Genomic DNA, 225,147 nt, shown 5'->3' on the forward strand with positions numbered 1-225,147 from the left:
GCAAGACGCTGGAACGGGCCTTTCCGGTGGCCGAGTTCACCGGCAAGTTCGCCGGCGTCGTCGAGATTCTGGCACCGGAAGGAACGTCACTCGACAGGCTGGTCGCGGTCGGTGCCGGCAAGGCGGCAGGGCTCGATGAATATGCCTGGCTGAAACTGGGCGGCACCATCGCAGCGTCGTTGCGCAAGGCAACTGACGTCGCCGTGGTGCTCGACCTGGTCGGCGCCTCGGCGGATGGCAAGGATGCCACCAACCTTGCGGCAGGCATTCTCCTGCGCAGCTATTCGTTCGACAAGTACAAGACCAGGAAGGACAAGGATGACGCCAAGGCCGATCCGAAGAAGCCGGTCAAGGTAACCATCCACACCGCCGACCCGGCAGGCGCCAAGAAGGCCTTCGCGGATGCCGAGGCGGTGATCGACGGCGTGCTTCTGGCGCGCGACCTCGTCAACGAACCGGCAAATATGCTGGGGCCGATCGAGTTCGCGGCCCGCGCCAAGGAACTCGAGACGCTCGGCGTCAAGGTCGAGATCCTGACCGAAAAGGAGATGAAGAAGCTTGGCATGGGCTCGCTGCTCGGCGTCGCGCAAGGCTCGCCACGTGGCGCGCGCATGGCCGTCATGCAGTGGAGCGGCGGCAAACCCAAGGACAGCCCGATCGCCTTCGTCGGCAAGGGCGTCACCTTCGACACCGGCGGCAATTCGATGAAGCCGGCTTCGGGCATGGAGGACATGAAGGGCGATATGGGTGGTGCCGCCGCGGTAACCGGGCTGATGCACGCCTTGGCCGCGCGCAAGGCGAAAGCCAATGTCGTTGGCATCATCGGCCTGGTCGAAAACGCCGTCGACGGCCATGCCCAGCGCCCCGGCGACATCGTCACCTCGATGTCGGGCCAGACCATCGAGGTGCTCAACACCGACGCCGAGGGTCGCCTCGTGCTGGCCGACGCGCTGTGGTACTGCAACGACCGCTTCCAGCCGAAATTCATGGTCAATCTGGCGACGCTGACCGGCGCCATCATGGTCGCGCTCGGCCTGCATTATGCCGGCCTGTTCTCCAACAATGACGAACTGGCGGAAAGGCTGGCGGCGGCGGGGCAGGCGACGCAGGAGCGGCTGTGGCGCATGCCGCTTGGCGCCGAATACGACAAGCTCATCGATTCCAAGAACGCCGATATGAAGAACATCGGCGGCCGCTATGGCGGCGCCATCATCGCCGCACAATTCCTGCAGCGCTTCGTCAAGGACACGCCCTGGGCTCATCTCGACATTGCCGGCACGGCCATGGGTTCGCCATCGAACGAGATCAACCAGTCCTGGGGCTCAGGCTTCGGCGTGCGGCTGCTCGACCGGCTGGTGCGCGATCACTACGAGAGCTGACCTTAATCCATGGCCGACGTGCTGTTCTATCATCTGACCGAATCGACGCTGGAGGATGCGCTGCCGGGCCTGCTCGAGCGCAGCGTCGATCGTGGCTGGCGCGCCGTGGTGCAGACCGGCACCGAGGAACGCCGCGACGCGCTCGACCAGCATCTGTGGACCTTCCGCGATGATTCCTTCCTGGCGCACGCGACAGATCGCGAGGCTTATCCCGGCGAACAGCCTATCCTGTTGACCACCGGCGACGGCAATCCCAACGAAGCCAAAATAAGATTCCTGGTCGACGGCGCGGTACCATCAGACCTTGCCGGCTACGAGCGTGCCGTGTTCCTGTTCGACGGCCATGACGCCGCCCAGGTCGAGGCGGCGAGGGGGCATTGGAAGACGATGAAGGACGCGGGCCACGCCGTGACCTACTGGCAGCAGACATCGGACCGCCGCTGGGAGCGCAAGGCTAACGCCGTGCAGGGAACACAGACCTAAAACGCGCCGCATGAATCGATGCGACGCGTTTTAACCAGCGATTTGGCGCGGACGATAAGGCTCTATTCTTGTGCCTCGATCCGTTTCTGTTTCCGGCTGACATCGTCGCCGTATTTCAATTTCATGAACTCGTCCGCCGAGTTGCGATGCGAGCTTCTGAAGACGTACCAGTCGCCATCCGGTAATTTGCGCTGGTAAAGCACCTTGCCGGACTGGCGATGCTCGAAGCAGGTGACGGCGTTGGAGTCGCCCCCCGCGCCATGCCATTTCGCCCGGAAGCAAAGCTTGCCTCCGCCTGGAATGAACCAGATACCGTCACCGTAACCCAGTTTGCCCTTGTCCGAAGTCCAGGCGCTGAATTGACGACCCTGCACGGCAAAAAATCCTGCACCGTTCTGGCCCCAGAGCCACGAGCGGTTCTGATACATCTGGTAGATGCCTTCGTCGGGCACCGCTTCGGCCTGCTTGGCCAGTTCGGCGACTTGCGCCGCTGTCTTGGCTACCGCCGGAAGCTGGCAAGCCAGGAATGCTATGGAACAGGCAAGTGCCGTTCCAATGGAATATCCCAATACTCGTTTCACGACCCTACCCCTACAACTTTACGCCACACTCAATTTTTACGCTTGCATTTGCCCCTGATGCACAAGGTCTAGGGCAAGACGTGCTGGGTAACCCTCCAATCGGGCAGCCCATAGCCACCCAACCATGGCCACACTTCCTTCTGATTGAAGTAGACAACCGACGTCAGGGCCGGAAACTCCGCATAGGACTTGCGGGAATCGGCCGCCCATTGCGAAACATATTCCTGCTTCCCGACATAGCCGAGTTCCGCCACCACGACCGGCTTGTTGAAACCCGCGACGCGGTCATATCCGGGCTTCAGCGCCTCGGCGAACGTACGATCACGACCGGCCTCGTCATTGTCCTTTTTCTGCAGGCCGAACACCGACAGCCCGATGACGTCGACATAGTCGTCGCCAGGGTAGTATTTCTCCAGACCCACTTCACCCTTGGGGGACCACATATATTTGGCGGCTGGTGCAGCTTTGCGGCACAGATCGACCTCGCGCTTGTAGGCGGCGATCCAGTCCTTGGGTGCCCAGTTGGCCCAGGTGAAGCGACCGTTGGTGTCCTCCATTTCCTGCGCCCAGCGAATGGTGACGGGGCTCTTCATTGCTCCCACCAGATTGCAGATTGCCTGCATGTTTGCGTCATATTTGCCGCTCAATATGCCGTCGCGCAGTTCGCTCGGGGTGATGCGCCAGTCCTTCGACCAGGTCCAAGGCTCGATGGTGATCAACAGCGACCGGTTTCGCTGAAGCGCGTAGGCATCGGCTAAGGGTAGGCTCGTCAGGTCGACGTCTTCCCAGGGCAGGAAGAGCTCCTCGATGCTTGCACTCTTGTCGGCGCCGAAGTCTCCGTAGGGGTCATAGGATCCGAACGCCGAAGCGGCGCTGCTCGTATGAACGGGATCCGTCGCGGCCTCGGAGCCGGCGCCCGCCAGAGTTGGGAACGCTACGCTGCCGCCCAAGGCCAATGCCATTGCAAGCGCACTTACTGCGGTATTTTTCATGATAATCTCCATAGCTTCGATATCCTGCGGAAGTCGAAGCTTCGCCCGCATGTCGACGACTGATCGACACGACCATCCACACCCGATCGGCTTTATTGGCAGAATCTGCGGGATTTCGGAGCGACTATTGGCGGGAATGTTAAGCACAAATTCCTGCCATGAAATCATCTCTCAAGGCGCCGACACGAGGAGCTCAAGAGAGACGGTTCGCCGCGATACTCACAAATTCGCGTCAAATTCCGATATATTATCCCTGGCTAATTTAAGAGCCGGTCGCAGCTAAGAGTCAAGTACAATTAACGGTTGCTTAACCATGACTCGCTCGGCATGGTTAACATGCCGGTCTGCCGGATCCTCTTCGAATCGGCTCAATCCCATCCGTGCTGAAAATTTTGCCGGCTCTCCATTCCGGAGTCGCCCTCTGGCGGCTCTTCTGTGAGATGCCCTCGCGGCTCTGGGGGGCTAGGTTAACCAATGCTCAAGAAGCATAGTTAAGCAACACTTAATTTAGTTGACTCTAAGAGAACGGAAGCTGATTCTACAGCCGGGATGTGAGGGTTTTCAACCGCGGTTTGGCTGAAGCCCGAAGTGGCGGCGCGTAAGCAGATGAGTATAGACGTAGGCATAGTCGGCCATACGAACAGACGGGCACGGCAAGCCGAGGCGGCCCTGGCCGGCTCGGCGCGGAAGCGGCCCTATCTCGTGCCGGTGCTGTCGGCCACCCAGCAATGGCTGCTCAGGCTGGCCTTGGCTTTCTGGTTCGTCACGCTCGGCTTCTTCTGGTCTTGGTGGCTCAGGCCCGAGCATGTTGAGCATATCGGACCATATGTATTCGCGACAGCCATTCTGCTGTGGCTCACGCTGATGCCGTTGTATTTTCTCCTGAACGTGCATGCGTCGAAAAAACCGTCCAAACTTCATACGCTCCCGAAGCGTTCGCGGGTCGCGATGGTTGTCACCAAGGCCCCCTCGGAACCGTTTGCCGTGGTTGCGCGCACGCTGGAGGCGATGCTGGCGCAAGACTACCCGCATGATACCTGGCTTGCCGACGAGGATCCCTCCGAAGACACGATCGCCTGGTGCAATGCTCACGGCGTGCTGATTTCGACGCGGCGCGGCAGGGAAGACTATCACCGCAAGACTTGGCCGCGCCGCACCCGCTGCAAGGAAGGCAATCTGGCGTTCTTCTACGACCACTATGGTTACCAGCGTTACGATTTCGTCGCCCAGATGGACGCCGACCATGTGCCGACACCGACCTATCTCAGGGAAATCCTCTATCCCTTCGCCGATCCCACGGTCGGCTATGTGTCGGCGCCGAGCATCTGCGACAACAATGCCGCCGAAAGCTGGTCGGCGCGCGGCCGGCTGTTTCCGGAAGGGATGTTCCACGGACCCTTGCAGTCCGGCCATACCGGCGGCGGGGCGCCGCTCTGCATCGGCTCGCATTATGCCGTGCGAACCAGGGCGCTGAAGCAGGCGGGCGGTCTCGGTCCGGAACTGGCCGAGGATCATTCCACCTCGATGCTGATCAACGCGGCCGGCTGGCGCGGCGTGCACGCGATCGACGCCATCGCGCATGGCGATGGACCGCAGACTTTCGCCGATCTCGTCACCCAGGAATTCCAGTGGTCGCGGAGCCTGATGACGATCTTGCTCGAGTATTCGCCCGCATATTTGGCCAAGCTCTCGCCGCGGTTGAGGTTCCAGTTTCTCTTTTGCCAGCTCTGGTATCCGCTATTCGCCGTCTTTGCGTTGCTGATGTACGTCATGCCGATCTATGCGCTGTCCACCGGGCGCAACTTCGCCAATGTCATGTATCTCGACTTCCTGTTCTACTACGTGCCGAACGCGGTCGCCCTGGTCGGTCTGGTGATGATGCTGAAGGCTTTTGGCGTGTCGCGGCCGATCACGGCCAAGACGATCAGTTGGGAAGGCACGCTGTTCCTCTTCTTCGCGCGCTGGCCCTGGGTACTGGCCGGCACGCTGTCGTCGGTGCGCGACTATTTGACCAAATCGTTCGTCGATTTCCGCGTCACGCCCAAGGGCAGCGGCCCCAAGCATCTTCTGCCGGCTCGTGCCTTCGCGCCCTATGTGGTGCTGGCCATCGGTGCGGCGCTGCCCGTCCTGCTCGTTGACCACCCTTTTGACGCCACCGGCTTCTACTGGTTCGCCGCCCTCAACGCCTTCCTCTACGGGTTCCTGGTGTTGGTCATCGTCGTCAGGCACGTCATCGAGAACAAGATCCCGCTGCGCGCCAATGTGACGAAACTCGCCTTGCAGGCTTCGCTTGCCCTGTTGGCGATCATCGTGCCGGCCATGGGTTTCTACGACCGTGGCATGGAGGGCGTCTACGGGCTGCAGCAGGGTGCCGGCGGCTTGCGCATCGTCCGCGTCGCCTATGTGGTTTCCGGTGCTGGCCAGGGCAACATCGGAGCCCGCAACTTCTACTTCGACCCTGGTTGGGAAACGCGGCGCTGACGCCCAGACTCATCCACCCGTAAGAGTTCTCCCGAACTGCATTCACCTTGATTGACGGTCTCGATTGCCGGCCGGCGACCCGCCGCAGCCTCAGGCACGAGCGAATAAGATCAAATTTTAATAATATCCGATCGAGCGCTGAAAGGCGGCACTGACCATGCCGTTTGCGCGAATTTTAATAAGTATCCTCTAATATTCGAACATGATGTGAGTGGCGGTTGGCTGTTCACGCGGCGCGGAAGACACCAGAGAAAAATATCTCTGCGTCCAATCGATTTGCATTTATCGACAGGGGATAGATGATGAACAAATTCATCAGGGGCTTGGCTGCCAAAGGCAGAAAAAATGGCTGGTCTATAGCTGCTTTTGCATTGATCTCGATGGTTTCCGGTTGCCAGAGCATGGACGCGACCACGACCGGCTCACTCGCCAGCAAGCCCGCGGTGCATGCGCCAGCCAAGAAGATCCACTACGTCGGGAAGACGCGCGGTCATGTGTTCAACCGCAAGCGCCTCATGCAGACGACCAGCGTGACACGCACGACCGAGACGGCCTACGCCGCCTTCGTGCGGCCGCAACCGGCCAGGATCGTCACGCCGGCGCCAGTGAAGGTTTCTTTCCAGCCAGGCGATGGTGGTCCGTTCCTCGGTCATTCCCCCTGGATCTGCGGTCCGAGTGGATTTGGCCAGCGCGCCACCTGCCGCGCGCGCTAACTAAGAAGAGTTCGGCGGGGACTGGGATCCGGGCGTGAGAAGTGAGGCGGCGCGGGGCTGCGCCAGCCACCCCTTACGCCCGGATTTCCATTCGCGCCGATACCAATCGACAAACGCCTTCGAACCGTCTTCGATCGGCCCTCGTGGCTTGACGTCGAAGTCTCACATCGGCCGTGGTTCCGTGGGCTTGTCGCCTCTCGGTCTGAAGCGCCTCGCTGCGGCGCAAAAGGTTGACATCGATCTTTGCCCAGCTGTTAATGCGCGTAAGCCAAGCTGCTGACCGCGCCCGGAAACCCGGTGCTGCATCGATGGGGAGAACGCTCCGAGGTGGCGCGTCCTCGGCCACGATCGTGTCGGCGCTACGCTGGATCGGGATGCGAAAACCGTATGCGACCGTTGATTGCGCCGACAGTTTCGATCAGATTGCCTTGGGCTCGCATAGAGCCGGAACGCGAGCAGTCTGCCAGGCGCGCCTGGCTTGTGCCTCTGCTGGTCGTTTGTGGCCAGTTGGCGCTTTCCGGAGCGGCTCAAGCGGCCAACGAAAAGAACCCCAAGCCTGCGGAAGCCGCCGCCACCGTGCCGACGGCTTTCGAGCTGCAGCGTCTCTACACCGACCGCACATGGCTGTGGAAAGACGGAGCGGCCTATTTTGGAAAGACCGGTCGCCCCCTCCGGGCCTGGACGTCGGGGCAGGATTCAGCCTCTGTCGCCGAGGGCAGGTGGCTGGTGACCAAAGACGGCAAGATGTGCATGGACGTCGCCTGGCGGTCCAAGAGCTACAAGGGCAAGCAGCAGCGCACCTGCTACAGCCACCGCATCGAGGGTGGGACCATTGAGCAACGCAAGGATCCGGATGGGGTATGGTACAGTTTCAAACGAACCCCTGAGGACCCTTCAGACGAGTATCGGAAATTCGAAGTGGGCGACACCAAGGGCGCGCAGTTCGAAGAGACCCGCAAGCTGATCGATTCCAAGAACTAGGTCGTGTTTCAGCCATATTGAGCCGGTGGTGCCCTGCATGAGCGTCGACGCAGTCAGCGATTGTGCCTTTCGCTCCAAGCCCATCGCGGCGGGTTGAGCAACCCCCAAATCCTTCCCTGTTTTGACAGCGGGCCGCTTTGCCGGGCGCCTGTCAGGGAACTTGCGAATCGCTTATGGTCAACCATCAAGTGGTTCGGCTGAGCGGTCGGCGCGCCGACCGCCGATTGATCGCATTCAATTGCAACTGACGGACGACGAGACGGTGGCGCTACCATAGGGTTTTTATGAAATTTAATAATTAGTGATGTCTAATGTTCATGCGTGATGTGCGAGTGGTTGCCCACGTGGCGTAGAAGCGACGAAGGCATGGTATGTCGCGATGCGTCCTTGGCCTATACTTGATAACAAGGGACACATGATGAACAAATCCGCAATCGGCGTATTTGGCCCAAGCAAAAATATAGTATCTATTGTTGCGGCTGTGGCGATGATCTCTGTGGTTGCAGGCTGTCAGGGCCTGGATGCGACCGAAACCAATTCGGTCTTTATCAAGCCTGTGGTCCATCCGGTCCGCAGCAAGCCCGCGCCCAGCCGGTCTACACCATGTCCACGGTTCATTCGCTTAGAAGCGAGCCTCAGATTCTGATGACGAGCGCGGTACGGACGGCTGAAAGTACTTACGCTTTTACATCGCCACAGCGGATCAAAGTCCATACGCCGGGGCCTGTGAAGATCGCCTACAATCCGGTCATTGGTGGATCGTTTCCGGGCAGTTCGCCCTATATCTGCAGCCCCAGCGGATTTGGCCAACTCGCGAGTTGCCACCCGCGCTATCTCTGATCTATCCAGCCGCGACGGACGCGGCCGCCGGGCTTGGCGGCAGTTTCACCGGTTTCGTCTGCAGCCCGAAGAATGGCGCCGCCGTCCTGACGATCGTGTCGAGGTCGGAAAGCTGCGGCACAAAACCAAGATACGCGCGCGCCTTGCCCGGATCGGCATAGAGCTCGGCCGGATCTCCCGGGCGCCGGGCCCTGAAGACGGCCGGAACCGGTCTTGAGGTTATCCGGCTGACCGCCTGTATGATCTCCTTGATCGATACGCCCCACCCAGTGCCGAGGTTGACCGCCAGGCTGTGTCCGCCGCCCTCGAGGTGTTGGACGGCTTTCAGGTGGGCGCGGGCCAGGTCGCTGACGTGGATATAATCGCGCACGCAGGTGCCGTCCGGCGTGTCATAATCCGTGCCGAAGACCTCGATTTCGTCGATCATGCCAGACGCCGCCATCAGCACCCTGGGAATCAGATGCGTCTCCGGCGAATGCCACTCGCCGAGCTCGCCGTCGGGATCGGCACCGCAGGCATTGAAATAGCGCAGGATCGCAAATTTCATCCCATAGGCGGACGCATAGTCGCCGATGATCTGTTCTCCCATCAGCTTGGTGCGCCCGTAAGGGCTGATCGGATTTTGCGAGGAAGTCTCGCGAATGGGCAACGCTTCCGGCACGCCGTAGGTCCGCGCAGCTGCTGGAGAAGATGATGTTGTCGATGGCATGCGCGCGTGCCGCGTCGAGCACGGCGATGGTGCCGGTCACATTGGTCGAATAATAATCGGCCGGCTGGTGAGCGGATTCCCCGACATAGGCCAGCGCCGCGAAGTGGATGACCGACGTCGGCCTGTATGTCCCGATCACCGCTTGCAGCGCATCCCGGTCCCGGATATCGCCCACGACAAGCGGACCCCAGGCGACGGACTTCCGGTTGCCGCGGCACAGATTGTCGAAAGCCACGGGCAGATAGCCGGCGGCGGCCAGCAGCTTGCAGGTGTGGCTGCCGATGAAGCCCGCCCCACCTGTCACCAGGATCGCTGGTCGGCTCATGAGGCCGCGGCCCCTGTGATCATCCGGCTGCCGTAGAGCAAGGTGTCGAAATAGTCGACGGTGTGCGCCAGCCCCTGGGCCAGGTTGATCCTCGGCTCCCAACCGAGATTGTCCCTGGCGAAGGAAATATCCGGTTTGCGCTGCCTCGGATCGTCGATCGGCAATGGCCGATGCACGATCTTCGATCTGGAGTTGGTGTAGCCGACGACCAGCGTCGCGAGCTCCATGATGGTGAATTCGCCGGGGTTGCCGAGATTGACCGGATGGGCGGGCGCACGCGGCGCATTCATCAGCCGCATGAAGCCCTCGATCAGATCGTCGGCGTAACAGAAGGAGCGGGTCTGCAGGCCGCTGCCATAGACGGTCAGGTCTTCGCCGCGCAATGCCTGGACGATGAAGTTCGAGACCACGCGCCCGTCATCGGGCTGCATGCGGCGACCGTAGGTGTTGAAGATGCGGGCGACGCGGATGTCGAGGCCATATGTCCTCGAATAGTCGAAGAACAGGGTCTCGGCCGAACGCTTGCCTTCATCATAGCAAGAGCGCGGTCCATGCGTGTTGACGTTGCCGAAATAACTCTCGGGCTGTGGGTGCACGAACGGGTCGCCGTAGACCTCCGAAGTCGAGGCCTGGAATATCTTGGCATTGTTCCGGCGCGCGAGTTCCAGAAGGTTCAGCGAACCGAGCACACTTGTCTTGAACGTATGGATCGGGTCCGCCTGATAGTGCGGCGGAGAGGCAGGGCAGGCAAGATTGTAGATCTCGTCGACTTGAAGATCCACGGGCAGCGGATCGACGATGTCATGCTCGATGCAGGTGAATCTTGGATCGCGCAGAAGGGCGTTGAGATTGTATCTCTTGCCGGTATGGAAATTGTCCAGCACGACGACGTCGTACCCATCCCGCAACAGGCGTTCGCACAGATGCGACCCCAGGAAGCCCGCGCCCCCGGCAACCAGGGCGCGACGTCGTTTTTGGTTCGGCTCTCTTTGACCGATCCCGGATCCCAGTTTCAGAACCTTGATGACCTTGTTCATGCTTGCCCCTTACGCAACGCGCACGCTACCGCCGAGCCGGGATAACAGCCCAGCTACGCCTTCAGAACGTGACAAACCCTCCGCATCAGCGGATTCGCCGTCATTGATGTGCGTTAATTATTCTCTGGGTTCGCCGGGTCGGTGCCGCACGCTTTACGTGCTGCCGCTCATCCGTCTCTGCGCCCCAAAACCGCGATCACGTGCCCAGTGCCATCATCGTCGATTGCTCGCCCAAATTGCACATCCCAACACGCCAAAAATATACCTGTAGGGATTATAGTCAACTAAATTAGTAGTTTCTTAACTATGGCAGTTGGCGAATGGTTAATCGTCGGGCTGGGTTCGACTCGCAACGCCGGACCGTGAGCGTCTGAGGAGGATGCTCTTTACAAATCAACAGTTTGGATCGGCCATGTGACGGCCTGTCAGGGGCTGGGCATTGGGAAATGCCGAGGTCACCACATCAGTGCGCATCTCGGCCTATATCCCAGGAAATATACTTAAATGAAGACGGGCTCGGGCGACCCTTGCGGATGTCAAATTTTCAGAGTGCAACTGGATTGCTGGCCAAAGCCGCTCGGGCTGCAAATATAAACGTCACGGTGAAAATATTTTGCCAAAATTTCCTTATGAAAAGAGGACGCATCGCAACCAGTTATAGCGGAAAGAAAACCAAGAGCCAAAAGTTGAACGGAAAGCCGCTTCGTGGAGGCGAGTTTCAATTGCGATCTCTTTCCATCGCACTGCTCGCAGGCTCTGCGCATAAAGGCCTCTCATTCACACCGCGCGGATCAACGGTCATTTTTGCCGGAAAGCGCGCATCTGTCCATTCCATGCCACAACATCGGCAATGGCATTGAGCGCATAGGTAGAGAGCGCCGTCCATTGCGCGATCGCGTATCTGCGCGGAACGGCACGCCGGCATGGTGTCGCCCTACCTTGCCGGTTACGAGCGTGTCGTGTTCCTATTCAATGGCCATGACACGGCCCAGGTCGAGGCGGCCAGGGGACACTGGAAGACGATGAGGCACGCCGGCCACGCCGTAACCTGCTGGCAGCCGACGCCGGATCGGCGCTGGGAGCGCAAGGTCTGAGAAACGTCGGCAAATGATCGTCGCCTCGCTTGGTTGTTACTGGCTCTTCTCCTCGATAAGCAACTGCCGGTTGGCTTGCAGCAGATCGAGATACCGCTGCCTCGTTTCCGGATCGGCCTGGCAAAAGAACCTCAGCAATTCGTTGGCACGGTCTTCGAACGCGCGAAACGCCGGAAACTCCTTCGTTCCGGCACTTGTCGAACGACTGAGTGTGAACCGGTCACGGAAGTTCGATCCATCTCCCGAATAAGACACGGTGATCCTGTCTACCTGCCCGTCAATGTAGGATGTCGAGACACGCGACTGGTTTCCATTGGGCTTTTCATCGATCGTCTGGAGAATCCCGCTGCCGCCTGGATTTGGGCACTCGACCGAAACTCTCAGGAAATCGGTGTTGGCCAAGCAAGAGGTGGCGTCGCCAAGCAGCAAAACCAACGCAAGACCGATCGAGGTTTGCAAGGGCGGAGACCTTCTTTGCTTCATTCAAGACCTTCATCGTCAACGACGATTGACGGAATATCACCATAAATTGTTAGCATCGATCTATGAGTTGGAAGAAGAGCAACTCACGCGGCGGGCTGAGAATGCGGATCAAGATCATTGGAACCGGGCGTGCCGTGCCGGCAACGTGCGTGACGTCGCGCGCGCTCGAAGAGAAATTGGGGCTCGGCCACGGCCAGCTTGAGGCCGCCACCGGCGTCGTCGAACGCTATGTCTGCGATGCGGAATCGCAGGTGGATCTCGCTTGCGCGGCGGCCCGTCTGGCGCTCGCTGATGCCCGGATCGGGGCAGGCGAGATCGATCTTGTCATCGGCGGCTGCGGCGTGCCTTACCAGCCGCTGCCATCGACCGCGCCGCTGGTGATGCAGCGGCTGGGCATGGCCGATGGTTCGGCGGCGGCCTTCGACGTCAACAGCACTTGCCTCGGCTTCCTGACCGCCTTCGAGACTGCCGGCCGCATGATCGAGGCCGGGCAAAGCAAACGGGCGCTCATATTCTCCTCGGAGGTCGCCTCGCGCGCCTTGCCCTGGAAAGACCAGCCGGAAATCGCTGCCCTGTTCGGCGACGGCGCGGCGGCGGCTATCCTGTGCCGGTCGGCGCCCGGAGAAGGCAAGATGGCAGCCAGCCTGATGCGCACCTATCCCTCGGCCTATGACGCCTGTGGTATAGGTTCCGGCGGTACTCGTTTCGACTTCCATCGCCAGCCGCAGGAATTCGCCAGCCACGCTCTATTCCATATGGATGGTAAGGAGCTGTTTCGCGTCACATCGCGACATTTCAACCGCTTCCTGACTGACCTGTTGGAACGCGCGGGCTGGGATCATGAAGAGGTAGACCTCGTCGTGCCGCATCAGGCCAGCCCCTTTGCCCTGGTCCATATGGCGCGTCAGACCGGCTTTGCCCGGGAGAAGCTTGTCGATATCGCGGCGCGCTATGGCAACCAGATCGCCGCTTCGATCCCCTTCGCCTTCGACATTGCGCGCCGCGAGCGGCGCATCGCGCCGGGTGCCAAGGTACTCTTCCTCGGCACCTCGGCCGGCGTGTCGTTCGGCGGCATGGCGCTGCAGGTATGAGGCGCGTGCTCGTCACTGGCGCCAGCGGCTTCCTCGGCGCGCATATCGTGGCGCGGTTGGCAGCGGACGGCATGCAAGTGGTGGCGCAAGGCCGCGATGTCGGGCGCTGCGTGGCGCTCGAAGCCGCCGGTCATGCGGTTGTCCGCCGCGATCTGTCGCAGCCGCTCGACGCGGATGCCGAGGCCGCGTTCGGTGAACTCGATGCCATTGTACATTGCGCGGCGCTTTCGGCACCGTTCGGCCGGCTGGCGGATTTTCAGGCGGCCAACGTCACGGCAACCCGCAATCTCGTCGATTTCGCGCATCGGCAAGGCGTGCGCCGCTTCGTCCAGATATCCAGCCCCTCGGTCTGCTTCGCCTTTCGCGACCAGCTCGACGTGCCGGAGGACATGGCTTTGCCGGAGCCGGTCAATGCCTATGCCCTCACCAAGCGGCAAGCGGAGGAGATCGTGCTGGCTGCGTCCGGGATTAGCCCGGTCATCTTAAGGCCGCGCGGCATATACGGGGCTGGCGACCGCGCCTTGCTGCCGCGCCTGCTTGCGGCGGCCCGGCGGCCGTTGCCGCTGTTTCGCGACGGCCAGGCGCGCATCGACCTCACCCATGTCGACGATGTCGTCGATGCGGTGGTCGCGGCGCTCGAGGCCGGCAGCGATGCCGATGGCCAGATTTTCAACGTTTCCGGTGGTGAGGTGCTGCCGGTGCGCCGCATTGCCGAAGGCGCCTGCGCGCGCGCCGGCGTGGCGGCGCGGTGGCGAAAAATGCCGTTGTGGCCGGCCATGCTGGCGGCAGGTGCGATGGAGGCGGTGGCGCTGCGCTTGCCGGGCCGGCCCGAACCGCCGGTCACACGCTACGGCCTCGGCCTGTTCGCCTATGCCCAGAGCCTCGATATTTCAAAGGCTGCGCGGATGCTGGGCTGGGCGCCGAAAGTGTCATTCGAGGAGGGGCTTGACCGCACATTCGGCAAGGCGGCGGAAAGCCGGTTTGCAGCAGGGAGGGCGGCGGCGTGAAGATTGTCTTCGCCAACAGCGCCTGGGTCAGTGCCGCCGAAAGGCTGATCCTGCACGGCGGCAGCTGGCAGAGCGTCCGGCTGCGTGTTCGCTATGGCCTCATCATCCACCCGCGGGCCGGCCCGGTGCTGATCGACACCGGCTATACACCGCAAGCGACCCGCGGCACCGACCGCGGCACTGCACTGCGCCTCTATGGCGCGATACTTAAGCCCCAGCTCAACGCGGCCGAGCAACCGCTGCCGGTGCTGGCGCGGTTCGGCCTCACCCCGCAAGATGTGCGCACTGTCATCGTCACCCATTTCCATGCCGACCACATTTCCGGCCTGTCGCAGTTTGCCAATGCCCGTTTCATTGCCAGCGACGCCGCCTGGTCGCGGCTGAAGGCGCGCACGGCGTGGCAGAATCTGCGCCATGGCGTCTTCGCCGAACTGTTTCCGACCGACTTCGAGACCCGCCTCGACGGACTGTCGAGCAAGGCACGGATCGCGCCGCGTGGCGCCATTCCCGGCGGTGCCGATCTGTTCGGCGACGGCAGCGTGGTTGCGGTCGATCTGCCCGGTCATGCCGACGGGCAGTTCGGCCTGTTGTTCGCCGGAATGGAGCGGCCGCTGCTTTACGCCGTCGACGTGCAATGGCTGCTCGCGGCACTGGTGCAGAGACGCACGCCCGGCTTTCCCGCAAGCCTGCTGGCCGAAGACTTCACCGCCATCGAGCCGACCAGCGAAGTCCTGCGCCGTTTTCTGGCGGACGGCGGCGAGGTGATGTTCTGCCATGATCCGGAGCCGAAATCATATGATCTGGATGGCGAGAGCGTATGAGCGGGTTCGCTGAAGCGCTGGGCTCGTTCGCCCACACTCGATGGGTGTCGCGCAAGAGCCGCAAGAATTTCGAACGCTGGCAGGCCCGCGCCTTGCGTCGCTGGCTCGACCGCGACCTGCCGCTGGCGCCTTTCTACGGCAAGCCGCCGCGCCGTCTCGACGATCTGCCGGTGACCGACAAGGCACTGCTGATGGCGAATTTCGAGCGCTTCAACATTCGCGGCGTGTCGGCCAGCGATGCCTGGGGCGCTGCTTCCTCAGATGGCTGCCTCGGCGATCTGACCGTCGGCGCCAGCACCGGGACATCGGGCAATCGCGGCCTGTTCGTCATTTCCGAGGCCGAGAAATATCGCTGGCTGGGTACGATCCTGGCCAAAGCCATTCCCGACCTTCTGTGGCGCCGGCAGCGCGTGGCCGTGATCCTGCCGCAGAACAGCGGACTCTATGACAGCGCGCGCCAATCCCGGCGCGTCGAACTCGGCTTCTTCGACCTCAGGCTTGGTCCGGAAAGCTGGCGCGATGCACTCGAGGATTTTGCGCCGACGGTGATCATTGCGCCGCCCAAGATACTGCGCCACGTCGCGACCGAGAATTTCAGGCTGGCGCCGGTCCGCGTCTTCGCGGCCGCCGAAACGCTGGATCCGGTCGACCGGCCGGTCATCGAGGCGTTTTTCGGGCTCCCGCTCGACCAGATTTACATGGCGACGGAGGGACTGTTCGCGGTCACGTGCCGGGAAGGCGGGCTGCATCTGGCCGAAGATTCGGTGTATTTCGAGTTCGAGCCGGTCGGCGACGGTCTGGTCACGCCGCTGGTCACGGCCTTCCGCCGGCAGACGCAGATCATGGCGCGTTATCGGATGAACGACTTGCTGCGCCTGTCCAAGGTGCCTTGCCGCTGTGGCTCGCCGCTGCGCACGGTGGACGAGATTGTCGGCCGCATGGACGATGTCTTCCGGCTGGTCTCAATGCATGGACCAATCCTGGTTACGCCAGATATTTTGCGAAACGCCGTGTTGAGGGCCGATCGCCGTATCGACGATTTCCGGCTGATCCAGACGGCAGCCGATAGGGTCGAGCTGCGGCTGGCGCCGGGCCTTGCCAACGACGCGGCGGAGGCTGCCCTGGAGGCGGTGCGCGCGCTGCTTGCCGCGCGCCAGCCAAGCGTGGCAGTGGAACTCGTCCGTGCACCGCTGCCCCTGGAAACCGGCCGCAAGTTGCGCCGCGTCGAATGCCGGCTGGGGGCGAGGCCGTGAGTCTTGAAAACGTCGACGAAAGCCAAGCCGATCGGGTCGAGAACAGTCCGCGCCAGGTCGAGGCCCTGGTCGAGCTTTTCAACGAGGTGCCGGCCCGCGATCTCGTGCGCAACCTGGCGGTCAGGGTCGAGGCTTTCGAGGTCGCCGGGCGCATTTTTCCGCTGACTTTGAACGACGCCAGCGAGGCGCCGAACTGCTACATCTGCTGCCCGTCCAGCGCCTATATCGACTATGCCATCGACGAAACGCGCAACTTTGCTTCGAGCCCGTTGCTGGAGCGCATGGTTCGCGCGCTGGTCCGTGCCTGTGCACCGCTGGTGAAGGCAAGCGGCCTCGACCATCAGGTACAGGTCAACAATTGGCTCTATTCGACCAATCCGGTGCCACGGCTCGAACGCGCCGCCATCGCCGAGATGCGGACTGAACTGACCACGCGCTTTCCAGATCGCGCCATTGTCATCCGCTCGCTCAACGATATCGCGGACCCCTCAACCATCGCGGCGCTGAAGGCGCAAGGCTTTCGTATGCTGGCAGCGCGGCAGATCTATATCTTCGCCGATCGCAGCGCGGCGCCGTCGACGACGCGCGACATGAAACGCGACCGCAGCCGGTTGCGCTCGACGCCCTTTCGCCTGGTCGGCGATCGCGACTTCAGCGAAGCCGACTACGTCAGGAGCGAAGAGCTCTACGCCATGCTCTATCTCGACAAATACACCCCGCTCAATCCGCACTACACAGCCCGCTACATCGGCGAGATGCACCGTCGCGGCATCCTCAGACTTGTCGGCTTGCGCGACAACGGCAGCGGCAGGCTCGTCGCCGTCACCGGTCTGTTCGAAAATGGCCGGACGCTGACCCAGCCAATCGTCGGCTACGACACCAGCCTGCCGATCGGCGACGGGCTCTACCGCATGATGATGGCGATGGCGCAGGATCATGCCACGGCGCGCGGCCTGTTCTTCAACATGAGCGCCGGTGCGGCCGATTTCAAACGCCGTCGCGGCGCGGTGCCGGCGATCGAGTACAACGCCGTCTACGTCAGGCATCTGCCGCTTGGCCGTCGCGTTGCGGTGCGGATCATGGAAACAGTCCTGGCGTCGATTGGTGTACCACTGCTTCGGAGATTTGAACTGTGAGCGAGCGCCGAGGCAAGAGCGAGCAAGAGGATCACTGGCAGGCCGTGGCGCTGTCCACCGAAGTCGGGCGCAAGCCCTGGCGTCTCCTGCTTGATGGCGCTCCGATCGTGCTGTTCCGGTCGGCAACCGGGATTTCGGCCCTGTTCGACCGCTGCGCGCACCGGCTGGTCGAATTGTCGACCGGCAAAATCGTCAAGGGCGAGATCGAATGTCCCTATCATGGCTGGCGTTTTGACGGTGATGGCCGCTGCACCGCCATTCCCGGCCATGTCGGCGCGGTGCCCCATTATCGGGTGCGGCGCTATCGCGCGATCGAGCGCGACGGCGTCGTCTTCGTCGCGGTCGGCTCCCCGAGGGCGAACCTTATCTGCACTGTATGCAGGGCCAGGATGTGATCGTGCGGCGCGTGCGCTCCTCGACGCAGTCGACGGTCATCGACGCAGCGGAAAACATCCTTGACGCCACCCACACGCATTTCACCCACCAGGGTTTGCTGCGCGGGCTCAGTGCCAAACGGCATCTGGTTCATGTCGAGGTGACCGGCGGCGAGGGCTGGGTCGAAGCCTGCTACACCGGTGAAGAGCGCCAGCAGGGATTGATCAGCCGGCTTCTGGAAGGCGCGCGCACCAAGACCATCGGCCGCTTTCGCCATCCCGGTATCGCCGAACTGGAATATTGGGGCACAAACGGGCTTGTGCTGGCGACGACTTTCCATCTGCGCCAGGCCGATGAGCGGACCGTCGAGGGTGTCGGCTGGCTGATCGGTCAGCGCCAGGGCGGGATCGGTCATTTAAAGGCGCTCGCCTTCAAACCGCTGTTCAACATTGCCTTGGAGCAGGATCGCAAGGTGCTGAAATCGGCGAGCGACAATGCGCGTTTGCCGCCGGAGGCGTTGCCGGCAATCGGTCCGCTGGATTTCCTGCGTCGCGACATAGCGGCCATCATGGAAGGCAAGATGCCATCGGCTGCGGCGGACCCTCGCGTTCACCAGATCGAGCTTTAGCTCTTGATCGATATTTACAAGACCGTTCCTGAACAACGGGATAGGTCCATTTATCGATTCGACGAGGATCAGTCCTGAAGTGGTCCGTTCCATTCGATGTCGCGCGTCGACGCCTGCTGCAGGCTGATGTGCTGGCGTAATGCCGCGCCGGCGATCTCGGCCAGAGCGCGCCATTGCGCCTGTTTCGGCGCGGGGTCGCCGGGCCAGTCGAGCAGTTCGTCGGCCGCGCGCATCGCCTGGCTGAAGCGCGCGATCCGCAGGGATCGTAAGGCCGCCGGCAATCCGTAGATCCACATCGCCGGCCGCACTGTCTGCGGCGTGGAGACGTCCGGTTTCACCTCGCGGCCGTCCTCGAGCATGGCCTCGGTGAAACGCCGTGGATCACGGAAGAAGTGCAAGCCGCTCACGGCACGCGGATTGCACTCCAGCGGCAGCACCCGGCCATCCCTTTCGCGTATCAGGTCGAAGGATATCTGGCCGGTCCAGCCGGTGCCGGCGACGAAGGTCTCGACGAGGCGCCGAGCGGCGGGATCCTCGACCAGCTCGAAATAAATACCTGCGCCTTTGCCGGCGCGATAGAGCGAACGATAGAGCCCCAGCGCCTTGAGCTTGCCATTTAGCGCCACCGCATAGGCGCTGATCTCGTCGCCGGAGACAAAGCGCTGCGCCACCCACGGCATTGCCGGTGACGGCTCAATGGCATCGAGTTCGTCCTGTGATGGGCGCAGCAGCACATGGCTGGCGAAACGCGACCAGACCGGCTTGAACACCAGTTCGCGCGATCGGCTGCGCACGGCCTGCAGATCATCCTTGCTCTGCAGCAGCATTGTTTCCGGCACGGCGAGGCCGAGGCTTTCGGTCAGCTGCATGAAGGCGTGCTTGTCATGCACCTGCGCCAGCAGCGCCATGTCGGGCGCGAACAGTCGCGCAGGCATCGCGCGGTCGCGCCAGATCTGGCCCAGATAGAAGATCTCTTCGCAAGTCGGGATGACCAACTCGATGCCTTCGCTACGGACCAGCGCCTCGACGGCTTTGCCATAGGCACGCCCGGCAAATCGCGGCGGCGGCAAGCGGTGATAGAGCGCGCATGATTTGCTCGCCGCGGCGATAGGGCGGGCCGGGCTGTCGGCCAGGATAACCCGCCGCCCGGCGCCGTGAAGCAGTCGCGCCAGATGCAGCGCCACCGGTGCTCGGGCTCCGGTGATCAGCACTGTGCTATTCGCCATGGGATATCGGCTCATGCGCCATTCGAAATAGTTTCGGCACGAGCGTTGCGCGAAATCCCAAGCGTTGGCAATGCCGATGTGACAGTCGATCCGGCCGGTGCGGAATGGTCAAATCCGGAAGATGGCGAAGTCGTCATCAGCGCTGACGGCATGCGGTACTTTGATTGATTGGGCATGACCCGCCGTCGACAGGCCATGCCGCTGGCCAGGGGTTAGCCAGGCATCACTGCCCACCCATTTCCTTCTTGAATGTGTCGAAATCGACCTGCATGCCATTGAAGATGGTGCTCCAGTGGCGGGTGAGCGCAGCCATCGCCACGGCTTCCTGGATTTCCTCGTCGGTGGCGCCGGCGCGCTTGGCGTCCTGCGTGTCCGACCAGATGCAATAGGTGCACGGAATCTGCGCCGCCACCGCCAGCGAGATCAGCGACTTGACCTTCGGCGGCAGTGCCGTCTTGTCGCTGAGTTCGATGGCCTTGACCTCGGCCCATGCACCGGGCAGACCGGCCTTGGGAAACTGCTTCACAAAGCTCGGCACGCCGCCCATGGTCGACTGGATGTCCTTGAGGGTGGCATCATAGTCGTCGGCATGGGCAGGTGCCGCGGCCAGTGTCAGCGCACAGCCGGCAGCAGCGAGCAGGCAGGTGTGGCGTATGGAAGAAGGCACGGATGAAAGAATGCGATAGGCAAACATGACATTCTCCTCTGGTCTTTGTTGGCCTTACGATGTAAGGTGACGTGGAAAATGAACCTTACAGTGTAAGCTGTCAAGCGACGCCATGGACTCATCGATCAAAAAAAGCGAGCGCGTGGGCGCCTGTCGCGCGAAATGATCGAGGACGCGGCCTTCGACGTTATCGAGACGGAGGGGCTCGCCGGCTTTTCAATGCGCAAGCTGGCGTCGGCGCTCGGCTGCGAGGCGATGAGCATCTACCATCACTTTCCTTCGGTGGCGCATTTGCACGAGGCGCTGGTCGACCGGCTGGTCGGTGCGCTTGAAATGCCCGACGCCAGCCTGCCGTGGCGGCAAAGGATGCGCATCGCCATCGAGGATTTTCGCCGCATCGGCCGTGACCATCCCGCCTATGCTGCCTTCTTTGTCACCTACCGGATGAACTCGCCGACCTGCCTTGCCTGGTTGAACGGCATTATCGGCCTGTTCAGGGATGGCGGCTTCGACGTCGAACTCAGCGCCAGGCTGTTCCGTGCCGTCGGCTATTATCTGATGGGCGCGGTGCTGGACGAGAACGCGGGCTATGCCAAGGGTCCGTCGGCGGTGAACACGGTCAGCGACGAGCAACTGGCCCGGGATTTTCCCAATGTCATGGCCGCCGGGCGCTTTTTTGGCACCGCCGAATTCGACAAGACATTCGAGCTCGGCCTCGACATGCTGCTGGACGAGATGGAACGCCTGCGCGACGGTGCCGATGCAGGCCAGTTGTCCGGCAAGGTGTGATTGCAAGGTGAGTGTCTGAATGCGCTTTCTGTTTGTCCTGATCCTGCTCGCCGGCACCGGCATCGGCCTTCTCTATCCCTGGGCGATGACCAATTTTTCCGGGCGCGAGATCGGCACTTGGCGCGTCTATGAGCAAGGCCGCTTCAAGCCGTTGACCGTGTCGCTCGCAGGCCGCGATGCGCCGGTGCGGGTGCTGGTCGACCTGACCGCGCGGGCCGAACGCATCGTTTCGCAGCAGCGCACGGTGTTGACGCTGACCGCCGCCAGCAACGGCCGCACGGTGCTTGCCTCGACGTTGCAGTTCAACCACGTCGACAACCCGCGCCAGGTCAGCCCGCAGCTGCCCGACAAGATCTTTCGCGATGAGGGCGGCGTGATCGCGACGGTCAGCCCCGGTCCTTACCTCTTCACCGTCGGTCCAGGCGATGCCGAGGACATCCCGATGCGAGCGGTCGATCTCATCTTGCGCTCCGGTGTCGGCGAAACCGACCGGCGTGCGCGGCCGGTCGGCTTCTCCTTGATGGCGATCGGTTTGATCGGCTTCCTGCTGTCCTTGCGTTCTGGTGGTAGCCGGCCGGACAATCCGAACTCGCAACCACCGCCGCCGCGTTGGGGCAGGGGGCCTAAGTGAACTACCGCCACGCCTACCACGCCGGAAATTTCGCCGACGTCGTCAAGCATGTCGTGCTGACGCGCCTGCTCGACTATCTCAAACAGAAGGACAAGGCGTTTCGCGTCGTCGACACCCATGCCGGCATTGGCCGCTACGATCTGTCGTCACTCGAGGCGCAGAAGACCGGCGAGTGGCAGGGCGGCATCGGCAGGCTGATCGATGCCTCGTTCGACGCGAAGGCGGGCGCGCTGCTGGCGCCTTATCTGGAGGCGGTGCGCTCGCTCAATCCCGGGGACGGCTTGAAGAAATATCCGGGCTCGCCACTGCTCGCGCGCCAGCTCCTGCGCAAGCAGGATCGGCTGTCGGCGATTGAACTGCACCCGAAAGACGCCGCCAAGCTGAAGGCGGAATTCGCCGGCGATTTCCAGGTGAGGGTGATGGAACTCGATGGCTGGCTGGCGCTTGGCGCGCATCTGCCGCCGAAGGAGAAGCGCGGCCTGGTGCTCATCGATCCGCCCTTCGAGGAGGAGGGCGAGTTCGATCGACTCGTCGACGGTCTCATAAGGGCACACAAGCGCTGGCCCGGCGGCATCTATGCGCTGTGGTATCCGATCAAGGACCGCAAGGCGGTGATCGCCTTCAGGAAGGCGCTGAAGCAATCCGGCATCCCGAAAATTCTCGACATAGAATTCGAGATCAGGCTGGCGTCGCTAGAGCCCAGCCTCGATGGCAGCGGCATGGTGGTGGTCAACCCGCCCTTCACGCTGGAAGGCGAATTGCGAACGGTGTTGCCAACCCTGCACAAATTGCTCGCCGTGGAAAAGCCGGCGCACTGGTCGCTGGAATGGCTTGCTGGGGAGTAGGTGGGCATGGCGTCGGCGGAGGCGCTGCTACACCCCGGTGGCAGCCAGCACCGACGGCGTGATGCCGGAGAGCCGCCTGCTTTCGCGTATCAAATGGGCCTGGTCCGCATAGCCGGCCTCGATCGCTAAGACCGCGGTCGAAGCATCGCCAGATATCTGCCGCAGGCGCCTGAAGCGGTGGAAGCGCAGGATCCGGTCAAGCGTCTTCGGGCCGTAGCCGAAACTTTCCTCGAAACGCCGCCGCAGCGTCCGTTCGCTCATATGCAGGGAGCGCAGGAGGAAAGGCACCAGCGGCTTGTCGGCCGGCAGACCCCGGTCGATCAGGTCAAAGGCAAAGCCCATGCCCGCATCGGGCGCATGGTGGTCTTGCGCGTATGCGCCGATTGCCTTCTCCAACTGTCCCACTAGCTTGGCGAGATCGGGCGTGGCCTGGACGCGGCCCGCCAGATGGCTTGCCCTCGTGCCCCAGAGCTCACTGAGGTCAAGGCGTTCTCCCACGAGTTGGTTAGCCGGCACGCCCAGCCAACCGGCCGCCGCCCCCGGCCGGAATCTGAATCCGACAATCGTCGCTGCTGAGGGCAGTACCTCGATCTGCGGCTCCCGGTCCGGTCCCGCGACCCGGAACCGGCCGTCGATCCACTGCAGGTCGATCGTCGCATCCGGCGTTATCACGACAGGCGGAGCGTCCTGGTCGCGCATGCGGTGGACCCAGACGGACGCGAAAGCGGCACCCAGCCGTCTCTCTGCGGGCCGTTCCTGGAAAAAGCCGGTGGTCTGCGCCAGTACCGCTTCCATCCCTTCAGCCTTCGTCAGCCCCGCTATTCCATTTTGGCCGAAATCTTCAAGGCGTGCCGCTCCCGCCATGGCAAACCGACACCGTGCAAGTCCCGAATATAGAAAGGAGAACCCAAAATGAAAGCTCGCATCAGTGTCATCACGCTTGGTGTCGACAGTCTGGAAGCGTCGCTCGAGTTCTACCGAAACGGCCTCGGGCTTCCGACCGAAGGCATCATCGGCAGGGAGTTCGAGCACGGCGCCGTCGCCTTCTTCGATCTGCAGAATGGTTTGAAGTTCGCGATCTTTGAACGCTCCAACATCGCTGTTGACGCCGGCATCGCCCAGACCGGCCGCAGCCCGACCGAATTCACCATCGGTCACAATGTCACCAGCGAGGCCGAGGTCGATGCCGTGATGGCTCAGGCCATCAGCGCTGGCGCGCGCCTCGTCAAGCCGGCGCAAGATACGTTCTGGGGTGGCTATGCCGGCTATTTCCAGGATCCGGATGACCATCTTTGGGAAGTCGTCTTCAACCCTGCCTTTCTTCCCGAGGACTGATACTGGAGAGGAACGCGTAGCCGCTAGGTACGTTGGTAGACGCTCCAGATCGTTTCTGGAAACCATTGTTTCGGCAACCGCTTGACCGCTGCCAAGCGAATCCGCACAGTGCGCGCAATCGACCTTGAGAGGCTGCCATGACTCGCTTCGCCAAATCCGCTCTTGCTGCCCTGATTTCGTTCTGCACGCCGCTTGCCGCGCCGCTCGGCGTCACCCAGGCAGTGCACGCGGCCGACCTTGGCGTCTATGCCGACGACGATGGCGGCGTCTGCGGCCAGCCCTGGGTGTTGAGCAAGATCACCAGCCGCTTCTCCTACCAGGTGCATCACGTGCCGCATCTGCCGGATGTGCAGATCACTGATTTCCAGCGCATCCATCAACACCGCTATCTGCCGGCCAACGATACCTGGCCGATCGGCCGCCGCTATTGCGGCGCCACCGTCAGCCTTTCCGACGGCCGCGCCCGCACCATCTGGTACCTGATCGAGGAAGGCCAGGGCTTTGCCTCGATCGGCGACAATGTCGAGTTCTGCGTCTCGGGCTTCGACCGCTGGATGGTCTATAACGGCCGCTGCCGCGTCCTGCGCTAGACGCAGCCTACCGATTTTCGATTTCCTTTAGCGCCTGCGGCTCGATCGGCCGCAGGCGTTTTTCGTGCCGTGTTGACACAAGGCGTGATCCATCACATAAATATGAGACAGACCTGTCTCATCACTTGGTAAGCGCCGTGACACCGTCACCTGTCTCCGACAAACGCCAGCATGTCGTCGAAACCGCCTACGCACTGTTCAAGCGCGCCGGCTTCCATGCCACCGGCATCGACCGGATTATCGCCGAGGCCGACGTGGCCAAGATGACGATGTATCGCCATTTCCCCAGCAAGGACGAACTGATCGTCGCGGTGCTCGACTATCGCGCCAGGCGGTTCGACGATCAGCTCGACCGGCTTGCTGAGAAGAACATCACGCCCGAGCAGAAAATCGCAGAGATTTTCGACTGGCACGGGCACTGGTTCCGCAGGCCGGATTTTCATGGCTGCCTGTTCGCGCATGCGCTGGCCGAATTCGGCGATCCCGGGCATCCGGTGTTCGAGGCTGTCGCCAGGCAGAAGAATGGCTTGAGGCAGCGCATGCGGTCGATCCTCGTGCAGGTGATGCCGCGCGGGCGGGCCGAGAACGTGGCGGCGACGCTGTTGATGCTGATCGAAGGCGCGACCCTGATGGCGCAGATGGGGCAGGCCGAGACCGCCCTTCGTGAAGCCCGCAAGACCGCCCTCGACATCGTCGCTGCCTCGCGCAGGCCGCAATGAGCCCGCTGGTCATCGGACTCGCGCTCTTCGCCGCGATCCTGCACGCAAGCTGGAATGCTTTCCTGCCAACCGGCGCCGACAGGTTGTGGACCGTCACGGTCATGAGCTTCTCCAGCACGGCGCTGGCCATTCCTCTGGCCATCTTCAACGGTTTTCCGGCCACATCGGCCTGGCCCTATGTTGCGCTGTCGGCCTGCCTGCAGGTCGGCTACAGCGTGTTTCTGGTGGCCGCTTACCGATATGGCGAATTGGGACAGGTCTACCCGATCGTTCGCGGCAGCGTGCCTCTGCTCGTCACCCTTGGCGGCTTCCTGCTCGCCGGCCAGCAGCTCACCGTTCTGGAGACCGTCGGCGTTGCCCTGGTCGGTGGCGGCATCATGGGTCTTTCGCTCGGATGCGGAAGAGCCGCCACGACATCGATCCTTTATGCGCTGGCAACGGGAGCCATCATCGCTGCCTATGCGACGGTCGATGCGATCGGCGTTCGTGCGGCGAATAATGTCGGCGCCTACACCGCCTGGGTCCTGCTGGCCTATGGCGGGTTGCTGCCGGCGACTTTCGTCGCCAGTCGCGGCCGGCTCGTTGTCGACCCGCGGGCGCCGGAGACCTGGAAGGCACTGGGCGGCGGCCTGTTCGCGCTGCTGGCCTATGGCGTCGTGGTGGCGGCCTTCGCGCTCGGGCCTGCCGGTCCGATCACCGCGATCCGCGAGACCAGCGTTGTCTTCGCGGCCTTCATAGGACGGCTGTTTCTCGGCGAGACGCTGACGCCCCGGCGGGTCGGCGCCTGCGCCGTCGTCGCGCTCGGCGCCATCTGCTTGGGTTATCAATCGTGACGGCAATGCATACGCCTGCCGGCACGCGTGCCACCGCCATCGACAATGGTCTGCTTGCCATACTCGCTGTTGCCGCGGGCCTGACCGTCGCCAACAATTACTACAACCAGGCGATGCTCGGCCTGCTGGCGCATCAGTTCGCTCTGTCCGCCGGTGCGGTTTCCGCACTTCCCGTCGTGACGCAGCTCGGCAACGTCGTCGGCATCCTGTTTCTGGCGCCGCTCGGCGATAGGCTCGAGCGGCGTTCCCTCATCCTGGCGACGACGGCGGCACTGGTCGTCGCGCTTGCCGGTGCCGCACTGGCGCCCAGCTTTCCCTGGCTGGTCGTCGCCGGCATCGGCATTGGTCTGTTCGCCACGGTCACGCAGCAGATCGTGCCGCTCGCCTTGCACCTGGCGGCACCGCATGAGCGCGGCCGTGTGCTTGGCATCGTCACCGGCGGCATTCTCGTCGGCATCCTGCTTGCCCGCACCGTCAGCGGTTTCATCTCGGACATTTGGGGATGGCAGGCCGTCTTCTCGGCCGCCGCCGCATTGATGCTTGCCACCTGTGCCGCGCTCGCATGGCGTCTGCCGCGCGTCGAGCCGGTCACCGATCTAAGTTATGGCAGGTTGCTCGGCTCGCTGTGGACACTGCTGCGCACGCACCGCATCCTGCGGCAGGCGATCGTCGTGCAGGCGCTGATCTTCGCGGCCTTCATCGGCTTCTGGTCGACGCTCGCTCTCGCCTTCGACGCCGCTCCCTATCATTTCGGCGCCACGGCTGTTGGCCTGATGGCGCTGGTCGGTGTTGCCGGTGCGCTTGCGGCTCCGCTCGCCGGCCGCTTCGCTGACCGGCGCGGACCTCATGTGATCGTCTCGATCGGCGCCGGCCTGGTGGTTGCCGCCTTCGCCATCCTTGGCCTGTTTGAGGGATCGCTGGCGGCGATGATCGTCGCTGTGCTGATCCTTGATCTCGGCGTGCAGTCGTCGCAGGTCGCCAACCAGGCGCGCATCCATGCTCTCGATCCGACCGCGCGTAGCCGCCTGAACACCATCTTCATGGCGACGATGATTCTCGGTGGCGCCTTCGGCTCGGGTCTCGCGGGACTTGCCTATTCGGCGTGGGGCTGGAGCGGCACCTGCCTGTTCGGCGCGGTATCCGCCGCGGCTGCACTGCTGGTGTCACGAAGGCCCTGAACTTTCGGGCTATCGCCGGCAGGCAAATCGGTTAACCCTCTCACCCGAGAGCAACGCATCATTTTCGGGAACCCTCATGGATCTTGCCACCATCCTTGCCTTCGCGGCCGCCTTCTTCGTCTTCGCCGCCAGCCCTGGCCCCGACAACATGACCATCGTCGCCCGCACGATCTCCAGCGGTGCGGCGTCGGGCATCGCCTACGGCGCCGGCACCGTGGTCGGCATCCTCATCTTCCTGACGCTCGCTGCCTTCGGCCTGTCGATCATCGCCGCCAAGATGGCAATCGTCATGACGGTGCTTCGTTATGGCGGAGCGGCCTATCTGATCTGGATGGGTATCAGGCTGTGGACGGCCGTGCCCGTTGTGCCGGAGCTGCAGCCCGTCTCCGGGCGGCGCGGGCTGCTGACGATCTTCGCCACCGGCGTCGCGCTCAACCTCGGCAATCCGAAAATGCCGTTATTCTATGTGGCGCTGTTGCCCAACGTCGTCGGAGCCTCGCTCACATCAGCCCATCTCGGCATCCTGGTCGCGGTGATCCTGGCCGTCGAGATCGTGGTGATCGGCGGGCATGTCGTTCTCGCCGGCCGCGCCCGCAGTCTGTTGCGCACGCCCAGGATCGTGCGACGGGTCAACCGCGCGGCGGGCGGCGTGATGATTGGCGCCGGCGTTGCCGTGGTCGCCACGCGTTGAGAGAAAGCGCTCAATCGCAGTGCTATTTCCTGCGTCGCGCCGGCTCGGCCTGATCGATGATCTTGCGAAGAAAGGCGATATGGCCGCGAAAGGCCCGCCGCCCAATCGTCGTTGCCTTGATCCGGGTCTGCGGCCGTCGCCCGACGAAGAGCTTTTCAACATCGACATAGCCCGCTCTGGCCAGCGTATCGATGTGCGCTCCGAGATTTCCATCGGTAGCTTCGATCATGGCCTTCAACTGGCTGAACTCCAGTGCCTCACGTCTTTCCAGCGTGTTCAGGATGGCCATGATCCTGAGCCGTATGCTCTGATGGATGATCTCGTCAGCGCTCACCGATGGGCTCCAATGCGGCAAAGCCTTGGGCCGTCGCCATGGGGCTCGGCAACCTCGGCAGCGGTAGCTCCTGTGCAGAATACTCTGCTACACAGAGTATTCTGTCAACTTGTCAGCAGTTGACGGAAGCATGCTTGACAAGGTGATCATCAGATTGGTCGTCGCATCGCGCTCGTGATCCGCATGGGTCGTTCGCTTGCAAAAGATGATCGCCTCGATGAGGCGGCAGGTCATGATATTCGCGGCCGAAGATCATGCGTGAAGCTACTCGCTAATCTTCGCAGCGTCATGATGGCTTCGCATCGAGAATGCCGGTGTGAAATTGCTGGCGGTATCAGAAGATCAACAGCGGATTTTTGCGATGATCAGTGCGATCGTGTGTCGATCTCAACGAAAATTTAAGCTGAGAAAATCATACCATTGCTTCGCTGGCTAGCGAGCCGCGAGTCAGATATGCATTGCGCGCCGGGGTCATTCACGGCCATCGGCATAACGTGAAGGGGCATGACATGGCTAAGCAGTCATCTAAAGCGCCGGCATCCAAGGCACCGGCAAAGAAAGCACCCGCAAAAGCAGTCGCGGCGAAGGCCGCAACAGCAGTGAAGAAAGCAGCGCCTGCGAAGGCAGCGGCGAAGCCCGCAGCGAAAGCAGCACCGGCCAAGAAGCCGGCAGCGGCCAAGGCTGTGGCGAAGCCCGCAGTGAAGAAGGCAGCGCCCGCCAAGGCAGCGGCAAAGCCCGCCGCTAAGGCAGCACCGGCGAAGAAGCCTGCAGCCAAGGCGGCGGCAAAACCCGCGGCCAAGAAAGCAGCGCCTGCCAAGGCTGCGGCAAAGCCCGCCGCTAAGGCAGCGGCAAAGCCGGCTGTCAAAGCAGCAGCGGCCGCGACAAAGCCTGCGGTGAAGAAAGCCGCCGCGCCGAAGGCCAAGGCAGCGCCTGCGAAGGCGAAGGCTCCGGCCAAGAAGTAGACCGGTCGTTGGGGCGTCGCGTGTCCTTCGGGGCTCGGCAAGGACGCTCTGACGCACTGGATCGAAAACAAGTCGGCGGCGGGTTCAGCCCTGAGGGCTGAACATCGGGATGGGACCGAGGGGCAAGCAAAGCGAGGCGGCGGTTGGCTGCCTCGCTTGCCCTTTGGATTGTTTCCTTGCTGCGGTCGGCGAAGGCCCCGGCGCGATGCCTGGGGTTGGTGCGATACGGATGCAGGTTTGAAATCCCGTCAGCCTGCGGTCCGCGCGCGCTCGTATTTCCAGCGTACCAGTTTGTCCGTGATATCTGGAGCGGAAACCGCAACCGGTTACCTGGCTGCTGTTTTTCTGCGTTCTGGCGGTTGATCGCAAGCGCCCGTCCAGTCAACACTGGACGCCTGCAAACAGGAAACCGATCATGCCGAAGCTGCTCTACGCATCCACCTCTCCTTACAGCTCGAAGGTAAGGATGGCCGCGGCCTATGCCGGGATCGCGATCGATCTGGTGCCGGTCAAGACAGAGGACAAACCGGCCGAGCTGATCGGCGCCAATCCGCTCGGCAAGATCCCGGTGCTGATGCTCGACGATGGCCGCTCGATTCACGACAGCCGCGCCATCACCCAGCACCTCAACCGGATTTCGAAGAACGCCTTGTTCCCGCGCAATCCCGACAAGCGGCTGGAAGCGGAAGTGCTGGAGGCGCTGGCCGACGGTATCTGCGATTGTGCGCTGTCGATGGTCTATGAGCGCCGCACCCGGCCTGAGGAGATGGTCTATCAGCCCTGGCTCGACCGACAGTGGGCGAAGATCACAGCCGCGCTCGATCTGCTCAATGCCAACCCACCAAAACTGCCGAAGAAGATCACCGCCGGTCAGATGGCGTTGCGTGCCTGCCTCGGCTATCTCTCCCTGCGTTTCGCCGGCAAATGGGAAAAGGGCCGTGGCCGGTTGACCCGCTGGGCGGCGCGTTTCGACGAGAAGTTTCCGGAGCTGAAGCCGGCGGTTCCTGCGTGAAGTAACGCGTTGGTCTTCAAGGTTGGCGATTGGCGAAGGCCAGCGTGACAGCTCGCGCCTCACTCTCCACCTTGAACCGCCGCCTGCTTCCGTGCTTGCTTGTAACCACGCAATTGCGGAGTGGCGAGCATGGCAAAGTCAGTCATCAAAACCAGCGCGGCCTCCGATCCCATGGTCGAGCGCCTGCGCGCCGCCCTCGGTCAGCACGCCTTCACCGAACAGAAGATGTTCGGCGGCACCTGCTTCATGCTCAACGGCAACATGCTTATCGGAACCTCGAAGCGCGGGCTGTTGGTTCGCGTCGGCAAGGCCGCGCATGCGGAGGCGGCAACGCGTCCCCATGCGCGACCGATGGAGATGGGTGGGCGTTCGATGGAGGGCTACGTCCATGTTGCGCCGGAAGGCACGGCGACTGAAACCGATCTCGCCGGCTGGCTCGATCGCGCGCTGACCTTCGTCGAGACGCTGCCGCCGAAATCGAAGCCAGCCAAGGTCGCAAAGCGGCATACGTAAGCCGGTCGCGCGGCCTAGTCTGCGTCGGTTGGTGTCGGCAGGTGGGCTCACCGGCAAAGCTGGCGGGAGGAGGCAAATGGCGTTTCTGGCGGGGCGTTGTATGTGCGGGGCGGTTGGCTGGACCTACTCCGGAGACACCACGCGCAATCTGGTCTGTCACTGCGTTGACTGCCAGCGCGCGCCACGTCCTCCCCCTTGACGGCCTTCCTGGGGATGAGGCGGGAGCACCTGAACTGGACCGGTGATATCGTGCACTATGAGAGCAGCCCCGGGACGTTCCGGGGATTTTGCCCGACCTGCGGCACAAGGCTCTATTTCCGCTCTGGGAGATGGCCTTCGGAGGTTCATGTCCACGCCGCGACGATGACCGATCCGGGCGAATACCAACCAGACGCGCAAGTCTTCATTGGCTCGCGGATGAAATGGCTCGACCGGCTGCGGTCGCTTCCCGCCCATCGGGGTTTTCAGCAAGCTCCGGAGGGTTCTGCCGAGACGCCCTGAGGGCGGAACCTGCACGGTCCAGTTTGTTGCCGTCTCGCACAAAGTTCTCGAAACCGGCACAGGCAATAAAAAAGCCGGGCGCGAGGCCCGGCTTTTTCGTGTCGTGGCTTGAACGACTTAGAACTTCATACCGACGCCGAAGGTGACGCGGTTGTCGGTGGCCTTGACCTTGCCGATACCGTCGAAGCTCTTGCTACCGAAGTCGGTGTAGCGGTACTCGACACGGCCGAACACATTGTCGGTCAGCTTGATGTCGGTGCCGACGCCGGCGGTCCAGCCGAGCATGGTGGCGCGGTCGCTGGCGTTGAGATCGCTATCTTCCACCTTCAGGCTTTTGCCGGCGAGACCGCCGGTGCCATAGAGCAGGATTTCCGGGGTCACGGCGTAGCCGAGACGGGCACGCAGCGAGCCTTCGAAGCCGCCCTTGGAGTGGATGCCGTTGTCGTCACCCTTGACGCCGTTGTAGCCGAGTTCGGCTTCACCGCCGTACACGAAGTTCTCCTGCTGCCACTGATAGCCGCCGAAGACGCTGCCGACGAAACCCTTGGTGTCGGTTTCGAAGCCCTGATCCTTCTCCTTGGTACGGCCGCTGAAGCCATAGCCAAGATTGATACCGGCATAGGGGCCGGCCCAGGATGCGACGGGCAGTTCGGCAACCGGTGCGGGTGCCGGCGGCTCTTCCTGGACGACGTCTGCGGCATAGGCAGTACCACCGAGGGCGAAGAGCCCGAGCGCAACGGCCAACGGCCGTGCGAATTTGAGATTGGCTTGCATTGTTCTTTACTCCTTAAGCCACAGGACACAGGCTTGTTTCTCACGATCGCCATCAACCCGTCCGGGGGGTGAAACGGATCTGGCGTTCGTCGGTTCCAAATGTCGTGTCAAAATGCGGCTGAAGCGAACCTGAACTTGGGTCATTACCCGGCGCGAATGAGGCGGAACCTTGACGTTGCATCTTCGCAACAGCGAAATGTCAGCAGCCATTTCATGCTGCGCTGCACACCGCTTGGTGCAAGGAGTCCTGCGTCCTATATTGCGGTCCGGCGGGTCCGACTCCAAGACGAGTCGGCATGCCGAACCGGGCGTTTCGCCACAATGCTGCCCCAGGTGCGAATGCCGTTTAACGCATGCAGGGCCATATTTCGTCGGCGTCGTGTTTTCGGGCCGAAATTGAGGATTGACAGCAGATGAGCAAAGCCACTGCCGCGGCGCTGGTGACGGGCGGGGCGAAACGGATCGGCAAGGCAATCGTCGAAGACCTTGCCAGCCATGGTTTTGCTGTCGCCATCCACGCCAATCGCTCGAGCGATGAGGCGGATGCCTTGGCGGCAGGAATCAACCTGTCCGGCGGTCGCGCCGCCGTGGTAAGCGCCGACCTGACAGACATGGACGCCGTCAGCGACCTCGTCGGCCAGGCTGAAGCCGCGCTGGGCCCAATCTCGCTGCTGGTCAACAACGCGTCGCTCTTCGTCGATGATTCCGTTGAGGATTTCGACTGGCAGGCCTGGGACCGCCACTTTGCCATTCATGTGAAAACCCCGGCGCTGTTGGCGCAGAATTTCGCCCGCTCTTTGCCGGAGGGGCAGGAGGGGCTGATCGTCAACATCATCGATCAGCGGGTCTGGCGCCCGACTCCGCGCTATTTCTCCTATGCGCTGTCCAAGTCGGCTTTGTGGACCCAGACGCAGATGCTGGCGCAATCGCTCGGCCCGCGCATTCGTGTCAACGCGATCGGTCCCGGCCCGACGCTGAAAAATGTGCGCCAGGACGATTCCGACTTTGACGCACAGCTCGCCGGCCTGATCCTGAAGCGCGGCCCGCAATTGTCGGAATTCGGCGCCACCATCCGCTATCTCTGGGATGCGCGCTCGGTCACCGGTCAGATGATCGCGCTCGATGGCGGCCAGCATCTTGCATGGCAGACGCCCGATGTGACAGGCATGACGGAATGAGTCCTCTGGATCCCAAGAACAAGGCGCGCGGCGGCGCCGACGATCTGCCTCCCGATATCGACCTCGAGGACGAGGCGCTGGAGGATATCGTCGAGCCGGCCGGCCCGGATGTCGCATTCACGGCCATCGACTGGACGCCGCATGCCGGCGACGCCGAAGGCATGGTCGGTGCCGAGGTGATCCAGACGCTGGTCAAGCGGCTGCCCAACGCGCCCGGCGTCTACCGCATGATGAACGCCGCCGGCGACGTGCTCTATGTCGGCAAGGCGCGCAGCCTGAAGAAGCGCGTCACCAACTACGCGCAAGGCCGGTTCCACACCAACCGCATCGGCCGCATGGTGCGCGAGACGTCGACGATGGAGTTCGTCGTCACCCGCACCGAGATCGAAGCGCTGTTGCTCGAAGCCAATCTTATCAAGCGCTTGCGGCCGCGATTTAATGTTCTGATGCGGGACGACAAGTCGTTCCCCTTATATTCTCCTGACCGGCGACCACGCGTCGCCCGGCATCTACAAGCATCGCGGCGCGCGGTCGCGCAAGGGCGACTATTTCGGCCCCTTTGCCTCGGCCGGCGCCGTCGGCCGCACCATCAATTCGCTGCAGCGCGCCTTCCTGCTGCGCAGCTGCACCAACTCGTTTTACGAGAACCGCACGCGGCCGTGCTTGCTCTACCAGATCAAGCGCTGCGCCGGCCCCTGCACCGGCGAAATCTCGCATGAGGGCTATGCCGAACTGGTCGCCGAGGCGAAGGATTTTTTGTCCGGCCGCAGCCAGAAGGTGAAGACCGAGATTTCGGCCGCCATGCAGCAGGCGTCTGAAGACCTCGATTTCGAACGCGCCGCCATCTATCGCGACCGGCTGGCGGCCCTGTCGCATGTGCAGAGCCATCAGGGCATCAATCCGGCGACCGTCGACGAGGCCGACGTCTTCGCCATCCATCAGGAAGGCGGCCAGGTCTGCATCCAGGTGTTCTTCTTCCGCACCGGCCAGAACTGGGGTAACCGCGCCTATTTCCCGAAAGCCGATCCTGCCTTGGAGGCCGCCGAGGTGCTGGGCTCGTTCCTGGCGCAGTTCTATGACGACAAGCCGACGCCGCGTGCCATTCTCTTGTCGCACACCGTCGAAGACCAGGAATTGCTGGCCGAGGCGCTCTCCACCCGCGCTGGCCGCAAGGTGGCGATCTCGGTGCCGCAGCGCGGCGAGAAGAAGGACCTGACCGACAACGCCCTGCAGAACGCCCGTGAGGCGTTGGGCCGCAGGCTGGCCGAAACCTCGACGCAAGGGCGCCTGCTTGCCGGTTTCGCCGAGACCTTCGGCCTGGCCAAGCCGCCGGTGCGCATAGAGGTCTACGACAACTCGCACATCATGGGCACCAACGCGGTCGGCGCCATGGTCGTGGCGGGACCGGAAGGTTTTGTAAAAAACCAGTACCGGAAATTCAACATCCGCTCGACCGAGATCACGCCGGGCGACGATTTCGGCATGATGCGCGAGGTGATGGAGCGGCGTTTTTCGCGATTGCTCAAGGAGCATGGCGATGTTGCCGTGGCCGACGATGCGGCAGCGGGCGAGGCGCCCGATGATATCGAAGACGATATCTCCGGCAGCTTCCCGGCCTGGCCCGACGTCATCCTGATCGATGGCGGCCAGGGTCAGATGACGGCGGTGCGCAAGATTCTCGCCGATCTCGGCATCGAGGATCGCGTCGTGGCGATCGGCATCGCCAAGGGGCAGGACCGCGATGCCGGCCGCGAGCGCTTTTTTCGTCAGGGGCAGGGACTCGTTTTCGCTGCCGGTGCGCGACCCCGTGCTCTATTTCGTCCAGCGCCTGCGCGATGAGGTCCATCGCTTCGCCATCGGCTCGCACCGGGCGCGGCGCAAGAAGGAGATGGTCAAGAGCCCGCTCGACGAGATTGCCGGCATCGGCCCGGGCCGCAAGCGCGCACTGCTGCTGGCATTCGGCACCGCCAAGGCGGTCAGCCGTGCCGCTATCGAGGATCTGAGGAAAGTCGACGGCATTTCAGAACAGGTCGCCAAGCTGGTCTATAATCATTTCCACGAAAGTTAGAAAATTCGGCAGTTTCAGCTGGCCTGTCGAATCTGGCCTGTTGACCCCCTACATTGCCTTCTGATTTGAGTACGCAGGCAGAAAGAGTCCACCAGATATGGCCCAGCGCGCGTTCAACCTGCCCAACATGCTGACCTACGCCCGCATCATCGCGGTGCCGCTGGTCGTGCTGTGCTTTTTTCTCGAAGGCCATCTGAAATCGAGCGACTTCGCCCGCTGGTCGGCGCTGGTCATTTTCCTGCTGGCGTCCATCACCGATTATTTCGACGGCTATTTTGCCCGCGCCTGGCAGCAGACCTCCAACATCGGCAAGATGCTCGATCCGATCGCTGACAAGCTGCTGGTCGCCACGTGCCTTTTGCTGCTTGCGGCCGATACCGACCGCCACGCCGGCATTGCCGGCTGGTCGCTGTGGGCGGCGATCATCATCCTGTGCCGCGAAATCCTGGTTTCGGGCCTGCGCGAATATCTGGCGGCGCTCAAGGTCTCGGTGCCGGTGACGCAGCTTGCCAAGTGGAAGACCACCATCCAGATGGTCGCCATAGCCTTCCTGCTGGCGGGGCCGGCCGGTGACAAGATCTTTCCCTTGACCACGCAGACCGGCCTGGTGCTGCTGTGGATCGCGGCACTCGTCACGCTTTACACCGGCTACGACTATTTCCGCGCCGGCCTCAAGCACATTATGGACGAGTGAGATGACGACCCGCCTCATCTATTTTGCCTGGGTGCGCGAACGGATCGGCACGTCGGAGGAAGACGTCGAATTGCCCAAAGGCATCGAGACGGTCGCCGACCTCTTGCGCTGGCTGCAATCGCGCGGCGAAGGCTACGAAAACGCACTGCAATATCCCGACGTGATCCGCGTTGCCATCAACCAGGAACATGTCGACCACCGCGAGAAGATAGCGGGCGCGCGCGAGATCGCCCTGTTCCCGCCGATGACCGGGGGCTGATACCGATGTCGGCCGTCCTGGTGCCGAGCGTGCGCATCCAGCGCCAGGATTTCGACGTCGCCGCCGAGATCGCCGGGCTGACGCAAGGCCGCGCCGACATCGGCGCCGTGGTCACTTTCTCCGGTCTTTGCCGGGACGAGCAGGGCGCGCTCTCGGCACTGGAGCTTGAGCACTATCCCGGCATGGCGGAGGCCGAGATCGGCCGCATCGCCACCGAGGCGGTGCAGCGCTGGCCGCTGCAGGGCCTCACCGTCATCCACCGCCATGGCAAGATCGCGCCGGGGGAGAACATCGTGCTGGTGGTGGCCGCCTCGGCGCATCGCCAGGCGGCGTTCGAGGCGGCGAACTTCCTCATGGATTATCTGAAGTCACGCGCACCCTTCTGGAAGAAGGAGCACCGCACCGATGGTTCCGAGGGCGGCTGGGTCGAGGCCAAGGAGGCCGACACCCAAGCGGCGAAGCGCTGGAAATCGCCCTCCGAATAAATCCCTGTCGCAGCCATGCATTGACCGCAATCCTTTGGCCAATTGGGTAAGGTTGATCAGCCCGGGGATAGGCAAACCGGGGCAAGGGAGGTGGTCATGCTGGGCAGGCTCGCGGAGTTCTTCGTCTTCGGTTTCGTGCCTCTGGTCGTCGGCATCCTGGCGGCGCCGGAACTGTCCGTGGCCGCCGAAAAGGCGGTGAGGGGCGAGGTGATCTATCGCGAGCGCATCGCCCTGCCTCCCAGCGCCGTGCTTTCCGTCCAGCTTGCCGATGTCTCGCTGGCCGATGCGCCGGCCAAGATCATCGGCGAGCAGACTGTGAAGCCGGCTGGCCAGGTGCCGATCAGCTTCGAGATCAAGTTCGATCCGTCTGTGATCCAGCCGCAAATCACCTATGCACTGCAGGCCCGCATCATCGTCGACGGCAAGTTGATGTTCATCTCCGATGTGCGCCATCAGGTCGATCCGCTGACCGATGCGCCGCAGACCATCATGCTCAAGATGGTTGCGCCGGGCACCGAGCCGACGGCTTCCGTCTTTGGTCAGCTCTGGGTCGTCGACTATGTCGACGGCATTGGCGCCATCGCCGCGCCGCAGGCGACGTTCCGGATCAGCGAGGCGGGCAAGGCCGGCGGCAGCGGCCCCTGCAACACCTATTTCGCCACCGCCAAGGTCGATGGGCAGGCGATCGCCATCAGCGAGATCGGCTCGACCTACAAGGCCTGCGCACCCGAGGTGATGGCCGAGGAAAAGGCGTTGTTCGATGCCTTGGCCAAGGCGGCGTCCTACAAGGTCGATGCCGGCAAGCTTGCCATATCAGACAAGGACGGCCGCGAGATCCTGCGCTTCAGCGCCGCGAGCTGATTGCCAAATGAAAAAGGCCGGCGAAGCGCCGGCCTTTCCAAATCAGACTTGATGATATCGGTTCAGCCGACGATCTCGGTGTCCGAGAACCAGTACTTGATCTCCTGCGCGGCGGTTTCCGGCGCGTCGGAGCCGTGCACCGAATTCTCGCCGATCGACAGCGCATGCACCTTGCGGATGGTGCCTTCGGCGGCGTTGGCCGGATTGGTGGCGCCCATCACTTCGCGGTTCTTGGCAATGGCGTTCTCGCCTTCCAGCACCTGGACGATCGTCGGAGCCGACGACATGAATTCAACCAGTTCGCCGAAGAACGGACGGTCCTTGTGGACGGCGTAGAAGCCTTCCGCCTCGCGGCGGCTCATCCACACGCGGCGCGATGCGATGACGCGCAGGCCGGCGTCTTCCAGCATCTTGGTGATGGCGCCGGTGAGGTTGCGCCGGGTTGCGTCCGGCTTGATCATGGAAAAGGTGCGTTCGAGCGCCATGGGTCGTCCTTGTCTGAGAATGGAATTGAGAGTGGCGGGCTCTATACAAGCCGCCCGGAGCCAGAGCAAGGGGTGAGGAGCGGTCGGCAAAGCGGACGGAAAGCCAATTGCTTGGCTTTCCGAGTGACGAACGCCCGAAGCGGCAGCGAAGGGCCGGAACAGTGCGTGTTTCTATGCAAGGCTGGTGTCGACAAGGCGAGCCAGGAGGCAAGATCAGATGGCTGCACAGCAACGCTTTGCTTGCTATAGTCGTGTTTCGGCGCCGCGCTGAAGTCGGCCCGAATGGAGACAACATGACCATGACAGACGATCGTCAGGAGCGCATTCGCAACCGCGCACATCAGATCTGGCAGGAAGAAGGGCAACCGGCCGGCCACCACGAACGCCATTGGCACCAGGCGGCAGCCGACATCGATCGTGAGGATGCGGGGAAGAAGCCGGCCAAGAAAGCATCTGGCGCCGGCAAGGCAAAAGCCGCCCCCAAGGAAGAAAAGGCTGCCACGAAAGCCAGCAAGCCGAAGACCAGCAAACCAAAGAAGGCGGCCAAGTAAGGCCCGCTGTTCCGCAGCTGATTTTCGCCACGGATTGACGGCGCTCAAGCTGCCTTGCGGGCAGGGCAGGCGTTTTGCGGCCGTCAGGCCGCTGCGGCAACCTTTCGCCCCAGCCCGCCATGCAGGTCGAGGCAGCGGCCGAACCATTGCGCCACGACGTCGCTGTTTTCGAGCAGCTGATAGGGCGTGGCGATGCGCGCCCATTGCAGCGCGCCAAAGACGATATAGTCCGCAAACAGCGGCGCGGCGCCGCCGATGAAGGGCTGGTAGCTCAGCATCGAGCGCAGTGGCTCAAGCGACGCCTGAAACGCCGCCAACCCGGCGTCGCGCGCCGCGACGACGTCTTCCAGCCGCCTGCCCAGGCGCTGCTCACGGCTCTGGCGGAAATAGGCAGCGTTCTCCTCGTCCTGCATGGTGTGGAGGTCGATGAGCGCCGCGGTGGTGACATAGGGATGGATGGTCAATTGCGACCAGCGTTCGATGAAGCGCGCCATCGCTTTGCCGCCTTCGCCGCCAAACAGCGTCGGCCGGTCCGGATAGGCCTCGTCGAGATAGAGCGCGATGGCGAAGGAATCGATGACGACCTTGTCGCCGTCGCGGATCACTGGAACGGTTTTCGAAGCGCCGCCCTCGATGCCGGGGACCTCGAGAAAACGCGTCGGCGCGGTTGAGATATCGAGCCCCTTGTGAGCCAGCGCCATCGTTGCCTTCCAGCAATGCGGGCTGAACGGACGGCTCTCATCGCGCCCGACGAGATCATAAAGCAGAATGGTCATTGGCGCGGGTCCCTTTGCGGTCTAGGTATCGCTCGCGACATCCCGAAACGGGGCGGCGGGAGAAACGATGAAACAGCACTTCATGATGTTTGCGGCGTACAATCAATGGGCCAATGGCCGCATCTACGATGCCGCCGCCGATCTCGACGATGAGGAATTCAATCGCGATGTCGGCGCCTTTTTCGGCTCGCTGATGGGCACGCTCAACCACCTGCTCGCCGCCGATCGCATCTGGATGAAGCGCTTCACCGGCGAAGGCGATGCGCCGACGGCGCTGGATGTCGTCCTGCACCGGGTCTTGCCCAATTTGAGGATGGCGCGCGAGGCGGAGGACCGGCGGATCATCGACTGGCTCGGCGGCTTGAGCGACAAGGCGCTATCGGGACGCTTCACCTACATGACGGTGTCGGACATGCGCACTGTCTCGCAGCGTCTGGCGCCCGCGCTGGCGCATGTCTTCAACCACCAGACCCACCATCGCGGCCAGGCGCATATGATCCTTACGGTTCTGGGCCGTCCTTCCGTGCCGCTCGATCTGGCGCACTTCCAGCGCACCGAAGAGGGCAGGGCTTTCGCCTGATCCAGGCAAGCGGCCTGCGTCGACTATCGCCGCATCTTCTGCAGAAGCATGGCCTTCACATCAGGCCATTCGGAATCGATGATGCTGAACCGCACGGAATTGCGTTTCCGGCCGTCCGGCATGATCCGCTCATTGCGAACGATCCCCTCCTGCTTTGCCCCTATCCGTAGAATGGCCGCTCTCGATGCGTCATTGAGTTCATCTGTGGTGAACTGCACCCGCACACACGCCATGACCTCGAAGGCATGGGCCAGGAGAAGGTACTTTGCTTCGGTGTTGACCCCTGATCGCTGAACCGAAGCGCTGAGCCACGTGTGCCCAATCTCCAATTTTCTGTTCATGCGATCGATCTTCCAGAACCGCGTACTCCCGCAGATCGCTCCCGTGCCGTGCAGGACGATTGTATAAGGCATGACAGTCCCGGCCCGCCGTCCAGCCAGGGCGCAGGCTACATAGTCATCGATCGTGGCTGGCCCGGGAACCACGGTGGCCGTCAGGTTCCACAGCTCACCGTCCGCGGCTGCACACAGAAGACCCTGCGAATGCCCCGGCTGAAGCGGCTTGAGTTCAACAATTTTGCCGACCAGGGCGGGTTGTATGGATTGGACGTCCATTAACCGTTGGTCCTCAATTTTCTGACCGGCGGTCATCGGGAACAATTGGGGGCTGATCCGAAATTCAGACAGCTTCGGAAGCCAGGTCGCGGATTTCGCTATCCAACTGGCGTTGGGTCAAGGCTGCTTCCGCCATGACCCATTGTTTGAACAGCAGCACCTTGCGTGCGGCAAGGCTCTTGTTGGGGGAGACGAAATACCAGCCTGCACTGTTTGGATGGTGGACGGCGAAAGGAGCAATCAGCCTCTCGGCTCGTATGTCGCTGGCCATATAGGCACGGTTGGCCACGGCAAAGCCCATTCCGGCATTGGCCGCCTCGTAAGACATCATGCACGAGTCGAAATAGATGCTTTTGGTTTCGCTGAGCACGAAGCTGGCGCCGGCGAAACCAAGCCAGGATTGCCAGTTCTGGGTGCAGGTGTCGGAATGCAGCAGCGTGAAGTGTTTGAGGTCGTCCGGCGTCACCCTTGACACAGGCTTGTGGCCGAGAACCTCATGGAACAGCTTGCGGCTGCACACCGGTGTCAGGTCTTCCCTAAACAGCAGATCGGATGGCAGCCCGTTGAAGTGGCCGTCGCCATAACGGATTTCGAGATCGAAATCGGAGGTCGTGAACTCATGCGTCGCGTAGGAGGTCGAAACCCGCATCACGATATCGGGATATTGCCGCTGGAACTCCGGCAGGCGTGGAAACAGCCAGCGCGCGGCGAAGGTCGGCAGCACGGATATCTTCAGCACATGTTCCTGCGATTGCCCGGTCGCCTCCATGCTGGCGGCGACGATCCGCTCCAGCGCCTCGCGAACGCGCGAGACATAGGTCTCGCCTTCCGGCGTCAGCGACACCGCATTGCCGCCGCGCTGAAAGATCTTGAAGCGCAGCTGATCCTCCAGGCTTTTGACGCGCTGGCTGACCGCTGAAGCGGTGATGAACTGCTCTTCGCCGGCGCGCGTGAAATTCCCGTGGCGCGCAGCACTCTCCACGATTTTCAGCGAATTGAGGTTGACCTGACTGAGCAGACGCACGGGTTTCGACCTTAAGCTGGGCTTACAGTAGCACCAGCATTCCTAATTTTACAGGGGGGGCTAATTTAATCGACTGTTAACCAAGTGTTTGCCCCCACTTGGAGAAGTACAATGAACGCACATACCATACCCGAACTGCGCTATGCGATGAGCCGCGAGGCCATTATCGGCCATGAGACCGCCTGGAAAATATCGAGTTTCGGCGTTGCGCAGTACCTGCACGGCTATGACCCGGCACTGCTTGCCGCGATCGAGGAGGCCGCCCTGAAGCTCAAGGACAGCCATGCCGTGCACAAGCACCTCGACCTGACCTTCATCACCGGGGCCGACCGTTTCATTCCCGAAATCAAGGAGTTGCTGCACGACAAGCTGCGCCTGGAGCGGCTGTCGGACATGATGGGCACGAAGCTGGAGCCCTATCCGCTGTCGATCGTCGGCTCCACCGTCACCTTCATGAATCCAAGGGATGGTGCCGTCGAATGGCATTGCGATGGCGTTCCGGTCACCGAGCTCATTCCGCTGTCGATCAGCAATCCGCTGGTCGGCGGCCATCTCGAAATCTATTGCGACGATTCCGAGACCGGCCGCGCCATCCTCGAATCCGGCCGCGAGATTCCGCGCAACCGCATCATGCGCATCGATCACAAGATGAATTACGCGACGCTCGGGCAGTTCCTTGGCGTCCTGCATCGCACGGCGCCGATCCAGTATGGCGAGCGCGTCACCCTGGTGCTCAACCAGCGTTCGGTGGCCAAGCCGTATGTCGACGACAACCGCATGTTCTATCTTGCCGCCGACAATGACCATGACCGCGAATGGGTCAACGAACTGGCTGAAGACGTTTGGACCAACCAGCTGCCGGCCTATCGCCGGTTCGAGGCGGAGCATCCCACGCCCGCCCCGGTTGCCGAAGCACAGGTTCCGGGCGGAGCCAGGGAATCATGGTAGCGCACCATGATCCCGAAAAGTGGGAACCGGTTCTCGGACGAGATCATGGTCAAACACAGAGATAGAGCCCCATGCCGATCCTTTCGGCATGGATCAGGCTCGATATCCGCGCTGGTCTTTGCTGCCGGCGCGGTGGCTTTGTGGTCGACCAATGCCTTGGTCGGCAAATCTCTGCTGGCGACCCATCCGGTATCGCAGGTGCAGTTCCTGCAATTTGCCGGAGCTGCACTGGTCTTCGCCCTGATCCGGTTCATGAACCGGGAGGGAGCTCCGCCGGTCGCGGCCAGAGCCGCATTCGCGCCTCTCGCGGTCGGCTTCATCGGTCTGGTCGGCACCATGGTGCTGCAATACATCGCCTTCGCCTCGATGCCGGTGATCGAAGCCAACCTCGTGGCCTATACTTGGCCTTTGATGGTTGCCGCCGCTGTGATCGTCTTCGAAAATCCGCGGCGTCCAGCTTTGCTGGGTCTTGCCGCTGCCCTTGGGTTCGTCGGCGTCGCGCTGGTGATTTCGGGAGGGCGTGAGAGCAGCTGGTTCCAGGGCGATCTCGTCGGCTATCTAGCCGCATTCGGATCCGCGTTGTGCATGGCGTTCTATTCGGTGATGGTGGGACGGTTCGCCACGTCGCCGGATCGCCTGTTGTTGCCTTCCTCGCTGGTCGGCGTCGCCTTGACGCTGTTGTGGTCCGCTCACGAGGGCGTTGCCTGGCCTGCCGGCGTGGATCTGGCGCTTGGGCTCTACCTCGGCGCCGGCCCGATGGGGCTGGGTTATTACTTCTGGTCGCGCGCCTTGAAGCTCGAAGGCAGCGGCAAGGTCGCGGTCGTCGCTTATCTCACGCCGATCGCGTCGACGCTGCTGCTGACCCTGTCCGGCGAACGGCTGACGACGACCGCTATTGCCGGCGCCGTCCTCGTCATCGGCAGTTGTATCGCGGTCGGTCTGGAACGGTCGGAGGCGCAAGACTATGTTTGACGACAATGAACGTCTCGCCAGGCAAGAAGCGCATTGGCTCATCAAGGAATTTGGCGCCGAGGCACCGCTTTATGCTGCAATGAAGGCCGAAAAGGCGATTGAGCAGAAGGATTTCGGGCGCTGTGCCCGCTGGAAACGTATTCTTGAGATATTGGCCGATGGTCGGATAACCAAGTCTGCCGCGTCGAAGTATTAGATTTTCTAATTTGCACGACGTCGATTTTCCATAAAAATAGTTGACGTCAAGTCTTGATTCGTTTTGGAACTTGGCGGTCCGTTGGGGGACGCGGTTAAAGAGATACATCGACAAAAGTCTTCGCTGGGGTGGGTGACTTTGTCGCAAATAGGGTGAAAGAATTGTCAAATATCGAGGATAAGACCGTTATCGAGCTAACGGCCGATATTGTCTCGGCCTATGTAGGCAACAATCCGCTTCCGGCTTCCGGCCTGCCTGACCTGATTGCCAGCGTCAGCGCATCGGTTCGAAAACTGGCAGGTGCGGCTGTCGTGGAGAGTCCGAGCCTTGTTCCGGCTGTAAATCCGAAGAAGTCGGTGTTTCCCGACTACATCGTCTGCCTGGAGGATGGAAAGAAGTTCAAGTCGCTCAAGCGACACCTCAGGACAGACTATGGTTTGAGCCCGGACGACTATCGGGCCAAATGGAGTCTGCCGCCGGATTACCCGATGGTCGCGCCGAATTACTCGGCGACCCGTTCGGCGCTGGCAAAGTCGACAGGGCTTGGCCGCAAACCGGCAGCAGCACCGGCCTCTGTGGCCAAGGGAGCGAAGCGCAAGGCGGCTGGCTGAGCGCGAAGCGACCCGGCCAGCCGGCCTGGACGCGACAGCCAATGGAACCCGGAAAGCGGCTCCGCCTTCCGGGTTTACCGCCTTATCTGCGGCTGATCGTGCAGAACCACGTTCAGCAACGAACTGTGCACCACGAGTTTTCCATTGTATTCGATGAATCCAAGGTCGCGGAACTTGTTCATGAAGTAGCTGACTCTCGGTCGCGTTGTGCCGATCATTTCGGCTAGCGTCTCCTGGTTGACCTTGCCGAGAATGGGTTCAGGCCTTCCTTCCTTGCCGAAATTTGCCAGCAGGAGAAGTGCCCGTGCCAGGCGCTTTTCGCTCGAATTGAAAAGCTGATCGACCAGGTCCTCTTCGACGCGGATGGTTCGTGTCAGAAGGTGGGCGATGAACATTTCCGAAAAGGCCGGCTCGTCGTGAATGACGCGCATGATCGCCTTCTTATCTATCTGCATGATCTCGCAATCCGTCATCGCAACCGCCGTTGCCATGCGCCGCGTCTGGCCGGCCATGCAACCTTCGCCGAAGAAATCGTTGGTCCCCATTATTGCGACGACAGCTTCCTTTCCCTGTTCGGACAGGACACTGATCTTTACCTGACCCTCATTGATGTAGAAGACCGAAGCCGCGGCATCGCCTTGCGAGAATATTTTCTGATTGGGTCCGTAACGTGTGATCGTGCGCCCAAGATCGGCTTTCGCCAGAAAAGCCTGCGGATCGAACGGCTGATCTGATTTTCCTTCCATCAATGACCCCATCCACTGACATCACGATGCTGACGAGGCTTCAGCCTCGATGAAACAGAATCCAATATCTCGCGGGACCGGTCAATATTGACCAGACGCGGTTCGCTGCGAAGGCTATCCAAATGCGGTCGGCGTCACTCGGGTCTTCCTCTCACTCGATCTTCGGGCGCCTTGACGAGTCCCCGGCCGGGGCTTTCATAAGCAAGGCATGCACGCCAAAGAAGCGGACCGCGAGGCGCGACGCTAACGAGACATCGCAACAGCTCCCTGCGCCAAGATTCCCTGGGATGCGACTTCCTCTCGCAATGTGTCGGCAATTTCCGTCAGACTGTGGCCGGCCTCGGGATGGGCGTCGAGCAAAAGGCTGGCAACGGCTGCTATGTCCAGCCTGCGCCGACGCCGCTGGGCATCGGAAACGACATCTGCGATCTTGAGCGCCAGGGGAAGCGTGGGCATCCTCGAATCTCCATGCCGCCTTGGTTTATCCGGGTCCTAGTGGGAGTTTTGGCAGCCTTCCCGCTTCTGATTGATACCGAGCCGTTTCCTCTGCCGTGCTGAAAATCCCCGGCCGGGGTTCCTGCTGTCGTAACCAACTGTGGTTGGGGGGCAGTCGGGTTCGTCAGCGCGCGAAGCGTAGGATGCGCGCCGGGTGGCCGTCTGTTCAATATTGACCACCTAGCGCGGATGGGGGGTGCTAATAGACTTCACCTTGAGCCTTTGTCTGTAGAAAGAAGGCAGTACTTGTTGCAATTCAAAGCGGGGCTACATCAATCGCGGGTAGATTTTTCATAAGAAAAGATCGAAAATTCCAGAAAGTCAGTTGTTGTCGGCTCTTGGCCCGAAGTGGACACGCTGCGATCACCTATTCCTCTGATTTTGTTGACCGCAAGGTCATCAAGGATCTCCGGCGATAAGCACCGGCGCGTTTCACCATCAAGCCTGTGCGGGCTGCTCCGGCGGTCGTTGAGGATAGGCGCGAATTTTCGCGGACAGGGCTTCCAATTCGGCCCATCGCTCCCGCTCGTCTTCAGGCCTTGTGCGGCCAACCGGCCTGCAAGGTCTTGCGAAGCGTTGGTGTCCGGTGCAAAAGCGCGGCCATGCTGATCATTAACGACCTTTCGCTCCGCATGGCCGGGCGCCTGCTTCTCGACCATGCCTCGCTGACCTTGCCGGCCGGCACCAAGGCTGGCCTTGTCGGCCGCAACGGTACTGGCAAGACGACGCTGTTCAAGGCCATCACCGGCGATTTTCCCTCCGAGACAGGCTCGATCAGCCTGCCGAAGAACACGCGCATCGGCCAGGTGGCGCAGGAAGCGCCGGGAACCGAGGAGCCGCTGATCGAGATCGTGCTCAAGGCCGACCTCGAACGCACGGCGCTGCTCGAAGAGGAAAAGACCGCCACCGATCCGCACCGCATCGCCGACATCCACATGCGGCTGGCCGACATCGATGCGCATTCGGCTGAGTCCCGCGCCGCCACGATCCTGGCCGGCCTCGGCTTCGACGATGCCGCGCAGCGCCGTCCGGCCTCGTCCTTCTCCGGGGGCTGGCGCATGCGCGTGGCGCTCGCCGCCGTGCTGTTTTCTGAGCCTGACCTTCTGCTGCTCGACGAGCCGACCAACTATCTCGACCTCGAAGGCACGTTGTGGCTGGAAAACTATGTGTCGAAATACCCACACACCGTGCTTCTGATTTCGCACGATCGCGACCTGCTCAACCGTGCCGTCAACTCGATCGTTCATCTCGACCAGAAGAAGCTGACCTTCTGGCGCGGCGGCTATGACCAGTTCGAACGCCAGTATACCGAGCAGAAGGAATTGCAGGAAAAGGGCCGCGTCAAGCAGGAAGCCGCCCGCAAGCACATGGAATCCTTCGTCGAGCGCTTCCGCGCCAAGGCTTCGAAGGCGAGACAGGCGCAGTCGCGCATCAAGGCGCTGGAGAAGATGAAGCCGATCGCGGCCATCGTGAATGATTCGGTGCGGCCGTTCTCTTTCCCCGAACCGGTGAAGACGGTGGCCTCGCCGATCGTTGCGCTGAACAACGTCAATGTCGGCTACACCGAAGGGCAGCCGATCCTGAAGAAGATGACGCTGCGCATCGACGCCGACGACCGCATCGCACTGCTCGGCGCCAACGGCAACGGCAAGTCAACCTTCGCCAAATTACTGTCTGGCCGGCTCAAGCAGGAGAGCGGCACGATGACGGTGGCGCCCGGACTGAAGGTGGCGATCTTCGCCCAGCACCAGCTCGATGACTTGCGGCCGGAGGAAAACGCCTATGAGCATGTGCGCCGGCTGATGCCGGAAGCGCCGGAATCCAAGGTGCGTGGCCGCGTCGCCCAGTTTGGTCTCACCACCGAGAAAATGAACACGCCCGCCAAGGACCTGTCCGGCGGCGAGAAGGCGCGCCTCCTGATGGGCCTGTCGGCCTTCGAGGGGCCGAACCTGTTCATCCTCGACGAGCCGACCAACCATCTCGACATCGACAGTCGCGAATCGCTGATCCATGCGCTCAACGAATTTCCCGGCGCCGTGATCCTGATCTCGCACGACCGCCATCTCCTGGAGGCGACGGCCGACCGGCTGTGGCTGGTCAAGGATGGCGCGGTCAATCCGTATGATGGCGACCTGGAGGACTACAAGACGCTGGTCACCGGCGTGTCAGGCGATCGGCGCGGCAAGCGCGAGGCGGACAAGGCCTCAAAAGCTGACCGCCGCCGCGATGCGGCAGCGCGCCGCGCCGCCTTCGAGCCGCTGGCCAAGGAAATCCGCGCCACCGAAGCGCTGATGGATCGCATCCGCAAACGCATCGACAGCATCGAGGATGAGCTGGCCAACCCGGCGATCTATGAAAAGGATCCCTCGACGGCGACACGCCTGGCCAAGGAGCGCTCGCAACTCGCCCAGACGCTCGCCGGCCACGAAGAAAAATGGCTGACCATGTCGGCTGAGTATGAGGAAGGCACGGCGGAGTAGGGCGCCGTCCTTCCATTCTCCCACAAGGAAAAAGCGAGAGGCGCCAGCCGTCTCTGCACATTGCCTACTTCTTGCCCTCCCATTGGCCGCGCAGAGCTGCAAGGGTCAGTGCAAATTCGCCTTGGCGTTTCAGCACGCCATGGCCGGCAAATGATTGAGCCCCGAGATCTCGTTCGGCTTGCTCTCGTTCGGTGGTCAGCAAGCCAGGTGCTTCGCCCAGGCAAAGCGTAACGCCACCGTTGTCCGACATTTGCGTCCCATAGAGGTCCAACAAGCGCTCGGCGCCAAAGAATCGGGTGTATGCCGGGCCAAAATAGGTCAGCCAGAACACGCCGACGAGCTCACGCTCGATGTCGAATCCGGGCGTTAAGCGCTGATGCCGATTGCCTTTCTCGGTCATGACAGGTTGGAGGTCCGAATAGGAATAGAATGGTGTCAAATGCGAGTTGCCTAACGCGAAAAGGTCTCTGATTGTTGAGCGATCTGTCTTCTGCGGCAGAACAAGGGTGATGCTGTTATGGGTTGGCCGCGCATATTGGTCGAACGGACCTTTGTGAAAATGGATGTTAAGGGTAACGCCCGACTTCTCGAATTTTCCCGCCACCCAACGGCTGTTATGGTTCTTCTCGAACTCCACAATAAATTCGCCTTCACCGTTTCGAGAGTCAGCCACCCTGCGAACCGGATCACGGTGATCCAATCGGATCAAACGGTCGCCGAGAGTAGTCTCGGCTCGTCGCAGGTAGGTGTCCCAAGTCTGTGCGGAGGTCCAGGGCGCGACCGACAGATGAGTGATCCAAATCCTGGGAGCCTTCACGGTGCTGTCCCTCCGCAAATTGTCAGACGATACCGGACCATAGTTGACGGGCGCGACGTGCATAGGCAAGTCAAGCCGGTTTGATGTCTTGTCAGGCTTTGTCGGCCGCCTGTTTTGCAGCGGAGGCTTGCAATATCTGGCCCTACACGCCGCGCCCGAAACCCGCTAGACAAGCCGCATGAACCAGCACGCCAAGCTCCGCATCGGCCATTCGGCCTGTCCGCATGATTGCCCGTCGACCTGTGCGCTCGAGGTCGAACTGCTCGACGGCAACCGCATCGGCCGCGTCCATGGCGCCAAGTCCAACAGCTATACGGCCGGTGTGGTCTGCGCCAAGGTTGCGCGCTATGCCGACCGTGTCCACCACCCCGACCGGCTGCTGAAGCCGCTGATGCGCGCCGGCGCCAAGGGCGATGGCGTCTGGAAGGAAGCGAGCTGGGAAGCCGCACTCGACCTCGTCGCCGAAAAATTCATCGCCGCCGAGGCAAAATATGGCTCGGAGACGGTGTGGCCCTATTTCTATGCCGGCACGATGGGGCTGGTGCAGCGCGACGGTATCGACCGGCTTCGTCACGCCAAGAAGTATTCAGGCTTCTTCGGGTCGATCTGCACCAATCTGGCCTGGACCGGCTGGATGATGGGGGCGGGCGCCTTGCGCGGGCCCGACCCGCGCGAAATGGCGAAATCCGACTGCGTGGTGATCTGGGGCACCAATGCCGTGGTCACCCAAGTCAATGTCATGACCCATGCCATCAAGGCGCGCAAGGAACGCGGCGCCAGGATCGTCGTCATCGACGTCTATGAAAACGCGACCATGAAGCAGGCCGACATGGGCCTGGTGCTGAAGCCCGGCACCGACGGCGCGCTGGCTTGCGCGGTCATGCATGTGCTGTTCCGGGAAGGCCTGGCCGACCGCGCCTATCTCGAGAAATACACGGACGATCCGAAGGGGCTGGAGGCGCATCTGAAGACGCGCACGCCGGAATGGGCCTCTGCAATTACCGGCCTTGACGTCGCTGAAATCGAAGCCTTCGCGCGCTTGGTTGGCACGACCAAGAAAACCTATTTCCGCCTCGGCTACGGCTTTGCCCGCCAGCGCAACGGTGCCGTCAACATGCATGCCGCGTCCTGCATCGCTGCGGTCACCGGCAGTTGGCAATATGAAGGTGGCGGTGCCTTCCACTCGAATTCCGGCATCTTCAAGCTCAACCAGGATGTGCTGGAAGGCTCCAGGATGCGCGATCCCTCGATCCGCTATCTCGACCATTCGCGCATCGGTCCGGTGCTCACCGGGGCCAGCGATGCGCTCTATGGCGGGCCGCCGGTGACGGCGATGCTGATCCAGAACACCAATCCGGTGAATGTCGCGCCCGAGCAGCGGCTGGTGAAGCAGGGCTTTCTGCGCGACGACCTGTTCACGTGCGTGCACGAGCAGTTCATGACCGACACCGCCAAGCTGGCCGACGTCGTGCTGCCGGCAACGATGTTCCTCGAGCACGACGACGTCTACAAGGGTGGCGGCAACCAGCACATCACACTCGGGCCGAAGCTGATCGAGCCGCCGGAAGGGCCGCGCACCAACCATTTCGTCATCGAGCAACTGGCTGAGCGCCTGGGGGTCGCCGACCGCCCGGGCTTTGGCCTCACCGAACAGCAGCATATCGACATTATTCTCGGCAAGCGCGGGCTGGGCAGCTTCGACAGCCTGAAAGAGCAGAAATGGCTCGATCTGCAGCCGGATTTCGAGACCGCGCATTTCATCAGGGGATTTGGCCATGCAGATGGAAAATTCCGCTTCCACGCCGACTGGACCGGCCAGGCGGCGCCGAACCGGCCGCCGAAGAGCATGGGCCTGTTCGGACCGGTCGAACGGCTGCCCGAGTTTCCCGACCATGTCGACCTGATCGAAGTGGCGGACGAGGCGCATCCATTCCGGCTGACGACCTCGCCGGCACGCAATTTCCTCAACTCGACCTTTGCCGAGACGCCGGTGTCGAAGGAAAAGGAAGGCAGGCCGGTGCTGCTCCTGCATCCCGACGATGCGGCGGACCTCGGGCTTGCCGATGGCGATCGTGTCGAGGTCGGCAACCGTCGCGGCGACCTGGTGCTGCACGCGAAAGTCTTCGACGGCATCAAGCGCGGCGTTGTCATCGCCGAAGGCATCTGGCCAAACAGCGCCCATGAGCGCGGCGAGGGCATCAACGTGCTGACCGGCGCCGACGCGCCCGCGCCCTATGGTGGTGCTGCCTTCCACGACAACAAGGTCTGGCTGCGCAAGGCAAGTTGAGCTGGGCGAGCGCGTCGGCCATCTGGGGCCTGACTATACCGGCAGGATTTCAGCCGCCTTTTTCCTGTTCAGCCGGTGCCGGATGTCGTCGGCGATCGCCTGGGCCTCTATCCCGATTTCGCGCAGCAATCCGGTGACTGCATTGTGGAAGCCAACGAGATAGAGGCCGAGATCCGAAGCTTTGGGGGTAACGCCGCTGCGGTCCGGCTGGATGCTTGGCTCGAGAAATCTGGCATAGCCCGGCCGGTAACCAGTGGCGAAGATGATCGCGTCGAATTCGCCGCGTTTGCCGTCTGTAAAATGGGCGCCGCGTTCCGAGATCTCGGCGATGTCGGGCGCGACTTTGATCGAGCCTTCGCGGATCTTGTCGATGGTGCCCACGTCGATCACCGGAATGCGCGATGCAATCGCGATCTGTTCCAGCAGTCCCTGTCCCGGCCGTCTGAGCCCATACTTTTCCAGCCTGCCCAGCACCAGGTCGAGGATGATGGGGAACAATGCATCGTTGAGGCGCTGCGGCCCCAGGCGCGTCGCCATGCCGACCATCTGGATGGGCACGCCGAACAGTTCGCGCGGCACGATGTGAACGCCACCGCGCACGGAAATCGTCGGTTGTGCGCCGTTTTCCGCCAGATCGAGCGCAATCTCGGCGCCGGTGTTGCCCATGCCGACGACCAGCACCGACTGACCGGCAAAAGGCGTGGCATTGCGGTAGTCGGCGCTGTGCAGTGTCTTGCCCGTGAAGGTGTCGATGCCGGCAAATCCGGGCCGCAAGGGCTCGGCATTGTAGCCTGACGCGATCACCACATGTTTGGCGCGCAACGGGCCGGATGTCGCATCCACAAGCCAGCCGCGACCCTCCCGGGTTATCGCTTTCACCGTTTCCCCAAAGCGGGGCTTGAGGTCGAAGCGTTGCCCATAGGCATCGAGATATTCGACGAAGAGATCGCGCGGCACATAACGCGGATAGTGCTTGGGAAAGGGCACGAAGGGCAGCGACGAATAGCGCTTGGTCGTGTGCAGGTGGACGCGCTCATAATGGCGCCGCCAGGCGGGCGCGGCCTGCTGCTCTTTCTCGATGATGATGAAGTCGACGCCGGCCTGCCGCAGGCAGGCGGCAACGGCCAGGCCCGCCGGTCCGGCACCGATGATCGCTACTGGTGTGATATCGTCCAAGCGCGCCTCCCAGCTCAATTCGCGTCCGAAGAATGTCGAAAGCAGGGCAGGGCCGGACGGGAGCCTGCCTGCCGGCAAGGCTCAATCCGGCAATGGCACCGTCAGCCCGACCTTGACGCGGTCCATGGCGACGAAGGTGCGAAACTTCCGGACATTGTTGCTGCCGAAAAACAGTTTTCGCGTCAACGCCTCATAGGCACCCATGTCGGCCACGGTGATGACGAGGATGAAGTCGGCCTCGCCGGTGACGTAATAGCATTGCTGCACCTCCGGCGTTTCCGAGAATTGCCGTTTGGCCGCGTCGATCAATTCGGTGCGCTCGCTCTCCAGCTCCACTTCGACGAAGATGGTGATGGGTTGGCCGACCGCCGTGGGTTCGATGATGGCGACATTGCTTGCAATGACGCCGGCCTGCTCCATGCGCTTGATGCGGCGCTGCACCGCCGGTGCCGACAGGTTCACCGCTTCGCCGATCAGCCGCTGCGGCGTGGTGTTGTCCCGCTGCAGGATGGCAAGGATGGCGAGATCGAAATTGTCGAGCGGGGGCGGCGATGGAGGCAATGGCGGTACCCGGTGAAACAAACTTGCATTTCGGAGGCCCAATTACAGCGCTCTTTGCGCCTGTCCTGCAATATGGTCTCGCTGAGTACCAAGGAGATCACCCGTGTTCCTGCCCAATCGCAATGCCTTGCACGGCAAGCCGCTCGATGCGGCCGACGCCGAAACTCTCGGGATTGCTGGTGCCGACACGGTCGAGCGCTTTCTTGCCCATCGTGACAATCACGTGATGACCCCGCTGCACGCGCTGCCGGCGCTGGCGGGCGAACTCGGCCTCGCTGCGCTGCATGTCAAGGATGAGGGCTTTCGTCTCGGCCTCGGCAGCTTCAAGGCGCTGGGCGGCGCCTATGCTGTCTTGCGCCTGGTGCTGGAGGAGGCAAGCAAACGGCTTGGCGGTACGATGGATGTCGAGGATCTTGACAGGTCCGATGTTCGCTCGGTCGCCGCAAAGATGACTTTTGCCTGCGCCACCGACGGCAATCACGGCCGCTCTGTCGCGCAAGGCGCCGAACTTGCCGGCGCCAGGGCCGTGATCTTTGTCCATGCCGGTGTCAGCGACGAGCGCATCTCGGCAATCGCCCGCTACGGCGCCGAGATGGTCAATGTCGATGGCAATTACGACGACTCGGTCAGGCAAGCCGCGAATGTCGCGGCCGAGAAGGGCTGGACCGTGGTGTCGGATACGTCGTGGCCGGGCTATGAGCGCATTCCCGGCCTGGTGATGCAGGGCTATACCGCGATCGTTCGCGAAGCGCTGCAACAGATGCGCGAACCGCCGACCCACGTCTTCGTCCAGGCCGGCGTCGGCGGCATTGCTGCCGCGATGGCCGGCCATCTCGCCATTGTGCTTGGCGATGCCAGGCCAACCTTCATCGTCGTCGAGCCGTCACGCGCGGCCTGCATTGTCGCGGCTGCCCAGGCAGGGCATGTGGTCAAGGTGGCGCACGACCAGCCGACGGTCATGGCCATGCTTGAATGCTACGAGGCCTCGCAGGTCGCCTGGCGAGTGCTGGCGCGGGCCGCCGACGCCTTCATGACCGTGGACGAGGACGACGCCATCGCGGTGATGCGGCGGTTGGCACGGCCCGCCGGCAGCGATCCGGTCATCGTCGCCGGCGAGAGCGGCGGCGTCGGCCTTGCCGGACTGCTTCACGCGATGGCCGAAAACAAAAGCGATCTCTGCCTCGACGGCAAATCCCGCGTGCTGGTGATCAACACCGAAGGCGCCACCGACCCGCATCGCTATGCCGAGCTGGTCGGCATGAGCCCGGCCGATGTGCTGGCCGGCAAACTGGTTGCCGAGGCAACATCATGATCGCGGTCGATGCACAGCGCTTGCTTGGCCGCATCCGCGAACTCGGCGCCATTGGCCGCGACGGCGAAGGCAGGCTGACCCGGCTGGCCGCCTCCGACACCGACAGACAGGGCCGCGACCTCTTCGTCGGCTGGCTGCGCCAGGCTGGGCTCGATGTCGCCATCGACCGCATCGGCAACATTTTCGGCATCTGGCAAAATGCCAGCAATGCAGGCAGGGCACCGCTGCTCATCGGCTCGCACATCGACACCGTCATCGACGCCGGCATCTATGATGGATGCTACGGCGTGCTTGCCGGGCTGGAGGTGATCGAGACGCTGAAGGCGTCTGGCCTTTCGCCGTCGCGCCCGCTCGCTGTCGCGGCCTTCACCAATGAGGAAGGCGTGCGCTTCTCTCCCGACATGATGGGATCGCTGGTCCATGCCGGCGGCGTCGATGTCGAAGCGGCACTCGCCGCTGTCGGGACCGACGGCAGCACGCTCGGGCAGGAACTGGCCCGCATCGGTTATGCGGGCGAGCGCGAACCCGGTTTTCTCAAGCCGCACATCTATGTCGAACTGCATATCGAACAGGGGCCGGTTCTGGAGCGCGAAGGCATCCCGATCGGCGCGGTTGAGAACCTGCAAGGCATCTCCTGGCAGCGCATCACCCTCGATGGTGTCGCCAACCACGCCGGCACCACGCCGATGTCAATGCGCTGCGACGCCGGATATGCCGCGGCACGCGTGATCACCTTTCTGCACGACAAGGCGGCGGCGTCCAATTCGCCAACGGTTGTCACCGTCGGCACGATGCGCTTCGAGCCCAACGCCATCAACGTCATTCCATCGCGCGCGGTCTTCACCGTCGATCTGCGCGATCCCGACGAGCAGCGCCTGCAGGCGCAGGAGGCGGCACTGGCCGCCTTTTTGGAACAGCTCGTCGCCGAGGGCATCACGGTGACGGTCGAAAGGCTGGCGCGCTTCGAGCCGGTTGTCTTCGACGGCCGGGTCGTCGAACTGATCGAGGCCGCCGCAAGGAAGCGCGGGCTTGCCTCGCGGCGCTTGACCTCGGGCGCCGGCCATGACGCGCAGATGATCGCGCGCACCGCGCCGGCGGCGATGATCTTCGTGCCCAGCGCCGGAGGCATCAGCCACAGTCCGCGCGAGCACACCGAAGATGCTGAGCTTGTTGCCGGCGCCAACATCCTGCTTGATGTCATCGCTGAACTTGCCGAACTCGAAGGCTGAAGACATGGCTGAACTCGATCCAGAAACGCTGAAGCGCGAGATGACCGCCTGGCGGCGCGACCTGCATGCACACCCGGAATTCGGCTTCGAGGAGACACGCACCGCGGCCTTCGTTGCCGCCAAGCTGCGCGAATTCGGCCTCGACGATGTCACGGAGGGTGTCGGCGGCACAGGTGTCGTCGGCACGCTGAAGCGCGGCACCGGCAACCGCGCTATTGCGCTCCGGGCCGACATGGATGCGCTGCGCATAGCAGAGCAATCGGCCGCGCCATACCGCTCCGGCAATCCCGGGGTGATGCATGCCTGCGGCCATGACGGCCACACCGCCATGCTGCTCGGTGCCGCAAAGCTGCTCGCCGGCGAGGGCGGTTTCGACGGCACCGTGCGCTTCATCTTCCAGCCGGCCGAGGAGTGGGGCAGGGGCGCGTTGGCCATGCTCGACGATGGCCTGATGCAGCGCTTCCCCTTCGACGAGATTTTTGGCCTGCACAACATGCCCGGCCTGCCTGTCGGGCATTTCGAGACCCGAGCCGGCCCGATAATGTCGGCCGAGGACAACTTCGAGATCGTACTGAGGGGCCTCGGCGGCCACGCGGCGCGGCCGCATTCGGGCAACGAAACGCTGGTCGCCGCTTGCGCGCTGGTCACCAATCTGCAGACCATCGTCTCGCGCCGGCTGAGCCCGGCCGACATAGCGGTGGTTTCGGTGACCGAATTGATCACCGACGGCACCCGCAATGCATTACCCGGTCTTGCCCGCATCCTTGGCGATGCGCGCAGCTTCCGCCCCGAGGTCAGCGCCGCGATCGAACGCCAGATGCGCATCATCGCCGAGGGCACCGCTGCCGCCTACAACGTTGCCGCCGAGGTGAACTACAGCAGAGAATTTGTGCCTTTGCGCAACGACGCCGAACTGGTCGACGCGGCCTTCGCCGCCGCCAGGAGCGTTTTCGAACCCGGCAATATCGCAATTGCCCGCGAGCCGATGACAGCGTCGGAGGATTTCGCTCGCTTTCTTGACCACGTGCCGGGCTGTTTCGTCTTCCTCGGCAATGGCGAGGCCTCGGCACCCCTCCATAATTCCAGCTACGACTTCAATGATGACGGACTGGTGTTCGGCACGAATTTCCATGTCGCCATCGCCAGGCAACGGCTTGGGGTTTGACAGCCCTGTCGGCGCTTTTGCGGGGGAAAACGCCCGGAAAAGGCCGAAATCCGCGATCCCGGATGACGCAGCGGCAAGACTCAGCTAACCTATGTTGTGCGGCGGACCTGATTTATCCGCTTGGCCGGCGCCTTCTCCTCCCAAGCGGCGCCGGCCTTCTTCGTTGAGACGCTTGGCTGCTAAATTAGAGCTCATTAAATTTAGAATATTCGCACTTGCCGGAAGTTAGGGTCTTGCTGGCATAGAAGCCGCCAGTCTTTGGGGTGGTTGCGGGAAGACGGATGCACGGGCGAAGCTGGATAAAGGCGTTGCGCCAGAACGAGGCGCGGCAGGTGCGTGCGCGCATCGCCGAACTCGAAAGAAACCTGACGGCTGCGTCCGCGTCCCGGGGCCGTCAGCAGCGACAGGAAGCTGGGCACGAACTGCGCAACGCCAAGTTCCGGCTCGAGCGCCTTGAGGAATGCATCGCGGCAATGCCATGAGGTTCCGACTGCAACCTCGTTGCACCGAACACCTTACTTGCCGACAGTCTCTGCGTTCATGACAGGATTGTCGGCGTAGGAGCTTTGTTCGGCACCAGGAGCCTTGGTCGGTGGCAGTTTGTTGTCGCAGGCCGAGACAGCCAAAGCCACCAGAACGAGGATTAATCCTAGCTTTTTTCATCGCTACCGCCTCCAATCTACAACGAGCCTCCAGTTTCAAAACGAGGCGATGTTGGTTTGGTTGCGAACCAGCGTTGAGGGAACAAAACGCCATGCCTGCGGTTGATCTCTATTAGAGGAGACCGCAGCATGATCCGTTTGCTTCTGGCCGGCACCTTTGCCTTTCTCACCTACCGCCTCGCGCGCAGGATGATCGATGACGTGCCCGGCGACATCGATCCCCTGTTGCTGCCCGCATCGAGAAGTGACCGCGACGCTCTGCGCCGCCAATCGGCGGCCATGGGTGTCGATCCCCGGCGCTAATTCGTCGTGCCGCTTCTTTGTTGCGAACAAAGCGGAAACGATGCTTGATGGGCGATGAACCTCGCCGCCCATGATTCGACCTTTGTGGAATCGACTGCCCAGCCCGCCTATCTCGCGCGGCTGAATGACGCCCAACGTCAGGCCGTCGAGCATGGCGACGGCAGGATCGCCGGTCCCTTGCTGGTCATTGCCGGCGCCGGCTCGGGCAAGACCAACACGCTGGCACATCGCGTCGCTCATTTGATCGTCAAGGGCGCCGACCCGCGCCGCATCCTGCTAATGACCTTTTCGCGGCGCGCCGCCTCCGAAATGGCCAAGCGCGTCGAGCGCATCGCCGGCGAGGTGCTCGGCCGTGACGCCGCGGTCATCACCGATGCGCTGACCTGGGCCGGCACCTTTCACGGCATCGGTGCGCGGCTGTTGCGCGACTATGCGCTGGAGATCGGCCTCGATCCGGCCTTCACCATCCATGACCGCGAGGATTCGGCCGACCTGATGAATCTCGTGCGCCACGAACTCGGCTTCTCCAAGACGGAGGCGCGCTTTCCGACCAAAGGCACCTGCCTTGCCATCTATTCGCGCGCCGTCAACGCGCAGGCGCCGCTCGGCGAAGTGCTAGGCTCCGCCTTCCCCTGGTGTGCCGGCTGGGCCGAGCAGTTGAAACAGCTGTTCGCCGGTTACGTCGAGGCCAAGCAGGCGCAGAACGTGCTCGATTACGACGATCTGCTGCTCTACTGGGCGCAGATGGCGGCCGAGCCGGAAATCGCGGCGCATCTGGGCGGGCGTTTCGACCACGTGCTGGTCGACGAATACCAGGACACCAACCGGCTGCAGGCTTCGATCCTGATGGCACTCAAACCCGACGGCGCCGGGCTGACGGTGGTCGGCGACGATGCGCAGTCGATCTATTCCTTCCGTGCCGCCGAGGTGCGCAACATCCTCGACTTCCCCAACCAATTCGCGCAGGCCGCCCATGTGGTGATGCTGGAGCGCAATTACCGCTCGACCGAGACCATTCTGGCCGCCGCCAATGCGGTCATCGGCGAGGCCTCGGAGCGTTTTACGAAGAACCTTTGGTCGGAGCGCAAATCAACCGACAAGCCAAGGCTGGTAACCGTGCGCGACGAGGTCGAGCAGGCCAACTTCGTCTGCGACACGATCCTCGCCGAGCGAGAGGCCGGCACGGCGCTGAAATCGCAGGCGGTGCTGTTTCGCGCCTCGCACCACAGTGGGCCGCTCGAAATCGAGCTGACGCGGCGCAACATTCCCTTCGTCAAGTTCGGTGGCCTGAAATTCCTCGATGCCGCGCACGTCAAGGATGTGCTGGCGGTGCTGCGCTTTGCCGAAAACCCGCGCGACCGCGTCGCCGGTTTCCGCGTGCTGCAGCTGATGCCGGGCATTGGCCCTTCAGCTGCCGGACAGATTGTCGAGACGATGACCACGGCGCTGGATGAGGCGATGGGCCTCGCCGGCTGGCGGCCGCCGCAGCGCGCGGCGGATGACTGGCCGGGCTTCGTCTCGCTCTATGCCGGCCTGCGGGCCGGCGCCAAATGGCCGGCCGATCTAGAGCAGGTCAGGCTGTGGTACGAGCCGCATCTGGAGCGCATCCACGAGGACGCGATCACCCGGCGCGCCGACCTTTTGCAACTCGAGCAGATCGGCTCGGGTTACGCCTCGCGCGAACGCTTCCTGACCGAACTGACGCTCGATCCGCCGGACGCGACCAGCGACCAGGCCGGACCGCCGCATCGCGACGAGGATTATCTGATCCTGTCGACCATCCACTCGGCCAAGGGCCAGGAGTGGAAGAATGTCTTCGTGCTCAATACGGTCGATGGCTGCATTCCGGCCGATCTCGGCGTCGGCACCAAGGAGGATATCGAGGAGGAGCGCCGGCTGCTCTACGTGGCGATGACGCGGGCCAAGGACAATCTCAACCTCGTCATGCCGCAGCGTTTCTTTCCGCACGGCCAGGCGGCGCGCGGCGACCGCCACCTCTATGCCTCGCGCACCCGCTTCATCCCGGCCTCGATCCTCGCCGCGTTCCAGCAGGTGTTGTGGCCGAGCGCGCAAGCGGCGCAAGGCAGGGCGCCCCGGCCGGAAGTGCGCGTCGATATCGGCGCGCGCATGCGCGGCATGTGGAAATAGCTGAAATTATGTCCCAACCGCCGATCCGGATTGCCCTCGCCGGCGCGCTGGGACGCATGGGCCGCCAGATGGCGGAGGCTGTGCAGGCCCATCCGCGGCTGGCGCTCGTTGCACGCTTCCACCGGCCAGGCAATGCGGGCGATGGGCTGGTGAGCCGCGACGAGGCGCTTGCCTTGGCCGATGTAGTGATCGATTTCACCACACCGGCCGCCTCCGCCGATCTGGCGAGCTTCTGTGCGAAGCGCGGCGGACCGGCCCTGGTGATCGGCTCGACCGGTTTCGATGCCGCCGAACTGGCGGCAATCGCCAACGCCGCGAAAACGATTCCCATCGTCCGCTCCGGCAGTTTTTCGCTCGGGCTCAACATGCTGGTCGGGCTGGTCGAGCAGGCGGCGAGGGCACTCGCTGCCGAAGATTGGGATGCAGAGATTTTCGAGGCGCATCATCGCCACAAGATCGACGCGCCGTCGGGCACCGCGCTGATGCTGGGCCAGGCCGTTGCCGGTGGACGCGGCGTCGAACCGGACGCGGTCGCAAGGCGCGTTCGCGACGGCGTCACCGGTGCGCGTCCGGCCGGCGAGATCGGTTTTGCAGTGGTTCGCGGCGGCAGCATCATCGGCGAGCACAGCGTCAGCTTCTGTGCCGAAGGCGAGCTTGTTACTCTGTCGCATGCGGCCGGCGACCGCATCATGTTCGCCCGTGGCGCCATTGCCGCGGCACTTTGGGTGGCGGGACGCTCGCCCGGCGAATACGATATGCGCGACGTTCTTGGGCTGAACGATTGAGCAGGCGTGCGTTGTCGCGGCATGTTCGCTAGCCGCGGCTTACCAATCCGTAAGCTTTGATTTTCAGCTTTTCCTTGAAAGCTGGATGAAAGGTTGGTGCCATAACTGTTGACTGGCGTCCCCATATTGTCGCGCAAAAGCGATGGGAGAGAGAGGGGCGCGGTAAACGAACAAAGGGAAGAGGCCATGTCGCTCGCGCGAATTCTGCTTGATTCAGCCGCCACAACCGCACTCGTCGCCACCATGGCCTTGTCCGCGCCATCCGCACGCGCCGACGAAAAAATCTCCATCATGGTCGGCGGTTACGAGAAACAGATTTATCTGCCCGCCAAGCTGACCGAGGCGCTCGGCTACTTCAAGGACGAGGGCCTCGACGTCGAGTTGCTGAATGAACCGGCCGGCGTCGACGCCGAAAACGAGATGCTCGCCGGTGCCGTGCAAGGGGTTGTCGGCTTCTACGATCACTGCATCGATCTGCAGGCCAAGGGCAAATTCGTCGAATCCATCGTCCAGTTCAGTCAGGCGCCGGGCGAGGTCGAGCTGGTTTCGACGAAACATCCGGAGATCAAATCACCCGCCGACTTCAAGGGAAAGAGCCTGGGCGTGACCGGTCTGGGCTCATCGACGAATTTTCTTACGGAATATCTCGCCGTCAAGAACGGCTTGAAGCTCGGGGATTTCACCTCGGTTCCGGTTGGCGCCGGCACCACCTTCATCGCCGCCATGCAGCAGGACAAGATCCAGGCCGGCATGACGACCGAGCCGACAATCACCCGCCTGCTGAAAACCGGCGAAGCGACCGTTCTTATCGATATGCGCACAATGGAGGGCACCAAGGCCGCGCTCGGCGGCACTTACCCGGCCGCATCCCTCTATATGCAGACCGACTGGGTCGAAGCGCATAAGGACATCGTGCAGAAGCTGGCCAATGCCTTCGTCAAGACGCAGAAGTTCATCAACACCCATAGCGGCGCCGAGATCGCCGACAAGATGCCGAAGGACTATTATGTCGGCGACAAGGAAGGCTACGTGAAGGCCCTCGATGCCGGCAAGGCAATGTTCACCCCCGACGGGATCATGCCTGCAGGTGGGCCGGAGACGGTGCTGACGGTTCTTTCAGCCTTCAAGAAGGAACTGCAGGGCAAGCAGATCGACCTCTCAAAGACCTACACCTCGGAATTCGTCAAGAACGCCAAGTAGCAGGCCGAGCCGGCGCGATGCGCGACATCGCGCCGGCAATCGTCAGCTCTTAATGTCCGGCGGCCCTGGCCGACGGCGGCGCCCGCTCGTATCTGGAGTTCCACCATGGCCCCTGAAAAGACCACACCAGCGATTGAGCTGATCAATGTCAGCCGTCGCTTCCTCTCGCCCACCGGCAAATCGCTGACGGCGCTACGCGATTTCACCATGACCGTCGAGCGCGGCGAATTCGTCGCCGTCGTCGGCCCGACCGGTTGCGGTAAATCCACCACTCTCAACCTGGTCACTGGATTGGCAAGCCCAAGTGCCGGCGAGGTTCGTGTCATGGGCGCGCCGGTCAAGGGGATAGACCCGCGCATCGGTTTTGTTTTCCAGAGCGATGCTTTGTTCCCCTGGCGAACCGTGATCGAGAATGTGATGGCCGGCCCGCTTTTTCGCGGCAGGGCGAAGTCGGACGCCACGGCCGCGGCGCGCGACTGGCTGGCGCGCGTCGGCCTGTCGCGTTTCGAGCACCATTATCCGCACCAACTTTCCGGCGGTATGCGCAAGCGCGTGGCGCTGGCCCAGACTTTCATAAACGGCCCGGAGATCCTGCTTATGGACGAGCCGTTTTCGGCGCTTGACGTACAGACGCGCGTGCTGATGCACGAGGAATTGCTGCGGCTGTGGTCGCAGGCAAAGGCTTCCGTGGTCTTCGTCACACATGACCTCGAAGAGGCGATTGCGCTCGCCGACAAGGTCTATGTCCTGACCGCCGGGCCGGCCACGGTAAAATCGGTCTACACGATTGATCTGCCGCGTCCGCGCGTCGTCGCCGATATCCGCTACGAGCAGAGCTTCATCAATTACTCGCGCACGATCTGGGCCGACCTCAAGGAAGAGGTCGAGACCAGCTATGCGCGTGCGGCAGCCTGAGGAGGAAAGCCATGACCGATGCCGCCATCGACATCAGAGCAGGGGCTTTCAAGCCTGGCACATCAGACGCCGAAATCGAAGCTGCCGCCGCGAAGGCGGCTACGCATCGCCGCCGCACCGTGATGTTCTGGCGGGTCGCCATCCTCCTTGCCTTTCTCGGCCTTTGGGAAGTCGCCGCGCGCGAGGCCTGGATCGATCCGTTCTTCTACGCGATGCCGAGCGCGATCGCGCAGCGGCTCTATGAATGGACGACGGAAGGAACGTCCGAGGGGCCGCTCTGGTATCATCTCTATGTCACCATGGAGGAGTCGGTCATCGGCTTCGCGACCGGTTCGGTCGCCGGTATCATCATCGGCGTCGCGCTCGGTCGCAACCGGATGGCCGCCGACATTTTCTCGATCTACATCAAGGTCATCAATTCCATTCCGCGCGTGGTTCTGGCGCCGATCTTCATCATGATCCTCGGCCTCGGCCTCGCCTCGAAAGTGGCGCTTGCCTTCGTGATGGTATTCTTCGTCGTCTTCCACAATGCCTTTCAGGGTGTGCGGGAAGCCGACAGGGCAATGATCGCCAATGCCCGCATCCTCGGCGCATCCAACTGGCAACTGACCCGCTCGGTGATTGTCCCGTCAGCGATGAGCTGGATCTTCGCCAGCCTGCATGTCAGCTTCGGCTTTGCCATTATCGGCGCGATTGTCGGCGAGTTCGTCGGCGCGCGCTTCGGCATCGGCCTGCTGATCAACATCGCCAAAGGGTCCTTCGACGCCGCCGGCATGTACGCTGCGATCGTCATCGTCATGGTGGTGGCGCTTGGTGCCGAGTACCTGATGACGATGGTCGAGAGCCGCCTCGCAAAATGGCGCCCCCAGCCACTGAATGAGACGCAGTGAGCCATACGCTAGCCGCTCGCCAGCGGCAGCCGCACTTCAACCACCAGACCGCCGGTCGCGCTATCCCCGAGGGTGACGCGACCGCCGGCATTCTCGACGACTTCGCGCACGATGGCGAGGCCAAGCCCGCTGCCTTCCTCGGTCGAGCCGGCGATACGGTAGAAGCGCTCGAACACATGGTCCCGCTCGTCCACCGGGATGCCGGGTCCGTCGTCGGCGACCGTCAGCACGGCGTCGCCAGCGACGGCCGCCAGCCTCACCGTGACGCTGCCGCCCGATGAGGAGTAGCGCAGCGCGTTGTCGACGAGGTTGACGATCATCTCGCGCAGCATGGTGCCGTCGCCGATGACCGGCACGGGGCCGGCCTCTTCCAGGCCAAGATCGATGTTGCGGGCGATTGCAACCGGCGCCTGAGCCTCCAGCACATGGCGGGCGGCGTCGGTCAGGTCGATGCGGTCGGCGCGCGGCCGCCGGCTGCCTGGTTCCGCCCGTGACAGGGTGAGCAATTGTTCGGCCAACCGCGCCAGCTTGCCGGAGCTTGCCTGCAGCGCCACCAGCGCCTCCTGGCGCGCGTCGGGGACAGTTTCGCGCAGCGCATAGCTCGCTTGCGTCGACAGCAGTGCCAGTGGGGTGCGCAATTGGTGCGCCGCATTGGCGATGAAGCGGCGCTGCGCCGACATCTGCGCCCGCACCCGCTCCATATAGGCGTTCAGCGCATCGATCAGCGGCCGGATCTCGTTTTGGGCACCCGGCACTTCGACCGGGTCGAGATCGCTGCGGCTGGGCGAGCGCACCGCGTCGCGCAGCCGGATCAAAGGTGCAAGGCCACGATGCAGGCCAAGCAGAACGAACAAGCCGGCAATCGCCACCAGCGCCAGCTGCTGGGCAAAGGCGCCAAACCAGAGACGCCGGACCATGGCATCGTGTCCGGCAAGCGTGACGCCAACGGTAACTGATATCGGCGAGTCGTCTCCGGCGCCGACCACCGTATGGCTGTAGGTAAGCAGCCGCAGCTGATGGTCGCGATAGGTGGCTTCAGTGTCGGAGGATTTCGGTGCCTCAGGCAGGTCCGGGTAGCCGGTCAGCAGCCGCCCTCCAGCAGCCTTGACATGATAGTAGACACTGTCGCGGTCGCCGGTGTCGAACATCTCGAGCGCCGCCGGCGGTATCGTGGCGTCGAGCACTCCCTCGCTCACGGCGACGCGTTCGGCAATCGCCCGGGCCGAACCCATCAGCATGCGATCGGTGACAAGGTCCGCGGTTGCCAGTGCGTTGCGGTGGCTGGTCCACAGATTGATGGTGACGAGCCCAACGAGCGGCAAGACCACCCAAGCCAGCAGTTGCAAGCGGAGACTGTTAATCCTCATGGCGCAAGAGATAGCCGAGGCCGCGCAACGTGACGATACGGACCCGCGACCCCTCGAGCTTCTTGCGCACGCGATGCACATAGATCTCGATGGCGCTGGGGTCGGCGTCGGTCTCGAAGTCGTAGATCGCCGCCGAAAGCGCTGCCTTGCTCACCGTGCGCCCGGCCTTGACCATCAATTGCTCCAGCACCGCATGTTCGCGCGGCGTCAATGCCAGCGTCTCACCGGCGAGCGAAAACAGCCTTGTGTTGGTGTCGAAAACGAGATCGCCGCAGGCAACGACAGGTGCTGTGCGGTCATTGGCGCGTCGCAGCTGGGCCCGGATACGGGCCTCGAGCTCCTCGATCTGGAATGGCTTGGCCAGATAGTCGTCGGCGCCTTCATTGAGGCCCTTGACCCGACCGTCAAGGCTGGCATTGGCGGTCAGCACGATCACCGGCACCCGGTTGCCGCGCGCCCGCAGCAGGCGCAGCACCTCCAGGCCGCTCATGCGCGGCAGCGCCAGGTCGAGGATGACAAGCGCGTGGTCGCCCGCCGCCAACGCATACTCGACATCCTCGCCGTCATGGACGATGTCGACCACATAATTCGCCTGGCGCAGGGTCTTGCCCAGCCAGTCGGCCAGTTCGTGATTGTCCTCGACAAGCAGCAGTCGCATCTTCTATGGCAGTCCGGATCCATTTCCCAGCGGATCGCCTTGGGCGTGATCGGCCGCGGCACCCCTGATCTCTCTTGAATGAGCGACAGTATCGATCCCAACGCAAGAAAAATGCGCGTCTCGCGGCTAGGGGTAACAGCAGATCCTTACAGGCTCAGGTCGGCCTATTTTCACCCACAAATCGAACCGGTCGGTTCAAGTTATGTTGACGGACCGTGAGCGGATGATGGATGCCGGCTGGGTGAATCGCCGCATCGTTCGCTGGATGTTTCCATATAACCATATGATATTAATAAATAAAATGGTCTTTGCCTGACCTTCTGGCCGAAGTTCAAGGTCTGGATTCGGTGCGTGATGGAACATCTTCGTGATTGGAAGTCGACGAACGAAAAACCCACTTCCGACTTGTCCGAGCGACGCGAAATTCCTCCCAAGGGCACGCCACTAGACGGACTGAAAAGAGAAATACTGGAGTACTTAAAATGACCAAGATCGCACTTACCGCTGCTGCCATCCTCGTTGCCACCGGCAGCGCCTTCGCCAGCAGCGACCATTATGGCTCGGACAACGTCAACCAGCCGGCTGTTACCACGCACTCGAGCAACATCGACCACAGCTACACGGCTTCGACCCGCAAACCGGTCGAGCACCACGGCTTCAAGCTGACGCCCGATTCGGTCCAGCCGGAATCCGGTCAGGGGATCTGGGGCAACTAAGCCAACGCTCAAGCAGGCCTCGATGACAAAGAGCGGTGGGTTTGACCCGCCGCTCTTGTTTTTTGCGTGGCAGGGCAGGCACGGGCTGGCGTCGGTCTGAGTAGCCGGTCTTCAAACCGGCGGGAAAGCTCCGCCTCCGGGAATAAAACCGGAGGGCCTCGGGTCTTACCTCCAGCGGAACCCGTCCTCCCAAGACGCCGCCCAACGGAAGAACCAGGAGATTGAAATGAACAAGATCGCTCTCGCTATCGCCGCCATCCTCCTTGCGACCGGCGGCGCCTTTGCCGGCAGTGACCATTATGGCTCCGACAATGCCAATCAGCCGGTTGCTTCGGTCGCCGGCGTGGATCATGCCGTCACCGGCGCGGTCAAGAACACGGACATGGCCGGGCACAAGGCAGCCGACACCAGGATGAAGACCACCACCGACTGGCCGGAATCCGGCCAGGGTATCTGGGGGAACTAACGTTTCCAGCGCGCGTACGACGGGCTTGGCCTGCAGCCGCCCGGCCTGGAATTGCTCTAGCTCAGATCCTTTGGACGCAGGCAATGCGTCAGCCGCCCGGACGAAAGGCCAGACCAGTCGCCATCGAAGACGAAGCGCGCGAGGGCTGCGGTCGGAAACTTTTCCTCGAGCCTCTTGCGTGCTTTGGTCTCCGAGCCTGAGCCGGCAAGCTGTTTCGCCAGATCCTCCAGGCCCGGATTATGGCCGACCACCGCCAGGCAAGCGCTCGACGGCTCGGCTTTGTGAATCTGGCTCAGAATATCCGCCGCCGAAGCGTCGTAGAGCGCATCGACAAACGCGACTCGGGGATGCATCGGCAGTTCCGCGGCGACCAGCCGCCAGGTGTCGCGGGTGCGCAGCGCCGACGACACCAGCACCTGATCCGGCAGCCAGTCGCGCGCTGCAAGCTCCCGCCCGATCAATCGGGCCGCCTTCAATCCGCGTTGCGCGAGCGGCCGGTCGAAATCATCGAGAGCAGGGTCGTCCCAGCTCGATTTGGCATGGCGAAGCAGAAGCAGTTGTCTCATCGCGGCACTCTCGGCTCACGGCGTGATCCGCGCCAGATGCTCCAGGTCGGCTTCTTCGCGCAGCGGATCGGGCGCCATCACTACCGAGGTGCCGTTGTCGGCATCGTCGGCAAAGTGGGCAAGCACCGTGCGCCCGGCCTCCATGCGCGCCTTGCCTTCGGCGACCAGCCCGAGCGCCAGCGGATAGAGCCGATGCTCGGCCTTCAGTACTCGAGCAGCCAGCGTATCGGCATTGTCGCCGACCATCACCGGCACGGCCGCCTGGGCGATGATCGGCCCGTCATCCATTTCCGACGTGACGAAATGCACGGTGCAGCCATGGATGCGCAGGCCGGCGGCCAGCGCGCGCGCATGGGTGTCGAGGCCCTTGAATGCCGGCAGCAGGGCAGGGTGGATGTTGATCATCCGGCCCTGCCATTTCTGGACGAAGCCGGAGGAGAGGATGCGCATGTAGCCGGCCAGCGCCACGATCTCGGCGTTGAAGGCCGTGAGCGCCGCGTCGATCGCCGCGTCATGCGCCTGCTTGCTGCCATGGCCGGCACGCGAAATGACCTGCGTGGCGATGCCGCGCGCCTTGGCGACGCCGAGGCCGGCGGCATCAGCCTTGTCGGAAATGACGCCGACGATCTCGGCTGGAAAGGCCGGGTCGCTGGCCGCCGCGATCAGCGCGGTCATGTTGGAACCGCGCCCGAGATCAGGACGACCGTGCGTTTTCTGCTCATAGGCCGATCGAACCCCGATAGATGACGCCGGCGTCGCGTCGCGGCACGATGCGACCGATCGGCGTTACCGTCTCGCCGGCTTCCTGCAGCACGGCGGCGACTTGCGCCGCCTGGCCGGAGGCAACCGCCAGGATCATGCCGATGCCGCAATTGAAGGTGCGCATCATCTCTTCGGGCGCCACACCGCCGGTCTTGGACAGCCACGAGAACACCGCTGGTACGTCGATGGCTTCGAGATCGAGTTCGGCCGAAAAATCCTTGGGCAGCACGCGCGGAATGTTTTCGGGAAAACCGCCGCCGGTGATGTGCGCCAGCGCCTTGATGCCATGTGTGTTGCGAATGGCCTTGAGGATCGACTTGACGTAGATGCGGGTCGGTTCGAGCAGCGCCTCGGCCAGTGTCGCGTCGTCGTTGAACGGCGCCGGATCGCTCCACGAAAGGCCGCTTGCGGCGACGATGCGGCGCACCAGCGAAAAACCGTTCGAATGCAGGCCCGAGGAAGCGAGACCCAAAAGCACGTCGCCTTCGACGATGTCGTCCGTGGGCAAAAGCTGGCCGCGTTCTGCGGCACCCACGGCAAAGCCCGCGAGGTCATAATCCTTGCCGTGATACATGCCCGGCATTTCCGCCGTCTCGCCGCCGATCAGCGCGCAGCCGGCCTGCCGGCAGCCTTCGGCAATGCCGCCGACGATCGCAGCGCCCTGGTCGGGGTCGAGCTTGCCGGTGGCGAAATAGTCGAGGAAGAACAGCGGTTCGGCGCCCTGCACGACGATGTCGTTGACACACATGGCGACGAGGTCGATGCCGATCGTGTCGTGCTTGCCGGCATCGATGGCGATCTTGAGCTTGGTGCCGACGCCGTCATTGGCGGCGACCAGTACAGGATCGCTGAAGCCGGCAGCCTTGAGGTCGAACAGGCCGCCGAAACCGCCGATCTCGCCATCCGCACCCGGCCGCCGTGTGGCGCGCACCAGCGGCTTGATCTTCTCGACCATGAGATTGCCGGCATCGATATCGACGCCGGCCTCGGCATAGGTGAGCCCGTTCCTGCGCTTGCTCGTTTTGGGCTGGCCCGTTTTGGGCTGGCTTGTTTCGCGCTTGCTCATCGCAATTTTCCTGCTCGTTTGCGGGCTCTTCGCATGAACGGTTTCGGTCCGCAAGGATAACGGCGGAACCGAGCGCCATTTGGCCTGACAAAAGCGTGGATAGCATTTTCCGACATTCGCGGCGAACACCGTGACAGCCGAATTGCGCGGCACGGAGCTTGCGGCGCCTCTCCATCTCCATCATCTATCCCTGACCTGAGAGGACGGGCCGAGCATTTGACCATCCCCAACCTGATCACCATCCTGCGCCTTGTGCTGGTGCCTGCCGTGGTGCTGGCCATGCTGCAGGCGCGCTGGGACTGGGCCTTTGCTGGCTTCGTCATTGCCGGCGCCTCGGATGGCGTCGACGGCTTCATCGCCCGCCGTTTCAACCAGCAGTCCAGGCTCGGCGCCTATCTCGATCCGATGGCCGACAAACTGCTTTTGGTTTCGGTGTTCGTCGTCATGGGCTTCATCGGACAATTGCCGCTGTGGCTGGTCGTCACCATGGTGTCGCGCGACGCGCTGATCGTCTGCGCGGTTTTGTTGTCCACCGTCATGGCTCATCCGGTCGAGATAAAACCGTTTCTGGTGTCGAAGGCCAATACCGCCATCCAGATCGTGCTGGCGGCGGTCGTGCTGGGGGAACTGGCCTTTGCCGTGCATCTCGACCCTCTGCGGCCAGCCCTCATATTGCTGTCCGGGGTCTTGACCGTGGCTTCGGCCGCAGCCTATCTCGTCGCTTGGCTGAGGCATATGAGCGGCTATGGCGAAGGCTCCAATCCGGACATCTGAGAAAGAAGCGGCGGTGATCGAGGCTGCGGCCGCCGATCTTGCCGCGGGCTCAGCGTTTCGCCGCCAGATCTTCTTCTGGCTGGCCGGCGTCGCCGGACTTGCGCTCTTCCTCTATATCTTCAGCGACATCCTGCTGCCCTTCGTCGCTGGCATGGTGCTGGCCTATTTCCTCGACCCGGTCGCCGACCGGCTGCAGCGGCTCGGCCTGTCGCGCTTCATGGCGACGGTGGTCATCCTCATCACCTTCCTCATCGTGCTGGTGCTGGCCTTCGTCATCCTCATTCCGGTACTGGCGACGCAGATGGCCGATTTCGCGGGCAAACTGCCGGAATATCTGACCCGGCTGCAGAGCCTGATCACCTCTTTCGATCCGAAATGGCTGGAGCAGAAGTTCGGCGTCAACGCCAATGGCTTGCGCGACGGGCTGAATTCGCTGCTGACTTCCGGTTTTGGCCTGATCACCACGGTCTTCACCTCGCTGTGGAGTTCCGGCATGGCGCTGGTCTCGGTGGTCAGCCTGTTCGTGGTGACGCCTGTGGTCGCCTTCTACATGCTGCTCGACTGGGACCGCATGGTGGCGGTCATCGATAGCTGGGTGCCGCGCGACCATGTCGCGACCGTGCGCGTCATTGCGCGCGACATCAACACCGCCACCGCCGGCTTCGTGCGCGGCCAGGGCACGCTCTGCCTCGTGCTGGGCGCCATGTATGCCACCGGCCTGACGCTGACCGGGCTGAACTTCGCCATCCTCATCGGCCTGTTTGCCGGTCTGATCTCCTTCATCCCCTATGTCGGCTCGCTGACCGGTCTGGTGCTGGCCGTCGGCGTCGCCTTCGTCCAGTTCTGGCCGGACGGGACGATGATCGCTGCCGTTGCGGTGGTGTTCTTCATCGGCCAGTTCATCGAAGGCAACATCCTGCAGCCCAGGTTGGTCGGCAAAAGTGTCGGCCTGCATCCGGTATGGCTGATGTTCGCGCTGTTCGCCTTCGGCGCGCTGTTCGGCTTTGTCGGCCTGCTGATTGCCGTGCCGGCTTCCGCCGCCGTCGCCGTTCTGGTGCGCTTTGCCATCGCCCGCTATCTCGAATCGCCGCTCTACAAGGGCCACGCGACGGAGCCCGCGCCGCCGCTGCCGGCCGATCGCGGCGGCGGCCACCGCACGCAACCGCGTCGCTTGAAGTGACCGCCCAGCGAACCGATCCGCCGCGCCAGCTGCCGCTCGATCTCGGCCACGGCACCGGCTATTCGCGCGACGAACTCGTCGTCTCCGGCACCAACAACCAGGCGGCGGCCCTGGTCGACCGCTGGCCGGACTGGCCCTCACCGGTGGTGGTGCTGGCAGGTCCCGCCGGCTCCGGCAAGACGCATCTGGCCGCCATCTGGCGCGCGCGTGCCAACGCTGTGGGTGTCGATGCCAGGCGTATTGGCGACAGCATAGCGAACCTCGGCGCCCGGCCGGCGCTGATCGACGATGTCGATGCGCGCGCAATCGACGAACAAGGCCTGTTCCATCTGATCAATGCGGTGCGTGGCGCCGGCTCGACGCTGCTGTTGACCGCACGGCGCTTTCCCTCGGCCTGGGGTGTTTCGCTGCCCGATCTGGCCTCGCGACTGAAGGCGGCGGCGACCGTCGAAATCCACGAGCCCGACGACCTCCTGCTCGCCGGTGTGATCACCAAACTGTTCGCCGACCGCCAGGTCGAGGTCGAACCGCATGTCGTGCAGTATCTGGTGCGGCGTATCGAACGCTCGCTGGCGACAGCCATGCGCGTGGTCGAGCGGCTGGACCGCACCGCGCTCGAGCGCAAGACGCCGATCACCCGGGCGCTTGCCGCCGAAACGGTCAACGCCATGGACGAAGGGCAGGGCGCGTTCGAGATTTAGAGTGCCTCGATAGTCAGCCCGACAAACGGAGTGCCGTGTCCCATTTCGGGAAATAAAAGCTGGCATCGATCTTGCTGCACCAGCTTGCCGGCTGACCCCGGTCCTGATTGCGTTCCAAATCAGGTTGTAGGCTCGTCGGGCATGAGGCGGTTGGGGTTCTCGCCCGGCGAGCTTACCTTCAGGTGTATCGAGCGATCGCCCGTGCCGCGGCAGCGGGCATAGACACGCATCGCTTCCATCATTGAAACTCTTGAAGCGGACCATTCAATGGTCTATTTTTGACCAAGATATGGACCATTACATAGTCCATGTGGAGCGATTGATGCAGGTATCCGTTACCGATGCCAAGGGACAATTGACCGAGCTGGTGCGCCGTGCGGAAGCAGGCGACGAGGTCATTCTGACCCGTCACGGCCATGCCGCAGTGCGGCTGGTTCCCATCAAGCCAATGCCCGACAGGAAAGGCCGTCGGGCGCTCATGGAAGCGGCGCGAGCGGCTGGGGCCGCCAAAGCGAAGGCCGGGCCATCCGCCGCCCGCAGCCAGGATTTCCTTTATGGCGATGACGGCATGCCCGAATGATCGCTGTCGACACGTCCGCGCTGATGGCGATCGTGCTTGATGAACCGCAGGCCGACGCCTGCATGGCCGCGCTCGAAGCCGAGAACGACCTCGTGATTTCCGCCGGCACTGTCGCCGAGGCGCTGATCGTCGCGGCCCATCGCGGCATCGCCGCCGAGCTGGCCGGGCTGATTGACGGACTTGGTTTCGAGGTGGTGGCGGTGACGCCGGCCTCGGCCCGGCGCATCGCGGATGCTTATGCGCAATGGGGCAAGGGCATCCGCCCGGCCGCACTCAATTTCGGCGATTGTTTCTCCTATGAAGTGGCGAAGGAGCATGCTTGCCGGTTGTTGTATGTAGGAGGCGATTTTTCCAAGACCGACATCGAAGGTGTGCTTTGAACATCGCGCGCCAGGAGATGTCGGCGTCGGTCGGAGAGCTTGGTCAATCTCAGAGCCACAGTCTGACGAAATGCCGGACCAGCAGATAGACAGCCGAATGAGCGGCGACGTAGCAGGCTGCGACCAGCACAAAAATCCCGATACTGACTGGCCAGGAACGGGAGGCGATCGTGCCTGGGGCTAGCTTGGCCTGCCTGCGGCTCTCGCGATTGTTCCATGCCGCCAGCGCCGCACAAGCGATCGCCCACGCCACCATGAACGGAACCGTCACGCCCGCATAAGCAAAATAAGCTGGCCCGAACAGCGACACCCACGCATCGATCCCAAGCATCGGCTACTCCCCGTTTTGCGGGAGTGTAAGCCGGCAATGTCGACGGATGCGAACTTGAAATGGTGAAACCCGGATACTGGAATCAAGCCTTCTCGGAGAAATCTGCCGCGCGGCGATAGCCGGCGAGTTGGGCGTCATCGACGTCGGGCAAATTGATCACTATGTTTTCAGGGGTCCGGCAGGCCAGCCACCACAGCTCTTCCGTCGTACTCATATTGGCTTCGAGATGCGGCAGGAATGGCGGCACGAACATGAAGTCGCCGGCCGAGAGTTCGACGAACTCCTGGTAGTCCTTGCCGAAATAGATGCGGGCGTTGCCGGACAGCAGATAGGCGCCGGTTTCCGCCTCGCCATGATGATGCGGCAGCGAACGAAAGCCGGGCGCGTTGCTGGCCTTGCCGAACCACAATTTCGTTGCCGAGGTGTGTTGCGGCCCCACCCCGGTCACCAGCGCCATGCCACCGGACTGGCTGGTCTTGCTGCTCTCCTGGCCTTTGCGGGTGATCACCGGCCTGTCATTGGCTGCCAGACTCGCACCGGAAAACTGTCGCGGCAAGGCCCGCGACCGGAGCCGCGCAAGATGGTCAGGCGGCCACGCCAATGGCTATCGATACCGCATTTTCGAGAGAGATGGTCGGAGTGGAGAGATTCGAACTCCCGACCCTCTGGTCCCAAACCAGATGCGCTACCAGCCTGCGCTACACTCCGAACGGTCTGTTGCCTATTCATTTCGGTGTTACATGGCAAGTGCAAAAACCTTGCCGCCATGCGCATTGCGCAGTAATGACGGGCGAAGGGGCGGCGATGCTGCCTTGCACAACCATGAGGTGGCCATGTCCGCGCGCATTTTCAGCCCAGCCAAAACCGCGATGCAGTCCGGCAAGGCCAAGACCGGCCACTGGGTGCTGGAATTCGACCCCGAGATGCGCAAGAAGATCGATCCCTTGATGGGCTATACGACGTCTGGAGACATGAGAAGCCAGATCAGGCTGACCTTCGATACGCGCGAAGAGGCCGTGGCTTACGCCGAGAAGGAAGGGCTTGCCTTCCGTGTCGAGGAGCCCAAAGAGACCAAGCGCCGCCAGATTTCCTATGCGGAGAATTTCCGCTATGACCGCAGAACGCCCTGGACGCATTGAACGGCGGCCAGCGCCAGATATCCAGCCGGCCCCTTGGCCGGCCAGCGGTCCCGTAGCTCAGCTGGATAGAGCACCGGCCTTCTAAGCCGATGGTCACAGGTTCGAATCCTGTCGGGATCGCCATTAAATCAAGTAGTTAGAAGTTAGCCGGCTGAAAAGCTTCAACTCGATTTTGACGCGAGTTCCAACTTTTCCTCCCTTTTCGTTCTCGCGGGATGGCTGCTGTCTTGTCAGCACGGTGTTGATTTTCGCCCCAAGACATGACCGGCGGGAACCTGACGCCTGCAAGCGCGTTGCCTCGCATGCTCAAGAAGATCGCCTTCGCCGCCGTGCTGTTCCAGGTTGCCGTTTTCTCGGCTCTGATAACGCAGACGGTTCTTTTCGCGTCCACGGCGACTCAAGCTGCCGACGTACGGCACAGCGAACCCGTAGTCGTCATTGACAAGCAATGCGCCGCCGCGACGTGGCCGAACATTCCGGATCGGTGTCTGGAGCGGGTTGAGGCGCGGAATTCTGTTACGACGATAGTGCTGATGGCCGGGCAACAGGACTGAGCCGGTGGGGCGATCCGTAATTATTTCGTGATCCGCCAAAGTTGGAACCTTAGCGCACACCAAGCGTTCGGGGCCTTGTATTCGCGGAGGCTCATAAAAGGCAATGTGCGGCCGGCGAATGGGCAGGGCAAAACAAGAACGGGTTGGGGGGAGGAGAAAACGAGGCCATGTCGAAACGTGAAATTGGAACGTCCCCTGCCTTGGGGAGGCGTATCGCTGAACTCAAGGCCAGAATGCAGCATGCCGAAATTTCCGATTATGAAATGAAGACCTTCCACAAGGTCGCAGCCATCATGGGGGCGGGCGACGGCTCCCTACGACTGGATGCCGACGACCTGATCGCGGCATCCTTCGTCGTTGAGGCGGGAGGACCGTCACCCAATCGCTGACATTCGGGATTTCCCCTAATTCGCGCGAAAATTCAGCGAGCAAGCTTGCTTTCATTGCCGGAGCACGGCTGCCGCATAGGCGGAACGTGTTCCGGTCCTCTGATCTCGAATTGAAAGGAAAGTCTTATCATTTTGTTTGCGTTGGCACGTCATAGTAGAGGCGGCTAACGGAGTGAAATGGGATGAAGCTCGACCTGTCACCGACCAGCTGGGGCAGGGTGATCGCTGTCACCGCCGCCGGCACGGCATTCTTCATTGCCGTGGCGTTTTTCGTCGATTCGTTCAATTTCCCCTATCTCTCGCCCGAGGCCGTCTGGCGGGCACAAATGACGGACCTGCTGCTGCCCCTGGTGCTGGGCGGGTCGTTTCTGTTTTTTCTGATGTGGAAGATCCGCCAGCTGGCCATAGCCCAGCGTGATCTCAGCATCGTTGCCGCGACCGACAGCCTGACGGCGGTGCTGAACCGTGGCGCCTTCTCGATGCTGGTCGAGGCCTATCTTGAGCAGACCCGCAAGCAGGAGGATGCCCGCTCCGGTGCGCTGCTGATCATCGACGCCGACCACTTCAAGTCGATCAACGACCGCCTCGGCCATGACTGCGGCGACCAGGCGCTCAAGCTGATCGCGCAGGCAATCAAGGGACAATTGCGCGGCAGCGATATCGTCGGCCGCATCGGCGGCGAGGAGTTTGGCGTGTTTCTTCCTGGTGTCGACCCCTCGCAGTCCTGGCTGGTTGCCGAAGGCATCCGCCGGCGGATTCGCGAGATGGACTTTTCGCCCGGCGGCCGCGCCTGTCCGCTTTCCGTCTCGATCGGCGGCACCAGCTTCAGCGGGCCGACGACCTATGAGGCGATATTCTCCGCCGCCGACAGACGGCTCTATGCCGCCAAATCGAATGGTCGCGATCAGGTCAGTTTTGACCCCGCGGAAGCCGCCCTGGTGTCTCAGCCCAGCGTCGCCACGGTGCATTGACCGCGCCTTGCAAGCGCGGTGAAGGCTGATGTCGGCCGCTTCCTTGACGCCTTCGTGTCGGTGTGCTTCCTCCGGCTGAGGTGATGTATGAGGCATCGCCACAGACATTCCTGCTTTCTTGATCTCCTCGATCATCAGGGTCGCCGGTGCAGCCACGGCTTGTTTCGGTGAACGAGTGGCGGGATGGCCCGGGCAAAGCCAGGCAAGCGCGGCGATCATGATCCATTTGTTCAACGGCTTTCAGAATCCGTTCGGCGGCAGTGAACGCGAAACCCTGGACCTGTATCGGCTGTTGAGTGCCGACCAACAGGTGCGTCTTTGGGCAACCTCTTCGCGCGTCTCCGACGAACTGATGCGGCAATTTCCGATTCGCCGCGTCTCGCCGGCAAGGCGCGAGGTGCCGGATGGGGGCACCTATGTCTTCCTCGGCGCGCATTGGCGCAACAAGATCTGGACCTACCTGATCCGGCGGCCGCGCCGGCTGATCTATGTCTTCAACACCTTCCACCCGAAGATCGTCGGGCTGACGACCAGCATGCCGCGCCTGCTGGGCTGGCCCGCCGCCGAACTGGTGCTGATCTCCGACTTTCAGAAGCGCATGCTGCAGGTCGAAGGCGTCGTGCACCCGTCGCCCATCGATATCGATCGTTTCTCCCCACCGCTGACAAGGCCTGATGGTCCATTCACGGTGGGGCGGCTGAGCCGCGACACGGCGGATAAGCATCATGCCGACGATGTGGCGCTCTACGAGGCATTGCTGGCCGACGGCGTTGCGGTGCGGATCCAGGGCGGCATGCCGCTCAAGGACAGGCTCGCCCCGCATCCGCGCCTCCAACTCCTGCCGCAGGGCCAATTTGCCGCCGAGCAGTTCCTGCCGACGCTCGACGTGTTCTACTATCGCACCGGCTCGCATGTGGAGACGTTCGGCCGCGTGGTGTTCGAGGCGATGGCTTGCGGTTTGCCGGTGGTCTGCCATTCGCATGGCGGCTATGCCGACCATATCAGCCACGGCGAAAACGGTTTTCTGTTCGAGACGACGCAGCAGGCGGCGCAAATCCTGGCCGAGCTCAAAGCCGATCCGGCACTGCGGGTGAGGGTGGGCCACAAGGCGCGGCAGACCGTTGAGCGACTGTTTTCGCCGCAGGCATTGCAACAGCGGCTGGATTTCTATCGACGTTAGCGATACCGCCCAGAACGACAGTTTGCCCACTCCGTTTGTCATCAATCTCGACATCGCCAAAGTTGACATGCAAAAGAACCAACGGTCGGACCGCATCGGCGCCACCAGATCGAGCGGGGCTTCCTACCGATGACATTCACGGGTTCCGCCGCACTGCTGATCCTGGTCCTGACCTATGCCGGCGTCGCCGTCGGCCGCATCCCCGGCCTGCGTCTCGACCGCGCGGGCATTGCGTTGCTTGGCGGCGCCGCGATGATCGCCATTGGCGCCATCAGCATGGAGGATGCCTACCGCGCCATCAATTTCGACACCATCACGCTTCTGCTCGGCATGATGATCGTGGTGGCGCATCTGAAGGTCTCCGGCGCCTTTCGCGGGCTGGGCGCCATCGCCATCGAACACGCGCATGCTCCGTTCATGCTGCTGGTGATGGTGACGCTGCTGACCGGCGTGCTGTCGGCCTTCCTGGTCAACGATGCCATCTGCCTGGTGATGGCGCCGATCGTTGTCCATGTCACCCGCGTCATCAACCGCAATCCGATCCCTTATCTGATCGCCACCGCCACCGCGTCGAACTGCGGCAGCGTCGCCACCATCACCGGCAATCCGCAGAACATGGTCATCGGCGCGCTGTCGGGCATCTCCTATCCCGCCTTTTCGGCGGCACTCGCGCCGGTCGCTCTGTTCGGCCTCGTCGCGGTCATCGTCATCGTGCGCATCGTCTATCGCGCCGAATTCAACCGCACCGCTGAATTGACGCCGCATGTCTCGCGCGGCCGCATGCATCGCGGGCAGGTGCTGAAGGCCGTGATCGTCTGCATCGGGTTGGCTGTCGCCTTCTTCGCCGGCGTTCCCGTTGCCAAAGCCGCGTTAATCGGCGGCGCCATTCTCCTGCTCACCCGCGCCATCAAGCCCGAACGCATCTACCGCGAGATCGACGGGCCGCTGCTGTTCATGTTCGCCGGTCTGTTCGTGGTGGTTGCCGGCGCCGAAAGGACGCTGCTGACCCCAGACACCATCGCCTCGGCCAGGAATCTCGGCCTGAACGATGTCTGGCGCCTGTCCGGCTTCACCGCGGTGCTCTCCAACATCATGAGCAATGTGCCGGCGGTGCTGGCATTGCGCCCCTTCATACCTGGACTGGAAAACCCCGAACGCGCCTGGCTGGTGGTGGCGATGAGCTCGACGCTTGCCGGCAATTTCACGCTGCTCGGCTCAGTCGCCAACCTGATCGTCGCCGAGCAGTCCAAGGCTGCCGGCACGCCCTTGTCCTTCGGTGCCTTCTTCAAGGTCGGCTTGCCGCTGACGCTGATTACGCTCGTCGCCGGCACGGCCTGGCTGGCGCTGGGGTTCTAGAGGGAGCGGCAAAGCAATGGTGAACACCAATCAGGGCGATAGCGGAGATCTGATCCGCCGGGCTGTGGCCGCTTTCAATTCCGGCAATCATGGCCAGGCGGTGGATCTGTGCGAGTTGGGCCTAAAGCAGCACCCGGGCGATTCGGCGCTTTGCCATCTGATGGCCGCGGTCCTCTTCGCGAGGGCCGACTTGCCGGAGGCTCGTGCGCGCATCGAAGCGAGCCTTGCCGCTCGTCCGGACAATGTACCAGCCTTGATTCTCGCATGTCGGATTGCCAGGGCCCAAGGCAGGCTCGAAGCGGCGTTGCAGCATCTGGACCGCGCGGCAAGGCAATCATCGCAGGCGGAGATCCTGCTCGAGCGGGCACGTACCCTCGATCAGGCAGGTGATGCCTCAGCGGCTGGTGTGTGCTGGACACTTGTCTTGCAAAGGGAGCCGAAATCCAAGGAGGCAATGGCACGCCTGGGGCACCTTGCGCGGGAACGCGGCGAGTCTCTGGAGGCGGAAGCCTTCCTCGAACGCGCCGTCGCCGGCGGTGGGCATCCGGCTGCGTGGTTTGACCTCGGGCTGGTGCGCCAGGACATGCGCAAGTTCGGCGGTGCTGCTCAGGCCTATCGACGGGTGCTGGAGATGAACCCGGACGCACCGGAGGCTGCCGTCAATCTGGGCGTCGTCTTGCAGGAAACCGGCGACCTCGACGGGGCCATGGCGGCGTATTCGATCGCCTATCGTTTGCGCCCATCCACGTTCGGCGTGATCGCCATGGCACTCACATCGGCGCCGAGCGGCAGGCTGTGGCTCGATGAGGAAGCGCTGCGTCGCTCACTCGCCGGTGGCGCGCCCCCGCCTGGCGCGAAACCGCTTGCGGTAGACGCCGGGCGTTGACAGGACATCCGCGACCGTCTGCGCATAGGATGCCTGCCGTTTCTCGTCAAACACCTCGTATTCCAGCTGCGGCGCGGCCCGCGGAACCGCAAAGCACTGCGCGACCGGAGTTCCTTTCCGGAGCACGCCGGAGAATTCGGGCTCCGTCCAGACCGCCGGGAAATTGATGCCGCCATCGCTGAATCGGTCGGAATCCACCAGGCCCGTCACCAGCCTGAAGGGAAGATCCTCGCGATTGACCGGATGTGTCGCGAACAGTGACCAGCCGTCCTCGACCTCAATGGTCCAGAAGCTGTTGAATTTAAGGGCGGCCTGGCTTGGGTTGGCAAACGGGCTGCCGGCGAGCTGGCCCGGCGTATGGAAGCTCAGTGGCGCCCTGGGGTGGTTTTTAGTGACCGGTTCTGGAATTTGCCAGTCCCAGGAAAAAGTGCCTTTGTCGATGACGACGTCGCATGGCAGCAAGATCATGAAACCATAGGTCATCGCGTCGACCACCGGTGGGCACTGCTTGAGCGTGCGAATGTCGCGACCATGGATCGCAGAGTAGGCCGTGGCGGGCATTGCACGCAGCCAATCCGGCAGAGCGCTGCGCGCCAGGATCGGGCGTGGCAAATGCTCAACCAACATTGGATCACATCGGAAAATGACACGCATCGCCGCCTCCTGGCACCTGCGATACCATGCTTGCCGGCCACGCTCCAAGCGCGGTTGGTCAGTCCTTGTTACGGCATCTCGCCCCAACAAGCGTGGCAGCGGCTCGTCCTGCTGCTTCGATGTAGTCGGGATTGCGATGGATCAGCATGATCGAAAAACAGCCGTCTATCAGCAGCACGATCTCGCGGGCCAAGGCTTGCGGCTCCTCAAGGTCGTGCCCGGACAATTCGCCAGCCAGCCATGTCTCAAAATTCGACTTGTGGCGCGACCCGACCTTGACCGCCGGATGGCCGGGCATCGAGGCGAGTTCCGCGGCCGTGCGCAAAAAACCGCATCCCTTCCATTTCGGATGGCGCGCAACCCGTGCCAGATTGCTGAAGATCGCTTCGACCTTGCGGTCCGCGCCGCCCTCCGCGGCATCAAACCAACTGGCCATCTGCCGCAGATTGGGCTGGTCGCGGCCGTCGAGATAGGCAGCGATGAGGTCGTCCTTGCTCTTGAAGTGGTAGTAAAGCGTACGCTTGGTGAGGCCTGCCTTTTCGGCAACGGCATCGACGCTGACACGACCGATTCCCTCGTCATAGAACAGCTTCGTTGCGGCATCGACGATACGTTTACGGGTTGGGCTGGCGGCTTCAGGCATGAAGCATGTATACCGACTAGTGAATATACACGCAATCGAAAGCATGATCCCTTTCCGTCGTAGCTGGAAAGGAAGAACAATGGCCGATCTTGTCCTGAACGAGACCCGTGACGGGGTGAGCGTCCTCACCCTCAACCGCCCGGAAAAGCTCAACGCGCTGAACTATGGCCTGATCGATCGCCTGCTCGCGGTCCTCGACGACATTGAAGTCGATGGCAGCATCCGGGCCGTTATCCTCACCGGAGCAGGGGAGCGGGCGTTTTCGGCGGGTGGCGATATCCACGAATTCTCGGCGAGCGTGGCTCGCGGTGCGGATGTGGCGCTACGCGACTTCGTCATGCGCGGCCAGCGGCTGACGGCACGGCTGGAGGCGTTCCGCAAGCCGATCATCGCCGCCGTCAACGGGATTGCCTTCGGTGGCGGCTGCGAGATCACCGAGGCCGTGCCGCTGGCGATCGCCAGCGACCGCGCGCTGTTCGCCAAGCCGGAGATCAACCTTGCGATGCCGCCGACCTTCGGCGGCACGCAGCGTCTGCCGCGGCTTGCCGGGCGCAAGCGCGCGCTGGAACTGCTGTTGACAGGCGACTGGTTTCCGCCGCCGCGGGCGCTCGAACTTGGTCTCGTCAATCAGGTCGTGCCGCATAGCGATCTGATGCCGGCGGCGCACGATCTTGCCCGCCGCATCATCACGCATTCGCCGGCAGCGCTCGCCGGCATCCTCACCGCGGTGGCGCGCGGGATCAACCTCAGCATCGCCGAAGGGCTGCTGGTCGAGGCCGAGCAGTTCGCCCGCATGGCCCCGACCGCCGATCTCAGGGAAGGGCTTGGCGCCTGGATCGAGCGGCGCAACCCCCGCTACGATGGCTCCTGGACGCACATCGCAAGGCCCGACGAGGCAAGGCGCGCCTCGCTGCGGCTCGACCAGGCCATGGGGCAGGCCAAGGCGTCGAGATGAGGTGCCATGTCGGGGGAGCGTCGCTACGGCCGTCCCTTCGCCCTGAGGCAAGTCTCCTCCTTTCACGTCAGCGCAGGAAGTCGAGGATCGCTTTGGCGACCTCGTTGGCATGCGTTTCCAGCGCGAAATGGCCGGTGTCGAGGAAACGCACCACCGCGTCCGGCATGTCGCGCTTGAACGCCTCGGCGCCCGGCGGCAGGAAGAATGGGTCGTTCTTGCCCCACACCGCCAGGAACGGCGGCTTGTGGGCGCGGAAGTGGGCCTGGAAGGCGGGATAGAGGGCAACATTGCTCTTGTAGTCGCCGAACAGGTCGAGCTGCACTTCCTCGGCGTCCGGCCGGCCGAAATAGAAACTGTCCAGCGAATAGCCGTCGGGCGAGACCAGATCCGCCGGCGCGCCATGCGTGTACTGCCAGGCGATCGCCTCCGGTTTGAAGGCGGGGCGCAGCGCCTCGCGGTTGGCCGGCGAGGGGTCGCGCCAATAGGCGCGGATCGGGTTCCAGTCTTCGCCGAGGCCTTCCTCATAGGCGTTGCCATTCTGCGAGATGACCGCGCTGATGCGCTCGGGGTGCTTCATCGCCAGCCGGAAACCGGTCGGCGCGCCATAGTCGAAGACGTAGAGGGCGTAGCGGTCGAAGCCGACCACTTCGGTGAAGCGGTCGATGATTTCGGCAATGTGTTCGAACGTATAGGCAAATTTTTCGCGCGACGGCATGTCGGAGCGGCCAAATCCCGGCAGGTCGGGCGCGACGATATGGAAGCGGCCGGCAAGCAGCGGAATGAGGTCGCGGAACATGTGGCTCGAGCTCGGGAAGCCGTGCAGCAGAAGCAGCTTTGGCGCGCCTGGTGTACCGGCCTCGCGATAGAAGATGTTGAAGCCGTCGACATCGGTGTTGCGGTAGGCGGTCATGGTTCTCTCCGTTGCTGTAACCGAAAAATGGGCATTGAGAAGGTTATTGAGATCGAGGGCGGCAAACCCGCCGCCGGGCTCAGCCTTGCGCCTCGGCCGCACGCGCAGCTTCAACGATGATGTCGACGACGGTATCGGGCGCGGTGACCATTGGCGTGTGATCGGCCGGCAACACGCGCAAGCGGGCGTTCATGCGCTTGGCCATGAAGTGCTGTGTCTCTGCAACGATCATGCGGTCCTGCTCGGCAATCAGGAACCAGGCCGGCCGGTCCTTCCACAGCGGCCGCGCCATCGGCACGGTGATGCAGGCCGGCGAGATCGGCCGCTGGACCGCCCGCAGCACCGCCAGTTCGTCGACCGATGCGTTCTGCGCAAAGGCGGAAGCAAAGGCAGTGTCCGGCAGGTGGATCAGGCCATGATCGTCCGGCGCCAGCTTCGGCGCCTTGGCGTGCGGTGTTGCGCGGTAGAAGACGTCCGCCACGGCCTCGCCTTCGTCGGGCGCAAGTGCGGCGACATAGACCAGCGCTTTCACCTTGTCGCTGCGTGTCGCCCCGATCACCGCGCCGGCATAGGCATGGCCGGCGAGCACGACAGGCCCGGCGACGCGCTCCAGCGTCCGGTCGAGTGCCGCCACATCGTCGGCGAATGACGTCAGCGGCAGGGGCGCGGCAATCACGTCGAAGCCCTGCGCCACGAGCGGCGCGATGACCTTGGCCCAGCTCGACCCGTCCGCCCAGGCGCCATGGACGAGCACGACACTGACATTGTTCGAGGGCATGGCGGCATCTCCTTCCGGGTCGAGTTGGTTGGTAACCTGCCTAAGTTGTTTAAAAGGGTTACGAGGTATGAACGTAACTTGTCAATCGGGCTTGAAGGGGTTATCACTGATTTGTGTTCAGGTCGCTCGGCGGGCCGATGCGCGATTGGAGTTACGATGACCCCTGCGATCTTTGTCGGTGACGCGCTCGGCCTGGATTTCCTCAATTCGACCGCAACGCCGGTCGATACCCTTGTCGACTGGATCAAGGACGGCGAGGGGTTGCTGGATTGGGTTGAGCAAGCGCGGCTGGCGCCGCCCGAGGCGCTCGACAACGTTCGCACGCACGCTCTCCCGGGCGAACTCGACAAGGTGGCCGATCAGGCGCGGCATCTCAGGGAATGGTTCCGTGGGTTCGTACGTGAACACAAGGGGCGTCCGCTGGCCGCTCGGGATCTTGCGCAATTGGAGCCGCTCAACCGCCTGCTCGAGCGCGACGAGATTTTCACGCGGATCGCCCCCGTCCTTGCCGGTAAAGACATGTCTGTGGGCAATGAGATCCCTTTTCAGCTTCAGACGGCCCGCAAGTGGCGCACGCCCGAGGCGCTTCTGCTGCCGATCGGCGAGGCGCTGGCGCGGTTCGTCTGCAGCGAGGATTTCTCACATGTAAAAGCCTGCGAGGGTCCGGCCTGCACGCTGCTTTTCGTCGACCACACGCGCGGCCATCGACGCCGCTGGTGCAGCATGGCGCAGTGCGGCAACCGGGCAAAGCAGGCAGCGCATCGCCACCGCATCAAAGCACATCACGATTAGCCGCGACGGCTCGTGGACAAATATCACGCGACCTGACGAGGCCGGAAGAAAAACCTCCGTTCTCCAGACAGCCGAGGCATAGTAGGCTTATTTTTCCTAAGCCTAGGCGCTAGAACTACTCGTTTGCGCCCAGGCAATCACCAGCGTCATCCTCGTCGTCATTCGCAGCCGATTTGTCGGCGAAGGCAATGGAGGCATCGTTGGTCGCTCTCGCTCGCAGGTCCTGGGTCCCCTCACATTGCGAAATGTTCGCCCAGCAACTGGCAGAGCAAACCAGTCATCAGACGACCGATGCCGTCATGGCGGCAATCGCCGGGGGTATTGAGCTGAACCGCTCGATCCACGAGAGCGACTGCATCAACCTCAACCCGGCGACCAATGTCATGAACCCTAAGGCCGAGGCAGCGCTCGCCTCGGGCCTCGGATCGCGCCCATCGCTTGGCTATCCCGGCGACAAATATGAAATGGGCCTGGAAGGTGTCGAGCGGATCGAAGTCATCGCGGCGGAACTCGCGGCGGAAGTCTTCGGCGCGAAATATGCCGAGATCCGCGTGCCATCCGGCGCGATCGCCAATCTCTACGCCTTCATGGTTGCGGCCCGGCCAGGCGACAGCATCATTGTCCCTTCGCCGGCGGTCGGTGGCCATGTTACCCACCACATGGCAGGCTGCGCCGGCCTTTACGGCCTCGATATTCACACGGCTCCGGTTGATGCTGACGGCTACACCGTCGATGTCGGAAAATTGCGCGACCTGGCCAAGTCGATAAAGCCGAAAATGATCACGATCGGCAGCAGCCTCAATCTGCTGGCACATCCCATTCGGGAAATCAGGGCGATCGCCAACGAGGTCGGCGCGCTGGTCCTCTTCGACGCCGCGCATCTATGCGGCATGATTGCCGGGCACGCTTGGCAGCAGCCTCTGCAGGAGGGGGCTCATCTGATGACGATGAGTACTTACAAGAGCCTCGGCGGTCCGGCATCGGGGCTGATCGTCACCAACGATGCCGCCGTCGCCGAAAAACTCGACAAGATCGCATTTCCTGGCATGACGGCCAATTTCGATGCCGCCAAGTCGGCGGCGCTGGCAATCACGCTTCTGGACTGGAAAGACCACGGCAAAGCCTATGCAGCTACTATGGCGCGGACCGCAAAGGCCCTGGCCGATAGCCTTGCGGATCGCGGTCTGCCGGTGTTTTCGACGAGCAAGGGCTACACGACATCGCACCAGTTCGCCATCAAGGCAGCCGAATTCGGCGGCGGTCAGGCCGCGGCAAAAAAACTGCGGCTGGCCAACATTCTGAGCTGCGGCATCGGCCTTCCCGTAGATACGGTTGACGGCGACATGAATGGGCTGCGCCTCGGCACACCCGAGATCGTTCGTTGGGGTATGACCGAAGATGACATGCCGGAACTCGCGGCGCTTATCGCCAGGGGGCTGCGCGGCAACGACGCCATCGAACAGGTCGCCGCTGATGTCACGGCATTCCGGCGTCGGTTCAACAAACTTCATTTTGTGAACTGACGGCCAGAACCCGCGGGCAAATGCCCGCCACTCTAAAAACAGGGGAATGAAATGCGCATGATCGTGCAGATGATGACTGCTGCCCTAATCACGGCTGCCGCTGTCGGCGTTGCGAGGGCGGATATCGTGTTCGGCGTCGCGGGTCCGATGTCGGGACCGAACGCCGCCTATGGAGAACAGTACCGCGTCGGTGTCGAAACCGCGGTCGAACGCATCAACGCCAATGGCGGCGTTCTCGGACAAAAGCTTGTCGTATCGGTCGGTGACGACGTCTCCGACCCGAAGCAGGGCGTTTCGGTCGCCAACAAATTTGTCGCCGACGGCGTCCACTATGTCGTCGGGCACTACAATTCCGGGGTCACCATTCCGGCCTCCGAAGTCTATTCGGAAAATGGCGTCCTGTTCGTGACGCCGACAGCCACCAATCCGACGGTTACCGAGCGCGGTCTGTGGAATGCGTTCAGGGCATGCGGCCGCGACGATCAGCAGGGCTCGATCGCCGCCAACTTCATTCTCGGCCGTTTCAAGGACAAGAAGATCGCCATCGTCGACGACAAGTCGACTGCGGGCAAAGGCCTCGCCGATGAAATGACCAAGGCCTACAATGCCGGTGGCGGCAAGGAGGCCCTCCACGAGGAGGTTAACCCGGGCGAGAAGGACTACAGTCCGCTGGTGACCAAGATCAAGCAATCGGGTGCCGATCTCGTCTATTATGGCGGCCAGCACACGGAGGCCGGGCTCATTGTCCGTCAGATGCACGATCAGGGCGTCGCCGCGATCCTGATGGGCGGTGACGGCATCAGCAACAGCGAATTCGGCGCCATAGCCGGTGACGGTGCTGCTGGAACCCTGATGACGTCATTCCCCGATCCGGCGACATTCCCGGAAGCCAAGGACGCCGTCGCCGATCTTAAGGCCAGGAACGTGCCGACCGAAGCGGTGACCCTTTACGCTTACGCGGCAACGCAGATTCTTGCCGAGGCCATCGCCAAGGCCAAGGCCGACGATCCGAAGGCCGCTGCCGAATACCTCCATTCCGGCGCCGCCATCGCGACGGTCCTCGGCTCGATCTCGTATGACGAGAAGGGGGATATCAAGCAGCCGGGGTTCGTCGTATTCGAGTGGAAGACGGTCGACGGCAAGCTGATCCCGGTCGCCCTCAAATAGAAACATCGCGTCGGCGGCCACCGGCCGCCGACGCTGTCCTGGAATGTCGGGCAATGGCCGTAAATCCGCCGCGACCTCGAATGCCGCCCCTCAACACCTTGCGGGCCTTTGAGGCCGCCGCTCGGCATGAGAGCTTCGCCAAGGCCGCGGATGAACTCGGTGTCACGCCGGCGGCCGTGTCACACCAGGTCAAATCCCTTGAAGCATGGCTTGGTTCGCCACTTTTTGTCCGGCATGCGCAGGGGCTGCATCTGACGGAAGCGGGACGCGCGGCAATCCCGGCCTTCTCCACTGCGTTTGACGCCTTGGGCCTTGCCGTTCAGGAACTGCGCATCTGGGCGCCGAAATCGCAAGTGAGTATCGCTGCGCTGCCGTCCATTGCCCAACTGTGGCTGGCCCCGCGCTTGCCGGCTCTGCGCGCTGCCTTGCCGGCTCTTCGTCCATCCATACACGCGCTCGAGGAGCCGCCGGATTTCAGGCGAGAACCATTCGACCTCGCCATCTTCCTGACAAGGCAAAGAGCCGGCGGCAGCCGTTCGTTCAAGCTTTGCGACGATGTCCTGTTTCCGGTCTGTACTCCCGGCTTGGCCGCACAACTGAAAACGCCCGCGGATCTCGCCTCGCAGCTCTTGTTGTGGGACACCACCTGGACCGGTGATTGGAACCTTTGGTTTGACAGTGTCGGCATGAAAGGCCCATCGATCGATGCCGGATCGGAGTTTTCGCTTTATAGCCTTGCACTTCAGGCCGCTATCGATGGCGCCGGCGTGCTGATGGGGCATGAAGTGCTGGTCTCTCGCGCCCTGGCGTCCGGCGCGCTCGTGGCGCCGTTTTCCCAGCGTGTCCAGAGTGGCCTCAGCCTCGAAGTGCTGGCTCCAGACCGGCCACCTGCCCAAGCAGCGCAAATGATCGAATGGCTGCTTTCGCAGGCAGAGTTGACCAGCTCGGGATAGCGATCGACGGCGAAGCGGTTTTCGCCGTCGATCTCTCAGTCTCAGGGCGCCACCACCAAGCGGCCTTTCATGTTGGGGTGAAAGCGGCAGAAATAGTTGACCGCGCCGGCCGCCTTCAATGTCAGGCTTGCTGATTTCTTCGGCGCGATCATCACCTCCCAGCCGCCCTTCACAGTGGCCGTGTGGGCAATCACGTCCTTGTTCACCCACTCGATCGTGTCGCCGATTTTCGCATCCACAGTCGCCGGCGAGAAGACGAGCTTGTCGATGGTGACCTCTATCGTTGCGGCGGCCGCCGGCGCCACCGTAAGCGCCAGGGCGGCGAGCCATGACAGACGGATCAAGGCACCCGCTTTCATTTCAGCATGCCGGCGACATGTTCGGCATGCTGCTCATGCCCCTGGAAGATCTTGAGGCCGGTCTCGAGCAGGCTCTTCAGCTCGGCATTGCTGGCCGAAGGGATGAGCAGTGTTTCGAGCGCGCCGTTGACCTGCTTGTGATAGGCGACCTCATTCTCGATATAGGCCTTGTCGAAGGCCGCCCCTTTCAGCTTGGCGAGCTTGGCGCGCTCTTCTTCCGCCGCCTTGCTCAGCGCCTGGCTGGTGGCGTTGTCCTCGGGTTTCACCTTGAGCTTCTTGACCAGGTCGAGCGCCTGCTTGTTCACCGCCTCATGGTCGCGCTCCATGTCCTTGGCGAAGGCGACGACCTCCTTGTTCTTCGATGTCTTGATCGCCAGCTTGGCCGCCTCGACGTCGAGGACGCCGGCTGTGTAGGCGATGTGGGCGATTTGCGGATCGGTCGGCTTGTCCGCGGCTTGCGCGAAAGGGGCGGCGCTGACGAAAAGCAGGGCGGCAAGGCCGGTGGTATATCGGGTGAACATGGCATCCTCCTTCGCCCGGCCGCGAGGAAGCGCCGGGCTTACATTTCCAGTTGACGCTGATTGGATGCGCGGCCGGGAGAAACGTTCCCGGAAAATCGCGACAGGATCACTCGAAGCCCAGCCGTCCCATCACGGCCTTGGTCAGCCGCTCGCAGCGGCGGCCGGCGAAGGGAAAGGCGTCGAGCAGCACCGGGCCGATCTCGTCGTCCAGGGCCTTGCGCAACAAGGTACGCGCCCGGTGCAGCCTTGTCTTGACGGTCTCCGGCCGCACGCCAAGCAGATCGGCGGTTTCCTCCATGCTCAGGCCCTCGATGACGCGAGCCACGAAGACCATGCGGTAGATGTCGGGCAGACTGTCGGTCGCCCGTTCGACGAGTGCCAGAATCTGCCGCTGCGCCATCGTCCGCTCCGGGTCGTCGCTGGGGTTGAGGGGAAAGCGGATGATCTGCGCTTCCGGGTTTTCGGGCATCGCCACGGTGCGGCGCCTCTTGCGCAGGCGGCCCAGCGCTTCGTTGATGACGATGCGCGACAGCCAGGTGGCGAGCGAGGAGTCGCGGCGAAATGCGGCGAGGCCGGCGAAGGCGCGGACATAGGCCTCCTGGACGACGTCCTCGGCTTCGGCGTCGTTGCGCAGTATGCCGCGCGCGATGCGGTAGAGCCGCTGGTTGTGCATCTTGATGATGACGCGAAAGGCGCCCGCCTCACGTGCCAGTGCTCGCTGTACGAGCAGCACGTCGCCGGAAGGGGCCTCGGCCACCCCAGGCATTTTGACGGGCATTGCGAGCTTGCTCATCGCGACCGGATCTCCCCGAACAGGCACTTGACTGTACGTTGGATGCACCTGCCTGAAAAAGGTTCCCGGATTTCGGCACCTGGCTTCGCTATTCTAAGCCGCCGCCAGCCCCTTGTCTGCTGCCTGCACGCGTGCGGCGGCCGCCAGAAGGTCGGTCTGCGTGATCAGCCCGAGAATGCGCCGCTCGCCGTCGACGATAACCACGGCATGGCTGCGGCCGTCGGTCAGCACGGGAAGCAGGCTCATCGCCGGCGTGTCGGGCGAGGCGGTGCCGGCCTTTGACATCACGCCCTTCACCGTATCGGTGGCCTTCGTCAGCTCGCGCAGGCCGACGGCGCCGACCAGCCGCGCATCCGCGTCGACCACCGGCAAGGTGCGGATGTTGTGATCGAGCAGTTGCTGGCGCGCCTCGTCGGCGGTGGCCTGCTCGGGCACCGAAACCACGTCGCGGGACATGATGTCCTGGCACAGCAGCGTCCGGTGCGAGCGCACCATGGCCTGCAGCTCGACTTGTCTCAACAAACGTTCGAGGTCGTTGCGGTCGATGTCGAAGGTTTCGTCGAGTGTGGTCAGCGCCGCATCGATATCCTCGGGCCGGAAGCCGACGCGCTGCTGCGCCGGCGGATCGGCGGTCCCGTGGCTGTTGGCAGCGGGTGCGGCGACATGCGGGTAGTTGCGCCGCGCCAGCCTGTGGAAAAGGAAACCCAGCGTGACCAGGATGATCGAATTCAACGCCACCGGCACGAAGGGAAACAGGAAGCCCGCGCTGACAACGGCAGGTCCGCCAAGCACCCCTGTCAGCGCCGCCGCGCCACCCGGCGGATGCAGGCAGCGCGTGAACGACATCGCCGCGATGGCGAGCGCCACGGCAAGGCCCGAGGCAAATACCGGATCATGGATGAAATGCGCCACGGTCACACCCACCAGCGCCGATATGGAATTGCCGCCGATGATCGACCAGGGCTGCGCCAACGGGCTCGCGGGCACGGCGAACAGAAGCACGGCGGAGGCGCCCATTGGTGCTACCAGCAGGGCCACATGCGGGCCGCCGCCCATCGCCAGCCCGCTGATCACGCCGGTCAGCGCGATGCCGATCGTGGCTCCGATGCAGGCAAGCAACCGCTCGCGCAGCGTCGCGCCGGCTAGGATGGGGGCAAAAAGACGAAAGGCCATGGCAAGCTTTGTGACAAATGGATTGCTGACGATGCCGTGCAGCAGGCAATGCAGCCGAACCCACGGATTTGAAAGTCAAATAAATCCGCAAAGTCGCGGCCCGGCAGAATAATATTGCGCGACGCGCAGCAATGGGATGCCGCGAGCGGCTCGCACTTTGTCATCAGCGTCAAGAGCCTTGCGCCCTTCTGCTGATTCTGCCCGGCAGCCGGCCCGTGCGCGTCGTCAGGCGGTGGCAGCGGCCAGCCCGCGCAGGATGTCGGCTTTTAGGTCGTCGACATCCTCGAGACCGATCTGCAGGCGGATCAACGGACCGTCATAGGGGCCTTTTGCAATGACACGGTCGCTGAGCCAGACCGGCACCGCAAGGCTCTCATAGCCGCCCCAGGAATAGCCGAGGCCGAAAATCTGCAGCGCATCGAGAAAGGCGTGCTGCTCCTTCTGGCCGCCGCCGGCCATAACGAAGGAAAAGATGCCGCTCGAACCGCAAAAATCGCGCTTCCACAAATCGTAATCCGGATGGCTGGGAAGGGCAGGGTGGAGCACGCGCGCCACGCCCTTCTGGCCTTCGAGCCACGACGCGATGGCAAGCGCGCTGCGCTGATGATGCTCCAGGCGCACACCCATCGTGCGCAAGCCGCGCAGCACCTGGTAGACGTCGTCGGGTCCCGCGCAGCAGCCGAGCGTGCAAAAGCTCTCGTAGAGCTGCTTCCAGTGGCTCTCATTGGCCGAGACCGTGCCAAGCAGCACGTCGGAATGGCCTGCCGGGTATTTCGTCGCCGCGTGGATGGAGATGTCGACGCCATGGTCGAGCGGCCGGAAATAGAGCGGCGTGGCCCAGGTGTTGTCCATCATCACGATGGCGCCGGCGGCATGCGCCGCCTTGGCGATCGCCGGTATATCCTGCACCTCGAACGTGTTGGAGGCCGGCGATTCCGTGAACACCACTTTGGTGTTGGGCTTGATCAGGGCGGCGATACCAGCGCCGATATGCGGATCATAATATTCCACCTCGACGCCGAGCCGCTTCAGCATCGTGTCGGCGAAATTACGGGTCGGATGGTAGACGCTATCGACGATCAGCAGATGATCGGCAGCCGATAAGAAGGCGAGCAGCGGAATGGTCACCGCCGCCAGGCCCGACGGCACCAGGATCGTGCCGGCGGATCCCTCCAGCGCGTCAATGGCATGGGCAAGGGCGTCCGTCGTCGGCGTACCGCGTGTGCCGTAAGTGTATTTCTGATCGCGCGCCGCCATCGTCGCGGCATCGCGGAACAGCACCGTCGAGGCGTGCACGACAGGCGGATTGACGAAGCCGAAATAGTCGTGCGGGTTGTTGCCCGAATGGGCAAGCCGCGTGTTGATGCCCATTTTTCCGGAAACCTGCTCGTTGCCGTCCTTAGCCATTCTTCGTCTTCGCCTTGTTTGACAAGGCGCTAGCCATAGTGCGGTGTCAGGGACCGTGCAACCGCCCACCGTCCGCCAGGGATGGACTTCGAATATGCCAATTCTCTCGCGGACCGGCGTCGCCGTCAGGTCGTGAAAGCGGCTGGCCGGGCGCGGCAGTGCGCGAGCGAGCGACGCGGCACCTGGCCTTGCCAGCGGCTAGGGGAGGTCTGTGGATCGCCGGCATCGCCATCCTCGTTCTCCTGGGAAAGACAGTCACGACCGGGCCGTTGATTCCGCGCATTTCCGGCGTGTTGATGGCGGCGGCCGGCGTCTGGCTCGTTTCTCGCGCGTTTTAACAGCACATGTCTGATGACAGTCTTCGGGCGTGCCAATTCATTCCGTATCCAGATCAGTGACGCAACGCTGGTGCCAGGGATGGATTTCGCCGCTGGCCCGCATTTTGCGTTGAATACGCTTTGCCGACTTTATTCGCGCCGTGACTAAATTGCGGGCGCGTTTGTCTGCAATTCGGGCATTTCAGGCAATCGATTTTCAAACACGTTCGGATTCGGTCATTTTCCTTGACCTCACGAGAATTATCGCCTTCGATGCTGTTCGTGAATGGGAGGCGGCGCGTCGGTTACGATGTGGAATTCCGGGGAATGGGCTGGAATGGGAGCTGCGTTCACACGGGAAAAAGAATCAGGGTTTGCCTGAAAAACAGAGAAAAGGGTCTGTGGGTCATGAAACATATTGCTATCGGCATTCTTGGCGCCGCTACGCTCGGGCTTATGGCGTCGGCCGCGTCGGCGACGACGCTCGACACCGTCAAGGCGAAGGGCTTCATCCAGTGCGGTGTCTCGACCGGTCTCGCCGGCTTCTCAGCGCCGGACGACAAGGGCGACTGGCAAGGCATCGATGCGGATTTCTGCCGCGCTGTCGCGGCCGCCGTCTTCGGTGACGGCACCAAGGTCAAGTTCACGCCGCTCAGCGCCAAGGAGCGCTTCACCGCGCTGCAGTCCGGCGAGGTCGACATCCTGTCGCGCAACACCACCTGGACCATCAACCGCGACACCGCACTTGGTTTGAATTTCGTCGGCACGACCTACTATGACGGCCAGGGCTTCATGATCAACGCCAAGAAGCTGCCGGGCGTGAATTCGGCGCTCCAGCTCTCCGGCGCCGCCGTCTGCGTACAGAGCGGCACCACCACCGAGCTCAACCTCGCCGACTACTTCAAGGCGAACAAGATGGAGTACAATCCGGTCGTCTTCGAAAAGCTCGAAGAGGTCAACGCCGCCTATGACGCCGGCCGCTGCGACGTCTACACCACCGACCAGTCGGGCCTTTACGGTATCCGCCTGACGCTGGGTGCGCCGGCTGATCACGTCGTGCTGCCCGAGATCATTTCGAAAGAGCCGCTCGGTCCGGCCGTGCGCCAGGGTGACGACCAGTGGTACCACATCGTCAAGTGGACCTATTTCGCGCTGCTCGACGCCGAGGAACTCGGCATCACCAAGGCCAATGTCGACGAGATGAAGAATTCCCCGAGCCCCGAGATCAAGCGGGTGCTCGGCCAGGAAGCGGACACCAAGATCGGCACCGATCTCGGCGTCTCCAACGACTGGGTCGTCAACATCGTCAAGGCCGTCGGCAACTACGGCGAAATGTTCGACCGCAATGTCGGCTCGGGCAGCCCGCTCAAGATCGCCCGCGGCATCAACGCACTGTGGACCAAGGGCGGCTTGCAATACGCTCCGCCGATCCGCTGACCGAAATGTGATCCGGAAGGCAGATATCTGCCTTCCGGTTTCTCTTTCCAGGGGACGGTCACATGGCATCGCAGGAAGTTATTCGCGAAGGGCCCAGCGGGGCTTCCTTCATTAATGATCCGAAAGTCCGCAGTCTCTTCTTCCAGACGCTGGTCGTCATCGTTCTGTTCGGCTCCGTCTGGTGGATTGTGCAGAATGTCATCGACAATCTGCAGCGCCTGCACATCGCCTCCGGCTTCGGTTTCCTCAGGGGACGCGCCGGATTCGACATCTCGGATACGCCGATCGCCTATACGTCGGACTCGACCTATGGCCGCGCCATCCTTGTCGGCCTGATCAACACCATCATCGTCGCCGTCGCCGGCATCATCACCGCCACCATCATCGGCTTCGTCATCGGCATCGGCCGCCTGTCGCAGAACTGGCTGATCCAGAAGATTTGCACGGTCTATGTCGAGGTCTTCCGCAACATCCCGCCGCTGCTGGTCATCTTCTTCTGGTATTCCGGCGTGCTCGCGGTGCTGCCGGCGCCGCGTGACAGCTATCATCTGCCCTTTGGCTCCTTCCTCAACCAGCGCGGCTTCTACTTTCCCCGCCCGGTCTGGGGCGAGGGCTCCTGGCTGATCTTCGTCGCTCTGCTTGTCGGCATTGCCATGGCATGGTTCGTCGCCCGCACGGCGCGTCAGCGGCAGATGGCGACAGGCCAGCAATTTCCGGTGCTCTGGACCTCGATAGCGCTGATCGTCGGCCTGCCCTTGCTCGCCTACGTGCTGAGCGGCTTTCCGCTGAGCTTTGATCTTCCGAAACAATCGACCTTCAACCTCACCGGCGGCTTTCAGGTCAAGCCGGAGTTCCTGTCGCTCTATCTGGCGCTGTCCTGCTACACGGCGGCCTTCATCGCCGAAATCGTGCGCGCCGGCATCCGGGGTGTCAGCAAGGGCCAGACCGAGGCGGCCGCAGCTCTTGGGCTGCGATCCGGGTCGATCTTGCGGCTGGTTGTCGTGCCGCAGGCCATGCGCATCGTCATTCCGCCACTGACCAGCCAGTATCTCAACCTGACCAAGAACTCGTCGCTGGCGATCGCCATCGGCTATCCGGACCTGACGGCAACGGCGGGTACAGTGCTGAATCAGACGGGACAGGCGGTCGAAGGCGTGCTGATCATGATGATCGCCTATCTCATACTCAGCCTGGTGACCTCGGCCGTCATGAACGTGGTCAACGCCAAGATGGCGCTGGTGGAGAGGTAGAGCCATGCAGGAACACGATATGTCCTGGGTGCGCACCGAAATGGCCCTGGCGCAGCCCGCGCCGGCCAGCGTCCGCGCCCGATGGCCTGGGTGCGCAAGAACCTGGTCGGCACGGTCGGCGACACCATCATGACCATCCTTGGCATCGCCATCGTTGCCTGGGTCCTGCCGCAGGTCATCAACTGGGCGTTCCTCAATGCCCAGTGGACCGGACCGGACCGCACCGTCTGCGCGACCGTCGCACAAGGCGGCATTCAGCCGGATGGCTGGAGCGGCGCCTGCTGGGCTTTCGTCAATGCCAAGTTCGGCCAGTTCATGTTCGGCACCTATCCGATCGAGGAACGCTGGCGGCCGATCCTGGTTGCCATCCTGTTCGTGGCGCTTTTGGTGCCGATGCTGATCCCGCGCGTGCCGCGCAAGGGGCTGAACGCCATCCTGCTGTTCCTGGTGTTGCCGATCGTCTCGTTTTTCCTGCTGATCGGCGGTGCGTTCGGCTTGCCGCATGTCGAGACCTCGCGCTGGGGTGGCCTGCTGGTGACGCTGAGCCTGTCCTTTGTCGGCATTGCCGTGTCGCTGCCGCTGGGCACCGTGCTGGCGCTCGGCCGGCGCTCGAAAATGCCGATCGTCAAGACGCTGTGCGTGGTCTTCATCGAAACGGTGCGCGGCATCCCGCTGATCACCGTTCTGTTCTTCGTCAGCGTCATGCTGCCGCTGTTCCTGCCGGCGGGCGTCACCTTCGACAAGTTTCTGCGGGCGCTGATCGGCGTGTCGCTGTTTGCCGCCGCCTATATGGCTGAAGTGGTGCGCGGCGGCCTGCAGGCGATCCCCAAGGGCCAGTATGAAGGCGCCGATTCACTCGGCCTCGGCTATTGGCAGAAAATGGGGTTGATCGTGCTGCCGCAGGCGCTGAAGCTGGTCATTCCCGGCATCGTCAACACCTTCATCGGCATGTTCAAGGACACCAGCCTGGTCCTCATCATCTCGATGTTCGACCTGCTTGGCGTCGTCAAGCAGAACTTCTCGGACGCCAATTGGGCGACGCCTCAAACGGCCAGGTCCGGCCTAGTGTTCGCCGCCTTCGTCTTCTGGCTGTTCTGCTTCGGCATGTCGCGCTATTCAATGTACACCGAACGCCGGCTCGACACCGGCCACAAACGCTGATGCCTGTCGCCCAAAAGCGTGTTGCGGTTTTGGGATAACGACATGCATCATAACCAAAGATAAAAGAACAAGGGGACCCTGTCATGGCCACCGAAAATGCCGTCAGCGCGGAAGAGATCAAGGTCAACGCCGCCAAGATGCACATCTCGACCACCGATGTCGCCATCGACATCATCGCCATGCACAAATGGTATGGCGAGTTCCATGTGCTGAAGGACATCAATCTGAAGGTGATGCGCGGCGAACGCATCGTCATTTGCGGGCCGTCAGGCTCCGGCAAGTCGACGATGATCCGCTGCATCAACCGGCTGGAGGAACACCAGAAGGGCAAGATCATCGTCGACGGCAAGGAACTGACCAACGATCTGAAGAAGATCGACGAGGTGCGCCGCGAGGTCGGCATGGTGTTCCAGCACTTCAACCTGTTCCCGCATCTGACCATCCTGGAGAACTGCACGCTGGCGCCGATCTGGGTGCGCAAGACACCGAAGAAGCAGGCCGAGGAAATCGCCATGCATTTCCTCAAGCGCGTGAAAATCCCGGAACAGGCCAACAAATATCCGGGCCAGCTGTCCGGCGGCCAGCAGCAGCGCGTGGCGATCGCCCGCTCGCTGTGCATGAACCCGCGCATCATGTTGTTCGACGAGCCGACCTCCGCACTCGACCCGGAGATGATCAAGGAAGTGCTGGAGACGATGGTGGGCTTGGCCGAAGAGGGCATGACCATGCTGTGCGTCACCCACGAAATGGGCTTTGCCCGCAAGGTCGCCAACCGGGTGATCTTCATGGATCAGGGCCAGATCGTCGAGCAGAACACGCCCGCAGAATTCTTCGACCATCCGCGCCACGAGCGCACCAAACTGTTCCTCAGCCAGATCCTGCACTGAGCGGTTCCACACCGAGCGCAAGAGCCCGGCCGCAATGCGGCCGGGCTTTTTCTTATGGATCGGCCGATGCGATTGGCGGCAGAGCAGGGGGGGCGTCATCGATGAGAAAAGTGCTGCGGTTCCTTTCCACAGTGCTGGCCGCGATCGCGCTTGCAGCCGCCCTCGGCACTCTGGTGCCGCGCCCGCTCTGGCCGGCGGCGTCGGCGGGCCAGGGCACGCGGCACATATTGGTGCTGAAGAACCCGATCCACACCGACATCGCCATCCCGGTGGACAATGCCGTGCGTCAGCGCTTTCATTTTCTGGTCGAAGCCGGCATCCCGGAAGACATCCCCGAGGTGCGCTACATCGTCTTTGGCTGGGGTGGCCGCGCCTTCTATCTGGAAACACCGACCTGGTCCGAGCTCAAAGCCGTTCCGGTGATGAAAGCGCTGACGCTCGACGCGTCGGTCATGCATGTCGATGTCGCCGGCGATATCGTCGAACCGCATCCCGATGTCGCCGGCTTCGACATTGGTGACGACCAGTTCGCGGCGCTGCTCGATTTCATCGAGGCCAGTTTTCAGCAGGGACCGAGTGGTCCGATCCATATCCAGAATGCCGCTTATTCCAAATTCGACGGCTTCTTCGAAGCCAACGGCCATTTCAACGCACTGGCCGGCTGCAACACCTGGACCGCCGCCGCGCTGCGTACCGCTGGCCTGCGGACCGGCTGGTGGAACCCACTGCCGGTGTCGCTGGGGTGGTCGTTGAGGCTGTATAATTAGTAGGTCGCGCAGATAACACCAACGCCTCGTTCCTTCGCGCCCCCCTCTGTCCTGCCGGACATCTCCCCCTCGTGGGGCTCACGAGGGGGGGAGATCGGATGTGGCGTCGGCTTTCGCTAATCTCCAACGTTTGCAAGATGGACGCCGGGGCCAAAGCTGCCGATCTCCCCCAAGGGGGAGATGCCCGGCAGGGCAGAGGGGGCTGTCCCGCCAGCCTATCGGGCTTTGTTGTCTCGACGCTCTACCGCCGAACGACCTTCGGCTCCTGCCAGCCATAAAGCCAGTCAAGGTCGGCCGCGAGCTTCTCCGCCGGCCGTGCCGCCAGCACCAGGTTGCGGGCCAGTGCCACCGGGCCTCGGGCGTGCCAGGCAAGCCGGTTGAGCGAACCACGCCGGATGACCTTGGCGATGCGCGGTCGCCTGAGATTTTCCCAAATGGTGAGGCTTTGTCGCGGATCGGCGGGAAAGTCAGCGACCAGAGCGGCAAGCATCGCGGCGTCCTCGATCGCCATTGCCGCGCCCTGTGCCGCGAACGGCGTCATCGCATGCGCGGCATCGCCAATCAGCGCAATGCCTTGCGGGCTGGTCCACTGCCGTTGTTGGACAGTATGGATCGGAAAGGCCGTCCAGGGGCCTGCCAGGGCGACAAGCTTTCCCAGCGCCTGCGCGGTTCCACGCATGGCTCCGCTGAGGATGGCGGGGTCGGCAAGGCCCGACCAGCCTTCCGCGATGCGCTCGCCCTTGGTGAAGGCGGCGAGGTTGAAGGCGCTGCCCTTGCTGACGGGATAGGCGACCATGTGGAAGCCGGGGTGGAGGAAGGTGGTGACGCAGTCGACGGCGCCAATGGCGGCAAAGGCCTGTCCGGCGGGGCTGTCGGCCGCCACGGTTGCGCGCCATGCCAGTTCCCCGGAAAAACGGCTGGCCGCGAACACGGCTCCGCTTTCCGAACCGGCAAGCCCGCGCACCGATGACCACACGCCGTCGGCGCCGATCAGCAGCAAGCCATGCGCTTCGGCAGTCTCTTCCCCGATCTCCGCGCTTGCCGTGGCGCCATGGGGGCCGGCGGAAACTTTGCCGACACGCGCCCCGGTGGTGAGATGGATGTCAGGCATTTCGGCAGCACGCGCCATTAGGGCGTTCTGCAAATCGGCGCGGTGCGCGACGAGATAGGGAGCTCCCCAGCGGTTTTCACCCGATTGTCCGAGTGGTACACGCGCCAGTTGACGTAGCGTCCTTGCTTCCTTCAGCACCACGGCTTCCGGCCGCACCGCCGCCGGCCGTAGCCGGTCGAGCACGCCGAGCTGGCGAAGAATGTGCGTCGCGTTGGGAGAAAGCTGGATGCCGGCGCCCGCCGCTTCGAGGCGCTGTGCCTGTTCGAAGACCTGCACAGGGTAGCCGCGTTCGGCGAAGGCAATGGCTGCGGTCAGCCCGGCGACGCCCGCCCCGGCGATGACGACTTGCCGGGAGCGCGTGTCGTCCATCAGCTCTGTCGCGAAAGAATCAGGCGGCCTGGTCGATGTAGAGGCAGCCGGCCGGCAGCGTTTCCGTCGCCTTCAGCTTCGGCGAATAGCGATAGAGCGTCGAGCAATAGGGGCAGACTTTCTCATTGTCGTCGCCCATGTCGAGAAACACATGCGGGTGGTCGAAAGGCGGGTTGGCGCCCGTGCACATGAATTCCTTGACCCCGATGTCGATCGCCGGATGGCCGGCATCGTTCTGGAAATGGGGAATGGAACCGCCTGCCATCGTCGTCTCCTTAACGCAGTCTCTCATGCATCTGGATCATAACAGGTCTCTTTGCAAGATCGATGAAATGAAACTGTCGCAAAAGCCTGTCAGAGGATAAGTTGAGCCGGTTAAGTGTGTGACCGCGGACGCAAAGCGATTCCGCGACCGATCATGCGTCACAAAGGCATGTTAGAGCGTCCATCGCCATGTGGCGGCGCTGCAAAAGGAACGGTTACGGGCAGGAACCATGAATGAACTGAAGCCGGTGCAGAGCGAATTCGTCAACGTCGAGACGGCCAGTTCAGAGGGCGGTAACCCGGATCGCTTCGTCAACCGCGAGTTTTCCTGGCTGCAGTTCAATCGCCGCGTGCTCGAGGAATCGCTGAACACCCATCACCCGCTGCTGGAACGCGTCCGCTTCCTGTCTATCTCGGCAGCCAATCTCGACGAGTTCTTCATGGTGCGTGTCGCCGGCCTCGCCGGCCAGGTGCGCGAAGGCATCACGCTGAAAAGCCCTGACGGCCGCACGCCCGAACAGCAGCTCGAACAGCTGCTGCGCGAGGTCGAGCGGCTGCAGGAAGACCAGCAGAAGAGCCTTTCGGCGCTCACCGTGCTGCTCAACAAGGAAGGCATCGAGAGCATTGCGCGAGATGCACTGACCAAGGACGAGAAGGTCTGGCTGGAAGAGCATTTCCAGGACCAGGTGTTTCCGGTGCTCACTCCGCTGTCGATCGACCCGGCGCATCCGTTCCCGTTCATTCCCAATCTCGGCTTCTCGATGGCGCTGCAGCTGCGCCATCGCAAGAATGGCGAGGAGATGAGCGCGCTCTTGCGCCTGCCGGTGGCGCTGAAGCGCTTCATCCGCCTGCCGGATCGCAAGCACCATGTCCGCTTCATCCCGCTGGAAGAGGCGGTCGGCCTCTATATCGGCAAGCTGTTCCCCGGCTATGAGGTCAAGGGTTCCGGCACATTCCGCATCATCCGCGACAGTGATATCGAGGTCGAGGAGGAGTCGGAAGATCTCGTGCGCCTGTTCGAGACGGCGCTGAAGCGCCGCCGCCGCGGTTCGGTGATCCGCATCGAGTTCGACAAGCTGATGCCTGGCGAATTGCGCGATTTCGTCGCCGGCGAGCTCGGTGTCTCGTCGAGCCGTATCAGCGTACTCACAGGCCCGCTGGCGCTCAGCCAGATCTCCGAAATCGTTGCCATTCCCCGCGAGGATCTGAAGTTCACGCCCTACAATCCGCGCTTTCCCGAGCGCATCCGCGAGCATGGCGGCGACTGTTTTGCCGCCATTCGCGAGAAGGACATCGTCGTCCACCACCCCTACGAATCCTTCGACGTCGTTGTGCAGTTCCTGCGCCAGGCGATGGCCGATCCCGAAGTGGTGGCGATCAAGCAGACGCTTTACCGGACCTCCAACGACAGCCCGATCGTGCGCGCGCTGGTCGACGCGGCCGAGGCAGGCAAGTCGGTGACCGCACTTGTCGAGCTCAAGGCCCGCTTCGACGAGGAGGCCAACATCCGCTGGGCGCGCGACCTCGAGCGTGCCGGCGTGCAGGTCGTGTTCGGTTTCCTCGAGCTCAAGACCCACGCCAAGATGTCGCTGGTGGTGCGGCGCGAGGACGGCAAGCTGCGCAACTACGTGCATCTCGGCACCGGCAACTATCACCCGGTCACCGCGCGCATCTATACCGACCTGTCCTTCTTCACCACCGATCCGACAATCGCGCGCGACGTCGCCCAGCTGTTCAACTTCATCACCGGCTATGCCGAGCCGACCGATGAAATGCGGATCGCGATCTCGCCATTCACGCTGAGAAGCCGCATCCTCAAGCACATTTCCGACGAAGTCGCCCATGCGTTGGAAGGAAAGCCGGCGCGCATTTGGATGAAGATGAACGCGCTTGTCGACCCGATCATCATCGACGCGCTTTACGATGCCAGCCGCGTTGGGGTCGAGATCGACCTCGTCGTGCGCGGTATCTGCTGCCTGCGGCCGCAGGTGCCGGGCCTGTCGGAAAACATCCGGGTCAAGTCGATCGTCGGCCGCTTCCTCGAACACAGCCGCATCTATTGCTTCGGCAACGGCCATGGCCTGCCTTCCGACGAGGCGATCGTCTACATCTCCTCGGCCGACCTGATGCCGCGCAATCTCGACCGTCGTGTCGAGACCATGGTGCCGATCACCAATCCAACTGTGCATGAACAGATTTTGGGCCAGATCATGCTGGGCAACATCATGGACAATCAGCAAAGTTTCGACGTATTGGCTGATGGAACCTCCCGGCGCGTCGTGCTGGAAGAGGGCGAGGAACCGTTCAACGCGCAGGAATATTTCATGACCAATCCGAGCCTGTCCGGACGGGGTGACGCGCTGAAGTCGCATGCGCCCAAGCGCATTGCGCAGTTCAAGCGCCGCAAGAAGAACGCCGCAGCGTCCACCTGATGCTGTCTGATTCCCAGGGCCGGCTGCAGGACCGCCGACCGCTGTCCATCATCGACATCGGGTCGAATTCGATCCGCCTCGTTGTCTATGAGGGGCTGGCGCGCTCGCCGACCATGCTGTTCAACGAAAAGATGCTGGCTGGTCTTGGCCGCGGCATCGTTTCGACCGGAAAGCTCGACCCCGAAGCGGTGACCCGCTCGATGGAAGAGTTCCGCCGCTTTCGCGCGCTGTCCGACCAGGCTGGCTCCGAGCATATGTATGTTTTGGCCACCGCCGCCGCGCGCGAGGCCATCAACGGTCCCGATTTCATCCACCGCGCCGAGGACGTGCTCAAGACCGAAATCCGCGTCATCAGCGGGCGGCAGGAGGCCTATTATTCGGCGCTCGGTGTCATTTCCGGCTTCCATCCAGCCAATGGCATCGCCGGCGATCTGGGCGGCGGCAGTCTCGAACTGGTCGACGTCAGCGGCGAAGCCATTGGCGACGGCATAACGCTGCCGCTGGGTGGCCTGCGCCTGCAGGATATGGCGAAGAACTCGCTCACCCAGGCGCAGAAGATCGCGCGTGACGAACTGGCGCGGGCCAAGCTGTTGAAGGGCGGGCAGGGCAGGGCCTTCTATGCCGTCGGCGGCACCTGGCGAAACCTCGCCCGGCTGCACATGGAGATGAACAACTACCCGCTCGGTGTCATGCACCATTACGAGATGTCGGCCGACAGTGCGACGAACTTTCTCAAGCAGGTGGCCAAAGCCGAGATCGAGAAGGTCAAGGGTATTGAGGGCGTTTCGAAGAACCGCCGCTCGCTGCTGCCCTACGGTGCTGTCGTGCTGCAGGAGATCATGGCGGCGATGCAGCCGTCGAAGATCATCGTCTCGGCACTCGGCGTGCGCGAAGGCTTCCTTTATTCGCTGCTCGACGAAGCCGAGCAGAAAGCCGATCCATTGATCTCGGCATCCGAGGAACTCGCCCGTTTGCGCTCGCGCTCGGTCACCCATGCACATGAGCTGGTTGACTGGACGGCCAAATCCTTTGCCGCCTTCGGCATCGACGAGACCGAGGACGAGGCGCGCTACCGCCACGCCGCCGCATTGCTGGCCGACATAGGCTGGCGCGCGCATCCCGAATATCGCGGCAGGCAGTCGCTCAACATCATTGCGCACGCATCCTTCTTCGGTGTCGACCATCCCGGCCGTGCCTTTTTGGCGCTGGCGAATGCCTATCGTCATGACGGCATCTTCAACGAGTCCATCGCGCCGGAAATCAAGGCGCTGGCAACGCCGCGCTACCTCGAGCGGGCCCGCGTGCTGGCGGCGATGATGCGCGTCGTCTATCTGCTGACGGCCTCGATGCCCGGCATCATGCCCAGGTTGAAATGGGAGCAGCGCGCCAATGGCGTGCTGGCGCTGGTACTGCCGGCGTCGCTCTCCGACCTCTACGGTGAGCGGCCGGCCGGCCGGCTGGCGCAGCTGGCACGCATAACCAACCGGCGCCTGGTGCTGGCCGTAGAGGGTGGACCGAGCGTTTCGGTGAAGTAGGCGCGGCCGCGATATTAGACCAACTCAATTGCGCCACTTGTCAGCGGCTTCGCGATTGACGAGCGGCTTCCCCCAATCCGTCGCTGCTTCGCAGCGCCACCTTCCCCTCCGGAGGGAAAGGAAGGGAGCCTAGTTGGAAAAGCGTTGACGGCAAAAAAGCTTGGCGCCTTTCCTCTACCCCGTCGATCGGGGGAGAGGTGGCTCGGCGAAGCCGAGACGGAGTGGGGGTCGACCAGCTCGGGCGCGTTAAGCAAAGATATCAAACCGCGCCGCGCCCATCGGCCGACCAGGCGCCCGCACCGGCCATCGCCAGCGCCAGGAAGCCGCCTGATATCGCAATGTCCTTCATCAGCATCTGCTGGTGCAGGAAGGCGAGCGTCGCGTCGTCGGCCCCCTGGCCGTGATGGCCGATGAAACCGGCCACGACGCAGAAGGCCGCCAGAAGCAGCGCCACGATCCGGGTCTGGAAGCCGATGAGGATCAGAAACCCGGCGATCAGTTCGAACAGGCCCGTGCCCCAGGCGGCGAGCGCCGGCAGCGGCAGGCCGAGGCCGGCGAAATAACTGGTCGTACCGGCAATGTTGGCGAGCGCCTGGAAGCCCGACGGTACGAACAGCACGGCAAACAGCAGTCGCGAAACCAGAAGCAATGCGTTGCGGGTCATGGCCACCTCCCTTGCCGGCGCCCGGTTGGGCTCAAGCCGGCCACCGCACAGTCTACGCCTGCGCGGCGGCGGCCGAAACCGGCGCGCCCGCTATTCCAGACGACGAAAAAGCGGCGCGGAAAATTCCGCGCCGCTTCTGTCAAGCTTTGGGAGGCGGGCTTGGGAGGGAGATTCAGCCGCGCTTGGCGTCAATCGAATAGGCGCCGGCGCCCGACGAGGCGAGCAGCAGGAAGCCGCCGGTGATGGCGAGGTTCTTGAGAAACTGGATCATCTGCATCTGGTCGGCCCAGCCGGTGTGGGCGACAAGCCCGGTGGCGATGGTGAAGACCGCGAGCACCCAGGCGGCGATCCTGGTCTGGAAACCGACGAGGATGGCGAGGCCGCCGAGCAGTTCGATCAGGCCGACAACCACGGCCGTCACGGTCGGAAGGGGCAGGCCGAGGCCGCCGAAATAGGCAGCGGTGCCGGAAATGGCGGTGAGCTTGCCGAAACCGGAAAGCAGGAAAATGACCGCGAGCAGGATGCGGCCGAGGAGGATGGTGACAGAGCTGTTGGACGCGGTGCCGGCGCCGGCGGTGGAAGTGTTGATGGACATGGTGGCTCTCCGAATGGGTTGAATGACCCAGAGATAGACGATGCCGACTGTTCACCAAAGTCACCTATCCGGCGACACATTGTTCACAGGAGATGCATTTCCATGATCGGGCAAGAAGCGCGAAATTCGTGTCGGCTGATGCGGTGGCGGGAGTAAATTCTCCCGCTTAAAAACACCTTAGCCCGGATGCGTCATGTCCTCCGGCCGCACCAGCCGGTCGTAGTCGGCCTCGCTGACCAGTCCAGTGGCCAGCGCCTCCTCGCGAAGAGTCGTGCCCTTCTTGTGCGCCGTCTTGGCGATCTTGGCGGCATTGTCATAGCCGATGCTGGGCGCCAGCGCCGTCACCAGCATCAGCGAGCGGTCGAGCGCCGCCTTGATGTTGTCTTCGCGGGCCTCGATGCCGACGACGCAATTGTCGGTGAAGGAGACCGAAGCGTCGGCGAGCAGCTGCACCGACTGCAGGAAATTGTAGGCCATCAGCGGATTGTAGACGTTGAGTTCGAAATGACCCTGGCTGCCGGCGAAGGTCACTGCTGCGTTGTTGCCGAACACCTGCACGCAGACCTGCGTCATCGCCTCGCACTGCGTCGGATTGACCTTGCCCGGCATGATCGACGAGCCAGGTTCGTTTTCCGGCAGCGACAATTCGCCGAGGCCCGAGCGCGGGCCCGAACCGAGGAAGCGGATGTCGTTGGCGACCTTGAAGAGTGCTGCCGCCGCCGCGTTGATGGCGCCGTGCGAGAACACCATGGAATCGTGAGCGGCGAGCGCCTCGAACTTGTTCGGCGCGGTGACGAAGGCGATGCCGGTGATGGCGGCGATGCGATCGGCAACCCTTTCGGCGAAGCCGACCGGCGCGTTGAGGCCGGTACCGACGGCGGTGCCGCCTTGCGCCAGCTCCTGCAGGCCGGGCAGCGTCAGTTCGATGCGCTTGATCGATGAGGCGACCTGCGCCGCATAGCCCGAGAATTCCTGGCCCAGCGTCAGCGGTGTTGCATCCTGCGTGTGCGTGCGGCCGATCTTGATGATGTGGTTGAACTCCCTGCTCTTGGCGGCGAGCGCCTTGTGCAGGTGCTTCAGCGCCGGCAACAGATCGTGCACGATGCGCTCGGCGCAGGCGATGTGCATGGCCGTCGGATAGGTGTCGTTCGACGACTGGCTCATATTGACGTGATCGTTGGGGTGCACCGGCTTCTTCGAGCCCATGACGCCGCCCAGCATCTCGATCGCCCGGTTGGAGATCACCTCATTGGCGTTCATGTTGGATTGCGTGCCTGAGCCGGTCTGCCAGACGACAAGCGGGAAATGGTCGTTGAGCTTGCCCTCGATGACCTCCTGCGCGGCCGCGATGATCGCCTTGCCGATCGCGGGATCGAGCCGCTTCACCTCCATATTGGCTTCCGCCGCCGCCCGCTTGACGATGCCCAGCGCACGCACGATCGAAGCCGGCTGCTTCTCCCAGCCGATCTTGAAATTGCCCAGGGAACGCTGCGCCTGCGCACCCCAATAGCGGTCGGCGGCAACCTCGATGGGGCCGAACGTATCGGTTTCGGTTCTGGTCTTTGGCGTGCTCACGGCAAGTCTCCGGTCTGTCGATTTGGGCAAGGGCGTATCGCGTTGCACAAATGGCTTCAAGCAGAGATTGTGGACGGTGAGGATGCAAATCGGTTGAAGAAGGCTCTCCGGGAATGCGCTTCGCCTGCAGGTTCCCGCCGCGTGTTCGCGGAATTGTCTTGCTTGACCTAAAGGCCGCGGCGGCCAAATCCGGTTGGACCTGTGGGGCGCCTCGTTTGCGGCGCCGGAGGCGCGGGATCCCTGCTGGCTTGTTGTTCCAGCCTGGTGGATCGCGATTGCTGCTGAACAGAGCGTTCGGCCGTCATACGTGAAATGTGGGCGTTGAGATCGCTCCTCGAGTCCTCCGCGCCGGATGGCGGGCCATAGTCGTTGTTGCCGTCCGAGCCGGAGAAAAAGCCGCACTCGACGAGCACCCACAGCCCGCCGATATAGGGGAGGAACAACAGCAGGGACCATCGGCCTGATTTGTCCAGATCATGGTACCGCTTGATCGTTGCGGCGAAATTGACCCAGACCGAAAGCGCGGCGCCGATGAGCAGCACCAGATTGGCACTTAGCCCGTCCGAAGGAAACGCTCTGAGCCTATGCCCTGCCGATGCACCTCCGACATGGACGAGGGCGGCGACGGTCACCACCAACAGGGCCAGCACTACGAACTGGGCCAACCACCATTGCCCACGCCCAATGCGCCCGGAAAATCCAAACAAAAGATTCATCTAAATCCCCATCCGTAGTAAGGGCAATATTCATTGACTATGTAAAAAGTTACTAAAGATATTCTGGTGGAGTAGTGAGTACGGCGAACCGATTAGTTGGATGGTTAATTGATATGAAATGGTATATATATAAATAGAGCTTGGTTGATGGCCGGATTTTACCCGGTCCGGGCAACAATGCGCCGCACCTGTCTGGTCTCACGCAAGGCAACAGCCAGCGCTCATCCCGCAGTATATCCACCGTCGATCGCAAAGATACCGCCGCTCGTCCACGCGGCCTCGTCGCTGGCGAGATAAACCGCCATCCCGGCGAGGTCGTCGGGGCGGCCGATGCGCCCCAGCGGATAGCTGCGTTCGACATAGGCTTTCAGCTCCGCCTGTGCTTCGGCTGGCAAATTGTCGACGGTCTTGCGCCGCATGGCGGTGTCGACCGTGCCGGGTGCGATGGCGTTGACGCGGATGCCGCGCGGGCCGAGCTCGAAAGCGAGCGATTTGGTCAGCGAGTTCAATGCGCCTTTGGACAGGGAGTAGAGGCTGGATGGCCGCTTCGGGATCATCTTGTTGGCGAAATAGGAGGAGATGTTGATGACGGATGCACCGGCACCGAAATGCGGCAGCAGCCCCTGGGTGAGGAAGAACGCCGCCGTCACATTCAGCGCGAACGAGTGCTGGAACTGCGCCTCACTGACGGTCTCGAATGGCACGAGGTAGGCGACACCGGCATTGTTGACGAGAACGTCGAGCGGCCGGCCGGTCTCTTTCACGTGCCCGACAACTGCTGCGATGCCGAGGCTGGTGGCAAGATCGCCCGATACCGTCTCCACGGCGCCAGCCGGACCGTGAGCCGTCAGCTTCCGGCGCGCGGCTTCGAGCTTGCCGGCGTCGCGGCCGACGATCAGGACATCGGCGCCCTCGCGCAGGAATGCCTCGGCGATCGCCAGGCCGATGCCGTCCGAGCCGCCGGTCACCAGCGTGCGCTTGTCCTGAAGTCTCATCGGGCGCTCCGAAATCGTCTTGGCCAATGCCAGAGCACCGCATGGCCAACGCCCGGGTCAAGTCGCCGGCCTATCCCACGGTATGAACTTCGCCTGGGGCCGACGCTGGGATCGTCTGTCCCTTGCATCCGCCGCGCCAACAGGATAGCCGCGTTGATCGAAACGGGTCGCGGCGAGACGTCTTTTAAAATGGCACCACTCAACACCGGTCTGAAGGTGCTTCCGATGGATGTCGACGTCGTCGAGGTTGGCGCTTCCTGCCCGGCCTCAATCGCGGCGAGATCCACTGCCGTTTCGAAGGCGGCAAGCTCAAGGTGCGCTCCCGTGCCGCCTGGCTTGAAAGGCATGTGCAGGTGCTGACCTTGATAGCCGAGGCGTTGGCATCCCTGGGCGTCCGCAGCCTGCCACCGTTCTATATGCTTCTCGGCGACACGCCGTCGCGCCGAAGGCATCGCTATTTTCGCACGCGTTTCGCCTTCTCTCAGGCCGACGGCTATGGCGAGGTGGCGGCGCCCGATTTGGCTGGCCGGATGCGAAGTTCAACGACTACGACCAGAAGACGGGCGATGGCGGCCGCATCGGAAGAGCCGCCGCGCGACAACAGGTTGTTCTGGGCGGGGCGCTGCATGAACGGTGCCCGCAAAAGGATTGTCGAGATTGCGCCGGCCCGCCCGGACCTGATCGAGGCGTATGACACCGAGGCGAATTACGATGTCGCCACCAACCGGTATTCCACCAAATTCAGGACGATGGAAGACCAGGTCACCACCTACAGGTACATGATCGATGTCGAAGGGGCGGGTTATAGCGGCCGCTTCAAGATGCTGCTCCACACCAAGCGCGTCGTGCTGCTGCAGGATCGGCCGTGGCGCGAATGGTTCTTCGAAGATATCGAACCGTTTCGCCACTACGTCCCTGTGGCGCGCGACATGTCTGATCTCGCCGAACGCATCGAGTGGCTGCGCGCCAATCCGAAGCTGGAAAGCGAAATAGCCGAGGAGGCGCGGTATTTCGCGCAGACCCGCCTGACCCCGCGCGGCGGCGGTGGCGGCATGGGCAAAACTCCTTGGGGATCACATCGCCGTCGGTGGCAATTTGAAGTCCGGTCTTGAGCGGCGCAAGCGCGCGACCGGCTGGCCGCCCTGATAGCCCGCGCCTGGTAGATGGTATGAAATTCGGGCTGGCTTACGCGCCGGCAGTCGCATTCTGGCGCATGGCCAGTCGTGCAGCGACGAAATCCTTGACCTGTCGGATCGCCTGTTCGCGCGACACGCTGCCCGGCTCCAGGCCGAGGCGCAGCCAAAGCCCGTCGATCAGCGCGGTGACGCCAAGCGCGATGTCGTCGGCGTCACCCGGCGAGGCAAGGCCGTGCAGGCCAGACAACAGGTTCGAGCGCATGCGCGCGTGCAGCACCTTCTGAATGCGCGCCAGCTTTTCGTCGCGCGGCACCTCGGCGCAGAGCGAAAGCCAGGCATGGCAAAGAGGCGGCAGGAACAGGTGCTCCTCGAAATTGCCGTCGATCACCGCGTCGAGCCGCTCCATCGGCGTGCGCGCATGGCGAAGCCGGGCGACGACCGCGTCGCGCAGCACGGCGTTGGCCTCGCGCATCGCATGCTCGAACAATTCCTGCTTGTTGCGGAAATAGTGCAGCACGATGCCCTTGGAGGCGCCGGCATGGGCGGCCACCTTTTCCAGCGTCGCACCCGAAATGCCCTCGCGCTCCAGCACCGCGAAGGCGGCCTGCCGCAACTCCTTGCGGCGTATGTCACTGAGACGCTTGAGTTTCACGGCTTCGATCCAGGCATTGCGAATCCACGTTGACATTTTCGTCCGCCTAGATCAACAATTGACCAGTGGGACAATAAAAAGACCAGATGGTCAATTGAGCGATGACGAGGAGAATCGAAATGGTCCGCATGCTTGCAAATGGCGTCTGTCTTGCAGCCCTGATGCTGGGCGCCCATGCGGCCCAGGCGGCCGGGACCGACGCCGAGCAGTGCAGGGCGGTCCGCATGGCCGAGCCGGGCTGGAACGATCTCGCCTTCACCACCGGCGTCGCAAATGTCTTGCTCGGTGCGCTCGGCTACCAGCCGCAAAGCTCGGTGCTGGGCATCAACGTCATCTACGAAGGCATGAAGAACAACGACCTGGACCTGTTCCTCGGCTATTGGGATCCGGCCATGGTCACCTATTACGAGCCCTACAAGAAGGATGGCTCGGTCGAGAATGTGCGCGTCAATCTCGAAGGCGCCAAATACACCTTCGCCGTGCCGACCTATGTCTGGGATGCCGGCGTCAAGGATTTTGCCGACCTGCACAAATTCGCCGACAGGTTCGGCAAGAAAATGTACGGGATCGAGCCCGGTTCGAACCAGCTGATGATGGACGCTATCGCCGACCCGTCGCTCGGTCTCGACGGCTGGCAAGTGGTTGAGTCGAGTGAAGCCGGCATGCTTTCCGAAGTCGGCTACGAGATCACGGAGAAGCAGTTCATCGTCTTCCAGGGCTGGGCCCCGCATCCAATGAACACCATGTACGACTTCAAGTACCTGACCGGCGGCGACAAGTTCTTCGGCCCGAATTTCGGCGCCGCGACGGTGACGACGCAGGTGCGCAAGGGCTATCTGCAGCAATGTCCGAATGTCGCGCAATTCCTCAAAATCTCGCCTTCGACATCGATTTCGAGAATGTCGGCATGGGCTATCTCATCAATGACGGCATGAAGCCGGAGGACGGGGCGCTGAAGGCGATCACGCTGAACAAGAACCGCCTCGATGGCTGGCTCGCCGGCGTCACCACCTTCGACGGCAAGCCCGGCCTTGCCGCGGTCAAGGAGAAGCTCGGCCTGTGACGTCGGTCGCGCTGGAAGCGGCCCCGGATGCCTGGGCGGAGCAGGACGCCTGGGCCGGCCGCAAACAATCCATCAATTCCGGCGGCCTCGAGATCGCCTATGTCGAGATTTCGGGCGCCGAGCCGGCGCTGGTTCTGGTGCATGGCTTCACCGACACCAGCCGCAGTTTTTCGCTTCTGGCGCCGCATCTGGCCGGCCGCCGGCTGATCATGCCCGACCTGCGCGGCCACGGCGCGTCACAAGCGGGCAGGGGTTTCGGCATTGCCGACTTTGCCGACGATATTGCCGGCCTGACCCAGCATCTGCGGCTCGACCGGCCTGTCGTCGTCGGCCATTCGCTGGGCTCTATGGTCGCCATCGCCCTGGCTGCGCGGCATAACGAGCTTATCGGCGGACTGGTGGTCCTGGCCGGCACGTTGAAACCCGATTTCGCGCACGATCACCCGCTTGTCGCGGGTGTCCAGGCTCTGCGCGACCCGATATTACCGGCCGACCCGTTCTATGACTGGTGGCATGCCTGCCGGCCCGGCGTACCCCAGCCGTTTCTCGCCGGCCTGGCGAAGGACGCCTCGGCAATGCCCGCGGCGCGCTGGCGGGCCATTCTGGAAGAGATTTGCCGGGCTGACCTGATCAATGTCGCGCAAGCCGTGCGGACCCAAACGCTGATCATTGCCGGCGCGTGCGACCCGCTGTTCGGCGAGGCGCATCAGCAGGCGCTGTTGCGTTGCCTGGCGGGGGCAAGCCTCGTGCGTGCCGAAACGTGTGGCCACAACCCGCATTGGGAGGACCCGGCTTTTGTCGCGCGGGCGATCATCGAGGCATTCGAAATCTAACGCCCGACCAGGGATCGCGACGTGGGTGACAGTCGCAAAGTCTCCGTTGGTTTGGTCAGATCAGGCTGAGCGGCCTGCCAATAGGCCTGCCATGCCGGCGCGGCGGCGAGGGCGACTTCGTGGCGGGCATGCGTCTCGGTGCTGTCGAACCGGGTGACGGAAAGGAAGACGTTTTCGCGGGCCCTTACTGGCAGGCGCGGAAAACTGTTTTCGGCATGCTCCGTGATAAAGGCAGCGAGGAGATGGACGCCGGGCGCCTTCATCATAGGTGCCGCCTCGGCCGCGAAGCGACTGGCGAAGCCGGTCTCCGCTCCGGGCCTGAGATGATGAATCTGGATGACAACAATGCCAACCAGCGGCTTGTTTGGAATTGGCTTTTCGCCAGTGGCCACGGCGACGCGCTGCGTGCCCGAGAGGTCGAAGCCGGCACCCGGCCATGCCGGCTTCAGCAGCAGCACATCGTCGGAATCGATCATCGTCGCATTGGCGGCATCGCGATGCGCCACCCAGACCGGGCCGTCATAGAAAGCGGCCAGCGCCTCCCTGCGCGTGTCCATGCTGTCAAAGCCGCGCAGCCAGACGAACATGTCCGGGCGGTCGAGGTCGCGGAATTGGCCGATGATGGTCATCCCAGCTTCTTCCTGGCCTTCGATCAACTTACCGTCGAAGACGTCGATGAGTGTGTCGCGCTTGCCGGTCTTCAGCGTGTACTGCCGCAATTCGACGACAGGTGAGGCGAGCGCTGCAGCCTGCGGCGCGACGTTCAGGGGCAGGTTCATCAACTGGTCTCCAAAAACAGGGTGATCATCCTGTTTATAAACAAACCGGTTGTCCTGTTTTGTCAACTTGCTATTGTCGTGCAATGTCAGCAGAGATAACCATTCGATCAGGCCCAAGGCCACGAAACCGTATCAACGACCCCGAGGGCATGCGCCGAAAAGTCCTCGATGTCGCCGAGGTCGCGTTTCAGACACGCGGCTATCACGCGACCAGCTTCGGCGACCTGATGGCGGCGGCAGGCGTCAGTGGCGGCGCGCTGCATCATCATTTCCCGACCAAGAAGGCGCTGGCGCTGGCGGTAATCGAAGAGCGCGTGGCGGCGGCAGTCGAGGAGACATGGATCGCGCCGGTAAAGACGGCGGCTTCGGCGCGAGAGGGGGTGCGGGCCGTGTTCGAGGCCGTGGCGGCGGAACTGGAGCAGCAGGGTTTCGTGCGCGGCTGCCCGCTCAACAATCTGGCGCATGAATTGTCGCTCGCCGATCCCGATTTCCGAACTGCCCTGGCCGGCATATTTGGAGCATGGCGCCAGGCGATCGCCGACAAGATCACGGCCGACCAACAGGCGGGCAGGGAGCAAGGCACCGAGCCCCGGCATTTTGCGGCACTTGCCGTCGCCACCTATTCCGGCGCCATGTCGATGGCCAAGACAGCGCAGGACGCGACCGTGCTGCGCGACTGTCTCGCGGCTCTCGGCGAAGCCTGAGCCGCAGCCGCGCTACGCGCGCTTGGCTATGGCGTTTGACGGCGGGCCAACGGACCCGCGCTCGAAGATCGATGTTGGCAAAATGAGCCTTTCCGCCGGGCGCGGATCTCCCTTCAAGCGCCTGATAAGTAATTCCGCGACACTCTTGCCAAGCGCGTAGACGGGCTGGTCGATGACGGTAATGGGTGGGGTTGTCACGCTCGTCCAGTCCGCATCATGGAAGGTGATCAGCGAAATATCCTCGGGAACCCGCAAGCCGCGCTCGCGGATCACCCTGAATATCTCCAGTGCTATGACGCTGTCGGAGGCAAGGATCGCCGTCGGCCGGTCCGGCCCGGACAGCATCGCGTCGGCAACCCTGCGCGTTTCGATGGGGCTTGTTGCACCAAGGCGGACATAACGTTCTGGCCGATCAATTCCTGCATCCCGGCAGACGGTGAGGAAACCGTCGATGCGCTCGCGGACCGACGAGGTGTAGATTTGCCCGAGATCGCGGTACTCATGCCCTTCGGCGTCGACAGCGGTCACATAGGCGATGTTGCGGTGTCCGGCGTCGACAAGAATGCGGGTCGCCCGCATGGCGATGCCGCGATCGTCGACGGTGACGGTATCGACGTCCAGATCGGGCAGCGCCCTGTCAAGCAGGGCAAGCGGCCGGCCTGAACGATGGATGTCGCGCAGGTGTGAGATGTCACGCGATTCCGCCGGCGTGACGATCAGCCCGTCGACGCGCTTGCCGATCAACAGCCGCACGGCTGCCTTTTCAACCTCGATCCTTTCGCCGGAGTTGGCCAGAATGACGTTGAACCCGGCTGCCCTTGCCGCGTCGCTGATGCCGCGCACCGCGAGGCTGAAGAACGGGTTCTCGATGTCGCCGACAACCACTCCGATGATGCCGGACCGGCCGGTCGTCATGCTGCGCGCCAGCTCGTTCGGACGGTAGTCCAGTGCCTTGGCTGCGGCCATGACGTCCGCACGGATCATATCGCTGACGACGCCGTATCCGCCGAGCACGCGCGCGGCTGTCGCTTTCGATACGTTTGCCGCGCGGGCGACATCGCTGACCGTTATCGACGGGGTCTTGGGCGCGGTTCTTTTCATCGGATGAACGACTACAAGAGTTGTTGACGGAAGGTCAATCTGGCGATAACGATTATCAAAGAGACCGGTCTCAATCAATAAGAGACCGGTCTCTTTTAGAAAATTGCGAGTCGAGAAGCATGGCGAAACGGCTCGCGCATGCCGCGGTCGCGATGGCGGGCGATGTCAGGTGCGAGGGTGCGGGCTCGACGTAATACCAACAAGAACAGACCTTCAAGTGGAGAGAAGACATGAGCAGGACAGGAATTCTCAAGTCGTTGATGTCACCGGTCCGGACCGGCGCAATGGTCCTTATGGCCGCGTGCATTGGCGCCGGGTTGGTTTCGGGAGCAGCCGCCGCGGATGACAATCCCTATGGTCTTATCGATGCGAAAGTCATCAGCGTTGGTACGATGGGCGATGCCAAACCCTACGCTTTCACCCAGGCGGATGGCACGTTCACCGGCTTCGACATCGAATTGTTCCGCAACGTCGCGAGCCGCCTTGGATTCAAGCCGGACCAAGTGATCTTCACCGGCCAGGAATTCTCGGCGCTGATGCCTTCGGTTGCGAACGAACGCTTCGACGTCGCGGTCGCGGCAATCGGCACGACGGAAGCGCGCAAGAAGACCGTCGACTTCTCCGACGGGTATCTTGCGGGCTATCTCTCCGTCCTTACCTCCGACAAGGCGATCACGTCGGCGGAGGGACTCAAGGGCAAGCGCCTCGGCGTCGTGCAGGGCACGCTCCAGGAAATCTACGCGGCGAAGAACTTTGTCGGAACCGATCTCGTCAAATTCCCAGACAACAATTCCGCCGTTTCGGCGCTCAACAACGGAACCGTCGACGCGCATTTCCTCGATTACGAGGCCGCCAAGGACTATGGCGTTCGCTATCCGAACCTGAAGATCGCGGTCAATATTCCTTCCTTTGACGCGCCGGCCGGCTTCGTGGTGCGCAAGGGTAACGACAAGTTCCGTGGTGCCTTGAACACCGCCCTTCACGCGGCCATGCAGGACGGAACCTGGAAGACGCTCTACGAGAAGTGGTTCCCCGGTTCGCCAATGCCCGACCAGTATCTCCCCAAGAAGTAACCGCACCTGGCCGCCGGCTTTCGCGCCAGCGGCCGGATCTTATGCTGCCGTGCTTGATGGCGGACGATGCGGACAGCGCAACCGAAAGGCGGGCGAATGAACTGGCTTGAAAACCTGCGGCGCAGTTTCCTCGACTGGCAGGCCATGGCGGACGTGCTGCCGAGCATGATCACCATCGGATTGAAGAACACCTTGATTCTCGCGGCCGCGTCCACGGTACTGGGTGTCCTACTCGGCATGATCCTGGCGGTCATGGGCATTTCGCAATCGCGCTGGCTGCGCATTCCTGCCCGGATTTACACGGATATTTTCCGTGGCCTTCCGGCGATCGTCACGATCCTGCTGATCGGCCAGGGCTTTGCCCGCATCGGCCGTGAAATCTTCGGGCCTTCGCCCTTTCCGCTCGGCATTCTCGCCCTCAGCCTGATCGCCGGCGCCTATATCGGCGAAATCTTCCGCTCGGGCATCCAGAGCGTCGAGCGCGGGCAGATGGAGGCCTGCAGGGCGCTCAGTATGAGCTATGGGCAGGGCATGCGCCTGATCGTGATACCGCAAGGCATCCGCCGCGTCTTGCCGGCGCTGGTCAACCAGTTCATCGGCAACGTCAAGGATTCGAGCCTTGTCTACTTCCTCGGTCTGCTCGCGTCGGAGCGCGAGATTTTCCGTGTCGGCCAGGACCAGGCGGTGGTCACCGGAAACCTCTCGCCATTGCTTCTGGCCGGCGTGTTCTATCTCGTCATCACCGTGCCGTTGACCCATGTGGTCAATTACATCGACAACTCGCTGCGGGTCGGAAAGCAAAAGGCCGGCCTCATCACCAGCGGCCTTGCCGAGGTCGATGAACTGGAAAACGCCATCAGCAATCCACCTGCGCAGACCAGTCTTGAGGGCAATTCCGCGCTTCCCCGCTTCAAGGGCGGCAGTCTCGCCATCACCGATCTCGACATGGCCTATGGCAATCTCGATGTCCTCAAGGGTGTCAGTCTGGCGGTCAAGCCAGGCACGGTCACCTGTGTCATCGGTCCGTCAGGCTCGGGCAAGTCGACCCTGCTGCGCTGCCTCAACCGCCTGGTTGAGCCCAAAGGCGGTGACGTGCTGCTCGATGGCGAGAGCATCCTGGCGATGAAGCCGGAAAAACTGCGCCGGCGGGTCGGCATGGTTTTCCAGCAGTTCAACCTGTTCCCCGACCACACAGCCCTGGAAAACGTCATGCTGTCGCTGACCAAGGTCAAGCACCTTCCGGTGCAAGAGGCCGAGCGTATCGCCGAGGCGCGCCTTGCCGATGTCGGGCTGGCCGCCCGCAAGAACCATCGTCCCGGTAGCCTATCTGGTGGCCAGCAGCAGCGTGTAGCGATCGCCCGTGCGCTGGCGATGGACCCGGAAGTCATCCTGTTCGACGAGGTGACGAGCGCTCTCGATCCCGAACTGGTGAAGGGTGTGCTCAACCTCATGGCGGACCTCGGCCGGCGCGGCATGACAATGGTTGTGGTGACCCATGAAATGGGCTTTGCCCGCAAGGTCGCCGATCAGGTCGTCTTCATGGATGAAGGCCGCGTCATCGAGGTCGGCACGCCTGCCGCGATCTTCGACGCTCCGAACAGCATGCGTCTGAAGCACTTCCTTGCCGAAGTGCTCTAATCGCACCATCCGCATGACCCCTGAGATGGCCGCCCAATCCAACCTCCACCCGTGAAAGAATATCCCATGACTACAGCACATTCCGTCTCAAAGGTCGTTGTTGTCGGGGGCGGCATTTTCGGTGTCTCCTCGGCCGTCCATCTGGCAAGGCTCGGCATCCAAACCGTTCTGGTCAATGATGGAACGCTCGCCAAGGGCGCTTCCGGCCGCTCGCTCGCCTGGCTCAATTCAGCGCGCAAGCGATCGGCCGAGTATCATCGCCTGCGCATGATCGGTATCGACCGCTACCGGACGCTGTCGGCGAGATACCCGGATGCCGCCTGGCTGCGTTTCGATGGTGGCCTGACATGGGATGCGGACAATGCCTCGAACGAGATCGTCGATGTCTTCGCTCATGAAAAAGCCCTTGGCTATGACGCGCAACATCTGTCCGCGCACGCCATAGCCTCAGTCACGCCAGGGGTCGCAGCAAGCGCCGTCACGCCTCAAGGCGCGATCTTCAATCCGGGCGAGGGCTGGGTCGATCTGCCGTCGCTGATCGAGATATTGATCGCGGAATTCGTCGAGCGTGGCGGGCAAGTCGTCACCGATGCCGGAAGCGCTGCGGTCACGGTCGTCGACGGTCGCGCCGCCGGCGTTGTCACGACAAGCGGCATCAGCCTTGCTGCCGATGCTGTACTCTTGGCGACCGGTGCCGATGTGCCGCGAATGGTTGCGGATTCCGGCCGGCATATCGACGACGGGACGCCGATCGCGCTGCTCGTCAGGACCAAGCCGGTGAGCTTACCGCTTCGGGCCGTGCTCAACACGCCGCGCGTCGCCATCCGGCCGACGCCGGACGGAGCCCTCGCGCTCGATTCCGCCTGGTCGGAAGAACAGGTGGTCGTCAATTCGGATGGCACATATAGCGTAAAGGCTTCGACCATTCAGGGGCTTCTCGACGAAGCCTCGAATGTTCTCGAGGGTCATCCAAAGTTGGAATTGCAGAGCTACGGTGTCGGCCCCAAGCCGATTCCCGGAGACGGCGAGCCGGTCTTCGGCCAGTTGAAGGATATCCAGGGATATTACGTTGCCTTCAGCCACAGCGGTGCAACGCTTGGCCTGATCGCCGGCGAACTGCTCGCCGGCGAGATTGCCAGCGGCACTGAGCATCCGCTGCTTGCGAACTTCCGTCCAAGCCGCTTTTGATCAGACCGGTCCAAAGGCTTCCTGCGCACCATAGACCGTCTATTCGGACAGCGGCTTGATCGTCTCGTAGCCGTTGACCGATTGCGCGCTGGTGCCTTCATCATAGCGCCGGGCGAGAGCAGCCTGCAGGTCAGGCGAATAAAGCGCTGTGAATGCATCGAGCGTCTCGCCGGCCCCGTTCTTGAAGGTCTCGTTGACGGCCAGCACATTGTATTTGCAGTCGCCCAGGCTGAAGGTCTCCTTGCCCTTGACGACCAGGGTCAGCGTCGTGGTGGCCTTTGGCTGCTTGTCCGGCGACAACTCGACAAACTCGATCGTGCTCCTGGCTCCCGTCTTCAGCGGAAACAGTTTTCGCAGATCGGAAAACGGGATCATTGCCAGCCGGCCGGTGTCGCTGTCGCGAAAAACCTCGATCAGGCCGGCAAACAGGAACTGTTTTTGCGGTGATTGCGACTCGTAGGTGTTGGTGACGGAGGTCATCTCGCCGGCCACGGGCCGAAACTCGCTTTTGATGCCGGGCCGCGCCAGGATGAACCCATTTTTCGCGGACTTCGCATCGACGCATGGACCGGCAAACGCAACACTTGCCGGCAGCAAAACCGCCAATGCCATGCCGATAAACGCGCTCTTCATGACGCTCCCCCGTTTCTTCCAAATCAAATGCAAGCGCAGGTAGACGTGGCAGACGTTCATTGCGATGTCGATGGTCAAGGCAGTCGCGATTCGTGGCCGTCGCGATATTGCCGAAACTGGACCGACGGACGTCGCTTGTGCTGAAATTCCGCCGATGATGAATCACCGGCCGCCAAAATTGTTTTCACGACGCAGCTTTCTGGTGCAGGCTGCCGGTCTTGCGGCGGCTGGTGCGCTGTCACGCCCGGCGTTCAGCCAGACCGGGCAGCGCATCCAGCCCATCGACGCCACCTTCCTGTTCATCGCCGATGTGCATGCCTGCCGCATGGCGAGCGGCCTCAGCCCCAACTGCCAGCAGGAGGGCAAGACCGACGCCGCATTGCTGCGCAACGTCGCGGCAATGAACGCCATCGGCGACAAGGACTGGCCGGCCGAGATCAACGGCATCGCCACCGGCTTGCGTTCGGCCGGCAACCGGATCGGCATGCCGCTCGGCCTTGTCGTCGGCGGCGACATCACCGACGATGGCGGCGGCCAGATCGCCCAGCCAAGCGAGGGCACGCAATTGCTGCAATTCAGCCAGCGCTACAGCCAAGGCGTCGGCCCGGATCGCGTCCACATGCCGGTCTATGTCGGGCTCGGCAACCACGATCTCGACCAGAACGGCCCGCCGCACCATGTCGACTGGTACCGGCGCGAGCTGCGCGACTATGTCGAGGTCAACCACCGCGCCGGCGTCTTCTTCAAGCCGCCCGTGCCGGCCACCGACTACGATGTCGACACCGACTGCTATTCATGGGACTGGGGCGGCCTGCATCTCGTCCAGACGCATCGTTTTGCCGGCGACACCGGCCATGGCGCCGAGAGCAGCCTGCCATGGCTGAAGCAGGATCTGGCGACCTACGCGGCGGACGGCCGCCCGGTCATCCTGTTCCAGCACTATGGCTGGGACACATTTTCGACGGAGCGGTGGAATCCCGCCAAGAAAACCTACGACGACGATGGCTCCGGTGCGCCGCACTGGTGGAGCGAGGCCGACAGGCAAGCGCTGCTGGCGGCGCTGAAGGGCTACAATGTCGTCGGCATCTTCCACGGCCATCAGCATGACGCCTCGCTGATCTATCGTCGTGACGGGATCGACCTGTTCAAGCCGAAGGCCGCCTATATGGGAGGGTTCGCCGTGGCCAGGGTGACCAGCGATGGCATGGACGTCGTGTTAGGCGAGGCGACCGATGACCATGGCGAGGTCATCTTCACCAACGCTTTCAGCAAGGGCTGGAGCACGTGAAAAGGCGGCCTTGGCGGCCGCCTTTTCCGATAGGAGCGTTTCTGGATGCGCGATCAGAACACCTTCTTGACCTTGTCCTTCACGTCGCCATAGGCCTTCTGCACCTTGCCGGCGACCTTGTCGGCCATGCCTTCAATCTGGGTCCGCCTGTTGCCGGTCGCCTTGCCGGCCGCCTGTTTTACCGAGCCTTTAATTTGCTTGGCCATACCAGCAACCTGATCCCTGTTCACCACTTTCGCATCTCCTGGGAGTCTTTGAATTCCGGGGAATTCATCCGCGCGGATAAACGGACTGGCATCATTTAGGTTCCAGGCACCCAACCGGAAGCAGACGAAACGCGCGAGGCGGCTTCCGGCGGCTGGGCAGGCAGGCTAGGCTGTGGATACGCGCCGACCGATCGTGCGCACGGGGAGAAAAATGGCGGAATTCACACTCTACATCGGCAACAAATGCTTCTCCTCATGGTCGCTACGGCCCTGGGTCGCGATGAGGCATCTGGAGATCCCGTTCGAGGAGGGCTTTGTGCGGCTGCGCACGCCCGAGACCTTTGCCAATCTGGCGAAAGTGTCGCCAACCGGTCAGGTGCCCGTCCTGAATCACAAGGGCAGAATTATCTGGGAAACCCTTGCCATTCTTGAATATCTTGCCGATCTGTTTCCCGAGAAAAAACTCTGGCCGGCCGATATCGGCGCCCGTGCGCTGGCACGCGCGGCGGCGACCGAGATGCACTCCGGTTTTCGTGAGGTCCGCTACGGCTGGCCGATGAATTTGCGCCGGCCGAAGGGGCACAAGCCGCTCGACGCCGAAGGCGAGGTGCAGCGCGCCCGCATCGAGGCGTTATGGCGCGAGTGTCGCGAGAAATACGGCAAGGGCGGCCCGTTCCTGTTCGGTCACTTCACCGCGGCCGATGCCATGTATGCGCCGGTCGTCACCCGCTTCGACACCTATGGCGGCGAGCTCGCGCCCGACACCAGGGCCTATGTCGACGCCGTGCTGGCAATGCCGGCGATGCGGCACTGGTATGTGGAGGCGGCCGGGGAAACATGGCCCGAACCCGGCCCCGACGAATAAGCCGAGCAAGGGCGGCAATAAGGTTTCGCTCCTGGAGGAGGACCGATGGCCAGCAACAAAGCACCGCATGAAACCGCAACGACAAAAATCTTCCATTGCCGGCTGATTCCGCCGCGGCCGGATTTCACCTTCACCATGACGAAGGAGGAGAGGGAGCTGATGGGCCGGCATGCCGACTATCTGCGCGGCAAGCTGCGCGAGGGCGTGATGATCATGGCCGGCCCGGTCGCCGATCCGGCCGGCCCTTGGGGCCTGCTGATCCTGCGTGTCGGCAGCGAGGCCGAGGCAAAGGCGGTGACCGATGGCGATCCAGTGGCAAAGTCAGGCCGCGGCTTTCGCTATGAGATCCTGCCGATGATCAGCACGATCATGTAGGCGGCCGGCATGGCCACGGGGCCGGCTCCGGCCACGACCTCCTGGCATCCATCAGATACAAGAACGCCCCTCGCACCGGTTATTGTGCGGGAGGCGTCCTTTTGTCAGCATTCCTGAGATTGCTCTCCAAAATTGCTGACACCGTTAAAATGCGCTGGCGCTGAATTGGTTCCGGGCTCGGTGCTTTTTTTGACGCGCGGTCTTTCAGCCGGTTCGTCAGTTGAGGCCGCTGCCTCGAGCAACCCAGAATTGAATTCTGTTCGCTGGAAAACCAGAAATTGACTCGGCGCCAAAAGCAGTCTAAAAGAAACATGTCGATATTTGTTTGACCGACTTTTGTTATCCGCGCACGCAAGCGTGCCTTTGACGAACTTCCCCATCAAAAATCGAGACAAAAATCGTTGTGCGTTCGCACCGCGATTAACGAATATTTGCCATGGAAAGGGTTCGTTTATGAGCACCGGCACAGTTAAATGGTTCAACGCCACCAAGGGTTTTGGTTTTATTCAGCCTGACGACGGCTCGGCCGACGTTTTCGTTCACATCTCGGCCGTAGAGCGCGCCGGCATGCGCGACATCGTCGAGGGCCAGAAGCTCGGCTACGAGATGGTTCGCGACAACAAGTCGGGCAAGATGTCCGCCGACCAGTTGAAGGCGGCCTGAAGAAAGAATTCAGCCGTCCCGGTGACCACGGATGTACTGGCACTGGTGAATGGCGAATTCGAGCGCATGGCCGCGGAGACGTGAGTTTCCACGGCCTATGACGCGCACGGGGAGTTTGCCTTGTGCATCCAATTGGATGCGCGGTGCTCCTATGGAAGGTCAGGCGGTGCCTGGCCTTTTTCATTTTACGCTTGTTGCCGCCGAAAATGCGCTGCGCGTCGGGCTGAACGTGCTAAGGAACGCCTTAGCAATTTGAATCCGCTGCCGTATTGCCCCAATGCAGTGTTGCTTTGTGCGTGGTCCTGACCGAAGACCCGGTCTCGCCCTATCGGCACCAGGCTCCTGACAGGAGAAAGATTTTGACCGCCAATCCGAAGACCGCCGCCGATCCGGCGGTGTCGCTTTTCAGCAAGACGCAAACCCAGTCGATGTCGCTCGGCCGCATCCTATCCGAGCGCGATGCCGTCAGCGAGGCGCGGGAAGCCAAGACCGCCCGCTTGCGCGAACTGCGCCTGGAAAAGGAGGCGGACGAGATGGCGGCGGCCGCAGCGCTCGCGGCGCTGCCGAAACGAGCCGGAAAACGCTGATGGCCACCAAGCGCGTACCGCCAACGCCGATCGCGGCCGATGCGACCATCGCCGACATGGTCGAAACCTTGGACAAGCCGGTCGAATATGTCCGGCGCGTGCTGGAAAAACTCGAACGCTGCAGGCGCGCCCATGGCGATGCCCAGGTGCGTGTCGGCGTGCGCGGCCGCGCCGAAGCCCCGAACTACCTGATCGAATATGTCCGCGAGGATAAAAAGACCCTGGAGCGGGTGACCTACCAGGACGCCGCCTACAGCGGCAGCACGCATCGAGAGCTGGCGCCGCATCACATCGCGGAAGCCAGGAACTGGTCGCCCGAGGAAATGAACATCACGGCGGTTTCGGCACTGATCGGCCGCTTGCGCAATCCGCGCGCACCATCATCGCGCTTCGCCGACGAGGACTGACATGGCCATCAAATTCTCCGCCAAGGACCAGCCGGCTGCGCCGGCTCCCGCTGCAAAGCCTGCGAAGCCGGTTGCCGCGAAGGCCGGCGAACCTGCCGAAGCCGCGACCGATCTGTTCAAGTCGCCGGTCGAAGCGCCAGCGCGCAAGACAGGCAAGAAGAAATAGCGCCTTGCCGCAGGACGCCGATCGCAATCCTGCCGCGCCAGGGCTGCTCGCCCTGGCCGCTGCCGCAAACCTTTCGTCGTCGCAACACGGGACCGCTCCGCTCTTCGACTGCCAGAGCTGTGGTGCGTGCTGTTCCTATTCGGCCGAATGGCCACGCTTCTCCACCGAGGATGACGCGCAACTCGACCGCATCCCAGAAAAATATGTAGCGGCCGACCTGTCCGGCATGCGCTGCGAGGGCGTGCGCTGTTCGGCCCTGTCCGGCGAAGTCGGCAAGTCGACGGCATGCGGCGTCTACGAATTGCGCCCGGATGTCTGCCGCGCCTGTATGCCTGGCGACGAGGAGTGCCTGATGGCCCGTCGGGCGGTCAGATTGCCGGTGTAGCTGCCAATCTATCCTATGCGGGAGTACGCCGATCAGCCCGCTTGTGCGCCGACCCGCAGCCCGATACTTTCCCGGCCGGGCAGGCCGCTGGAGGAAATCATCGTGAGTATCGAATTTCTGTTGACGTCGCTGATCGTCGTGGCCTCGCCCGGCACCGGCGTTCTCTACACGCTGAGCGCCGGACTTTCGCGCGGTGCGCGGGCTTCTATCATTGCCGCCTTCGGCTGCACGCTCGGCATCATCCCGCATATGGCAGCCGCCATCACCGGTCTTGCGGCGCTGTTGCACACCAGCGCCGTCGCCTTCGAGACGCTGAAATATCTCGGCGTCGCCTATCTGCTTTACATGGCCTGGAACACGCTGAAGGAGAAAGGTGGCCTCAGCGTCGAGGACAATGTCGCGCCGCGCTCGGCCGGCAAGGTGATCGCCACCGGCATCCTCGTCAACGTACTCAATCCGAAACTGTCGATCTTCTTCTTCGCCTTCCTGCCGCAATTCGTCAGCACCACCGAGCCCAATGCACTGTCGAAGATGCTGGAACTCAGCTCCGTCTTCATGCTTTTGACCTTCGTGGTTTTCGTCGGCTACGGCATTTTCGCCGCTTCGATCCGCAGCCATGTCGCCTCGCGGCCGATGCTGCTGACCTGGATGCGCAGGACGTTTGCGGGCGCCTTCGTCATGCTCGGCGCCAAGCTGGCATTGGCTGATCGGTAGCGACGATCGGCCGACTATCCCTTCACATAGCCCATCGCCTCGACGATGCGGCCGTCCTGGACGCGCATCAGATTGACGCCGCGGACGGAGGTGTGGTCGGCCATCCAGTAGCGCCAGCGTATCGTCGCCCGGTCGCCGGCGACAAAGGTCTCCTCGAGGTCGAAGCGCGTGCCCGGCTGGGTGGCGATCGCCGACCACAATTCGATGCAAGCCGCCTTGCCGGCGCGGCGCGCGCCGTCCGGCGCCGGCGTGGTGTTCTCGATCACGCAGTCTTCAGCAACCAGATCGGCAAGCGCCGACGGGTCGTGGTGCTGGAAGACGTCGTTGAAGCGTCGCATTATCTGTGCCGTCTCGCCGGAGCGCGCGACAGCGGTGCTGTCGATGATCAGTTCCATGGGACTTGCTCCTTCCGTTTCAGTCGTCGAGGTGTCAGGTCAGCGCTGCCTTGAGCGTGATGCTGGCGACGCCGGCCAGCGCCCGCGAGACCAGGCAGGCCGCCTTGGCCTTTTGCGCCAGCCGCTCGAAATCCTCGGCGGCAATGCCTGCGACGCTGGCTTCCGTGTCCAGTTCGATGCGGGTGATTGTCGGCCCGGCTGCGGTCGCGCCGAGATGCGCCTTCGCGATGGTGCGGATGCTGTCGGGCGTGTGGCCTTCGCTGCCGAGGATGGCGCTCAGCGCCATCGAGAAGCAGCCGGCATGGGCAGCCGCGATGAGTTCTTCCGGGTTGGTGCCGGGACCGTTCTCGAAGCGGGACGGGAACGAGTAGGCGCCTTCGAAGACACCGCTGCCCAGCCTGAGCCGGCCGGACCCTTCCTTGAGTGTGCCGCGCCAGTCGGCCGATGCATCGCGAACAGTCATTGCTTGCTCTCCTCTGGTTGATGGAATGCGGGATCACGCGCCGTCGATGACGACCTTGCCGAAGACATCGCCCTGCATGAAATGCCGATAGGCCTCGCGCGCTTCGGCGAACGGAAAGATCTTGTCGAGGATCGGCTTCAGCTGGTGCTTGCCGACTGCGGCCAGCATCGCCTCCAGCCCACTGCGGTTGCCGACGAACACGCGGCCAATGGTGGCGAGGCTGCGCTGATATATAGCACCCGGGATCTCGATCGAATTGCCCTTGGCATCCTGAACGGTCAGCACAACGATGCGGCCATAAAGGGAGCTTGCGATCAGCGATTGCGCGAAGGTCGTCGGACCGCCTGTCTCCACCACCAGATCGATGCCGCCGGTCGCCTCTCGCAGCTTCATGCCCCATTCCGGCGTCTCGGTGGCCGCGATGACGATATCGGCGCCAAGTGCGCGCAGCCGGTCAGTCTTTTCGGCGCGCGAGGTGACGGCGGCGACACGGCAGCCAAGCATCTTGGCGAACTGCAGCGCGAACAGCGCCACGCCGCCTGAGCCGATGGTCAAAACCCATTGTCCGGGCTGCGGAATCTCCGCTCCTGTCAATGCGCTCCAGGCAGTCAGCCCGGCGCAGGTGAAGGTCGCGGCTTCCTGCCAGGAGAGATGCTCAGGCAACCGTACCGCCCATTGCTCGTCGAGCAGCGCAGCATGCCGTCCAGCGTGCAGCCCAGCTGGTCGATGATTTCGGGATGAAGCCGGCCGTCGATCCAGCGCGCGAAATAGCTGCCGGTGACACGGTCGCCGACCGCAAAGCGCGTGACACCGTCGCCGATCGCCACCACTTCCCCGGCGCCGTCGCTCAATGGAACAATGCCCGCGCGGGGTGGCAGCGGGTATGTGCCCTTGAGGATCATCGCGTCGCGGCGGTTAAGCGACACGGCGTGCACCCGCACCAGGATTTGATGCGCGCCGGGCTCGGGGATTGCCTCTTCGCGCGTTGCCAGCTTCTCGATCCCGCCAAAACCCTCAAGTCGGTAGCGCTGCATTGTTGCCTCCAACGTATGTAGACCGATCTACATATTATGTAGACCGGTTGTCATATTCGGAGCAAGGCCTATAATGCGTGTTCCTGACAGAGGCTGACATGGCGACAGACACACGCACCCGCATGATCGAAGCGACGGCGCTGCTTTTGCGGCGGCGCGGCTATCACGGCACATCACTGAACGACATTTTGAGCGCCAGCGGCGCGCCGCGCGGCTCGCTCTACTTCCATTTTCCAGGCGGCAAGGACCAGCTGGTCATCGAGGTGACACGCGACAGCGTGGCCGGCGTGACGGAACGTCTTGGCGCGGCGCTGGCGGCGGAACACGATCCGGCGGTCGCCGTGCATCACATTTACCAGTCGGTGGGCCGCATGCTGGAGGAGAACGAGTTCTCCCTCGGCTGCCCGATCGCGCCGGTAGTGCTCGACGCGCCGAACGACGTGCCGGACCTGGTCGAGATCTGCCGCGCGGCGTTCGAGCAGTGGATAGGCCTGCTGCGCGAGGCCTTCATGCGGGCAGGGGTGCCCGAACGCCGTGCCCACGCTCTGGCGCTGCTGGTGGAATCGTCGCTGGAAGGGCTGATGGTGATCGCCCGCGCCACCCGCGACCGCGCCCCGCTACAGGCGGTGGCCGATGAGGTCGCGGCGCTGATCGAAGCCGCGGTGCTTGCCGGCGAGGTGCGGCGACGCGCAGACGCCGCTGTCTGAAGTCAGGCCCCCTGGTTCGGAAAGCATGCGCTGGCGCTGAGGTTCGGGCCATTCGCCAGCGACGATCAGGACGGGCATCACCAGTGCCGAGATAATCAGCACGTTACCGTCGCGGTTCCGCAAAAATCGCCGGATAAATTGCATCGATCGGTACCCGATACGCCACACGCTGGAGCAACCTCGCCTTGCTCCAGCCCTTTAGTAATCGCGAATGTGTTAGAAAATATTGTCCGACAAATCGCGCGGCGTCGCCAGGATGCAGCCGAAGTTGCTGATTTTGCTATGAAATTTCTCAAGAAAGAGGCGGCTGCACGATCTAGCGCCGCAGAACCCGATGGTCGCCATTGCCTTCTGTCTCACACCTTCATCGCATCGATGACAGCGCGCAGCCCGGCCGACATGTTCCGCCGGCTCGGATAATAGAGGTAGAGCCAATCTTCAGGGGGACACCATTCGTCCAGGCAGCGGATCAGCTTGCCGTCAAGGATATCGCCTTCGGCTCGGTTCTCCCCAGACATAGGCCAGCGCTACACCTGATAGCGCGACCCGCACCATCAGCTCATGGTCGTCGAGTGCGATCGGACCACTCGGATGAAAGGCGATGGTCTCACCCTTCAACTCGAATTCCCAGGGGTAGTGCGTGCCGTTTGGGTACATGTTCTGCACGCAGACATGATCGCCGAGATGGCGCGGCGTAAGCGGGATCTTTCGGTTGCGGAAATAGTCTGGCGAGCCGATCACCGCGAAGCGCAGTCGCGGCTTGACCTTCACGGCGATCATCCCTTCCCGAAGACTCTCGCCCAGCCGGATGCCTGCGTCGAAGCCCTCTTCGACAATGTCGACCAGCCTGTCGGTCGCCGCGATCTCGATCTCGAGATTGGGATTGTTTGTGATGAGTGGTCCGATGATGCCACCGAGCACGAAAGGTGCGATCGAGTTCGGCACGTTGATGCGCACTTTGCCGAACGGCGTGTCGCGGAACTGATTGAGGGCATCGAGTGCCGCGCCGATATCGCCGAAGGCCGGTGCCAGCCGCGCTTGCAGCATCGCCCCCGCATCGGTCAGCGACACGCTGCGCGTGGTGCGATTGAGCAGTCGGATGCCGACGCGCTCCTCGAGATTGCTGACTGAATGGCTGATCGCCGAAGCCGTGACGCCGCGCTCCTCCGCCGCCCGACGAAAACTGCGGTGGCGGGCCACTGCATCGAAGGCGGCAAGTTCAGAGAGGTCGGTCGTTCGCATTGATGATTTTCACTCAGGAGTATCGATAGAATTGTCACTCTAATGCGCGCAATTGAATTGCGCCATCTTCTCCTCATCGCCGCAGGCAACCACTCCGCGGCTCACGATCAAAAGGAGAGACTGAGATGACTGACTTCCCGATGCCCGCCAAAAACACCGCTTCGGTCTTTGCCAACATGCGCGGTCATCACGTGGCGCTGCGCGTCCCCAACTACGAGATCGCCAAGAGCTGGTATGTCGACAAGCTCGATTTCCGTGTCGTTCGCGAATGGTCATTCGCCGACGAGCAGCTCGCCTATCTGGCGCCGGCCAATGACGATCATTTCATGATCGAATTGCTGGGCGGCGGTGATCCGCTGCCGATCGATGCGCCGGCCTACAAGGATCTCGCCGACAGCCTGCGCTATTCCGGCTATCATCATTTCTGCATCAACGTGGCCGACATCGAAGCGACGGTCGCCGAACTCCGCAAGCGCGGCGTCACCATCGTCACCGAGCCGTTCAAGCTCGACGACATCAGCCGCAAGCTGGCTTTCTTCGCCGACCCGTTCGGCAATCTGATCGAACTCGCCGAGGTCGTTTGAGGGCGACATGCCCACCAGAAACAAAAAGGGCGGCATCGCTGCCGCCCTTTCGTATGCAAAAGCCGGGTAGGCTGGATTAGAAGTCCATGCCGCCCATGCCGCCCATGCCGCCGCCGCCCATGCCGCCAGGCATGCCGCCGCCAGCCGACTCCTTCTTCGGAGCCTCCGCGATCATGGCTTCGGTGGTGACGAGCAGGCCGGCGACCGAGGCCGCGTCCTGGAGAGCCGTGCGGACAACCTTGACCGGGTCGACGATACCCATGGCGATCATGTCGCCATATTCGCCGGTCTGGGCGTTGTAGCCGAAGGTCGCGCCCTTGTTCTCAAGGATCTTGCCGGCAACGATCGAAGCTTCCGCACCGGCGTTCGAGGCGATCTGGCGGGCCGGAGCCTGCAGCGCACGACGCACGATGTTGATGCCAGCAGCCTGGTCGGCATTGGCGCCGGTGGCCTTGATGTTGGCCGAAGCGCGCAGCAGGGCCACGCCACCGCCAGCAACGATGCCTTCTTCCACGGCCGCGCGGGTCGCGTTGAGGGCGTCATCGACGCGGTCCTTCTTTTCCTTGACTTCGACTTCCGTCGCACCGCCGACGCGGATCACCGCAACGCCGCCGGCGAGCTTCGCCAGACGTTCCTGCAGCTTCTCCTTGTCGTAGTCCGAGGTGGTCTCTTCGATCTGCTGCTTGATCTGGGCAACGCGGCCCTGGATCTCGGCCTTCTTGCCGGCGCCGTCGACGATGGTGGTGTTCTCCTTGGAGATCGACACCTTCTTGGCGCGGCCGAGCATGTTGAGGCCGACGTTCTCGAGCTTGATGCCGAGGTCTTCCGAGATGACCTGGCCACCGGTGAGGATGGCGATGTCTTCCAGCATGGCCTTGCGGCGATCACCGAAGCCCGGAGCCTTGACGGCGGCGATCTTCAGGCCACCACGCAGCTTGTTGACGACCAGCGTGGCCAGGGCCTCGCCTTCGACGTCTTCCGAGATGATCAGCAGCGGCTTGGAGGTCTGCACGACAGCCTCGAGAACCGGCAGCATCGCCTGCAGGTTGGAGAGCTTCTTCTCGTGGAGCAGGATGTAGGCGTCCTCGAGATCGGCAACCATCTTGTCGGCGTTGGTGACGAAGTAGGGCGAGAGGTAGCCGCGGTCGAACTGCATGCCTTCGACGACTTCGAGTTCGGTCTCGGCGGTCTTGGCTTCCTCAACCGTGATGACGCCTTCGTTGCCGACCTTCTGCATCGCTTCCGCGATCATCTTGCCGACCGACTCGTCGCCATTGGCCGAGATCGTGCCGACCTGGGCAACTTCCTCGGAGGTCTTGATCTTCTTGGCAGCCTTGCCGAGCGCCGTGACGACTTCGCTGACGGCGAGGTCGATACCGCGCTTCAGGTCCATTGGGTTCATGCCGGCGGCAACCGCCTTGTGGCCTTCCTGGACGATCGACTGCGCCAGAACGGTCGCGGTCGTGGTGCCGTCGCCGGCGATGTCGTTGGTCTTCGAAGCAACTTCACGGACCATCTGCGCGCCCATGTTCTCGAACTTGTCTTCAAGCTCGATTTCCTTGGCGACGGTGACGCCGTCCTTGGTGATGCGCGGGGCGCCGAACGACTTGTCGATGACGACGTTGCGGCCCTTGGGGCCGAGGGTCACCTTCACCGCGTCGGCGAGGATGTTGACGCCGCGCAGCATGCGCTCGCGGGCATCACGGGAGAATTTTACGTCTTTAGCAGCCATTTTTAAGCTCCTGGCAGGGGCTTGGGGTAAGCCCGGAATTCAGTTGACGGTGAGGCCGATGATCAGCCGATGATGCCCATAATGTCGGATTCCTTCATGATCAGAAGGTCTTCGCCATTGAGCTTGACTTCGGTGCCCGACCACTTGCCGAACAGGATGCGGTCGCCAGCCTTGACGTCCAGGGGGACCAGCTTGCCGCTTTCGTCGCGGGCGCCGGAGCCGACGGCGATGATCTCGCCTTCCTGAGGCTTTTCCTTCGCCGTATCCGGGATGATGATCCCGCCGGCGGTCTTGGATTCGGATTCGACCCGGCGAACGACCACGCGGTCATGAAGCGGGCGGAACTTCGACTTTGCCATTTTTTCTTCCTCGAATGAGAACGGTGAGAAACAGTTCCTCCGTCCGGTGAAACCGGACAACCTACAACGCCCGGCGGCGCCGGAGCTGTGGTTAGCACTCACCGAGGGCGAGTGCTAACGTGGCGCTGAAATAGGCCGCCGACCTGCGAGAGTCAAGGCGCGCGGGAAGGGGTGATCGCGGGAAATTTTTCTCGTGCAGCCGTGCGATCGCGCAAAATAAGGGTTGCCGCTCGAACGCAGCCCGAATGCTGCCCTGTCAATCGGAAGTCAATGTCGCAGAGGCAGGCCGATCTCACGAGTTTCAAGTTCAAGCATTAGGCGATCCAAGCACCAGCAGGGGGCACCGTTCCGCCAGGGGGATAAGAGCCGCTCGGTACGACGCGTACATCGCGGAACCAGGTGCTCGCCTCGTCGATCAGCATGGCCAGCGTTGCGAAGCTGTAGCTTATGTCTGAGCCGGCATAAACGTCGACCGTGTTGATCGACGTCATGCTCCATCCTGTCCGTGCGGCAAGGCCTTCGCGGTCGGGGAACAGGCTGTCGAATGTGTCGCGGATCGTCCGCACCTTGATTGTGAAATCGCCGTCGTCCGTCGTGCAGGCCATCGCGATGCGCCATTTGAGCGCGTGAAAATTCTCGACGCCGCCGGCCAGGACCGAAGCTTCGATGCTGTGCAGGTCATCCGCCGTTTCCGGCCGTGCAAAAACGCGGATCGCCGCATGCCTGCCGGGCTTCAGCACCCTTGCGATTTCGCTGAACAGCAAATTGCGTGCGGCCTTGGAATCGACCGCCGAGAGGCATCCGTCGCCGATGATCGCGTCGAAACTTGCCCGCTCCAGGGGGAGGCTGAGCCAGTTTCCCGCCATCGCCCTGCGCGAAGCGTTGTCGCCGGCCCAAACCCCGGAAATCATGGTTGCCGATTGATCGATCGCCAGCATCGATCTGCCCAGGACTGCCAGTTCGGGCGTCACACCGAGCAGAAGGACATCGGCATTTCCGAGATCAAGTTCGCGATCGAATATGCCGACGGTTTTCGCGGTCGGCCGCAGCGGAGCGTCCAGAAGCTTCCAGTGCCGATGATAGTTATCCCAATGATTTGTCATTCAAACCCGTTGCAGACCAGGAAAGTCTGGCATCGATCGATCAGAGCCGCTTAATAGAAGCGGGCATTGAAGCCAAGGGGAAAGCCGTGTCGCGCATAGTCGTCATAACGCATGAGCATGACCGGTTCCTGGGCAAGCGCAACCTTCTGTTGCGCAGGGGCAGCCCCTATCTGCTTTTCGATGTTCTGGAGGACCTGAAAAGGCGTGGCCATTCGGTCCGGATTCAACAGGGTCCGGCAAAGACACAAGATGCCGATATCGCGGTTCTGCATGTCGATGCGACAGTGACGCCTGCTGACCATGTCGACTATGCCAGGCGTTTTCCGATCTGCCTCAATATCGGGGCGTCCGACATCTCCAAACGACGGATCAGCGGGGCTCTGCTATCGGAAGGCGACGCCTGGCAAGGCCCGGTCATCGTCAAAAGCAACCTCAACAATCTGGGCATTCCGGAGACACTCCTCAACCGGCGATCGAAGCGCGCCGGCAGACCGCCGCCTTTTCCGCATCTGCCTACCCTGCGGCCCTATCAGGTCTATGGATCTCTTGGCGAGGTTCCGGATGGCGTCTTCGAGAATGGTGATCTGGTCGTCGAAAAATTCATTCCGGAAAGAGAACCCGACGGTTTTGCCGCGCGTTTCTGGGTGTTTTGCGGAGAGCGCGAGCGTTGCACTCGCTACGTCTCGCCAAACAGCCTGGTCAAGGCATCGGAAACGATCCGGCGTGAGCCCGTCCCGGTTCCCGACGAAATGCGCCAGCGGCGGCGTGAACTCGGCTTCGACTATGGGAAATTCGATTTCGTCATGCATGAGGGCAGGGCCATCCTGCTCGATGCCAACAAGACTCCCGGCCGTCCCCAGAACCTGGTGAAAATGTTCGCGGCCGGCGCTGCCGAGCTGGCCGACGGCTTCGAAGGTCTTATCCGCCGGGCGAGATAGGTCACAACGGACCGACCGCCATCGTGCCGCTCTAAAGAAACAGCCGCAACTGGGTGTGGATGATCGACCGGTAATCCTCGATGGTCCGGCGGCTTTCCGCCTCGCCCTCCGCAAGCGCCAGGCGCACCACCCCACCGGCGAGCTGGAAGATCAACAGAACCATGCGTTCGAACTGCTCGTGCTTGCCCGGGTCGAGCAAGGCGATGACATGGTCGCAGAACATCTTGGCCTGATGCCGGGTTTCGGCGATGTCGAGATTCTTGAGCGCCTTGTCGGCCTGGATGGCGTTCTGCAGATCCTGGATGGCCGGATCGCCTGCAACACGGCTGAGGTAGTCGTCAAGCAGCCGGTCGGCCGCAACGATGACGTCCTTGGCTTCGCGGACATCGGCGATGATCGCAGTCAATCGCGCGCGGCTGACCTCCGAGAACCGCTCGTAGAGCATTGCCAGGATCGCCGATTTGTTGGGGAAGTAGTGGTAGACGGTGGCGATCGGCCCGCCTGCCAACATGCCAACCTCCTTCATGGTGACGGCATCGATGCCCTTCTCGCCGATCAGCCGCATGGTCGTCGACAGGATGGCGTCGATGCGCTCACGGCTGCGCTCCTGCTTGGGCTTGCGCCTCGGTTCGGTCGCTGTTCGCCTTGCTTCCGTCATGCACCGGTCTTTCGCACGAACTGCCAAATTCTGGTTGACAAAAAATATGATCAAGTATCAGTTTCTGAAATGCTGACAGAGTGTCAGTTTTTTTGCCGTGCGGCAAGGACGTTGGGAGGCGCCTTTGACTTCGACAAGCACCGGTCATGTGGGCGACGGCGACTGGCTGGTCGGCAATCCGACCGGTGGACAGCTTGCCTCGGCCCTGTGGATCGGCTCGGTCGGCCTGCTCATTCTGGGTCTCCAGCCCGTCCTGCTCGGCGCTCTCTACACCGAGGGCCATGTCAGCGGCGATGAGCTGGCGCTGGTCGCCACCGCCGAGATGATCGCCATCGCGCTCGGTTCAGCTGTTGTGGCGATGCTGCTGTCAGCCCGCAACATGCGCTGGAAAAGTGCAATCCTCCTCGTCCTGCTGGCGCTGGCGAATGTCTGGACGGCCTATGCCGCCGGCGCCAATACGCTGATGGCGGCGCGCGCTTTGGCCGGGCTTGCCGAAGGCGGCCTGGTTGCGGTGGCCACCGAATTGATCGCCCGATCGCGTCGTGCCGAACGCATCGGCGGTTTTTTCGTCACCATGCAGACCTTGGCGCAATGCGCGCTGGCGCTGCTGCTGGCGCTCTATGTCATCCCGGCCGCCGGATCGGCTGGCGGCTTTCTCATTCTCGCGGTCGTCTGCGTCCTGTCGCTCGTGATCGCTTTCATCGTCCCCGCTGACTACGCCGATCTGCCGAAGGACGAGAACCTGGCCAATGTGCTGACGGTTCCTTCGATGACCGCACTGTTGTGCGTCTTCTGCTACTTCATGTTCTTCGGCTCCGTCTGGGCCTTTCTTGAGCCGCTTGGCGCGCAATTCGGCATCGATGGCCGCACGGTCGGCCTGATCGTCTCGGCCAGCCTCGCGGTGCAGGTTCTGGGCGCGATGACGGCGACCGTGTTCGAGGCGCGTATCGATTATCGCATTGCCATTGTGGTGATCGGTGTGGTGGCGCTTTTGTGTTCGCTGGTTCTCGCCAGTGGACCTGGCCTTACAACATTCTGGGTCGCCGCCCTGATCATGGGTTTCATCCTCCTGTTCATCGTGCCGTACCAGATCCGGCTGGCGATCACCGCCGATGACACGCGCACCGCCGTGCTGCTGGTGCCGGCCGCGCAGCTCTTCGGCCTGGCGATCGGGCCGGTCGCGGCGTCGCTGCTCATCGACGGCAAGGATTTTCGCCCGGTTCCGGAATTCGCCGCAGGTAGTGCCCTGGCCAGCGTGCTGCTGCTCGGTCTGTTCGTCCTCGTCTCGCGGCGCCGCCGCGTGGTTGCCTGAGCGGAGCTAACATGTCCAACTGGAGCAACTGGTCCGGCTATGTCACCGCCGAGCCGCAGCTGATCGCCAGCCCCGCCAATGCCGGCGAACTTGGCGATCTCGTGCGAACGGCACCAGGCCCAATCCGCGTCGTCGGTGCCGGTCACTCCTTCACCCCGCTGGTGAAATCTGAGGGCACGATCCTGTCCCTGGAGAAGCTGGAAGGGCTGGTCTCGCATGACGCAGAAAAGCATCAGGCGCGCGTGCGGGCAGGGACGCGGCTTGGTTCCCTGATGCACATCCTGCAAGGCATCGGCCAGGGCCTGCCCAATATGGGCGACATCGACCGCCAGGCGATCGGCGGCGCGCTGGGCACCGCCACTCATGGTTCGGGACCGACGCTCGGCGCCTATCACACGCAACTGGAGACGGTGCAGATCGTCGACGGGCTCGGCAAGGTTCGCGACTTCACCAGGGTAGGGGATCAGGACACGATCCACGCCATCGGCGTCGCGCTCGGTGCCTTCGGCGTCTTGAGCGAAGTGACGCTGAACAACATTGCGACCTACCGGCTGCGCCGCCGTAAATGGGTGCTGCCGATCGCCGACATGCTGCGCGACTTCGAGAAGATGATGACCGCGCACCGCTCGGCCGAATTCTACTACATTCCATTCTCGGGCTATGCGCAGTTCATCGCCAGCGACTTCAGCACCGAGGCGACCACCACGCGCCCGACCGAGGATGATGAGGGCTCCTTGCGCACGCTGCGCCGGTTACGCACCGGGCTCGCGTGGCTGCCGTCGCTCCGCCGGCGGCTGATCCTCGGCGCGGTCGCGAAAGTGCCGGCCGAGGACTATGTGCAGGACTGGCTCAACGTCTATGCCAGCGACCGGCAGACCAAATTCAACGAGATGGAATATCACCTTCCATTCGAGGAAGGGCCAAAGGCCCTGGCCGAAATCATCGAGCTGACCGAAAAGCACTTTCCGGAAGTCTATTTCCCGATGGAGGTGCGCAGCGTCGCGGCCGATCAGTTCTGGCTCTCGCCCTTCTACAACAGGCCAACCTGCTCGATCGCCATCCACCATGATGCGGCCAGCGACCCCTTGCCCTTTATGCAGGCGGCCGAGCCGATTTTCCGCGGATATGGCGGCCGGCCGCATTGGGGCAAGATGCACAGCCTGAAGGCGGCGGACTTCAAGAAGCTCTACCCGCGCTGGGACGATGCCATGGCGGTGCGCCGCGACATCGATCCGCAAAACCGCTTCGTCTCGCCCTATATGGCCGGGCTGTTCGGCATCGGGCCATGAGCGCCTATTTTGCCACGCTTTCTCAGGCGCTAAAACAAGCCGGCATCTTCCAGCCTTGCCTGCTGCTCGACCTTGACCGGCTGGATGGCAATATTGCCTTGGTGAAAGCCAGGCTTGATCCGGGCCTTGCCGTGCGGTTGGTCGACAAGTCGCTCGCTTGCCCGCCGCTGCTTTCGCATATCGGCAAGGCGCTCGGCACGGATCGCTTCATGACCTTCCATCCGCCGATCAGCGCGGCGGTGCTGGAGGCGTTTCCGGATGCGGATCTGCTCTACGGCAAACCGATGCCGGTCAGCGCGGCAAGGGCGGTGCTTTCCAGAGGCGATGTGGCATGGTCGCGGGTTTGCTGGCTGATCGATACGCAGGAGAGGCTGGCTGAATATGGCGCGCTGGCAGCCGAGCTCGGCATCGAACTGCGCATCGCCTTCGAGATCGACGTCGGGCTGCATCGTGGTGGGTTTGCCAGCCCCGAGGCCTTGTCTAAGGCATTGAGTGCGCTGCCGGCGCACAAAGGGCTGCGCTGCGCAGGCGTCATGGCCTATGAGGCGCATGCGCCGCATATTCCTAGCCTGTTCGGTGGCCCGGCCAAGGCGTTGGCGCAGGCCTCGGAACGAGCCGCCGCTTTCGTTGCGCGTCTCGGCGCCGACCAGCGGAGCATTCTCAACATTGGCGGCAGCAAGACCGCGCTGCTCCATCACGGCGGCGCTGCCAATGAAGTGTCGATGGGGTCGGCCTTCGTGCTGCCCAGCGATTTCGACACAGCTGGTCTCGAAGGCTTCCAGCCGGCGGCCTTCATCGCGACGCCGATCCTGAAAGTGGTCGAGCCGATGCTGCCGGGTCCGCCAGCCGTTTCGCGCCTGCTGCAAGCGCTCGGCCGGTTTCCCCGCAAGGGCTGCTATCTCTATGGCGGCAAATGGATGGCCGAACCGGTGTTTCCCCTGGGCATGAAGACGAACGGCCTGCTCGGCCTGTCTTCCAACCAGCAATTCATGGGCCTGCCCGCCGATGCCGCTGCCAGGCCAGGCGATTACGCGTTCCTGCGGCCGACGCAGAGCGAGGCCGTGCTGCAGCAGTTCGGGCCGATCGCGGTGTTTTCCCAGGGCAAGATCGTCGATCGCTGGCCGGTGTTGCCGATGATGTGATCAACTCGGATAATTGACTCAGTCAACTAAATGGTTGATCCTGTGCAGACAGGAGATGCCCATGACGATTCACCATCAGCCCAGCAACGATGCGCCCAACAAGCAGCTGATCGATGCGGTGCGGGCCTTCAATCGCTTTTACACCCGCCAGATCGGACTGCTCGACGAAGGGCTGCTCAAAAGCGCCTTCTCGCTGACCGAGGCGCGCGTGCTCTACGAGTTGGCGCACCGCGACGGCCTGACCGCGACCGACCTCGGGCGCGACCTCGGTCTCGATGCCGGCTATGTCAGCCGTCTGTTGAAGAAGTTCGAGGCCCTTCACCTCATCTCCAGGTCGACGCTGGTTTCGGACGCCAGGCAATCTTCGATTGCGTTGACCCCGGCCGGCCGGAATGCCTTCGCGCCGCTGAACAAGGATTCGCACGACCAGATCGCGGCGCTGCTCGGCCGGCTGCCCGCGTCGGAGCAGGATCGGCTGGTGAAATCCATGCGCACGGTCCAGGCTCTGCTGGGCGAAAGCGCCGAGCCAAGGATCCCTTATCTATTGCGACCGCTTGAGGTCGGCGACATCGGCTGGATTACCCGCCGGCAAGGGATGCTCTACGCGCAGGACTATGGCTGGGACGAAACCTATGAGGCGCTGGTCGCCGAAATCCTCGCGGCGTTCGTCAAATCCTTCGATCCGAAATGGGAACGAAGCTGGATCGCCGAGCGCGATGGCGAGGTGGTCGGCTCGGTCTTCGTCGTGCGCAAATCGGATCAGGTGGCCAAGCTGCGCCTGCTCTATGTCGAACCCTCGGCGCGCGGTCTCGGCATCGGCAAGCGGCTGGTCGAAGAATGCATCGGCTTTGCCCGCGCCAAGGGTTACAAGTCGCTGACCTTGTGGACCAACGACATCCTGACCGCCGCCCGGCACATCTACCAGGTGGCTGGTTTCAAACTGATCGAGGAAGAGCCTCACCATTCCTTCGGCAAGGATCTGGTCGGCCAGACCTGGGATCTCGACCTTTAGCGAAGCCTGTCCGACATCCGTTGCCATGATGCGCGGTTGTTGGCGGCTCGCGCCGATGCTATGGAACACGGGTCGAAAAGGACCCTGGAGCGGCAAACGGTAAGCCCGCTCCCTTCCACCGGCTGGAAGCTCCGTTCCCATGCAATATGGGAACCCACGGCAAGCCCACGGCGTGCTTTTTACGCCCGGCTTGGCGTTCGGGGTTTTCGCTGATCGGCGTTCCTTCGTTTGCCAGGCGCCAACGAAGGAGAAGAAGGATGCCCATCATTCGCGCCGAGACCGGCGTCATCACCCAGATCAATGTCTTCACCGTGCCCGAAGGCGGACAGCAGGCGCTGATCGACCTGCTGCACGAGGCGGCAATGAGTTGCCGCGGCATTCCCGGCTGGATGTCCGCCAGCCTGCACCGAAGTCTCGACGGCACGCGTGTCGTCAATTACGCCCAGGCGCACGACCATGCGGCCATGCGGCAGGTCTTCGAGCATTTGCGCAGCAACGGTTTTCTCGATCGCAACCAGGCCTTGGGCCAGGCCCATCCCGGCCTCTATGAGGTCGCCTGCACCGTGGAATAGGCGGAGCGGCGGACCGTCTCTTGGCCCATGCCAAGGGACGGTTGCTCGATATCTATGACTTGACCGGTATCCAGATCTCCAGCCCGCCATTGCCGCTGCGCGGATCGAACTCCGGGCCATAGCGTTCGAATTCCGGCGCGTCCGCTATTTCGTGCCCGGAGGCCGGCAGCCATTTGTTCCAGATCGTGTTGACGCTGCGGCGGATGGTCGAGATGTGCTCGCGATGCGCGAACACCGCGTATTTCTGCGCCGGTATGCGCACGCGGCTGAATTCCCTGGGAAGGTCGGAAAAGTCTGACACCTCGACGCCGGCGATGTAGTCGAAATTGCCGGCATCGTCGCCATTGACGCAGACGCCATAGGCAACGTCGCCGGTCTCGCCCGGAATGTTGCCGATATAGGGGCCGAAGCGCTGCCATTGCATCGGAATGGCAGCACTGGTCTCGCAGCTGTAGCGCTCGCCGAGCCCGGCGATCAGGAATGGCCGGCTGGTCTCGAAGCGTGGTGGTTCGAGGTTGGCAAGAAAGGACTGGTCCATCAGGATCGGCTCCACGAGGTCGAGGGTTTTGGTCGAGCCCTGCGCGCGCACCAGCTCCGGCGTCGTGCCGAACTGATCGCGGAAGGCACGGGTGAAAGCCTCATGCGAGTTGTAGCCGGCATCGAGCGCCACCGACAGGATGTCGGGCGCCCCGCCGGCCAATCTGCGCGCCGCCTCGGTCAGCCGGCGCGCACGCGCGTAGCCCATGACCGACCGGCCGGTAGCGGCGCCGAAGGCGCGCGTCACATGAAAGCGCGACACGCCGCTGCTTTGGGCGACGTCGTCGAGCGAGATTGCCTCCGGCAGATGGCTCTCGACAAACCACAGTGCTTTCTCGGTCGGGTTCATGGCTGTCCTTCTCGCATCGGCCGGATCATATTGCCACCTCGCCACGCCGCCAGTTTGATCGAAATTGCGCAGCACCTAGATTTGGCCGGGAGAGCCATCGAAGCGATTGCGCAAACGTTTCGATGGCACTATGCTTCATCAAAATCCGCCAAAGCCAATGAGAGCGGACTGGAACACATCATCAGGGAGGAGCGCTTGCCAGCACTCCGTTTGTGCCGCCATGCCGACAATGGCTGAGGTCGCGCGCCGCGCTGGCGTGTCGGTTTCGACCGTCTCGCATGTCATCAACCGCACCCGCTTTGTCTCGCCGGAGAAGGCGCGGCTCATCAATGATGCAATCGCCGCGATGGGCTATCAGCCCAACGAACTGGCGCGGTCGCTGAAAGTGGCCTCGACCAACAGCGTCGGCCTGGCGATCTCGGCGATTTCCAACCCCTATTTCACCGACATAATCTGCGCAGTGGAGGCCGAATGCGCGCGCCTCGGCCTCATGGTGTTCCTGTCCGACACGCAGGAAGACCCTGACCGCGAGCTTTCGGTGGTGCGCGCCTTCCACCAGCGGCGGGTCGACGGCGTTATCCTGGCGCCGTCGGGCGCGCCGCAGCGGGCCATCGACTACCTGGCCGAGAAGAAGCTGCCTTGCGTGCTCATCGACCGTTTCGCCGACGAGCGCTTCGACCAGATCGGTGTCGAGAACCAGTCGTCGATGCGCGCGCTCATCGACCACGTCGCCGCCTTCGGCCACAAGCGCATCGGCTATATCGCCGGCCAGCCGGGCCTGGCGACGACGCGCGAACGCATCGAGGCCTTTCGCGCCTCGCTGGCCGCCAATGGACTTGAATGCCTGCCGCACTATGTTTCGCCGGATAATGTCGACACGGCGAGCGCGACGGCATCGACCCATGCGATCCTGTCCCTGCCGTCGCCGCCCACCGCACTGGTCACGGGCAACAACATGACGACGATCGGAGCGGTGCGGGCGATTCGAGAACGCGGCCTCTCAATACCGGGAGACCTCTCGCTCGCCGGCTTCGACGACTTCGAATGGGCTGATTGCTTCGAGCCGCGGCTGACGCTGGTCGCGCAGCCCTGCACCGAGATCGGACGGCAGGCGGCAGCCTTGCTGTGCGCCCGCATCGCATCGACCGGCTTGGAGCCGCAGGCAGTACGGCTGCAGGCGGCGCTGCAGGTCCGAGAGTCCTGCGCGAGGCCGGCCCCATGAGGTCAGCCCCCACGAGGTCAGCATGAGCGCGCCGCTGCTTTCCGTTACCGGTGCTGTCAAACGCTTCGGCGGCGTTCAGGCGCTGCGCGGTGTCGACTTCGACTTGAAGGCCGGCGAGATCCATGCGCTGCTCGGCGAGAACGGCGCCGGCAAATCCACGCTGATGAACCTGTTGTCGGGTGTCTACACGCCCGATGAAGGTACCATCCACATCGACGGCAAGCCGGTCGCCTTCAACAATCCGCGCGAGGCGCAGGCGGCCGGTATCGCCACCATTTTCCAGGAGCTCGACCTCGTGCCGACGCTCGACGTGGCGGCCAACTTGTTCCTCGGCCGCGAATTGATGCGGCCTGGCGGCTTCCTCGACGTGCCGGCGATGCGTAGCGAGGCTCGTAGGCGGCTCGAAGCCATCGAGTTGGCCATCGACCCGGCCAGCATGGTGGCGAACCTGTCGATCGGCCAGCGCCAGGTCGTGGCGATTGTCAAGGCGCTGTCCTACGCCTCGCGCGTGCTCATCATGGACGAGCCGACGGCGGCGCTCACGGTGGGTGAGGTCGACCGGCTGTTCGACATCATGCGCAAGCTCGCCGCCAGCGGCGTCGGCATCGTCTACATCTCGCATCGCCTGGAAGAGGTGCCGCAGATCGCCGACCGGGTGACGGTCATGCGCGACGGCCGCGTCGCCGGCGTCACCGAGCCGCACGCCCCACAGGCCGAGCTGGTCCGGCTTTTGGTCGGGCGGCCGCTGGACGAGCTTTATCCCGAACGGTCAAGGGCGGCCGGCAAGACGTTGCTCAGCCTGCGCGATGCGCGCTTCAGGCTCGCCCATGAAAGCGCTGGTTGGCAGCCGCCGGCTGGCGTCTCGCTCGACGTCAAGGCCGGCGAGATCGTCGGGCTGGCCGGGATCATGGGGGCGGGGCGCACCGAGCTGCTCAGCGCGCTCTACGGCACCGGCCTGTCCGGCCGCTGGGAAGGCGAGGTCGCCATCGATGGCCGGTCGGTGAAACTCGATTCCATCAAGGCCGCGCGCGACGCCGGCATCGCCTTCGTCACCGACGACCGGCGCGGCAGCGGGCTGATGCTGAGAATGGCGGTGGGCCTCAACCTGGTCATGTCGGTCATCCGCCGCATCTCACCCTTCGGCCTGATGTCGTCGCGCCGCCAGGCGGATGCGGTGAAGCAGTCCTTTGGCCAGTTCGATATCAGGCCGAAGAATCCCGACATCGCTGTCGGCGCGCTGTCCGGCGGCAACCAGCAGAAGGTGGTGCTGGCCAAGGAGATCCTCGGCAATCCCCGGCTGTTGCTGCTCGACGAGCCGACTCGCGGCGTCGACGTCGGTGCCAAGGGCGAAATCTACGCGCGGCTCAGGCAGTTGGCGGCGCAAGGGCTCGGCATCCTGGTCGCCTCCAGCGAGATGCCGGAGCTGATCGGTCTGTGCGACCGGATCGTCGTGCTGCGCGAAGGGCGCAACGTGGCGGAATTCATCGGCGGCGTCGACGAGCACACGGTGCTTGACGCGGCAAATGGCAGGGAGGCCTGATGTCTGAACAGAAGATCTCGGAGGCAAGCGGTCCGGTGGCCGCGGCACCGGTGCATCGCGATCCGCTCGCTTTGGTGGTGCGCTTCCAGAGCCTGATCGGCCTGGTCGTGGTGGCGATCGGCGGCATCATCTTCTCACCGCGCCGGCATGGCCAGATACTGTTCCTCGACCCCGACAACATCGCCAACATCGTGCGCGCCGTGTCGGAGACCGGCATCATCGCCATCGGCATGACCTTCGTCATCATCACCGCCGGCATCGACCTGTCGGTTGGCGCGGTGCTCGGCCTGTCCAGCGTCGTCACGGCATCGATGATGATCTCGGGCGGTTTCGGGCTCATTCCCACCATCCTCGCGGTGCTCGTCATGGGCATCGTCTTTGGCGCGATCCAGGGCACCATCTCCACCCGGTTCCGGCTGGAGCCGTTCATCGTCACGCTCGCCGGCCTGCAGGCGGCGCGCGGCCTGGCGCTGGTCGTGTCGGGCAACCAATACATCAACATTTCCTATGGCGACGGGCCGGGCCTGGCACCGCCGGTGTTTGCGATCCTCGGCGAGCGGCTGTTCAACAACACCGTGCCGGTCGCCACCATCGTCTTCATCGTCTTTGCCGCGATCGCGACGATCGTGCTCAACACCACGCGCTTCGGCCGCTATGTCTTTGCCGTCGGCGGCAATGAGCGCGCGGCGCGCATTTCCGGCGTGCCTGTCTCGATGGTGAAGATCTCGGTCTATGCCATCACCGGCTTTGCCGCCGCTCTTGCCGGCATCGTGCATGCCGGCCAGTTCAATTTCGGCAGCGCCAATGACGGCATGGGCTACGAACTCACCGCGATCGCCGCCGTGGTCATCGGTGGCACCAGCCTGTTCGGCGGCGCCGGCTCGATGGTGGGCACCGTCGCCGGCACCATCATGCTGGGCGCGCTCGCCAATATCCTGCAGCTCAACAACATCACGCCCGCCATGCAGTTGCTCGCGACCGCCGCGATCATCGTGCTGGCCGCAGTGCTTCAATCCCTCGTTCGCCGCCGCGAGGGTTTGGGTCGTTAGGAGGAAAGCGGCAGCAAGTTGAAGTCAAACCAAGGTCTGGCCCCCGGCCCGACGAGGAGGAGAGTGAGTATGAAAACCATAAGACAAGGAACGAGGCGCGCGCTTCACGCCATGCTTCTGGCAGGCGCTGGCCTGTGCATTGCGGGAGCCGCCCAGGCTGCCGAACCGTTGGTCAAGGCCTGCGCCAAGGACGGCCAGTTCATCATCGGCTTTTCGCAGGCGAACAATGCCGAGCCCTACCGCCAGCATGTCAATGACGAGCTGACGGCGGCGGCCAAGGAAGTACCGGGCTTTACGCTGCAGATCGCCGACGGCGCCGGCAACGTCAACACGCAGACCTCGCAGGTCGACAACTTCATCACCCAGAAAGTCGATCTGCTGCTGATCTCGCCCTTCGAGGCGGCACCGCTGACGCCGGCAGTGAAGCGCGCCATGGATGCCGGCATCCCTGTCATCGAGCTCGACCGCAAGACGGTCGGCGATCCCGGCAAGGACTACACTGCCTTCATCGGCGGCGACAATTACAAGATCGCGCTCGAAGCCGGAAAATACACCGCCAAGACCTTGCTGCCGGACGGCGGCGAGGCGGCGGTGCTGGAAGGCTTGCCGAGCTCGACGCCGGCAGTGGAGCGGCTGAACGGCTTCAAGGACGGCGTCAAGGAGAATGCCAAGATCCAGGTCGTGGCCGAGCAGGCCGCCGACTGGGTGCCGGACAAAGCCCAGACCGCCTTCTCGGCCATGCTCCAGGCGCATCCCGATATCAAGGTGCTCTACGCCTCGAACGACATGATGGCGGCCGGCGCGTTGCTTGCCGCCAAGGGCGCAGGCAAGCAGGTCAAGATCATCGGTACCGACGGCTTGCCAGGCCCGGCAGGCGGCATCGAGGCGGTGGCCAAGGGCGACTGGGCGGCGACCTTCACCTATCCGACGGGCGCCAAGGAAGCGATCGAGATGTCGAAGAAGATCCTGCTCGATTGCGCTACTTCGGTGGATACGACGGTCACCGTCGACACGACCGCGATCACGCCGGAGAACGCCAAGCAGCTGGCGGGGAAGTAAGCCCGTCTGCCTGTAGACCATCCGATCCAGGGCGGGTTCACGCGAACCCGCCCTGTCTACGTTCGCAACCTTCTCCGGCACTCGAAGGGTGGTGGCAAGGGATTGACAGCGGCAGAGGATATGTCTTTAACAGTTCTGTTATTACATAACAGACGGAGATGTTGTATGCGCCTTCTCTGACGAGGTCGCAGGCTGCTGGTGCCACGATGGTGACAGGACCAGTCGAAAAGAATCGTTGCGATGCGTCCGGGGCAAAACTACGATTGCCCGGTGATGGTCCCCGCGCCGAAAGGCAAGGGGTGAAAAGGGAACACGGTGAGACCCTCAAAGGTCGAGACCGTGGCTGCCCCCGCAACTGTAAGCGGTGAGCAAGATCCGAAATGCCACTGGCCGGCAAGGCTGGGAAGGCAGGATTGCGCCGAGACCCGCGAGCCAGGAGACCTGCCATCACTGAGTTGACCGGACGGGGTGTGCCGGGAGGAAACGTGGACGTCGGTCTTGTCGGCCGGCTCGCCAACATCCTTCCGTCGCCAGTTTTGGAAAGTGACGGAAAGTTGGACGGCTCCATCGATCATCGCATCATCGTGTGCACGCTTTGCCGTGACGTCCCGACCGGCATCAGGTCGGGCGAAAGCCTGTGCGCCGATTTGCGCTCCCGGCTCTCGGCCCATCATCAGCCCGCCGTGGCGCATGGCTTCACGATCGAAGGCGTCGAGTGCATGGCGGGCTGCGCGCGGCCGCTGACGGTGGCCTTCCAGGCGCCGGGCAAGGCTTCCTATCTTTTCGGCTCCATCGACGCCGAGGCCGACGCCGGTGATCTCGTGCGATTTGCAAGGCTATACGCCTCGCTCGCTGACGGCTGGTGCAATTCCGGACAACGTCCGCCGCGACTGGCGGGCAAGACGCTGGCCCGTATCCCCGGGCCGGGCAAGTTTGCGGGCAACAGCCGATGACGATGCCGCTTCTCGAAGCCCGCGACCTCTGCGCGACGGCGAACGGCCGGGATCTGGTCCATGCGGTCAGCCTGTCGGTGGCATCAGGCGATCGTCTCGCCATCATCGGCCCCAATGGCGCCGGCAAGACCACGCTGCTGCGCATGCTGTCGGGCATGCTCCGGCCAAGTGCGGGCGAGGTGAAGCTTGGCGGACGCCGTCTGGACAGGATCTCGACCGCCGAACGGGCCCTGCACATCGCCGTCGTCGGCCAGACCGACCAGCCCGATCCGCGGCTTGCGGTGATCGACTATGTCGAGCTTGGCCGCGTTCCGCATGCCGGATTGAGGTGCAGGAGCGAGGAACGCGACATCGTCGTCGACGCGCTTCGCCGGACCGGCCTGTTGCCGCTGCTTGGCCGCGCCATCGGCTCGCTGTCAGGCGGCGAACGCCAGCGTGCCCAGCTGGCGCGCGCCATCGCACAGCAACCGAAAGTGCTGTTCCTCGACGAGCCAACCAACCATCTCGACCCGCGCGCCCGTGGCGAGCTGCTCGAACTCGTGGCCGGCTTCGGCATGACGGTGATCGCGGTGCTGCACGATCTGGCTCTGGTGGCGCCGTTCGCCACCAGGGTCGCGGTGATGAACGAAGCCCGGCTGCATGCGCTGGCCGCGCCGCGCAAGGCGCTGACCCAGAAACTGATCCGCGAGATTTTCGGCGTCGACGTGTTTCGCCTGCGCCATCCGACCGAGGACCGCGAACTGACGGTGTTCGATGTTCCGAACCGCGCCGCACCCCCTTCCTGATCGAAACCCATCCGTCATTCGACACTGTTCAACCAAGGAGCAAAATCCGTGAAACGTCTCGCTCTGTCGCTTGTCTTCTCGCTGCTGGCCTCAACAGCCTTCGCCTTCCCCGTCACCGTCGATAGCTGCGGCAAACCGCTGACCTTCGATGCGCCGCCCAAGCGCGCCGTCATCCATGATCTCAACATGGCCGAGATGGCCTTCGCGCTGAAGCTGCAGCCGTCAATTGTCGGCCTGACCGGCATCACCGGATGGTACAAGGTCGGCGCCGAATTCAAGGCCGAACAGGGCTCCATCCCGGAACTGGCGCCCAAATACCCGACGCTCGAAAACCTCGTCGCAGTCGAACCCGATTTCTTCTTCGCCGGCTGGTACTATGGCATGAAGCCGGGCGGTGACGTGACGCCCGACACGCTAGCCCCGCACGGCATCAAGACGCTGGTGCTGACCGAGAGCTGCGTCCATCTCGACAAGAACCGCCCCGCCGCCTCGATGGACCTGCTCTATGGCGACGTCGAAAAGCTCGCCAAGATTTTTGGCAAGGAGGCGGACGCGGAAAAGCTTGTCTCCGGCTGGAAGGCGCAATTGGCTGACATCACCGCCAAGGTCGGCAGCGCCAAGGGGACGCGGGTGTTCCTCTATGATTCCGGTGAGGACAAGCCGTTCACCGCCGGAAAATTCGCCATCCCCAGCGCCATGATCACGGCAGCCGGCGGCGACAACATCATGGCCGACATGGACACCAGCTGGGGCAATACGGACTGGGAAACCGTGGCGTCGCGCAATCCGCAATTCCTCATCCTGCTCGATTACCAGGACGGCGGCGGCTACAAGAAATTGCTTGAGCTCCTGAAGGCGCATCCGGCAATGAAGGAAACGGACGCGGTCAAGAACGAGCGCTTTGTGGCGCTGCGCTATGCCGAACTGACAACTGGACCGGCGAACATCGAGGCGATCGCCAAGATCGCCAAGGCGATGCATCCGGAAGCGTTCTGATGCTTCTTGCCCCTGGGCATAAATCCGGTGCGCTTTCAGGGCACAAGGCATTCGGGCTGGCGATAGTGGCGGGCGCGGTGGCGGCCGTCGCCCTCGTGCTGCTGTCGATCGCGTATAGTTCGACGCTGATCCCGCTGACCGACGTCATCGCCTCGCTTGGCCATGCCGTCGGGTTGAACGAGCACCAGGTGTCGGGCCCGGTCGGCAAGATCGTCGTCGATCTCAGGCTGCCACGCACCATCGTGGCGGTCTGTGTCGGCGGCGGCCTCGGCACAACAGGTGCCTTGCTGCAGACGGTGACCCGCAACGATCTCGCCGATCCCTTCCTGTTCGGCCTGTCGTCGGGCGCCGCTGCAGGAGCTGTTTCCGTCATCACCGTCCTCGGCGACAGTTTCGGCATCTGGACCTTGCCGGTCGCCGCGTTCACCGGCGGCATATTGGCCGCCTGCATCGTTCTGCTGCTGGTCGCGCGGGTGCGGGGGCAGGGGCCGGAACGGCTGATCCTCGCCGGCCTTGCCGTCTCCTTCCTGTTCACCGCCCTGACCAACTATCTGGTCTTTGCCGGCGACCAGCGCGCCGCCCATTCGGTGCTGTTCTGGACGATGGGCGGGCTCGGTCTGGCGCGCTGGGACAATGTCTGGCTGGGCGCCTTGGGAGCCGGCGCTATTGCGGTTTACGGGCTGTGGAACCACCGCAGGCTGGATGCCTTCCTGGCCGGTGAAAGTGCCGCAGAAAGCCTTGGCGTGCCGGTGGCGCGGATGCGCAGGACGACGTTTCTCGTTGCCGCCTTTTCGACGGCAATTCTCGTCTCGGTCGCCGGTGTCATCGGCTTTGTCGGATTGATGATCCCGCATCTGTCGCGGCCGCTGGCCGGTCCCTTGCATCTGCGCCTGATCGCCAGCTGCGCGTTGTTCGGCGCGGTGCTGTTGCTGGCCAGCGACCTTCTGGCGCGAACCCTGCTGCCGCCGCAGGAACTGCCCATCGGCATCATCACCAGCTCGCTCGGTGCCTTCTTCGTCGTCACGCTGGTCGTGCGAAACCGGCTCTGAGCGCGCTAGGCCAGAGCTTGCCGGTTCAGACCGTCCAGAAATAGCGCACGATGTGAAAGAAGATCGGGGCCGCGAAGACCAGGCTGTCGGTACGGTCCATCATGCCGCCATGGCCTTCGATGAGATGCCCCCAGTCCTTGACGCCCTGGTCGCGCTTGATGGCCGAGGCGACCAGCCCGCCCAGAAAACCCATCGAGCATGCGACGAAGGCGACACACGCCGCCTGCAGCGGCGAGAACGGCGTCACGAACGACAGAAGCGCGCCGAGCAGGCTTGCCGACACCAGCCCGCCGATCAGGCCTTCCCAGGTTTTCGACGGCGAGACGGTCGGCGAGAAACGGTGTTTTCCGAACAGCTTGCCGAAGATGTATTGCAGTACGTCGCTGCCTTGCACGACGATGATCAGGAAGGCGATCAGCAACAAATTGCGGCCTTCGAAGCCCGGCACGTCGAGCGTCAGCAGCGCTGGAACATGGCTGACGCAATAGACCGAGATCATGACAGCCCATTGCTGCGCGGCGATCCGCTCGAGAAAGCGCTCGGTGTCGCCATGCAACGCGGTGATGGCCGGCATCAGCAGGAAGCAATAGACCGGAATGAAGATGACGAAGAGGCCGTACCAGGCGGTCCACACCAGCCAGTATTGAAACGGGATGATGATGCCGAACATGCCAAGCAGCACCCAATGATCGCTGCGGCGGGTATGCGTCAGCGTCACGAATTCTCGCAGCGACGCAAACGAGATCAGCGCGAACAGGATGGTCAGCCCGTAACGGCCGAAGAAGAAGGCGACCGTCATCAGCGCCACCATCACCCACCAGGCGTTGATGCGCTGGGTGAGATTGATCAGTGTCGAACTGAGCGGCTTCGGCGCCCGCGCCGAAAGTATTGCGGCGACGATGCTGGCAGTCGTCAGCACCACCAGCAGGCCGATGATCAGGATCGAGATGTCGTGGCGCATCAATCGTCTCGTTCGGGACGCGGGTTGAGCGCCAGAAGCGTGGCGTGGGCTCGGTCGAGGAAGGCGCGGCGCTCTTCGCCCGGGGCCACCGTCACCGGCGCGCCGAAGACGACGCGGCACAAAAGCGGCACCGGCAGGAACTGGCCCTTGGGCAGCACGCGCGACATGTTCTCGATCCAGCACGGGATCAGCTCGACCTCAGGCCGCGCCATCGACAAATTGTAGAGCCCGGAGCGGAAGGGCAGCAGCGGCTCCTCGGTCATGTTGCGGGTGCCTTCGGGAAACAGGATCAGCGAGTGGCCCTGGTCGAGGACGGACAGCATGATCTCGATCGGGTTTTCCTCGGGCTTCGTCCATTGCCGGTTGATGAGCACGGACGACAGCATGTCCTCGGCGATAAAGCGGCGCAGCCGCGATTTTCCCCAATACTCGCCGGCTGCCACGGCATGGGTGATCGCGCGCTCCTTTTCGCTGAGGCACGCCGACAAGAGGATGAAGTCGCCATGGCTGGTGTGGTTCGCGAAGTAGATGCGCTGCCGGTCCGACGGCATGCTGCCGTTCCAGATCGGGCGCACCCCGGTCACCACCCAGGCCAGCGCCGAGAGTCCGACGGAGGTTACCGTCTGCAGCAGCGTAAAAGTCTTTAATGCAAGCTTGCTCATCGCGGTGCCCAGAATCCGGCCGCCAAAAGCATCACCACAAACAGGCCAAAGGCTATGCGTTGCCTGGTCAGCAAACGGCGCGTACCGGCCATGCGCTCGTCCAGCGAACGTGTGGAGGACGGCAGCGGTTTCAGGCGCATGCGCGCCAGCATGCCGTCCACCGCGGCACCAGCGGAAGCCTCGTCGTCATGGCTGGCCATCAGCCGGAACAGCAGCGCATCGAATGCCAGCAAAGCCGACAGCGCCAGCACGGCGACCGCGCTCACGGCAGTGAGCGACAGCGCGAGGGCCGCGGGCAAGGTCTCGAAGGCGCCGCGCGCCGAGGCGGCCAAGGGCGCCAGCACGTTCGCGGCCACGACAACCGCCGCCGGCCATGCGGCCTGCCGCATCAGCATGCGAGCGAAGCGATCGGTGCTTTCCTGATAGGCATTGCCGGTCATGATGCCGCCCGCTCGGTGGTCTCGACCAGATGAACCGGCCGGCCGGCGGCCTTAAGCATCTCGCGGGCCAGGGCCGGTGTCCTGGCCCTGCCGGTCGCCACCAGCCATTCGGCGACAACGCAGGCGCTGCGCTGGAAACCGAGCGCGCAGCAGACCAGCACCGTGCCGTCGCGGCGCGCTTTCTCCAGCGCGCCGGCCGCCTGTTGCCGCATCATCACGGGCGGCGGCAACAGGTCGACCATCGGCAAGCTGATCCAGCGGCACGTCGCTCCCGCCGGCCTTTCAAGTTCGGCGGCGAGGTCGATGACCGTGCCGAAGCCGTTGGCCTCGCTTGCCGAGGGAAAGCGTCCGAGAAAGACGCCGTCGGCCACCGCGACCTGCGGAACAAGCTCGCGCGTCCATGCCCATATGTTTGCCCTGGCGCCGAGACGGTAAGGCAAGAGCAGGATGCGGCTTGCGAGCGTGATGCTGCCATCCACGGATTTCTGGAACACTTTTGCGCCGGCTCCGGCATAGGCGAAGGCAACGATGGCCAGCGCCAAAGCCGGCCAAAGCAAGATGAGTGCGACGGCGGAAAGGAAGGAGCCGAACGCGGCGCCGGCCAGAGCAAGGACGCTACCCAGTCCATAGAACAGCGCCAGCCGGCGGGCTTTCGCGTCGCTGGTCAGCCGGAAGCCCGAAAACGGCAATTCGCCGCCGCGCGGAAACAGCCAGAGCGCGAAAAAGCCGAGCAACGCTCCGGTCGGGATATCGATGAAATGATGCTGCCAGGTCGTCAGCACCGAAGCGCCGATCAGGAAGCACCAGCCATGCCAGAGCGGCAGCAGAAAGCCACCGAGCCGGTGGCGCCAATGGTCCCAGATGATCACCAGCAGGGCGATGTGCAGCGAGGGTGCCTGGTTGAATGGCTTGTCGAAACCGCCAAGCACGGCAAACATGAAGCCCGGCAGGCCGGTCGTTTGCGGCCGCACGAATGTCGCGGTCAGCGGGAACAGGATGAAGCAAGTGACGGCGACGATCTGCGCGGTGAGATAGCGGCCGGCCAGGCGGTCGACCCCTTGCCGGTTGTCGTTGAGCAGCAGCGACAGGCCGTAGAACAGATTGATCGACCAGTAGGGCACGATGGTCCAGGCGACGAACGGGATGCTGTGCTCCCAGGCGAACACGATGCTGCCGACGTCGTCGCGCCGCGACGCCAGCCAGTTGGCGAAGCCATAGGTCAGGTAGAAGAACGGCGCCAGGAACGCCAGCCACAAAGCTGCCCTGACGACCACCCGGCTGTAGGGTTCGGCGGCGACGATGGCTGCAGATTGCGAAGCGTCAGGGTCAGTCGGCATGCCTGGTTGGTCCTACAGGCGCCGTGCGACCGAGACGGTGAAGATGCCCCACTGGTCGATGCGCTGGTCGAGTTTCTCGAAACCGGCGGCTTCGACGAGCTGGTCCATTTCACCTTGCGTGCGCCGCCGCATGACCCAGGCCTGGCCGCCGCGATGCGAGGTCAGGCTGCGCGCGATCATCTCGAGCTGCGGATGCCAGGGCTGGTTGGTGTAGAGGAGCAGGCTGCCCGGCTGCATGGCGCGGGCCAGTCCGCCGAGCGAACGGGCGATCATCGCATTGTCGGAGAACAGTTCGTAGAGGCCGGAGACGATGGCGAGGTCCGGCGCCGGATCGATCGCCGCGAGCATGTCGGCATCGAAAGCGTCGGCGCGCCGGAACGAGACGCTGGCCGGCAATTGCCGCTCGGCGATCAGCTTGCGGCCAAGCTCGACATTGAGGTCGGAATAATCCTGCAGGCGTACGCTTGCCGGCTGGTCGGGGCTCTTCACGATGGCATCGAGGACATAGCGGCCGTGGCCGGCGGCGATGTCGAGAATGTGGGCCGGCCGGCTGGCGGCCTTCAGCGTCGTCAGCGCGGCGCCGATGAGTTCTTCGAGATGCAGCTTGCGCTGGCGGATGCCGCGCCAGCCGATGGCCTCCAGGAAGATGCGGTCGACGAAGCGGCCAAGCGGCGTCAGCCCGCGGGCGTCGTTCTCGTAGACATAGTCCAGCGTCGAGCCGGAATCGAAACCGGTGGTGACGCCGGCCTTCATGCCCGACGAGACCCAGGCGCCCATGCGGATGGAGGCGCGGCTGAAGGCCCAATAGAGGCCTTTGGGCGACAACAGGTCGAGAGGCGAGGCAAGCCTGTCGGCCTCGTCGCGCGTGTAGCCGGCAATATCCGCCTGCCTCAGGTCGACCGGTGCGTCCGGCGCCGTGAACTGCCTGGCCAGGAACGGCCGGATCAGGTCGAGGGCCTGCGCCCGATCGCGCTCGCCCAGCGTGTCGTGGAAGAAACCCGGCAACACATGGCGTTCCTTGGTCCGGCTGCCGAGATTGACGAAGAATTCGTGCTGCGGGCCGTGGCGCACCACCCAGTCGCTTCCCGAAAGCAGAAGCTGCGTCGGCACGGTGATGGCGCGGGCGTCGGCAACGATGCGGGCGGCGTGCTGGTAGAGTTCGACCAGGATGTTGGAGGCGATCGGCCGCGTGATCAGCGGATCGCTCTCGAACGAGGCGATGCGCACGGGGTCATGGGTCAGGAATTTCGCCTTGACGTAGGAGTTGACGAAAAAACGGCCCTTGAGCCTTTGCCAGAGCGCGATGCCCTCCTTGGCGAAGGGCACGTAGAGCTTGACCGAAAAGGCCGGCGAGGCCAGCACCATGGCGCGCAGTTTCGGCGCATAATCGTGCACCCAGGCGGCGGCAAGCACGGCGCCGAAGGACTGCGCGATCAGCGCAATGTCCTGCATGGCGAAGCCGTCCCTGGCGGCGATCTCGCGCATGAAGCAGTCTATGTCGCGCACCAGCGCCGAGAAGGACGGAGCATAGCCGCGTTCGCCGGATGAACGGCCGTTGCCGCGGGCATCCCAGGCGTAGAAGGCGTGATCCGGCATGTGCAGTTCGTCGACGAGATGGGCCATGCGGCCGCCATGTTCATGGCCGCGATGGAAGAGCACCACCGCGCCGTTGGCATCGGCGGAGGCCGCCGGCCAGAACCGGTAGAAGATCTCGGTCCCGTCATGGCTGTGGAAGACACGCTCTTGTGCCTGCCGGCCAAGGTTTTCGGCAGCCGCTGCAATCGGTCCGTGCATCATGGTCTTTCCCTCTGGCGGCATGGCGAGCCCCTGTGCTCAGCTGGCGCTGCCAATAAGACCGGCGCGTATCCGGTTTATGGCGGTCAGCAGTGAAAGCGTTGCCATGGCCGGAAACACAAACGCCGCGATGGATGATGGCCACAGCCCGGCGGCGCACAGGACCGCCACCACGCCCAGCGCCAGCGCCCTGTCGCTCTTGCCAAACGGCCCGGCATAGTTGCGTCCGATGCCGGCGGCGATGCCGAGCACACCGGCGAACTCGGTCAGCACCGCGGTGATGGCGAAAGCGATGACGCCCCATGCGCTGAACAGCGTAAAGGCGGCGAAAGGCAGGATCAGCGCCAGGTCCGAAACGACATCGCAAATCTCGTTCAGATACATGCCGAGTGTCGAAGCTTGGCCATGTTCGCGCGCCAGCATGCCATCCACGGCGTTGAGCGCCATGCGCACGAACAGCACCACGGGAATGAGCAGCAGCGGCCAGCGCCATTCGTGCAGGATCGCGATGGCCGCTCCTGCCGCGATCGACATCAGGGCCGCCAGTATGGTGATGCTGTTGGCGGTGACGCCGATTGCCGCCAGCCGGTTGACCAGCGGCCGCAGTCTTCCCTGGAAAGCCGGCTTGAGCGCGTAAAGCGTCGGCATGGCGTCGATCCCCCGATCCTGACTTGCGGCTGTACATGAATATGTCATACGCGACCAGCGGCCGCAGCGCCCAAACGGGTACTCGCGGCCTTGATGGGGCCGGTATTTGAACGTCGCCTGGCGATGCTCGGTCGCTGCGTACCCCATCTCGGGTCACGGCCCTCACCAGTCGCTAACCATGATCATGCCATGCACATTTGCCGGCTTCCGGGGCGACGCAGCCGCTTGAATAGTAAGCACGCTTATTATATATACCGCTCATGGTTTCAGATGGCATCGACAGATTGGGATTTTTGATCCACGACGTGCAACGCCTGATGCGCAAGCGTTTCGAGACGCGCGCCAGTGGGCTTGGCCTGTCCTCGGCGCAATGGCGCCTCATGGTGCGTGTCGCCAAGGAGGAGGGAGTCACCCAGGCCCGGCTCGCTGAACTGCTCGAAATCGAGCCGATCAGTGTCTCGCGCCTTGTCGACCGGATGGAAGAGGGCGGCTGGATCGAGCGCCGCGCCGACGCCGCCGACCGCCGCGTGCGCATGATTTTCCCGACCGCCAAGGCAAGCGCTGCCTATGCCGAGGTCAAGAGCCTCGCCGGCGAAGTCTATGAGGAGTCGCTTGTCGGCGTTTCTCCGGAGGACCGTCGCGTCCTGATCAGGGCGCTCGATGCGATGGCACAGAATCTGGCGGACGGCGATACCTCGGAAAAAGTCGAGCCTACGAAAGGCGCAGCAGCATGAACGCGGTAGCCAAGATAGACGAAAACGCCGCCAAGGTGGAGATGGAGGCGCCGGCCCAACCGGTTGCCGTTCCTGTTGCGGTCGCTCCTCCCATGGAGCCGGTCCCGGCGCCGAAGAAGAAGCGCCGCATGGGCCGCTTCTTCTTGATGTTTGCCTTGCCGGCGGCGCTGATTATCGGCGGCGGCTATGTCTGGGTGACCGGTGGACGCTATCAGGAAACGGAAAACGCCAATCTGCAGCAGGCCAAGGTGTCGATCGCCTCGGACACGGCGGGCCGCATCGTCCAGGTTGCGATAGCGGACCATCAGATGGTCAAGCAGGGCGATCTTCTGTTCACAATCGACCCCGAGCCTTACCGGATCGCGCTTGCCCAGGCCGACGCCGCGGTTGCCGCGGCGCGCCTCAACGTCGAGCAGCTGCGCGCCGCCTACAGCCAGTCGACGGCGCAGGAGAAGTCCGCCAGCAGCGAGGTCGACTACGCCCAGTCGCAATATGACCGCGCCGCCGATCTCGCGCAGAAGGGCATCAACGCCAAATCGTCGCTGGATGAAGCCCGCAACGACCTCGACAAGGCAAAGCAGCAGGTCGCCGTCGCCCAGCAAGGCATCATCAGCGCCAAGGCCGCACTCGGCGGCAACCCCGACATCGAAACCGACAAGCATCCGACCGTGATGGCCGCGCTCGCCGCGCGCGACAAGGCCGCCTACGACCTGGCGCGGACTACGGTGAAGGCGCCCGCCGATGGCGTCATCTCCCAGGCCTCGTCCTTCAAGGTCGGCCAGTATGTCGGCTCCGGCACGCCGCTGTTTTCGCTGGTCGAGACCAACGACACCTGGATCGATGCCAATTTCAAGGAAACCCAGCTCACCAACATGAGGCCAGGCCAGAAGGCCGAGATCGTCGTCGACACCTATCCGGGCAAGACCTTCGAAGCGACGGTCAAGGCGATCGGTGCGGGAACGGGTGCTGAATTCTCGCTGCTGCCCGCCCAGAACGCCACCGGCAACTGGGTCAAGGTCACGCAGCGCATTCCGGTGCGCCTGGAGCTGACCGATCCCGACGCCAAAATGGCGCTGCGGACCGGCATGAGCGCCTCTGTCACCGTCGACACCGGCGTCGCCCGCGGTTTTCCCGCAATATTCGGTCACGCCACGGCTGGCGAGCCCGCGCAGTAAAGTCAGCGGAAGCCCGCGGCGGCCAGGCGGGTGGAAGTGGATAGCAGGGATTGGTCTGATGGGAGGAGTGGGAAGGATCAGCGTTTGGTTCGGGCCGCGTCGCGGCCAGGCCGAAATCTGAAATCTTCGTGACGGACCCTTCGGTCCTCATGTTTCCGGGCGGCAGGCATCCGCTCATCAGAGACTTTCGATCGATGTAACCCCCACATCGATAATCGCGTCCCACCGCGATGAGGGTCTTCAACGGAAGGCGTTGCCGCCCGGACACCCTATGTACACGTTTTTGTTACCTGCTGGAAGTTCCGCATCATGAGCACGCCAGAACCTTTCAAGGAAGTGCCGCATCGCGGCCTGATCACGGTTGCGCTCATGCTGGCGACGATCATGCAGGCGCTCGACACCACCATCGCTAACGTCGCGCTGCCGACGATGACCGGCGATCTCGGTGCCTCCCCGGACAACATCAACTGGGTGCTGACATCCTATATCGTGGCAGCCGCCATCATGACGCCGGTCACCGGCTGGCTCGCCGACCGTTTCGGCCGCAAGGAATTGTTCCTGACGGCGGTGGTCGGCTTCACCATCTTCTCCATGCTGTGCGGCCTGGCATGGAGCCTTGAAACCATTGTGCTGTTCCGGCTGATGCAAGGCGTGTTCGGCGCCGCCATCGTGCCGCTGTCGCAGACATTCCTGCTCGACATCAACCCCAAGGAGCGTCACGGCCAGGCCATGGCCATCTGGGGTGCCGGCATCATGCTGGGACCGATCCTGGGCCCGACGCTAGGCGGCTGGCTGACCGACAATTTCAACTGGCGCTGGGTGTTCTTCATCAACCTGCCGGTCGGCATCGTCGCCTTCCTTGGCATGGCGGCCTATCTGCCGGCCGTTGCCCGGCGGGTGCGCAGCTTCGACTTCTTCGGCTTTGCCATGATATCGCTCGGCGTCGGCGCGCTGCAGCTGATGCTGGACCGCGGCGGCGAGGTCGACTGGTTTTCCTCGGTCGAGATCTGGATCGAACTCGGCCTGGCCATCACCGGCTTCTGGGTGTTCATCATTCACACAGTGACGGCGGAACATCCCTTCATCGATCCGAAGATCTTCCTCGACCAGAATTTCGTGACCGGCCTGGCGTTCATCTTCGTCATGGGTGTGCTCATCCTGGCCTCGATGTCGCTGCTGCCGCCAATGCTGTCGACCATTTTCGGCTATCCGACCATCACCATCGGTGTCGTCATAGGTCCGCGCGGTATCGGCACGATGGTTTCGATGCTCGTCGTCGGGCGGCTCATGGGCAAGATCGACGCCAGGATTCTCGTCGTCATCGGCTTTCTGCTGACCGCCCAGTCGCTCTACACCATGGCGAGCTTCACCCCGCAGATGGATAACTGGCTGATCATCAGCTCCGGCGTCATCCAGGGCCTGGGGATGGGAATGGTGTTCGTGCCGCTGTCGACGGTTGCCTTCGCCACGCTCGACGCACGCTACCGCACCGACGCGACCGCGCTGTTCAGCCTGGTGCGCAATCTTGGCTCGTCGATCGGCGTCTCGGTCGTGACGGTGCTCTTGGTACGCAACACGCAGATCAACCACGCCGAGCTTTCAGCCTTCATCAACCCGTTCAATCCTAACCTCTGGGCGGTCTCGCCGGCGGCCGCGGGCGGCGATCCGATGGCGCTGTCGGAGGTCGATCGCATGGTCAATCTCCAGGCGATGATGATCTCCTACGTCAACGACTTCAAAATCCTGATGGTGATGACGCTGCTCGCCATCCCGTTCGTCTTCCTGCTGCGCAAGCCGAAGGCTGCGCCGGCCGGCGGCGGCGCACCTGCAGCGCATATGGACTAGGCCCTCGGGCCGCCGCCGCGGTGCCTGCGGTCAAATGCGGCTCCCCGACGCCGGGTCGAAGAAATGCACGGTCGACTTTCGCAGGGAAAGCATGACGGTCTCATCCGGTCTCAAAATGACGCGCTCGCGCAGCACGCAGACGAGTTCGTGGCCCGCCATTTCGACAGAAAGATGCGTCTCCGCGCCCGTGGGCTCGACGACAATTACCCTGGCCGCTGCGCCGGTTGCGCTGTCGATGTGAATGTCTTCCGGACGCACGCCCAGCACGAGGCGCCGCCCTGCGGCTGTGGCAGGAATGGCTGACAGCGGGATAATCGATCCGTCGTCCAGTTCGAGGCCGGGATGAGGATTGTCGCGCGCTGTTCCTTCGATGAAATTCATCGCCGGCGATCCAAGGAATCCGGCGACGAACATATTGACCGGCCGGTCGTACAGGTCGAGCGGCGAGCCGATCTGCTCGATCCTGCCGCCATTGAGCACGACGATCTTGTCGGCCATCGTCATCGCCTCGATCTGGTCGTGTGTGACATAGACGATGGTCGATTTGAGACGCTGGTGCAGCGCCTTGATCTCGGAGCGCATCTGCACGCGCAGCTTGGCGTCGAGGTTGGAGAGCGGCTCGTCGAACAGGAATACCTTGGGATCGCGCACGATGGCGCGGCCCATGGCGACGCGTTGGCGCTGGCCGCCCGACAACTGGCGCGGATAGCGCGCGAGCAGCGGCTGCAGCCCCAGGATCGATGCCGCCGTGTCTACCTTTTCCTTGATCTCGGCTTTCTTGGCGCCGGCGAGTTCGAGGGCGAAACCCATATTTTGCGCGACGGTCATCTGCGGATAGAGCGCATAGTTCTGGAACACCATGGCGATGTCCCGTTCCTTCGGCTGCAGATGATTCACCACTCGCTCGCCGATCGATATCTCGCCGCCCGAGATGGTTTCGAGCCCGGCAATCATGCGCAGCAGGGTCGATTTTCCGCAGCCCGAAGGGCCGACGAGGATGACGAACTCGCCATCCTCAATGTCGACGCTGACCCCATGGATCACGGGGGTCGCACCATAGGACTTCTTCACGTCGACGATCTGGACAGAAGACATCTTGTAGCCCCGTTTACTAGCGCCGTGGCCTGGCGCGGATGGCTTGATATGGCTTGCCGGGTAACTCGACCCCGAAAGCAGCGTCCGCCTTGCCCCCCGCGCACGACCGAGCCATGGCGTGTTGGATGCGGGATCGGCGCCGCCACTTTCCTCGCCGGCGTCACGGTCATCTCCCAGGCGTCGATCACATCGACGTCGTAGTCGCCATCTTCCAGCGGCAGGCCGGTCGACCAGATGACCGGCTGATGCTCGCCAAGATAGATGTAGCGAAGATCGCCGTCTCTGGCGCCGGAGACCCGACTCCACGGCCAGGCACCGTTGTGGCCCATCGGCTCCAACCCATTGCTGACGTCCTCTTCGATGAGGTTGCGCAGGAAGCCGATCCGCTTCCACGCCTCGCCGTGAAGCCGGCCGCCCTTGGCCCACCAGATTAGATCCTGGGGGGTGCATGTAGGTTTCGCCATGCCCGGCATAGCCGCCGCGCATGACGGTGAGCCAGAAGCGGTGCACCAGTTCTTCGGCACTGATGTTGCCCCATGGGAAGACGATGTTGCCTTCATATTCAGGTTCGTCGTTGACGACCGGCTTGCCGTAGGCGTCGCGCCATTCGGGCGTGCGTTTCACATCCCAGTTCTGGATGCAGACATGGCTGACCCATGGCTTGCGGTGGTCGAAATTCATCGACTGCTCACCATTGTGGATCGATTTCAGATGTTGGTAGGGGTCGTTTTCCTCGAGGATATGGAAGTAGCGGTCCCACTGCGCCATCGGCTTGGTGTCGAGCAGGAAATCGTACTCGTTGGCCAACGACCACCAGACGTTGCGGTAGGCGGCAAGCCGTGCGGCGAGGTAGGCGACATAGCGGAAATCCTGGGCCGCGCTCATGTTGGCGTAACCCCAACGGTCATAGGGATGGAAGATGATGATATCGGCTTCGATGCCGAGATCGCGCAACTCGCCGACCTGCGTCTCGAAATGGCGGAATGCAACAGGGTTCGGCCGGTCGAAGTCTTCCTTGCCGTCCGGCCCGGTCTCGAAGATCGCATACAGTGCGGGATTGGTGTTGAAGGGATAGTCCTTCGGGAAGACGCCCATGCGTAACTTGTTGAAACGTGCCGTCTTCAACGTCGCCAGCGTCTCGGCCTGCATGTCGAGCGGCTGGTGCGTCCAGGCATAGCAAGTGGTGCCGAACGGGAAGTAGGGCGTGCCGTCGGCGTAGGCGAAATGGAATTTGTTGCGCACGTGCACCGGGCCGTGGTTGCCGGACGAAGGTGCCACCGCCTCGAAGGCGCCGCTCTTGCCCGCCAGTGACGGAATGGTGGAGTGCGTGATGTAGCTCCAGCTGCCTTCATTGTCCGGCATGAAACGGATGCGATAGGTGCCGTCGCCATCGTAGAAGCCGGGAACCGCGACGCTGCGGCTGGCTTGCGAAAAACTGGCGGAGAACTCGATCTCGGCAAAGGGATTGCCACCCGCGGGCCCCTTCAGTTCGATCTCGAATATGTCCCATTTCTCGACTGTCGTGCCGTCGGCCATGCGTGGTTCCTTGCGTTGTTATTCCTTGACCGCGCCCGATGTCAGCCCCGAGACGAAGTAGCGCTGGAAGATGAGGTAGACGATCGCCGCCGGCAGCACCGTCATCACGATCGCCGCGTTGAGCTGACCGTAGTCGCGGGCGAATTGGCTCTGGAACGACATCAGGCCAAGCGGCAGCGTCCAGCGATCCGGATCCTGCAGGATGACCAGTGCCATGGCGAATTCGTTCCAGGTGGCGACGAAGTCGAGGATCAGCAGCGCCGCAAGCACCGGCAGCGACACCGGCAGGAAGATGCGCCGGAACACGGTGAAATGCGACGCGCCGTCGATAAGCGCCGCCTCGCTCAGTTCCTTCGGCACGTCTTTGAAGAAACCGTGCAGGATGAACACTTGGTAAGGGACGCCGAAGGCGAGATAGGGCAGGATGATGCCGACATAGGTGTTGATCAGCCCGAAGCTGTTCACCTGCTTGAAGATCGGCGCCAGCATCACCTGGAACGGGATCATCGTGCCGAACACGATGGCAAGGAAGACCACCTTGTGTCCCCGGATCTGGATGCGGCTCAGCGAATAGGCGGCCATGGCCGATATCATCAGCCCGAGCGGCACCTTGATGACGGTGATGATGGTGCTGTTGACGACCGTTGTGCCGAAATCGCCGCGCCGCCAGGCATTGGTAAAATTCTCCCAGGCGATGCTGGTCGGTGGCGAGAACGCGCCGCTCCCCATCACCGTCGCGTTCGATTTTAGCGACGTAAAGATGATGAATACGAACGGCGCGATCCAGATCATGGCGACGATGATCAGCGCGATCCACAGTGCCACCAGCAGCGGATCCACCCGCTCCGCGCCGGCCTGGCGAAAGGGGCTGGCGACGCCGCTCATTGATAGGCCTCCTGCCGCTTGAGCGTCCAGCGCAGGTAGGGGATGACGACGGCGACGGTGATGAGCAGAAGCACGACGGAAATGGCGCTGCCGCGCCGAAGTCACCGAGTTGCATGGCTTGTGTATAGGCCCACATGGCCAGCATCTGCGTCGATTGCGCCGGTCCGCCGCCGGTCATGCCGTAGACGATGTCGAAGGCTTTCAGCGAGTTGATCAGCGACAGGATCAGGACGATGGTGATGGTGGGCCTCAGCGCCGGCAGCGTCACGTAGCGGAACAGCTGGAAGCGTCCTGCGCCATCGATGCGGGCGGCTTCGATCAGCGTCTGTGAGACCCCTTGCAGCCCGGCCAGGAACAACACCATCGAGAAGCCCGCGACCTCCCAGACATAGCCTATGAAGACCGAATAGAGTGCGACGCTGCGGTCACCCAGCCAATCCTGGATCAGGTTGGCCCATCCGGCCGCGGAGAGCAGGCTGTTGAACAGCCCGAAGAAAGGGTCGAACATCCAGCGCCACATCGTTGCCACCGCGATCGGCGCGATGATCACGGGCATGTAGAACAGAGCGCGCAGCGGCGAGCGACCGGGGATGTTCTGGTTGAGGCCGAGCGCCAGCCCAAAGCCGATCAGCGGCGGGAAGATGACCGACAGAAACGTCCAGATCAGCGTGTTCTTGAAGGCGACCCAGAACACCGGATCGTCGTGCAGCACGTAGCGGTAGTTGTCGAGCCCCACCCAATGCTTGTCCGCGTTCAGTCCATTCCATTTCATGAAGCTGAGCTGGATGACGTCGATCATCGGGTAGAAGGCAAAGACTGCGTAGGCCAGCACCGCAGGCGCCAGCAGCATCAGTCCCTGCAGGGTCGGATCCTGCAGTTTCCGGCGAAGCTGACCTGACCGGGTCGGCATTCGCGCATGGCGATCGGCGGCGGAAATGTTCACAGCCATGTATGGTCCCAGGAGCGGTGCGAAAAAATCGGCTGGCCGGCCCCGGCCTTCGGCTTGTCGGGCCGGCCATCGCGAGGTTCAATATCAGCTGCGGTTGCCGATGAATTTCTGCAGCTCGGCAGCTGCCGCCTTGGGATCGAGATTGTCGCTGGCAACCTCGTTGATGACCCGGAAATATTCGGTCGTGACATCGAGCGGGAAGGCCTGGTCGCCATTGACGAATGTCGACGGGAACTTGCCGAAAATCTCGATCCATTTCTGGTCGAGCGGTTCGGTGCTCGTGTACTTTACGTTCTTGTTGACCGAGATCGAACCGAAATCGCCAAGGTGCTTTTGCTGCACGTCGGTGGATTCCAGATAGTTCAGGAATTTGGCGGCGATGTCGGGAACTTTGCTCTTGGTCGAAATGTAGTTGTACTCGGCGAAGCCATAGAGGCGGTCGGTGCCGGTCGGGAACGCGAACAGGCCGAAATCGGCTGTGCGGTTTTCGCCCTTGAGCTGTCCCACCAGCCAGTCGCCTTCAAGCATCATGGCGGCCCGATTGCCGAGGAAGAGATTGAACGACTGCGCCTGATCGATGCCCATGAACGGCTTCAGCGTGTAATTCGATGTCCATTTGTGGAACTCCTCGAAGGAGGCCGTGGCGCAGGACTCGTCGGCCCAGCTCACCCGCATGCTCATCAGCTGGTCATGCTTCTCGACGCCGCATTTGGTTTCCAGGATCATATCCATGAGACGCATGACGTGCCAGTTGACGGTTCCGCCAAAGGTGATCGCCGGAATGCCGGCGGCTTTGAGCTTCTCGGCGTCGGCGATGAGCTCATCATAGGTCGCGGGGGCCGTGGTGATGCCGGCCTTCTCGAACAGCGCCTTGTTGTAGTAGAGCGCCTCGCCGTGGAATGTGTAGGGTACGCCGTGCCTGCCACCCTCATACTGCTTGGAAAAGGAAAGCGCCGGTGAGAGCAGTTCGTCGTCCCATTTGTATTCGGCGTAGTATTTGTCGAGCGGTAGGCTAAGTCCCGCCTTGACGAATTCGCCGCCAAGGCCGAGGCCGCCCCACATGAAATAGATGTCTGGTCCCTGGTCGGAACCTGAGGCGACGCGTAGCGCCGACTTGTGTTCATCCGTGCCGCGGCCCTCAACCTTGATGGTGACGCCTTGATTGGCGGCCTCGAACTCCTTCACGATGTCAGCCCAGGCCTTGTTTGCGGAATCGTTGGCGAAGGTCAAAGTCCAGACCTTGATCTCCTGGGCCGACGCCGCGCCGGCGACCATCATGGCGATACCGCTCAAAAGCGCTATGCGCCGAATTTTCCTCGACGTTTGCATAGTTTCCTCCTCGTCGGGCTCCCTCAAGATGCGCTGAGCCTTCGAAGCCGACCCTAGTTATATTAATCATCATGTCAACTGGTATAATGAGATGAAGAGTGGTGCTCGACATCTTCGGTATCGGCGGCACGCGCCGGAACGCAGGCTCTGCAAAGATCGGTGCGGCCGCTTGGTCGGCGGCTACTTGCCCAAGGCCAAGTATCGCAGGTCGGGGTCGCGCCTTTGGCGCATATGGACTAGGACGGACAGGTCGGTTGGGCCTAGCCTATTGCCGAACCCGACTGCATCGTCCCGGTGGGCGACCATCTGGATGCGAGAATGATGCAGGCGACATTTCCGGTATTCGACCTCAAGCGGTTCGAAAACGCGGGCGCGCGGGAGAAAAAGACGCTCGGCGCCGAGGTCGACCGCATCTGCCGCGACACCGGATTCCTGGCTGTGACCAACCACGGCATTCCGCAGGCGGTGATCGACGCGGCATGGTCCAAGGCACGTGCCTTCTTCGATCTACCGCCGCAGCAGAAGCAGCGCGCGAGGGCGCCCTACAAGGGATACCCCTACGGCTATCTCGGTCCGGAGTTGGAGGCGCTGGCAAAATCCCGCAATGTCGAAACGCCGCCCGACCTCAAGGAGAGTTTCAACGGCGGACCGCTCGGCGTGCCGCAAGGCATGTCGGATCCCGAAGCGCTCGCCTTCTGTTATGCCGAAACGATCTGGCCTGAAGAACCGGACGGATTCGTCGACGCCTGGAAGGCCTACTATGCCGCGCTCAAGGATCTGGCGCTGCGCGTCATGCGGGTCTTCGCCACCGCGCTTGGCCTGCCTGAAAATCATTTCGACAGCTATCTCGATGCGCCGATCAGCGCGCTGCGGGCGCTCAACTATCCCGAACAGCATGTCGCGCCGAAGCCTGGACAGATCCGCGCCGGCGCCCACACAGACTATGGCAGCCTGACCATCCTTTTGCCGCAGGCCGGATCACGTGGCCTTCAGATCATCACGCCGGATGGAGAATGGACCGAGGTGCCGCCGATCCCGGGAGCCTTCGTCATCAACATTGGCGACCTGATGGCGCGCTGGACTAACGACCGCTGGGTCTCCACCGTGCATCGTGTGGTCAATCCGCCTGCCGATCAGGGCGGCAGGGACCGGCGCCAGTCCATGGCCTTCTTCCACCAGCCGAACTGGGATGCCGAGATCAAGGTGCTCGACGCCTGTCTTGCCGATGGCGAGGCGCCGAGATACGCACCGGTGCGCTCCGGCCCTTATCTGATGGAAAAATTCAAGGCGACGACGAAGTAATGCATGTCGCCCAAAAGTGCGTAGCGGTTTTGGGATAACGACATGCATCAAACAGGAAAATGCATGCCGCCCAAAAGTGTGTGACGCTACCTGCCGAGAACCAGCGACCAATAGCGCAGGTTGGGGTCACGTCCGTCGCGGACATAGGCGAGCCCGAAGCGGCTGAAATCCGCATCGAGTATGTTGCGCCGGTGGCCCTGCGAATGCATCCAGATGTCGAACAGTTCTTGCTGGTCGAAGCGGCCTTCGGCGATGTTCTCGGCCGCGCTCCCCGCACGCCATTGTCCTTCATGCGCGAGGCGAAATCCTTGCCCCAGCCGGTGGTGTGGCTCATGCGCTCCCGCGACGCCATGTAGCCGGCCTGCTGCAGCGCCGCCTGCTCGAGTTGGGTGTCCGGCGTCAGCGGGCCGAGCCCGGCTGTGGCGCGCAGGCCCGCCAGAGTGGCAGTGGCCGAGGAAGAGACGCCTGCGCCTTCGCCCGTCGGGACTGAGACGGTGCTGCAGGCGGAAAGCACGGCAAGGGCCGCGAGGCCAGCTACCATGAGCAACGTGTGCCTGTTCGGATTCGGGATCGGGGAGTTTGCAGTTTTCGCGATCATCATGCCCACCTGACATAATGGCGATCATGGCTTTTGCCGGGCAGGGCGGCAGAATCTGGGATGGAAATGAGAGGCTAACCGCTCATTTGACAAGCGTGATCATCCGGCTGGCATACATTTCGCGATTTCCAAACACGGCCGAGCAGTCGGTTTTGATGGATGAGTTTCCCGTCATCTGCACGGTCAAGCCAACAAGCCTCAGACAGTCCCCCCTGACCGCTCATATCTGAGTTGCCGGCAAAGGAAACCGCCGCGTCAGGCGCGTAGACGAAACCGCTGATCACGGAATTTGCACCGCCATTCAGCGTCAAGGCCGATGTGTTGCCGCGGTTCTCGAATATGGTGATGCCGGCGTAGGGACCGCTGGTGGGTGGCGATAGGTTCACCTGTTCATTGGCATTTATGGTGATCTGTGAGCCCTCCATGAGGAACAGGGTCACGCCTTGACCGGTCAGGCTGCCGTTGCCGCCGGGCTTTATGGTGACGCCACGGAAGATGTAGACGCCCGGATTGAGCGTGATGTTTCCCGACAACGTCTTGTCGCAATAGGTTCCGGGCGACAGCGTATAGGTTTTGCCGTTCGGGACCGGCAGGCACAATGTGGAGGGGGAGGGACGACGTCCGCCAGAGGATCGAAAGATGCATATTGATGTTCGAGCGGGGCTCCGCAGGTAAGATTGGCACTGGGCGGCGAAAGCCCGTAAGTGCCGCCGACGGTCGAGACGCAGCCCGCTGAAACCTGTGCGGAACCGCCTCTGCTGACGGCATCGGACGCGTCCGAGTTTGCCGCGATGACGCAGCTGGTCATAGAGACATTGGTCGAGCCCTGCAGGCTTACGGCTGACGACGCATGTGGATCGAGCGCCAGCACACAGGCCTGCGCACCGGGGTTCATCTTGACCGTGGCCGAGCGGTGAGCTGGCCAGGGGGCCGCGCCATTGATGAAGCTCGGATGGTTGATGCTGGATGAAAGCGAGATGTAATAGGCGCTCGGGTCGCCGCTGGCGGTTGTCGAAAAAGCGGAGACGCTGTCGGAATATTCCTGCTGGTCGGCGAGGCTCAAATTGGCCGCGAAGAATGTCAGCCCAAGTCCCTGGACATCACTCGCGGCCATGCTGGGCAGGTACTTCGTGCCGACGGCAAGCCCTGCCGCGTCCAGCGAGTTCTGCAATTGCGCGGCGTCGTCACTCGTGCCCGTCAGATCGATCGTGCCGGCCACGACAACCATTATCGGCAGCATCGCTATGGCGGTCGCCATGGCAAAGTTGCCCCGCTTCGAAGGCCAGAAGCCCCTCAATGTAAACATCGTCCGCCGCCAAGGTTTGCAATGCCTAGGTGATACGCTTGGGGTCTCTATGAGTAATTTAAGCAATAGCTAAAATGCATAGATTCTGAAATGAGGCGAGGTGGCTCGCCAAACGAAGGCCGTCCGGCACGCTCAATGAGGGGCAATAGCCGGAGATGAACACGACAACGACTGGTTCCAGCCATTGACGCGGCGACAACCGACGCCAGATCTGCTATCGTCACTCTCGTTCTTGCAGTGGCAGCTACGGGCGGCCTCACCGCGTGACCGCCCCCGACACACGGGAGGATGGTTATGGCCGGCTTTCATGTCATGGCGGACGCGTATGGGATGCATGTGCAGCCCACGGTGCGCCGCATCACCACGACGGATCTCTGGGACGCGCTCAAGCTCGGCGCCGAGGATTTCTGGGCAAAACCGTCCCACTACGTGTTTCTGTGTCTGATCTATCCGATTGTCGGCCTGATCCTCACCCAATGGTCGTCGGGTTCCAACGCCATTCAACTCGTCTATCCCTTGATGTCAGGCTTTGCCCTGGTCGGGCCTTTTGCCGCGATCGGGCTCTACGAGATCAGCCGCCGGCGCGAACTCGGCATGAACACGGATTGGCGCCATGCGCTGGATGTGCGCCGTTCCCCGGCGCTGCCGTCGATCGCGGTCATCGGCATCATGCTGTTTGCGCTGTTCCTGCTGTGGCTGTTCACCGCGCAATCGATCTACACCAGCCTGTTCGGCGACCAGCCGCCGGCTTCGATCGGTGCCTTTGCTCGCGACGTGCTGACGACCGGCAAGGGCTGGACCTTGATCTCTGCTTGGCAATGCGGCCGGGTTTGTCTTTGCCGTGGTGGTGCTGGCCACAACGGTGATCGCCTTTCCGTTGCTGCTCGACCGTGATGTCGGTGCCGTCTCGGCAATCGAAACCTCGGCCCGGGCGGTGATGGCAAACCCGCTGCAGATGGCGCTGTGGGGGCTGCTGGTTGCGGTGCTGCTGGTGATCGGCTCCATCCCGCTGTTTGCCGGACTGGCTGTGGTCATGCCGATCCTCGGCCACGCCACCTGGCACCTCTACCGCAAGGTGGTCGAGCCGGCACAGATCCGGCCGATCCGCCGGCCGATGTAGGCCAAGGCATGATCCCCAAAAGTGGGAACCGGTTTTGGGAAAAGATCATGCTCAACTAAGGCATGATCCCCAAAAGTGGGAACCGGTTTTGGGACCATGCTCTGCCGGAAGGGCTCAGCGCTGAGCGTCGGTCGCCATCTTCAGCGCCAGCGCCGTCAGCACGCCTCCCATCATCCAGCGCTGGATGACCAGCCACAATGGCCGCCCGGCAAGGAAGGTGGCGATCGAGCCGGCCGTCACCGCGATGATGGCATTGACGGTCAGGCTGATTGAGATCTGCGTCGCGCCCAGAACCAAGAGCTGCGACAGGACGTGGCCTTTGCCGATGCTGATGAATTGCGGCAGCAGCGACAGATAGAGCACCGCCACCTTGGGGTTGAGCAGATTGGTCATCAGCCCCATGGCGAACAGCTTGCGCGGCCGGTCTTTCGGCAGGTCGCGCACCTGGAACGGCGAACGTCCGCCAGGCTTCACGGCCTGCCAGGCAAGCCACAAGAGATAGAGCACGCCGGCAAAGCGCAGCGCGTCATAGGCATAGGGCACGGCGAGCAGCAGCGCGGTGATGCCGAACGCCGCCGACACCACATAGAACAGGAAGCCGACCGCGACCCCGCCAAGCGAGATCAGTCCGGCCTTCGGCCCTTGCGACAGCGAACGCGAGATCAGGTAGATCATGTTCGGGCCTGGCGTCAGCACCATGCCGAGGCAGACCAGCGCGAAGGCGATATGATTGGCGGTATCGGGCATTGTTCGTCCCCTAAGCGTGCCGCGATGGATGCGCGATCCCGCGAGCGGCTCCTCTGTGCCCGTGATCGCACGCGCCTGCAAGGGCTTGGCGGCGCCAGGCGTTGCGCCAGACGGCTTTAGCCGACTACCCGCAGGTTCGACAGTTCGTTGCCGATTTCCTTGAAATCGTTCGACAGGCTGGCGCCCGTCGCATTCCAGAACAGCTTCACCGGCTTGGTCGGATCCGTCGGGTCCTTGCGGAAGCGCGAGTCCGACGAGCAGGATTTCAGCGCATCGATCGCCAGCTTGTCGCTTGCCTTGGTCGTCGACAGGTCGAGCGCCACCGTCATCACCATGATGTTGGCTGCCTTGGCGTTGTTGCAGAGCGTTGCCATCTGTTCGTTGAGTGCGTTGGTGTAATTGCCGTTCGAATAGTCGAGCTGACCGATGGCGCTCGATGTGCCCATGAACATGCGGCCGACCGAGGTGCCGTTATAGCCGGGGTTGAGATAGCCGTAGGACGCATAGGTCGATTTCGAGTTGGCGGGATCTGAATAGCCCAGCGAGGAGGGTGTGTAGTAGGTGTTGGCGCCGTCGGTCAGCACGATCACCACCTTGTCGTTGCCCTTCTCGGTTTCCGGGCGCCCTTGCGTGAACGGTTCGCCGCTTGAGACCACCCGCCAGCCCCACGCCAGGCCCTCGGGAACATTGGTGCCGCCATTCGGCTGCATCAGGTCGATCGCGGCCTTGATCGCGGTGGCCCCATCGGTGACGCTGACATCGGTCAGCGGCGTGATCGGGTTGGTGGTGCAGCTGTAGTTCGGGCCATTGCCGGAGGGCAGCGCCGGCGCATCGATCGGCCGCAGCTGGAAATATTTGGCCATGTTACGCAGCCGCGTTTGGCCGGTGCTGCTCGAAGGATCGTCGTTCCACCAGCTGTTCACCGCGCCGTAGGTCACCGGGGCGGCTTCGTCGGGGTCCTGGGTGAGCTTCCAGTGATTGCCGGGCTCGTCGGGAGCGAACATCGGCACGAACATCGTTGCCGGATCGCCGACGCCTATGCCCGTGTTGGCCGAGCCGCCGGATGGCGGGGTGTCGTTGACATTGTAGGGGTAGGGCCGGGCCTCCACGCAGCCCTGCCAGCTGGCAAACGGACCGTAGGAATCGATGTAGTCATATTCGTCGTGGCTGCGTCTGCAGGTGTTGTTCGAATTGTACTCGTCGCAAACCACCCGCTTGCTGTTGACGACACGCTCGTGGTTGGTGACGACCTTCATGTCCCGATACAGCGAAAACCGGGTCAGCATCTGGCCTTCCTCGGTGCCCCAGCCAGTGCCGCGCTTGTACCAGATGCCGTTGGTCTGCTGGGCGTATTTGTTGGCCGCATTCAGCGTCGACCAGTCAAAATTCTCGTTCGACACCGGCGACAGGCCTTCGGTGTCCATCCACGACGCGTTGCCATTGCCGGGGCCGACATTGACCGAAGCGGCAAAGGGCACGAGGCCGAACTGCACCGGCTTGTCGACCTGCTTGATCATGACCGCCTGCTGGGCCAGCGTGTCGACCAGCTGCTTCGACGCAGTCTTGAGAAGATCGATGCGCTTTTGTCCAGAGCCGGTGCCGAGTGTGGTCATCGATCCGGAATTGTCGAGCACCAGGGCAACTTCCAGCGTGTTCTTCAGCCGCACCTGGGAGGTGACGTTGAAGCTGATCCTCTGGTTCGCATCGGTCGCGGATTTGCCGACCATCTGGGCGAAGGCAGGATAGAAATAGGGCTTGTAGGCAAGCTGCGCCGTCATCGTGAGCAGGCCACCGCCGCTGGTGTTGCTCGGCAAAGTGACGTTGAGCGTCGTGCTGGCGGGATCGACATCGTTCAGGTTGGCATTGAAGAAATCGAGCGCATAGGCTCTCAACTGGTCGTCGGTCGCGCCTTCCGTCAGCCGGCGCGCCGTGGCGAAGTTGGCGGCATCGAGCGCATTCGTCACCATCTGCTTTTCGCGGTTCATTTCGGTGAAGTCGACCGCGATCGCCAGGCCGCCCATCAACGGCACCATCGCCACGACTGTCATAAGAGCATAGTTTCCGCGTCTGTCGCGGCGGAACTGGCGCCAGATTTCATGCATGTCTTGCAGCGGCCCCCGCCGGCGGATTCTCGATTTGACGCCAACTTTTCACAAAACGCTGAAGGACGGGTTTGGGAAACCGCTCTATTGCTTGGTTGGCGCTTCACCAACCGCTAACCAATGCGAGGGCAGCGGGCGCGATGCGGTTCAACACAAAACGCCCTGCTTAGTCAGGGGAACTTGCCGATCAACTGACGATGCGTGAAAGCTGGTGACAGCATGGATCGGTTCGGATAATTCGAACCCGCTGCGGCGAACCGTCCGGCCGGGGCACTCGCAACGCTCATATTGAAGGAAACGGCATGGCGGATTCGCCTGAAATCGTCGGCTCGCTCGAAGACGTCTCGAAAGCCTATTCGGCAATTCTTTGCGATGTCTGGGGCGTGGTGCACAATGGCGAATGGCATTTTCCCGCTGCCGCGGCGGCGCTGGCCAAGGCAAGGGCAGCCGGTATTCCCGTTGTCCTCATTACCAACTCGCCCCGCCGCAACACCGATGTCGTGGCTCAGATGAGCGCAATCGGCGTTCCGCCGTCAGCCTACGACCGTGTGGTGACCTCGGGCGACGTGACCCGTGACCTGATCGCGGAGGGGCCACGCAAGGTTTTCCACATCGGCGCCGACCGCGACCTGACCCTCTATGACGGCCTCGATGTCGATCTCGTCGAGGAATTCGAAGCCGCCGGCGTTGTCTGCACCGGGCTGTTCAATGACGAGGTCGAGAAGCCTGAGGATTATGCGGAAATGCTGCGCCGATTGCGGGCCAGAAACCTGCCGTTCATCTGCGCCAATCCCGATATCATGGTGGAGCGCGGCGAACGGATCATCTGGTGCGCCGGTGCCCTGGCGCGCGACTATGCCCAGCTCGGCGGCCGCACGCTGATCGCCGGAAAGCCCTATGCGCCCGTCTACGACGTTGCGATGAAGGAGGTGGCGGAGGTGCTTGGCCGGCCGGTTGAGCGTTCTCAGGTGTTGGCCATCGGCGACGGGATGATGACCGATGTGAAGGGCGCGGCCGACAATGGTTTCGACGTTCTCTATGTTTCCGGCGGCATTCATGCCCGCGACTACGGCGATGCATCCCGGCCGGACCCGGCAAAACTCGGGCTCTTCCTGGAACGGCACGGCTATCGTCCGGTGGCCGTCATGGTCAGACTGCAGTAGGTGGCAATGGTAGCCTTCCAGCATCTCTCGGCAACCGCGCCGCTGCCCGCCAACCTGCGTGGCGGCGTTGTCGCGATCGGCAATTTCGATGGCGTCCACCGTGGCCATCAGGCGGTGCTCGAACTGGCGCTGGCCGAGGCTGTGCGGCGTGACGTGCCGGCCCTGGTGCTGAGCTTCGAACCGCATCCGCGAAAGGTCTTCAGGCCTGACATGCCGCTGTTCGTGCTGACGCCGCCGCCGATGAAGGCGCGGCTTCTGTCATTGCTGGGCTTTGCCGCACTCGTCGAGCAGCCATTCACGCGCGACTTCGCCTCGCTGTCGGCGGAAGCGTTCGTCACCGACGTGCTGGAAAGGACGCTCGGCATCACCCACGCCGTGACCGGTTTCGATTTCCATTTCGGCAAGGATCGCCAGGGCGGACCGGCCTATCTGATGGCGGCCGGCGAACGCCATGGCTTTGGCGTCACACTTGTCGACGCCTTTCGCGACGAGGGCGCCGAGGTGGTTTCATCGAGCCGGATCCGGGCCTTGCTCTGCAATGGCGAGGTGGCCGAGGCCGCCGGTCTGCTCGGCTATCGCTTCACTGTGGAAAGCGAGGTCGTCGGCGGCCAGCAACTCGGACGAACGCTCGGCTTTCCCACGGCGAATATGCGGCTTCCCGCGGAAGCCACCCTCAAGGAAGGAATCTATGCCGTCCGCTTCCGGCGCGCCGACGGCACGCTGCATGACGGTGTCGCCAGCTTTGGCCGCCGCCCGACTGTCGATGACAATGGCGCGCCGCTTCTGGAAACCTTCGTCTTCGATTTTTCCGGCGATCTCTATGGCGAGACCTGCCAGGTCTCGTTCTTCGGCTTCCTGCGCAGCGAGATCAAATTTGATGGACTCGATGCCTTGGTGGTGCAGATGAAGCGCGATGAAGCCGAAGCACGCGCGCTGCTTGCCGGCGTCAAGCCGCTATCCGGTCTGGACGCTTCCGTGGCGTTCTGAGCTACTTCTTCAGCGCAAGGCCGACCGCGATGAAGGTCCAGCCCTGGAAGATCAGGTCGATCGCCAGGAACAGTCCGAGCACCCACAGGCTGTTGACCGGCCAACCCATGGCGATGATCAAGCCCGCAAGCACGCTGATGATGCCTGCCGCGACGATCCAGCCCCAGCCCTGTTCCGGGCGGTGACTGTAGCCGACCCAAGCCCGCAGCGCGCCGGAGGCGACGAGCGCAACGGCGAGCAGGAAGGTCAGCACCGCCGAGGCCAGCAGCGGATTGTCGAAAGCGAAAAATCCGGCGACCGCGTAAAGCAGTCCGCTGAGCAGCCAGTATAAGAAGCGGCTCCAGGTCTTGACCCCGAAAGCATGCATGATCTCTATGATGCCGGCCACCAGCATCAGCCAGCCGACGACATAGACGGAAGCCACCGTGGCGATGAACAGATTGCCAAAGGCAATGCCGCCGAGGATCAGCAGCAACACGCCCAGTCCGACAAACCATCCCCACTTCGCCCGGGTCTCCCCGATCGCGTTCTTCAGTGTATCGCCGTGCAAGGTCATGATCCATCTCCCTCCACATCTGGCCGCGCATCCTGCGGTTGAAGGAAGATAATCCCAATGGCACTACCCGTCCAGCGCGGTGGCTATTGCAAAGGCGCGTCGAAGCTGGTGTCATCCCCCTTTGCACCAGGGAGGTATGACAATGAAGCGATCCCATGGGCTCGCCCTGTTTTCCTCAACTCTCGCCCTGCTCGCTGCCACTGCGGCTTCCGCATTCGCAGCGCAGCCCGGCGATCCGCCGGATGGCATCACCAAGATAGAAACGGTGGTCGTCATCTTCGCCGAGAACCGCGCCTTCGACAATCTCTATGGCCATTTTCCCGGTGCCGAAGGCATCGACAAAGCCAGCCAGGAAAGCCTACAGCAGCGCGACCGTGACGGCTCGGTGCTGTCCGAACTGCCGCCGGTGTGGGACGGGCTGACCGCCAAGGGCGTCACGCCGCCGGTGACGCAGGCGATGACCGAGCACCTTCCAAACGCGCCGTTCACCGTGAACGACGCGAAGGGTTTCAACGTGCAGCTCAGCGTCACAACGCGCGATCTCTGGCATCGCTACTACCAGAACCAGATGCAGATCAACGGCGGCAAGAACGACATGTTCGTTGCCTGGGCCGATTCAGGTGCCATGCCGATGAGCAATTGGGACGCTTCCAAGACCGACATGTGGTCGGTCGCGCAGAAATACGTGCTGGCCGATCATTTCTTCATGGGTGGGTTCGGCGGCTCGTTTTTCAACCACCAATGGCTGATCTGCGCTTGCGCGCCTTACTACGCCGATGCCGACAAGAGCCCGGCCAAACCGTCGATTTCGGTAACGGATGATAGCGGCACAGCGCTGAAGATCGCCGACAATTCGCCGAAATCGGCGCGCGACGGCATTCCGAAATTTGTCTCCGATGGCAATCTGACGCCGGACTTCCACGCGGTGAACACGATGCAGCCGCCTTACCAACCGAGCGGCACCGATCCGGCGCCTGGCGGCGATCCGCTCCTTGCGGATCCGGCCAAGCCCACCACGCTGCCGCCCCAGACGGAGCCGACCATCGGCGACATGCTTAGCCTCAAGCACATCACCTGGGCATGGTATTCGGGCGCCTGGCAGTACACGCTCGACCACGGCAACAACTCGCCGATTCCGAATTTCCAGTACCACCACCAACCGTTCAATTATTATGCCAATTACGCGCCGGGCACCGCTGCCAGGCGCGAACATTTGCGCGACGGCGGGCTGGGCGGCGTTAGCTTCATCCAGGCGATCGACGACGGCGCCCTGCCACAGGTCTCCTTCTACAAGCCACAGGGCAATCTCAACGAGCATTCCGGCTATGCCGACATCGAGGCCGGAGATCGCCATATCGCCGACGTCGTCGCCCATCTGGAGAAAAGCCCGCAATGGCCGCATATGCTGGTCGTCGTCACCTATGACGAGAATGGCGGCATCTGGGATCACGTCGCTCCGCCCAAGGGCGACCGCTGGGGGCCGGGCACACGCATCCCCGCCATCATCGTTTCGCCCTTCGCCAAGCACGGCTATGTCGATCAGACGCCCTATGACACGACTTCGATCCTGCGCTTCATCACCGAGCGCTTCGAACTGCCGGTGCTGTACGGCATCGTGGTTCGCGACAGGGCCGTCGCCGCGCACGGCGAACCACCGCTCGGCGATCTTACCGCCGGGCTCGACCTCAATTGAAGGCCCGTGTCCGCAGGAAAACGATGAACGTTGACGGGATCGTCGCCCTTGTCACCGCTGCCGGCATCGAGCTTATCGACCGCCGCCGCAACGCCAAGGGCGACGGCTGGTCGCTAAGCTTTGCCAACGGTGCAACGGTGGAGGTGGGTGACGACGGATCGGCGCGCATTGCCGGCAAGGGCAGCAAGACCGTGAGAGGGCTGCTGGACTTGCCGACCGCGCCGCGCCGCGCCTGATCCGGCGCGGCCGGACACAAGGTTGGCCGACGCAACTGTTACGGATGTTAAGTCAAATTTTACCGAACTGGCGCCATGGCTTGAGCGATGCCGGGTGTTTGTTCCGGCGTGTTTCGCGTAAGGGGTATCGATGCGTATTGTCCGAGCGATTCCGCTGCTTCTGACTGCCTCCTTGCTGGGCGCCTCCGCGGCCGAGGCCGGCGATGGCGCTTTCGGCTGGCTGTCCGGCGACTGGTATCTGACGGTTGGCGCCACTGGCCTGGTCGCGCCCAATTTCGAGGGCGGCAAGAAATACATGCTGAGCGCCCAGCCCATCATCTCCTTGGGCAAGGCAGGCCCCCAGGCACGCTTCACCTCGCGCAACGACAACATTTCGCTGGCGCTTGTCGATGACGGCAGCGTCCGCGCCGGCCTGACCGGCAAGTTCCTGTTCTCACGCGATGACAGCAATGCCGACGAGCTCAAGGGTCTCGATCCGGTCCGCTGGGGCGGCGAAGTCGGCGGCTTCTTCGAATTCTATCCGACGGACTGGATGCGCGCGCGTGCCGAATTGCGGCATGGCATCCGTGCCCACAACGGCTTTGTCGCCGATATCGCCGCCGACGCCTTCTATGATGTGACGCCAACCGTCAGGATTTCGGGTGGCCCGCGCGTGTCCTTTGCCTCGGCCAACTATTTCGACGCTTATTATGGCGTCAACGCACAGGAAGCCGTGGCCTCGGGCCTGAGCCAGTACAATCCCGGCGGCGGCCTGAAATCCGTCGGTCTCGGCGGCGCGGTGACCTGGAAGGTGACCGATCCGATGACCGCCAGCCTGTTCGGCGAATATTCACGCCTGAAAGGCCCGGCGGCCGATTCCAGCCTGGTCAAGGAGCGCGGCGACCGCAACCAGTTCATGGTCGGCGTGTCGACCACCTATCGCTTCGACTTCAAGATGTAGGCGAGATCGAACGAGACGCTTTATTCCTGCGCCTATCTCCGCTAAAAGCCACGCCATGATGAGCTTTTCGCGCCTTTTCGCGATCGCGATACGAATTACTGGCCCGGTGTTCCGGGTGGCCTGAGCGCCGCCGGAGCCGCCGGGAGTTTCGCGTGCGCCCTCGCGCTTTTTCCAGAACATCGACGCATATCGCCCAAAAAGTGGGTCCGGTTTTGGGAAAACGATAGGCGTCAACCAAAGACTTCAACGCCCGGGCTTTGTGCCGACGGGCTACGCAGATGGCAGATCAATGACCGACACAGTTGAAACGATCGACTATTCGAAGACGCTTTATTTGCCGCAGACGGATTTCCCGATGCGCGCCGGCTTGCCCGAGAAGGAACCGGCGCTGGTCAAGCGCTGGCAGGACATGGACCTCTACCGCAAGCTGCGCGAGAGTGCCGCCGGCCGCACGAAATACGTGCTGCATGACGGCCCGCCCTACGCAAACGGCAACATCCATATCGGCCATGCGCTGAACAAGATCCTCAAGGATGTCATCACCCGCTCGTTCCAGATGCGTGGCTATGACTCCAACTACGTGCCTGGCTGGGACTGCCACGGCCTGCCGATCGAGTGGAAGATCGAGGAGCAGTACCGCGCCAAGGGCAAGAACAAGGACGAGGTACCGGTCAACGAGTTCCGCAAGGAATGCCGTGAATTCGCCGCGCACTGGATCACGGTGCAGGGCGGCGAATTCCAGCGGCTTGGCGTCATCGGCGACTTCAAGAACCCCTATACGACGATGGCTTTCCATGCCGAGGCGCGCATCGCCGGCGAACTGTTGAAATTCGCTTTGTCGGGCCAGCTCTATCGCGGCTCGAAGCCGGTGATGTGGAGTGTCGTCGAGCGCACCGCGTTGGCCGAGGCCGAGATCGAGTATCAGGACTATGAGTCCGATACGATCTGGGCGAAGTTTCCGGTGGCCAATCTCGTCGTTGCCAGTGTCGTGGACGGGCAGCCTGCGGAACTCAATCCGGACCTGAGCGGGCGGTCGCTGGACTTGCTGGATGCCCATGTCGTCATCTGGACGACGACGCCCTGGACCATCCCGGGCAACCGCGCCGTCAGCTATTCGCCGCGTATCGCTTACGGGCTCTACGAGGTGACGGCGGCCGAGAACGCGTTTGGCCCGCAGCCGGGTGAGAAGCTGATCTTTGCCGACGCGCTCGCCGAGGAAAGCCAGGCCAAGGCCAAGGTCACCTTGAAGCGCCTTCACGGCATCAGCGCCGAACAGCTTGGAAATCTTGTGCTTTCGCACCCCTTCAAGGGCCTCGGCGGCGGTTACGAGTTCCCGGTGCCGATGATCGCGGGCGACCATGTGACCGACGATGCCGGCACCGGTTTCGTCCACACCGCTCCCAGCCATGGCCGCGAGGATTTTGACGCCTGGATGGACGCCGCGCCCCAGCTGCGCGCACGTGGCGTCGACACGGTGATCCCGTTCACGGTCGATGATGCCGGCTTCTTCACCAAGGAGGCGCCGGGCTTCGGCCCGGATCGCGAGGGCGGACCTGCGCGTGTGATCGACGACAACGGCAAGAAGGGCAACGCCAACCAGGCGGTCATCGATGAGCTGATCAAGCGCAACGCGCTGTTCGCGCGCGGCCGCCTGAAGCACAGCTACCCGCATTCCTGGCGGTCGAAGAAGCCGGTCATCTTCCGCAACACGCCGCAGTGGTTCGTCTACATGGACAAGGACCTCGGCGACGGCACGACGCTGCGCAGCCGCGCGTTGAAGGCCATCGACGACACGCGCTTCGTGCCGGCCGCCGGCCAGAACCGCATCCGCGCCATGATCGAGGAGCGCCCTGACTGGGTGCTGTCGCGCCAGCGCGCCTGGGGCGTGCCGATCGCCGTCTTCGCCGATGAGGACGGCAACGTGCTGAAGGACGCGGCGGTCAATAAGCGTATCATGGACGCCTTCGAGGAAGAGGGCGCCGATGCCTGGTTCGCCGCCGGCGCCAAGGAGCGCTTCCTCGGCAACCATGATGCCTCCCGGTGGCGGCAGGTGATGGACATCCTCGACGTCTGGTTCGATTCGGGCTCGACGCATGTCTTCACGCTGGAAGACCGGCCTGACCTGAAGTGGCCGGCTGACGTCTATCTCGAAGGGTCCGACCAGCATCGCGGCTGGTTCCATTCCTCGCTGCTCGAAAGCTGCGGCACCCGGGGCAGGGCGCCTTACGACACCGTCGTCACCCACGGCTTCACCATGGACGAAGACGGTCGCAAGATGTCGAAGTCGCTCGGCAACACGGTGGTGCCGCAGGACGTCATCAAGCAATCCGGCGCCGACATCCTGCGCCTGTGGGTGGTGACGACGGACTATTGGGAAGACCAGCGGCTCGGCAAGAACGTGCTGCAGACCAACATCGACGCCTACCGAAAGCTGCGCAACACCATCCGCTGGATGCTGGGCACGCTCGCCCATGACGATGGCAAGACCGTGCCGCTGGAAGCCATGCCGGAGCTGGAGCGGCTGATGCTGCATCGGCTGGCCGAACTCGATGAGGTGGTGCGCCAGGGCTATGATGCCTTCGAGTTCAAGCGCATCACCCGAGCGCTCATCGATTTCATGGTGGTCGAGCTGTCGGCCTTCTATTTCGACATCCGCAAGGACGCGCTCTACTGCGACGCGCCGTCGAGCGTGAAGCGTAAGGCCTCGGTTCAGGTGGTGCGCCATCTGTTCGAGTGTCTGGTGAAATGGCTGGCGCCTATGCTGCCCTTCACCATGGAAGAGGCCTGGCTCGACCGGCATCCCGATGCCGTTTCGGTGCATCTCGACCAGTTCCCGGAAATCCCGGCGGATTGGAAGAACGAGGCGCTGGCGGAAAAATGGCGCAAGGTCAGGCAGGTGCGCCGCGTCGTCACCGGCGCGCTCGAGATCGCGCGTGCCCAGAAGGTGATCGGCTCCTCGCTGGAGGCGGTGCCGGTCGTCACCATCAACGACGCGGCGCTCGAGGCGGCGATAGCGGACGTCGACATGGCCGAGATGGCGATCACCAGCGATCTCGTCATTGCCCATGGCGAGGCGCCGAAAGGCGCCTTCACGCTCGACGATGTCAAGGGCGTCGCCGTGGTCGTCGAGAAGGCGGAGGATCGCGGCCTGGTCAAATGCGCGCGTTCCTGGCGCTACACGGCCGATGTCGGACAGGATCCTGCATTTCCCGATGTCTCGGCGCGCGATGCCGCCGTGCTGCATGAACTGAAGGCGCTCAGCCGGCGTTAAGTGCATGTCGGTTTTGGGAAAACGACATGCACCCGATCAACAGTGCATGTCGCCCAAAAGTGTGCCGCGGTTTTGGGAAAACGACATGCACCGATCAATAGTGCACAAATGCCACGCCGGGCGGTGCAAATCCGCCCGTGCGTTGCCCTTAACGAGTGGTTGAGGTAAACACGCGAAACTCCGGAAGACAAATTGTCGCCGGATTTCCGTCGCAAGTGCTTGGACGATGGGGATCGGTCATAAGACCGGTGGCGATCGAGAGGCTGTCTAGAGTGGGACTTTTTGGCATGACCGAGAGATATAACGCGCGCCTTGCGCTGCTGGCGCCGCTTGTCGCATCGGGCCTGGCTTTGTCTGGCTGCATGGGCTCTCCGACCTATGGAACCGACAAGACCGCCGCCGAACAGCTGGCCGGCGATCTCACCGGCGCCGTCTCCTTTGCGCCGAAGCACAAGGATCCGATTGACTACAAGCCTCGCCCCACCTTGGTGAAGCCCGCTCCTGGACAGAAGGACGCGCTGCCTGCACCGCAGGAAAGCATCGAGACGGCAAGCGCCCAATGGCCCGAATCGCCCGAGCAGCGCCGAGCCCGCCTGCGCGCCGACGCGACCGCCCACCAGAATGATCCGAGCTATCAGGCTGAGATCGTCGACGATGTGCAGACTGATCCAGCCTCGGTAAAAAGGCGATGGCGGATTCAGGCTCCAGCCACCCGCCGGCATGGACGCCCGCGGACTCCGACAAGGGCCGCGCCGCCGAAATTCAGCGTCGTCTTGCCGCAAGCAAGCAGGGCGACCCCAACACCCGCAAATATCTGAGCGAGCCGCCGTTGGCTTACCGCGTCGCGTCCGACACGGCGCCGCAGAACGAACTCGGCGAGGACGAATACAAGAAGGAACGCCGCCTGAAGAAAGAGGCGGAAGGCAAGAAGGGCGGCTGGTTCGACTGGTTGCCGTCCCTGTAAGATCGGCCTCAGTGCCCATTTTCGGAGGGCACTGCGTGGTTCAGTCGCGACGTTCCCTGAAAAAATCCTTCAGCAGCAGGGCCGCTTCGGTCTCGCCCATGCCCGGATAGATGTCTGGCGCATGGTGGCAGGTCGGCGAGGCGAAGAAGCGTACGCCATTGACGACCGCACCGCCCTTTTCGTCGGCGGCGCCGAAGTAAAGCCGGCGCAACCTGGCGAAGGAAATGGCGCCGGCACACATAGCGCAAGGTTCCAGCGTCACATAGAGATCGTGGCCGGTGAGCCGCTCGGCCGAGAGTTTCCCACAGGCTTCGCGGATCACCAGCATCTCGGCATGCGCCGTCGGATCGGCAAGCTCGCGGGTGCGGTTGCCGGCCTTTGCAACGACTGTGCTGCCAGTGGCGATGACGGCGCCAACCGGCACTTCGCCGCGCAAGGCTGCCGCTTCGGCTTCCTTCAGCGCCAGCGCCATGAAATCCGGTCGCTTCACGCGATTTCCATTCCGATTATCTCCTCGCCACTCCAGGCTTTTTGGTTTTCGTTTGTCTTTCAGGAAAAACCAGTCTCCACTTTTCGCTGACAAACTCTGATGATCCTGCTTTTCCGGGAAAACCGGTTTCCACTTTTCCCTGACAAACTCTGGCGATCCTGTTATGGAGCGCATCAACCCGAAAATCGGACTCGATTTTCGGAAATGATCATGCGCCAAATCAAAGTGCACCAGCGTTCGTTGCGCGCCCGAAAGGATGCGCCACGCTGTAGCAGCGCAAACGGACAAAGGCCACATGGACGACAACGACAAGAAATCTCCGCGCCAAAAAGGCCCGGGCAAGAAACCTGCGGCTCCGCGAGGCGCAGGCAAGCCATCCTTCGGCGCCAAGAAACCTTACGCGCCGCGCGGCGATCGGCCGATGGCCGCCGAGGGCGAACGCCCAAAGCGCGACTTCAAGGGTGGCGACAAGCCGTTCAGCAAGGGGCCACGCCCTGCGGGCAAGCCCTATGAAAAGCGCGAAGGACCACGCAAGCCCTACGCGCCGGGCGGCGACCGTCCAATGGCGGCCGAAGGCGAACGCAAGCCCTATGAGAAGCGCGAAGGACCACGCAAGCCCTACGCTCCACGCGGCGACCGTCCGATGGCGGCTGAAGGCGAACGCAAGCCCTATGAAAAGCGCGAAGGACCGCGCAAACCCTACGCTCCACGCGGCGACCGTCCGACAGCGGCCGAAGGCGAGCGCAAGCCCTACGAGAAGCGCGAAGGGCCGCGCAAACCCCACGCTCCACGCGGTGACCGTCCGGTTGCTGCGGCGGTGGAGGGCGGCGAAAAGCGTTTCGACCGTCCCAAGCGTGATTTTGGTGATCGCCCTAAGCGTGACTTCGCTGACCGGCCCAAGCGCGACTTCAGTGATCGCCCCAAGCGTGATTTCAATGATCGGCCACAAGGGGCATCGGGCGGCTTCAAGCCGCGCCCGCGTCCGGCAGAAGCGACGGAAGAGGCCGGCGAGCGCATCGCCAAGCGGCTGGCGCGTGCCGGCCTTGCCTCGCGCCGCGACGCCGAGGAATTGATTGCGGCCGGGCGGGTCAAGGTCAATGGCCGGGCGCTGTCGTCGCCGGCTTTCAATGTCATGCCTGGCGACATCATCCATCTCGACGGCATGGAGATCCCGCCGATCGAACGCACGCGCCTGTTCCTGTTCCACAAGCCGGCCGGCGTCGTCACCACCAACCGCGATCCCGAGGGTCGCAAGACTGTGTTCGACGTGCTGCCGGCCGAATTGCCGCGGCTGATGACCATTGGCCGGCTCGACATCAACACCGAAGGCCTGCTGCTGCTCACCAATGATGGCGGCCTGTCGCGCGTGCTTGAACTGCCGGCCACCGGCTGGCTGCGCCGCTACCGCGTGCGCGTCCACGGCAAGGTCGAGGAAAGCGCGCTCGCCGGCCTGCGCGAAGGCATTGCCGTCGACGGCGTCTTCTATGGCGCCATCGAGGCGACGCTCGACCGTGAGCAGGGCACCAACGCATGGCTGACGATCGGCCTGCGCGAAGGCAAGAACCGCGAGGTCAGGAATATCCTCGGCGCGCTCGGCCTCGACGTGACGCGGCTGATCCGCATCTCCTACGGCCCGTTCCAGCTCGAGGATCTTCCCGAAGGCCATGTGCTGGAGATCAAGGGCCGCGTGCTGCGCGACCAGCTTGGCGAGCGCCTGGTCGAGGAATCCGGCGCCAATTTCGACGCCGAGATAACCAAGCCGTTTTCCAACAAGCCGGTGCGGCGCACCGAAATCCGCGAGCCGGAGCCCGAGCGGCCGAAATTCACGCGCGACGGCGAGCGCCGGCCGATCGGCGAGGGCGGGCTGATCAAGAACCGCAAGCGCCGCGAAGGCAGCCGCGACGAGGCGCTCGGCAAACTGTCGACCAGCCCCGACAGGGGCGAGCGGCCGGAAAAGAGCTTTGGCGAACGCGGGCCCCGGCCCGAACGCGGCGGCTTTGGCGACAAGCCACGCGGCAGCTTCGGCGATAAGCCGCGCGGTGGCTTCGGCGACAAGCCTCGTGGCGGCGGCAAGAAATCCGAGCGCGAGCAGCGGCCGATAGAGCCACCCGGCCAGCGCAAGGCCAATGTCTGGATGGCACCAGGTGCCCGGCCGATCGGCAAGGGCAGGGCGGAAGCCGATGCCGCCAAGGCGGCCGAGGCCAAGGCGCGCAAGGCCTCGTTCAAACCGTCCTATGGCAAGCCCGACGGCAAACCGGGCGGCGCAAAACCGTTCGGCAAGCCGCGTGGCGAGCGTTCCGGCGGCGGCGGTGGCGGCGAGCGGCCGCGCGGCGGCCCCAAAGGCCCCCGGACACGATGAGAATCGTCGGCGGTGAGTTTCGCGGGCGTCCGCTGGCGACGCCCCGCAGCAGCGCCATCCGTCCGACGACCGACCGCACCCGCGAGGCCGTCTTCAACGTGCTGGCGCATCGCTTTGCCGAACAACTGGACGGCGCGCGCGTGCTCGATCTGTTTGCCGGCACCGGCGCGCTTGGTCTGGAAGCGCTGTCGCGCGGCGCCTCCTATGGCGTCTTCATCGAGGAATCGGCCGAAGGCCGTGGCCTGATCCGCGACAATGTCGAGGCCTTCGGCCTGACCGGCCGTACCAAGATTTTTCGCCGCGATGCCACTGGCCTTGGCGAGGCGGGCACGCTGGCGCCGTTCGGCCTCGTCTTCGCCGACCCGCCCTATGGCAAGGGCCTGGGCGAGCGCGCCTTGCAGTCGGCGAAGGCCGGCGGCTGGCTGCGGCCCGGCGCGCTGTGCGTTGTCGAGGAGACGGCGATGGTTCCCTTCGAACCGGGCCCAGGCTTTGTGGTGCTGGATGAGCGCAACTATGGCGAGACCATCATCCGTTTCATCGAGGCTGCCTGACACGCCTGCGTTGCGCGGCCTCTTTGCCGCCGCCTTTGCCGGCAACAACAATTCACTTTGCTTGTCGCCAGCACCTTGCCTATCGTCGTACCCAAGCAATTCCAGGAAAAGTGCTATGCGGTTTTCCGTCCGGAATTGCATCAGAACACAGAGATAGAGCAGTTCGGCGTTTCCGTGAAACGATCAACTGCTCTACGAACCGGAGCCATTGATGACATTTCAGGCTGAATGGCTGCGCGGAACACTGCTGGCAACGTCGCTGGCCTTCACGCTCAACGGCTCCGCGCTGGCCGACAGCACTGTTTCGCCCAACACCAAGCCGGCCGAGTTCAAGGTGACGGATTTCCTGCTCGACAACGGCATGGAGGTGGTCGTCATACCCGATCACCGCGCGCCGATCGTCACCCATATGGTCTGGTACAAGATCGGCAGTGCCGATGAGCCACCTGGCAAATCCGGCATCGCGCATTTCTTCGAGCATCTGATGTTCAAGGCGACGACCCATCACGCGGCCGGCGAGTTCGACCGCGCCGTCTCCGACATTGGCGGCTCCAACAACGCCTTCACCTCCTACGACTACACCGCTTTCCACGAGACGGTGGCGCCGTCGGCGCTCGAGCAGATGATGGGTTTTGAAGCCGACCGCATGCGCAACCTCATCCTCACCGACGACGTGATCAAGACCGAGCGCGATGTCATCCTGGAGGAACGCCGCTCGCGCATCGACAACAATCCGCAGGCGGTGCTCGACGAGGAAGTCGATGCGACGCTCTGGCAGAACCAGCCCTATCGCATCCCCGTCATCGGCTGGATGCAGGAGATGGAGCAGCTGAACCGCATCGACGCCACCGCCTTCTATGACAAATACTACCGCCCCAACAACGCCGTGCTGATCGTGGCCGGCGATGTCGAGCCGGAGGCGGTGAAGGCGCTGGCCGAAAAAACCTATGGCAAGGTGGCGCGCGGGCCGGACCTGCCGCCGCGCATCCGCCCGGTCGAGCCGGAGCAGAACACCAAGCGCACCGTCACGCTCACCGACGCCCGCGTCAGCGTGCCGAGTTTCTCGACGCAATGGGTGGTGCCGTCCTACCACACCGGCAAGCCGGGCGAGGCCGAGGCGCTTGATCTGCTGGCCGAAATCCTCGGTGGCGGCAACCGCAGCCGGCTCTACCAGGCGCTGGTCGTCCAGCAAGGCATCGCTTCCAGCGCCGGTGCGTATTTCCAGGGCACCATGCTCGACGACACAAATTTCACCGTCTACGGCGCGCCGCGCGGCGACGCCAAGCTGGCCGATGTCGAGGCCGCGGTCGACGCCGAGGTGGCGCGCATCGCCAGCGGCGGCGTCACGGCGGATGAACTCGAAAAAGCCAAGGACCGCTATGTCCGGTCGATGGTCTTTGCCCGCGACAAGCAGGATTCCATGGCCGAAATCTATGGCTCGACACTGGCCACCGGCGGCAATGTGCAGGATGTGCAGCAATGGCCGGACCGCATCCGCAAGGTCACGGCGGACGAGGTCAAGGCCGTCGCCGCGCGCTATCTGGTGCTCGCCCGCTCGACGACCGGCTATCTCTTGCCGCAGCAACAGGCGGGGAATTGATGATGACGAACCAGTTTAGCGGCGCGTTGACTTCTCCCCGCCAGGCTCCCCCTTCTCCCCTTGTGGGAGAAGGGGGCCGAGCGAAGCTCGGTCGGATGAGGGGTGTTCCAGCTTGGCGCAACGTCTCAACCGACCCGGGCACTGCGGCAGAACACCAACGTCTCACTCCGCTGGAACACCCCTCAACCGTCTCGGCGCTGCGCGCCGATCCACCTTCTCCCACAAGGGGAGAAAGAAGAACGTGCGCCGCCTTGGTCACTTTGCTCCTCTCCATCCTCTTCCTGGTCCTGCCGGCACTTGCCGCCCGCGCCATGGATATCCAGCAGGTCACATCGCCAAAAGGCATCACCGCGTGGCTGGTCGAGGATTATTCGGTCCCGATCGTCGCCGTCCGCTTCGTCTTCGGTGGCGGCTCGACGCAGGATCCGGTGGGCAAGGAAGGGCTGGCCAATCTGATGACCGGCCTGTTCGACGAGGGCGCCGGCCCTCTCGATTCGGAAGCCTTCCAGATCAGGCTCGACGATGCCGGCGCCGAGATGAGTTTCGAGGAAACCCGCGACGGCATCTACGGCTCCATGCGCATGCTGGCCGAACAGCGCGACGAGGCCTTCGATCTGCTGCGGCTGGCGGTCAACGAGCCGCGCTTCGACCAGGCGCCGATCGACCGCATCCGCGCCCAGATCCTGTCCGGCATCATCGCCAACGAGAATGACCCCGACACGGTGGCGCAGCACAAATGGGCGCGCGCCATCTATGGCGACCACCCCTATTCGCGCTCCGACCAGGGCACCAGGCAGAGCATCGCCGCGATCACGCAGGACGATCTGAAAACCCTGCACAAGGCGGTGTTCGCGCGCGGCGGCCTGCATGTCGCCGTGGTCGGCGCCATCGATGCCGAGACGCTGAAGAAGAAGCTGGACATGGTGTTCGGCGATCTGCCTGAGAAACAGGCGCTCACCCCGGTCGCCGATGTCGAGCCGAAGCTGGCACAGCGTCTGGAGGTCAATTACGATCTGCCGCAGACCTCGCTGCAGCTTGCCTGGCCCGGCGTGAAGCGCAAGTCGCAGGATTTCTTCCCGGCCGTGCTGATGAACGAGATCCTTGGTGGCGGCACTTTCACCTCGCGCCTGTACCAGGAGGTGCGCGAAAAGCGCGGGCTGGCCTATGGCGTCAACTCCTCGCTGGTCAACCAGGACCATGCCGACGCGCTGATCGTCACCACCGGCACGCGTTCCGACCGCGTGGCCGAGACGCTCGGCATTGTGCGCGACGTCGCCAGGCAGTTGGCTGAGGACGGCCCGACCGAGGCTGAGCTCGCGGCAACCAAGAAATACCTGATCGGCGCCTATGCCATCGCCAATCTGGACTCGTCGAGTTCCATCGCCGCGACGCTGGTCGAATTACAGCTCGACGACCTCGGCATCGACTACATGCAGCGCCGCGCCGGCTACATCAACGCAGTGACGCTGGACCAGGTCAAGGCGGCGGCGAAAAAGCTGCTGACCGCCGAGCCGACCATCATGGTGGTCGGGCCGCCGCTGGCCGGGGCCGGCAAGGGATGAGCCCGACCTTCGGCATAGCCTTCGGCGGCGGCGGCGCGCGCGGGCTGGCACATATCCATGTCATCGAGGCGCTGGACGAGCTCGGTATAAAACCCGTGGCGATCGCCGGCTCGTCGATCGGCGCCATCATGGGCGCCGGCATGGCCGCGGGCATGACCGGCAAGGACATCCACGACTATGCCCGCTCCATCCTCGGCCGCCGCGCCGAAGTCGCGAGCCGCATGTGGCGCGCCAGGCCGGGCACGATCGCCGAAGCCATGCAAAACGGCATCCGTGTCAGCCAGTTCAATGTCGAGCGCATCCTCAAGGCGTTTCTGCCTGAGGCCATTCCCGAAACCTTCAGCGAGCTGAAAATCCCGCTGAAGGTGACGGCGACCGACTATTTCGGCCACAAGCTTGCCGTGTTCGACGACGGCGACCTGCACTCCGCCCTTGCCGCTTCGGCCGCCATCCCCGCCGTCTTCCGCCCGGTGATGCGCGACGGCAGGCTGCTGATCGACGGCGGCATCTACAACCCCGTGCCGTTCGATCTCATAGAGAACGACGCCGACATCATCATCGGCGTCGACGTGGTCGGCGCGCCCGAAGAAGCCGACCGCAAGCAGCCGACCTCCGTCGACCTGATGTTCGGCGCCACCCAGCTGATGATGCAGTCGATCATCGCCAACAAGCTAAAACAATGCCGCCCCGACATACTGGTCCGCCCGGCAGTGTCAAAATACCGCGTGCTCGATTTCCTGAAGATCGACGCCCTGATGAACGAGACGGCGGATATCAAGGATCAGCTGAAGCGAGAGGTGGAGCGGGTGGTGGAAGCGCGGGGCGGGAAGGGGAAACGGGGGAAGCGGGTGGCTGGGTGAGCCGGAGTGCTGGCGCAGTATTCAGAAGCGAGGCGATGCGTGGCGCTTGCTTCGTTTCACGTCTTTCCGTCGACTAGTTGGAGATCGCGACCTCGTGGACAGCCTGAACCCAACGGAAAGATCGGCACGTATGTCACGCGTGCGTGCTAAAGACACCAAGCCAGAGATTGCGGTGCGCTGTCTGGTTCATGGCTTAGGGTATAGATACCGCCTACATCGGCAGGACCTTCCCGGAAAGCCGGACCTCGTGTTCGCCAGTCGTCGCGCGGCTATTTTTGTGCATGGATGCTTTTGGCATCGACATCCCGATCCAGCTTGTAAGCTCACCCGGATGCCGAAATCACGCGTTGAATTCTGGGGACCAAAGCTCAGTCGCAATCGCCAGCACGACATTGAGGTCGAAGAACTATTGAAAGAAGCCGGCTGGCGGGTTCTAACGCTCTGGGAATGCCAACTGCGGGATCGTGCTTCGCTCGTTAGGAAGGTGAGGGAATTTCTCGGGTGAAATCAGTTGAACTATTTGCAGGCGCAGGTGGACTCGGCATTGGCGTAGCACGTGCCGGCTTCGATCATGCGGCGGTTATCGAATGGGATCGTTGGGCCTGCGATACGCTCGAGGAGAACGAATCTTGGCCGATTCATCGAGTCGATATCCGAGAGTTCGACTATGCCAATCTCCCTCCGATCGAGTTGGTTTCTGGAGGGCCGCCTTGCCAGCCGTTCTCCATGGGAGGAAAACATCACGCATATCTCGACCCGCGAGACATGTTTCCACAAGCTATACGCGCGGTGCGCGAACTACACCCCAAAGCGTTTATATTTGAGAATGTGAAGGGCCTAAGACGCGCGACTTTTTCCAATTACCTAGAATACATACGACTTCAATTGCGGCATCCTGAACTCCTGACGAAACCTGAGGAATCGTGGTCAGAGCACTTTGCGCGTTTGGAGCGTCATGAATCCAGCGGGCGTCATGAAGGTCTACATTATCACGTAGTGGTTCGCTTGCTCAACGCGGCCAACTATGGCGTTCCACAAAAGCGAGAGCGAGTTTTCCTTGTAGGATTCCGGTCTGATCTAGGCATCGAATGGAACTTCCCCGAGGAAACGCATTCTTTGAGAGCTTTGGCCTGGTCGCAGGGCCCTAACGGAGATTACTGGGATCATCACAACATCCTGCACAAAGATCACGCTATCATTGTTGGGCCACTGCGCGAAGAGCCGGCGACTAAGCCTTGGGTGACGGTCAGAGATGCCCTGCTGGGACTCCCTGATCCCGAATTCGAGCGTGAGGCTGCAGAAGCGTTTCCTGATCATCGCTTCATACAGGGCGCGCGCTCTTATCCCGGGCATACGGGAAGTCCGCTCGACCTACCAGCTAAGACCCTTAAGGCGGGTGTTCATGGTGTTCCCGGTGGTGAAAACATGTTGCGTCGGTCGGACGGGTCTATTCGCTATTTTTCGGTGCGCGAAAGCGCGCGCATCCAAACCTTCCCAGATGACTTTCTGTTTCACGGCAGTTGGGGTGAGACGATGCGCCAGCTTGGCAACGCGGTGCCGGTAACGCTAGCCGAGGTGGTCTCTCGATCGGTACGCATACAACTCGACTCATTGGCAGAAACCAGCCCCTGAATCAATCAAACCAGGCACAGCGTTCAATGCCGAGCCGACTCGCGGCAGCTTCCACTATCTCACGTGATGAGGCACTGACGAAACGCGGTGAGGCGCGAAAAAAGCCACCATCGTTGGTCCTCCAGTTTCGAAACCTCTGTCAAATAGAGTACCAAGCAGAGCTTTCCAATCGTCCGCACGACCCCACGCGACAAGCGTGCCATCACTGAATCGCAAGCCGTGCGGTTTGATAAAGTCCTCTACGATTTCGCTCTGATCCTGGCCGACTAGACGTAGCATAAGGGCTTGATGCTGATTCAGCTTCTGGCGGCTATAGCCCTTCAACAACGTGTCCTTGATATACACCCTGACTGAGCGCGGATCCATGTAAGCAGACAGAGCACCGCCGATCGCTAAGCTGTCAGTCCACTGCCTGTAGTGCCGTGCCTTTTCGGCGCTTCCAATGGAGTCCCAGTCTAGCCGATCTGCTTGCTCCCACAGCTGCGCCCTCACGCGTGATCGCACGTCTGACGGGATCCTCATTGGATACCACCATAGGGCAAATGATCAGGAAATTCGAAATGCGGCAAATCGAGAGTTGGGTCACCTTCGCGCAGAATGAGGGAGGCTTGATCCTTGACCCACTCCATCAGGAACGACCCGGCCGAATGGTCGGAGAACTCCACCAAATGACTGCCTAGTGGCAGGCGCTCAGTCGGTGCATTCTGCCGCGCCATGCGTTCGAGCTCGGCGACCTCCGCTATACGCCGAAGATCGGTCACAAAATCTAAGACGATCACCTTGTCCTTTCCTTGAGACACGCGCAGTCCTCTGCCTAGCTGCTGAACGAATATCCGTCGGCTATGGGTGGCCCGCATGAACACGATGAGATCTACGTCCGGAACATCGAGCTATGCTGCAATTTGGGTGACGAGGCTGATCAAGCGGCGCTCTGCGGCTTCAGTTCAATGACCTCGATTCCATCCTGGAACGTTGCACCTGCGATGAGTTTAGGCAACTGATTTTGTCCTTTCAGTCGTCGCCACGTCCTGGCCGCGGCCATGACCAGCTTGAAGACCATCAGCCTGGCGGTTTTCGAGGAGAGTGAGCCCTTGGTACGCACCGTGCGATGGCGAACGGTCGCAAAGACGCTCTCGATGGGATTGGACGTTCGCAGATGATCCCAATGTTCGGCGGGGAAATCGTAGAACGCCAGCAAGGCATTCTGATCTTTGGTCAGGCAGTCGACCGCCTTGCCGTATTTCGCATCATATTTCTCGACAAAGACGGCAATCGCCGTCTCGGCTGAGGCTCGGTTCGGGGCGGAAAAGATTTCGCGCAAGTCCGTCTTCATGGCGGCCTGCACCGATTTCGGCACCTTGTTGAGCACGTTGGCTGTCTTGTGCACCCAGCATCGCTGGTGCTTGGTGCCGGGAAGGAGCTCATCGAGCGCTTTCCAGAAGCCAAGCGCGCCGTCGCCGACGGCAAGATCGGGCGCGATCTGCAGGCCACGACGCTTGACGTCGACCAGCAGCTCGCGCCAGCTCTGTGCGCTCTCACGAATGCCGGTCTGGAAGCCGAGCAGCTCTTTCTTGCCCTCGGGCGTGGCGCCGATCAGGACCAGCATGCATTCGGCATGATCTTCCATCCGGGCCTGCAGGTAGACCCCGTCCGCCCACACATACACATAGCGGCGCGCCGAAAGATCGCGCTTTTGCCAACGATCGTATTCGATGCCCCACTCCGCCGTCAGTCGCGTGATCACCGAGGGTGAGAGGTTCGGCGCCTCCTTGCCCAACAGAGCTGCCAGAGCTTCCTGAAAGTCGCCCGTCGAAATGCCGCGCAGATAGAGAACGGGAAGAAGCGCATCCAGACTTCGTGTCCGACGCGCCCATTTCGGCAGGATCGATGAGGAAAAACGGATGCGCTCCGCTTCACCGTTCGCGCCGCGATCCCGGACCTTCACCCGGCTGACGGGCACCGCCCCGATCCCCGTCTGGATGCTCCGCTCCGGCCCGTGACCGTGCCGGACCAGCCGGTCACGTCCGTCCGGAAGCTTGAGATCCCGCATCTCGGCAAGAAACGCTTCGGCCTCCATCTCGATCGCCTGCGCCAGCAATTTGCGCGCGCCGGTGCGAAGCACATCCGTCAGGGGATCATCGATTTCGTCGGGCTGACGAAGGCGAACAATGTTGATAGTCTCGTTCATGGCGTATCGCTCTCCTTGAGAGGTTCTGGCAGGCTTCATCACCCGCCTCGATACGCCGCCCTTCTCAAACCGTCATCACCCAGTTTCAGCCATAGCTCCGGAACATCGACGCCCTCGTTAAACAAATCAACCGCACATAAGATATCTATTAGGCCGCGTTTGAATTGCGACATAAGCCGGTCACGTTCGCGCCCAATCATGCCCCCATGAATGCTCTCCGCACGTATGCCAAACAGCCGGAGCGTCGCAGTGAAATGGTCGGCGTGCTTGAGACTAGGCGAGAAGACTAGTCCTGCGCGACGCCTTTCCCGCCTGAAGTTATCCGCCACGATGCGTGCAGCTTCCTCGTCGCGGGTGGGGATAATTAGTCGCTTATTCAACTCCGTGAGGGTGTAGCCGAAATTTGACGCCTTCTGCACAAATTCCCAGTCGATGTTGTCGGCGAGCAAACGGTAGTCGACCTCGCTTAGGTATCCGTATTTGAGCCCATCGGAAATCCCGATCCGAACGAGAGGCTGTCCCAGCAGGGTATCGATGTCGAATTCATCACCGCGCCACGGTGTGGCCGTTACGCCTGCGAGGCGAACTGGAGCGAGCTTCTGCAGCACATCCTGATAGGTACGTGCGCCGATATGATGGGCCTCATCGACGAAGATTGCATCGAATGGTGGCAAATTCTGGAGCCGCCCGTGCACAGTCTGTACTGTCGCGAACGTAATTCCGTCCCAGAAGCTTGGCTCTTCCTCCGGCGCAAGCAAATGGGTCGGTACTGTTTTCGGCAACTGCGCCCAGAAACCGATTTGAAGTTGCCGCACCAATTCCCGCTTGTCCGCAAGGACGAGCATTCGTCCATTCTCAAGAATTCCGGCCGAAAATAGGCGGGCTGCGACCTCAGCCATGACGACAGTCTTTCCAAGCCCAGTAGCCAATACGATCTGCCCTCGACCTGTTTCTTCAAGTGCATCGAACAGGCGCTCAGCAGCTTCCTCTTGATATGGCCGAAGTGCTCTTGCAGTGGGTGGCTTCATTGGCACGCCCTGCACGAGTTGTATCAATTTTGATGGGCTAAGTAGATGCACAGTAAGACCCAACCGCTTTGCTCTAGCGAGTTCATCATTGAGTGCCTTGCCTGCGGGGCGGCTGGTGGCGAGCGCAAGGACATCCGCCTCATAGAAACGGCTAGCCTGGATCACCTCTTCCACAGCTGCCTTGGGTGGCGATGACGTGCTGGTAAATTTACACTGGACAACCCAAACCTTACCATCCTTTACGCCTACTACATCGGCGCCCATATCACCTGTGCCGCCGACGATGCGAACGTCCTGAAAACCTGCGTAGATAAGGGCGCGCGCAACGTCGCGCTCAAAGGCTTGCCATGGCCCGTCCAATAGGCGCCGCTCGTCGAGGAACAGTCCGGTCACATGATTTCCCGATCAGGTCTGATTAAGCTGACTGACATAAGGCCCCTGACCAACTCTTCCTTTCGGATTGCTCCCAGGATGGTAGCGTCCGCCTCCGCCAACCAAGCTGCATCCGAAATCAACGACGTAGCACGGTCGATCACCTGCTGACGTGCTCGGTCGGTCAATTGTGGGTCACCATAGTCCAGAGACGAATACGGCGAATCCCAGTATTTGCCATCAAACACCAATTCTGGAAGTGCCTCGACGAGCCGCCCTAACATGCCCCTTGGCGCTGCTGTGATGAAAGACCCATCGGCGATGGGGCCAGCAGGCGCGATTCCCTTGCGAGCGAGGGTGCGCATCACCTCACTGCGTTGTTCCACCGTGAGTGCGTCGAATAGTATTCCTCCCTGGCCCTGGGGCACATTGGCCAAAATCGACTGCGCGAGCGTTTCGAGTGCGTCGCTAGCTTCCGCCGCAACGCCTCTTGCATCAAGGCTCGATGTCCGCGCGTACTGCTCGCGGAAATACCCTAGAAGCTCTGCATAGGACGGCGGCTCCCTATTGGCTCGGACATATTCGTTGGTGAGGAGCGCTAACTCAATCAACAGAGCGTCTAGAGGTTCAAGCGTGATGGATCGAAATACCTCAGCCCTCGGCTTGAACAGGAAATGATATGTGCGTGTCGCGATATCACCAAGCGTTAAGGACCAAGCTGTGCCACGATAGTAGGTGGATACTTTGAGAAGATTCTTTCAAGTCGACCCTTGCCCTCCAGAAAGACAGTGCGGGTTAGTAACGCAACTCCCTCTTGTGAGATCGCAAAACCATGGTGGAAGAAATCCTCGGCCAGACGGAAGGGTGGATTGGTAATTGTCCAGTCCAATGGCTGATCCAAACTAGACCCTAAGAAATCACGTTGCTCACCGAATCCATACGATGCAACATCGCTGGCCACCACGTCGGCGAAATATGGTTCCAACGCCTTGGCCATATGTCCGCGCCCACAGGCAGGTTCTAGACAACGTCCCCCAGCTACCCGTTCGGCCCCGATCACATGCTCGATTAACGCGCGCGTTGCCCAGGGCGGCGTGGGAAAGTCATCCAGACTATCTGCAGGCTCGTGACGTTGGGCCATCACCGCGTGCGATTTGTTTTGCATGGTTGCCATCCACTCACCCTACGCGATCTACCACGATTGACCAGCACGTCCGGGCTGCTGAGGTATCCGCATTCGAAAGATGATTTCTGACGCACTATCCATGCAAAGCACGCATCACAATCGACGCATGCTCTTCGCCGCACTTCTATCTGGCGGTCACGAGTAAACTATCCGGGAACGTTTTGCTGGCAAGGCCTGGCCGGAAGGCTACCCCTCAGTCCTTCGCCCGCTCCACATACGACCCATCCGCCGTCATCACCACCACGCGGGTGCCGGGCGCGATGTGCGGGGGCACGGCGGTGCGCACGCCATTCGAAAGCACGGCGGGCTTGTAGGAGGACGAGGCCGTCTGGCCCTTGGTCGTCGGTTCGGTCTCGACCACTTCGAAGGTAGCGCGCTGCGGCAGGACCAGGGAAATCGCGATGCCGTTGAACTGCGAAACCTGCACCGGCATGCCTTCCTGCAGATAGGGGGCGGCGTCGCCGACCACGGCTTCCGTCACCGCCACCTGGTCGTAGGTTTCCGGGTTCATGAAGTGGAAGCCTTCGCCGTCGGCGTAGAGGAAGGTGTGCTCGCGCTCCTCGACATAGGCGCGCTCCACCTGCTCGGTGGTGCGGTAGCGCTCCGAAACCTTCACCCCGTCGCCGATGCGGCGCATGTCGAGCTGCGTCACGGGCGTGCCCTTGCCTGGGTGGATGTTTTCGGCAAAGAGGATCACATAAAGCTTGCCGTCCTTGTCGACGACATTGCCTTTGCGGAGCGAACTGGCGATGACTTTCACCACGGTTTTAAATCCTGCGAGAGTTGACGGGCGTTTGCCGGCTTGTGCGGCGCTGGTAGCGCATCTTGGCGCGAACCGCCAGCCCCCGCTGCAAACTGACATGGGGTGCGCCAGCACGCCTTCAATCCGCTCATGACCGCCGCTTCGCCCTGGTGGACGCCTGACGTTCACGCCGACCGCCGCCCGCGCCTGATGCTGCGCAACAGCCTCACCGCTGCGCTGCGCGACTGGTTTGCCCGCAATGATTTCATCGAGGTGGAAACGGCGGCGCTGCAGGTCTCGCCCGGCAATGAGGCGCATCTGGCGGCCTTCGCCACCGAGGCGGTCGGGCCGGACGGCGCGCGCGCGCCGCTTTATCTCCACACCTCGCCGGAATTCGCCTGCAAGAAGCTGCTCGCCGCCGGCGAAGTCAGGATTTTCAGCCTCGGTCCGGTCTATCGCAACCGCGAGCGCGGCCCTTTGCACCATCCCGAATTCACCATGCTCGAATGGTACCGGGTGGGCGAGACCTATGAGAGCCTGATGCGCGATTGCGCCGATCTGCTGGCGCTGGCCGCGACGAGGGCTGGGGCGACACGCTTTTCCTTCCGGGGCCGCGACTGCGATCCGCTCAGTGAGCCGGAGCGGCTGACGGTGGCGGACGCCTTTACCCGTCATGCCGGCATCGACCTCCTGGCCACCGTCGCCGCCGATGGCGGCACCAACCGGGATGCGCTCTACGCCGCCTTGACCAAAGCCGGCCTGCGTACCGCGCCCGACGACAGCTGGGCCGACCTGTTCAGCCGCGTCATGGTGGAAAAGATCGAGCCCAATCTGGGCATCGGCCGCGCGACCATCCTGTGCGAATATCCGGTCGCCGAGGCGGCACTTGCCCGGCCAAGCCCGAGGGATTCTCGTGTCGCCGAGCGCTTCGAGCTCTATTGTTGCGGCGTTGAGCTCGCCAACGGCTTTGGCGAACTGACCGATGCCGAGGAGCAACGCCGGCGCTTCGTCCTCGAGATGGACGAGAAAGAGCGCATCTATGACGAGCGCTATCCGCTGGACGAGGATTTCCTCGCTGCCCTTGCCATCATGCCGCAGGCCAGCGGAATCGCGCTCGGCTTCGACCGCTTGGCGATGCTGGCGACCGGAGCGCAAAGGATCGAGGATGTCATCTGGACGCCTGTGGCCGCGTCCTGAGACAACCAAAACGCTCGCGCCGCCCTTCTTTTGCCCGTCTTGGGCCACAGGCAATCACTCCATTGTTTCCGGCCTTCGCCATTGCACAAGCCGGACCGGGACAATAGATGGGTGGGCGCGGCCGCAAGCTGGCCGCGGCAAGCAGGATCACAGGCATGGCCGACACATCAGACGCTAAGAAACTGACCGACCGCGTCGCGGCACTGGTCGAGGCCGCCAAAAAGGCCGGCGCCGATGCCGCCGACGCGGTGGCCGTGCGCGGCCGTTCGACCGGCGTGTCGGTGCGGCTCGGCAAGGTCGAGGCCACCGAATCGTCCGAGGCGGAGGACGTCTCTTTGCGCGTCTTCGTCGGCCAGCGCGTGGCGAGTGTCTCGGCCACCGCAGCGTCCGACCCGCGCGCACTGGCCGAGCGCGCCGTTGCCATGGCGAAAGTCTCGCCTGAGGATCCCTATCAGGGTCTGGCCGATCCGGCGCTGCTGGCCAGGCAAACGCGCGATCTCGATCTGTTCGACGCCACCGAAGTGACGGCCGACCAGTTGAAGGAAGCGGCCCTTGCGGCGGAAGCGGCAGGGCTTGCCGTCAAGGGCGTGACCAATTCGGCCGGCGCCAGCGCCGGCGCCGGACTGGGCGGGATGGTGCTGGCCACCTCGCACGGTTTCCTTGGCCACTATGTCGGCTCGCGGTTCTCGCGTTCGGCCAGTGTCATCGCCGGCGAGGGCACCAGCATGGAGCGCGACTATGAATTCTCCTCGCGCCAGCACTTTGCCGATCTCGATGCGCCTGATGATATCGGCCGCAAGGCCGGCGAACGCGCCGTGCGTCGCCTCGGCGCGCGCAAGGCGGCGACCGGGCCGATCGACGTGGTGTTCGACCCGCGCGTGGCGCGCGGCATCGCCGGCCATATTGCCGGCGCCATCAATGGCGCCTCCGTCGCGCGCAAAACCTCGTTCCTGCGCGACATGATGGGCAAGCAGGTGGCCGCAGCCGCGATTACGGTCACCGACGAGCCGCTCAGGCCGCGTGGCCAGGCCTCGCGCCCGTTCGACGGCGAGGGCGTCGAGGGCGAAAAACTGTTGATGGTCGAAAAGGGCGTGCTCAACCACTGGTTCCTGTCGACGTCGGCGGCGCGCGAACTGGGATTGATCACCAACGGGCGCGGATCGCGCAGCGGCTCTTCCGTCTCGCCGTCCTCCACCAATCTCGCGATCGAACCGGGCGAACGCTCGCCGCAGGATTTGATCAAGTCGCTCAAGACCGGGTTCTACGTCACGGAAGTGTTCGGCCAGGGCGTAGACATGATCACCGGTGAATACAGCCGCGGCGCCTCCGGCTTTTGGATCGAGAATGGCGAACTGGCCTATCCGGTCGCCGAAGTCACCATCGCCTCGAACCTGAAGACGATGTTTCTCAATATGGTGCCGGCAAGCGACCTCGACCGCAATTTCGGCACCGCCGCGCCGACGCTTCTGATCGAAGGCATGACCCTTGCCGGAGCCTGAGCTGACCGCCGCCGGTGCCCCTTCCGGCGCCATTGGGGATCTGCCGCTGCTGCGCGACGCCGCCCGCGAGGCGGGTGTCATCGCCATGCAGTACTTCGGCAACAGCCCGCAGGTCTGGATGAAGGGCGGCACCTCGCCGGTCAGCGAGGCCGATCATGCGGCCGACGCCTATCTGCGCCGCACGCTGCTGGCGGCGCGGCCCGACTATGGCTGGCTTTCGGAAGAGACGGTCGACGACCCGGCGCGGCTTTCGGCGCGCCGAACCTTCGTCGTCGATCCGATCGACGGCACGCGCGGCTTTCTCGAGGGACAGCGCACCTGGTGTGTCAGCGTTGCCGTCGTCGAACAGGGCCGCACACTCGCCGGCGTGCTCGAATGCCCGGCAATGGACGAGACCTACTGGGCGCTGCCCGGCCAGGGCGCCTTCCGCAACGACAAGCGCATCGCGGTGCGCACGCTTGGCGACAAGGCCGAGATTTCCGGGTTGAAGCAGCTGATCGACCTGGTGCCGGCCGGCTGGCAGAAGCGGCTGACACGAGCGCCCTACAGCCCCTCGCTCGCCTACCGCCTGGCGATGATCGCCAACGGCACGCTCGATGCTACCTTCGTCAAGCCGAACGCGCATGACTGGGACATTGCCGCCGCCGATCTCATCCTGCGCGAGGCCGGCGGCCAGTTGCTCGACCCGCATGGCCGCGCGCCGCTCTATGCCGGCGAGGTCACCCGCCACGGCGCGCTCGCCGCCGGCAGCGGCGAATTGCTGGCCGTGCTCGTCGATGTCATTGCCGGGCTGGATGCGTGAAAGCACATTCGCAGGTTCCAAAGTCGGCGGCTTTGGTCTAGACCTGTCACAAACTCACAATATGTGAAGGACCGACATGACCGCGGAAGACGGTAAGAAACAGCTTTTGCATCTGGTGTTTGGCGGCGAACTGAAGAAACTTGGGGGTACCGAGTTCCGCGATCTCGATGGGCTCGACATTGTCGGCATCTATCCAGACTATCAATCCGCGCACACGGCGTGGAAGGCCAAGGCGCAAGCCAGCGTGGACAATGCCCATATGCGTTATTTCGTTGTTCATCTGCACCGTCTGCTGGATCCCGACAACAAGGCTGTCGGTTGACTTCGATGGAGCATGACCTGGCGAAAGGGCCAGCCAGCGAGGCCGCGCCCACGGGCAGGGGCGGCAGCCGCGCGACCAAGGCGTTCTGGCGCAAGGTGCGCGAACCGCTGGCGCAGTCGCGATTCGTCAAGAACGCCATTGCCAGCCTGCTCGCGCAGTTCGTGCGGCTGGTTCGCCTGACCAGCCCTCTGGTTGCCGGATCGGCGCGCTTTTCGGGCGGCGCCTATGCCGAATTCGAGCCCGGCATCATCGCCTTGTGGCACGGCCAGCATCTTTTGACGCCGGCCTATTATCCCAAGCGCAAACCGCTGGTCGCCATGGTGTCGCGCAGCGCTGATGCCGAGCTCAACGCGCTGATGCTGGAGAAATTCGGCATCGAGGCGGTGCGCGGTTCCGGTGGGCGTGACAATGCCAGGCATCTCGACAAGGGCGGGGCCAAGGCCCTCATCGCCCTCAAAAAGTCGCTCACCGCAGGCAAGAACGTCGCCATGATCGCAGACATTCCGCACGGTACGCCACGCGACGCAGGGCTTGGTATCGTTCTCCTGGCGCGCCTCTCGGGCCGGCCGCTGCTGCCTGTCGCCATTGCCACCAGCCGCCGCAAGGTGCTGGAAAAGAGCTGGGACAAGACCACCATCAACCTGCCGTTCGGCCGTTCCGCCGTGACCATCGGCGCGCCGATCTTCGTAGCGCCGGATGCCGACGACGCCGAAATGGAGCGCAAGCGCCAGGAAGTGACCACCGCCCTCAATGCCGCGACGGCCGAGGCCTACCGTCTCGTGGATGGCCGGCGATGAGCGGTCGCTGGGCGCGCGCCATGCTGACGGCATACCGTTTCGCCGGTGCTGCGGCCTATCCGCTGGTCGGGCCCTATGTCGCCTGGCGCACTTCGCGCGGCAAGGAGGACCGCAACCGTCGCCGCGAGCGCTACGGCGTCGCCGGCCGCCCGCGCCCCGAAGGGCCTGTCATCTGGATCCATGCCGCGAGCGTCGGCGAGACCATAGCTGTCGTGCCGCTGGTCGAAAGCATCCTCGACTATGGCGTCAACATCGTGCTGACGACCGGCACGGTGACATCGGCCCAGGTTGCCGACGAGCGGCTCGGCGACCGCATCATCCACCAATATGTGCCGCTCGACCTGAAGCCGGCGGTCAGCCGGTTCCTCGACCACTGGCGGCCGGACCTGGCGATCATCGCCGAATCCGAGATCTGGCCGATGACCATCCTCGAGCTTGGCGCGCGCCATGTGCCGCAGGTGCTGGTCAATGGCAGGCTGTCCGACCGCTCGTTCACCTCGTGGAAGAAGCGCGCCAACATCGCCGAGGCATTGTTCGAGAACCTCGCCCATGTCGTTGCCCAGTCCGATGTCGACGGCGAGCGTTTTCGCGCGCTCGGTGCTCGGCCGGTCACGGTGTCGGGCAATCTCAAGGTCGACACCAACCCGCCACCTGTCGACGAACGGGTATTGGCCAGTTTGCAGCGGCAGATCGGCGCCCGCCCGACCTGGGCGGCGATCTCGACCCATGACGGCGAGGAAGTGGTCGCGGCAGAAGTCCACGCAACGCTGCACAAGCGTCACCACGGCCTGCTGACGATCGTCGTTCCGCGCCATCCCGATCGTGCGGAGGCCCTTGCCGCGCAGATTTCCGGCATGGGGCTGAAGGTTGCGCGGCGCAGCAAGGGCGACCGTATCGGGCCAGACACAGATATCCTGCTCGGCGATACGATCGGCGAGATGGGGCTCTATCTCCGGTTGACCGAGATCGCCTTCGTCGGCCGCTCGCTGACCTCCGAGGGTGGTCAGAATCCGCTCGAGCCGGCCATGCTCGACACGGCGGTTCTGGCGGGGCGCAATGTGCAGAATTTCCGCGAGGCCTATCAGCGCCTGATCGACAGCGGCGGCGCCAAGCTGGTGCGCGATCGCGACATGCTGGCCGGCGCCGTCAATTTTCTGCTGACCAACGAAGTCGCTCGTCACGAGATGATGGCGGCGGGGATCGCGACCGTCGATGAGATGCGCGGCGCGCTGGCGCGCACGCTGAAATCGCTCGAACCCTATATCCAGCCGCTGGTCGTCAAGTCGCGCCTGAAGGGCGCCAACGGGCGCTAGCGTGGCCTCCGAAGCACCACCATTCTGGTGGGAAGAGCCGGACTGGAAAGTCCTGGCGCTGTCGCCGCTGTCGGCCGTCTATGCGATGGTCGCCGGCCGCGGCATGCGGCGGGCCCGGCGCGAGAAGATCGAGGCGCCGGTTCTGTGCATCGGCAATTTCACCGTCGGCGGCACCGGCAAGACGCCGGTTGCCATCGCGCTTGCGCAACAGGCCAAGCGCATGCAGCTGAAGCCCGGTATCCTGTCGCGTGGCCATGGCGGCTCCTTCGCCGAGCCGCATGTCGTCGATGCCGATCACGATGCCGCCAAGCATGTCGGCGACGAGCCGCTGCTTCTGGCCGAACATGCCCCGGTGGCGGTGACGCCGAACCGTGCCGCCGGCGCCCGGCTGCTGCTAGAAAAACACGGCTGCGATTTCCTGATCATGGATGATGGTTTTCAGAGCGCGCGCATCCACATCGACTATGCGCTGATCGTGGTCGACGCCCGCTACGGGATCGGCAATGGCCGTGTCATTCCGGGCGGTCCGCTCAGGGCAAAAATCGTCGACCAGCTGGTCTTCACCAGCGGGTTGCTGAAGATGGGCGAGGGCACCGCCGCCGACGCCGTGGTGCGCCAGGCAGCGCGCGCCGGCCGGCCGATCTTCGAGGCGCATACGGAGCCAAGCAGCAAAACGGGGCTTGCCGGAAAACGGTTCCTGGCCTTCGCCGGCATCGGCCATCCCGATAAATTCTTCGACACGGTGCGGACGGCTGGCGGCGAGGTGGTTCTCTCAAAACCCTTTCCGGACCATCATTTCTATGCCGAGGACGAGCTTGCCGAACTGGCGGCGACGGCACGCGCCGAAGGCCTCGGCCTCATCACCACCGCCAAGGACGCCGCCCGGTTGCGCCATGGCGCCTCACAGGATTTTCTCGACAAACTCGAGGTGCTGGAAATCGGCACGGTTTTCGAACTTGACCAGGTTCCCGAGCGAATCATCGAAGAAACGCTCGATGCCTGGCGGCAGCGCAAGTTGAGAGGCTAGCTCCGCTTGCGCAGCTCCGGATGCATCTCGATTTCGCGGCGCAGCGAGGCGGTGGCGTTGGCGTAAGGCTCCTGCCTGGCGACGCTCCAGTATTTCAACTCGTCCAGGGGGATGTTTTCCCCGGTCACCGCGCAGCGCACGAACGAGCCGGGGCTGGTGACCTGGAAATCGCCATCGAGATAGCGGATGCGGGCTTCCTTGCCGCCCGGGCCTTCGAAACGGTTCATCATGCGGTGGTGCCAAGGTTCATGCAGATTTCATCGCCACAAATCGCCGGCCAGGTCAAGCATGCGACAAGCCTCGGACAATGCTGAGGCACTACGACAGGTGAGAAAAGCGCTTTTATCGGGGGCATGATGGATATTTCTTCCGCCCGCCTGGCTTCCTTGCTGAAGGAGGCGATGACGCCGCAACCCGTGCCGTTGGCGAAAGCCGATCCGGTCAGGACGGCGCTGGTCAGGGAACTGGTCCAGCCGGCCGCGCCCTCTCTGTTCGCTCAACGCACGGCGCCCGCTCTGCTGGCGATGCCCGCGGCGCCGATGGCCGTCAAATCGCAGCAGATTGCTTCGTCGGGCATCGTCGAGGCCTATCAGGCCCAGCTCGACACGCGGGACGAGGCGGTTCTGGCAACGGTCGTAGCGAGGAAAGCAGCGCCCGAAACCGAAACACAGCGCGGCGCCGTGCCGCCGCCTTCGGCGACGGCCAACGACAACGCGCCCGCCAGGGCCGCGGGGGTGTCCTTGCTGTCGTTTATCCCGCCGCAGCCTCCGGTCCCGCAAAACGCCGCCCTGGCAACGCCAGCGGGACGGCATAGGCCCGCCAATCAATCCTACGGTGCGGCGCCGAATCCCGAACGTCTGTTGATGAAGATCGGCTTTGTTTCGATAACGTTCGGTTTATTGGGAATCTTGACCGTTGGCTTCGTTCTGCTGTTGCTTCGTTGATCCTCTGAATCGACTGATCTTGGGCGGGGCCATGAGGCCTATCGCTCGGCTTCGATGAATGCCTCGATCTTGTCCGGCGCCAATCCGGCCTGCTGCGCAATGCGGCGGGCGAGGTCGGCGGCGGCTGCGCGTGGCCGTCCCAGAGGCCGGTCGAGCCAGTATGACACCGGATTGAGCGCGGTACGCTCGTCGACAGCGGTGATGCGGCCCGACTGCAGCTGATGCCCGGTCAGCGGCGGACGCGCCAATGCGATGCCGAGCCCATAGGCGGCGGCATCCAGCACCAGATTATAGTCCTCGAATCGCCGGTCCTGCGGGCGCGGGCGATAGTCCATGCCTTGCGCCGCGAACCAGGCACGCCAGCCGGAGGCGTCGGAATCGTTGATCAGCGGGAATTTGAGCAGCCGGGCCGGGTCGCCACGGCCGATTTCGCGTGCCAGTTCCGGTGAGGCGACCGGGAAGACATGCTCCTCGAACAACTGCACCGAGACACGGCCCGGAATGCCGCCGCGGCCGCAGCGGATCGACAGGTCGATGCCTTCATCGGCAAGGTCGGCCTGGCGGATGTCGACATCGAGCACGATGCGCAGCTTGGTGGGATTGCTCTCCAGTGCCGCCATGCGCGGCATCAACCACAGCCCGCTGACTGAGGGGATCGAGGTCAGCCGCACCACCGCCGTGCCGCGCGGCTCGACCCAGCGGTCGGAATGGCTCGATATCAGCGCGAAAGCCTCAGACGTGCGCAGATGCAGCCGGTTGCCTTCGATCGTCAGCGAGACGCCGCGCGCGCCGCGATCGAACACTTTCAGCCCGAGCCAGTCCTCGAGCTTGGCGATCTGCCGGCTGACGGCGCCGTGGGTGATGTTGAGCTTTTCGGCAGCCGCCGAAAAGCTGCCGGTCCGCGCCGCCGCGTCAAAGGCACGCAGGGTTTCGAGCGGCACCATTGTGTCTGAGCTGTGATCCATAGTCACAGCTGATCCTCGATTTGGTCGTTTGTCAACAAGCGGGAAAAGGCGTTTTGTGGCTTTCAGGTTGGAAGAACACGAGGACAGTGAGATGAGCGCGATGACGGGCACGTTGAATCAGACACAGCGGATGGACACCACGGCTGCCATCGCCGTGGCGCTGACCGTGGTCGGCTGGGCGTCCGCCTTTCCCGCCATTCGTGCCGGCCTCGCCGCCTTCGGTCCCCTGGAACTCGGTGCGCTACGCTTTGCCATCGCCGCGGTACCGGCGGCGATCTTTCTTGCCGTCAAGCGTCCGGCATTGCCCAGGCTCGACGAATTGTGGCGCCTCGCCTTTGGCGGCGCCATTTTCGTCGCACTCTACACCGTCATGCTCAATTTCGGCGAACTGACCGTCTCGGCCGGTGCCGCCGGCTTCATCATCAATGTCAGCCCGATCTTCACTGCCATTATGGCGATGGCATTGCTCTGCGAGCGCTTCTCAGGGTGGGCCTGGTTTGGCACGGCCATTTCTTTCGCCGGCATCGGCATCATCGCTGTGGCCGACGGCAATGGCCTGCACTTCAATGCCGGCGCGCTGCTGGTGCTTGGCTCCGCGCTGTGTTCGGCTGTCAACACGATCGTCCAGAAGCCGCTCTTTGCCCGCCATCATCCACTGACCATCTCAGCCTCGAATATGATCCTTGGCGCACTTTGCCTGTCACCCTTTCTGCCAAGCGGCTTTGCACAGGCTGCCGTTGCCAACACAGCCGGCCTCGGCGCCGTGATCTTTCTCGGCATCGTACCGAGCCTGATCGCCTATGCCGCTTGGGCGACGGCGCTGTCGCGCCTGCCGGCGGCGCGCGCCTCGAACTTCCTCTATCTGGTCTCGCCGATGTCGGCCCTGATCGGCTTCTTCTGGCTGGGCGAAGTGCCAACGCTGCTTGGCATCCTCGGCGGCGCGCTGGCGCTCGGTGGTGTCATCGTGGTGAATTTGAAGCGGTGAAGCAGAGGGTTGGAGTCATTCCTTGACTCGAAAAGAGCCGCCCAAAGCGGCTCTTTTCGGCCCCCACCCGGACCTTCGGTCCGACCTCCCCACAAGGGCAGGGGAATCGCATATGGCGATTTTGGGCTTGAAGTTGGTTTGAGAAGGGATTCTTTGGGAAGGCAGTCCAGCGAGGAGTGACTGCCATTACCAGCCTTGAGAGCTATTTCGGTACGGTGCCTGATCCGCGCGCGGCCAACGCCACACATCGGCTTGGCGACCTGATCGTGATGATGATCGCTGCGAGCCTGTGTGGCGCGACCAGCGCAACGGAGTTTTCGTTGTTCGCGCAAGAGCGCAAACAGGCGCTGTCGCGCTTGATCGACTATGAGGAGGCGCCTAGCCACGACACCTTCTCGCGGCTGTTGCGCCTGCTCGATCCGGAGGCCTTGGGACGGGCGTTCGCCGCCTTTGCCGCAGGCTTTGCCCAGGCACGTCAGGGTGTGGTCGCACTTGATGGCAAGGCGCTGCGGCGGGCCTATGAGAAAGGCCTTGCGGCCAGCCCGCCCCTGACGGTGTCGGCCTTTGCCAGCCAGACGCGGCTGTGTTTGGCGGCGGTCTCGCCCGGCGACGAAGACAATGAGGTCGAGGCTGCCCTCAAGGTCGTCGAACTCATTGATCTTACTGGCCGATTGGTCACGGCCGATGCCCTCCACTGCCACACGCGCATGGCCAAGGCCATCATTCAGCGCGGCGGCGACTATCTGCTCGCACTCAAGGGAAACCGCCGGCATTGGTTGGCTCGGGCCAATCAACAACTGGCCCAGACCACTCCCGCCGTCACTGAGCGGACCGAGACCAGCCATGGCCGCAACGAATGGCGGCAGGCAGAGGTCGTGGTGGCGGCTGAACCAATGATGCCGGGGCACAAGGCCTTCATCCGCATCACCAGCCGGCGCGATCAGGCCGAGCCGCTGACGCGCCTGTTCATGGCCTCAACGCTGCTGTCGCCACAGCAGGCGATCGACCTCACCAGAGCCCATTGGCAGATCGAGAACGCACTGCACTGGATGCTCAACGTTCATCTGCACGAGGACCTCAGTCGTGCCCGCAAGGACAACGCTCCCGCCAACACCGCCCTCATCAACCGCATCGCCAGAAATATCCTTCAGGCCGCCGACATCGACAAAGTCCCCATTAGCCACCGCATCAAGAAATGCGCTTGGAATGACGACTATCTCATCCAGGCAATCGCTCATATGCGATAGCCCTGCCCACAAGGGGGAGGTAGGGAGCCCAGCTTTGCGGCATCTCCACAAGAGCGCTGTCGGGCGGCAGTAGGACGCTTCCTCACCCTCCCCCTTGTGGGGAGGGTCGCTGCGAAGCAGCGGGGTGGGGGTCTGCGCCCTACGGTCCTCCACTATCTTCGCCCGAACAACCGCTCGATATCCGCCAGCTTGAGCTCGATATAGGTCGGGCGGCCATGGTTGCAGGTGCCGGAACCCGGCGTCGCTTCCATCTGGCGCAGCAGCGCGTTCATCTCCTCGGCCTTGAGCAGCCGGCCGGAACGCACCGAGCCATGACAGGCCATGGTTGCGGCGATCTTGTCCAGCCGCTCCTTGAGCGTCTCGACCGTGTCGTTGTCGGCGATCTCGTCGGCGAGATCGCGCACCAGTTGCTGGACATTGGTTTCGCCCAGCATCGACGGCGTCTCGCGCACGGCGACGGCGCCCGGGCCGAAACGCTCGATGCCGAGGCCGAAGCGGGCGAGCGTTTCGGAGTGCATCGCCAGCCGCTCGGCATCCTCTTCCGGCAGATCGATGATTTCGGGCAGGAGCAGCATCTGCGAAGGCACGGGGCGCGAATGCAGGGCGTTCTTCAAGGCTTCATAGACCAGCCGCTCATGCGCCGCGTGCTGGTCGACGATGACGAGCGAGATCCCTGGTTTGCGCCACGATGTAGTTCTCATGCACCTGGGCGCGCGCCGCACCCAGCACCGTGCCAAGCAGCGTCTCGGCCGCCTCGCTCTGCCCAGCGCGCGCATCGGCGCTGGCCAGCGGGCCGGTATCGAACGCCGCCTGGCCGGGTTCACCAAAGCCGCCATGCCTTGCGCCGGCGCGTTCGAACCCCGAACCGAATTGCATGTCGAGCGGCCGTTGCGGCGAGCGCGAGGGGTCGAAACCGGCGGAGCCGGACGCACGGTACGCTGCTTCATAGCTGCGATGGCCGTTGGCAGGGCCGCCATGATCATAGGAGGCGGCGCCTGGCCGGAACGCCGCCATCATGCCGGCGGCTCCGGTCGTGGCTGAGCGGATGCCGGCGTCGGCCAGTGCCTGGCGGATGGCGCCGACGATCAGCCCGCGCACCAGGCCCGGGTCGCGGAAGCGCACATCGGCCTTGGCCGGGTGGACATTGACGTCGACGATGGCCGGATCGAGCGTCAGGAACAGCACCGTCACCGCGTGGCGGTCGCGCGGCAGCACATCGGCGAAGGCGCCGCGGATGGCGCCGGCGATCAGCTTGTCGCGCACCGGTCGGCCATTGACATAGGCATATTGCTGCAGCGCGTTGGCGCGGGTGAAGGACGGGATCGAGACATGGCCGGTCAGATGCACGCCTTCGCGCATCGCGTCGATGGCGATGGAATTGTCGGGAAACTCGGCCCCCATCACCTGGGCGACGCGGCGCAGGCTGCCTTCCGGACTGTCGTCGGTCGCCGGCAGTTCCAGGGTCGAGCGGTCGGAGCCGGCCAAAGTGAAACGTACCGTCGGAAAGGCAATCGCGATGCGCTTGACGACATCGCTGGTCGCCGAGCTTTCGGCGCGCTCACCCTTCATGAATTTCAGCCGCGCCGGCGTGGCGAAGAACAGGTCGCGCACTTCGACCGTGGTGCCGCGGTTGGCGGCCGCAGGCCTGACAGGCAAGACGCGGCCGCCCTCGATGCCGATCTCGGCGGCGCTATCGCCCAAAGCCGTGCGTGACCGGATCGACAGCCGCGACACCGAGCCGATCGACGGCAGCGCTTCGCCGCGAAAGCCGAGCGAACGGATGTCGTTGATATCCTCGGCGAGCTTGGAGGTGCAGTGGCGCGCGATCGCCAGCGCCAGCTCCGGCTCGGGGATGCCGGAGCCATCATCGGTGACGCGGATCAGGTTCAGACCGCCGCCTGACGTGACGATTTCGACGCGTGACGCGCCGGCATCGAGCGCGTTCTCGACGAGCTCCTTGACCACGCTCGCCGGACGCTCGATGACTTCGCCGGCGGCGATCTGGTTGATCATCGTTTCGGAAAGCTGGCGAATGGGCATGACGGCAGTATAGGCGGATTCGTGTCGTGCGGGCGAGGGCGAACTGCGGTGAACCGTGAAACGGTTTTATGCCTGCGCCGCCAGCCAATCCCGCACCTTGCGGGCATTCTCACTCAGCTCCCGGTTCTTCGGCCAGACGATATAGAAGGCCTTGCCGGTCTTGAGCACATGATCCGTCACCTGCACCAGCAGTCCCGTCGCCAGCAGCCGTTCAGCGAGGTGCCGCCAGCCGAGTGCGATGCCTTGACCCTCCATCACGCCCTGGATCACCAGGCCGTAGTCGTTGATGCGCAGCCCGCGCGCGGTGTCGCCCAGGTTGCCGCCGGCTGACTGGAACCATTCATCCCAGCTGGCCGCCTCGCGGTACGGCTCCTCGAGATGGATGAGACGGTGCGTGGCCAGGTCCCCGACCGTCCTCGGCATGCCGAACTTGGCCAGATAGCTGGCGCCGGCGACGGGGAAGATCTCCTCATCGGCAAGCGGCAGTGAATGGTAGTCCGGCCAGTCCCGCGGCTCGCCGCCGCGCACGGCCAGCGGAATGCCTTCTGCGATGATGTCGAGGTCGCGGTCGGCGGTCTGGATGCGCAGATCGATGCCCGGCAATTCGTCGCGGAACTGCTGCAGGCGCGGCATCATCCAGAACGAGCCGAAGGCGGTCGACGCGGCAAGCGTCACATGGCCGCCTGTCGCCTGCAGACGCAGATCCTCGGCCGACTTGCGGATGTGCGACAAGCCAAGCGAGACATCGGCGTGGAAGCGCTCGCCGGCCTCCGTCAGGCTGACCTGCCGATGGCGGCGTTGGAACAGCTTGGCGCCGAGCTGTTCTTCCAGCCCGCGCACCGCGTAGGAGACGGCCGCCTGCGTCATGCCGAGCTCGCGCCCGGCGGCGGTGAAGCTCGACAGCCGGCCGGCCGCCTCGAAGATGATCAGGCTGCCGGCGGAGGGCAGGAGGTGGCGCAGGCTTCGCATAAGTGCAGCTTATACAAGAGATCAGGATTTTCCAGCGTCACAGCTATATTTCGGGCCGCTAACGTGGGTGGCGGGAAGAAGGAGGCTCCATGAACGCATCAGCCGTCGAATTGACCGAACAGACCCACCGCCGCGGTGGTGGTCGCCTTGGCCGCAAGGCGCTCAGAAGCGCGCCGATAGCTTCCTTTCCGACCCTGGTCCGCAAGATCCCGGTCTATCAGATGGTTCCGGACGAGGCGGTGGAACTGATCCATGAGGAATCGCTCAAGATCCTCGAGGAGGTGGGCTGCGAATTCCGCGACGACGGCGCGATCGAGCTCTGGAAGGCTGCCGGCGCCGATGTCAGGGAGACGCGTGTCCGCATCGACCGCGCGCTGCTGATGGAGCTCGTCTCGAAGGTTCCGTCTGAGTTCACGCTTCATGCGCGCAACCCCGAGCGCACGGTGCGCGTCGGCGGCAAGAACTCGATTTTCGTGCCGATGTATGGCGCGCCCTACGTCCGCGACCTCGACAACAATCGCCGCTACGGCACGCTCGCCGACCTCAACAATTTCCACAAAATGGCCTACATGGCGCCGGCGCTGCATTCCTCGAGCTCGGTCATCTGCGAGCCGATGGAAATCGCGGTGCCGAAACGGCATCTGCACATCATCCACTCGGCGCTGAAGCATTCCGACAAGCCGTTCATGGGCATCGTGACGTCGAAGGAGCGCGCCGAGGACACCATGGCGATGGCTGGCATCGTCTTCGGCGAGGAGTTCGTGCGCGACAACCCTGTGCTGGTGGCGATCACCAACTGCAATTCGCCGCTGGTTTGGGACGCCACCATGATCGACGCCATGCGGGTCTACGCGAGCCACAATCAGCCGCTGATCCTGGCGCCTTTCGCGCTGTGCGGGGCTTCGACCTCGGCTTCCGCCGTCGGCGCGGTGGCGCAGGTCAACGCCGAGGCGCTCGCCGGGGTGGCGCTGACCCAGCTCATCCGCCCAGGCTCGCCGCAGCTCTACGGCCAGTTCATGGTCACCGTCGACATGAAGACCGGCGCGCCGATGGGCGGCACGCCGGAGGCCGCCCAGATGATGTATCTGATGGGGGCGCTGGCGCGGAAATACCGCCTGCCGTGGCGCACCTCGGGCTTCCATGTCGGCTCGAAGCTGAACGACGCCCAAGCGGGCTACGAGATCGAACATGCTCATGCATGCCGCGATCCTATCGGGCGCCAACTACATCTGGCATTCCGCCGGATGGCTGGAAGCCGGGCTCACCTGCGGCTATTCGAAATTCGCCACCGACTGCGAGCAGCTTGTCGGCTGGTACAAATATGCCGGCGGGCTGTCCTTCGACGATTTCAAGGAAGCGATGGCGGCGATCCGCGAGGTCGGGCCGCAGGGCCATTTCCTCGGCACCCAGCACACGCTCGAACATTTCGAGTCCGCCTTCTTCATGCCCTCGATCATGGACTTCAATTCCTACGAACAGTGGAACGCCGAAGGGGCGAAGGACCACGACACGCGCGGCCGCGAGAAAGCGCGCAACATGCTCGCCGACTACGAGGAGCCGAAGCTCGATGAGGGTATTGCCGAGGGTCTCAAGGATTTGATCGCGCGGCGAGAGGAAATACTGCCGGACAGCGTTAGTTAGAAGACCTGACGGAACTACTAAGGGAGGAAAACATGACGCTCTTCAGAAGCAATGGCGACCGCGTGCCGGGCGCTATCGAGGCAATGGCGAAAGAGACGCGTGCAGGCCACATGGACCGGCGCGAATTCCTGGCGCTGGCCAGCGCCTTCGGCGCGTCGACGGCTTTCGCCTACAGCATGATCGGTCTTGCCGCTCCGACAAAGGCGCTGGCCGACGACCCGAAGAAGGGCGGAACGCTGCACGTCGCGATGTCGGTGAAGGCGCAGAAGGATCCGCGCACATATGACTGGACCGAAATGGCAAACGTCACCCGGACCTGGCTGGAGCCGCTCGTCCGCTACACGCACCAGTTCACTTTCGAGCCGGTGCTGCTTGAAAGCTGGGACATCAATGACGACGCCACCGAATATACGCTGCATCTGCGCAAGGGCGTCACCTGGAACAATGGCGATGCTTTCAACGCCGACGACGTGGTCGCCAATCTGAACCGCTGGTGTGAGAAGGGTGCCTCCGGCAATTCCATGGCCGCGCGCGTCGGCGCTCTGATCGATCCGAAGAGCGGCAAGGCCAAGGACGGTGCGATCACCAAGGTCGACGACCACACCGTCAAGCTGAAGCTCTCCGCGCCCGACATCGCGATCATACCCGGCTTCACCGACTATCCGGCGCTGGTCGTGCATCGCGACTTCGACAAGGATGGCGCCGATCCGATCAAGAAGCCGATCGGTACCGGGGCTTTCGAGTTGGTGTCCTATGCAGTGGGTTCGAAGGCGGTGGTCAATCGCCGCGAGAACGGCAAATGGTGGGGTGGTGAAGCACCACTCGACAGCGTCGAGTTCATCGACTACGGCACTGACTTCAACGCCACACTGAATGCCTTCGAGTCCGGCGAGATCGACCTCGATTTCGAAACGCCGGCCGACTTCATCGACCCCCTCGACAAGATGGGTCTGGTGAAATCGGAGGTCGCGACGGCGACCACGCTCGTTGCCCGCACCAACATCACCCACAAGCCCTATGACGACCAGCGGGTGCGCAATGCGCTGCAGATGGCCGTCGACAACAATGCCGTCATGCAGCTGGGCTACGCCGGGCTCGGCACGGTTGGCGAGAACCACCATGTCGCCCCGATCCACCCCGAATACTATCCGCTGCCCAAGAAGACCCGAGATCCGGCGGCCGCCAAGAAACTGATGGCGGAAGCCGGACAGGCCGACTTCGAGCACGAGCTGATCACCGTAGAAGACGAATGGCAGAAGAACACCGGCGATGCGATCGCCGGTCAGTTGCGCGACGCCGGCATCAAGGTCAAGCGTACGGTGCTGCCGGGCTCGACCTTCTGGAACGACTGGACGAAATATCCCTATTCGATGACGATCTGGTACATGCGTCCGCTGGGCGTGCAGGTGCTGGCGCTCGGCTATCGCTCGGGTGAGGCGTGGAACGAAACGGCCTATGCCAACCCGGATTTCGACGCCAAGCTGAAGCAGGCGCTTTCGCTGGCCGATCCAGTCAAGCGCAAGGAGGTGATGAAGGATGTCGAGCAGATCCTGCAGGACTCCGGCGTCATCATCCAGCCGTTCTGGCAGAAGCTCTACTGCCACATGAACAAGAAGGTGAAGAACTACGGGATGCACCAGACCTACGAAATGGACTTCCAGAACGTCTGGCTGGACGGCTGAAAGGAGACCGGGCAGGGGCTTCATGAGCCGCAAAAAAGCCGGTATGCAGGATGCGTGGCGTGGATTGATTCAAGCCACCGAAAGCGGAGATTCTGCATGCGACGGACAGTGTTGCTTGCCGCCCTATCGACAGCCTTGCCCGCGGCCGCCTTGGCCGGACCGGCGTCCGACGCCGTGAAGTTCTTCTATGTTCCGGCGGTCAAATTCGAGGCTGACGCACAATACCGGGATCGCTTCACCGAGCCGGTGACGAAACTGTTCGATCTCAACGACCAGGCGACCAAGAAGAATCCCGATCAGGTCGCCTGCATCGACTTCGATCCCGGTTTGGATGCGCAGGATTTCGACCAGAAGACCGTCTCCAAGACCTTGAAATTGTCCGAGACGGTGGATGGCGACACCGCGCAGGTGGTGGCGAACTTCAAACTTTTTCGGACGGAGACGATGCGCAGCGTGAAATGCACTGGTCGCTGAAGAAGCTCGATGGCAAATGGAAGGTATCGGACATTGCCTCGAAGACCAGCGACTGGACGCTGAGCCAACTCGAATGCCTGGCGAGCCAAGATCCGGAGTAATGCCGTGAGGCTCGGCTGCTCCAACTGGGGCGTCGAATCAGCCGGTTCACGTCGCTGCTTGCGCGAGGCCTGCTAAATTTCGTGGAACGTCAAGCACTTCGACTGTAGTGTGAAGGCGATGTAACAAAAATGTGAAGACGGCTGCGTAGCTTGGCGCATCGCCGCGCTCACGAGAAATACAAATTGGTGGTCCGGTTTTGAGGTCGCGTTGCTTTTGAGAGAGCAACGGCTAAACTTCCTCCGCTTGGTTGTGAACGAATCTCTTGTTCCATTTAGGGGGAATGATCATGAAAATTCTAGGTTACCTATTATCTTCGCTGTTTCTCGCTTTGGCGATGGCGGTGATCGCGACGCCGGCTTCCGCGCAGGCAACCCGGACATGGGTTTCCGGCGTTGGTGACGACGCCAATCCCTGCAGCCGCACGGCGCCTTGCAAGACTTTCGCCGGCGCGATTTCCAAGACCGCCGCCGGCGGTGAAATCAACTGCATCGATCCAGGTGGTTTTGGCACCGTGACGATCACCAAATCGATCACCATCGCATGCGAGGACGTTGAGGCAGGTGTGTTGAACGCAGGGGTAAATGGCGTCATCGTCAATGCGTTGGCCACTGACGTTGTCGTTCTTCGTGATCTCGATATCGACAGCACGCCGGCTTCGCCCGGCCTCAATGGGGTGCGGTTTCTTGTCGGCGCCGCCTTGTTTGTCGAGGACTGCGTCATTCGCGACAACACCGGTGCCGCGCCGAATGGCATGGGTATCAACTTCGCTCCGTCTGTGGCGGCTGAGCTCTATGTCAACAACACCACGATCACCGGCAACAATGACGGCATCCATGTCCAGCCGACCGGCACCGGATCCGCGAAGGTCACCATCGAAAACTCTTCGATCGAGAACAACAATCTTGCCGGGGTGAAGGCCGACGGCACCGGCAGCACCGGTGGGATCAACATAAGCGTCGTCAACAGCAATGTGTCCGGCAACACAAACTCCGGCATCAGCTTGTTCAATTCGGCCGGAGGTGCGGCAATCATCACCATGGTTGATCGCGTTCTCGCGGCCAACAACGGGGCGAACGGGGGCCTTCGGGCCGATGGACCGAGCACCACGCTGCGGGTCGGCAACTCGACGATCAGCGGCAATACCACTGGCACGGCGATCAACAATGGCGGCGTAATTAACTCTTACGGCAACAACGAGATCAACGGCAACACCAGTGATGGGCCAAATCCGCCCGTCATTCCATTGCACTGAAATGACCTGATGTGGCTCGCCTGGCGCGATATCGATCGCGCCAGGCGAGCAATTCGGATAGCGTGGCCTTGTCTACGCCAACAAACTCTGCATGGTTCTGGATCAGGCCCGAAGGTTGTGTGGCTGGATGTCCAGCCAATCGAATGCATGCCCATCGAAAGGCATGACTGGCCAAAGCCTTGGTGACGTTATGGCCCGTACCTGTCTTCTGGCATTCTCGGTTTTTTTCACACTGGCGTCGGGTTTATGTGGCGTGGCTGCGCAAGGGTTGTTTGGCGCGCCCCCCGCAAACCCTCCCGCCGACGGCGCGCCCTCGGCTAGCGCTCCTGCCGACAGCGGGGCACCTCCCGCCAATGCGCCGGGCGGCGCTGCGGAGCCGGCAACGCCGCCGGTCGCCTGGCCGCCCAGCGAACCTGCAGCACCCATCCAACCGGGATCGCCGACGGCAGTGGTGCGGCCGTTCTACGATCAGGTTGGCCTGGAGGTCGATCCGGCGCAGCGCAGCCATTTCATCGATCCGGCGAAGACCGTGCTCGACAAGAGCGACGCGTTGCGCAAATCCGGGCAGGGCGAGTGCCTCGACCCCAACATGGCGCTGGACAATGCCGATTACGACAAGGCCGAGATCGACAAGAGCCTGAAGACGCTCGAATCGATCAATGGCGACCAGGCCAAGGTTGTCGTCGCCTTCGTCATTGCCGGCAACCCGCACCGTCTTGAATGGAAGCTCAAGAAGGTCGACGGCGACTGGAAGATATCGGACCTGTTTTCGGTGACCGGCGAGTGGGCGCTCAGCCAATATCAGTGCGAATGAGGGCCGTATCAGCTGCGGCCGCGATAGGGGGCGACGCCGGTGTCGGGCAGCCAAGCGCCTTCCGGTGGCGCGCCGGTTTGCCAGAACACATCGATCGGAATGCCGCCGCGCGGATACCAATAGCCGCCTATGCGCAACCACAGCGGCTTGGTTGCTGCCACGATGCGGCGGCCGATCATGACGGTGCAATCCTCATGGAAGGCGCCATGGTTGCGAAATGAGGTCATGAACAGCTTCAGCGATTTCGATTCCACCAGGGCCGCATCGGGTGCGTAGTCGATGACGATATGGGCGAAATCCGGCTGGCCGGTCACCGGGCACAGCGAGGTGAATTCCGGGCAGGTGAAGCGCACGATCGCCGGCGGACCGTCGCCGCGCGTAAACGGCACGGTCTCCAGGACTGCCTGTTCGGGGCTCTGTGGCGTCTCGACGTGCGCGCCGAGCTGGGTAAGGGTTTTGGTATCGATCATGAGCGGGATCTCTTTCAATTTTTGCCGCTCTTTAGCACAATTTGAAACAGCAGGAAGACGATGACCAGCAACGACCCGCTTCTCCAGCCCTACCAGCTCAAACATCTGACGCTGAAGAACCGGGTGATGTCGACCAGCCACGAGCCGGCCTATTCCGAGGAAGGCATGCCGAAACAACGCTATCGGCTCTACCATGCCGAGAAGGCCAAAGGCGGCATGGCGCTGACCATGACCGCCGGCTCGGCCATCGTTTCGCGCGACAGCCCGGCCGCCTTCGGCAATCTGCATGTCTATGACGATCGCATCGTGCCGTGGCTGGCCGAACTCACGGAGGCCTGCCACGAGCACGATTGCAAGGTGATGATCCAGATCACCCATCTTGGCCGCCGAACCGGTTGGAACAAGGCCGACTGGCTGCCGGTGCTGTCGGCCTCGCCGGTGCGCGAGCCGGCGCACCGCGCTTTTCCCAAGACCATCGAGGACTGGGACATCGAACGCATCGTCGCCGACTATGCGTCGGCCGCCCTAACGCTGCCAGGCCGCCGGCCTCGACGGCATCGAGTTCGAGGCCTACGGCCATCTGATGGATGGCTTTTGGTCGCCGGCCACCAATCATCGCGATGACGAATATGGCGGCTTACTCGACAATCGCCTGCGCTTCACCAACATGGTGCTGGATGCCGTGCGCGCGGCGGTCGGCGAAAAATTCGTTGTCGGCATCCGCATGGTCGCCGACGAGGACTTCGAGAAAGGCCTGTCAAAGGAAGAGGGCGTGGAGATCGCCAGGCGGCTGGCCGGCTCCGGCAAGGTCGATTTCCTCAACATCATCCGCGGGTCGATCGAGAGCGACGCGGCATTGACCAAGGTCATTCCGGTGACCGGCATGCGCTCTTCGCCGCATCTCGATTTCGCCGGCGAGGTGAGGGCGGCGACAAAGTTCCCAACCTTCCACGCGGCGCGCATTTCCGATGTCGCCACCGCGCGTCATGCGATCGCTACCGGCAAGCTCGATATGGTCGGCATGACCCGTGCGCACATCGCCGACCCGCATATCATCAGGAAGGTGATGGAAGGCCGTGAACACGAGATTCGTCCCTGTGTCGGCGCCACCTATTGTCTCGATCGCATCTATGAAGGCGGCGAGGCCCTGTGCGTGCACAATGCCGCGACCGGCCGCGAGGCCGAGATTCCGCACATCATCGTCAAGACCGAAGGGCCGAAGCGGAAGGTCGTCGTCGTCGGCGCCGGCGCCGGCGGACTGGAGGCGGCGCGCGTCGCAGCCGAGCGCGGCCATCAGGTCACGATCCTGGAAGCATCGTCGCAAGCGGGCGGCCAGGTGCGTCTGGCGACGCAGAACCCGCGCCGCAAGGAATTGATCGGCATCATCGACTGGCGGCTGGCCGAACTCGACCGGCTCGGCGTCGAGATCCGCTACGACACCTGGGCGGAAAAGGATGATGTTCTGGCGTTGGCGCCCGATGTGGTCGTCGTCGCCACCGGCGGCCTGCCGCAAAACCCGCCGCTGACGGCGGGCGACAATCTCGTCACCTCGAGCTGGGACATCATGGCCGGCAGCGTCAAGCCGGCCGATAACGTTCTGCTCTTCGACGACAATGGCGGCCATCAGGGCATGGGCGCGGCCGAGTTGATCGCCAACAGCGGCGCGAGGCTGGAGCTGGTCTCGCCGGAGCGTTTCTTTGCCCCCGAAATGGGCGGCATGAACCACGTGCCGTATATGCGCGCTTTCCAGGAAAAGGGCGTCACCATCACCATCAACACGCGCCTGCGCTCGGTGCGGCGCGAAGGCAATCAACTGGTTGCCGAGCTCGCTTCGGACTTTGCCGATGGCTGGCGCGGCGAGCGCCGGGTCGACCAGGTGGTGGTCGAGCACGGCACGGCGCCGCTCGACGATCTCTACCTCAACCTGAAACCGCTGTCGAAGAATGGCGGCGCGGTCGATTACGAACGCCTGGTGGGCGGCGGCGACATCTTTCCGGCGCGCAACCCGCAAGGCGGTTTCGTGCTGCTGCGCATCGGCGATGCGGTCGCCTCGCGCAACATCCACGCCGCCATCTATGACGGGATAAGGTTCGGCTTGCGCATCTGATACGGCCCGCTCAGGCTGGCGCAATTGTGGCGTTAGTGGCGCGCGGTCGGACCTGCATACGAGAGCCCGTGTATGCCGGCCTGGCCGCGCGCCCGCACGTCATTGGCTCATCGCCTGCTAACGTGCGATCTCTGAGTTTGCGGTGGGATGGTTAGACCATCCTGGCGATCGCCATGCACAGCACCGTGACCACCAGCAGCCGTGCGGCGATACGCTCGCCCGTCGCCATTCTGGCGCGCAGCTGCGTTTCGATTTCCGCATTAGCGCCGGCAAGCCGCCGGCTGGGCGCGCTAACCATGGCGCCGAGCACGCCGGCAGCGGCGAAAGCCGCCAGGATGCCAAGCGCCAGGACCATCTCCGTCGAGCCAAAATAGGCGCCGTGGAAGAAATACCACAGCAGCGCCCCGGTCAGGAAAACCATGACGGCGGCGCCCAATTGTGGCCGGATGAAGCGCTCGGCCCGGATCTCGGGATCGCGCGCCAGCGTGACCGTGGTGCCGGCCCAGAATACGCCTGCCAGGACATGAAGACCGATGACGACGATGAAGACATATTGCATGACCGGATTTCCTCTCTCGTTCGTCATTGCATATATAGTTAGATATCGAATTATTAGATGTCAATGTATAAACGCGGGCCAGTTCCATCTGCCGGGGACACCGGCTAGTGTCGAGCAATGACGCCCTTTGAACGCCCGCCGGTCGGCATGAATCTCGGCCGCACCGCCAAGCTTGTTGCGCAGGCCTTCGACGCCGCTCTGGTCGAGGCCGGAGGTACATTGCCGGTCTGGCTGACATTGTTGTCGGTTAAGTCGAATGGGCTAGCCAATCAGCGCGAGCTTGCCAGCATGATCGGCATCCAGGGCGCGACGCTCACCCACCACCTCAACGCGATGGAGGCGCAAGGCCTGCTGACCCGGCGCCGCGATCCCGTCAACCGGAGGGTCCATCTGGTCGAACTGACAGAAGCGGGAGAAGCGCTGTTCGAGACGTTGCGACAGGCCGCACTTGTCTTCGACAAGCGGCTTCGCACAGGACTGCCCGATGAGCGTCTGGCGGAGTTTGCACAGGTGTTGGCGGCATTGCGGGACAATGTCGAGAACTAGGAATACCAGGCCGTTGGCTCAGTTGTCATAGCTCGGGATCGTTCCAAAGGCGTAGTGGCGCAGCTTCAGCGCGGTGATCAGGTTGGTGAGCTTCGTCTTGCCGTCAAAACTGTCCTGGAACATCTCGTCATGCATCAGGAGGATCAGCTTGCCCGGCTTGGCGAAATGGCCATAGCCGAACAGGTGGTCGATCTCGCTGACCAGATGGTCGACGCTCTGGACCGGCTCGCCGCTGTCCTTGTGCACCCATTCATGGTCCCAGCCATAGAGATAGAAGCCGGAAGCGGCGACGAACTCGTAGTCGGGATCCTCGCGGCCGGCTTGCGCGGGGCCGAGCGAGTTGTCGTCCTTTGACATCGAAGGCAGCCGGAACACATCGCGCCCCGGCAGGCGCGCATGCACCGCGGGCTTCAGGCCCAGCACGGCATTCGCCTTGAGCATGTCGGCAACCACGCCTTCCGTGTCACCGTAGAAGTGCCGGTAGTGATTATAGGCGTGGCTGTAGCTGTGGTTGCCGATCGTCACCAGCGGCATCGCCTTGACGCGCCGCACCAGCGCCCTGTTGGACGCACTGGTCTCGGCATGCATGCCGACCATGAACAGCGTCGCCGGAACCTGTTCCGCCGCCAACACGTCGAGGATGTTGCCGGTGCCGTTCAGCGGGCCATCGTCGAAGGTGAGATAGATGGTGCGATCCGCCCCATGGGCCGGCCATGCGGACATCAACATGGCCGCCAAGACAAACCGAAAGAATGTCATAAGCCGCACGATCCGGTTGCACTGGCGACAGGCCGCCATTTCAGCGGCTGGTTGTCAAGCCGGTCCGCTACGCCAGGCTGCCCTGCAAGACCCGCAGTTTGGCCTTCTTCGGCATGCGGGCAGTCAGCCATTCCAGTGCCTTGTCCTGCGGCATCGGGAAGGCGATGGAATAGCCCTGCACCTGGTCGCAGCCGATCGCCATCAGCGAGTCGAGTTCGGCCTCGGTTTCAGCACCCTCGGCGACGATGGAGATGCCGAGGCCGCGGGCGAGCTCGGTGATGGCGCGCACGATCTTCGAGTTGTCGCCATTCTCATGGATGTTCTGGACAAAGCGGCGGTCGATCTTGAGCCGGTCGATCTCGTTGGGATTGACGTGGCTGAGCGATGCATAGCCGGTGCCGAAATCGTCGAGTTCCAGATGCACGCCTGCCGCCCGGATGTGACGCAGCTTCGCCGCGATGCCGGTCTTCTCGTCGTCCAGGATAACGGATTCGACGATTTCCAGCGACAGTTTCTGTGGCGGCAGCCCGGCCTTTTCCAGCGTTTCGAACAGGAACGCATCGAAATCGTGCTCGCGCAATTCGGTGCCCGAGACATTGACGGCAAGCCGGCCGAAGGCAATCCCGGCTCGGTTCCATTCGGCTGCCTCGTTGATCGCCTTGCTGATCACGATGCGGCCGATCTCGGGCATGAAGCCGCATTTCTCTGCGACCGGAATGAATTCGCCTGGCGAGATCATGCCACGCTCGTGATGGTTCCATCGCACCAGGGCTTCGATGCCGCTGATCGTGCCGTCGGTCAGGGAGACCTGCGGCTGGAAATAGACCTGGAACGCCCGCTCGGCGATGGCGACCTTGATGTCGTGTTCGAGCTGTTTGCGGTAATCGAGCTCGCGGCGCAGTTCCTCCGAGAAGAACGAGAAGTTGCCGCCGCCCATTTTCTTGGCGGAGTAAAGCGCCAGATCCGCATGGACGAGCAGGTCCTGGGCATTGTCGGCGTCGATCGGATAGACGGCGATGCCGCCGCTGGCGCCCGGAAGAATGGTGGTGCCCTGGAAGACGATCGGCTCGTTGATATGCGCCAGGATGCGCCGTGCGAGCATGTTGATGTCCTCGGTGCTGCCCGCTCCGTTGAGGATCATTACGAATTCGTCGCCACCGAGCCGCGCGCACAGATCCGACGCCCGGCAGGAATCGCGCATGCGCTGTGCCGTGATGACCAGCACATAGTCGCCGGCGGCGTGGCCGAGCGTATCGTTGATCTGCTTGAAGCGGTCGAGGTCGAGCTGGACGACGGCCAGGCGTTCGCGCCGCCGGTGCGCGCCCTTGATCAGCGTGTCGAAATGATCGGTCAGGAAGGTGCGGTTGTGCAGGCCGGTCAAGCCGTCATGAACCGCGATGAAGGCCATTGAATTGCGCGCATCGACCAGTTCTCGCGTCTTGCGCAGGATCGCGTTGGACATCGGCCTGAAGATGAACAGCGCCACCAGCAGGATGACGCCGAGTGTGGCGTAGAACAGAGTGCGGTGCAGGGCGAGCAGTTTTTCCGAGCGCTCGTCGGCCTCGGCGCTGATGCGCTGGCCAAGGGCCGCATAGCCCGACAAGGTGGCGTTGGCGACCGAGGCATCGAGGTTGACGCGTTCGGCGCCGCCTTTGTAGCCGTCATTGTCGAGATTGAGTCGCGATTCAAGGGCCGAGATCAAACGGTCGCCATTGGCGATCAGCCCGACCGAGAAGTAGTCGAGATGGAAGGGTTTGGCGAAAAGCACGCTCTCGATCGACTTTGGATCGAGCTTGGCCGGCGATTGAGGATCGGCGCCTGTCTGCGCGAGCAGCAGATCGTAGTTGGTCTCGAACTCCGCCGTGGCCTGCTTCAGCGCGCTGACCAGCGCCGGCTGCTTGTCGCGCGAGGCGGCGCCTGTTGCACTGGCCAGGAAGACGATGCGCTGCGACAACGTCTTCTGCGTGCTGACGATATCGAGCAAGGTGTGGTTATGCTGCTGCGTCGCCATCGTCTGTTGCAGCAGGACGAAGGACGCCGCCACCATGGCGGCAATGATCAGCAGCGCCAGCCAATAGCCGGCCTTGATCAGCAGAACAAGCTTGCCTGAAACGGTCTGCACCGGCTGCTGCGACATGTTCGGGGGCGGCCCTCTCGCCAACGGATTCCTGTATGAGCACCATTGAACTGTAAACGTTAACAGGACTGGAAACCGGTAGCCTTCTGGCAAGGGGGAGCCGCGGAAAGATCGCGAAATGGTTATCGCCTCCTTTCGACGCCGGCCTGCATTTGACCATTGGTTGGCGCGAGCGTTCCCGGGTGGTCGCTTCGGCGATGCCCATGGCGTCTCCTTTGATGCTGCCCGGCCACCCGATCCGGTCGCTTTTGCGATGGATTTTTACGCAGGCGGGACGACAGTCTGCTCACGTCAAACGAGGCTTGATCATGACCGCAGCATTCCTCTCCCATATCGACAGCGAGCTTGCCGGGCTCAAAACGGCCGGCCTCTACAAGTCCGAGCGGGTGATTTCCTCGATGCAGTCGGCTGAGATCGAGGTCGGCGGCGAGAAAGTGCTGAACTTCTGCGCCAATAACTATCTCGGCCTCGCCGACAGCGCCGACCTGCGAAAGGCCGCCACCCAGGCGCTCGACCGTTATGGCTACGGCATGGCCTCGGTGCGCTTCATCTGCGGCACGCAGGAGGAACACAAACAGCTCGAGGCGACGATCTCCACTTTCCTCGGCCTGGAAGACACCATCCTCTACGGTTCCTGTTTCGACGCCAATGGCGGTCTGTTCGAGACGCTACTCGGCGAGGAAGACGCGATCATCTCGGATGCGCTGAACCACGCCTCGATCATCGATGGTGTGCGGCTGTCGAAGGCCAAGCGCTTCCGCTACGCCAACAATGACATGGCCGATCTCGAGGCGCGGCTGAAGGAGGCGAGGGATTGCCGCTTCCGGCTGATCGCCACCGACGGCGTGTTTTCGATGGACGGCATCATCGCCAACCTCAAAGGCGTCTGCGACCTTGCCGACAAATACGATGCGATGGTCATGGTCGACGACAGCCATGCGGTCGGCTTCGTCGGAAAAAACGGCCGCGGCTCGGCGGAGCATTGCGGTGTCGAGGGCAGGGTCGACATCATCACCGGCACGCTCGGCAAGGCGCTCGGCGGCGCTTCCGGCGGCTACACCTCAGGCAAGAGCCAGGTGGTCGACTGGCTGCGCCAACGCTCGCGGCCCTATCTCTTCTCGAACACACTGATGCCGGCCATCGCCGGCGCCTCGATCAAGGTGTTCGAGCTGATCCGCAATGGCGACGCCTTGCGCGAGCGCCTCTATGCCAATGCGGCGCGGTTCAGGTCCGAGATGGGCAAGCTCGGCTTCACACTGGCCGGGGCCGATCATCCAATCATCCCGGTGATGCTGGGCGACGCGACGCTGGCGCAGGAGATGGCGGCGCGCATGCTGAAGCGCGGCATATACGTCATCGGCTTCTCCTTCCCGGTGGTGCCCAAGGGCCAGGCGCGTATCCGCACCCAGATGTCGGCGGCGCATTCCATTGCCGATATCGACCGTGCGGTGGAGGCTTTTGGCGCGGTCGGCAGGGAATTGGGCGTGATTTCCTGACCAGCCGGCACCAAAAAGCGATCAGGATCAAAAGATTCAAGGGACAAAAGAATGTCGAACATGATGAAGGCGCTGGTGAAGGCCAAGGCCGAACCGGGCATCTGGATGGAAGAGGTGCCGGTGCCTGAAATCGGCCCCAACGACGTGCTGATCAAGATCAAGAAGACGGCGATCTGCGGTACCGATGTGCACATCTACAATTGGGACCAGTGGGCGCAAAAGACCGTGCCGGTGCCGATGGTCACCGGCCATGAATTTGTCGGCACCGTCGCCGATTTCGGCGCGGCGGTCACCGAATACAAGGTCGGCCAGCGCGTCTCGGGCGAAGGCCACATCGTCTGCGGCCATTGCCGCAACTGCCGTGCGGGGCGAGGGCATCTCTGCCGCAACACGCTCGGCGTCGGCGTCAATCGTCCCGGCGCATTCGGCGAGTATCTGGCGATCCCGCAGCACAATGTCGTGCCGATCCCCGACGATGTTCCGGACGAGATCGCGGCGATCTTCGATCCCCTGGGCAATGCGGTGCACACGGCATTGTCCTTCGACCTGGTCGGCGAGGATGTCCTGGTCACCGGTGCCGGGCCAATCGGCATCATGGGCGCGCTGGTGGCGCAATGCGTCGGTGCGCGAAAGGTGGTCATCACCGACATCAACCCGGTGCGGCTGGCGCTGGCCAAGAAGCTGGGCGTCCAGCATGTCGTAGACGCTTCGAAGGAAAAGCTGCGCGATGTCATGCCGGCGCTCGGCATGACCGAGGGTTTTGACGTCGGCCTCGAAATGTCGGGCGCGGCACCCGCCTTCCGCGACATGATCGACACCATGAACAATGGCGGCAAGATCGCCATTCTCGGCATCGCCCCGACCGGCTTCGAGATCGACTGGAACAAGGTCATCTTCAAGATGCTGCATCTCAAGGGCATCTATGGCCGCGAGATGTTCGAGACCTGGTACAAGATGATCGCGCTGGTGCAAGGCCCGCTGGATGTCTCAGGCCTGATCACCCACCGCATCGGCATCGATGATTTCCAGACGGGGTTCGATGCGATGCGGAGCGGCAGTTCGGGCAAGGTTGTGATGGATTGGTAGTTTGCCGATAGGAGAGACTGGCGCTGTCCCTCCAGCCTATCAGCTCTACTTCCCTTCCAACGCACCCTCCAGTGCTGCTACGCCGCTGACAATCGCCGCCCGCTCCGCCGCACTCAGCCTAGCCAGCAACTCCCTTTCAAACGCTTTCGCTAGCGGAACCATCTCGCGATAGGCGGCAAGCCCCGCTTTGGTCAGCGCCAGGTGCTCCACACGGCGATCAATCTCG

223 protein-coding genes, 2 tRNA genes, 16 pseudogenes and 1 riboswitch (2 of these 242 cut by a window edge) are annotated in these 225,147 nt (G+C 62.8%); of the genes and pseudogenes, 147 read left to right on the top strand and 94 right to left on the bottom strand.

What is annotated here, in order from left to right; translation table 11 throughout:
* Both HB778_RS25380 and HB778_RS25385 read left to right on the top strand, forming a co-directional pair.
* Window positions 1-1,379 carry the 3' portion of a leucyl aminopeptidase gene (locus HB778_RS25380; protein WP_183457900.1) on the top strand. It extends 133 nt beyond the left edge of the window, so 1,379 of the gene's 1,512 nt are visible here — the last part of the coding sequence; its start codon lies beyond the left edge, outside the window; the stop codon is at window positions 1,377-1,379.
* A gap of 9 nt (window positions 1,380-1,388) precedes the next feature.
* A complete protein-coding gene (locus tag HB778_RS25385) occupies window positions 1,389-1,862 on the top strand; it encodes a DNA polymerase III subunit chi (protein ID WP_183457902.1) in 474 nt (157 codons plus the stop codon).
* 62 nt (window positions 1,863-1,924) lie between these two features.
* Here the strand turns inward: HB778_RS25385 and HB778_RS25390 are convergent, their stop codons facing one another.
* Window positions 1,925-2,443, bottom strand: coding sequence for a DUF995 domain-containing protein (locus HB778_RS25390; RefSeq protein ID WP_183457904.1), 519 nt, complete (start codon window positions 2,441-2,443; stop codon window positions 1,925-1,927).
* A gap of 68 nt (window positions 2,444-2,511) precedes the next feature.
* Window positions 2,512-3,435, bottom strand: a complete 924-nt coding sequence (locus HB778_RS25395) for a glycoside hydrolase family 26 protein (RefSeq protein WP_183457906.1) — start codon at window positions 3,433-3,435, stop codon at window positions 2,512-2,514.
* Window positions 3,436-4,041: 606 nt separating this feature from the next.
* Here HB778_RS25395 and HB778_RS25400 point away from each other — a divergent pair.
* Window positions 4,042-5,916 carry a glycosyltransferase family 2 protein gene (locus HB778_RS25400; protein WP_183457908.1) on the top strand — a complete coding sequence of 625 codons (1,875 nt, stop codon included), beginning with the start codon at window positions 4,042-4,044 and terminating at the stop codon, window positions 5,914-5,916.
* A gap of 226 nt (window positions 5,917-6,142) precedes the next feature.
* Here HB778_RS25400 and HB778_RS41665 read toward each other — a convergent pair whose 3' ends face one another.
* On the bottom strand, window positions 6,143-6,319 hold the full coding sequence (locus HB778_RS41665; RefSeq protein WP_244661608.1) for a hypothetical protein: 177 nt from the start codon (window positions 6,317-6,319) through the stop codon (window positions 6,143-6,145).
* Here HB778_RS41665 and HB778_RS25405 point away from each other — a divergent pair.
* Together HB778_RS25405 and HB778_RS25410 are read left to right on the top strand one after the other, a co-directional pair.
* On the top strand, window positions 6,318-6,629 hold the full coding sequence (locus HB778_RS25405; RefSeq protein WP_244661609.1) for a hypothetical protein: 312 nt from the start codon (window positions 6,318-6,320) through the stop codon (window positions 6,627-6,629). The two genes, HB778_RS41665 and HB778_RS25405, sit on opposite strands and share 2 nt — an antisense overlap.
* 480 nt (window positions 6,630-7,109) lie before the next feature.
* On the top strand, window positions 7,110-7,610 hold the full coding sequence (locus HB778_RS25410; protein ID WP_244661610.1) for a DUF995 domain-containing protein: 501 nt from the start codon (window positions 7,110-7,112) through the stop codon (window positions 7,608-7,610).
* Window positions 7,611-8,451: 841 nt separating this feature from the next.
* On the opposite strand, the pseudogene galE reads toward HB778_RS25410, so the two are convergent.
* Window positions 8,452-9,484: pseudogene (gene galE, locus HB778_RS25415) on the bottom strand (UDP-glucose 4-epimerase GalE).
* A complete protein-coding gene (locus HB778_RS25420; RefSeq protein ID WP_183457914.1) occupies window positions 9,481-10,521 on the bottom strand; it encodes a UDP-glucuronic acid decarboxylase family protein in 1,041 nt (346 codons plus the stop codon). Before HB778_RS25420 ends, galE begins: the two are co-directional and overlap by 4 nt.
* 533 nt (window positions 10,522-11,054) lie before the next feature.
* Here HB778_RS25420 and HB778_RS25425 point away from each other — a divergent pair.
* Together HB778_RS25425 and HB778_RS25430 are read left to right on the top strand one after the other, a co-directional pair.
* Complete coding sequence (locus HB778_RS25425) at window positions 11,055-11,381, top strand: hypothetical protein (protein ID WP_183457916.1); 327 nt, start codon at window positions 11,055-11,057, stop codon at window positions 11,379-11,381.
* 72 nt (window positions 11,382-11,453) lie between these two features.
* Window positions 11,454-11,615: pseudogene (locus tag HB778_RS25430) on the top strand (DNA polymerase III subunit chi); the annotation flags it as partial.
* Window positions 11,616-11,651: 36 nt separating this feature from the next.
* Here HB778_RS25430 and HB778_RS25435 read toward each other — a convergent pair.
* Entirely contained in the window at window positions 11,652-12,074 is a 423-nt protein-coding gene (locus tag HB778_RS25435) for a hypothetical protein (RefSeq protein ID WP_183457918.1), read from the bottom strand.
* A 125-nt stretch (window positions 12,075-12,199) separates the two neighbouring features.
* Between HB778_RS25435 and HB778_RS25440 the strand changes: the two genes are divergently transcribed.
* Genes HB778_RS25440 through HB778_RS41675 form a run of 7 tightly spaced genes read left to right on the top strand, consistent with a single transcriptional unit; the run spans window position 12,200 to window position 18,409 of the window.
* Window positions 12,200-13,189, top strand: coding sequence for a 3-oxoacyl-ACP synthase III family protein (locus tag HB778_RS25440; RefSeq protein ID WP_183457920.1), 990 nt, complete (start codon window positions 12,200-12,202; stop codon window positions 13,187-13,189).
* Window positions 13,186-14,196, top strand: coding sequence for an NAD-dependent epimerase/dehydratase family protein (locus HB778_RS25445; protein ID WP_183457922.1), 1,011 nt, complete (start codon window positions 13,186-13,188; stop codon window positions 14,194-14,196). Before HB778_RS25440 ends, HB778_RS25445 begins: the two co-directional genes overlap by 4 nt.
* Entirely contained in the window at window positions 14,193-15,017 is an 825-nt protein-coding gene (locus HB778_RS25450; protein ID WP_183457924.1) for an MBL fold metallo-hydrolase, read from the top strand. Before HB778_RS25445 ends, HB778_RS25450 begins: the two co-directional genes overlap by 4 nt.
* Entirely contained in the window at window positions 15,014-16,270 is a 1,257-nt protein-coding gene (locus HB778_RS25455; protein ID WP_183457926.1) for a F390 synthetase-related protein, read from the top strand. Before HB778_RS25450 ends, HB778_RS25455 begins: the two co-directional genes overlap by 4 nt.
* Window positions 16,267-17,406, top strand: a complete 1,140-nt coding sequence (locus HB778_RS25460; RefSeq protein WP_244661611.1) for a GNAT family N-acetyltransferase — start codon at window positions 16,267-16,269, stop codon at window positions 17,404-17,406. Before HB778_RS25455 ends, HB778_RS25460 begins: the two co-directional genes overlap by 4 nt.
* Window positions 17,403-17,801, top strand: a complete 399-nt coding sequence (locus HB778_RS41670; RefSeq protein WP_244661612.1) for a Rieske 2Fe-2S domain-containing protein — start codon at window positions 17,403-17,405, stop codon at window positions 17,799-17,801. Before HB778_RS25460 ends, HB778_RS41670 begins: the two co-directional genes overlap by 4 nt.
* 2 nt (window positions 17,802-17,803) lie before the next feature.
* Window positions 17,804-18,409 (top strand): hypothetical protein, encoded by a 606-nt coding sequence (locus tag HB778_RS41675; RefSeq protein ID WP_244661613.1) that lies wholly within the window; start codon window positions 17,804-17,806, stop codon window positions 18,407-18,409.
* Window positions 18,410-18,477: 68 nt separating this feature from the next.
* Here the strand turns inward: HB778_RS41675 and HB778_RS25470 are convergent, their stop codons facing one another.
* Both HB778_RS25470 and HB778_RS25475 read right to left on the bottom strand, forming a co-directional pair.
* Window positions 18,478-19,635 (bottom strand): ATP-grasp domain-containing protein, encoded by a 1,158-nt coding sequence (locus tag HB778_RS25470; RefSeq protein WP_183457930.1) that lies wholly within the window; start codon window positions 19,633-19,635, stop codon window positions 18,478-18,480.
* A gap of 223 nt (window positions 19,636-19,858) precedes the next feature.
* Window positions 19,859-20,329 (bottom strand): carboxymuconolactone decarboxylase family protein, encoded by a 471-nt coding sequence (locus HB778_RS25475; RefSeq protein WP_183457932.1) that lies wholly within the window; start codon window positions 20,327-20,329, stop codon window positions 19,859-19,861.
* Between the two features lie 135 nt (window positions 20,330-20,464).
* On the opposite strand from HB778_RS25475, the gene HB778_RS25480 reads away from it, so the two are divergent.
* From HB778_RS25480 to HB778_RS25490, 3 genes are read left to right on the top strand one after another with little or no spacing between them, the layout of a single operon-like run.
* Window positions 20,465-21,091 carry a TetR/AcrR family transcriptional regulator gene (locus HB778_RS25480; protein WP_183457934.1) on the top strand — a complete coding sequence of 209 codons (627 nt, stop codon included), beginning with the start codon at window positions 20,465-20,467 and terminating at the stop codon, window positions 21,089-21,091.
* 19 nt (window positions 21,092-21,110) lie between these two features.
* Window positions 21,111-21,722: a hypothetical protein gene (locus tag HB778_RS25485; protein WP_183457936.1), complete on the top strand. Its 612-nt coding sequence runs from the start codon at window positions 21,111-21,113 to the stop codon at window positions 21,720-21,722.
* Window positions 21,719-22,567 (top strand): 23S rRNA (adenine(2030)-N(6))-methyltransferase RlmJ, encoded by an 849-nt coding sequence (locus HB778_RS25490; RefSeq protein WP_183457938.1) that lies wholly within the window; start codon window positions 21,719-21,721, stop codon window positions 22,565-22,567. Before HB778_RS25485 ends, HB778_RS25490 begins: the two co-directional genes overlap by 4 nt.
* A 27-nt stretch (window positions 22,568-22,594) precedes the next feature.
* Here the strand turns inward: HB778_RS25490 and HB778_RS25495 are convergent, their stop codons facing one another.
* A complete protein-coding gene (locus HB778_RS25495; protein WP_095202572.1) occupies window positions 22,595-23,362 on the bottom strand; it encodes a helix-turn-helix domain-containing protein in 768 nt (255 codons plus the stop codon).
* A 117-nt stretch (window positions 23,363-23,479) separates the two neighbouring features.
* On the opposite strand from HB778_RS25495, the gene HB778_RS25500 reads away from it, so the two are divergent.
* The 6 genes from HB778_RS25500 (at window position 23,480) to HB778_RS25525 (ending at window position 27,913) form a co-directional block, all read left to right on the top strand.
* On the top strand, window positions 23,480-23,902 hold the full coding sequence (locus HB778_RS25500; protein ID WP_095202502.1) for a VOC family protein: 423 nt from the start codon (window positions 23,480-23,482) through the stop codon (window positions 23,900-23,902).
* Between the two features lie 137 nt (window positions 23,903-24,039).
* Entirely contained in the window at window positions 24,040-24,492 is a 453-nt protein-coding gene (locus tag HB778_RS25505) for a hypothetical protein (RefSeq protein WP_095202501.1), read from the top strand.
* A gap of 137 nt (window positions 24,493-24,629) precedes the next feature.
* Window positions 24,630-25,211 (top strand): TetR/AcrR family transcriptional regulator, encoded by a 582-nt coding sequence (locus HB778_RS25510; protein ID WP_183457940.1) that lies wholly within the window; start codon window positions 24,630-24,632, stop codon window positions 25,209-25,211.
* On the top strand, window positions 25,208-26,044 hold the full coding sequence (locus HB778_RS25515; protein ID WP_183457942.1) for a DMT family transporter: 837 nt from the start codon (window positions 25,208-25,210) through the stop codon (window positions 26,042-26,044). The genes HB778_RS25510 and HB778_RS25515 overlap by 4 nt, the downstream gene beginning before the upstream one ends.
* Window positions 26,045-26,049: 5 nt before the next feature.
* Window positions 26,050-27,222 (top strand): MFS transporter, encoded by a 1,173-nt coding sequence (locus HB778_RS25520; protein WP_183465218.1) that lies wholly within the window; start codon window positions 26,050-26,052, stop codon window positions 27,220-27,222.
* 76 nt (window positions 27,223-27,298) lie between these two features.
* Window positions 27,299-27,913: a LysE family translocator gene (locus HB778_RS25525; protein ID WP_183457944.1), complete on the top strand. Its 615-nt coding sequence runs from the start codon at window positions 27,299-27,301 to the stop codon at window positions 27,911-27,913.
* 22 nt (window positions 27,914-27,935) lie between these two features.
* Here the strand turns inward: HB778_RS25525 and HB778_RS25530 are convergent, their stop codons facing one another.
* Both HB778_RS25530 and HB778_RS25535 read right to left on the bottom strand, forming a co-directional pair.
* On the bottom strand, window positions 27,936-28,247 hold the full coding sequence (locus HB778_RS25530) for a transcriptional regulator (protein WP_095202495.1): 312 nt from the start codon (window positions 28,245-28,247) through the stop codon (window positions 27,936-27,938).
* A gap of 475 nt (window positions 28,248-28,722) precedes the next feature.
* The gene (locus HB778_RS25535) at window positions 28,723-29,169 is read right to left on the bottom strand and encodes a hypothetical protein (protein ID WP_183457946.1); all 447 of its coding nucleotides are present in this window, start codon (window positions 29,167-29,169) and stop codon (window positions 28,723-28,725) included.
* Between the two features lie 455 nt (window positions 29,170-29,624).
* Between HB778_RS25535 and HB778_RS25540 the strand changes: the two genes are divergently transcribed.
* The 3 genes from HB778_RS25540 to HB778_RS25550 all read left to right on the top strand — a co-directional run bounded on the left by HB778_RS25540 (window position 29,625) and on the right by HB778_RS25550 (window position 31,235).
* A complete protein-coding gene (locus tag HB778_RS25540; RefSeq protein ID WP_183457948.1) occupies window positions 29,625-30,221 on the top strand; it encodes a glutathione S-transferase family protein in 597 nt (198 codons plus the stop codon).
* A gap of 129 nt (window positions 30,222-30,350) precedes the next feature.
* Window positions 30,351-30,734, top strand: a complete 384-nt coding sequence (locus HB778_RS25545) for a TfoX/Sxy family protein (RefSeq protein WP_244661614.1) — start codon at window positions 30,351-30,353, stop codon at window positions 30,732-30,734.
* Window positions 30,735-30,947: 213 nt separating this feature from the next.
* Window positions 30,948-31,235, top strand: coding sequence for a GFA family protein (locus tag HB778_RS25550; RefSeq protein ID WP_244662004.1), 288 nt, complete (start codon window positions 30,948-30,950; stop codon window positions 31,233-31,235).
* Between the two features lie 117 nt (window positions 31,236-31,352).
* Here HB778_RS25550 and HB778_RS25555 read toward each other — a convergent pair whose 3' ends face one another.
* Window positions 31,353-32,009, bottom strand: a complete 657-nt coding sequence (locus HB778_RS25555; RefSeq protein ID WP_183457952.1) for an outer membrane protein — start codon at window positions 32,007-32,009, stop codon at window positions 31,353-31,355.
* Between the two features lie 413 nt (window positions 32,010-32,422).
* Here HB778_RS25555 and HB778_RS25560 point away from each other — a divergent pair, with 413 nt between their 5' ends.
* The 6 genes and pseudogenes from HB778_RS25560 (at window position 32,423) to HB778_RS25585 (ending at window position 37,554) form a co-directional block, all read left to right on the top strand.
* Window positions 32,423-33,187, top strand: coding sequence for an SDR family oxidoreductase (locus HB778_RS25560; protein ID WP_183457954.1), 765 nt, complete (start codon window positions 32,423-32,425; stop codon window positions 33,185-33,187).
* Window positions 33,184-35,255 (top strand): annotated as a pseudogene (uvrC, locus tag HB778_RS25565) (excinuclease ABC subunit UvrC). The gene HB778_RS25560 and the pseudogene uvrC overlap by 4 nt, the downstream one beginning before the upstream one ends.
* A 97-nt stretch (window positions 35,256-35,352) precedes the next feature.
* On the top strand, window positions 35,353-35,949 hold the full coding sequence (gene pgsA, locus HB778_RS25570) for a CDP-diacylglycerol--glycerol-3-phosphate 3-phosphatidyltransferase (protein WP_013896263.1): 597 nt from the start codon (window positions 35,353-35,355) through the stop codon (window positions 35,947-35,949).
* A gap of 1 nt (window position 35,950) precedes the next feature.
* Window positions 35,951-36,208, top strand: a complete 258-nt coding sequence (moaD, locus tag HB778_RS25575; RefSeq protein ID WP_183457956.1) for a molybdopterin converting factor subunit 1 — start codon at window positions 35,951-35,953, stop codon at window positions 36,206-36,208.
* Window positions 36,209-36,213: 5 nt separating this feature from the next.
* Window positions 36,214-36,693, top strand: coding sequence for a molybdenum cofactor biosynthesis protein MoaE (locus HB778_RS25580; protein ID WP_183457958.1), 480 nt, complete (start codon window positions 36,214-36,216; stop codon window positions 36,691-36,693).
* Between the two features lie 96 nt (window positions 36,694-36,789).
* Window positions 36,790-37,554: a YbaY family lipoprotein gene (locus HB778_RS25585; RefSeq protein ID WP_183457959.1), complete on the top strand. Its 765-nt coding sequence runs from the start codon at window positions 36,790-36,792 to the stop codon at window positions 37,552-37,554.
* A 62-nt stretch (window positions 37,555-37,616) separates the two neighbouring features.
* Here HB778_RS25585 and ndk read toward each other — a convergent pair whose 3' ends face one another.
* The gene (gene ndk / locus HB778_RS25590; RefSeq protein ID WP_008875017.1) at window positions 37,617-38,039 is read right to left on the bottom strand and encodes a nucleoside-diphosphate kinase; all 423 of its coding nucleotides are present in this window, start codon (window positions 38,037-38,039) and stop codon (window positions 37,617-37,619) included.
* A 107-nt stretch (window positions 38,040-38,146) separates the two neighbouring features.
* Here ndk and HB778_RS41680 point away from each other — a divergent pair, with 107 nt between their 5' ends.
* Window positions 38,147-38,590 (top strand): DUF2934 domain-containing protein, encoded by a 444-nt coding sequence (locus HB778_RS41680; protein WP_244661615.1) that lies wholly within the window; start codon window positions 38,147-38,149, stop codon window positions 38,588-38,590.
* A gap of 83 nt (window positions 38,591-38,673) precedes the next feature.
* On the opposite strand, the gene HB778_RS25600 is transcribed toward HB778_RS41680, so the two are convergent.
* On the bottom strand, window positions 38,674-39,366 hold the full coding sequence (locus tag HB778_RS25600; RefSeq protein ID WP_183457961.1) for a glutathione S-transferase family protein: 693 nt from the start codon (window positions 39,364-39,366) through the stop codon (window positions 38,674-38,676).
* Window positions 39,367-39,433: 67 nt separating this feature from the next.
* Here HB778_RS25600 and HB778_RS25605 point away from each other — a divergent pair, with 67 nt between their 5' ends.
* Window positions 39,434-39,946, top strand: a complete 513-nt coding sequence (locus HB778_RS25605; RefSeq protein ID WP_183457963.1) for a DinB family protein — start codon at window positions 39,434-39,436, stop codon at window positions 39,944-39,946.
* Window positions 39,947-39,969: 23 nt separating this feature from the next.
* Here HB778_RS25605 and HB778_RS25610 read toward each other — a convergent pair whose 3' ends face one another.
* Together HB778_RS25610 and HB778_RS25615 are read right to left on the bottom strand one after the other, a co-directional pair.
* On the bottom strand, window positions 39,970-40,596 hold the full coding sequence (locus HB778_RS25610) for a GNAT family N-acetyltransferase (protein WP_183465220.1): 627 nt from the start codon (window positions 40,594-40,596) through the stop codon (window positions 39,970-39,972).
* 28 nt (window positions 40,597-40,624) lie between these two features.
* Entirely contained in the window at window positions 40,625-41,584 is a 960-nt protein-coding gene (locus tag HB778_RS25615) for a LysR substrate-binding domain-containing protein (protein WP_183457965.1), read from the bottom strand.
* Between the two features lie 111 nt (window positions 41,585-41,695).
* On the opposite strand from HB778_RS25615, the gene HB778_RS25620 reads away from it, so the two are divergent.
* The 4 genes from HB778_RS25620 to HB778_RS25635 all read left to right on the top strand — a co-directional run bounded on the left by HB778_RS25620 (window position 41,696) and on the right by HB778_RS25635 (window position 44,311).
* Window positions 41,696-42,532 carry a hypothetical protein gene (locus HB778_RS25620; protein WP_183457968.1) on the top strand — a complete coding sequence of 279 codons (837 nt, stop codon included), beginning with the start codon at window positions 41,696-41,698 and terminating at the stop codon, window positions 42,530-42,532.
* Window positions 42,533-42,577: 45 nt separating this feature from the next.
* Entirely contained in the window at window positions 42,578-43,504 is a 927-nt protein-coding gene (locus HB778_RS25625) for a DMT family transporter (protein WP_183457970.1), read from the top strand.
* Window positions 43,497-43,700: a hypothetical protein gene (locus tag HB778_RS25630; protein WP_183457972.1), complete on the top strand. Its 204-nt coding sequence runs from the start codon at window positions 43,497-43,499 to the stop codon at window positions 43,698-43,700. Before HB778_RS25625 ends, HB778_RS25630 begins: the two co-directional genes overlap by 8 nt.
* Window positions 43,701-43,861: 161 nt before the next feature.
* Window positions 43,862-44,311, top strand: a complete 450-nt coding sequence (locus HB778_RS25635; protein ID WP_183465221.1) for a MucR family transcriptional regulator — start codon at window positions 43,862-43,864, stop codon at window positions 44,309-44,311.
* 74 nt (window positions 44,312-44,385) lie between these two features.
* Here HB778_RS25635 and HB778_RS25640 read toward each other — a convergent pair whose 3' ends face one another.
* From HB778_RS25640 to HB778_RS25650, 3 genes are all read right to left on the bottom strand, one after another.
* Complete coding sequence (locus HB778_RS25640) at window positions 44,386-45,057, bottom strand: Crp/Fnr family transcriptional regulator (protein ID WP_183457974.1); 672 nt, start codon at window positions 45,055-45,057, stop codon at window positions 44,386-44,388.
* A gap of 243 nt (window positions 45,058-45,300) precedes the next feature.
* On the bottom strand, window positions 45,301-45,513 hold the full coding sequence (locus tag HB778_RS25645; protein ID WP_183457976.1) for a hypothetical protein: 213 nt from the start codon (window positions 45,511-45,513) through the stop codon (window positions 45,301-45,303).
* Between the two features lie 311 nt (window positions 45,514-45,824).
* Complete coding sequence (locus tag HB778_RS25650; RefSeq protein WP_183465324.1) at window positions 45,825-46,211, bottom strand: hypothetical protein; 387 nt, start codon at window positions 46,209-46,211, stop codon at window positions 45,825-45,827.
* On the opposite strand from HB778_RS25650, the gene HB778_RS25655 reads away from it, so the two are divergent.
* On the top strand, window positions 46,155-48,032 hold the full coding sequence (locus HB778_RS25655) for an ABC-F family ATP-binding cassette domain-containing protein (protein ID WP_183457978.1): 1,878 nt from the start codon (window positions 46,155-46,157) through the stop codon (window positions 48,030-48,032). The two genes, HB778_RS25650 and HB778_RS25655, sit on opposite strands and share 57 nt — an antisense overlap.
* Before the next feature lie 64 nt (window positions 48,033-48,096).
* Here the strand turns inward: HB778_RS25655 and HB778_RS25660 are convergent, their stop codons facing one another.
* Window positions 48,097-48,849, bottom strand: a complete 753-nt coding sequence (locus HB778_RS25660) for a hypothetical protein (protein ID WP_183457980.1) — start codon at window positions 48,847-48,849, stop codon at window positions 48,097-48,099.
* A 178-nt stretch (window positions 48,850-49,027) separates the two neighbouring features.
* Between HB778_RS25660 and HB778_RS25665 the strand changes: the two genes are divergently transcribed.
* The gene (locus HB778_RS25665; RefSeq protein WP_183457982.1) at window positions 49,028-51,136 is read left to right on the top strand and encodes a molybdopterin-containing oxidoreductase family protein; all 2,109 of its coding nucleotides are present in this window, start codon (window positions 49,028-49,030) and stop codon (window positions 51,134-51,136) included.
* Between the two features lie 33 nt (window positions 51,137-51,169).
* On the opposite strand, the gene HB778_RS25670 is transcribed toward HB778_RS25665, so the two are convergent.
* Window positions 51,170-52,312, bottom strand: coding sequence for a flavin-containing monooxygenase (locus HB778_RS25670; RefSeq protein WP_183457984.1), 1,143 nt, complete (start codon window positions 52,310-52,312; stop codon window positions 51,170-51,172).
* Between the two features lie 81 nt (window positions 52,313-52,393).
* A complete protein-coding gene (locus tag HB778_RS25675) occupies window positions 52,394-52,873 on the bottom strand; it encodes an Lrp/AsnC family transcriptional regulator (RefSeq protein WP_183457986.1) in 480 nt (159 codons plus the stop codon).
* Window positions 52,874-52,976: 103 nt separating this feature from the next.
* Here HB778_RS25675 and HB778_RS25680 point away from each other — a divergent pair, with 103 nt between their 5' ends.
* The 10 genes from HB778_RS25680 (at window position 52,977) to HB778_RS25725 (ending at window position 63,482) form a co-directional block, all read left to right on the top strand.
* Window positions 52,977-54,185: a diaminopropionate ammonia-lyase gene (locus tag HB778_RS25680; protein WP_183457988.1), complete on the top strand. Its 1,209-nt coding sequence runs from the start codon at window positions 52,977-52,979 to the stop codon at window positions 54,183-54,185.
* A complete protein-coding gene (locus tag HB778_RS25685) occupies window positions 54,182-55,414 on the top strand; it encodes a Zn-dependent hydrolase (protein ID WP_183457990.1) in 1,233 nt (410 codons plus the stop codon). The genes HB778_RS25680 and HB778_RS25685 overlap by 4 nt, the downstream gene beginning before the upstream one ends.
* Before the next feature lie 4 nt (window positions 55,415-55,418).
* The gene (locus HB778_RS25690) at window positions 55,419-56,579 is read left to right on the top strand and encodes a M20 aminoacylase family protein (protein WP_183457992.1); all 1,161 of its coding nucleotides are present in this window, start codon (window positions 55,419-55,421) and stop codon (window positions 56,577-56,579) included.
* A 308-nt stretch (window positions 56,580-56,887) separates the two neighbouring features.
* The gene (locus tag HB778_RS25695; RefSeq protein WP_244661617.1) at window positions 56,888-57,061 is read left to right on the top strand and encodes a hypothetical protein; all 174 of its coding nucleotides are present in this window, start codon (window positions 56,888-56,890) and stop codon (window positions 57,059-57,061) included.
* A 309-nt stretch (window positions 57,062-57,370) separates the two neighbouring features.
* Window positions 57,371-57,544, top strand: coding sequence for a hypothetical protein (locus tag HB778_RS25700; RefSeq protein WP_172230336.1), 174 nt, complete (start codon window positions 57,371-57,373; stop codon window positions 57,542-57,544).
* Between the two features lie 54 nt (window positions 57,545-57,598).
* Window positions 57,599-59,692, top strand: coding sequence for an ATP-dependent helicase (locus HB778_RS25705; RefSeq protein ID WP_183457996.1), 2,094 nt, complete (start codon window positions 57,599-57,601; stop codon window positions 59,690-59,692).
* 8 nt (window positions 59,693-59,700) lie between these two features.
* Window positions 59,701-60,477 carry a 4-hydroxy-tetrahydrodipicolinate reductase gene (gene dapB / locus HB778_RS25710; protein WP_183457998.1) on the top strand — a complete coding sequence of 259 codons (777 nt, stop codon included), beginning with the start codon at window positions 59,701-59,703 and terminating at the stop codon, window positions 60,475-60,477.
* Window positions 60,478-60,720: 243 nt separating this feature from the next.
* Window positions 60,721-61,677 carry an ABC transporter substrate-binding protein gene (locus HB778_RS25715; RefSeq protein ID WP_432421270.1) on the top strand — a complete coding sequence of 319 codons (957 nt, stop codon included), beginning with the start codon at window positions 60,721-60,723 and terminating at the stop codon, window positions 61,675-61,677.
* Window positions 61,678-61,782: 105 nt separating this feature from the next.
* Window positions 61,783-62,592 carry an ABC transporter ATP-binding protein gene (locus HB778_RS25720; protein WP_183458002.1) on the top strand — a complete coding sequence of 270 codons (810 nt, stop codon included), beginning with the start codon at window positions 61,783-61,785 and terminating at the stop codon, window positions 62,590-62,592.
* A gap of 11 nt (window positions 62,593-62,603) precedes the next feature.
* Window positions 62,604-63,482 (top strand): ABC transporter permease, encoded by an 879-nt coding sequence (locus tag HB778_RS25725; RefSeq protein ID WP_183458004.1) that lies wholly within the window; start codon window positions 62,604-62,606, stop codon window positions 63,480-63,482.
* An 8-nt stretch (window positions 63,483-63,490) separates the two neighbouring features.
* Here HB778_RS25725 and HB778_RS25730 read toward each other — a convergent pair whose 3' ends face one another.
* Complete coding sequence (locus HB778_RS25730; RefSeq protein WP_183458006.1) at window positions 63,491-64,849, bottom strand: sensor histidine kinase; 1,359 nt, start codon at window positions 64,847-64,849, stop codon at window positions 63,491-63,493.
* Window positions 64,839-65,507 (bottom strand): response regulator, encoded by a 669-nt coding sequence (locus HB778_RS25735; protein ID WP_183458008.1) that lies wholly within the window; start codon window positions 65,505-65,507, stop codon window positions 64,839-64,841. The genes HB778_RS25730 and HB778_RS25735 overlap by 11 nt, the downstream gene beginning before the upstream one ends.
* A 482-nt stretch (window positions 65,508-65,989) precedes the next feature.
* Here HB778_RS25735 and HB778_RS25740 point away from each other — a divergent pair, with 482 nt between their 5' ends.
* Together HB778_RS25740 and HB778_RS25745 are read left to right on the top strand one after the other, a co-directional pair.
* The gene (locus HB778_RS25740) at window positions 65,990-66,223 is read left to right on the top strand and encodes a DUF680 domain-containing protein (RefSeq protein WP_183458010.1); all 234 of its coding nucleotides are present in this window, start codon (window positions 65,990-65,992) and stop codon (window positions 66,221-66,223) included.
* A 226-nt stretch (window positions 66,224-66,449) separates the two neighbouring features.
* Window positions 66,450-66,689, top strand: a complete 240-nt coding sequence (locus tag HB778_RS25745) for a DUF680 domain-containing protein (RefSeq protein ID WP_183458012.1) — start codon at window positions 66,450-66,452, stop codon at window positions 66,687-66,689.
* A 56-nt stretch (window positions 66,690-66,745) separates the two neighbouring features.
* Here HB778_RS25745 and HB778_RS25750 read toward each other — a convergent pair whose 3' ends face one another.
* From HB778_RS25750 to purM, 3 genes and pseudogenes are all read right to left on the bottom strand, one after another.
* The gene (locus HB778_RS25750; protein WP_183458014.1) at window positions 66,746-67,255 is read right to left on the bottom strand and encodes a SixA phosphatase family protein; all 510 of its coding nucleotides are present in this window, start codon (window positions 67,253-67,255) and stop codon (window positions 66,746-66,748) included.
* A gap of 15 nt (window positions 67,256-67,270) precedes the next feature.
* Window positions 67,271-67,977: pseudogene (purN, locus tag HB778_RS25755) on the bottom strand (phosphoribosylglycinamide formyltransferase).
* Window positions 67,974-69,083 (bottom strand): phosphoribosylformylglycinamidine cyclo-ligase, encoded by a 1,110-nt coding sequence (gene purM / locus HB778_RS25760; protein ID WP_183458016.1) that lies wholly within the window; start codon window positions 69,081-69,083, stop codon window positions 67,974-67,976. Before purM ends, purN begins: the two are co-directional and overlap by 4 nt.
* Window positions 69,084-69,299: 216 nt before the next feature.
* Here purM and HB778_RS25765 point away from each other — a divergent pair, with 216 nt between their 5' ends.
* The 5 genes from HB778_RS25765 to HB778_RS25785 all read left to right on the top strand — a co-directional run bounded on the left by HB778_RS25765 (window position 69,300) and on the right by HB778_RS25785 (window position 72,698).
* Window positions 69,300-69,857, top strand: a complete 558-nt coding sequence (locus HB778_RS25765; protein ID WP_183458018.1) for a CDP-alcohol phosphatidyltransferase family protein — start codon at window positions 69,300-69,302, stop codon at window positions 69,855-69,857.
* Window positions 69,829-71,037 (top strand): AI-2E family transporter, encoded by a 1,209-nt coding sequence (locus tag HB778_RS25770; protein ID WP_183458020.1) that lies wholly within the window; start codon window positions 69,829-69,831, stop codon window positions 71,035-71,037. The genes HB778_RS25765 and HB778_RS25770 overlap by 29 nt, the downstream gene beginning before the upstream one ends.
* Complete coding sequence (hdaA, locus tag HB778_RS25775; protein WP_183458022.1) at window positions 71,034-71,738, top strand: DnaA regulatory inactivator HdaA; 705 nt, start codon at window positions 71,034-71,036, stop codon at window positions 71,736-71,738. The genes HB778_RS25770 and hdaA overlap by 4 nt, the downstream gene beginning before the upstream one ends.
* Window positions 71,739-72,060: 322 nt before the next feature.
* Window positions 72,061-72,318 (top strand): type II toxin-antitoxin system Phd/YefM family antitoxin, encoded by a 258-nt coding sequence (locus tag HB778_RS25780; protein ID WP_183465222.1) that lies wholly within the window; start codon window positions 72,061-72,063, stop codon window positions 72,316-72,318.
* On the top strand, window positions 72,315-72,698 hold the full coding sequence (locus tag HB778_RS25785; RefSeq protein ID WP_183458024.1) for a type II toxin-antitoxin system VapC family toxin: 384 nt from the start codon (window positions 72,315-72,317) through the stop codon (window positions 72,696-72,698). Before HB778_RS25780 ends, HB778_RS25785 begins: the two co-directional genes overlap by 4 nt.
* A 49-nt stretch (window positions 72,699-72,747) precedes the next feature.
* Here HB778_RS25785 and HB778_RS25790 read toward each other — a convergent pair whose 3' ends face one another.
* From HB778_RS25790 to HB778_RS25800, 3 genes are all read right to left on the bottom strand, one after another.
* Window positions 72,748-73,029 (bottom strand): hypothetical protein, encoded by a 282-nt coding sequence (locus HB778_RS25790; protein WP_183458026.1) that lies wholly within the window; start codon window positions 73,027-73,029, stop codon window positions 72,748-72,750.
* 82 nt (window positions 73,030-73,111) lie between these two features.
* The gene (locus HB778_RS25795) at window positions 73,112-73,537 is read right to left on the bottom strand and encodes a cupin domain-containing protein (protein WP_244661618.1); all 426 of its coding nucleotides are present in this window, start codon (window positions 73,535-73,537) and stop codon (window positions 73,112-73,114) included.
* 123 nt (window positions 73,538-73,660) lie between these two features.
* A tRNA-Pro gene (locus tag HB778_RS25800) sits at window positions 73,661-73,737 on the bottom strand.
* Window positions 73,738-73,862: 125 nt separating this feature from the next.
* Between HB778_RS25800 and HB778_RS25805 the strand changes: the two genes are divergently transcribed.
* The 8 genes from HB778_RS25805 to HB778_RS25840 all read left to right on the top strand — a co-directional run bounded on the left by HB778_RS25805 (window position 73,863) and on the right by HB778_RS25840 (window position 79,504).
* On the top strand, window positions 73,863-74,168 hold the full coding sequence (locus HB778_RS25805; RefSeq protein ID WP_015318428.1) for an ETC complex I subunit: 306 nt from the start codon (window positions 73,863-73,865) through the stop codon (window positions 74,166-74,168).
* 46 nt (window positions 74,169-74,214) lie between these two features.
* Window positions 74,215-74,291: transfer RNA gene (locus HB778_RS25810), tRNA-Arg, on the top strand.
* Between the two features lie 179 nt (window positions 74,292-74,470).
* Window positions 74,471-74,722: a hypothetical protein gene (locus HB778_RS25815; RefSeq protein WP_244661619.1), complete on the top strand. Its 252-nt coding sequence runs from the start codon at window positions 74,471-74,473 to the stop codon at window positions 74,720-74,722.
* 167 nt (window positions 74,723-74,889) lie between these two features.
* Window positions 74,890-75,111, top strand: a complete 222-nt coding sequence (locus HB778_RS25820) for a hypothetical protein (protein WP_183458030.1) — start codon at window positions 74,890-74,892, stop codon at window positions 75,109-75,111.
* 182 nt (window positions 75,112-75,293) lie between these two features.
* On the top strand, window positions 75,294-76,082 hold the full coding sequence (locus HB778_RS25825; protein ID WP_183458032.1) for a GGDEF domain-containing protein: 789 nt from the start codon (window positions 75,294-75,296) through the stop codon (window positions 76,080-76,082).
* A 217-nt stretch (window positions 76,083-76,299) separates the two neighbouring features.
* On the top strand, window positions 76,300-77,262 hold the full coding sequence (locus tag HB778_RS25830) for a glycosyltransferase family 4 protein (protein WP_183458034.1): 963 nt from the start codon (window positions 76,300-76,302) through the stop codon (window positions 77,260-77,262).
* A 129-nt stretch (window positions 77,263-77,391) separates the two neighbouring features.
* Complete coding sequence (locus HB778_RS25835) at window positions 77,392-78,618, top strand: anion transporter (RefSeq protein WP_183458036.1); 1,227 nt, start codon at window positions 77,392-77,394, stop codon at window positions 78,616-78,618.
* 16 nt (window positions 78,619-78,634) lie between these two features.
* The gene (locus HB778_RS25840; protein WP_183458039.1) at window positions 78,635-79,504 is read left to right on the top strand and encodes a tetratricopeptide repeat protein; all 870 of its coding nucleotides are present in this window, start codon (window positions 78,635-78,637) and stop codon (window positions 79,502-79,504) included.
* Here HB778_RS25840 and HB778_RS25845 read toward each other — a convergent pair.
* Both HB778_RS25845 and HB778_RS25850 read right to left on the bottom strand, forming a co-directional pair.
* A complete protein-coding gene (locus tag HB778_RS25845; protein WP_183458041.1) occupies window positions 79,442-80,158 on the bottom strand; it encodes a hypothetical protein in 717 nt (238 codons plus the stop codon). The genes HB778_RS25840 and HB778_RS25845 overlap by 63 nt on opposite strands.
* Before the next feature lie 58 nt (window positions 80,159-80,216).
* Window positions 80,217-80,801 carry a TetR/AcrR family transcriptional regulator gene (locus HB778_RS25850; RefSeq protein WP_183458042.1) on the bottom strand — a complete coding sequence of 195 codons (585 nt, stop codon included), beginning with the start codon at window positions 80,799-80,801 and terminating at the stop codon, window positions 80,217-80,219.
* Window positions 80,802-80,880: 79 nt separating this feature from the next.
* On the opposite strand from HB778_RS25850, the gene HB778_RS25855 reads away from it, so the two are divergent.
* Window positions 80,881-81,756 carry a crotonase/enoyl-CoA hydratase family protein gene (locus HB778_RS25855; protein WP_183458044.1) on the top strand — a complete coding sequence of 292 codons (876 nt, stop codon included), beginning with the start codon at window positions 80,881-80,883 and terminating at the stop codon, window positions 81,754-81,756.
* Between the two features lie 67 nt (window positions 81,757-81,823).
* Here the strand turns inward: HB778_RS25855 and HB778_RS25860 are convergent, their stop codons facing one another.
* Complete coding sequence (locus HB778_RS25860; protein ID WP_183458046.1) at window positions 81,824-82,666, bottom strand: alpha/beta fold hydrolase; 843 nt, start codon at window positions 82,664-82,666, stop codon at window positions 81,824-81,826.
* A gap of 79 nt (window positions 82,667-82,745) precedes the next feature.
* A complete protein-coding gene (locus HB778_RS25865) occupies window positions 82,746-83,444 on the bottom strand; it encodes an alpha/beta fold hydrolase (protein WP_183458048.1) in 699 nt (232 codons plus the stop codon).
* Window positions 83,445-83,600: 156 nt separating this feature from the next.
* On the opposite strand from HB778_RS25865, the gene HB778_RS25870 reads away from it, so the two are divergent.
* The 4 genes from HB778_RS25870 (at window position 83,601) to HB778_RS25885 (ending at window position 87,879) form a co-directional block, all read left to right on the top strand.
* Entirely contained in the window at window positions 83,601-84,236 is a 636-nt protein-coding gene (locus HB778_RS25870; protein WP_183458050.1) for a CGNR zinc finger domain-containing protein, read from the top strand.
* Window positions 84,237-84,436: 200 nt separating this feature from the next.
* Window positions 84,437-85,759, top strand: a complete 1,323-nt coding sequence (glyA, locus tag HB778_RS25875; RefSeq protein WP_210308039.1) for a serine hydroxymethyltransferase — start codon at window positions 84,437-84,439, stop codon at window positions 85,757-85,759.
* 51 nt (window positions 85,760-85,810) lie between these two features.
* Window positions 85,811-86,926 (top strand): branched-chain amino acid ABC transporter substrate-binding protein, encoded by a 1,116-nt coding sequence (locus tag HB778_RS25880; protein WP_432421206.1) that lies wholly within the window; start codon window positions 85,811-85,813, stop codon window positions 86,924-86,926.
* A gap of 80 nt (window positions 86,927-87,006) precedes the next feature.
* Window positions 87,007-87,879 (top strand): LysR family transcriptional regulator, encoded by an 873-nt coding sequence (locus HB778_RS25885; RefSeq protein WP_183458054.1) that lies wholly within the window; start codon window positions 87,007-87,009, stop codon window positions 87,877-87,879.
* A gap of 41 nt (window positions 87,880-87,920) precedes the next feature.
* On the opposite strand, the gene HB778_RS25890 is transcribed toward HB778_RS25885, so the two are convergent.
* The 5 genes from HB778_RS25890 to HB778_RS25910 all read right to left on the bottom strand — a co-directional run bounded on the left by HB778_RS25890 (window position 87,921) and on the right by HB778_RS25910 (window position 92,132).
* Window positions 87,921-88,238 (bottom strand): cupredoxin domain-containing protein, encoded by a 318-nt coding sequence (locus HB778_RS25890; RefSeq protein ID WP_183458056.1) that lies wholly within the window; start codon window positions 88,236-88,238, stop codon window positions 87,921-87,923.
* Window positions 88,235-88,759 carry a DUF4142 domain-containing protein gene (locus HB778_RS25895; RefSeq protein WP_183458058.1) on the bottom strand — a complete coding sequence of 175 codons (525 nt, stop codon included), beginning with the start codon at window positions 88,757-88,759 and terminating at the stop codon, window positions 88,235-88,237. Before HB778_RS25895 ends, HB778_RS25890 begins: the two co-directional genes overlap by 4 nt.
* Before the next feature lie 106 nt (window positions 88,760-88,865).
* Complete coding sequence (locus tag HB778_RS25900) at window positions 88,866-89,552, bottom strand: RNA polymerase sigma factor (RefSeq protein ID WP_183458060.1); 687 nt, start codon at window positions 89,550-89,552, stop codon at window positions 88,866-88,868.
* Window positions 89,553-89,645: 93 nt separating this feature from the next.
* Window positions 89,646-90,725 (bottom strand): HPP family protein, encoded by a 1,080-nt coding sequence (locus HB778_RS25905; protein ID WP_183458062.1) that lies wholly within the window; start codon window positions 90,723-90,725, stop codon window positions 89,646-89,648.
* 225 nt (window positions 90,726-90,950) lie between these two features.
* Window positions 90,951-92,132, bottom strand: a complete 1,182-nt coding sequence (locus HB778_RS25910; RefSeq protein ID WP_183458064.1) for a cystathionine beta-lyase — start codon at window positions 92,130-92,132, stop codon at window positions 90,951-90,953.
* Between the two features lie 725 nt (window positions 92,133-92,857).
* On the opposite strand from HB778_RS25910, the gene HB778_RS25915 reads away from it, so the two are divergent.
* The 5 genes and pseudogenes from HB778_RS25915 to HB778_RS25935 all read left to right on the top strand — a co-directional run bounded on the left by HB778_RS25915 (window position 92,858) and on the right by HB778_RS25935 (window position 97,951).
* On the top strand, window positions 92,858-93,886 hold the full coding sequence (locus HB778_RS25915; protein ID WP_095202432.1) for an amino acid ABC transporter substrate-binding protein: 1,029 nt from the start codon (window positions 92,858-92,860) through the stop codon (window positions 93,884-93,886).
* Between the two features lie 62 nt (window positions 93,887-93,948).
* Window positions 93,949-95,136: an amino acid ABC transporter permease gene (locus HB778_RS25920; RefSeq protein ID WP_183458066.1), complete on the top strand. Its 1,188-nt coding sequence runs from the start codon at window positions 93,949-93,951 to the stop codon at window positions 95,134-95,136.
* A gap of 4 nt (window positions 95,137-95,140) precedes the next feature.
* A pseudogene (locus HB778_RS25925) lies at window positions 95,141-96,297 on the top strand (amino acid ABC transporter permease).
* A 137-nt stretch (window positions 96,298-96,434) separates the two neighbouring features.
* Window positions 96,435-97,184 carry an amino acid ABC transporter ATP-binding protein gene (locus tag HB778_RS25930; RefSeq protein ID WP_031240865.1) on the top strand — a complete coding sequence of 250 codons (750 nt, stop codon included), beginning with the start codon at window positions 96,435-96,437 and terminating at the stop codon, window positions 97,182-97,184.
* A 101-nt stretch (window positions 97,185-97,285) separates the two neighbouring features.
* On the top strand, window positions 97,286-97,951 hold the full coding sequence (locus tag HB778_RS25935; protein ID WP_183458068.1) for a TIGR02117 family protein: 666 nt from the start codon (window positions 97,286-97,288) through the stop codon (window positions 97,949-97,951).
* A gap of 241 nt (window positions 97,952-98,192) precedes the next feature.
* Here the strand turns inward: HB778_RS25935 and HB778_RS25940 are convergent, their stop codons facing one another.
* Together HB778_RS25940 and HB778_RS25945 are read right to left on the bottom strand one after the other, a co-directional pair.
* Complete coding sequence (locus HB778_RS25940; RefSeq protein ID WP_183458070.1) at window positions 98,193-99,431, bottom strand: FAD-dependent monooxygenase; 1,239 nt, start codon at window positions 99,429-99,431, stop codon at window positions 98,193-98,195.
* Window positions 99,432-99,450: 19 nt separating this feature from the next.
* Window positions 99,451-99,696 (bottom strand): zinc-finger domain-containing protein, encoded by a 246-nt coding sequence (locus HB778_RS25945; RefSeq protein WP_015318409.1) that lies wholly within the window; start codon window positions 99,694-99,696, stop codon window positions 99,451-99,453.
* Between the two features lie 229 nt (window positions 99,697-99,925).
* Here HB778_RS25945 and HB778_RS25950 point away from each other — a divergent pair, with 229 nt between their 5' ends.
* Window positions 99,926-102,127: an RNA degradosome polyphosphate kinase gene (locus HB778_RS25950; protein WP_183458072.1), complete on the top strand. Its 2,202-nt coding sequence runs from the start codon at window positions 99,926-99,928 to the stop codon at window positions 102,125-102,127.
* Window positions 102,127-103,662 carry an exopolyphosphatase gene (ppx, locus tag HB778_RS25955; protein ID WP_183458074.1) on the top strand — a complete coding sequence of 512 codons (1,536 nt, stop codon included), beginning with the start codon at window positions 102,127-102,129 and terminating at the stop codon, window positions 103,660-103,662. Before HB778_RS25950 ends, ppx begins: the two co-directional genes overlap by 1 nt.
* A gap of 259 nt (window positions 103,663-103,921) precedes the next feature.
* Here the strand turns inward: ppx and HB778_RS25960 are convergent, their stop codons facing one another.
* The 5 genes from HB778_RS25960 to HB778_RS25980 form a co-directional block, all read right to left on the bottom strand.
* On the bottom strand, window positions 103,922-104,326 hold the full coding sequence (locus HB778_RS25960) for a DoxX family protein (RefSeq protein ID WP_183458076.1): 405 nt from the start codon (window positions 104,324-104,326) through the stop codon (window positions 103,922-103,924).
* A gap of 172 nt (window positions 104,327-104,498) precedes the next feature.
* Window positions 104,499-104,921, bottom strand: a complete 423-nt coding sequence (locus HB778_RS25965; RefSeq protein ID WP_183458078.1) for a DoxX family protein — start codon at window positions 104,919-104,921, stop codon at window positions 104,499-104,501.
* 177 nt (window positions 104,922-105,098) lie between these two features.
* The gene (gene fumC / locus HB778_RS25970) at window positions 105,099-106,496 is read right to left on the bottom strand and encodes a class II fumarate hydratase (RefSeq protein WP_183458080.1); all 1,398 of its coding nucleotides are present in this window, start codon (window positions 106,494-106,496) and stop codon (window positions 105,099-105,101) included.
* A 167-nt stretch (window positions 106,497-106,663) separates the two neighbouring features.
* On the bottom strand, window positions 106,664-107,212 hold the full coding sequence (locus HB778_RS25975) for a DUF805 domain-containing protein (RefSeq protein ID WP_244661620.1): 549 nt from the start codon (window positions 107,210-107,212) through the stop codon (window positions 106,664-106,666).
* A gap of 221 nt (window positions 107,213-107,433) precedes the next feature.
* Complete coding sequence (locus HB778_RS25980) at window positions 107,434-108,207, bottom strand: SDR family NAD(P)-dependent oxidoreductase (RefSeq protein WP_183458084.1); 774 nt, start codon at window positions 108,205-108,207, stop codon at window positions 107,434-107,436.
* Window positions 108,208-108,560: 353 nt separating this feature from the next.
* Between HB778_RS25980 and HB778_RS25985 the strand changes: the two genes are divergently transcribed.
* Window positions 108,561-109,319, top strand: coding sequence for a glycosyl transferase family 90 (locus HB778_RS25985; protein WP_210308041.1), 759 nt, complete (start codon window positions 108,561-108,563; stop codon window positions 109,317-109,319).
* Between the two features lie 73 nt (window positions 109,320-109,392).
* Here HB778_RS25985 and betI read toward each other — a convergent pair whose 3' ends face one another.
* Complete coding sequence (gene betI, locus HB778_RS25990; protein WP_183458088.1) at window positions 109,393-110,031, bottom strand: choline-binding transcriptional repressor BetI; 639 nt, start codon at window positions 110,029-110,031, stop codon at window positions 109,393-109,395.
* An 83-nt stretch (window positions 110,032-110,114) separates the two neighbouring features.
* On the opposite strand from betI, the pseudogene choX reads away from it, so the two are divergent.
* Together choX and HB778_RS26000 are read left to right on the top strand one after the other, a co-directional pair.
* A pseudogene (gene choX / locus HB778_RS25995) lies at window positions 110,115-111,058 on the top strand (choline ABC transporter substrate-binding protein).
* Window positions 111,055-111,891 carry an alpha/beta fold hydrolase gene (locus HB778_RS26000; RefSeq protein ID WP_183458090.1) on the top strand — a complete coding sequence of 279 codons (837 nt, stop codon included), beginning with the start codon at window positions 111,055-111,057 and terminating at the stop codon, window positions 111,889-111,891. Before choX ends, HB778_RS26000 begins: the two are co-directional and overlap by 4 nt.
* On the opposite strand, the gene HB778_RS26005 is transcribed toward HB778_RS26000, so the two are convergent.
* On the bottom strand, window positions 111,888-112,787 hold the full coding sequence (locus HB778_RS26005) for an NIPSNAP family protein (RefSeq protein ID WP_348524630.1): 900 nt from the start codon (window positions 112,785-112,787) through the stop codon (window positions 111,888-111,890). The genes HB778_RS26000 and HB778_RS26005 overlap by 4 nt on opposite strands.
* Window positions 112,788-112,819: 32 nt before the next feature.
* On the opposite strand from HB778_RS26005, the gene HB778_RS26010 reads away from it, so the two are divergent.
* A complete protein-coding gene (locus HB778_RS26010; RefSeq protein WP_183458092.1) occupies window positions 112,820-113,374 on the top strand; it encodes a TetR/AcrR family transcriptional regulator in 555 nt (184 codons plus the stop codon).
* A gap of 12 nt (window positions 113,375-113,386) precedes the next feature.
* Here HB778_RS26010 and HB778_RS26015 read toward each other — a convergent pair whose 3' ends face one another.
* Window positions 113,387-114,475, bottom strand: a complete 1,089-nt coding sequence (locus HB778_RS26015; RefSeq protein WP_183458094.1) for a LacI family DNA-binding transcriptional regulator — start codon at window positions 114,473-114,475, stop codon at window positions 113,387-113,389.
* 230 nt (window positions 114,476-114,705) lie between these two features.
* On the opposite strand from HB778_RS26015, the gene HB778_RS26020 reads away from it, so the two are divergent.
* From HB778_RS26020 to HB778_RS26030, 3 genes are all read left to right on the top strand, one after another.
* Window positions 114,706-115,548: an ABC transporter substrate-binding protein gene (locus HB778_RS26020; protein WP_183458096.1), complete on the top strand. Its 843-nt coding sequence runs from the start codon at window positions 114,706-114,708 to the stop codon at window positions 115,546-115,548.
* 96 nt (window positions 115,549-115,644) lie between these two features.
* Window positions 115,645-117,186, top strand: coding sequence for an amino acid ABC transporter permease/ATP-binding protein (locus HB778_RS42855; protein WP_183458098.1), 1,542 nt, complete (start codon window positions 115,645-115,647; stop codon window positions 117,184-117,186).
* 66 nt (window positions 117,187-117,252) lie between these two features.
* A complete protein-coding gene (locus HB778_RS26030) occupies window positions 117,253-118,374 on the top strand; it encodes an NAD(P)/FAD-dependent oxidoreductase (RefSeq protein WP_183458100.1) in 1,122 nt (373 codons plus the stop codon).
* 39 nt (window positions 118,375-118,413) lie between these two features.
* Here HB778_RS26030 and HB778_RS26035 read toward each other — a convergent pair whose 3' ends face one another.
* The gene (locus HB778_RS26035; RefSeq protein ID WP_183458102.1) at window positions 118,414-119,007 is read right to left on the bottom strand and encodes a hypothetical protein; all 594 of its coding nucleotides are present in this window, start codon (window positions 119,005-119,007) and stop codon (window positions 118,414-118,416) included.
* Window positions 119,008-119,161: 154 nt separating this feature from the next.
* Here HB778_RS26035 and HB778_RS26040 point away from each other — a divergent pair, with 154 nt between their 5' ends.
* Window positions 119,162-120,295, top strand: coding sequence for a metallophosphoesterase (locus HB778_RS26040; protein ID WP_183458104.1), 1,134 nt, complete (start codon window positions 119,162-119,164; stop codon window positions 120,293-120,295).
* Window positions 120,296-120,348: 53 nt separating this feature from the next.
* Here HB778_RS26040 and HB778_RS26045 read toward each other — a convergent pair whose 3' ends face one another.
* Window positions 120,349-120,501: a CsbD family protein gene (locus HB778_RS26045; protein WP_183465226.1), complete on the bottom strand. Its 153-nt coding sequence runs from the start codon at window positions 120,499-120,501 to the stop codon at window positions 120,349-120,351.
* 211 nt (window positions 120,502-120,712) lie between these two features.
* On the opposite strand from HB778_RS26045, the gene HB778_RS26050 reads away from it, so the two are divergent.
* The 8 genes from HB778_RS26050 to HB778_RS26085 all read left to right on the top strand — a co-directional run bounded on the left by HB778_RS26050 (window position 120,713) and on the right by HB778_RS26085 (window position 124,663).
* Window positions 120,713-121,366, top strand: a complete 654-nt coding sequence (locus tag HB778_RS26050; protein WP_183458106.1) for a glutathione S-transferase family protein — start codon at window positions 120,713-120,715, stop codon at window positions 121,364-121,366.
* A 45-nt stretch (window positions 121,367-121,411) separates the two neighbouring features.
* A complete protein-coding gene (locus HB778_RS26055; RefSeq protein WP_183458108.1) occupies window positions 121,412-121,741 on the top strand; it encodes a YciI family protein in 330 nt (109 codons plus the stop codon).
* Between the two features lie 453 nt (window positions 121,742-122,194).
* Window positions 122,195-122,404 (top strand): cold-shock protein, encoded by a 210-nt coding sequence (locus tag HB778_RS26060; protein WP_010915421.1) that lies wholly within the window; start codon window positions 122,195-122,197, stop codon window positions 122,402-122,404.
* A 359-nt stretch (window positions 122,405-122,763) separates the two neighbouring features.
* Window positions 122,764-122,991 (top strand): hypothetical protein, encoded by a 228-nt coding sequence (locus HB778_RS26065; protein WP_095202558.1) that lies wholly within the window; start codon window positions 122,764-122,766, stop codon window positions 122,989-122,991.
* Entirely contained in the window at window positions 122,991-123,398 is a 408-nt protein-coding gene (locus HB778_RS26070) for a hypothetical protein (RefSeq protein WP_183458110.1), read from the top strand. Before HB778_RS26065 ends, HB778_RS26070 begins: the two co-directional genes overlap by 1 nt.
* Window position 123,399: 1 nt before the next feature.
* Window positions 123,400-123,564 carry a hypothetical protein gene (locus HB778_RS26075; protein ID WP_183458112.1) on the top strand — a complete coding sequence of 55 codons (165 nt, stop codon included), beginning with the start codon at window positions 123,400-123,402 and terminating at the stop codon, window positions 123,562-123,564.
* Between the two features lie 4 nt (window positions 123,565-123,568).
* On the top strand, window positions 123,569-123,949 hold the full coding sequence (locus tag HB778_RS26080) for a YkgJ family cysteine cluster protein (RefSeq protein ID WP_183458114.1): 381 nt from the start codon (window positions 123,569-123,571) through the stop codon (window positions 123,947-123,949).
* 102 nt (window positions 123,950-124,051) lie between these two features.
* Window positions 124,052-124,663, top strand: a complete 612-nt coding sequence (locus HB778_RS26085; protein WP_183458116.1) for a LysE family translocator — start codon at window positions 124,052-124,054, stop codon at window positions 124,661-124,663.
* Between the two features lie 14 nt (window positions 124,664-124,677).
* Here HB778_RS26085 and HB778_RS26090 read toward each other — a convergent pair whose 3' ends face one another.
* Genes HB778_RS26090 through HB778_RS41700 form a run of 4 tightly spaced genes read right to left on the bottom strand, consistent with a single transcriptional unit; the run spans window position 124,678 to window position 126,555 of the window.
* Window positions 124,678-125,058 carry a nuclear transport factor 2 family protein gene (locus tag HB778_RS26090; RefSeq protein WP_183458118.1) on the bottom strand — a complete coding sequence of 127 codons (381 nt, stop codon included), beginning with the start codon at window positions 125,056-125,058 and terminating at the stop codon, window positions 124,678-124,680.
* 34 nt (window positions 125,059-125,092) lie between these two features.
* Window positions 125,093-125,521 (bottom strand): OsmC family protein, encoded by a 429-nt coding sequence (locus tag HB778_RS26095; protein WP_183458120.1) that lies wholly within the window; start codon window positions 125,519-125,521, stop codon window positions 125,093-125,095.
* 33 nt (window positions 125,522-125,554) lie between these two features.
* The gene (locus tag HB778_RS41695; RefSeq protein ID WP_244661621.1) at window positions 125,555-126,184 is read right to left on the bottom strand and encodes a zinc-dependent alcohol dehydrogenase family protein; all 630 of its coding nucleotides are present in this window, start codon (window positions 126,182-126,184) and stop codon (window positions 125,555-125,557) included.
* Entirely contained in the window at window positions 126,130-126,555 is a 426-nt protein-coding gene (locus tag HB778_RS41700) for an alcohol dehydrogenase catalytic domain-containing protein (protein WP_244661622.1), read from the bottom strand. The genes HB778_RS41695 and HB778_RS41700 overlap by 55 nt, the downstream gene beginning before the upstream one ends.
* A 98-nt stretch (window positions 126,556-126,653) precedes the next feature.
* Here HB778_RS41700 and HB778_RS26105 point away from each other — a divergent pair, with 98 nt between their 5' ends.
* A complete protein-coding gene (locus tag HB778_RS26105; protein ID WP_183458122.1) occupies window positions 126,654-127,262 on the top strand; it encodes a TetR/AcrR family transcriptional regulator in 609 nt (202 codons plus the stop codon).
* 356 nt (window positions 127,263-127,618) lie between these two features.
* Here HB778_RS26105 and HB778_RS26110 read toward each other — a convergent pair.
* A pseudogene (locus HB778_RS26110) lies at window positions 127,619-128,504 on the bottom strand (LysR family transcriptional regulator).
* A gap of 125 nt (window positions 128,505-128,629) precedes the next feature.
* Here HB778_RS26110 and HB778_RS26115 point away from each other — a divergent pair.
* A complete protein-coding gene (locus tag HB778_RS26115; RefSeq protein WP_183458124.1) occupies window positions 128,630-129,088 on the top strand; it encodes a VOC family protein in 459 nt (152 codons plus the stop codon).
* Between the two features lie 76 nt (window positions 129,089-129,164).
* On the opposite strand, the gene groL is transcribed toward HB778_RS26115, so the two are convergent.
* The 3 genes from groL to HB778_RS26130 all read right to left on the bottom strand — a co-directional run bounded on the left by groL (window position 129,165) and on the right by HB778_RS26130 (window position 132,282).
* Entirely contained in the window at window positions 129,165-130,820 is a 1,656-nt protein-coding gene (groL, locus tag HB778_RS26120; RefSeq protein ID WP_096456696.1) for a chaperonin GroEL, read from the bottom strand.
* A gap of 62 nt (window positions 130,821-130,882) precedes the next feature.
* Window positions 130,883-131,179, bottom strand: a complete 297-nt coding sequence (groES, locus tag HB778_RS26125; protein WP_010915433.1) for a co-chaperone GroES — start codon at window positions 131,177-131,179, stop codon at window positions 130,883-130,885.
* Window positions 131,180-131,493: 314 nt separating this feature from the next.
* Entirely contained in the window at window positions 131,494-132,282 is a 789-nt protein-coding gene (locus HB778_RS26130; RefSeq protein WP_244661623.1) for a class I SAM-dependent methyltransferase, read from the bottom strand.
* Between the two features lie 86 nt (window positions 132,283-132,368).
* Between HB778_RS26130 and HB778_RS26135 the strand changes: the two genes are divergently transcribed.
* Entirely contained in the window at window positions 132,369-133,220 is an 852-nt protein-coding gene (locus HB778_RS26135) for a hypothetical protein (RefSeq protein ID WP_183458126.1), read from the top strand.
* A gap of 31 nt (window positions 133,221-133,251) precedes the next feature.
* Here HB778_RS26135 and HB778_RS26140 read toward each other — a convergent pair whose 3' ends face one another.
* Window positions 133,252-133,878, bottom strand: a complete 627-nt coding sequence (locus tag HB778_RS26140) for a TetR/AcrR family transcriptional regulator (protein ID WP_183458128.1) — start codon at window positions 133,876-133,878, stop codon at window positions 133,252-133,254.
* A gap of 124 nt (window positions 133,879-134,002) precedes the next feature.
* Here HB778_RS26140 and HB778_RS26145 point away from each other — a divergent pair, with 124 nt between their 5' ends.
* The 5 genes from HB778_RS26145 to HB778_RS26165 all read left to right on the top strand — a co-directional run bounded on the left by HB778_RS26145 (window position 134,003) and on the right by HB778_RS26165 (window position 139,205).
* Entirely contained in the window at window positions 134,003-135,190 is a 1,188-nt protein-coding gene (locus HB778_RS26145) for an MFS transporter (protein WP_183458130.1), read from the top strand.
* A gap of 11 nt (window positions 135,191-135,201) precedes the next feature.
* On the top strand, window positions 135,202-136,479 hold the full coding sequence (locus HB778_RS26150) for a D-arabinono-1,4-lactone oxidase (protein ID WP_183458133.1): 1,278 nt from the start codon (window positions 135,202-135,204) through the stop codon (window positions 136,477-136,479).
* Window positions 136,476-137,621, top strand: coding sequence for a DSD1 family PLP-dependent enzyme (locus HB778_RS26155; protein WP_183458135.1), 1,146 nt, complete (start codon window positions 136,476-136,478; stop codon window positions 137,619-137,621). The genes HB778_RS26150 and HB778_RS26155 overlap by 4 nt, the downstream gene beginning before the upstream one ends.
* A 61-nt stretch (window positions 137,622-137,682) precedes the next feature.
* Window positions 137,683-138,633 carry a bifunctional helix-turn-helix transcriptional regulator/GNAT family N-acetyltransferase gene (locus tag HB778_RS26160; RefSeq protein WP_183458137.1) on the top strand — a complete coding sequence of 317 codons (951 nt, stop codon included), beginning with the start codon at window positions 137,683-137,685 and terminating at the stop codon, window positions 138,631-138,633.
* Window positions 138,634-138,890: 257 nt separating this feature from the next.
* On the top strand, window positions 138,891-139,205 hold the full coding sequence (locus HB778_RS26165) for an antibiotic biosynthesis monooxygenase family protein (RefSeq protein ID WP_095202389.1): 315 nt from the start codon (window positions 138,891-138,893) through the stop codon (window positions 139,203-139,205).
* Between the two features lie 52 nt (window positions 139,206-139,257).
* On the opposite strand, the gene HB778_RS26170 is transcribed toward HB778_RS26165, so the two are convergent.
* Window positions 139,258-140,091 (bottom strand): AraC family transcriptional regulator, encoded by an 834-nt coding sequence (locus HB778_RS26170; protein WP_183458139.1) that lies wholly within the window; start codon window positions 140,089-140,091, stop codon window positions 139,258-139,260.
* A gap of 229 nt (window positions 140,092-140,320) precedes the next feature.
* Between HB778_RS26170 and HB778_RS26175 the strand changes: the two genes are divergently transcribed.
* The 8 genes from HB778_RS26175 to HB778_RS26210 all read left to right on the top strand — a co-directional run bounded on the left by HB778_RS26175 (window position 140,321) and on the right by HB778_RS26210 (window position 148,744).
* Window positions 140,321-141,313: a LacI family DNA-binding transcriptional regulator gene (locus HB778_RS26175; protein WP_244661624.1), complete on the top strand. Its 993-nt coding sequence runs from the start codon at window positions 140,321-140,323 to the stop codon at window positions 141,311-141,313.
* Window positions 141,314-141,335: 22 nt separating this feature from the next.
* On the top strand, window positions 141,336-142,853 hold the full coding sequence (locus tag HB778_RS26180; RefSeq protein WP_183458143.1) for a sugar ABC transporter ATP-binding protein: 1,518 nt from the start codon (window positions 141,336-141,338) through the stop codon (window positions 142,851-142,853).
* Window positions 142,853-143,902, top strand: coding sequence for an ABC transporter permease (locus HB778_RS26185; protein WP_095202386.1), 1,050 nt, complete (start codon window positions 142,853-142,855; stop codon window positions 143,900-143,902). The genes HB778_RS26180 and HB778_RS26185 overlap by 1 nt, the downstream gene beginning before the upstream one ends.
* Before the next feature lie 69 nt (window positions 143,903-143,971).
* The gene (locus tag HB778_RS26190) at window positions 143,972-144,961 is read left to right on the top strand and encodes a substrate-binding domain-containing protein (protein ID WP_095202385.1); all 990 of its coding nucleotides are present in this window, start codon (window positions 143,972-143,974) and stop codon (window positions 144,959-144,961) included.
* Window positions 144,962-145,218: 257 nt separating this feature from the next.
* A riboswitch (cobalamin riboswitch) is annotated at window positions 145,219-145,424 on the top strand.
* Between the two features lie 22 nt (window positions 145,425-145,446).
* Window positions 145,447-145,914: a DUF1636 family protein gene (locus HB778_RS26195; RefSeq protein WP_244661625.1), complete on the top strand. Its 468-nt coding sequence runs from the start codon at window positions 145,447-145,449 to the stop codon at window positions 145,912-145,914.
* Complete coding sequence (locus HB778_RS26200) at window positions 145,911-146,699, top strand: ABC transporter ATP-binding protein (protein WP_183458145.1); 789 nt, start codon at window positions 145,911-145,913, stop codon at window positions 146,697-146,699. Before HB778_RS26195 ends, HB778_RS26200 begins: the two co-directional genes overlap by 4 nt.
* Before the next feature lie 48 nt (window positions 146,700-146,747).
* Window positions 146,748-147,695 carry an ABC transporter substrate-binding protein gene (locus tag HB778_RS26205; RefSeq protein ID WP_183458147.1) on the top strand — a complete coding sequence of 316 codons (948 nt, stop codon included), beginning with the start codon at window positions 146,748-146,750 and terminating at the stop codon, window positions 147,693-147,695.
* Complete coding sequence (locus tag HB778_RS26210) at window positions 147,695-148,744, top strand: FecCD family ABC transporter permease (RefSeq protein ID WP_183458149.1); 1,050 nt, start codon at window positions 147,695-147,697, stop codon at window positions 148,742-148,744. Before HB778_RS26205 ends, HB778_RS26210 begins: the two co-directional genes overlap by 1 nt.
* A gap of 25 nt (window positions 148,745-148,769) precedes the next feature.
* On the opposite strand, the gene HB778_RS26215 is transcribed toward HB778_RS26210, so the two are convergent.
* Genes HB778_RS26215 through HB778_RS26240 form a run of 6 tightly spaced genes read right to left on the bottom strand, consistent with a single transcriptional unit; the run spans window position 148,770 to window position 154,586 of the window.
* Entirely contained in the window at window positions 148,770-149,705 is a 936-nt protein-coding gene (locus tag HB778_RS26215) for a phosphatidate cytidylyltransferase (RefSeq protein ID WP_183458151.1), read from the bottom strand.
* The gene (locus HB778_RS26220; RefSeq protein WP_183458153.1) at window positions 149,705-150,367 is read right to left on the bottom strand and encodes a lysophospholipid acyltransferase family protein; all 663 of its coding nucleotides are present in this window, start codon (window positions 150,365-150,367) and stop codon (window positions 149,705-149,707) included. Before HB778_RS26220 ends, HB778_RS26215 begins: the two co-directional genes overlap by 1 nt.
* The gene (locus HB778_RS26225) at window positions 150,364-150,807 is read right to left on the bottom strand and encodes a hypothetical protein (protein ID WP_183458155.1); all 444 of its coding nucleotides are present in this window, start codon (window positions 150,805-150,807) and stop codon (window positions 150,364-150,366) included. The genes HB778_RS26220 and HB778_RS26225 overlap by 4 nt, the downstream gene beginning before the upstream one ends.
* Window positions 150,804-152,144 carry a phosphatase PAP2/dual specificity phosphatase family protein gene (locus tag HB778_RS26230; protein WP_183458157.1) on the bottom strand — a complete coding sequence of 447 codons (1,341 nt, stop codon included), beginning with the start codon at window positions 152,142-152,144 and terminating at the stop codon, window positions 150,804-150,806. Before HB778_RS26230 ends, HB778_RS26225 begins: the two co-directional genes overlap by 4 nt.
* Before the next feature lie 12 nt (window positions 152,145-152,156).
* On the bottom strand, window positions 152,157-153,941 hold the full coding sequence (locus HB778_RS26235) for a bifunctional alpha/beta hydrolase/class I SAM-dependent methyltransferase (RefSeq protein WP_432421207.1): 1,785 nt from the start codon (window positions 153,939-153,941) through the stop codon (window positions 152,157-152,159).
* A 36-nt stretch (window positions 153,942-153,977) separates the two neighbouring features.
* Entirely contained in the window at window positions 153,978-154,586 is a 609-nt protein-coding gene (locus HB778_RS26240; RefSeq protein ID WP_183458159.1) for a CDP-alcohol phosphatidyltransferase family protein, read from the bottom strand.
* Window positions 154,587-154,846: 260 nt separating this feature from the next.
* Between HB778_RS26240 and HB778_RS26245 the strand changes: the two genes are divergently transcribed.
* The 3 genes from HB778_RS26245 to HB778_RS26255 all read left to right on the top strand — a co-directional run bounded on the left by HB778_RS26245 (window position 154,847) and on the right by HB778_RS26255 (window position 158,340).
* Complete coding sequence (locus HB778_RS26245; RefSeq protein ID WP_019857459.1) at window positions 154,847-155,320, top strand: MarR family winged helix-turn-helix transcriptional regulator; 474 nt, start codon at window positions 154,847-154,849, stop codon at window positions 155,318-155,320.
* Window positions 155,317-156,495 (top strand): HlyD family secretion protein, encoded by a 1,179-nt coding sequence (locus HB778_RS26250; protein WP_183458161.1) that lies wholly within the window; start codon window positions 155,317-155,319, stop codon window positions 156,493-156,495. The genes HB778_RS26245 and HB778_RS26250 overlap by 4 nt, the downstream gene beginning before the upstream one ends.
* A 309-nt stretch (window positions 156,496-156,804) precedes the next feature.
* Window positions 156,805-158,340, top strand: coding sequence for a DHA2 family efflux MFS transporter permease subunit (locus HB778_RS26255; protein ID WP_183458163.1), 1,536 nt, complete (start codon window positions 156,805-156,807; stop codon window positions 158,338-158,340).
* Window positions 158,341-158,370: 30 nt separating this feature from the next.
* On the opposite strand, the gene HB778_RS26260 is transcribed toward HB778_RS26255, so the two are convergent.
* The 5 genes and pseudogenes from HB778_RS26260 to HB778_RS26280 form a co-directional block, all read right to left on the bottom strand.
* The gene (locus HB778_RS26260; protein WP_183458165.1) at window positions 158,371-159,435 is read right to left on the bottom strand and encodes an ABC transporter ATP-binding protein; all 1,065 of its coding nucleotides are present in this window, start codon (window positions 159,433-159,435) and stop codon (window positions 158,371-158,373) included.
* 16 nt (window positions 159,436-159,451) lie between these two features.
* Window positions 159,452-160,971, bottom strand: a pseudogene (locus HB778_RS26265) (DUF5060 domain-containing protein).
* An 18-nt stretch (window positions 160,972-160,989) separates the two neighbouring features.
* Complete coding sequence (locus tag HB778_RS26270) at window positions 160,990-161,856, bottom strand: carbohydrate ABC transporter permease (protein WP_183458167.1); 867 nt, start codon at window positions 161,854-161,856, stop codon at window positions 160,990-160,992.
* Window positions 161,853-162,805 (bottom strand): annotated as a pseudogene (locus tag HB778_RS26275) (carbohydrate ABC transporter permease). Before HB778_RS26275 ends, HB778_RS26270 begins: the two are co-directional and overlap by 4 nt.
* An 84-nt stretch (window positions 162,806-162,889) precedes the next feature.
* Window positions 162,890-164,134: an ABC transporter substrate-binding protein gene (locus HB778_RS26280; RefSeq protein ID WP_183458170.1), complete on the bottom strand. Its 1,245-nt coding sequence runs from the start codon at window positions 164,132-164,134 to the stop codon at window positions 162,890-162,892.
* Window positions 164,135-164,452: 318 nt separating this feature from the next.
* Here HB778_RS26280 and HB778_RS26285 point away from each other — a divergent pair, with 318 nt between their 5' ends.
* Window positions 164,453-165,436 (top strand): isopenicillin N synthase family dioxygenase, encoded by a 984-nt coding sequence (locus HB778_RS26285; protein ID WP_183458172.1) that lies wholly within the window; start codon window positions 164,453-164,455, stop codon window positions 165,434-165,436.
* An 86-nt stretch (window positions 165,437-165,522) separates the two neighbouring features.
* Here HB778_RS26285 and HB778_RS26290 read toward each other — a convergent pair.
* The 3 genes and pseudogenes from HB778_RS26290 to HB778_RS41710 form a co-directional block, all read right to left on the bottom strand.
* Window positions 165,523-166,037, bottom strand: a pseudogene (locus HB778_RS26290) (CAP domain-containing protein).
* Window positions 166,038-166,108: 71 nt separating this feature from the next.
* Window positions 166,109-166,567, bottom strand: coding sequence for a hypothetical protein (locus tag HB778_RS41705; RefSeq protein WP_244661626.1), 459 nt, complete (start codon window positions 166,565-166,567; stop codon window positions 166,109-166,111).
* Window positions 166,510-167,292: a pilus assembly protein TadG-related protein gene (locus HB778_RS41710; protein ID WP_244661627.1), complete on the bottom strand. Its 783-nt coding sequence runs from the start codon at window positions 167,290-167,292 to the stop codon at window positions 166,510-166,512. The genes HB778_RS41705 and HB778_RS41710 overlap by 58 nt, the downstream gene beginning before the upstream one ends.
* Window positions 167,293-167,634: 342 nt before the next feature.
* Between HB778_RS41710 and HB778_RS26300 the strand changes: the two are divergent.
* Window positions 167,635-168,460 (top strand): annotated as a pseudogene (locus tag HB778_RS26300) (DUF2189 domain-containing protein).
* Window positions 168,461-168,574: 114 nt separating this feature from the next.
* On the opposite strand, the gene HB778_RS26305 reads toward HB778_RS26300, so the two are convergent.
* Both HB778_RS26305 and HB778_RS26310 read right to left on the bottom strand, forming a co-directional pair.
* A complete protein-coding gene (locus HB778_RS26305; protein ID WP_027054935.1) occupies window positions 168,575-169,207 on the bottom strand; it encodes a LysE family translocator in 633 nt (210 codons plus the stop codon).
* Window positions 169,208-169,323: 116 nt separating this feature from the next.
* Complete coding sequence (locus HB778_RS26310) at window positions 169,324-171,309, bottom strand: pilus assembly protein (RefSeq protein ID WP_183458174.1); 1,986 nt, start codon at window positions 171,307-171,309, stop codon at window positions 169,324-169,326.
* 302 nt (window positions 171,310-171,611) lie between these two features.
* Here HB778_RS26310 and HB778_RS26315 point away from each other — a divergent pair, with 302 nt between their 5' ends.
* Together HB778_RS26315 and HB778_RS26320 are read left to right on the top strand one after the other, a co-directional pair.
* A complete protein-coding gene (locus HB778_RS26315; protein ID WP_183458176.1) occupies window positions 171,612-172,472 on the top strand; it encodes a TIGR01459 family HAD-type hydrolase in 861 nt (286 codons plus the stop codon).
* A gap of 6 nt (window positions 172,473-172,478) precedes the next feature.
* Complete coding sequence (locus HB778_RS26320; protein WP_183458178.1) at window positions 172,479-173,459, top strand: bifunctional riboflavin kinase/FAD synthetase; 981 nt, start codon at window positions 172,479-172,481, stop codon at window positions 173,457-173,459.
* A 1-nt stretch (window position 173,460) separates the two neighbouring features.
* Here the strand turns inward: HB778_RS26320 and HB778_RS26325 are convergent, their stop codons facing one another.
* Window positions 173,461-174,015: an HdeD family acid-resistance protein gene (locus HB778_RS26325; RefSeq protein ID WP_183458180.1), complete on the bottom strand. Its 555-nt coding sequence runs from the start codon at window positions 174,013-174,015 to the stop codon at window positions 173,461-173,463.
* Window positions 174,016-174,157: 142 nt separating this feature from the next.
* Here HB778_RS26325 and HB778_RS26330 point away from each other — a divergent pair, with 142 nt between their 5' ends.
* From HB778_RS26330 to HB778_RS26350, 5 genes and pseudogenes are all read left to right on the top strand, one after another.
* Complete coding sequence (locus tag HB778_RS26330) at window positions 174,158-175,708, top strand: acid phosphatase (RefSeq protein WP_432421208.1); 1,551 nt, start codon at window positions 174,158-174,160, stop codon at window positions 175,706-175,708.
* 23 nt (window positions 175,709-175,731) lie between these two features.
* The gene (locus tag HB778_RS26335) at window positions 175,732-175,944 is read left to right on the top strand and encodes a hypothetical protein (protein WP_183458184.1); all 213 of its coding nucleotides are present in this window, start codon (window positions 175,732-175,734) and stop codon (window positions 175,942-175,944) included.
* Between the two features lie 130 nt (window positions 175,945-176,074).
* A complete protein-coding gene (locus HB778_RS26340) occupies window positions 176,075-176,884 on the top strand; it encodes a MipA/OmpV family protein (protein WP_183458186.1) in 810 nt (269 codons plus the stop codon).
* Between the two features lie 289 nt (window positions 176,885-177,173).
* Window positions 177,174-180,155: an isoleucine--tRNA ligase gene (ileS, locus tag HB778_RS26345; protein WP_183458188.1), complete on the top strand. Its 2,982-nt coding sequence runs from the start codon at window positions 177,174-177,176 to the stop codon at window positions 180,153-180,155.
* A 287-nt stretch (window positions 180,156-180,442) separates the two neighbouring features.
* Window positions 180,443-181,119, top strand: a pseudogene (locus HB778_RS26350) (hypothetical protein).
* Between the two features lie 40 nt (window positions 181,120-181,159).
* Here HB778_RS26350 and HB778_RS26355 read toward each other — a convergent pair.
* Complete coding sequence (locus HB778_RS26355) at window positions 181,160-181,609, bottom strand: nucleoside deaminase (protein WP_183458190.1); 450 nt, start codon at window positions 181,607-181,609, stop codon at window positions 181,160-181,162.
* A 295-nt stretch (window positions 181,610-181,904) separates the two neighbouring features.
* Between HB778_RS26355 and HB778_RS26360 the strand changes: the two genes are divergently transcribed.
* The 7 genes from HB778_RS26360 (at window position 181,905) to HB778_RS26390 (ending at window position 190,173) form a co-directional block, all read left to right on the top strand.
* The gene (locus HB778_RS26360; RefSeq protein WP_183458192.1) at window positions 181,905-183,968 is read left to right on the top strand and encodes a pseudouridine synthase; all 2,064 of its coding nucleotides are present in this window, start codon (window positions 181,905-181,907) and stop codon (window positions 183,966-183,968) included.
* A complete protein-coding gene (gene rsmD, locus HB778_RS26365; protein ID WP_183458194.1) occupies window positions 183,965-184,519 on the top strand; it encodes a 16S rRNA (guanine(966)-N(2))-methyltransferase RsmD in 555 nt (184 codons plus the stop codon). The genes HB778_RS26360 and rsmD overlap by 4 nt, the downstream gene beginning before the upstream one ends.
* A 211-nt stretch (window positions 184,520-184,730) precedes the next feature.
* Entirely contained in the window at window positions 184,731-186,119 is a 1,389-nt protein-coding gene (locus HB778_RS26370) for a M16 family metallopeptidase (RefSeq protein ID WP_183458196.1), read from the top strand.
* A 311-nt stretch (window positions 186,120-186,430) separates the two neighbouring features.
* A complete protein-coding gene (locus HB778_RS26375) occupies window positions 186,431-187,681 on the top strand; it encodes a M16 family metallopeptidase (RefSeq protein ID WP_348524752.1) in 1,251 nt (416 codons plus the stop codon).
* A complete protein-coding gene (locus HB778_RS26380) occupies window positions 187,678-188,541 on the top strand; it encodes a patatin-like phospholipase family protein (RefSeq protein ID WP_183458198.1) in 864 nt (287 codons plus the stop codon). The genes HB778_RS26375 and HB778_RS26380 overlap by 4 nt, the downstream gene beginning before the upstream one ends.
* Before the next feature lie 130 nt (window positions 188,542-188,671).
* Window positions 188,672-189,046 (top strand): very short patch repair endonuclease, encoded by a 375-nt coding sequence (locus HB778_RS26385; protein ID WP_244662006.1) that lies wholly within the window; start codon window positions 188,672-188,674, stop codon window positions 189,044-189,046.
* Window positions 189,043-190,173, top strand: a complete 1,131-nt coding sequence (locus HB778_RS26390) for a DNA cytosine methyltransferase (RefSeq protein ID WP_183458202.1) — start codon at window positions 189,043-189,045, stop codon at window positions 190,171-190,173. Before HB778_RS26385 ends, HB778_RS26390 begins: the two co-directional genes overlap by 4 nt.
* 518 nt (window positions 190,174-190,691) lie before the next feature.
* Here HB778_RS26390 and HB778_RS26395 read toward each other — a convergent pair.
* From HB778_RS26395 to efp, 6 genes are all read right to left on the bottom strand, one after another.
* Entirely contained in the window at window positions 190,692-190,973 is a 282-nt protein-coding gene (locus HB778_RS26395; RefSeq protein ID WP_183458204.1) for a hypothetical protein, read from the bottom strand.
* Window positions 190,974-191,092: 119 nt separating this feature from the next.
* Window positions 191,093-192,361 carry an IS256 family transposase gene (locus HB778_RS26400; RefSeq protein WP_183457400.1) on the bottom strand — a complete coding sequence of 423 codons (1,269 nt, stop codon included), beginning with the start codon at window positions 192,359-192,361 and terminating at the stop codon, window positions 191,093-191,095.
* A 38-nt stretch (window positions 192,362-192,399) separates the two neighbouring features.
* The gene (locus HB778_RS26405; protein WP_210308043.1) at window positions 192,400-193,782 is read right to left on the bottom strand and encodes a DEAD/DEAH box helicase family protein; all 1,383 of its coding nucleotides are present in this window, start codon (window positions 193,780-193,782) and stop codon (window positions 192,400-192,402) included.
* A complete protein-coding gene (locus tag HB778_RS26410; protein WP_183458206.1) occupies window positions 193,779-194,372 on the bottom strand; it encodes a hypothetical protein in 594 nt (197 codons plus the stop codon). Before HB778_RS26410 ends, HB778_RS26405 begins: the two co-directional genes overlap by 4 nt.
* A gap of 95 nt (window positions 194,373-194,467) precedes the next feature.
* Window positions 194,468-194,926: an SAM-dependent methyltransferase gene (locus HB778_RS26415; protein ID WP_183458208.1), complete on the bottom strand. Its 459-nt coding sequence runs from the start codon at window positions 194,924-194,926 to the stop codon at window positions 194,468-194,470.
* Window positions 194,927-195,140: 214 nt separating this feature from the next.
* The gene (efp, locus tag HB778_RS26420) at window positions 195,141-195,710 is read right to left on the bottom strand and encodes an elongation factor P (protein ID WP_210308044.1); all 570 of its coding nucleotides are present in this window, start codon (window positions 195,708-195,710) and stop codon (window positions 195,141-195,143) included.
* A 129-nt stretch (window positions 195,711-195,839) separates the two neighbouring features.
* On the opposite strand from efp, the gene epmA reads away from it, so the two are divergent.
* The 7 genes from epmA to lpxK all read left to right on the top strand — a co-directional run bounded on the left by epmA (window position 195,840) and on the right by lpxK (window position 202,646).
* A complete protein-coding gene (gene epmA / locus HB778_RS26425) occupies window positions 195,840-196,886 on the top strand; it encodes an EF-P lysine aminoacylase EpmA (protein ID WP_183458210.1) in 1,047 nt (348 codons plus the stop codon).
* Window positions 196,887-197,041: 155 nt separating this feature from the next.
* Entirely contained in the window at window positions 197,042-198,385 is a 1,344-nt protein-coding gene (locus HB778_RS26430) for a TldD/PmbA family protein (protein ID WP_183458212.1), read from the top strand.
* Entirely contained in the window at window positions 198,372-199,187 is an 816-nt protein-coding gene (locus HB778_RS26435; protein WP_183458214.1) for a 3'(2'),5'-bisphosphate nucleotidase CysQ, read from the top strand. Before HB778_RS26430 ends, HB778_RS26435 begins: the two co-directional genes overlap by 14 nt.
* A gap of 76 nt (window positions 199,188-199,263) precedes the next feature.
* Entirely contained in the window at window positions 199,264-199,509 is a 246-nt protein-coding gene (locus HB778_RS26440; RefSeq protein WP_095202347.1) for a DUF4170 domain-containing protein, read from the top strand.
* A gap of 5 nt (window positions 199,510-199,514) precedes the next feature.
* Window positions 199,515-200,306 (top strand): lysophospholipid acyltransferase family protein, encoded by a 792-nt coding sequence (locus HB778_RS26445; RefSeq protein ID WP_183458216.1) that lies wholly within the window; start codon window positions 199,515-199,517, stop codon window positions 200,304-200,306.
* Window positions 200,303-201,619: a lipid IV(A) 3-deoxy-D-manno-octulosonic acid transferase gene (gene waaA, locus HB778_RS26450; RefSeq protein ID WP_183458218.1), complete on the top strand. Its 1,317-nt coding sequence runs from the start codon at window positions 200,303-200,305 to the stop codon at window positions 201,617-201,619. The genes HB778_RS26445 and waaA overlap by 4 nt, the downstream gene beginning before the upstream one ends.
* A gap of 1 nt (window position 201,620) precedes the next feature.
* On the top strand, window positions 201,621-202,646 hold the full coding sequence (lpxK, locus tag HB778_RS26455; protein ID WP_183458220.1) for a tetraacyldisaccharide 4'-kinase: 1,026 nt from the start codon (window positions 201,621-201,623) through the stop codon (window positions 202,644-202,646).
* Here lpxK and HB778_RS26460 read toward each other — a convergent pair.
* On the bottom strand, window positions 202,643-202,876 hold the full coding sequence (locus tag HB778_RS26460) for a DUF2093 domain-containing protein (RefSeq protein WP_096456798.1): 234 nt from the start codon (window positions 202,874-202,876) through the stop codon (window positions 202,643-202,645). The two genes, lpxK and HB778_RS26460, sit on opposite strands and share 4 nt — an antisense overlap.
* Before the next feature lie 123 nt (window positions 202,877-202,999).
* Here HB778_RS26460 and HB778_RS26465 point away from each other — a divergent pair, with 123 nt between their 5' ends.
* On the top strand, window positions 203,000-203,590 hold the full coding sequence (locus HB778_RS26465; protein ID WP_244661628.1) for a hypothetical protein: 591 nt from the start codon (window positions 203,000-203,002) through the stop codon (window positions 203,588-203,590).
* Between the two features lie 38 nt (window positions 203,591-203,628).
* Here the strand turns inward: HB778_RS26465 and HB778_RS26470 are convergent, their stop codons facing one another.
* A complete protein-coding gene (locus tag HB778_RS26470; protein ID WP_183458224.1) occupies window positions 203,629-204,555 on the bottom strand; it encodes a LysR family transcriptional regulator in 927 nt (308 codons plus the stop codon).
* A 91-nt stretch (window positions 204,556-204,646) separates the two neighbouring features.
* On the opposite strand from HB778_RS26470, the gene HB778_RS26475 reads away from it, so the two are divergent.
* On the top strand, window positions 204,647-205,540 hold the full coding sequence (locus tag HB778_RS26475) for a DMT family transporter (protein ID WP_183458226.1): 894 nt from the start codon (window positions 204,647-204,649) through the stop codon (window positions 205,538-205,540).
* Between the two features lie 176 nt (window positions 205,541-205,716).
* On the top strand, window positions 205,717-206,787 hold the full coding sequence (locus tag HB778_RS26480) for an ISAs1 family transposase (RefSeq protein ID WP_244661629.1): 1,071 nt from the start codon (window positions 205,717-205,719) through the stop codon (window positions 206,785-206,787).
* 152 nt (window positions 206,788-206,939) lie between these two features.
* Here the strand turns inward: HB778_RS26480 and mutL are convergent.
* Window positions 206,940-208,827, bottom strand: a pseudogene (gene mutL, locus HB778_RS26485) (DNA mismatch repair endonuclease MutL).
* 66 nt (window positions 208,828-208,893) lie between these two features.
* Entirely contained in the window at window positions 208,894-209,796 is a 903-nt protein-coding gene (locus HB778_RS26490; RefSeq protein WP_183458228.1) for a LysR substrate-binding domain-containing protein, read from the bottom strand.
* Window positions 209,797-209,885: 89 nt separating this feature from the next.
* Here HB778_RS26490 and HB778_RS26495 point away from each other — a divergent pair.
* From HB778_RS26495 to HB778_RS26515, 5 genes and pseudogenes are all read left to right on the top strand, one after another.
* A pseudogene (locus HB778_RS26495) lies at window positions 209,886-211,437 on the top strand (trimethylamine methyltransferase family protein).
* Window positions 211,438-211,469: 32 nt separating this feature from the next.
* Complete coding sequence (locus HB778_RS26500) at window positions 211,470-213,119, top strand: ABC transporter substrate-binding protein (protein WP_183458230.1); 1,650 nt, start codon at window positions 211,470-211,472, stop codon at window positions 213,117-213,119.
* Window positions 213,120-213,215: 96 nt separating this feature from the next.
* Window positions 213,216-213,694: pseudogene (locus tag HB778_RS26505) on the top strand (DUF3828 domain-containing protein).
* Between the two features lie 287 nt (window positions 213,695-213,981).
* Complete coding sequence (locus tag HB778_RS26510) at window positions 213,982-214,947, top strand: right-handed parallel beta-helix repeat-containing protein (protein ID WP_244661630.1); 966 nt, start codon at window positions 213,982-213,984, stop codon at window positions 214,945-214,947.
* A gap of 190 nt (window positions 214,948-215,137) precedes the next feature.
* A complete protein-coding gene (locus HB778_RS26515) occupies window positions 215,138-215,761 on the top strand; it encodes a hypothetical protein (RefSeq protein ID WP_183458234.1) in 624 nt (207 codons plus the stop codon).
* Window positions 215,762-215,769: 8 nt separating this feature from the next.
* Here HB778_RS26515 and queF read toward each other — a convergent pair whose 3' ends face one another.
* Window positions 215,770-216,231 (bottom strand): preQ(1) synthase, encoded by a 462-nt coding sequence (gene queF, locus HB778_RS26520; RefSeq protein WP_183458236.1) that lies wholly within the window; start codon window positions 216,229-216,231, stop codon window positions 215,770-215,772.
* A 60-nt stretch (window positions 216,232-216,291) separates the two neighbouring features.
* Here queF and HB778_RS26525 point away from each other — a divergent pair.
* Window positions 216,292-218,338 (top strand): annotated as a pseudogene (locus tag HB778_RS26525) (FAD-dependent oxidoreductase).
* Between the two features lie 151 nt (window positions 218,339-218,489).
* Here the strand turns inward: HB778_RS26525 and HB778_RS26530 are convergent.
* Window positions 218,490-218,897: a hypothetical protein gene (locus tag HB778_RS26530; RefSeq protein WP_183458238.1), complete on the bottom strand. Its 408-nt coding sequence runs from the start codon at window positions 218,895-218,897 to the stop codon at window positions 218,490-218,492.
* A gap of 117 nt (window positions 218,898-219,014) precedes the next feature.
* Here HB778_RS26530 and HB778_RS26535 point away from each other — a divergent pair, with 117 nt between their 5' ends.
* Entirely contained in the window at window positions 219,015-219,443 is a 429-nt protein-coding gene (locus HB778_RS26535) for a MarR family winged helix-turn-helix transcriptional regulator (RefSeq protein ID WP_183458239.1), read from the top strand.
* A gap of 18 nt (window positions 219,444-219,461) precedes the next feature.
* Here HB778_RS26535 and HB778_RS26540 read toward each other — a convergent pair whose 3' ends face one another.
* Together HB778_RS26540 and HB778_RS26545 are read right to left on the bottom strand one after the other, a co-directional pair.
* Window positions 219,462-220,166, bottom strand: coding sequence for a polysaccharide deacetylase family protein (locus tag HB778_RS26540; RefSeq protein ID WP_244661631.1), 705 nt, complete (start codon window positions 220,164-220,166; stop codon window positions 219,462-219,464).
* 103 nt (window positions 220,167-220,269) lie between these two features.
* Window positions 220,270-222,339, bottom strand: a complete 2,070-nt coding sequence (locus HB778_RS26545; protein WP_183458243.1) for a putative bifunctional diguanylate cyclase/phosphodiesterase — start codon at window positions 222,337-222,339, stop codon at window positions 220,270-220,272.
* A gap of 308 nt (window positions 222,340-222,647) precedes the next feature.
* On the opposite strand from HB778_RS26545, the gene HB778_RS26550 reads away from it, so the two are divergent.
* Window positions 222,648-223,835 (top strand): glycine C-acetyltransferase, encoded by a 1,188-nt coding sequence (locus tag HB778_RS26550; protein ID WP_183458245.1) that lies wholly within the window; start codon window positions 222,648-222,650, stop codon window positions 223,833-223,835.
* A gap of 51 nt (window positions 223,836-223,886) precedes the next feature.
* The gene (gene tdh / locus HB778_RS26555) at window positions 223,887-224,921 is read left to right on the top strand and encodes an L-threonine 3-dehydrogenase (protein ID WP_183458247.1); all 1,035 of its coding nucleotides are present in this window, start codon (window positions 223,887-223,889) and stop codon (window positions 224,919-224,921) included.
* Between the two features lie 45 nt (window positions 224,922-224,966).
* On the opposite strand, the gene HB778_RS26560 is transcribed toward tdh, so the two are convergent.
* Window positions 224,967-225,147, bottom strand: the 3' end of a protein-coding gene (locus HB778_RS26560) for a MarR family winged helix-turn-helix transcriptional regulator (RefSeq protein ID WP_183458249.1). Its footprint extends 263 nt past the window's final position; 181 of the gene's 444 nt are visible here — the last part of the coding sequence; its start codon lies off the right edge, out of view; it ends in the stop codon at window positions 224,967-224,969.

The organism is Mesorhizobium huakuii (assembly GCF_014189455.1).
GTDB lineage: Bacteria > Pseudomonadota > Alphaproteobacteria > Rhizobiales > Rhizobiaceae > Mesorhizobium > Mesorhizobium huakuii_A.

Coding starts and splice junctions, on each gene's coding strand:
- HB778_RS25500 (WP_095202502.1), top strand. CDS start 23,480: ATGAAAGCTCGCATCAGTGTCATCACGCTTGGTGTCGACAGTCTGGAA.
- HB778_RS25770 (WP_183458020.1), top strand. CDS start 69,829: ATGGCGAAGGCTCCAATCCGGACATCTGAGAAAGAAGCGGCGGTGATC.
- HB778_RS26140 (WP_183458128.1), bottom strand. CDS start 133,878: ATGACGGAAGCAAGGCGAACAGCGACCGAACCGAGGCGCAAGCCCAAG.
- HB778_RS26250 (WP_183458161.1), top strand. CDS start 155,317: ATGAACGCGGTAGCCAAGATAGACGAAAACGCCGCCAAGGTGGAGATG.
- HB778_RS26060 (WP_010915421.1), top strand. CDS start 122,195: ATGAGCACCGGCACAGTTAAATGGTTCAACGCCACCAAGGGTTTTGGT.
- HB778_RS25840 (WP_183458039.1), top strand. CDS start 78,635: ATGGTGAACACCAATCAGGGCGATAGCGGAGATCTGATCCGCCGGGCT.
- HB778_RS26360 (WP_183458192.1), top strand. CDS start 181,905: ATGGACGACAACGACAAGAAATCTCCGCGCCAAAAAGGCCCGGGCAAG.
- HB778_RS25470 (WP_183457930.1), bottom strand. CDS start 19,635: ATGGCGAATAGCACAGTGCTGATCACCGGAGCCCGAGCACCGGTGGCG.
- HB778_RS26095 (WP_183458120.1), bottom strand. CDS start 125,521: ATGACTGTTCGCGATGCATCGGCCGACTGGCGCGGCACACTCAAGGAA.
- HB778_RS25690 (WP_183457992.1), top strand. CDS start 55,419: ATGGCTGAACTCGATCCAGAAACGCTGAAGCGCGAGATGACCGCCTGG.
- HB778_RS26285 (WP_183458172.1), top strand. CDS start 164,453: ATGATGCAGGCGACATTTCCGGTATTCGACCTCAAGCGGTTCGAAAAC.
- HB778_RS25685 (WP_183457990.1), top strand. CDS start 54,182: ATGATCGCGGTCGATGCACAGCGCTTGCTTGGCCGCATCCGCGAACTC.
- HB778_RS26500 (WP_183458230.1), top strand. CDS start 211,470: ATGACGCTCTTCAGAAGCAATGGCGACCGCGTGCCGGGCGCTATCGAG.
- groES (WP_010915433.1), bottom strand. CDS start 131,179: ATGGCAAAGTCGAAGTTCCGCCCGCTTCATGACCGCGTGGTCGTTCGC.
- HB778_RS25785 (WP_183458024.1), top strand. CDS start 72,315: ATGATCGCTGTCGACACGTCCGCGCTGATGGCGATCGTGCTTGATGAA.
- HB778_RS25790 (WP_183458026.1), bottom strand. CDS start 73,029: ATGCTTGGGATCGATGCGTGGGTGTCGCTGTTCGGGCCAGCTTATTTT.
- betI (WP_183458088.1), bottom strand. CDS start 110,031: ATGTCAACGTGGATTCGCAATGCCTGGATCGAAGCCGTGAAACTCAAG.
- HB778_RS26465 (WP_244661628.1), top strand. CDS start 203,000: ATGATGGATATTTCTTCCGCCCGCCTGGCTTCCTTGCTGAAGGAGGCG.
- HB778_RS26165 (WP_095202389.1), top strand. CDS start 138,891: ATGCCCATCATTCGCGCCGAGACCGGCGTCATCACCCAGATCAATGTC.
- HB778_RS26015 (WP_183458094.1), bottom strand. CDS start 114,475: ATGAAAAGAACCGCGCCCAAGACCCCGTCGATAACGGTCAGCGATGTC.
- HB778_RS26175 (WP_244661624.1), top strand. CDS start 140,321: ATGGCTGAGGTCGCGCGCCGCGCTGGCGTGTCGGTTTCGACCGTCTCG.
- groL (WP_096456696.1), bottom strand. CDS start 130,820: ATGGCTGCTAAAGACGTAAAATTCTCCCGTGATGCCCGCGAGCGCATG.
- HB778_RS25540 (WP_183457948.1), top strand. CDS start 29,625: ATGCCGAAGCTGCTCTACGCATCCACCTCTCCTTACAGCTCGAAGGTA.
- HB778_RS25455 (WP_183457926.1), top strand. CDS start 15,014: ATGAGCGGGTTCGCTGAAGCGCTGGGCTCGTTCGCCCACACTCGATGG.
- HB778_RS25805 (WP_015318428.1), top strand. CDS start 73,863: ATGTCCGCGCGCATTTTCAGCCCAGCCAAAACCGCGATGCAGTCCGGC.
- moaD (WP_183457956.1), top strand. CDS start 35,951: ATGACGACCCGCCTCATCTATTTTGCCTGGGTGCGCGAACGGATCGGC.
- HB778_RS26380 (WP_183458198.1), top strand. CDS start 187,678: ATGAGCCCGACCTTCGGCATAGCCTTCGGCGGCGGCGGCGCGCGCGGG.
- HB778_RS25545 (WP_244661614.1), top strand. CDS start 30,351: ATGGCAAAGTCAGTCATCAAAACCAGCGCGGCCTCCGATCCCATGGTC.
- HB778_RS26415 (WP_183458208.1), bottom strand. CDS start 194,926: ATGCAAAACAAATCGCACGCGGTGATGGCCCAACGTCACGAGCCTGCA.
- HB778_RS26220 (WP_183458153.1), bottom strand. CDS start 150,367: ATGAGCAAGCTTGCATTAAAGACTTTTACGCTGCTGCAGACGGTAACC.
- HB778_RS26320 (WP_183458178.1), top strand. CDS start 172,479: ATGGTAGCCTTCCAGCATCTCTCGGCAACCGCGCCGCTGCCCGCCAAC.
- HB778_RS25705 (WP_183457996.1), top strand. CDS start 57,599: ATGAACCTCGCCGCCCATGATTCGACCTTTGTGGAATCGACTGCCCAG.
- HB778_RS42855 (WP_183458098.1), top strand. CDS start 115,645: ATGAACTGGCTTGAAAACCTGCGGCGCAGTTTCCTCGACTGGCAGGCC.
- HB778_RS25395 (WP_183457906.1), bottom strand. CDS start 3,435: ATGAAAAATACCGCAGTAAGTGCGCTTGCAATGGCATTGGCCTTGGGC.
- HB778_RS25980 (WP_183458084.1), bottom strand. CDS start 108,207: ATGAGACTTCAGGACAAGCGCACGCTGGTGACCGGCGGCTCGGACGGC.
- HB778_RS26515 (WP_183458234.1), top strand. CDS start 215,138: ATGGCCCGTACCTGTCTTCTGGCATTCTCGGTTTTTTTCACACTGGCG.
- HB778_RS25900 (WP_183458060.1), bottom strand. CDS start 89,552: ATGAGCAAGCTCGCAATGCCCGTCAAAATGCCTGGGGTGGCCGAGGCC.
- HB778_RS25520 (WP_183465218.1), top strand. CDS start 26,050: ATGCATACGCCTGCCGGCACGCGTGCCACCGCCATCGACAATGGTCTG.
- HB778_RS25835 (WP_183458036.1), top strand. CDS start 77,392: ATGACATTCACGGGTTCCGCCGCACTGCTGATCCTGGTCCTGACCTAT.
- HB778_RS25655 (WP_183457978.1), top strand. CDS start 46,155: ATGCTGATCATTAACGACCTTTCGCTCCGCATGGCCGGGCGCCTGCTT.
- HB778_RS25515 (WP_183457942.1), top strand. CDS start 25,208: ATGAGCCCGCTGGTCATCGGACTCGCGCTCTTCGCCGCGATCCTGCAC.
- HB778_RS26210 (WP_183458149.1), top strand. CDS start 147,695: ATGCTTCTTGCCCCTGGGCATAAATCCGGTGCGCTTTCAGGGCACAAG.
- HB778_RS25865 (WP_183458048.1), bottom strand. CDS start 83,444: ATGCCCTCGAACAATGTCAGTGTCGTGCTCGTCCATGGCGCCTGGGCG.
- HB778_RS26530 (WP_183458238.1), bottom strand. CDS start 218,897: ATGCAATATGTCTTCATCGTCGTCATCGGTCTTCATGTCCTGGCAGGC.
- HB778_RS25580 (WP_183457958.1), top strand. CDS start 36,214: ATGTCGGCCGTCCTGGTGCCGAGCGTGCGCATCCAGCGCCAGGATTTC.
- HB778_RS26240 (WP_183458159.1), bottom strand. CDS start 154,586: ATGCCGACGCTTTACGCGCTCAAGCCGGCTTTCCAGGGAAGACTGCGG.
- HB778_RS26040 (WP_183458104.1), top strand. CDS start 119,162: ATGATGAATCACCGGCCGCCAAAATTGTTTTCACGACGCAGCTTTCTG.
- HB778_RS25780 (WP_183465222.1), top strand. CDS start 72,061: ATGCAGGTATCCGTTACCGATGCCAAGGGACAATTGACCGAGCTGGTG.
- HB778_RS25400 (WP_183457908.1), top strand. CDS start 4,042: ATGAGTATAGACGTAGGCATAGTCGGCCATACGAACAGACGGGCACGG.
- HB778_RS26260 (WP_183458165.1), bottom strand. CDS start 159,435: ATGTCTTCTGTCCAGATCGTCGACGTGAAGAAGTCCTATGGTGCGACC.
- purM (WP_183458016.1), bottom strand. CDS start 69,083: ATGAGCAAGCGCGAAACAAGCCAGCCCAAAACGGGCCAGCCCAAAACG.
- HB778_RS41700 (WP_244661622.1), bottom strand. CDS start 126,555: ATGCAGCGCTACCGACTTGAGGGTTTTGGCGGGATCGAGAAGCTGGCA.
- HB778_RS26160 (WP_183458137.1), top strand. CDS start 137,683: ATGACGATTCACCATCAGCCCAGCAACGATGCGCCCAACAAGCAGCTG.
- HB778_RS25935 (WP_183458068.1), top strand. CDS start 97,286: ATGAGAAAAGTGCTGCGGTTCCTTTCCACAGTGCTGGCCGCGATCGCG.
- HB778_RS26340 (WP_183458186.1), top strand. CDS start 176,075: ATGCGTATTGTCCGAGCGATTCCGCTGCTTCTGACTGCCTCCTTGCTG.
- HB778_RS25945 (WP_015318409.1), bottom strand. CDS start 99,696: ATGGCAGGCGGTTCCATTCCCCATTTCCAGAACGATGCCGGCCATCCG.
- HB778_RS26170 (WP_183458139.1), bottom strand. CDS start 140,091: ATGAACCCGACCGAGAAAGCACTGTGGTTTGTCGAGAGCCATCTGCCG.
- HB778_RS25650 (WP_183465324.1), bottom strand. CDS start 46,211: ATGGTCGAGAAGCAGGCGCCCGGCCATGCGGAGCGAAAGGTCGTTAAT.
- HB778_RS25440 (WP_183457920.1), top strand. CDS start 12,200: ATGCGGATCAAGATCATTGGAACCGGGCGTGCCGTGCCGGCAACGTGC.
- HB778_RS26245 (WP_019857459.1), top strand. CDS start 154,847: ATGGTTTCAGATGGCATCGACAGATTGGGATTTTTGATCCACGACGTG.
- HB778_RS25950 (WP_183458072.1), top strand. CDS start 99,926: ATGAATGAACTGAAGCCGGTGCAGAGCGAATTCGTCAACGTCGAGACG.
- HB778_RS26090 (WP_183458118.1), bottom strand. CDS start 125,058: ATGGAACTGATCATCGACAGCACCGCTGTCGCGCGCTCCGGCGAGACG.
- ileS (WP_183458188.1), top strand. CDS start 177,174: ATGACCGACACAGTTGAAACGATCGACTATTCGAAGACGCTTTATTTG.
- HB778_RS25855 (WP_183458044.1), top strand. CDS start 80,881: ATGGCCGATCTTGTCCTGAACGAGACCCGTGACGGGGTGAGCGTCCTC.
- HB778_RS25645 (WP_183457976.1), bottom strand. CDS start 45,513: ATGCCCACGCTTCCCCTGGCGCTCAAGATCGCAGATGTCGTTTCCGAT.
- HB778_RS25740 (WP_183458010.1), top strand. CDS start 65,990: ATGACCAAGATCGCACTTACCGCTGCTGCCATCCTCGTTGCCACCGGC.
- HB778_RS25975 (WP_244661620.1), bottom strand. CDS start 107,212: ATGAATCTTTTGTTTGGATTTTCCGGGCGCATTGGGCGTGGGCAATGG.
- HB778_RS26270 (WP_183458167.1), bottom strand. CDS start 161,856: ATGAGCGGCGTCGCCAGCCCCTTTCGCCAGGCCGGCGCGGAGCGGGTG.
- pgsA (WP_013896263.1), top strand. CDS start 35,353: ATGGCCCAGCGCGCGTTCAACCTGCCCAACATGCTGACCTACGCCCGC.
- HB778_RS25910 (WP_183458064.1), bottom strand. CDS start 92,132: ATGGCTAAGGACGGCAACGAGCAGGTTTCCGGAAAAATGGGCATCAAC.
- tdh (WP_183458247.1), top strand. CDS start 223,887: ATGTCGAACATGATGAAGGCGCTGGTGAAGGCCAAGGCCGAACCGGGC.
- HB778_RS25890 (WP_183458056.1), bottom strand. CDS start 88,238: ATGAAAGCGGGTGCCTTGATCCGTCTGTCATGGCTCGCCGCCCTGGCG.
- HB778_RS26430 (WP_183458212.1), top strand. CDS start 197,042: ATGGCCGACACATCAGACGCTAAGAAACTGACCGACCGCGTCGCGGCA.
- HB778_RS26045 (WP_183465226.1), bottom strand. CDS start 120,501: ATGGCCAAGCAAATTAAAGGCTCGGTAAAACAGGCGGCCGGCAAGGCG.
- HB778_RS25730 (WP_183458006.1), bottom strand. CDS start 64,849: ATGAGGATTAACAGTCTCCGCTTGCAACTGCTGGCTTGGGTGGTCTTG.
- HB778_RS26185 (WP_095202386.1), top strand. CDS start 142,853: ATGTCTGAACAGAAGATCTCGGAGGCAAGCGGTCCGGTGGCCGCGGCA.
- HB778_RS26400 (WP_183457400.1), bottom strand. CDS start 192,361: ATGAACGAGACTATCAACATTGTTCGCCTTCGTCAGCCCGACGAAATC.
- HB778_RS25555 (WP_183457952.1), bottom strand. CDS start 32,009: ATGCAAGCCAATCTCAAATTCGCACGGCCGTTGGCCGTTGCGCTCGGG.
- HB778_RS25625 (WP_183457970.1), top strand. CDS start 42,578: ATGGTCAAACACAGAGATAGAGCCCCATGCCGATCCTTTCGGCATGGA.
- HB778_RS26230 (WP_183458157.1), bottom strand. CDS start 152,144: ATGCCGACTGACCCTGACGCTTCGCAATCTGCAGCCATCGTCGCCGCC.
- HB778_RS41710 (WP_244661627.1), bottom strand. CDS start 167,292: ATGGCGACCGCCATAGCGATGCTGCCGATAATGGTTGTCGTGGCCGGC.
- HB778_RS26490 (WP_183458228.1), bottom strand. CDS start 209,796: ATGCGAAGCCTGCGCCACCTCCTGCCCTCCGCCGGCAGCCTGATCATC.
- rsmD (WP_183458194.1), top strand. CDS start 183,965: ATGAGAATCGTCGGCGGTGAGTTTCGCGGGCGTCCGCTGGCGACGCCC.
- HB778_RS25880 (WP_432421206.1), top strand. CDS start 85,811: ATGCGCATGATCGTGCAGATGATGACTGCTGCCCTAATCACGGCTGCC.
- HB778_RS25735 (WP_183458008.1), bottom strand. CDS start 65,507: ATGCGACTGCTGCTTGTCGAGGACAATCACGAACTGGCCGACTGGCTG.
- HB778_RS25640 (WP_183457974.1), bottom strand. CDS start 45,057: ATGGAAGGAAAATCAGATCAGCCGTTCGATCCGCAGGCTTTTCTGGCG.
- HB778_RS25895 (WP_183458058.1), bottom strand. CDS start 88,759: ATGTTCACCCGATATACCACCGGCCTTGCCGCCCTGCTTTTCGTCAGC.
- HB778_RS26385 (WP_244662006.1), top strand. CDS start 188,672: ATGTCACGCGTGCGTGCTAAAGACACCAAGCCAGAGATTGCGGTGCGC.
- HB778_RS26540 (WP_244661631.1), bottom strand. CDS start 220,166: ATGTCCGCATGGCCGGCCCATGGGGCGGATCGCACCATCTATCTCACC.
- HB778_RS26105 (WP_183458122.1), top strand. CDS start 126,654: ATGGCGACAGACACACGCACCCGCATGATCGAAGCGACGGCGCTGCTT.
- HB778_RS26200 (WP_183458145.1), top strand. CDS start 145,911: ATGACGATGCCGCTTCTCGAAGCCCGCGACCTCTGCGCGACGGCGAAC.
- HB778_RS25585 (WP_183457959.1), top strand. CDS start 36,790: ATGCTGGGCAGGCTCGCGGAGTTCTTCGTCTTCGGTTTCGTGCCTCTG.
- HB778_RS25560 (WP_183457954.1), top strand. CDS start 32,423: ATGAGCAAAGCCACTGCCGCGGCGCTGGTGACGGGCGGGGCGAAACGG.
- HB778_RS25420 (WP_183457914.1), bottom strand. CDS start 10,521: ATGAACAAGGTCATCAAGGTTCTGAAACTGGGATCCGGGATCGGTCAA.
- HB778_RS26325 (WP_183458180.1), bottom strand. CDS start 174,015: ATGACCTTGCACGGCGATACACTGAAGAACGCGATCGGGGAGACCCGG.
- HB778_RS25815 (WP_244661619.1), top strand. CDS start 74,471: ATGCTCAAGAAGATCGCCTTCGCCGCCGTGCTGTTCCAGGTTGCCGTT.
- HB778_RS25480 (WP_183457934.1), top strand. CDS start 20,465: ATGATCGAGGACGCGGCCTTCGACGTTATCGAGACGGAGGGGCTCGCC.
- HB778_RS26020 (WP_183458096.1), top strand. CDS start 114,706: ATGAGCAGGACAGGAATTCTCAAGTCGTTGATGTCACCGGTCCGGACC.
- HB778_RS25475 (WP_183457932.1), bottom strand. CDS start 20,329: ATGTTTGCCTATCGCATTCTTTCATCCGTGCCTTCTTCCATACGCCAC.
- HB778_RS25930 (WP_031240865.1), top strand. CDS start 96,435: ATGCACATCTCGACCACCGATGTCGCCATCGACATCATCGCCATGCAC.
- HB778_RS26035 (WP_183458102.1), bottom strand. CDS start 119,007: ATGAAGAGCGCGTTTATCGGCATGGCATTGGCGGTTTTGCTGCCGGCA.
- HB778_RS25825 (WP_183458032.1), top strand. CDS start 75,294: ATGAAGCTCGACCTGTCACCGACCAGCTGGGGCAGGGTGATCGCTGTC.
- HB778_RS26070 (WP_183458110.1), top strand. CDS start 122,991: ATGGCCACCAAGCGCGTACCGCCAACGCCGATCGCGGCCGATGCGACC.
- HB778_RS26235 (WP_432421207.1), bottom strand. CDS start 153,941: ATGATGCACGGACCGATTGCAGCGGCTGCCGAAAACCTTGGCCGGCAG.
- HB778_RS41665 (WP_244661608.1), bottom strand. CDS start 6,319: ATGCTCTGGCAACCGGAAACCATCGAGATCAATGCAAAAGCAGCTATA.
- HB778_RS26155 (WP_183458135.1), top strand. CDS start 136,476: ATGAGCGCCTATTTTGCCACGCTTTCTCAGGCGCTAAAACAAGCCGGC.
- HB778_RS26330 (WP_432421208.1), top strand. CDS start 174,158: ATGAAGCGATCCCATGGGCTCGCCCTGTTTTCCTCAACTCTCGCCCTG.
- waaA (WP_183458218.1), top strand. CDS start 200,303: ATGAGCGGTCGCTGGGCGCGCGCCATGCTGACGGCATACCGTTTCGCC.
- HB778_RS25610 (WP_183465220.1), bottom strand. CDS start 40,596: ATGACCGCCGGTCAGAAAATTGAGGACCAACGGTTAATGGACGTCCAA.
- HB778_RS25550 (WP_244662004.1), top strand. CDS start 30,948: ATGAGGCGGGAGCACCTGAACTGGACCGGTGATATCGTGCACTATGAG.
- HB778_RS25885 (WP_183458054.1), top strand. CDS start 87,007: ATGCCGCCCCTCAACACCTTGCGGGCCTTTGAGGCCGCCGCTCGGCAT.
- HB778_RS25845 (WP_183458041.1), bottom strand. CDS start 80,158: ATGCGTGTCATTTTCCGATGTGATCCAATGTTGGTTGAGCATTTGCCA.
- HB778_RS25745 (WP_183458012.1), top strand. CDS start 66,450: ATGAACAAGATCGCTCTCGCTATCGCCGCCATCCTCCTTGCGACCGGC.
- HB778_RS25665 (WP_183457982.1), top strand. CDS start 49,028: ATGAACCAGCACGCCAAGCTCCGCATCGGCCATTCGGCCTGTCCGCAT.
- HB778_RS26050 (WP_183458106.1), top strand. CDS start 120,713: ATGGCGGAATTCACACTCTACATCGGCAACAAATGCTTCTCCTCATGG.
- HB778_RS25830 (WP_183458034.1), top strand. CDS start 76,300: ATGATCCATTTGTTCAACGGCTTTCAGAATCCGTTCGGCGGCAGTGAA.
- HB778_RS25940 (WP_183458070.1), bottom strand. CDS start 99,431: ATGGACGACACGCGCTCCCGGCAAGTCGTCATCGCCGGGGCGGGCGTC.
- HB778_RS25905 (WP_183458062.1), bottom strand. CDS start 90,725: ATGGCCTTTCGTCTTTTTGCCCCCATCCTAGCCGGCGCGACGCTGCGC.
- HB778_RS25445 (WP_183457922.1), top strand. CDS start 13,186: ATGAGGCGCGTGCTCGTCACTGGCGCCAGCGGCTTCCTCGGCGCGCAT.
- HB778_RS25720 (WP_183458002.1), top strand. CDS start 61,783: ATGGCCCCTGAAAAGACCACACCAGCGATTGAGCTGATCAATGTCAGC.
- HB778_RS25920 (WP_183458066.1), top strand. CDS start 93,949: ATGGCATCGCAGGAAGTTATTCGCGAAGGGCCCAGCGGGGCTTCCTTC.
- HB778_RS26370 (WP_183458196.1), top strand. CDS start 184,731: ATGACATTTCAGGCTGAATGGCTGCGCGGAACACTGCTGGCAACGTCG.
- HB778_RS26335 (WP_183458184.1), top strand. CDS start 175,732: ATGAACGTTGACGGGATCGTCGCCCTTGTCACCGCTGCCGGCATCGAG.
- HB778_RS26030 (WP_183458100.1), top strand. CDS start 117,253: ATGACTACAGCACATTCCGTCTCAAAGGTCGTTGTTGTCGGGGGCGGC.
- dapB (WP_183457998.1), top strand. CDS start 59,701: ATGTCCCAACCGCCGATCCGGATTGCCCTCGCCGGCGCGCTGGGACGC.
- HB778_RS26535 (WP_183458239.1), top strand. CDS start 219,015: ATGACGCCCTTTGAACGCCCGCCGGTCGGCATGAATCTCGGCCGCACC.
- HB778_RS25405 (WP_244661609.1), top strand. CDS start 6,318: ATGGACGCGACCACGACCGGCTCACTCGCCAGCAAGCCCGCGGTGCAT.
- HB778_RS25960 (WP_183458076.1), bottom strand. CDS start 104,326: ATGACCCGCAACGCATTGCTTCTGGTTTCGCGACTGCTGTTTGCCGTG.
- HB778_RS25915 (WP_095202432.1), top strand. CDS start 92,858: ATGAAACATATTGCTATCGGCATTCTTGGCGCCGCTACGCTCGGGCTT.
- HB778_RS26130 (WP_244661623.1), bottom strand. CDS start 132,282: ATGACAAATCATTGGGATAACTATCATCGGCACTGGAAGCTTCTGGAC.
- HB778_RS25605 (WP_183457963.1), top strand. CDS start 39,434: ATGAAACAGCACTTCATGATGTTTGCGGCGTACAATCAATGGGCCAAT.
- HB778_RS25630 (WP_183457972.1), top strand. CDS start 43,497: ATGTTTGACGACAATGAACGTCTCGCCAGGCAAGAAGCGCATTGGCTC.
- HB778_RS25505 (WP_095202501.1), top strand. CDS start 24,040: ATGACTCGCTTCGCCAAATCCGCTCTTGCTGCCCTGATTTCGTTCTGC.
- HB778_RS26225 (WP_183458155.1), bottom strand. CDS start 150,807: ATGACCGGCAATGCCTATCAGGAAAGCACCGATCGCTTCGCTCGCATG.
- HB778_RS25725 (WP_183458004.1), top strand. CDS start 62,604: ATGACCGATGCCGCCATCGACATCAGAGCAGGGGCTTTCAAGCCTGGC.
- HB778_RS26475 (WP_183458226.1), top strand. CDS start 204,647: ATGAGCGCGATGACGGGCACGTTGAATCAGACACAGCGGATGGACACC.
- ppx (WP_183458074.1), top strand. CDS start 102,127: ATGCTGTCTGATTCCCAGGGCCGGCTGCAGGACCGCCGACCGCTGTCC.
- HB778_RS26310 (WP_183458174.1), bottom strand. CDS start 171,309: ATGCATGAAATCTGGCGCCAGTTCCGCCGCGACAGACGCGGAAACTAT.
- epmA (WP_183458210.1), top strand. CDS start 195,840: ATGACCGCCGCTTCGCCCTGGTGGACGCCTGACGTTCACGCCGACCGC.
- HB778_RS26375 (WP_348524752.1), top strand. CDS start 186,431: ATGGATATCCAGCAGGTCACATCGCCAAAAGGCATCACCGCGTGGCTG.
- HB778_RS26010 (WP_183458092.1), top strand. CDS start 112,820: ATGCGCCGAAAAGTCCTCGATGTCGCCGAGGTCGCGTTTCAGACACGC.
- HB778_RS25850 (WP_183458042.1), bottom strand. CDS start 80,801: ATGCCTGAAGCCGCCAGCCCAACCCGTAAACGTATCGTCGATGCCGCA.
- HB778_RS26445 (WP_183458216.1), top strand. CDS start 199,515: ATGGAGCATGACCTGGCGAAAGGGCCAGCCAGCGAGGCCGCGCCCACG.
- HB778_RS26550 (WP_183458245.1), top strand. CDS start 222,648: ATGACCGCAGCATTCCTCTCCCATATCGACAGCGAGCTTGCCGGGCTC.
- HB778_RS26440 (WP_095202347.1), top strand. CDS start 199,264: ATGACCGCGGAAGACGGTAAGAAACAGCTTTTGCATCTGGTGTTTGGC.
- HB778_RS26115 (WP_183458124.1), top strand. CDS start 128,630: ATGACTGACTTCCCGATGCCCGCCAAAAACACCGCTTCGGTCTTTGCC.
- HB778_RS25700 (WP_172230336.1), top strand. CDS start 57,371: ATGATCCGTTTGCTTCTGGCCGGCACCTTTGCCTTTCTCACCTACCGC.
- HB778_RS26460 (WP_096456798.1), bottom strand. CDS start 202,876: ATGATGAACCGTTTCGAAGGCCCGGGCGGCAAGGAAGCCCGCATCCGC.
- HB778_RS26075 (WP_183458112.1), top strand. CDS start 123,400: ATGGCCATCAAATTCTCCGCCAAGGACCAGCCGGCTGCGCCGGCTCCC.
- HB778_RS26180 (WP_183458143.1), top strand. CDS start 141,336: ATGAGCGCGCCGCTGCTTTCCGTTACCGGTGCTGTCAAACGCTTCGGC.
- HB778_RS25600 (WP_183457961.1), bottom strand. CDS start 39,366: ATGACCATTCTGCTTTATGATCTCGTCGGGCGCGATGAGAGCCGTCCG.
- HB778_RS26055 (WP_183458108.1), top strand. CDS start 121,412: ATGGCCAGCAACAAAGCACCGCATGAAACCGCAACGACAAAAATCTTC.
- queF (WP_183458236.1), bottom strand. CDS start 216,231: ATGATCGATACCAAAACCCTTACCCAGCTCGGCGCGCACGTCGAGACG.
- HB778_RS25870 (WP_183458050.1), top strand. CDS start 83,601: ATGACCCCTGCGATCTTTGTCGGTGACGCGCTCGGCCTGGATTTCCTC.
- HB778_RS25750 (WP_183458014.1), bottom strand. CDS start 67,255: ATGAGACAACTGCTTCTGCTTCGCCATGCCAAATCGAGCTGGGACGAC.
- HB778_RS26280 (WP_183458170.1), bottom strand. CDS start 164,134: ATGCAAACGTCGAGGAAAATTCGGCGCATAGCGCTTTTGAGCGGTATC.
- HB778_RS25860 (WP_183458046.1), bottom strand. CDS start 82,666: ATGACCGCCTACCGCAACACCGATGTCGACGGCTTCAACATCTTCTAT.
- HB778_RS25495 (WP_095202572.1), bottom strand. CDS start 23,362: ATGGAAGCGGTACTGGCGCAGACCACCGGCTTTTTCCAGGAACGGCCC.
- HB778_RS25425 (WP_183457916.1), top strand. CDS start 11,055: ATGTCAAATTTTCAGAGTGCAACTGGATTGCTGGCCAAAGCCGCTCGG.
- HB778_RS25385 (WP_183457902.1), top strand. CDS start 1,389: ATGGCCGACGTGCTGTTCTATCATCTGACCGAATCGACGCTGGAGGAT.
- HB778_RS25525 (WP_183457944.1), top strand. CDS start 27,299: ATGGATCTTGCCACCATCCTTGCCTTCGCGGCCGCCTTCTTCGTCTTC.
- HB778_RS25965 (WP_183458078.1), bottom strand. CDS start 104,921: ATGTCCATCAACACTTCCACCGCCGGCGCCGGCACCGCGTCCAACAGC.
- HB778_RS26545 (WP_183458243.1), bottom strand. CDS start 222,339: ATGTCGCAGCAGCCGGTGCAGACCGTTTCAGGCAAGCTTGTTCTGCTG.
- HB778_RS25485 (WP_183457936.1), top strand. CDS start 21,111: ATGCGCTTTCTGTTTGTCCTGATCCTGCTCGCCGGCACCGGCATCGGC.
- HB778_RS25820 (WP_183458030.1), top strand. CDS start 74,890: ATGTCGAAACGTGAAATTGGAACGTCCCCTGCCTTGGGGAGGCGTATC.
- HB778_RS26255 (WP_183458163.1), top strand. CDS start 156,805: ATGAGCACGCCAGAACCTTTCAAGGAAGTGCCGCATCGCGGCCTGATC.
- HB778_RS26150 (WP_183458133.1), top strand. CDS start 135,202: ATGTCCAACTGGAGCAACTGGTCCGGCTATGTCACCGCCGAGCCGCAG.
- ndk (WP_008875017.1), bottom strand. CDS start 38,039: ATGGCGCTCGAACGCACCTTTTCCATGATCAAGCCGGACGCAACCCGG.
- HB778_RS25620 (WP_183457968.1), top strand. CDS start 41,696: ATGAACGCACATACCATACCCGAACTGCGCTATGCGATGAGCCGCGAG.
- HB778_RS26215 (WP_183458151.1), bottom strand. CDS start 149,705: ATGCGCCACGACATCTCGATCCTGATCATCGGCCTGCTGGTGGTGCTG.
- HB778_RS26190 (WP_095202385.1), top strand. CDS start 143,972: ATGAAAACCATAAGACAAGGAACGAGGCGCGCGCTTCACGCCATGCTT.
- HB778_RS25715 (WP_432421270.1), top strand. CDS start 60,721: ATGGCCTTGTCCGCGCCATCCGCACGCGCCGACGAAAAAATCTCCATC.
- HB778_RS26510 (WP_244661630.1), top strand. CDS start 213,982: ATGAAAATTCTAGGTTACCTATTATCTTCGCTGTTTCTCGCTTTGGCG.
- HB778_RS26305 (WP_027054935.1), bottom strand. CDS start 169,207: ATGCCCGATACCGCCAATCATATCGCCTTCGCGCTGGTCTGCCTCGGC.
- HB778_RS26470 (WP_183458224.1), bottom strand. CDS start 204,555: ATGGATCACAGCTCAGACACAATGGTGCCGCTCGAAACCCTGCGTGCC.
- HB778_RS26315 (WP_183458176.1), top strand. CDS start 171,612: ATGGCGGATTCGCCTGAAATCGTCGGCTCGCTCGAAGACGTCTCGAAA.